Annotated in this window: 212 protein-coding genes (2 of these 212 running past the window's edge); 123 read left to right on the top strand and 89 right to left on the bottom strand. The window is 34.2% G+C overall.

Annotated features, from left to right (window positions below):
* The 3 genes from GJJ64_RS10185 to GJJ64_RS10175 all read left to right on the top strand — a co-directional run.
* Nucleotides 1-114, top strand: the 3' portion of a protein-coding gene (locus GJJ64_RS10185; protein ID WP_317162922.1) for an ABC transporter ATP-binding protein. It extends 1,752 nt beyond the left edge of the window; the window shows 114 of its 1,866 coding nt (coding positions 1,753-1,866); its start codon lies beyond the left edge, outside the window; it ends in the stop codon at nucleotides 112-114.
* 73 nt (nucleotides 115-187) lie between these two features.
* A complete protein-coding gene (mnmG, locus tag GJJ64_RS10180; RefSeq protein WP_154287681.1) occupies nucleotides 188-2,050 on the top strand; it encodes a tRNA uridine-5-carboxymethylaminomethyl(34) synthesis enzyme MnmG in 1,863 nt (620 codons plus the stop codon).
* Between the two features lie 175 nt (nucleotides 2,051-2,225).
* Nucleotides 2,226-3,800 (top strand): Ig-like domain-containing protein, encoded by a 1,575-nt coding sequence (locus tag GJJ64_RS10175; RefSeq protein ID WP_229655510.1) that lies wholly within the window; start codon nucleotides 2,226-2,228, stop codon nucleotides 3,798-3,800.
* Here the strand turns inward: GJJ64_RS10175 and GJJ64_RS10170 are convergent.
* Both GJJ64_RS10170 and nadB read right to left on the bottom strand, forming a co-directional pair.
* Complete coding sequence (locus GJJ64_RS10170) at nucleotides 3,784-4,305, bottom strand: gamma carbonic anhydrase family protein (RefSeq protein ID WP_154287679.1); 522 nt, start codon at nucleotides 4,303-4,305, stop codon at nucleotides 3,784-3,786. The genes GJJ64_RS10175 and GJJ64_RS10170 overlap by 17 nt on opposite strands.
* A complete protein-coding gene (gene nadB / locus GJJ64_RS10165) occupies nucleotides 4,305-5,894 on the bottom strand; it encodes an L-aspartate oxidase (RefSeq protein ID WP_154287678.1) in 1,590 nt (529 codons plus the stop codon). The genes GJJ64_RS10170 and nadB overlap by 1 nt, the downstream gene beginning before the upstream one ends.
* 452 nt (nucleotides 5,895-6,346) lie before the next feature.
* Between nadB and nadA the strand changes: the two genes are divergently transcribed.
* The 4 genes from nadA to GJJ64_RS10145 all read left to right on the top strand — a co-directional run bounded on the left by nadA (nucleotide 6,347) and on the right by GJJ64_RS10145 (nucleotide 10,503).
* The gene (gene nadA / locus GJJ64_RS10160; RefSeq protein ID WP_154287677.1) at nucleotides 6,347-7,339 is read left to right on the top strand and encodes a quinolinate synthase NadA; all 993 of its coding nucleotides are present in this window, start codon (nucleotides 6,347-6,349) and stop codon (nucleotides 7,337-7,339) included.
* Between the two features lie 62 nt (nucleotides 7,340-7,401).
* The gene (locus GJJ64_RS10155; RefSeq protein WP_154287676.1) at nucleotides 7,402-8,880 is read left to right on the top strand and encodes a S41 family peptidase; all 1,479 of its coding nucleotides are present in this window, start codon (nucleotides 7,402-7,404) and stop codon (nucleotides 8,878-8,880) included.
* 49 nt (nucleotides 8,881-8,929) lie between these two features.
* The gene (gene thiL / locus GJJ64_RS10150) at nucleotides 8,930-9,979 is read left to right on the top strand and encodes a thiamine-phosphate kinase (protein WP_026904233.1); all 1,050 of its coding nucleotides are present in this window, start codon (nucleotides 8,930-8,932) and stop codon (nucleotides 9,977-9,979) included.
* Entirely contained in the window at nucleotides 9,979-10,503 is a 525-nt protein-coding gene (locus tag GJJ64_RS10145; protein WP_154287675.1) for a GNAT family N-acetyltransferase, read from the top strand. Before thiL ends, GJJ64_RS10145 begins: the two co-directional genes overlap by 1 nt.
* On the opposite strand, the gene GJJ64_RS10140 is transcribed toward GJJ64_RS10145, so the two are convergent.
* The 3 genes from GJJ64_RS10140 to GJJ64_RS10130 all read right to left on the bottom strand — a co-directional run bounded on the left by GJJ64_RS10140 (nucleotide 10,500) and on the right by GJJ64_RS10130 (nucleotide 12,568).
* Nucleotides 10,500-11,735 (bottom strand): M16 family metallopeptidase, encoded by a 1,236-nt coding sequence (locus tag GJJ64_RS10140; protein ID WP_154287674.1) that lies wholly within the window; start codon nucleotides 11,733-11,735, stop codon nucleotides 10,500-10,502. The genes GJJ64_RS10145 and GJJ64_RS10140 overlap by 4 nt on opposite strands.
* An 86-nt stretch (nucleotides 11,736-11,821) precedes the next feature.
* Nucleotides 11,822-12,058, bottom strand: coding sequence for a hypothetical protein (locus GJJ64_RS10135; protein ID WP_154287673.1), 237 nt, complete (start codon nucleotides 12,056-12,058; stop codon nucleotides 11,822-11,824).
* 51 nt (nucleotides 12,059-12,109) lie between these two features.
* Nucleotides 12,110-12,568 (bottom strand): MaoC family dehydratase, encoded by a 459-nt coding sequence (locus GJJ64_RS10130; RefSeq protein ID WP_154287672.1) that lies wholly within the window; start codon nucleotides 12,566-12,568, stop codon nucleotides 12,110-12,112.
* 119 nt (nucleotides 12,569-12,687) lie between these two features.
* Between GJJ64_RS10130 and hpt the strand changes: the two genes are divergently transcribed.
* Nucleotides 12,688-13,233, top strand: coding sequence for a hypoxanthine phosphoribosyltransferase (gene hpt, locus GJJ64_RS10125; protein ID WP_154287671.1), 546 nt, complete (start codon nucleotides 12,688-12,690; stop codon nucleotides 13,231-13,233).
* Here hpt and GJJ64_RS16835 read toward each other — a convergent pair.
* Nucleotides 13,228-13,368 (bottom strand): DUF5615 family PIN-like protein, encoded by a 141-nt coding sequence (locus GJJ64_RS16835; protein WP_262884805.1) that lies wholly within the window; start codon nucleotides 13,366-13,368, stop codon nucleotides 13,228-13,230. The genes hpt and GJJ64_RS16835 overlap by 6 nt on opposite strands.
* 161 nt (nucleotides 13,369-13,529) lie before the next feature.
* Between GJJ64_RS16835 and aspS the strand changes: the two genes are divergently transcribed.
* Nucleotides 13,530-15,278, top strand: coding sequence for an aspartate--tRNA ligase (gene aspS / locus GJJ64_RS10120; protein WP_154287670.1), 1,749 nt, complete (start codon nucleotides 13,530-13,532; stop codon nucleotides 15,276-15,278).
* 39 nt (nucleotides 15,279-15,317) lie between these two features.
* Here aspS and GJJ64_RS10115 read toward each other — a convergent pair whose 3' ends face one another.
* Nucleotides 15,318-16,430, bottom strand: a complete 1,113-nt coding sequence (locus tag GJJ64_RS10115; protein ID WP_154287669.1) for a DUF4407 domain-containing protein — start codon at nucleotides 16,428-16,430, stop codon at nucleotides 15,318-15,320.
* 193 nt (nucleotides 16,431-16,623) lie between these two features.
* Here GJJ64_RS10115 and GJJ64_RS10110 point away from each other — a divergent pair, with 193 nt between their 5' ends.
* From GJJ64_RS10110 to GJJ64_RS10090, 5 genes are all read left to right on the top strand, one after another.
* Nucleotides 16,624-16,938: a rhodanese-like domain-containing protein gene (locus tag GJJ64_RS10110; protein ID WP_154287668.1), complete on the top strand. Its 315-nt coding sequence runs from the start codon at nucleotides 16,624-16,626 to the stop codon at nucleotides 16,936-16,938.
* A 2-nt stretch (nucleotides 16,939-16,940) separates the two neighbouring features.
* Nucleotides 16,941-17,171, top strand: coding sequence for a DUF6358 family protein (locus GJJ64_RS10105; RefSeq protein WP_026904243.1), 231 nt, complete (start codon nucleotides 16,941-16,943; stop codon nucleotides 17,169-17,171).
* Nucleotides 17,172-17,247: 76 nt separating this feature from the next.
* Nucleotides 17,248-18,444 carry a sensor histidine kinase gene (locus tag GJJ64_RS10100; protein ID WP_154287667.1) on the top strand — a complete coding sequence of 399 codons (1,197 nt, stop codon included), beginning with the start codon at nucleotides 17,248-17,250 and terminating at the stop codon, nucleotides 18,442-18,444.
* The gene (locus tag GJJ64_RS10095; protein WP_154287666.1) at nucleotides 18,428-18,940 is read left to right on the top strand and encodes a DinB family protein; all 513 of its coding nucleotides are present in this window, start codon (nucleotides 18,428-18,430) and stop codon (nucleotides 18,938-18,940) included. Before GJJ64_RS10100 ends, GJJ64_RS10095 begins: the two co-directional genes overlap by 17 nt.
* Nucleotides 18,937-19,365: a hotdog fold thioesterase gene (locus tag GJJ64_RS10090; protein WP_154287665.1), complete on the top strand. Its 429-nt coding sequence runs from the start codon at nucleotides 18,937-18,939 to the stop codon at nucleotides 19,363-19,365. The genes GJJ64_RS10095 and GJJ64_RS10090 overlap by 4 nt, the downstream gene beginning before the upstream one ends.
* Before the next feature lies 1 nt (nucleotide 19,366).
* On the opposite strand, the gene GJJ64_RS10085 is transcribed toward GJJ64_RS10090, so the two are convergent.
* On the bottom strand, nucleotides 19,367-19,732 hold the full coding sequence (locus tag GJJ64_RS10085) for a DUF6249 domain-containing protein (RefSeq protein ID WP_154287664.1): 366 nt from the start codon (nucleotides 19,730-19,732) through the stop codon (nucleotides 19,367-19,369).
* A gap of 174 nt (nucleotides 19,733-19,906) precedes the next feature.
* Here GJJ64_RS10085 and GJJ64_RS10080 point away from each other — a divergent pair, with 174 nt between their 5' ends.
* The gene (locus GJJ64_RS10080; RefSeq protein ID WP_154287663.1) at nucleotides 19,907-20,485 is read left to right on the top strand and encodes an RNA polymerase sigma factor; all 579 of its coding nucleotides are present in this window, start codon (nucleotides 19,907-19,909) and stop codon (nucleotides 20,483-20,485) included.
* Nucleotides 20,482-20,973: an anti-sigma factor gene (locus GJJ64_RS10075; RefSeq protein WP_154287662.1), complete on the top strand. Its 492-nt coding sequence runs from the start codon at nucleotides 20,482-20,484 to the stop codon at nucleotides 20,971-20,973. The genes GJJ64_RS10080 and GJJ64_RS10075 overlap by 4 nt, the downstream gene beginning before the upstream one ends.
* On the opposite strand, the gene GJJ64_RS10070 is transcribed toward GJJ64_RS10075, so the two are convergent.
* From GJJ64_RS10070 to GJJ64_RS10050, 5 genes are read right to left on the bottom strand one after another with little or no spacing between them, the layout of a single operon-like run.
* Nucleotides 20,965-21,366, bottom strand: coding sequence for a thiol-disulfide oxidoreductase DCC family protein (locus tag GJJ64_RS10070; RefSeq protein ID WP_154287661.1), 402 nt, complete (start codon nucleotides 21,364-21,366; stop codon nucleotides 20,965-20,967). The two genes, GJJ64_RS10075 and GJJ64_RS10070, sit on opposite strands and share 9 nt — an antisense overlap.
* Before the next feature lie 37 nt (nucleotides 21,367-21,403).
* Nucleotides 21,404-22,063 (bottom strand): phosphatidylserine decarboxylase family protein, encoded by a 660-nt coding sequence (locus GJJ64_RS10065; protein WP_154287660.1) that lies wholly within the window; start codon nucleotides 22,061-22,063, stop codon nucleotides 21,404-21,406.
* A 24-nt stretch (nucleotides 22,064-22,087) separates the two neighbouring features.
* A complete protein-coding gene (locus tag GJJ64_RS10060) occupies nucleotides 22,088-22,891 on the bottom strand; it encodes a phosphatidate cytidylyltransferase (RefSeq protein ID WP_154287659.1) in 804 nt (267 codons plus the stop codon).
* An 18-nt stretch (nucleotides 22,892-22,909) separates the two neighbouring features.
* Nucleotides 22,910-23,113, bottom strand: a complete 204-nt coding sequence (locus tag GJJ64_RS10055) for a putative signal transducing protein (RefSeq protein ID WP_026904253.1) — start codon at nucleotides 23,111-23,113, stop codon at nucleotides 22,910-22,912.
* Nucleotides 23,106-24,026: a CPBP family intramembrane glutamic endopeptidase gene (locus tag GJJ64_RS10050; protein WP_195759269.1), complete on the bottom strand. Its 921-nt coding sequence runs from the start codon at nucleotides 24,024-24,026 to the stop codon at nucleotides 23,106-23,108. Before GJJ64_RS10050 ends, GJJ64_RS10055 begins: the two co-directional genes overlap by 8 nt.
* A 60-nt stretch (nucleotides 24,027-24,086) precedes the next feature.
* Between GJJ64_RS10050 and dusB the strand changes: the two genes are divergently transcribed.
* Together dusB and apaG are read left to right on the top strand one after the other, a co-directional pair.
* Complete coding sequence (dusB, locus tag GJJ64_RS10045; protein ID WP_154287657.1) at nucleotides 24,087-25,079, top strand: tRNA dihydrouridine synthase DusB; 993 nt, start codon at nucleotides 24,087-24,089, stop codon at nucleotides 25,077-25,079.
* A 49-nt stretch (nucleotides 25,080-25,128) separates the two neighbouring features.
* On the top strand, nucleotides 25,129-25,515 hold the full coding sequence (gene apaG / locus GJJ64_RS10040; RefSeq protein ID WP_026904256.1) for a Co2+/Mg2+ efflux protein ApaG: 387 nt from the start codon (nucleotides 25,129-25,131) through the stop codon (nucleotides 25,513-25,515).
* Nucleotides 25,516-25,637: 122 nt separating this feature from the next.
* Here the strand turns inward: apaG and GJJ64_RS10035 are convergent, their stop codons facing one another.
* The 8 genes from GJJ64_RS10035 to GJJ64_RS10000 form a co-directional block, all read right to left on the bottom strand.
* Nucleotides 25,638-25,985, bottom strand: coding sequence for a DUF3024 domain-containing protein (locus GJJ64_RS10035; protein WP_154287656.1), 348 nt, complete (start codon nucleotides 25,983-25,985; stop codon nucleotides 25,638-25,640).
* Nucleotides 25,986-26,144: 159 nt separating this feature from the next.
* Entirely contained in the window at nucleotides 26,145-26,579 is a 435-nt protein-coding gene (tnpA, locus tag GJJ64_RS10030; RefSeq protein WP_154287655.1) for an IS200/IS605 family transposase, read from the bottom strand.
* Nucleotides 26,580-26,917: 338 nt separating this feature from the next.
* The gene (locus GJJ64_RS10025) at nucleotides 26,918-30,547 is read right to left on the bottom strand and encodes a DUF7149 domain-containing protein (RefSeq protein ID WP_154287654.1); all 3,630 of its coding nucleotides are present in this window, start codon (nucleotides 30,545-30,547) and stop codon (nucleotides 26,918-26,920) included.
* A gap of 281 nt (nucleotides 30,548-30,828) precedes the next feature.
* Nucleotides 30,829-31,587, bottom strand: coding sequence for a succinate dehydrogenase/fumarate reductase iron-sulfur subunit (locus GJJ64_RS10020; RefSeq protein WP_205943729.1), 759 nt, complete (start codon nucleotides 31,585-31,587; stop codon nucleotides 30,829-30,831).
* A 67-nt stretch (nucleotides 31,588-31,654) separates the two neighbouring features.
* Nucleotides 31,655-33,589, bottom strand: coding sequence for a fumarate reductase/succinate dehydrogenase flavoprotein subunit (locus GJJ64_RS10015; protein ID WP_026902873.1), 1,935 nt, complete (start codon nucleotides 33,587-33,589; stop codon nucleotides 31,655-31,657).
* A gap of 47 nt (nucleotides 33,590-33,636) precedes the next feature.
* A complete protein-coding gene (locus GJJ64_RS10010; protein ID WP_154287653.1) occupies nucleotides 33,637-34,404 on the bottom strand; it encodes a succinate dehydrogenase cytochrome b subunit in 768 nt (255 codons plus the stop codon).
* A 230-nt stretch (nucleotides 34,405-34,634) separates the two neighbouring features.
* Nucleotides 34,635-35,282 (bottom strand): ligase-associated DNA damage response endonuclease PdeM, encoded by a 648-nt coding sequence (gene pdeM, locus GJJ64_RS10005; protein WP_154287652.1) that lies wholly within the window; start codon nucleotides 35,280-35,282, stop codon nucleotides 34,635-34,637.
* Nucleotides 35,283-35,352: 70 nt separating this feature from the next.
* Entirely contained in the window at nucleotides 35,353-36,894 is a 1,542-nt protein-coding gene (locus GJJ64_RS10000; protein ID WP_154287651.1) for a Do family serine endopeptidase, read from the bottom strand.
* Nucleotides 36,895-37,085: 191 nt separating this feature from the next.
* Here GJJ64_RS10000 and dapF point away from each other — a divergent pair, with 191 nt between their 5' ends.
* Nucleotides 37,086-37,874 (top strand): diaminopimelate epimerase, encoded by a 789-nt coding sequence (gene dapF, locus GJJ64_RS09995; protein WP_154287650.1) that lies wholly within the window; start codon nucleotides 37,086-37,088, stop codon nucleotides 37,872-37,874.
* On the opposite strand, the gene GJJ64_RS09990 is transcribed toward dapF, so the two are convergent.
* The 4 genes from GJJ64_RS09990 to GJJ64_RS09975 form a co-directional block, all read right to left on the bottom strand.
* The gene (locus tag GJJ64_RS09990) at nucleotides 37,871-39,871 is read right to left on the bottom strand and encodes a PAS domain S-box protein (RefSeq protein WP_154287649.1); all 2,001 of its coding nucleotides are present in this window, start codon (nucleotides 39,869-39,871) and stop codon (nucleotides 37,871-37,873) included. The two genes, dapF and GJJ64_RS09990, sit on opposite strands and share 4 nt — an antisense overlap.
* Nucleotides 39,872-40,089: 218 nt before the next feature.
* The gene (locus GJJ64_RS09985) at nucleotides 40,090-41,028 is read right to left on the bottom strand and encodes an L-histidine N(alpha)-methyltransferase (protein ID WP_154287648.1); all 939 of its coding nucleotides are present in this window, start codon (nucleotides 41,026-41,028) and stop codon (nucleotides 40,090-40,092) included.
* Between the two features lie 7 nt (nucleotides 41,029-41,035).
* Nucleotides 41,036-42,187, bottom strand: a complete 1,152-nt coding sequence (egtB, locus tag GJJ64_RS09980; RefSeq protein WP_154287647.1) for an ergothioneine biosynthesis protein EgtB — start codon at nucleotides 42,185-42,187, stop codon at nucleotides 41,036-41,038.
* Nucleotides 42,188-42,297: 110 nt separating this feature from the next.
* Nucleotides 42,298-42,732, bottom strand: coding sequence for a nuclear transport factor 2 family protein (locus tag GJJ64_RS09975; protein ID WP_154287646.1), 435 nt, complete (start codon nucleotides 42,730-42,732; stop codon nucleotides 42,298-42,300).
* A 190-nt stretch (nucleotides 42,733-42,922) separates the two neighbouring features.
* Between GJJ64_RS09975 and GJJ64_RS09970 the strand changes: the two genes are divergently transcribed.
* Nucleotides 42,923-44,047 carry a sensor histidine kinase gene (locus GJJ64_RS09970; protein WP_229655508.1) on the top strand — a complete coding sequence of 375 codons (1,125 nt, stop codon included), beginning with the start codon at nucleotides 42,923-42,925 and terminating at the stop codon, nucleotides 44,045-44,047.
* Here the strand turns inward: GJJ64_RS09970 and GJJ64_RS09965 are convergent.
* Nucleotides 44,044-45,282: an aspartyl protease family protein gene (locus GJJ64_RS09965; RefSeq protein ID WP_154287645.1), complete on the bottom strand. Its 1,239-nt coding sequence runs from the start codon at nucleotides 45,280-45,282 to the stop codon at nucleotides 44,044-44,046. The two genes, GJJ64_RS09970 and GJJ64_RS09965, sit on opposite strands and share 4 nt — an antisense overlap.
* A gap of 97 nt (nucleotides 45,283-45,379) precedes the next feature.
* On the opposite strand from GJJ64_RS09965, the gene GJJ64_RS09960 reads away from it, so the two are divergent.
* Nucleotides 45,380-46,711, top strand: a complete 1,332-nt coding sequence (locus GJJ64_RS09960) for a D-alanyl-D-alanine carboxypeptidase (protein WP_154287644.1) — start codon at nucleotides 45,380-45,382, stop codon at nucleotides 46,709-46,711.
* Nucleotide 46,712: 1 nt separating this feature from the next.
* Complete coding sequence (locus GJJ64_RS09955; RefSeq protein WP_154287643.1) at nucleotides 46,713-47,237, top strand: SixA phosphatase family protein; 525 nt, start codon at nucleotides 46,713-46,715, stop codon at nucleotides 47,235-47,237.
* Here GJJ64_RS09955 and GJJ64_RS09950 read toward each other — a convergent pair.
* The 4 genes from GJJ64_RS09950 to porX are packed head-to-tail and all read right to left on the bottom strand — an operon-like array spanning nucleotide 47,234 to nucleotide 51,444.
* Nucleotides 47,234-48,181 (bottom strand): YihY/virulence factor BrkB family protein, encoded by a 948-nt coding sequence (locus GJJ64_RS09950; protein WP_229655507.1) that lies wholly within the window; start codon nucleotides 48,179-48,181, stop codon nucleotides 47,234-47,236. The two genes, GJJ64_RS09955 and GJJ64_RS09950, sit on opposite strands and share 4 nt — an antisense overlap.
* Before the next feature lie 40 nt (nucleotides 48,182-48,221).
* Entirely contained in the window at nucleotides 48,222-49,448 is a 1,227-nt protein-coding gene (locus GJJ64_RS09945) for an alanine dehydrogenase (protein WP_195759268.1), read from the bottom strand.
* A 1-nt stretch (nucleotide 49,449) separates the two neighbouring features.
* Nucleotides 49,450-49,869: a tRNA (adenosine(37)-N6)-threonylcarbamoyltransferase complex ATPase subunit type 1 TsaE gene (tsaE, locus tag GJJ64_RS09940; RefSeq protein WP_154287641.1), complete on the bottom strand. Its 420-nt coding sequence runs from the start codon at nucleotides 49,867-49,869 to the stop codon at nucleotides 49,450-49,452.
* A 21-nt stretch (nucleotides 49,870-49,890) separates the two neighbouring features.
* A complete protein-coding gene (gene porX, locus GJJ64_RS09935; RefSeq protein ID WP_154287640.1) occupies nucleotides 49,891-51,444 on the bottom strand; it encodes a T9SS response regulator signal transducer PorX in 1,554 nt (517 codons plus the stop codon).
* A 112-nt stretch (nucleotides 51,445-51,556) separates the two neighbouring features.
* Between porX and GJJ64_RS09930 the strand changes: the two genes are divergently transcribed.
* The 7 genes from GJJ64_RS09930 to GJJ64_RS09900 all read left to right on the top strand — a co-directional run bounded on the left by GJJ64_RS09930 (nucleotide 51,557) and on the right by GJJ64_RS09900 (nucleotide 58,067).
* Nucleotides 51,557-52,777: an HD domain-containing protein gene (locus tag GJJ64_RS09930; RefSeq protein ID WP_154287639.1), complete on the top strand. Its 1,221-nt coding sequence runs from the start codon at nucleotides 51,557-51,559 to the stop codon at nucleotides 52,775-52,777.
* 63 nt (nucleotides 52,778-52,840) lie between these two features.
* Nucleotides 52,841-53,890, top strand: coding sequence for a UDP-3-O-(3-hydroxymyristoyl)glucosamine N-acyltransferase (gene lpxD / locus GJJ64_RS09925; RefSeq protein ID WP_154287638.1), 1,050 nt, complete (start codon nucleotides 52,841-52,843; stop codon nucleotides 53,888-53,890).
* Between the two features lie 9 nt (nucleotides 53,891-53,899).
* Nucleotides 53,900-55,312, top strand: a complete 1,413-nt coding sequence (locus GJJ64_RS09920; RefSeq protein ID WP_154287637.1) for a bifunctional UDP-3-O-[3-hydroxymyristoyl] N-acetylglucosamine deacetylase/3-hydroxyacyl-ACP dehydratase — start codon at nucleotides 53,900-53,902, stop codon at nucleotides 55,310-55,312.
* Complete coding sequence (gene lpxA, locus GJJ64_RS09915) at nucleotides 55,309-56,091, top strand: acyl-ACP--UDP-N-acetylglucosamine O-acyltransferase (protein WP_154287636.1); 783 nt, start codon at nucleotides 55,309-55,311, stop codon at nucleotides 56,089-56,091. The genes GJJ64_RS09920 and lpxA overlap by 4 nt, the downstream gene beginning before the upstream one ends.
* An 11-nt stretch (nucleotides 56,092-56,102) precedes the next feature.
* Nucleotides 56,103-56,723 carry an ABC transporter ATP-binding protein gene (locus tag GJJ64_RS09910; RefSeq protein WP_154287635.1) on the top strand — a complete coding sequence of 207 codons (621 nt, stop codon included), beginning with the start codon at nucleotides 56,103-56,105 and terminating at the stop codon, nucleotides 56,721-56,723.
* A gap of 88 nt (nucleotides 56,724-56,811) precedes the next feature.
* Nucleotides 56,812-57,375: an elongation factor P gene (efp, locus tag GJJ64_RS09905; RefSeq protein WP_154287634.1), complete on the top strand. Its 564-nt coding sequence runs from the start codon at nucleotides 56,812-56,814 to the stop codon at nucleotides 57,373-57,375.
* Nucleotides 57,376-57,482: 107 nt separating this feature from the next.
* Nucleotides 57,483-58,067, top strand: coding sequence for a 5-formyltetrahydrofolate cyclo-ligase (locus GJJ64_RS09900; RefSeq protein WP_154287633.1), 585 nt, complete (start codon nucleotides 57,483-57,485; stop codon nucleotides 58,065-58,067).
* Between the two features lie 323 nt (nucleotides 58,068-58,390).
* Here the strand turns inward: GJJ64_RS09900 and GJJ64_RS09895 are convergent, their stop codons facing one another.
* The 3 genes from GJJ64_RS09895 to GJJ64_RS09885 are packed head-to-tail and all read right to left on the bottom strand — an operon-like array spanning nucleotide 58,391 to nucleotide 60,429.
* Nucleotides 58,391-59,128 (bottom strand): lysophospholipid acyltransferase family protein, encoded by a 738-nt coding sequence (locus GJJ64_RS09895; RefSeq protein ID WP_154287632.1) that lies wholly within the window; start codon nucleotides 59,126-59,128, stop codon nucleotides 58,391-58,393.
* 54 nt (nucleotides 59,129-59,182) lie between these two features.
* Nucleotides 59,183-59,884 carry a family 16 glycosylhydrolase gene (locus tag GJJ64_RS09890; protein WP_154287631.1) on the bottom strand — a complete coding sequence of 234 codons (702 nt, stop codon included), beginning with the start codon at nucleotides 59,882-59,884 and terminating at the stop codon, nucleotides 59,183-59,185.
* Nucleotides 59,884-60,429 (bottom strand): NUDIX domain-containing protein, encoded by a 546-nt coding sequence (locus tag GJJ64_RS09885; RefSeq protein ID WP_154287630.1) that lies wholly within the window; start codon nucleotides 60,427-60,429, stop codon nucleotides 59,884-59,886. Before GJJ64_RS09885 ends, GJJ64_RS09890 begins: the two co-directional genes overlap by 1 nt.
* 103 nt (nucleotides 60,430-60,532) lie before the next feature.
* On the opposite strand from GJJ64_RS09885, the gene GJJ64_RS09880 reads away from it, so the two are divergent.
* The 7 genes from GJJ64_RS09880 to pgl all read left to right on the top strand — a co-directional run bounded on the left by GJJ64_RS09880 (nucleotide 60,533) and on the right by pgl (nucleotide 67,127).
* Nucleotides 60,533-60,961, top strand: coding sequence for a cytochrome B (locus GJJ64_RS09880; RefSeq protein ID WP_154287629.1), 429 nt, complete (start codon nucleotides 60,533-60,535; stop codon nucleotides 60,959-60,961).
* A gap of 231 nt (nucleotides 60,962-61,192) precedes the next feature.
* A complete protein-coding gene (locus GJJ64_RS09875; protein WP_154287628.1) occupies nucleotides 61,193-62,605 on the top strand; it encodes an anthranilate synthase component I family protein in 1,413 nt (470 codons plus the stop codon).
* A gap of 3 nt (nucleotides 62,606-62,608) precedes the next feature.
* Nucleotides 62,609-63,172 carry an anthranilate synthase component II gene (locus GJJ64_RS09870; protein ID WP_154287627.1) on the top strand — a complete coding sequence of 188 codons (564 nt, stop codon included), beginning with the start codon at nucleotides 62,609-62,611 and terminating at the stop codon, nucleotides 63,170-63,172.
* Between the two features lie 8 nt (nucleotides 63,173-63,180).
* Entirely contained in the window at nucleotides 63,181-63,963 is a 783-nt protein-coding gene (gene trpC, locus GJJ64_RS09865; RefSeq protein WP_154287626.1) for an indole-3-glycerol phosphate synthase TrpC, read from the top strand.
* A gap of 136 nt (nucleotides 63,964-64,099) precedes the next feature.
* Nucleotides 64,100-64,831 carry an ROK family protein gene (locus GJJ64_RS09860; protein WP_154287625.1) on the top strand — a complete coding sequence of 244 codons (732 nt, stop codon included), beginning with the start codon at nucleotides 64,100-64,102 and terminating at the stop codon, nucleotides 64,829-64,831.
* 50 nt (nucleotides 64,832-64,881) lie between these two features.
* Complete coding sequence (gene zwf / locus GJJ64_RS09855) at nucleotides 64,882-66,408, top strand: glucose-6-phosphate dehydrogenase (RefSeq protein ID WP_154287624.1); 1,527 nt, start codon at nucleotides 64,882-64,884, stop codon at nucleotides 66,406-66,408.
* Complete coding sequence (gene pgl, locus GJJ64_RS09850; protein ID WP_154287623.1) at nucleotides 66,408-67,127, top strand: 6-phosphogluconolactonase; 720 nt, start codon at nucleotides 66,408-66,410, stop codon at nucleotides 67,125-67,127. The genes zwf and pgl overlap by 1 nt, the downstream gene beginning before the upstream one ends.
* A 144-nt stretch (nucleotides 67,128-67,271) precedes the next feature.
* Here the strand turns inward: pgl and GJJ64_RS09845 are convergent, their stop codons facing one another.
* On the bottom strand, nucleotides 67,272-67,841 hold the full coding sequence (locus tag GJJ64_RS09845; protein ID WP_154287622.1) for a pentapeptide repeat-containing protein: 570 nt from the start codon (nucleotides 67,839-67,841) through the stop codon (nucleotides 67,272-67,274).
* 72 nt (nucleotides 67,842-67,913) lie between these two features.
* On the opposite strand from GJJ64_RS09845, the gene GJJ64_RS09840 reads away from it, so the two are divergent.
* On the top strand, nucleotides 67,914-69,212 hold the full coding sequence (locus GJJ64_RS09840; protein ID WP_154287621.1) for a UDP-N-acetylmuramoyl-tripeptide--D-alanyl-D-alanine ligase: 1,299 nt from the start codon (nucleotides 67,914-67,916) through the stop codon (nucleotides 69,210-69,212).
* A gap of 131 nt (nucleotides 69,213-69,343) precedes the next feature.
* Here GJJ64_RS09840 and GJJ64_RS09835 read toward each other — a convergent pair whose 3' ends face one another.
* Entirely contained in the window at nucleotides 69,344-72,187 is a 2,844-nt protein-coding gene (locus GJJ64_RS09835) for a M16 family metallopeptidase (protein ID WP_154287620.1), read from the bottom strand.
* Between the two features lie 314 nt (nucleotides 72,188-72,501).
* Here GJJ64_RS09835 and GJJ64_RS09830 point away from each other — a divergent pair, with 314 nt between their 5' ends.
* Nucleotides 72,502-74,976, top strand: a complete 2,475-nt coding sequence (locus GJJ64_RS09830; protein ID WP_317162921.1) for a TonB-dependent receptor — start codon at nucleotides 72,502-72,504, stop codon at nucleotides 74,974-74,976.
* Nucleotides 74,977-75,133: 157 nt separating this feature from the next.
* Here the strand turns inward: GJJ64_RS09830 and ffh are convergent, their stop codons facing one another.
* The 7 genes from ffh to ruvX form a co-directional block, all read right to left on the bottom strand.
* The gene (gene ffh / locus GJJ64_RS09825) at nucleotides 75,134-76,480 is read right to left on the bottom strand and encodes a signal recognition particle protein (protein ID WP_154287619.1); all 1,347 of its coding nucleotides are present in this window, start codon (nucleotides 76,478-76,480) and stop codon (nucleotides 75,134-75,136) included.
* A 427-nt stretch (nucleotides 76,481-76,907) separates the two neighbouring features.
* The gene (locus GJJ64_RS09820) at nucleotides 76,908-77,912 is read right to left on the bottom strand and encodes a DUF3078 domain-containing protein (protein WP_154287618.1); all 1,005 of its coding nucleotides are present in this window, start codon (nucleotides 77,910-77,912) and stop codon (nucleotides 76,908-76,910) included.
* 61 nt (nucleotides 77,913-77,973) lie between these two features.
* The gene (locus GJJ64_RS09815) at nucleotides 77,974-78,300 is read right to left on the bottom strand and encodes a hypothetical protein (protein ID WP_154287617.1); all 327 of its coding nucleotides are present in this window, start codon (nucleotides 78,298-78,300) and stop codon (nucleotides 77,974-77,976) included.
* A 3-nt stretch (nucleotides 78,301-78,303) separates the two neighbouring features.
* Nucleotides 78,304-79,062, bottom strand: coding sequence for a hypothetical protein (locus GJJ64_RS09810; protein ID WP_154287616.1), 759 nt, complete (start codon nucleotides 79,060-79,062; stop codon nucleotides 78,304-78,306).
* A 6-nt stretch (nucleotides 79,063-79,068) separates the two neighbouring features.
* On the bottom strand, nucleotides 79,069-79,911 hold the full coding sequence (locus GJJ64_RS09805; protein WP_154287615.1) for a glucosaminidase domain-containing protein: 843 nt from the start codon (nucleotides 79,909-79,911) through the stop codon (nucleotides 79,069-79,071).
* A gap of 3 nt (nucleotides 79,912-79,914) precedes the next feature.
* Nucleotides 79,915-80,550 (bottom strand): O-methyltransferase, encoded by a 636-nt coding sequence (locus tag GJJ64_RS09800; protein WP_154287614.1) that lies wholly within the window; start codon nucleotides 80,548-80,550, stop codon nucleotides 79,915-79,917.
* 57 nt (nucleotides 80,551-80,607) lie between these two features.
* Nucleotides 80,608-81,027 carry a Holliday junction resolvase RuvX gene (ruvX, locus tag GJJ64_RS09795; RefSeq protein WP_154287613.1) on the bottom strand — a complete coding sequence of 140 codons (420 nt, stop codon included), beginning with the start codon at nucleotides 81,025-81,027 and terminating at the stop codon, nucleotides 80,608-80,610.
* A gap of 217 nt (nucleotides 81,028-81,244) precedes the next feature.
* On the opposite strand from ruvX, the gene GJJ64_RS09790 reads away from it, so the two are divergent.
* From GJJ64_RS09790 to GJJ64_RS09775, 4 genes are read left to right on the top strand one after another with little or no spacing between them, the layout of a single operon-like run.
* Nucleotides 81,245-82,390 carry a DNA polymerase III subunit gene (locus tag GJJ64_RS09790; protein ID WP_154287612.1) on the top strand — a complete coding sequence of 382 codons (1,146 nt, stop codon included), beginning with the start codon at nucleotides 81,245-81,247 and terminating at the stop codon, nucleotides 82,388-82,390.
* 3 nt (nucleotides 82,391-82,393) lie between these two features.
* A complete protein-coding gene (locus GJJ64_RS09785) occupies nucleotides 82,394-83,767 on the top strand; it encodes a PSP1 domain-containing protein (RefSeq protein WP_154287611.1) in 1,374 nt (457 codons plus the stop codon).
* On the top strand, nucleotides 83,764-84,231 hold the full coding sequence (locus tag GJJ64_RS09780) for a gliding motility lipoprotein GldH (protein WP_154287610.1): 468 nt from the start codon (nucleotides 83,764-83,766) through the stop codon (nucleotides 84,229-84,231). The genes GJJ64_RS09785 and GJJ64_RS09780 overlap by 4 nt, the downstream gene beginning before the upstream one ends.
* A 10-nt stretch (nucleotides 84,232-84,241) precedes the next feature.
* The gene (locus GJJ64_RS09775) at nucleotides 84,242-85,030 is read left to right on the top strand and encodes a DUF4350 domain-containing protein (protein WP_154287609.1); all 789 of its coding nucleotides are present in this window, start codon (nucleotides 84,242-84,244) and stop codon (nucleotides 85,028-85,030) included.
* A 187-nt stretch (nucleotides 85,031-85,217) separates the two neighbouring features.
* On the opposite strand, the gene GJJ64_RS09770 is transcribed toward GJJ64_RS09775, so the two are convergent.
* Both GJJ64_RS09770 and GJJ64_RS09765 read right to left on the bottom strand, forming a co-directional pair.
* Nucleotides 85,218-85,406 carry a hypothetical protein gene (locus tag GJJ64_RS09770; RefSeq protein ID WP_154287608.1) on the bottom strand — a complete coding sequence of 63 codons (189 nt, stop codon included), beginning with the start codon at nucleotides 85,404-85,406 and terminating at the stop codon, nucleotides 85,218-85,220.
* A 75-nt stretch (nucleotides 85,407-85,481) separates the two neighbouring features.
* A complete protein-coding gene (locus tag GJJ64_RS09765) occupies nucleotides 85,482-88,376 on the bottom strand; it encodes a DEAD/DEAH box helicase (RefSeq protein ID WP_154287607.1) in 2,895 nt (964 codons plus the stop codon).
* 180 nt (nucleotides 88,377-88,556) lie between these two features.
* Between GJJ64_RS09765 and GJJ64_RS09760 the strand changes: the two genes are divergently transcribed.
* The 3 genes from GJJ64_RS09760 to GJJ64_RS09750 all read left to right on the top strand — a co-directional run bounded on the left by GJJ64_RS09760 (nucleotide 88,557) and on the right by GJJ64_RS09750 (nucleotide 95,280).
* The gene (locus GJJ64_RS09760) at nucleotides 88,557-92,687 is read left to right on the top strand and encodes a PKD domain-containing protein (protein WP_154287606.1); all 4,131 of its coding nucleotides are present in this window, start codon (nucleotides 88,557-88,559) and stop codon (nucleotides 92,685-92,687) included.
* Nucleotides 92,687-93,715, top strand: coding sequence for a PorP/SprF family type IX secretion system membrane protein (locus GJJ64_RS09755; RefSeq protein ID WP_317162920.1), 1,029 nt, complete (start codon nucleotides 92,687-92,689; stop codon nucleotides 93,713-93,715). The genes GJJ64_RS09760 and GJJ64_RS09755 overlap by 1 nt, the downstream gene beginning before the upstream one ends.
* 371 nt (nucleotides 93,716-94,086) lie before the next feature.
* Nucleotides 94,087-95,280 (top strand): hypothetical protein, encoded by a 1,194-nt coding sequence (locus tag GJJ64_RS09750; RefSeq protein WP_154287604.1) that lies wholly within the window; start codon nucleotides 94,087-94,089, stop codon nucleotides 95,278-95,280.
* A 57-nt stretch (nucleotides 95,281-95,337) separates the two neighbouring features.
* On the opposite strand, the gene GJJ64_RS09745 is transcribed toward GJJ64_RS09750, so the two are convergent.
* A complete protein-coding gene (locus GJJ64_RS09745) occupies nucleotides 95,338-96,549 on the bottom strand; it encodes an MFS transporter (RefSeq protein ID WP_154287603.1) in 1,212 nt (403 codons plus the stop codon).
* A gap of 189 nt (nucleotides 96,550-96,738) precedes the next feature.
* Between GJJ64_RS09745 and GJJ64_RS09740 the strand changes: the two genes are divergently transcribed.
* From GJJ64_RS09740 to GJJ64_RS09720, 5 genes are all read left to right on the top strand, one after another.
* The gene (locus GJJ64_RS09740) at nucleotides 96,739-97,116 is read left to right on the top strand and encodes a DoxX family protein (protein WP_154287602.1); all 378 of its coding nucleotides are present in this window, start codon (nucleotides 96,739-96,741) and stop codon (nucleotides 97,114-97,116) included.
* A 106-nt stretch (nucleotides 97,117-97,222) separates the two neighbouring features.
* A complete protein-coding gene (locus tag GJJ64_RS09735) occupies nucleotides 97,223-97,663 on the top strand; it encodes a hypothetical protein (protein ID WP_154287601.1) in 441 nt (146 codons plus the stop codon).
* Between the two features lie 141 nt (nucleotides 97,664-97,804).
* On the top strand, nucleotides 97,805-98,890 hold the full coding sequence (locus GJJ64_RS09730) for an efflux RND transporter periplasmic adaptor subunit (protein ID WP_154287600.1): 1,086 nt from the start codon (nucleotides 97,805-97,807) through the stop codon (nucleotides 98,888-98,890).
* 23 nt (nucleotides 98,891-98,913) lie between these two features.
* Nucleotides 98,914-102,153 (top strand): efflux RND transporter permease subunit, encoded by a 3,240-nt coding sequence (locus GJJ64_RS09725; RefSeq protein ID WP_154287599.1) that lies wholly within the window; start codon nucleotides 98,914-98,916, stop codon nucleotides 102,151-102,153.
* Nucleotides 102,137-103,558, top strand: coding sequence for a TolC family protein (locus GJJ64_RS09720; RefSeq protein WP_154287598.1), 1,422 nt, complete (start codon nucleotides 102,137-102,139; stop codon nucleotides 103,556-103,558). The genes GJJ64_RS09725 and GJJ64_RS09720 overlap by 17 nt, the downstream gene beginning before the upstream one ends.
* A gap of 52 nt (nucleotides 103,559-103,610) precedes the next feature.
* Here GJJ64_RS09720 and GJJ64_RS09715 read toward each other — a convergent pair whose 3' ends face one another.
* The 3 genes from GJJ64_RS09715 to GJJ64_RS09705 all read right to left on the bottom strand — a co-directional run bounded on the left by GJJ64_RS09715 (nucleotide 103,611) and on the right by GJJ64_RS09705 (nucleotide 106,160).
* Entirely contained in the window at nucleotides 103,611-104,336 is a 726-nt protein-coding gene (locus GJJ64_RS09715) for a phosphatase PAP2 family protein (RefSeq protein ID WP_154287597.1), read from the bottom strand.
* Between the two features lie 118 nt (nucleotides 104,337-104,454).
* Nucleotides 104,455-104,709, bottom strand: a complete 255-nt coding sequence (locus tag GJJ64_RS09710; protein ID WP_154287596.1) for a hypothetical protein — start codon at nucleotides 104,707-104,709, stop codon at nucleotides 104,455-104,457.
* A 17-nt stretch (nucleotides 104,710-104,726) separates the two neighbouring features.
* Nucleotides 104,727-106,160 carry an NADP-dependent isocitrate dehydrogenase gene (locus tag GJJ64_RS09705; protein ID WP_154287595.1) on the bottom strand — a complete coding sequence of 478 codons (1,434 nt, stop codon included), beginning with the start codon at nucleotides 106,158-106,160 and terminating at the stop codon, nucleotides 104,727-104,729.
* A gap of 221 nt (nucleotides 106,161-106,381) precedes the next feature.
* Here GJJ64_RS09705 and GJJ64_RS09700 point away from each other — a divergent pair, with 221 nt between their 5' ends.
* The 5 genes from GJJ64_RS09700 (at nucleotide 106,382) to GJJ64_RS09680 (ending at nucleotide 110,737) form a co-directional block, all read left to right on the top strand.
* Nucleotides 106,382-107,716, top strand: coding sequence for a Gfo/Idh/MocA family protein (locus GJJ64_RS09700; protein ID WP_154287594.1), 1,335 nt, complete (start codon nucleotides 106,382-106,384; stop codon nucleotides 107,714-107,716).
* A 128-nt stretch (nucleotides 107,717-107,844) separates the two neighbouring features.
* Nucleotides 107,845-109,047 carry a GTPase HflX gene (gene hflX, locus GJJ64_RS09695; RefSeq protein ID WP_154287593.1) on the top strand — a complete coding sequence of 401 codons (1,203 nt, stop codon included), beginning with the start codon at nucleotides 107,845-107,847 and terminating at the stop codon, nucleotides 109,045-109,047.
* 64 nt (nucleotides 109,048-109,111) lie between these two features.
* Nucleotides 109,112-109,474 carry a ribosome-binding factor A gene (locus tag GJJ64_RS09690; RefSeq protein WP_154287592.1) on the top strand — a complete coding sequence of 121 codons (363 nt, stop codon included), beginning with the start codon at nucleotides 109,112-109,114 and terminating at the stop codon, nucleotides 109,472-109,474.
* A 9-nt stretch (nucleotides 109,475-109,483) separates the two neighbouring features.
* Nucleotides 109,484-110,173 (top strand): peptidoglycan DD-metalloendopeptidase family protein, encoded by a 690-nt coding sequence (locus GJJ64_RS09685; protein WP_154287591.1) that lies wholly within the window; start codon nucleotides 109,484-109,486, stop codon nucleotides 110,171-110,173.
* A 33-nt stretch (nucleotides 110,174-110,206) separates the two neighbouring features.
* Nucleotides 110,207-110,737, top strand: a complete 531-nt coding sequence (locus GJJ64_RS09680; protein WP_195759267.1) for a TonB family protein — start codon at nucleotides 110,207-110,209, stop codon at nucleotides 110,735-110,737.
* On the opposite strand, the gene GJJ64_RS09675 is transcribed toward GJJ64_RS09680, so the two are convergent.
* From GJJ64_RS09675 to GJJ64_RS09650, 6 genes are all read right to left on the bottom strand, one after another.
* Nucleotides 110,734-111,384, bottom strand: a complete 651-nt coding sequence (locus GJJ64_RS09675; RefSeq protein WP_195759266.1) for a response regulator — start codon at nucleotides 111,382-111,384, stop codon at nucleotides 110,734-110,736. The genes GJJ64_RS09680 and GJJ64_RS09675 overlap by 4 nt on opposite strands.
* Before the next feature lie 46 nt (nucleotides 111,385-111,430).
* Nucleotides 111,431-112,525 (bottom strand): hybrid sensor histidine kinase/response regulator, encoded by a 1,095-nt coding sequence (locus GJJ64_RS09670; RefSeq protein WP_154287588.1) that lies wholly within the window; start codon nucleotides 112,523-112,525, stop codon nucleotides 111,431-111,433.
* A complete protein-coding gene (locus GJJ64_RS09665; protein WP_154287587.1) occupies nucleotides 112,518-112,970 on the bottom strand; it encodes a response regulator in 453 nt (150 codons plus the stop codon). The genes GJJ64_RS09670 and GJJ64_RS09665 overlap by 8 nt, the downstream gene beginning before the upstream one ends.
* A gap of 2 nt (nucleotides 112,971-112,972) precedes the next feature.
* Entirely contained in the window at nucleotides 112,973-114,853 is a 1,881-nt protein-coding gene (locus tag GJJ64_RS09660) for a sensor histidine kinase (protein ID WP_154287586.1), read from the bottom strand.
* Nucleotides 114,850-115,251 (bottom strand): response regulator, encoded by a 402-nt coding sequence (locus GJJ64_RS09655; RefSeq protein WP_154287585.1) that lies wholly within the window; start codon nucleotides 115,249-115,251, stop codon nucleotides 114,850-114,852. Before GJJ64_RS09655 ends, GJJ64_RS09660 begins: the two co-directional genes overlap by 4 nt.
* A gap of 773 nt (nucleotides 115,252-116,024) precedes the next feature.
* Nucleotides 116,025-116,390, bottom strand: coding sequence for a response regulator transcription factor (locus tag GJJ64_RS09650; RefSeq protein WP_154287584.1), 366 nt, complete (start codon nucleotides 116,388-116,390; stop codon nucleotides 116,025-116,027).
* Between the two features lie 100 nt (nucleotides 116,391-116,490).
* Between GJJ64_RS09650 and GJJ64_RS09645 the strand changes: the two genes are divergently transcribed.
* Nucleotides 116,491-118,941, top strand: a complete 2,451-nt coding sequence (locus GJJ64_RS09645; RefSeq protein WP_154287583.1) for a PAS domain-containing sensor histidine kinase — start codon at nucleotides 116,491-116,493, stop codon at nucleotides 118,939-118,941.
* Nucleotides 118,942-119,013: 72 nt separating this feature from the next.
* Here the strand turns inward: GJJ64_RS09645 and metK are convergent, their stop codons facing one another.
* Complete coding sequence (gene metK / locus GJJ64_RS09640) at nucleotides 119,014-120,267, bottom strand: methionine adenosyltransferase (RefSeq protein WP_154287582.1); 1,254 nt, start codon at nucleotides 120,265-120,267, stop codon at nucleotides 119,014-119,016.
* Between the two features lie 26 nt (nucleotides 120,268-120,293).
* On the opposite strand from metK, the gene GJJ64_RS16995 reads away from it, so the two are divergent.
* From GJJ64_RS16995 to GJJ64_RS09495, 30 genes are all read left to right on the top strand, one after another.
* A complete protein-coding gene (locus GJJ64_RS16995) occupies nucleotides 120,294-120,416 on the top strand; it encodes a hypothetical protein (RefSeq protein ID WP_262884804.1) in 123 nt (40 codons plus the stop codon).
* A 63-nt stretch (nucleotides 120,417-120,479) separates the two neighbouring features.
* Nucleotides 120,480-121,352 carry a diacylglycerol/lipid kinase family protein gene (locus GJJ64_RS09635; RefSeq protein WP_154287581.1) on the top strand — a complete coding sequence of 291 codons (873 nt, stop codon included), beginning with the start codon at nucleotides 120,480-120,482 and terminating at the stop codon, nucleotides 121,350-121,352.
* Nucleotides 121,353-121,356: 4 nt separating this feature from the next.
* Nucleotides 121,357-121,713: a translation initiation factor gene (locus GJJ64_RS09630; RefSeq protein WP_154287580.1), complete on the top strand. Its 357-nt coding sequence runs from the start codon at nucleotides 121,357-121,359 to the stop codon at nucleotides 121,711-121,713.
* 371 nt (nucleotides 121,714-122,084) lie between these two features.
* Nucleotides 122,085-122,912, top strand: a complete 828-nt coding sequence (locus GJJ64_RS09625; RefSeq protein WP_154287579.1) for a MotA/TolQ/ExbB proton channel family protein — start codon at nucleotides 122,085-122,087, stop codon at nucleotides 122,910-122,912.
* A gap of 80 nt (nucleotides 122,913-122,992) precedes the next feature.
* The gene (locus tag GJJ64_RS09620; RefSeq protein WP_154287578.1) at nucleotides 122,993-123,601 is read left to right on the top strand and encodes an ExbD/TolR family protein; all 609 of its coding nucleotides are present in this window, start codon (nucleotides 122,993-122,995) and stop codon (nucleotides 123,599-123,601) included.
* Between the two features lie 15 nt (nucleotides 123,602-123,616).
* Nucleotides 123,617-124,171, top strand: coding sequence for an ExbD/TolR family protein (locus GJJ64_RS09615; RefSeq protein ID WP_154287577.1), 555 nt, complete (start codon nucleotides 123,617-123,619; stop codon nucleotides 124,169-124,171).
* A gap of 46 nt (nucleotides 124,172-124,217) precedes the next feature.
* Nucleotides 124,218-125,039 carry an energy transducer TonB gene (locus tag GJJ64_RS09610; RefSeq protein WP_154287576.1) on the top strand — a complete coding sequence of 274 codons (822 nt, stop codon included), beginning with the start codon at nucleotides 124,218-124,220 and terminating at the stop codon, nucleotides 125,037-125,039.
* Nucleotides 125,039-125,275: a hypothetical protein gene (locus tag GJJ64_RS09605; RefSeq protein WP_039453992.1), complete on the top strand. Its 237-nt coding sequence runs from the start codon at nucleotides 125,039-125,041 to the stop codon at nucleotides 125,273-125,275. Before GJJ64_RS09610 ends, GJJ64_RS09605 begins: the two co-directional genes overlap by 1 nt.
* A complete protein-coding gene (locus GJJ64_RS09600) occupies nucleotides 125,268-126,161 on the top strand; it encodes a PstS family phosphate ABC transporter substrate-binding protein (RefSeq protein WP_154287575.1) in 894 nt (297 codons plus the stop codon). The genes GJJ64_RS09605 and GJJ64_RS09600 overlap by 8 nt, the downstream gene beginning before the upstream one ends.
* Nucleotides 126,162-126,193: 32 nt before the next feature.
* On the top strand, nucleotides 126,194-127,885 hold the full coding sequence (locus tag GJJ64_RS09595) for a tetratricopeptide repeat protein (protein ID WP_154287574.1): 1,692 nt from the start codon (nucleotides 126,194-126,196) through the stop codon (nucleotides 127,883-127,885).
* Between the two features lie 81 nt (nucleotides 127,886-127,966).
* Nucleotides 127,967-128,332, top strand: coding sequence for an NADH-quinone oxidoreductase subunit A (locus GJJ64_RS09590; protein ID WP_154287573.1), 366 nt, complete (start codon nucleotides 127,967-127,969; stop codon nucleotides 128,330-128,332).
* Nucleotides 128,333-128,446: 114 nt separating this feature from the next.
* Nucleotides 128,447-128,989, top strand: a complete 543-nt coding sequence (locus tag GJJ64_RS09585) for an NADH-quinone oxidoreductase subunit B (RefSeq protein WP_026902761.1) — start codon at nucleotides 128,447-128,449, stop codon at nucleotides 128,987-128,989.
* Complete coding sequence (locus tag GJJ64_RS09580; protein WP_154287572.1) at nucleotides 128,989-129,492, top strand: NADH-quinone oxidoreductase subunit C; 504 nt, start codon at nucleotides 128,989-128,991, stop codon at nucleotides 129,490-129,492. Before GJJ64_RS09585 ends, GJJ64_RS09580 begins: the two co-directional genes overlap by 1 nt.
* An 8-nt stretch (nucleotides 129,493-129,500) precedes the next feature.
* Entirely contained in the window at nucleotides 129,501-130,736 is a 1,236-nt protein-coding gene (locus tag GJJ64_RS09575; protein WP_154287571.1) for an NADH-quinone oxidoreductase subunit D, read from the top strand.
* A complete protein-coding gene (locus GJJ64_RS09570) occupies nucleotides 130,729-131,241 on the top strand; it encodes an NADH-quinone oxidoreductase subunit NuoE family protein (RefSeq protein ID WP_154287570.1) in 513 nt (170 codons plus the stop codon). Before GJJ64_RS09575 ends, GJJ64_RS09570 begins: the two co-directional genes overlap by 8 nt.
* Before the next feature lie 146 nt (nucleotides 131,242-131,387).
* Complete coding sequence (nuoF, locus tag GJJ64_RS09565) at nucleotides 131,388-132,746, top strand: NADH-quinone oxidoreductase subunit NuoF (RefSeq protein ID WP_154287569.1); 1,359 nt, start codon at nucleotides 131,388-131,390, stop codon at nucleotides 132,744-132,746.
* 197 nt (nucleotides 132,747-132,943) lie between these two features.
* Entirely contained in the window at nucleotides 132,944-133,948 is a 1,005-nt protein-coding gene (locus tag GJJ64_RS09560) for a 2Fe-2S iron-sulfur cluster-binding protein (protein ID WP_154287568.1), read from the top strand.
* Nucleotides 133,948-134,994: an NADH-quinone oxidoreductase subunit NuoH gene (nuoH, locus tag GJJ64_RS09555; RefSeq protein ID WP_154287567.1), complete on the top strand. Its 1,047-nt coding sequence runs from the start codon at nucleotides 133,948-133,950 to the stop codon at nucleotides 134,992-134,994. Before GJJ64_RS09560 ends, nuoH begins: the two co-directional genes overlap by 1 nt.
* 35 nt (nucleotides 134,995-135,029) lie before the next feature.
* The gene (locus GJJ64_RS09550) at nucleotides 135,030-135,554 is read left to right on the top strand and encodes a NuoI/complex I 23 kDa subunit family protein (protein WP_154287566.1); all 525 of its coding nucleotides are present in this window, start codon (nucleotides 135,030-135,032) and stop codon (nucleotides 135,552-135,554) included.
* A gap of 76 nt (nucleotides 135,555-135,630) precedes the next feature.
* Entirely contained in the window at nucleotides 135,631-136,128 is a 498-nt protein-coding gene (locus GJJ64_RS09545; protein WP_154287565.1) for an NADH-quinone oxidoreductase subunit J family protein, read from the top strand.
* A complete protein-coding gene (gene nuoK / locus GJJ64_RS09540; protein ID WP_026902752.1) occupies nucleotides 136,128-136,457 on the top strand; it encodes an NADH-quinone oxidoreductase subunit NuoK in 330 nt (109 codons plus the stop codon). The genes GJJ64_RS09545 and nuoK overlap by 1 nt, the downstream gene beginning before the upstream one ends.
* Before the next feature lie 13 nt (nucleotides 136,458-136,470).
* Complete coding sequence (nuoL, locus tag GJJ64_RS09535) at nucleotides 136,471-138,369, top strand: NADH-quinone oxidoreductase subunit L (protein WP_154287564.1); 1,899 nt, start codon at nucleotides 136,471-136,473, stop codon at nucleotides 138,367-138,369.
* A gap of 19 nt (nucleotides 138,370-138,388) precedes the next feature.
* Nucleotides 138,389-139,840, top strand: a complete 1,452-nt coding sequence (locus tag GJJ64_RS09530; RefSeq protein WP_154287563.1) for a complex I subunit 4 family protein — start codon at nucleotides 138,389-138,391, stop codon at nucleotides 139,838-139,840.
* An 8-nt stretch (nucleotides 139,841-139,848) separates the two neighbouring features.
* The gene (locus GJJ64_RS09525; protein WP_154287562.1) at nucleotides 139,849-141,228 is read left to right on the top strand and encodes an NADH-quinone oxidoreductase subunit N; all 1,380 of its coding nucleotides are present in this window, start codon (nucleotides 139,849-139,851) and stop codon (nucleotides 141,226-141,228) included.
* A gap of 46 nt (nucleotides 141,229-141,274) precedes the next feature.
* Nucleotides 141,275-141,904, top strand: a complete 630-nt coding sequence (locus tag GJJ64_RS09520; protein WP_154287561.1) for a DedA family protein — start codon at nucleotides 141,275-141,277, stop codon at nucleotides 141,902-141,904.
* 22 nt (nucleotides 141,905-141,926) lie between these two features.
* Complete coding sequence (locus GJJ64_RS09515; RefSeq protein WP_026902747.1) at nucleotides 141,927-142,466, top strand: inorganic diphosphatase; 540 nt, start codon at nucleotides 141,927-141,929, stop codon at nucleotides 142,464-142,466.
* A gap of 5 nt (nucleotides 142,467-142,471) precedes the next feature.
* Complete coding sequence (locus GJJ64_RS09510) at nucleotides 142,472-143,812, top strand: hemolysin family protein (protein ID WP_154287560.1); 1,341 nt, start codon at nucleotides 142,472-142,474, stop codon at nucleotides 143,810-143,812.
* A 5-nt stretch (nucleotides 143,813-143,817) separates the two neighbouring features.
* Nucleotides 143,818-144,519 (top strand): 16S rRNA (uracil(1498)-N(3))-methyltransferase, encoded by a 702-nt coding sequence (locus GJJ64_RS09505; protein ID WP_154287559.1) that lies wholly within the window; start codon nucleotides 143,818-143,820, stop codon nucleotides 144,517-144,519.
* A complete protein-coding gene (locus tag GJJ64_RS09500) occupies nucleotides 144,489-145,238 on the top strand; it encodes a DUF4159 domain-containing protein (RefSeq protein ID WP_154287558.1) in 750 nt (249 codons plus the stop codon). Before GJJ64_RS09505 ends, GJJ64_RS09500 begins: the two co-directional genes overlap by 31 nt.
* 1 nt (nucleotide 145,239) lies before the next feature.
* On the top strand, nucleotides 145,240-145,737 hold the full coding sequence (locus tag GJJ64_RS09495) for an acetyl-CoA carboxylase biotin carboxyl carrier protein subunit (RefSeq protein WP_154287557.1): 498 nt from the start codon (nucleotides 145,240-145,242) through the stop codon (nucleotides 145,735-145,737).
* A gap of 3 nt (nucleotides 145,738-145,740) precedes the next feature.
* Here the strand turns inward: GJJ64_RS09495 and GJJ64_RS09490 are convergent, their stop codons facing one another.
* The 8 genes from GJJ64_RS09490 to GJJ64_RS09455 all read right to left on the bottom strand — a co-directional run bounded on the left by GJJ64_RS09490 (nucleotide 145,741) and on the right by GJJ64_RS09455 (nucleotide 157,129).
* On the bottom strand, nucleotides 145,741-146,697 hold the full coding sequence (locus GJJ64_RS09490) for a transglutaminase family protein (RefSeq protein ID WP_154287556.1): 957 nt from the start codon (nucleotides 146,695-146,697) through the stop codon (nucleotides 145,741-145,743).
* A 69-nt stretch (nucleotides 146,698-146,766) separates the two neighbouring features.
* On the bottom strand, nucleotides 146,767-147,702 hold the full coding sequence (locus tag GJJ64_RS09485) for an alpha-E domain-containing protein (protein WP_154287555.1): 936 nt from the start codon (nucleotides 147,700-147,702) through the stop codon (nucleotides 146,767-146,769).
* 21 nt (nucleotides 147,703-147,723) lie between these two features.
* Entirely contained in the window at nucleotides 147,724-149,172 is a 1,449-nt protein-coding gene (locus tag GJJ64_RS09480; protein WP_154287554.1) for a circularly permuted type 2 ATP-grasp protein, read from the bottom strand.
* Nucleotides 149,173-149,375: 203 nt separating this feature from the next.
* Nucleotides 149,376-150,212: a DUF2911 domain-containing protein gene (locus GJJ64_RS09475; RefSeq protein ID WP_229655505.1), complete on the bottom strand. Its 837-nt coding sequence runs from the start codon at nucleotides 150,210-150,212 to the stop codon at nucleotides 149,376-149,378.
* Between the two features lie 70 nt (nucleotides 150,213-150,282).
* Entirely contained in the window at nucleotides 150,283-153,456 is a 3,174-nt protein-coding gene (locus GJJ64_RS09470) for an ATP-dependent helicase (RefSeq protein ID WP_154287553.1), read from the bottom strand.
* Between the two features lie 51 nt (nucleotides 153,457-153,507).
* The gene (locus GJJ64_RS09465; RefSeq protein WP_154287552.1) at nucleotides 153,508-155,130 is read right to left on the bottom strand and encodes an ATP-dependent DNA ligase; all 1,623 of its coding nucleotides are present in this window, start codon (nucleotides 155,128-155,130) and stop codon (nucleotides 153,508-153,510) included.
* Complete coding sequence (locus GJJ64_RS09460) at nucleotides 155,127-156,146, bottom strand: ligase-associated DNA damage response exonuclease (protein WP_154287551.1); 1,020 nt, start codon at nucleotides 156,144-156,146, stop codon at nucleotides 155,127-155,129. The genes GJJ64_RS09465 and GJJ64_RS09460 overlap by 4 nt, the downstream gene beginning before the upstream one ends.
* A gap of 53 nt (nucleotides 156,147-156,199) precedes the next feature.
* Nucleotides 156,200-157,129, bottom strand: a complete 930-nt coding sequence (locus GJJ64_RS09455) for a hydrogen peroxide-inducible genes activator (protein WP_154287550.1) — start codon at nucleotides 157,127-157,129, stop codon at nucleotides 156,200-156,202.
* A gap of 258 nt (nucleotides 157,130-157,387) precedes the next feature.
* Between GJJ64_RS09455 and GJJ64_RS09450 the strand changes: the two genes are divergently transcribed.
* On the top strand, nucleotides 157,388-162,139 hold the full coding sequence (locus GJJ64_RS09450; RefSeq protein WP_154287549.1) for a T9SS type B sorting domain-containing protein: 4,752 nt from the start codon (nucleotides 157,388-157,390) through the stop codon (nucleotides 162,137-162,139).
* Between the two features lie 20 nt (nucleotides 162,140-162,159).
* Complete coding sequence (locus GJJ64_RS09445; RefSeq protein WP_195759265.1) at nucleotides 162,160-163,047, top strand: PorP/SprF family type IX secretion system membrane protein; 888 nt, start codon at nucleotides 162,160-162,162, stop codon at nucleotides 163,045-163,047.
* Between the two features lie 65 nt (nucleotides 163,048-163,112).
* On the opposite strand, the gene glmS is transcribed toward GJJ64_RS09445, so the two are convergent.
* The 3 genes from glmS to GJJ64_RS09430 form a co-directional block, all read right to left on the bottom strand.
* Entirely contained in the window at nucleotides 163,113-164,954 is a 1,842-nt protein-coding gene (gene glmS / locus GJJ64_RS09440; protein WP_154287547.1) for a glutamine--fructose-6-phosphate transaminase (isomerizing), read from the bottom strand.
* Nucleotides 164,955-165,027: 73 nt separating this feature from the next.
* Complete coding sequence (locus tag GJJ64_RS09435) at nucleotides 165,028-166,416, bottom strand: DUF4270 domain-containing protein (RefSeq protein WP_154287546.1); 1,389 nt, start codon at nucleotides 166,414-166,416, stop codon at nucleotides 165,028-165,030.
* Between the two features lie 18 nt (nucleotides 166,417-166,434).
* Nucleotides 166,435-167,259 carry a glycogen/starch synthase gene (locus GJJ64_RS09430; protein ID WP_154287545.1) on the bottom strand — a complete coding sequence of 275 codons (825 nt, stop codon included), beginning with the start codon at nucleotides 167,257-167,259 and terminating at the stop codon, nucleotides 166,435-166,437.
* Between the two features lie 145 nt (nucleotides 167,260-167,404).
* Between GJJ64_RS09430 and panC the strand changes: the two genes are divergently transcribed.
* From panC to GJJ64_RS09405, 5 genes are all read left to right on the top strand, one after another.
* Complete coding sequence (gene panC / locus GJJ64_RS09425; protein ID WP_154287544.1) at nucleotides 167,405-168,241, top strand: pantoate--beta-alanine ligase; 837 nt, start codon at nucleotides 167,405-167,407, stop codon at nucleotides 168,239-168,241.
* 34 nt (nucleotides 168,242-168,275) lie between these two features.
* On the top strand, nucleotides 168,276-168,626 hold the full coding sequence (gene panD, locus GJJ64_RS09420) for an aspartate 1-decarboxylase (RefSeq protein ID WP_039451998.1): 351 nt from the start codon (nucleotides 168,276-168,278) through the stop codon (nucleotides 168,624-168,626).
* A gap of 260 nt (nucleotides 168,627-168,886) precedes the next feature.
* The gene (locus tag GJJ64_RS09415; protein ID WP_154287543.1) at nucleotides 168,887-170,026 is read left to right on the top strand and encodes an acyl-CoA dehydrogenase; all 1,140 of its coding nucleotides are present in this window, start codon (nucleotides 168,887-168,889) and stop codon (nucleotides 170,024-170,026) included.
* Nucleotides 170,027-170,152: 126 nt separating this feature from the next.
* A complete protein-coding gene (locus GJJ64_RS09410) occupies nucleotides 170,153-171,448 on the top strand; it encodes a TlpA disulfide reductase family protein (RefSeq protein WP_229655504.1) in 1,296 nt (431 codons plus the stop codon).
* Entirely contained in the window at nucleotides 171,445-173,541 is a 2,097-nt protein-coding gene (locus GJJ64_RS09405; RefSeq protein WP_154287542.1) for a M1 family metallopeptidase, read from the top strand. The genes GJJ64_RS09410 and GJJ64_RS09405 overlap by 4 nt, the downstream gene beginning before the upstream one ends.
* On the opposite strand, the gene GJJ64_RS09400 is transcribed toward GJJ64_RS09405, so the two are convergent.
* Complete coding sequence (locus GJJ64_RS09400; RefSeq protein WP_026905325.1) at nucleotides 173,538-173,879, bottom strand: phage holin family protein; 342 nt, start codon at nucleotides 173,877-173,879, stop codon at nucleotides 173,538-173,540. The genes GJJ64_RS09405 and GJJ64_RS09400 overlap by 4 nt on opposite strands.
* Nucleotides 173,880-174,925: 1,046 nt before the next feature.
* On the opposite strand from GJJ64_RS09400, the gene rimP reads away from it, so the two are divergent.
* From rimP to GJJ64_RS09350, 10 genes are all read left to right on the top strand, one after another.
* The gene (gene rimP, locus GJJ64_RS09395; RefSeq protein WP_154287541.1) at nucleotides 174,926-175,399 is read left to right on the top strand and encodes a ribosome assembly cofactor RimP; all 474 of its coding nucleotides are present in this window, start codon (nucleotides 174,926-174,928) and stop codon (nucleotides 175,397-175,399) included.
* A 30-nt stretch (nucleotides 175,400-175,429) separates the two neighbouring features.
* Nucleotides 175,430-176,665 carry a transcription termination factor NusA gene (gene nusA / locus GJJ64_RS09390; RefSeq protein ID WP_154287540.1) on the top strand — a complete coding sequence of 412 codons (1,236 nt, stop codon included), beginning with the start codon at nucleotides 175,430-175,432 and terminating at the stop codon, nucleotides 176,663-176,665.
* Nucleotides 176,666-176,728: 63 nt separating this feature from the next.
* A complete protein-coding gene (gene infB / locus GJJ64_RS09385; RefSeq protein ID WP_154287539.1) occupies nucleotides 176,729-179,752 on the top strand; it encodes a translation initiation factor IF-2 in 3,024 nt (1,007 codons plus the stop codon).
* A 120-nt stretch (nucleotides 179,753-179,872) separates the two neighbouring features.
* Nucleotides 179,873-180,280: a sugar 3,4-ketoisomerase gene (locus GJJ64_RS09380; protein ID WP_154287538.1), complete on the top strand. Its 408-nt coding sequence runs from the start codon at nucleotides 179,873-179,875 to the stop codon at nucleotides 180,278-180,280.
* Nucleotides 180,281-180,697: a sugar 3,4-ketoisomerase gene (locus GJJ64_RS09375; RefSeq protein ID WP_154287537.1), complete on the top strand. Its 417-nt coding sequence runs from the start codon at nucleotides 180,281-180,283 to the stop codon at nucleotides 180,695-180,697.
* Nucleotides 180,687-181,238 carry an acyltransferase gene (locus tag GJJ64_RS09370; RefSeq protein ID WP_154287536.1) on the top strand — a complete coding sequence of 184 codons (552 nt, stop codon included), beginning with the start codon at nucleotides 180,687-180,689 and terminating at the stop codon, nucleotides 181,236-181,238. Before GJJ64_RS09375 ends, GJJ64_RS09370 begins: the two co-directional genes overlap by 11 nt.
* The gene (locus GJJ64_RS09365) at nucleotides 181,238-182,341 is read left to right on the top strand and encodes a DegT/DnrJ/EryC1/StrS family aminotransferase (RefSeq protein ID WP_154287535.1); all 1,104 of its coding nucleotides are present in this window, start codon (nucleotides 181,238-181,240) and stop codon (nucleotides 182,339-182,341) included. The genes GJJ64_RS09370 and GJJ64_RS09365 overlap by 1 nt, the downstream gene beginning before the upstream one ends.
* A 104-nt stretch (nucleotides 182,342-182,445) precedes the next feature.
* Complete coding sequence (locus GJJ64_RS09360; RefSeq protein WP_195759264.1) at nucleotides 182,446-183,609, top strand: glycosyltransferase family 61 protein; 1,164 nt, start codon at nucleotides 182,446-182,448, stop codon at nucleotides 183,607-183,609.
* Complete coding sequence (locus GJJ64_RS09355) at nucleotides 183,599-184,489, top strand: glycosyltransferase family 2 protein (RefSeq protein WP_154287533.1); 891 nt, start codon at nucleotides 183,599-183,601, stop codon at nucleotides 184,487-184,489. Before GJJ64_RS09360 ends, GJJ64_RS09355 begins: the two co-directional genes overlap by 11 nt.
* Nucleotides 184,489-185,595, top strand: a complete 1,107-nt coding sequence (locus GJJ64_RS09350; RefSeq protein WP_154287532.1) for a glycosyltransferase family 4 protein — start codon at nucleotides 184,489-184,491, stop codon at nucleotides 185,593-185,595. Before GJJ64_RS09355 ends, GJJ64_RS09350 begins: the two co-directional genes overlap by 1 nt.
* 10 nt (nucleotides 185,596-185,605) lie before the next feature.
* Here the strand turns inward: GJJ64_RS09350 and GJJ64_RS09345 are convergent, their stop codons facing one another.
* A complete protein-coding gene (locus tag GJJ64_RS09345) occupies nucleotides 185,606-187,438 on the bottom strand; it encodes an ABC transporter ATP-binding protein (RefSeq protein ID WP_154287531.1) in 1,833 nt (610 codons plus the stop codon).
* 164 nt (nucleotides 187,439-187,602) lie between these two features.
* Between GJJ64_RS09345 and GJJ64_RS09340 the strand changes: the two genes are divergently transcribed.
* Nucleotides 187,603-188,334: an FkbM family methyltransferase gene (locus tag GJJ64_RS09340; protein ID WP_154287530.1), complete on the top strand. Its 732-nt coding sequence runs from the start codon at nucleotides 187,603-187,605 to the stop codon at nucleotides 188,332-188,334.
* 60 nt (nucleotides 188,335-188,394) lie between these two features.
* A complete protein-coding gene (locus GJJ64_RS09335; protein WP_154287529.1) occupies nucleotides 188,395-189,162 on the top strand; it encodes a hypothetical protein in 768 nt (255 codons plus the stop codon).
* 65 nt (nucleotides 189,163-189,227) lie between these two features.
* On the opposite strand, the gene GJJ64_RS09330 is transcribed toward GJJ64_RS09335, so the two are convergent.
* The 3 genes from GJJ64_RS09330 to GJJ64_RS09320 are packed head-to-tail and all read right to left on the bottom strand — an operon-like array spanning nucleotide 189,228 to nucleotide 192,324.
* Nucleotides 189,228-190,217 (bottom strand): glycosyltransferase family 2 protein, encoded by a 990-nt coding sequence (locus tag GJJ64_RS09330; protein ID WP_229655503.1) that lies wholly within the window; start codon nucleotides 190,215-190,217, stop codon nucleotides 189,228-189,230.
* A gap of 2 nt (nucleotides 190,218-190,219) precedes the next feature.
* On the bottom strand, nucleotides 190,220-191,098 hold the full coding sequence (locus GJJ64_RS09325) for a glycosyltransferase family protein (protein ID WP_154287528.1): 879 nt from the start codon (nucleotides 191,096-191,098) through the stop codon (nucleotides 190,220-190,222).
* Nucleotides 191,095-192,324, bottom strand: coding sequence for an O-antigen ligase family protein (locus GJJ64_RS09320; RefSeq protein WP_195759263.1), 1,230 nt, complete (start codon nucleotides 192,322-192,324; stop codon nucleotides 191,095-191,097). The genes GJJ64_RS09325 and GJJ64_RS09320 overlap by 4 nt, the downstream gene beginning before the upstream one ends.
* A 53-nt stretch (nucleotides 192,325-192,377) precedes the next feature.
* Here GJJ64_RS09320 and meaB point away from each other — a divergent pair, with 53 nt between their 5' ends.
* Nucleotides 192,378-193,271, top strand: coding sequence for a methylmalonyl Co-A mutase-associated GTPase MeaB (gene meaB, locus GJJ64_RS09315; protein WP_154287526.1), 894 nt, complete (start codon nucleotides 192,378-192,380; stop codon nucleotides 193,269-193,271).
* Here meaB and GJJ64_RS09310 read toward each other — a convergent pair.
* Entirely contained in the window at nucleotides 193,258-194,547 is a 1,290-nt protein-coding gene (locus tag GJJ64_RS09310) for an aminopeptidase P family protein (RefSeq protein ID WP_154287525.1), read from the bottom strand. The genes meaB and GJJ64_RS09310 overlap by 14 nt on opposite strands.
* A gap of 158 nt (nucleotides 194,548-194,705) precedes the next feature.
* Here GJJ64_RS09310 and GJJ64_RS09305 point away from each other — a divergent pair, with 158 nt between their 5' ends.
* The 6 genes from GJJ64_RS09305 (at nucleotide 194,706) to GJJ64_RS09285 (ending at nucleotide 201,069) form a co-directional block, all read left to right on the top strand.
* Nucleotides 194,706-196,151, top strand: coding sequence for an OmpA family protein (locus GJJ64_RS09305; RefSeq protein ID WP_154287524.1), 1,446 nt, complete (start codon nucleotides 194,706-194,708; stop codon nucleotides 196,149-196,151).
* A gap of 69 nt (nucleotides 196,152-196,220) precedes the next feature.
* Nucleotides 196,221-196,364 (top strand): DUF6728 family protein, encoded by a 144-nt coding sequence (locus GJJ64_RS17030; RefSeq protein ID WP_317131496.1) that lies wholly within the window; start codon nucleotides 196,221-196,223, stop codon nucleotides 196,362-196,364.
* Between the two features lie 25 nt (nucleotides 196,365-196,389).
* On the top strand, nucleotides 196,390-196,770 hold the full coding sequence (locus GJJ64_RS09300) for a RidA family protein (RefSeq protein WP_154287523.1): 381 nt from the start codon (nucleotides 196,390-196,392) through the stop codon (nucleotides 196,768-196,770).
* Complete coding sequence (locus GJJ64_RS09295) at nucleotides 196,770-197,693, top strand: EamA family transporter (protein ID WP_154287522.1); 924 nt, start codon at nucleotides 196,770-196,772, stop codon at nucleotides 197,691-197,693. The genes GJJ64_RS09300 and GJJ64_RS09295 overlap by 1 nt, the downstream gene beginning before the upstream one ends.
* Complete coding sequence (recG, locus tag GJJ64_RS09290) at nucleotides 197,683-199,791, top strand: ATP-dependent DNA helicase RecG (protein WP_394350014.1); 2,109 nt, start codon at nucleotides 197,683-197,685, stop codon at nucleotides 199,789-199,791. The genes GJJ64_RS09295 and recG overlap by 11 nt, the downstream gene beginning before the upstream one ends.
* Before the next feature lie 18 nt (nucleotides 199,792-199,809).
* Complete coding sequence (locus tag GJJ64_RS09285) at nucleotides 199,810-201,069, top strand: MFS transporter (RefSeq protein ID WP_229655502.1); 1,260 nt, start codon at nucleotides 199,810-199,812, stop codon at nucleotides 201,067-201,069.
* Here GJJ64_RS09285 and GJJ64_RS09280 read toward each other — a convergent pair.
* Both GJJ64_RS09280 and GJJ64_RS09275 read right to left on the bottom strand, forming a co-directional pair.
* Nucleotides 201,066-201,299: a PLDc N-terminal domain-containing protein gene (locus GJJ64_RS09280; RefSeq protein WP_154287520.1), complete on the bottom strand. Its 234-nt coding sequence runs from the start codon at nucleotides 201,297-201,299 to the stop codon at nucleotides 201,066-201,068. The genes GJJ64_RS09285 and GJJ64_RS09280 overlap by 4 nt on opposite strands.
* Nucleotides 201,300-201,333: 34 nt before the next feature.
* Nucleotides 201,334-203,097: an ABC transporter ATP-binding protein gene (locus GJJ64_RS09275; RefSeq protein ID WP_154287519.1), complete on the bottom strand. Its 1,764-nt coding sequence runs from the start codon at nucleotides 203,095-203,097 to the stop codon at nucleotides 201,334-201,336.
* A 187-nt stretch (nucleotides 203,098-203,284) separates the two neighbouring features.
* On the opposite strand from GJJ64_RS09275, the gene GJJ64_RS09270 reads away from it, so the two are divergent.
* Entirely contained in the window at nucleotides 203,285-206,068 is a 2,784-nt protein-coding gene (locus tag GJJ64_RS09270; RefSeq protein WP_154287518.1) for a TonB-dependent receptor, read from the top strand.
* Between the two features lie 39 nt (nucleotides 206,069-206,107).
* Here GJJ64_RS09270 and GJJ64_RS09265 read toward each other — a convergent pair whose 3' ends face one another.
* Nucleotides 206,108-206,323 (bottom strand): CsbD family protein, encoded by a 216-nt coding sequence (locus GJJ64_RS09265; protein WP_154287517.1) that lies wholly within the window; start codon nucleotides 206,321-206,323, stop codon nucleotides 206,108-206,110.
* Nucleotides 206,324-206,453: 130 nt separating this feature from the next.
* Here GJJ64_RS09265 and GJJ64_RS09260 point away from each other — a divergent pair, with 130 nt between their 5' ends.
* Nucleotides 206,454-207,041: a porin family protein gene (locus tag GJJ64_RS09260; protein ID WP_154287516.1), complete on the top strand. Its 588-nt coding sequence runs from the start codon at nucleotides 206,454-206,456 to the stop codon at nucleotides 207,039-207,041.
* A gap of 54 nt (nucleotides 207,042-207,095) precedes the next feature.
* Here GJJ64_RS09260 and GJJ64_RS09255 read toward each other — a convergent pair whose 3' ends face one another.
* Nucleotides 207,096-208,301: an anhydro-N-acetylmuramic acid kinase gene (locus GJJ64_RS09255; protein ID WP_154287515.1), complete on the bottom strand. Its 1,206-nt coding sequence runs from the start codon at nucleotides 208,299-208,301 to the stop codon at nucleotides 207,096-207,098.
* A 1-nt stretch (nucleotide 208,302) separates the two neighbouring features.
* Nucleotides 208,303-209,463 (bottom strand): iron-containing alcohol dehydrogenase, encoded by a 1,161-nt coding sequence (locus GJJ64_RS09250; protein WP_154287514.1) that lies wholly within the window; start codon nucleotides 209,461-209,463, stop codon nucleotides 208,303-208,305.
* Nucleotides 209,464-209,587: 124 nt separating this feature from the next.
* Here GJJ64_RS09250 and GJJ64_RS09245 point away from each other — a divergent pair, with 124 nt between their 5' ends.
* Nucleotides 209,588-210,775: a class I SAM-dependent rRNA methyltransferase gene (locus GJJ64_RS09245; protein WP_154287513.1), complete on the top strand. Its 1,188-nt coding sequence runs from the start codon at nucleotides 209,588-209,590 to the stop codon at nucleotides 210,773-210,775.
* A 46-nt stretch (nucleotides 210,776-210,821) separates the two neighbouring features.
* The gene (locus GJJ64_RS09240) at nucleotides 210,822-211,316 is read left to right on the top strand and encodes a DUF2452 domain-containing protein (RefSeq protein WP_154287512.1); all 495 of its coding nucleotides are present in this window, start codon (nucleotides 210,822-210,824) and stop codon (nucleotides 211,314-211,316) included.
* On the opposite strand, the gene GJJ64_RS09235 is transcribed toward GJJ64_RS09240, so the two are convergent.
* On the bottom strand, nucleotides 211,267-212,085 hold the full coding sequence (locus GJJ64_RS09235) for a Rossmann-fold NAD(P)-binding domain-containing protein (protein WP_154287511.1): 819 nt from the start codon (nucleotides 212,083-212,085) through the stop codon (nucleotides 211,267-211,269). The two genes, GJJ64_RS09240 and GJJ64_RS09235, sit on opposite strands and share 50 nt — an antisense overlap.
* Before the next feature lie 66 nt (nucleotides 212,086-212,151).
* On the opposite strand from GJJ64_RS09235, the gene GJJ64_RS09230 reads away from it, so the two are divergent.
* A complete protein-coding gene (locus GJJ64_RS09230) occupies nucleotides 212,152-212,838 on the top strand; it encodes an OmpA family protein (protein ID WP_154287510.1) in 687 nt (228 codons plus the stop codon).
* A 52-nt stretch (nucleotides 212,839-212,890) separates the two neighbouring features.
* On the opposite strand, the gene GJJ64_RS09225 is transcribed toward GJJ64_RS09230, so the two are convergent.
* On the bottom strand, nucleotides 212,891-213,706 hold the full coding sequence (locus tag GJJ64_RS09225; RefSeq protein ID WP_154287509.1) for a maleylpyruvate isomerase N-terminal domain-containing protein: 816 nt from the start codon (nucleotides 213,704-213,706) through the stop codon (nucleotides 212,891-212,893).
* Nucleotides 213,707-213,795: 89 nt separating this feature from the next.
* Nucleotides 213,796-215,136 (bottom strand): DUF6600 domain-containing protein, encoded by a 1,341-nt coding sequence (locus GJJ64_RS09220; RefSeq protein WP_154287508.1) that lies wholly within the window; start codon nucleotides 215,134-215,136, stop codon nucleotides 213,796-213,798.
* 199 nt (nucleotides 215,137-215,335) lie between these two features.
* On the opposite strand from GJJ64_RS09220, the gene GJJ64_RS09215 reads away from it, so the two are divergent.
* Together GJJ64_RS09215 and GJJ64_RS09210 are read left to right on the top strand one after the other, a co-directional pair.
* Nucleotides 215,336-216,049 carry an SAM-dependent methyltransferase gene (locus tag GJJ64_RS09215; protein WP_154287507.1) on the top strand — a complete coding sequence of 238 codons (714 nt, stop codon included), beginning with the start codon at nucleotides 215,336-215,338 and terminating at the stop codon, nucleotides 216,047-216,049.
* On the top strand, nucleotides 216,049-217,086 hold the full coding sequence (locus tag GJJ64_RS09210; protein WP_154287506.1) for a hypothetical protein: 1,038 nt from the start codon (nucleotides 216,049-216,051) through the stop codon (nucleotides 217,084-217,086). Before GJJ64_RS09215 ends, GJJ64_RS09210 begins: the two co-directional genes overlap by 1 nt.
* Before the next feature lie 109 nt (nucleotides 217,087-217,195).
* Here GJJ64_RS09210 and GJJ64_RS09205 read toward each other — a convergent pair whose 3' ends face one another.
* The 5 genes from GJJ64_RS09205 to GJJ64_RS09185 all read right to left on the bottom strand — a co-directional run bounded on the left by GJJ64_RS09205 (nucleotide 217,196) and on the right by GJJ64_RS09185 (nucleotide 220,922).
* Nucleotides 217,196-218,197 (bottom strand): Gfo/Idh/MocA family protein, encoded by a 1,002-nt coding sequence (locus GJJ64_RS09205; RefSeq protein ID WP_154287505.1) that lies wholly within the window; start codon nucleotides 218,195-218,197, stop codon nucleotides 217,196-217,198.
* A gap of 17 nt (nucleotides 218,198-218,214) precedes the next feature.
* Nucleotides 218,215-218,823: a tRNA-(ms[2]io[6]A)-hydroxylase gene (gene miaE, locus GJJ64_RS09200; RefSeq protein ID WP_229655501.1), complete on the bottom strand. Its 609-nt coding sequence runs from the start codon at nucleotides 218,821-218,823 to the stop codon at nucleotides 218,215-218,217.
* Between the two features lie 14 nt (nucleotides 218,824-218,837).
* Nucleotides 218,838-219,410 (bottom strand): nicotinate (nicotinamide) nucleotide adenylyltransferase, encoded by a 573-nt coding sequence (gene nadD / locus GJJ64_RS09195; RefSeq protein ID WP_154287504.1) that lies wholly within the window; start codon nucleotides 219,408-219,410, stop codon nucleotides 218,838-218,840.
* Between the two features lie 9 nt (nucleotides 219,411-219,419).
* Nucleotides 219,420-219,992, bottom strand: coding sequence for a guanylate kinase (gene gmk, locus GJJ64_RS09190; protein ID WP_154287503.1), 573 nt, complete (start codon nucleotides 219,990-219,992; stop codon nucleotides 219,420-219,422).
* 66 nt (nucleotides 219,993-220,058) lie between these two features.
* Nucleotides 220,059-220,922, bottom strand: coding sequence for a YicC/YloC family endoribonuclease (locus GJJ64_RS09185; protein ID WP_149075455.1), 864 nt, complete (start codon nucleotides 220,920-220,922; stop codon nucleotides 220,059-220,061).
* 125 nt (nucleotides 220,923-221,047) lie between these two features.
* Between GJJ64_RS09185 and GJJ64_RS09180 the strand changes: the two genes are divergently transcribed.
* Nucleotides 221,048-221,743, top strand: a complete 696-nt coding sequence (locus tag GJJ64_RS09180) for a peptidase associated/transthyretin-like domain-containing protein (RefSeq protein WP_154287502.1) — start codon at nucleotides 221,048-221,050, stop codon at nucleotides 221,741-221,743.
* A gap of 37 nt (nucleotides 221,744-221,780) precedes the next feature.
* On the opposite strand, the gene metA is transcribed toward GJJ64_RS09180, so the two are convergent.
* The 4 genes from metA to GJJ64_RS09160 all read right to left on the bottom strand — a co-directional run bounded on the left by metA (nucleotide 221,781) and on the right by GJJ64_RS09160 (nucleotide 225,138).
* Nucleotides 221,781-222,725: a homoserine O-acetyltransferase MetA gene (gene metA / locus GJJ64_RS09175; protein ID WP_154287501.1), complete on the bottom strand. Its 945-nt coding sequence runs from the start codon at nucleotides 222,723-222,725 to the stop codon at nucleotides 221,781-221,783.
* Nucleotides 222,726-222,834: 109 nt separating this feature from the next.
* Nucleotides 222,835-223,563 carry a ribonuclease III gene (gene rnc / locus GJJ64_RS09170; protein WP_026905283.1) on the bottom strand — a complete coding sequence of 243 codons (729 nt, stop codon included), beginning with the start codon at nucleotides 223,561-223,563 and terminating at the stop codon, nucleotides 222,835-222,837.
* A 64-nt stretch (nucleotides 223,564-223,627) separates the two neighbouring features.
* Nucleotides 223,628-224,881, bottom strand: coding sequence for a beta-ketoacyl-ACP synthase II (gene fabF, locus GJJ64_RS09165; protein ID WP_026905282.1), 1,254 nt, complete (start codon nucleotides 224,879-224,881; stop codon nucleotides 223,628-223,630).
* Nucleotides 224,882-224,901: 20 nt separating this feature from the next.
* On the bottom strand, nucleotides 224,902-225,138 hold the full coding sequence (locus GJJ64_RS09160) for an acyl carrier protein (protein ID WP_026905281.1): 237 nt from the start codon (nucleotides 225,136-225,138) through the stop codon (nucleotides 224,902-224,904).
* A gap of 145 nt (nucleotides 225,139-225,283) precedes the next feature.
* On the opposite strand from GJJ64_RS09160, the gene GJJ64_RS09155 reads away from it, so the two are divergent.
* The 3 genes from GJJ64_RS09155 to GJJ64_RS09145 form a co-directional block, all read left to right on the top strand.
* Nucleotides 225,284-225,700, top strand: a complete 417-nt coding sequence (locus GJJ64_RS09155) for an IPExxxVDY family protein (RefSeq protein WP_154287500.1) — start codon at nucleotides 225,284-225,286, stop codon at nucleotides 225,698-225,700.
* Nucleotides 225,701-225,887: 187 nt separating this feature from the next.
* On the top strand, nucleotides 225,888-227,318 hold the full coding sequence (gene pyk, locus GJJ64_RS09150) for a pyruvate kinase (RefSeq protein ID WP_154287499.1): 1,431 nt from the start codon (nucleotides 225,888-225,890) through the stop codon (nucleotides 227,316-227,318).
* A gap of 331 nt (nucleotides 227,319-227,649) precedes the next feature.
* On the top strand, nucleotides 227,650-230,686 hold the 5' portion of the coding sequence (locus GJJ64_RS09145; protein WP_154287498.1) for a vitamin B12-dependent ribonucleotide reductase. The gene runs 281 nt beyond the window's last position; 3,037 of the gene's 3,318 nt are visible here — the first part of the coding sequence; it begins with the start codon at nucleotides 227,650-227,652; the stop codon falls past the right edge of the window.

Genomic DNA, 230,686 nt, shown 5'->3' with positions numbered 1-230,686 from the left:
AATAGCATTTCTAATCCAGATGAGATTATCAAAACCTCACACTTAATTGAGGAAAAACAAAACGAACTAGATGAAAAATCTATGCGTTGGTTAGAATTATCAGAACTCGCATAACAAAAAATACTCATGTTCCACGTGGAACATGAAGATAAAAAAGAAGAATTGTTTCACGTGAAACATTAAAAATATGTTTGAAAAATATGACGTAATTGTAGTTGGTGCAGGACATGCCGGATGTGAAGCAGCAACAGCAGCAGCAAACTTAGGTTCTAAAACTTTGCTTATTACCATGAACATGGGTACTATAGCTCAGATGAGTTGCAACCCAGCTATGGGTGGTGTAGCTAAAGGACAAATTGTAAGAGAAATTGATGCTATGGGTGGTAAATCGGGTATTATAGCTGATAAATCAACCATACAGTTTAGAATGCTTAACCGTTCTAAAGGGCCAGCAATGTGGTCTCCACGTACTCAAAACGACAGGATGCGTTTTGCTGAAGAATGGCGACTAACACTAGAAAGCACTCCAAATTTGGATATCTGGCAAGACATGGCAAGCGGAATTATTGTAAAAGATGATAAGGTTTGTGGTGTAAAAACATCATTAGGTATAGAGATAGAAGCCGAATCTGTAGTCTTAACAAATGGCACTTTTTTAAACGGTGTTATCCATATTGGAGAGAAAAAAATGGGTGGTGGTAGAACTGGTGAAAAATCAGCAACAGGCATAACAGAACAGCTAGTTGAACTAGGTTTTGAAGCTGGCAGAATGAAAACCGGTACACCTCCAAGGGTTGACGGTAGATCTTTAGACTACTCTAAAATGGAGGAACAATGGGGCGACGAAGAAAGAGGTAAATTCTCTTTTACTGATACCCCTGTCCCAACTGAACAAAGATGCTGCTGGATTACCTACACTAATAGCGAAGTACATGAAACTCTAAAACTAGGATTTGAAAAATCTCCTATGTTTACTGGAAGAATCAAAGGTTTAGGTCCAAGATACTGTCCGTCTATAGAAGATAAAATAAATAGATTTGCAGAAAGAGAAAGGCATCAAATTTTTGTTGAACCTGAAGGCTGGAATACAGTAGAAATATATGTTAATGGCTTCTCTACATCCTTACCAGAAGATATTCAACAAAAAGCATTAAGGTTAATACCAGGTTTTGAGAATGCAAAAATGTTTAGACCAGGTTATGCTATAGAATATGATTTCTTCCCTCCTACACAATTAAGTTTAACCCTAGAAACAAAACTGATTAAAAATCTATTCTTCGCTGGGCAAATAAACGGAACAACAGGTTATGAAGAAGCGGCAGCACAAGGTTTTATTGCGGGTATAAACGCTCACCAAAAAGTACATGATAAACACGAGTTGATTCTAAAAAGATCAGAATCTTATATAGGTGTTTTAATTGATGATTTGGTTACCAAAGGAACCGAAGAACCTTATAGAATGTTTACCTCTAGAGCTGAACATAGATTGCTTTTAAGACAAGATAATGCTGACGAAAGACTCTCTCCTATTGGTTACAATTTAGGCTTGATATCTGAAGAGCGTTTAAACTTAGTAAAAGAAAAAATCAAAAACGCTCAAGCTATTATAGAGCTAACAAAAGAAATTAAAATAGATAAAGAAATTGCCAACCCAATATTAGAAGAGTTAGGAACAAGTAGCATCAGCCAAAGCTACAAATTACACAATCTATTAGGCAGACCTCAGTTAGAAATGAAAGACCTTAGAAGAATGAGTAAACATTTTGACGAGGCTTTAAACGAATACAATAAAGAGACTATAGAGCAAGCTGAAATAAAAATCAAATACGAGAGTTACTTTGATAAAGAGATGGAAATTGTAGAAAAAATGAAAAAGATGGAAGACAAGGAAATCAATCCTGAGTTTAACTATCATTCTCTAAATTCTATCTCTAAAGAGGCAAGAGAAAAATTAATGAAAATAAAACCAAGAACTTTAGGTCAAGCATCTAGAATTTCTGGTGTTTCACCATCAGATATTTCAGTTTTAATGGTTCATATGAGTAAATAATTGATAATCAATATTTTATATAAACAAAACAGTTAATTCAAAATATTTGATATAAACGACTTTTTCGAAATTTTAATGATAACCTTCATCAAAATGATAAAATGTCTTAAATCGCACAAAAATGCTTTTAAATAAAAAAGTGCAAAAAAATATAAATTTCTTACACCTATCTTGGATGATTTTGCTCATTCAAGCTTGTGCTAGTATGCAGCAACCACAAGGAGGCCCAAAAGATGAACAACCACCAAAAGTTTTAAAAGAAACACCTAAAAATTTATCAACCAATTTTATCAATAAAAAAATACTAATTGAGTTTGATGAATATTTTAAACTCAATAATGAGTATACAGAAATTGCTATATCTCCGGCACAAGAGAATCCACCTCTTTATAAAATCAAACAGAAAAGTTTAGAAATAGAACTTAAAGATACTTTAGAGGCTAATACTACTTATACTATAAATTTTGGCAATGCCATAGCAGATGTTAACGAAAGCAACAAGCTTATAAACTATAGTTATGTTTTTTCTACAGGAAAACAAATAGACTCATTACAAATATCTGGTAAAGTTTTAAATTCTAATGATAACCTCCCATTTAAAGGAGCTACTGTATTTATTTTTCCTATCGAACGAGATACCTTATTTGGTAAAAAAAGACCAGCCATTTTTACTACTACTGATTCTTCTGGAGTCTTCTCAATTAAAAACTTAAAAGAAGCAACTTATAAAATTTATGCGCTAAAAGAGGAATCTGGTGATAGAATTTATAACTCGCCTAAAGAAGAAATAGCATTTTTGGAGAAACCCATTAAGCTAAAAAAAGATACAAGCAACATCATTTTAAAACTGTTTAAAGAAGTACCAGAAAAATTTAGGGTATTAGATAGAAAAATAGAAACAGACGGAAGGATAACGCTTATTTTTAATAAACCTATTAAAAAACCATCTATCAAATTTTTAGATAATACCATTAAGAACCCTATCATATCATACTCAAAAAATGCTGATACTACTTTAATATGGTTAAGAGAACTAACTTTTGATTCGCTTAAACTAGTAATAAATGATCAGAATAAAATATTAGATACTATCAAGATAACCAGAAATAAAAAAGATAATTATACGAGAACTATCAAGTTTGAAAGTAACCTTTTATCAGGTAAAATAAAACCAGGTACATCTCTAGAGCTAACTTCTAACCTACCACTGGCAAGTATAAACAAATCTCTAGTACAATTGATGGTAGACTCTGTACCGCAAACCAATTTTAGCTTTGATATAATTGATGCTAATAATAGAGTTGTAAAAGTTAATTATCCTTGGCGTATAAAGAAAAGATACACTCTATTATTCAAAGAAAACGCTATTACAGATATTTATGGTACTAAAAATAAAGAAATAAGTTTAGATGTTGAATTAGATGAATTAGAGAATTACGGTAATTTAACTCTAAATGTAGACAGAGCAGATACTAGTAAAAGTTATATTGTTCAATTACTGAACGAGAAAAAGCAAATCTTAAAAGAATCTCCCATCAATGTAAACACCTTACTAAATTATAATACCATTAGCAATGGCAAATATTTCTTTAAAGTGATAGAAGATATCAATGAAAACGAAATTTACGATACTGGAAATGTTAAAAATAACCTACAACCAGAAAAAGTTTGGATTTATGATAAAGAATTGATTATCAGGCCAAATTGGGATAGAGAAGAGAAAATAACAATTCCTAAAGAGTTTCCTTAAACCAACTTGAATACATGATATAATTATTCGGTAGTTTATCTAATAAAGCCCTTTGCTCATCGGTTAAGGGCTTTATTTTTTTTGCTGGCATTCCGGCATATAAATAACCAGATTCGCACAGTGTATTCTCTAAAACAACAGCTCCGGCTGCAATAATTACATACTCTTCAACAACAGCATTATCCATAACTATAGCGCCCATACCTACCAAAACTTTATCTTTTAAAGTACAACCGTGAACCAAAGCATTATGCCCAATAGAAACTTGATTACCAATAGTAGTTGAAGCTTTTAAATAAGTAGCATGAATAACAGCCCCATCTTGAATATTGGTATCATTACCAATGCTTATACTATTAACATCGCCACGTATAACCGCATTAAACCAAACAGAACAGTTATTACCCATTTTAACATCGCCAACAATAGTGGCATTTGGAGCAATATAACAATCATCGCCCCATTTGGGTGATTTTCCTAAAACTGGTAATATTAAAGGTTCCATTATAATATAGTATCTTTTAATTCATGAGCATGCTGAGGATAATCTGTTGTATAATGTAATCCTCTACTTTCTTTACGCTCGGTTGCTGATTTTATTACAATGTATGAAACTTGTATTAAATTCCTCAATTCGCACAATTTAACAGATAGCTTGGTTCTTTTATAAAACTCTTCTGTTTCTTCATATAAAAGACGGAGTCTTCTCATGGCTCTTTCTAACCTAAAATCCGAGCGAACAATACCCACATAGTCGCTCATCATCTTTTGCATTTCGCGGATGTTATGAGTTACTAAAATATCTTCATTAGAAAGCTGCGTATTTTGATCATTCCAATCTGGAATATTATCCGGAACACTAAATTCATTTAACCTATCCTTAGCATCTAAATAAATTCTATGAGCATAAACCAATGCCTCTAATAAAGAATTGGAAGCCAAACGATTAGCACCATGTAAACCGGTAGAAGTAACCTCGCCACAAGCATATAAACCTTTAATAGATGAACGACCAAATTCATCAACCAAAACACCACCACACATATAATGACAAGCTGGTGTAACTGGTATCATATCCTTAGTCATATCTATACCAATAGACAAACATTTAGCATAAATATTTGGGAAATGAGAAAGTAAATCTTCTTTTTTACGATGTCTGATATCAAGATAAACAAAATCATCACCAGATTTTTTCATCTCAGCATCAATAGCTCTGGCAACAATATCACGAGGAGCTAAAGAACCACGCTCATCGTACTCATACATAAATTCTTCGCCATTTCTTCTTTTTAAAACACCTCCGAAACCTCTTACGGCCTCAGAAATTAAAAAAGAAGGATACTCGCCAGGATTATACAGAGCAGTAGGATGAAATTGAATAAACTCCATATTTCTAACCTTTGCCTTAGCTCTATAAGCCATAGCAATACCATCACCAGTAGCTATGGTTGGATTAGTTGTAGAGCTATAAATATGTCCGGCACCGCCAGCAGCTAATACCGTAATTTTTGATGTAATCTTTTCTATAGTATTATCAGCTGTGTTTAGAGCATAAATTCCATAGCATTCTATATTATCAGAATGTCTGTTCACAAACTCACCAGTATGATGCTGTGTAATTAAATCTACTGCAAAATAATGTGTAAGTATTTCTATATTAGGGTTTTGATGAATTTCTTCTAACAAAGAACGTTCAATCTCAAAACCTGTTATATCCTTGTAATGTAATACACGATGTTCTGAATGACCACCTTCTTTAGCTAAATCATAAAACCCGGTTTTATCTTTATCAAACTTAGCTCCGTACTCAATAATCTCTGAAATTCTATCTGGACCTTCAGTAACAACAATCTCAACAATATTCTTATCACACAAACCATCGCCTGCAATTAAAGTATCATTAATGTGCTTTTCAAAAGAATCTTCCTTTTTATCCACAACTACAGCAACACCACCCTGTGCATACTTAGTGTTAGATTCATCTTCATTAGATTTTGTAACTATCAGAACTTTACCATGTTTTGCAGCCTTAAGGGCAAAACTTAAACCAGCAATACCAGATCCTATAACAAGGAAATCAACATTTCTCATATTAAAATGGCTATGTTTTAAACAAGCCTCAGTTTTATGTGTATAAAAGTATAAAAGATGTTAGTTTAATGTATGTAATAAATTAAAAGTATTTGAAAATGTTAACAAAGCAGCTAAAACTAAAAATCAAGTTTAATTTATTACTTACTTACTGGTAACAAATCAACATTTATTAACGTTTTAAAAATACTTAATATTAAACAGAATAATTTTATAATTTTTTTGTTGCTAATTATAATACTACTGATAATCAATAAGATAAATGCTTATAATTGTTAATAAATTGTTAGTATTATTAAAATAAATCAAAAATCAAGATTTATCTATTTAAAGATATACACCAAACTAACACCTTAATAAACAATAAGAATTTTATTTATAAATAATTAGTTATTATTAGAAAGTGGAGAAACCATTATTTTGAAATTTATACCTTTGGATAAGGAAAAAAAATGAACGTACTAGAAGAGATTAACATAAAAGGTTTTGTTGATGAATATATTGACCCAACCTTAGATTTATTCGCAGAAATAGAGCGATTAAAGAAAGAGAAAAATGCAGTAATTCTTGCACATTATTATCAAGATGCTGATATACAAGATATTGCGGATTATATTGGTGATAGTTTAGGTTTATCACAAGAAGCTGCCAAAACAGATGCTTCTATAATTGTATTTGCTGGTGTACACTTTATGGCAGAAACAGCCAAAATATTATCGCCAAATAAAAAAGTATTGTTACCAGATAGTAAAGCTGGTTGTTCTTTATCTGATAGCTGCCCACCGCATTTATTTAAAAAATTTAAAGAGAAATATCCAGACCATTTGGTTATTACTTATGTAAACTGTACGGCAGAATTAAAAGCTTTAAGTGATATTGTTTGTACATCTAGCAACGCAGTGCAAATAGTAGAAAGCTTACCAAAAGATCAGAAAATCATATTCGGTCCGGATAAAAACTTGGGTGCTTACGTAATGAAGAAAACAGGTAGAGATATGGTTTTGTGGAATGGCGCTTGTATGGTACATGAGATTTTTGCTCAAGAGAAAATTACAAAATTAAAGGAACGTCATCCGCAAGCTAAATTTATTGCACACCCAGAATGTGAAGATCATATTTTGTCTATGGCAGATTATATAGGCTCTACTACTGGATTATTAAATTATACCATTAAGAATGAGGCAAAAGAGTTTATTGTAGCTACAGAATCAGGAATTATCCACCAGATGGCTAAAGCAAACCCTGATAAAACTTTTATTCCGGCACCACCAAATAATACTTGTGCTTGTAATGATTGTCCGCATATGAAGCGTAATACTTTAGAAAAATTGTATTTGTGTTTAAAAAACGAATTACCTGAAGTAGATGTTCCACGTGAAATTATAGAAAGAGCAAGATTACCTATTGAAAGAATGCTAGATATATCGGCTAAATTAGGTCTTTAAAAAATAAAATAGCGTCAATAGCAGAAATGTTATTGACGCTTTCTCTCTCCATTTAAAACTATATGATGAAAATCTTGAAATTATTCATGCTATCTGTAATAGTTTTAATGGTTTCTTGCACATCTAAAAAAAAATATAATCAAGCTTTAAATGTTAAACATCCAGTTGAAGCATTAAAAGAGGATTATCAAATTTTAAAAACATCCTTACTAGAAGCACACCCGGGTATTTATTGGTATATAGATAGTATTGTTTTAGCACATAAGTTTGATAGTGTAGAAAACCTGCTGCATAAACCTTTAACTTCTTTAGAGTTTTATAGATACGTTGCTCCTTTAATAACAGAAATTAAATGCGGACATACGCGTTTGGTTTATCCTAACAAAAAATATACTATAGCAGAAAAACAGATTTTAAAAGCAAAAGGAGTTCATCCTTTTAATCAGTTTAAAATAGCTTTAGATGATGATAAAGTGTGGATTAAATCTGTAAAAGATTCCTCAAATCATACGCTTAAACCTAAAATGGAAGTTTTAAGTGTTGATGATTATCCGATAGATAGTATCGTTAAAAAAGCAAATCAACTATTTAGCTCTGATGGTTTTAATAAAACCTTAAATCCATACATCATAGAAAATAATTTTGGATATTACTATCAATTAAATTTTAAAAAAAGTGATACCATCTGCTTAAAAATTAAAGAAGATACGCTGGTAAAAGATATTACTTTAGGTTTTAGTAAAATTAAATCATCATCAAAAAAAGTAAATAAAAAACTAGCTTATTTAGGTAAAGATGCAGATGGTAAACCTATATTAGATTTAAAAATAGATAGCTTAAATAAAACAGCTATTTTAAAAGTTGGAAGCTTTAGTTTTGATCAAGCTAATTTCAGTAAGTTTTATCGTCAGTCATTTAAAAAGCTTAAAGAACAAGAAATCAACCATCTAATTCTTGATTTAAGAGGAAATTCTGGTGGAAAATTAAGTGCATGCAATAAATTATTTAGGTACTTATATGATAAACCAGCCATCTTTAACCAAAGGGTTGAGGTTAAAAAAAGGTATATATCAACACGTAAATATTTTCAAAATTCGTGGTTTTATAATTTCCCTTTTCCACATTTAACCATAAAAAAAGATAGTATGGGTTTTTATAGTCTTCTTAGAACCAATAAAGCTTTAAACCCAAAAATTAACGTTTACAAACCTGATTTATATGTATTAATAAATGGTTTATCATACTCTGCAACTTCTTTATTGGTAGCAAACTTACAAGGTGTAAAACGAGGAATTTTTATTGGCGAAGAAACAGGTGGCGCTTATAACCAATGTACAGCAGGTACAATACCGTATGTTAACCTACCAAATACTAAACTAAAATTGCGTTTACCTTTAAAAGTTATAAAACCAAATACCTCACAAAATATAGTTGGGAGAGGTGTTTTTCCTCATTATGAAGTAATTAACACTTTCGTGGATGAGTTAAATGGTAAAGATAATCAGCTAGAAAAAGCCTTACAGCTGATAAAGACTAGGTAAAACTTAATGAGTAATTTTTTGCACTTTTGTATTTCAAAAGGATTTAAGCATGTTCGAGAATACGCAAAAGACAGAAATAGCAAATTTAGGAGAGTTTGGTTTAATAGACCATTTAACAAAAAATATAAAATTAAACCTTGATACCACTATTAAAGGCGCTGGTGATGATGCGGCTGTTCTAGATTTTAAAGATAAAAAGACCTTAATTTCTACCGATTTACTTCTAGAAAACATACATTTTGATTTAGCTTTTACACCTTTAAAACACTTAGGTTATAAAGCTATTCAAGTTAACTTAAGTGATATTTATGCCATGAACGGGATGGCATCGCATGTAACCGTATCATTAGGTTTTTCTAGCAAATTTCCATTAGAGGCTATAGAAGAATTATATGCTGGGATGTTACTAGCCTGTCAAAAATATAACATTGATTTAATTGGTGGAGATACCACTTCTTCCAGACAAGGTTTAGTTATTAGTGTAACCAGTATAGGTTATGCTGATGAAAGTGATATTGTTTACCGTAATGGCGCACAAGAAGGAGATTTAATTTGTGTTTCTGGCGATTTAGGTGGCGCTTATGTTGGTTTGCAATTGTTAGAAAGAGAGAAACAAGTATTCTTAGCAAATCCTAAAATTCAGCCCGATTTAGAAGGTAAAGATTACATTATAGAACGTCAGTTAAAACCAGAAGCAAGATTAGATATTGTTGATTTATTGAAGAAGATGGAAATTAAACCAACTTCTATGATAGACATATCAGACGGTTTAGCTTCTGAGATATTACATATTACCAAACAATCTAAAAAGGGTTGTAAGTTGTATGAAGAGAAATTTCCGATAGACCCACAAACTGTAGAAATGGCTAGAGATTTTGGTTTAGATCCAACTGTTTGTGCTTTAAATGGCGGTGAAGATTATGAACTATTGTTTACCATTAAACAAGCAGATTACGACCGCTTAAAACACGATGTTGATATTTCTGTCATTGGTTATATTACAGAAGAAAACGCTGGTAATTACTTAATCACTCGGTCTGGAAACGCACATGAATTGAAAGCTCAAGGTTGGAACGCTTTTAAATCTACAGAAAGCTAATGATGTTTATTAGAAAAGGTTCTTTAGCAGATAAAGAAGCACTTTTTAATTTGTATCTGGATGTTTCTAAAAACCCTAATGGCATTGCAAGAGCGCCAGAAGAAATTGATATCCTTTTTATTGATGATGTTTTTAACAATATCATTAAAAAAGAAGGTTTATTATTTTTAGGCGAAGAAAGAACAACAGAAAAAGTTATTGCTGCAATTCATGCTCATAAATATGGTATAGGAATATTTGATCATGTTTTAACCCATTTAACCATTTTGATACATCCGGATTATCAACAACAGGGATTAGGAACTGAACTTTTTCAAAGGTTTTTAAGTGAGATAGAAAAGCACCGTCCTGATGTTAAAAGAGTAGAGCTAGAATCAAGAGCATCTAACAAAAAAGCCTTAAAAATTTATCAAAAACTAGGTTTTAAGCATGAGGGTATATTACATCAAAAAACAAGAAATATAGATGGCTCTTTTGAGGATAGCTATGTTTTTGCTTGGGAGAATAAAAACTTCTTGTACTAATTTTCTTCCTCTGGTTTAAACATCAAAAGGTTTAATAAATTGGGGTTAAAAACTTCATTAGCAATTTCTAAAATTTCTGATGCACTAACGGCATTTAATTTAGCAAATACCTCTTCTAAAGAATCTACCCTATTAAAATCTATTAAACTTTTTGCCATAGAGATTAAAACGCCCATACGGTTTTCTTCTCCTAAAGCAATTTGACCAATAAATTTTTGCTTAGCTTGTTGTAATTGTACTACACCTAATTTTTGTTCTCTTAGTTTCTTTAGTTCTTTATGTACAAGTTTTAAAGCTTTATTTACCTTTTCTTCATCGGTACCAAAATAAATTGAGAAAATACCAGAATCACTAAAAGCGGTGTAATTAGACTCAATAGTATAAGCAATGCCGTACTTTTCTCTTATTTCTAAATTCAACCTCGAACTCATCCCGTTACCGCCAAGAAGATTATTTAACAGTAATAAACCATGTTTTTTATCATCATGAAAAGAATAAGCATGACTACCTAAAATACAATGCGCTTGGTTAATAGGTTTAGCAATAATAAGCTCTTGTTTAGGATTTGGAATTGGTTTTAAACGCTGTTTTTCTTTTCTGTTTTCTGGGATGATACCGAAATATTTATCGCATAAAGCCCAAATCTTAGTTGCTTTGTAATTTCCGCTAACGGCAAAAACTATTTCATGCGTATTATAGGTTCTAGCTATAAAATTTAAAATATCTGATTTTTTAAATGCGGATACAGAATCTTTAGTTCCTAAAATATTTTCGCCAAGCGGATTTCCTTTAAATAATAAACTCTCAAAATCATCATTTATAGCCTCTTCTGGCTGGTCTTCATAACTTAATATTTCATCAATAATAACCCCTTTTTCTTTTTCCATTTCTATTTCCGGAAACATAGAGAAAAAGGCAATATCTTGTAATAAGTCTACAGAGCGCTCTAAATGTTCATGTAAAAAGGATGCATGTAAGCAAGTATATTCTTTAGTTGTATAGGCGTTTAAATCTGCTCCCACAACTTCTAAACGATTTAAAATCTGATTAGTATTACGTTTTTTAGTGCCTTTAAATAGTAAATGCTCAATAAAATGCGCTAGGCCTGGTTTACCTTCTTCTTCATCTCTTGCTCCAGCATTAATAATTAAACAACAATGCCCAATAGGCGAAACTGTTGGTTTAAATAATATCCTAATGCCGTTTCTTAATCTGTAAACTTCGTGATCCATAAAAGAACCGCAAAGATAATTAATAAATAGAGCAATTAATTTTTAAATAAAAACAGCATTTGAATTTCAAATGCTGTTTTTATCTCTTAATTAGATTGTGGAGGGGTTGTTGTTGTACCGCCTCCGCCGCTACCTCCATTTGGTGTTGTAGTTGAAGTAGTGTCAGTTGTTGTACCAGTTCCGTTCATTCCGCCAGTACCAGATTGGTCTGTAGTACCTGTAGAATCAGTAGTGTTTGTAGAATCTTTGGTAGAGCTACATCCTGTAGCTATGGCTCCAATCACTGCAAAGCCCATTACCAATTTAAAAAAATTGCTTTTCATATCTCATTAATTTAGTAGATATGAATGCTTGGCTAAATTGATGCCAATAAACTATATGAAATGGTATAAGAAAACTGCCTCACCACTAAAAGCAGGTTTTTTTTGATCTTTAACTTCTAGTTCTATACCAATTGTTGCTTTGGTTACACCGCGTAAATTAGCAATATCAACTAATTTAACAGCCAATCTTACTTCGCTATTTACAGTTACCGCTTGTGCAAAACGCAATTTTTCTATCCCGTAATTGATTTCCATTTTTAGATTTTGGATATCAACAATTTGTTTCCATAAGTATGGTATTAAAGATAAAGTAAGATAACCATGGGCAATTGTTGCCTTAAACGGACTTTCTGTTTTTGCTCTTTCTGTATCGGTATGTATCCATTGATGGTCTAAAGTAGCATCAGAGAATAAGTTTATTTGCTCTTGGGTGATGGTATGATAATCAGAAAAACCTAGTTCTTTTCCTAAATGAGACGCAAACTCGTCGTGGCTCTTAATTACTAACATGGTATAATATTTTAGATAAATAAAATTTGAATATACAGATTATATAAAATCTAACAGATGAATTATAAAACAATAATAAATGCTTTTTTAAAATTAAATTTGTTGAAACAAGCCACATCATGAATTTAACCATAGACGATAAAACCTTCGAGCCTTTTATAGATGCCAATATGATAGAAAAGCGTGTACGCTTATTAGGTATACAAATGAATGTTGATTATGAAGAGAAGGTGCCTATTTTTATTGGGGTTTTAAATGGTAGCTTTTTATTCATGGCAGATTTGATGAAAGAAATCAACATCAGTTGTGAGATGGCTTTTGTGAAGGTTTCATCTTACCATGGCGAAACACAATCTTCAGGTAATATTATAGAAGAGTATCCATTAAGTATCGATATAGAAAATAGAGATATCATTATTGTAGAAGATATTATTGATACCGGAAGAACCTTAAATTATTTGATAGAAAAGTTTAAAACCAAAAATCCGGCAAGCATTAAAGTTGCCAGTTTGTTGTTAAAGCCCGATGCTTTACAAGTTAAAATTGATGAGATAGCATACATTGGCTTTGAAATAGCTAACGACTTTGTGGTAGGTTATGGTTTAGATTATAAAGGACTAGGAAGAAACACGAAGGATATTTACAGGTTGTGTAGTGAGTTATAAATCATTAATCCTGGCCCACTTTATCAATTCTACATCTTGAGCATCAAATTTTCCAACATTAGACCAGTGTACAGCGTGTATATTTTTTAAATTGAATTCATAAACCCATTGAGGGGATAAATTCATATCTATCAAGATTTTAATGCAGTAGCAAGAGGGGCTTCAAATTCTTCGGAACGCCATGCAGCTAAAAAACCTCCTTAAACTCTTATATTTTAACTTAAGAAGCTCTAATACGCAAACACTTTAATAAGATTTTTTATCTTCGTGTCCTACATTAAAATAAATCAAAGAAAATGCATAGAACTCATACGTGTGGCGAATTAACGATTGCCGATTTGGGAACTCAGGTTGTGTTAAGTGGTTGGGTACAAAAATCCAGAGACTTAGGAGGCATGACTTTTATTGATGTTAGAGATAGATACGGTATTACCCAATTGGTTTTTAATGCTGATGATAATGCCGAAATGAGAGCAAAAGCCCGCGAATTAGGAAGAGAGTTTGTGATAAAAGTAAGCGGTACGGTTATAGAAAGAACCAATAAAAATCCTAAAATAGCCACCGGAGATATTGAAATTAAAGTTTCTGAGTTAGAAATTTTAAACGCTGCAAAACTCCCTCCTTTCATGATAGAAGATGAAACCGATGGTGGAGACGAGCTAAGAATGAAATACCGTTACCTTGATTTAAGAAGAAATCCGGTACGTAATAACCTAGTGCTGCGTCATAAAATGGCTCAGGAAATCAGAAAATATTTAGATGCACAAAACTTTTTAGAGGTAGAAACACCTGTTTTAATAAAATCTACACCAGAAGGTGCTAGAGATTTTGTGGTACCAAGTCGTATGAACCCGGGTGAGTTTTATGCTTTGCCACAATCTCCACAAACCTTTAAGCAATTGTTAATGGTTTCTGGTTTTGATAGGTATTTTCAAATTGTAAAATGTTTTAGAGATGAGGATTTAAGAGCCGATAGACAGCCGGAGTTTACCCAAATAGACTGTGAAATGGCATTTATCGAGCAAGAAGATATCCTAAACTTATTTGAAGGCTTGGTGCGCCACATGTTTAAAAACGTAAAAAATCTGGATATTCAAGATTTCCCAAGAATGTCTTATGATGATGCTATGCGTTTATATGGTTCTGATAAGCCAGATACCCGTTTTGGGATGCAATTTGTAGAAGCTACAGATTTTGTAAAAGGAAAAAGTTTCCCTGTTTTTGATAACGCTGGTTTAGTTGTTGGTATCAATGCAAAAGGTTGTGCTTCTTATACGCGTAAGCAAATAGATGAACTAACAGACTTTGTTAAACGTCCGCAAATTGGTGCTACAGGTTTAATTTACATGCGCCATAACGAGGATGGTACCTTAAAATCATCAGTAGATAAATTCTTTAACGAGGAAGAACTACAAAAATGGGCAGCTGCATTTGCTACAGAGCCTGGCGATTTAGTATTAATTCTGGCAGGAGAAAACCCGGATAAAGTACGTAAACAGTTAAACGAGTTACGTTTAGAGATGGGTAACCGCTTAGGTTTAAGAGATAAAAATAAATTTGCACCACTTTGGGTATTAGATTTTCCTTTATTAGAGTGGGACGAAGAAACAGAGCGTTACCACGCTATGCACCATCCTTTTACATCACCAAAACCAGATGATATATCTAAACTAGATACAGACCCAGCAGCGGTTAGAGCCAATGCTTACGATTTAGTAATTAATGGTACCGAAATTGGCGGCGGTTCTATCCGTATACACGATAGAGAATTACAATCACTCATGTTTAAGCATTTAGGATTTAGCCCAGAAGAAGCTCAAAAACAATTTGGTTTCTTAATGGAAGCCTTTGAATATGGTGCACCTCCGCATGGTGGTATTGCTTTCGGTTTTGATAGATTGGTATCCATCTTCGCTGGTTTAGACACTATACGTGATGTTATTGCATTCCCTAAAAATAACTCGGGAAGAGATGTCATGATAGATTCTCCTTCTACCATAGATGATAAACAAAAGGTAGAATTACATATCAAAACAACAGTATAAAACATAAAAAAGGAGAACTAAACGGTTCTCCTTTTTCTTTTAGCTAAAATCTTCTAAATCCTTCTTAACCCTTCGTTCTATCAAAATTTTCTTTTTGTCTATTTCGGCATTGTTTAAAGTATCTAAAGTATTATCGGTAACTATAATTTCGTGGTCTTTTTCCTTTTCGCTGTTGTGAATAGCTACGCTTTCTATGTTTTGTAGGGCAACATCGTAAGGGCCTTTGTCAGACATTAGCTTAACAAAAACAGGTAAACATTCTAAAAGTACAAACAGGAAAGATATAAAAGATATCGCCAAATAAGTATCCACATCTCTGCTGCCATCAGGGTTAAAAGAAAGCTGTCCAAGAGCATAATTCCTGTCCGCAAAGCCGGCAACATTAGCTAAACTATCCAGTTGTTTTTCGTTAAAAAGTAAAGTGCTATTTAAGCCCTCCATTTCTTTACGCCGGTTAATAATATCGTCTATACGCTGTATATCATTTCTTACTTGTATTAAACGGGCTTCTTTTTGGTCTATTACAGCTTGTTTTTGCTTGGCGTAAGTACCAAATCCGGTTACACCGCTGGTTTGGTTGGTTTTATCGCCAAAAACCTCTTGATTTAAAATATATCTAGAACGATTGATATCTTTCTCTAAAGAATCTTTCTCTGATTTTAATTCCTCAAACTTTGCAAGCTCAATACTATATTTATCAGAGAAGGCTCTATTTAAAGTATCTATTTTAGAACGTTGTCCGTTTAAATAGCTAGTTTTTAGCTTTTGCCTAATTTCTTTATCAAAAATTTTCAGTTCTAAAGGTCTTGATATCACAATACCAATCATGATGGCTAATAATATCCTAGGTAAAGCCTGATAAATTTGCTGGTTAGAACCACCTGTCTTCTTAATACTGGCAACAATATAGCGGTCCATATTAAAAATGGCTAAGCCCCAAATTATACCAAATAACATCGCAAATAAAACAGCGGCATTACTCCCAGAAAAAACAAAATACATAGCATAACCACCAGATAAAGAAGCAAATAAGGCGGTAAAGAATATGGTTGCACCAATACCAACATATTTATTATGTTCTGTAGGATATTTTTTAAGTGTTTCTATGTGTGCGCCAGAGCAAAACCAAAAGAAATCGGTTATTTTTTTCATCTTATAATTTTCAATAAAAATGTTTTTCTCTTACAGCAAAATTTATGCTCAAAATAAACAAGCTATAAACGCTTATAAGACTTATTTAGGTATAGGCATGTTACAGTATATAGTTGATAAATGGTAAACTTTAATTATTAAGTTTTAAAACCTGCTATTTTTACTATTTTTGATAAGCATAAAGTATTTTATTATGAACGAGATAACAGTAGCAGAGCTAAAAAAATGGAAAGATGAAGGCAAAGAATTTCAATTAATAGATGTTCGTGAGCCTTTTGAATATGAAATGTCTAACATAGAGGGAGAAAATATTCCGCTTGCTAGTGTTTTACTAGAGGCAGATAAAATATCAAAAGATATTCCTGTAGTTATGCAATGCCGTAGTGGTGCCAGAAGTGCTGCTGCTTTAAACCAATTGCAAAACCTAGGTTATACCAATCTTTACAATTTAAAAGGTGGTATTTTAGCGTGGGCTGCAGAAATTGAACCTGGCATGAAAGTATATTAATCATGTTTAAAAAGGTATTATTTAACGTTATTTTAAACTTAATCATTATTTGCTCTGCCATAGGAGCTGTAATGGCTTTTAAGGCTGGTAATTATTTCTTACCCATACTTCTATTAGCAGCATTTGGCTTAAGTTTGTATTATAAAATTAAGTTGATGAAGCAGGTGCGGGAAGAAATGAAACTAAAGGCAGAAGAAAAGCTAAAAAATAAAAACCCTAAAAAGCGCTCTTAAGGCGCTTTTTTCATAACAAATCTTTTTGCTAAATAAGAGAACCAATTTTGAGGCGTTTTTGTAATTTGGTATAAATATGAATCCTTACGAAAGAAAACGTCGCTGGAAATATCTCCTACTTTTTTTCGCAATAGTTATTGCTGTTTCTTCGCTTTGGTATACTGATTTTTTGGTGCAAAATATTGCAAAATCAGAACGTACCCGGGCCGAGCTTTGGGCGCAAAGTCTTAAGCGGATGTTTGAAACCGATAACGATGAGATGATGAACTTCCTTTTCACTATAAGGGATAGTTTACCTGTGCCCGCAATTGTAACCAGCGAAAAAGATTCTATCATTACCTACCAAGGCTTAGACACTGCTAAAACGTACTTTCAGATTGAAAGTAATAAAAAATACGACCCAAAGTATTTTCTAAAAGAGCTACGGGAAATGAAAAATCAGCACAACCCTATTCCAGTAGAGTTTTATGGAAAAAAAAATCTCATTTACTATAAGGATAGCGATTTGCTAAGTCAGCTTAAAGTTTTCCCTTATATCCAACTCAGTTTAATTGCAGTTTTTCTGATGCTGGCATACTTTGCCTTTAATTCGGCAAGAAAATCAGAACAAAACCAGGTTTGGGTTGGTTTAGCAAAAGAAACAGCGCATCAGTTAGGCACACCTATATCTTCTTTAATGGCTTGGGTAGAGCTTTTAAAAGAAAGATTTAAAGCCGATGATTCTTTAATATTAGAAATGGAAAATGATGTGAAAAGACTAGAGGTTGTGGCCGATAGATTTTCTAAGATCGGCTCTAAGCCTATCTTAAGTAGTCATTCTGTTTATGAAGTTGTTAAAGATTTTGTTGATTATTTTAAAGTTAGGGTATCAGATAAAATTACTTTTGAGGTAAACGGAGACGAGCAGTTAGAAGCTCTTATTAACGTTCCTTTGTTTGATTGGGTGATAGAAAACATCCTAAAAAACGCAGTAAACGCTATTGATGGGAAGGGAATCATCAGCGTCAATATCAAAGAAAATATTGTTAAAGAACAAATTATTATAGACATCACAGACACAGGTAAAGGTATCCCACGCTCAAAGTTTGATACCGTTTTTCAACCAGGTTTTACTACTAGAAAGAGAGGCTGGGGCTTAGGCTTATCATTAACTAAAAGAATGATAGAAAACTACCACGGCGGACAGGTTTTTGTAAAAGAATCTGAACTGGGTAAAGGCACTACCTTTAGAATTATACTTAAAAGCAGCATAAATTATGTACCAACCATTTAGTAACGAATACGCTCCATATTACGAAGGATACATCAAATTAGTATCAGGCCAAAACATCCTTAGAAAACTAAAAAACCAATTAAATGAGGTTGATGATTTCTTGGCAGAAATACCAGCAGAAAAGCATGACTACGCTTACGCTGATGGTAAATGGACCGTTAAAGAAGTTGTTGCCCATTTAATAGATACAGAAAGGGTGATGGCTTACCGAGCAATGCGTTTCTCAAGAAATGATTTTACACCACTACCGGGTTTTGATCAGGATTTATACATGCAAAATGTTGATGTAAGTAAACGTTCTTTTAATGATTTGGTAGATGAATTATTGCTTATGAGACAGGCTAACCTGTATTTTTTCAAATCATTAACAGAAGAAGATTACAAGAAAAAAGGCGTAGCAAGCGAAAGAGAAGTAAGTGTTGGTGCTTTATTATTTATTATGGCAGGCCATATAGAACATCATTTTAGGGTATTAAAAGAAAAGTATTTAAAATGATTTGGTTTAAAAGTTATACTCCAGAAGAATTAAACAGCAGGCCAAAAAATCATATTGGCGCCTTGTTAGGGATTAGTTTTACCCATATTGGTGATAATTTTTTAGAAGCTACCATGCCGGTTGATGAACGTACCCACCAGCCGGTAGGTATTTTACATGGAGGCGCTTCGGTAGTGCTTGCAGAAACTTTAGGAAGTGTAGCTAGTAACTTGGTTTTAAATCCCGAAGAAAAAATGGGTGTAGGTTTAGAAGTAAATGCTAATCATTTACGTCCTGTTAAATCTGGATACGTAAAAGGTGTTTGTACGCCAATACATATTGGCGCAAAAACACATATTTGGGATATTAAAATTTACGATGAAAGAGGTAAAATGAGCTGCATCAGCAGGTTAACGGTAGCTGTAGTTCCCGCTGCTGTTAAATAGCTTATAATTTTTGTTGCTTCTCTTTTTTCTCTATCGTATAAGAAATAAATAGACCCAAACCACCAAAAAGTGTAATTAAAGAGAAATATATAGCCTCGTTTTTAGTATTTCCCCACTCGTTAACATTATGTGCAAAAACGGTGTTATCTAAAACAAAAGCTAAGAATAAACCTAAACCAGCACCCATCAAAAGTAAAGCTAGCTTTAAATAGTAATTAGATTTTGATTCTGGTTTTTCTGGTATCGGGTTTAATCCTCTTTCAATTAAAGCCATTCTTTCTTTATTGGTTAGGTATCGCCAACCAAAAATTACTGCAAAGCTTCCTATAAATATGGTAAGCGGAATTAAGATTTCTACATTGTTCATAATCTTGTATTTAATGTTTAATAATTTTGTTAAATCTTATTGTTTGGAAGCTAAGACTACATCGTTTTTAAACAGGTTACACCAAAATTAAAATTTTTATGATGCTTATTTTTTTAAAGATATTTTGATTTACCTGTAACCTAAAGCTTATAGGGGTTGTCTTAGCATCAACACATGCAACAAGAACTAACAGACATAGCTATTATAGATGCGGTATTAGCAGGAGACCAACAAGCCTATGCGCTTTTGGTTAAACGCTACCAACGCTATGTTTTTACTTTGGCTTTAAGATTTACCAAGGGAAGAGAAGATGCTGAGGAAGTGGCTCAAGATTGCTTTGTGAAAGCATTTAAATATTTAGCTGGTTATGAAAGAAAAGGGAAGTTTACTACATGGCTTTATAGTATAGTTTATACTACCGCTATGACTTATTTAAGAAAAAAACAAGTTGATATTCTATCTATTGATGATGAAAACCATCAAAATGTTTTAGATAGTCATGAGGCAACACCAGACTTAAATACCGAGCGGAAATCAAGAGATTATTATTTAAATTTAGCTATAGAAAGTTTGTTACCAGATGATGCCAGCATTATTACCTTGTTTTATAAAGGCGAGCAATCTTTAGAAGAGATAGCTCAGATAATGGGAATTGAGGCTAATACAGCTAAAGTAAAATTACATAGGGCTAGAGGCCGATTAAAAATTAAGTTAGAACAACTTTTAAAAAGCGAAGCGGAGGATTTAATATGAAAAGTGCAGAAGAAAAAATTTGGAATTATATAGATGGTTTATGTAGCCAAGAAGAAGCCTTAGAAATAGAGCGATTGCTTCAAGAAGATATTGCTTTTCAAAACCTTTATCAAGAGATATTAAGTTTTGATGAACATCTTAAACAAACAGATTTGGAAGAGCCTTCTATGGGTTTTACCTTCCAAGTAATGGATAAAATAAGACTACAGGCGCAACCACTATCGTTAAAAGCACAAGTTGATAAAAGAATAGTTTACGGCATAGCTGCCTCTTTTATTTTAATATTAAGCCTTATTATGGCTGTAGCAATTGCCCAAACCAATTGGTCTGCTTCAAGTGGTTATTTTGATTTTAGTATGAACTACGATGCTTTTAAAATCGGCGAAGGCTTTTCTAGAACGGCTATTCAAGCTTTCTTGTTTTTTGATATCATCATCATGCTTTTAACAGCAGATTACTTCTTCAGAAAAAAATCTAAATTAATTTAAAAACCTATCTTTTAATTCCTGAGTAGGAAGCATACAATGGTCATCCTTCCCAAACCATTTATAACGGTTTTTAGCGATGATATCGTAAATAAAATCTCTTATAAACTTAGGAATGATGATGAAGATATAAGCAGTTTTCCAAAAGCCATTTAATTGCGATGCTATTTTTAAAGCAGCAGTAGATTTGGTAAAAACACCCTTTTCTGTAAGTAGTATTACCGAGCTTAGTTCCTCTACAGAAATAACTTTTGTTAAAAGTTCTTGTTTGGCAAAGTCTGATTGTAATGCAGCAAATCTAAATTTTGCATATTTATCATGCTTTATGATAAACCGCACAAAACCATTACAGAGGTTACAAATGCCATCAAAAAAAATTACAGGTTTATCTGTCATATCAAAATCTAAAACAAAAAACCTGTAGAGATTTTTCTTAAGAAAGCGTAGCTAAAACGGTAACACCGCCTTTAACCTTATCTCCAAGGTTTACATTAACTTGGGTTCCTAAAGGTAAAAAAACATCAACCCTAGAGCCAAATTTTATAAAACCAAACTCTTTGCCTTGCTCTACTTGATCGCCTTCTTTTACGTACCAAACAATTCTACGAGCCAAAGCACCAGCTATTTGTCTAAATAACACAGGTACGCCATTACTGTTTTCAACAACAACAGTAGTGCGTTCATTATCTGTAGAAGATTTAGGGTCCCAAGCAACCAAATATTTTCCAGGGTGGTATTTAAAGAATTTTACGATTCCGCTTATTGGGTTTCTGTTTACATGTACATTAATAGGCGACATAAAAACAGATATCTGAAGTCTTTTATCTTTAAAATATTCGTTCTCTTGCGCTTCTTCTATCACTACAACTTTACCATCTGCAGGGCAAATAATTTGGTTTTCTCCTAAAGTTAAGTTCACCACCGGATTTCTAAAGAACTGTAAAACAGTTATAAATAAGAATAACGATACTAAATACCATAACCAAACAAACCAAGTTACGTGTGGTAGGTAATAATTGATAAGGGCATTAGTAACAAAAACAAATAGTACAGTTAATGCAATAGAGGTATATCCTTCTTTGTGGATGGTCATTTTTTTAAATTTTTATCAAAACTACTAATAAGTAATCAAATATATGTAAACGAAAACAACAGGGGCAGAAAGTAACAAGCCATCAAAGCGGTCTAGCAAGCCTCCGTGGCCTGGTAGTATTTTGCCAGAATCTTTAATTTCTATACTTCTTTTAAACATAGATTCTACCAAATCTCCCATGGTGCCAAAGCAAGAAATAAGCGTTGCCATGCTTACCCAATGTAATAAACTATATGTAGTAAAGTATTGAGCCAAAATACATGCTACAGTTATACTTGTAGCAACCCCACCAAAAAAGCCTTCCCAAGATTTCTTTGGAGAATGGCGCTCAAAAAGGCGTTTTTTACCAAACTTAACGCCAAAAATATAAGCACCAGTATCATTAGCCCAAAGCATCAGGAAAAAACCTAAAGCCAATTGGTAGTTATAAGCACCAGAAATAAAGGCAATACTGTGGAAGAAAATAAAAGGTACAATGGTATAAAAAAGTCCTAAAAAAGTGTAAGCAATGTTACTAAAAGGGATTTTAGATTTTTTATAAAGTTCTCTCACAAAAATTCCAAAAAACAAAGGGATATTAACTAATAACCATTTGGTCTCAAACTGTATAAAATATCTGCCTGCAACAGAAGCAAAAATAATAAGCGCAGCTATATACCCGATAGATCTGTGAGGTCTTATTCCTGTAGTTTTAACTAGGGAAAAGAACTCCATTAAGCAAATTAAACTTAAGAAAATATAAAATCCTGTGAAAACATAAGGCCCTAAAAATAATGAGCATAGCATGATGAGGATAAAAATAACTCCAGTTATAGCTCTGGTCTTCATAATAATTAGGGTATTAAATTAAAGGTCGTTTTGGATAATAATTTCTAAAGCTTTATCAAAATCAGATTGATGAATGTAAACCTCAACCTCGCCAAATTTGTAGGCTGTATCTTGTTTATTCATCAAAACAGCTTCTATTTCATGGTCAATTAGTACTTGCCTCACTATTTCAGATTTCATGAACTGATGTGAAGTATAAATTTTTACCCAAGTACTATTCATAAATATCTATTTGATTATTCTTTTTACTGTCTTGATAAAACTTCAAGAGCAAAACTAAGGTAATTATCGCACTTAATAAATATCCCCAGATTTGAAATGTGTCTGTTTTCTCAATTTCATCTATGCTTTTGCCTTGTAATTGTAGCACATAAGCCATGGTAACGGCTAAACCATTATTAAGAAAATGAGCCCAAATGGCAAGCCATAAACTTTTTCCCCACCATAAAAAGTATCCAAAAAGTACACCCAAAAGCATTCTTGGGAAAAAGCCAAAAAACTGAACATGTATAGCACTGAAAATAATTGCACTTATCCAAATGGCAACATGTGGGTTATAAAACCATTTGTAAAAAATATTCTGTAAAGAACCTCTAAATAAAAGTTCTTCGCCTATAGCGGGTATTACAGCTATCATCAAAAGGTTAAATAAATAATCGCTAAAGCTTTTCATAACCAAAAGCTGCTTAGTTAAAACGGCTGCTTGTTGCTCTTTTTCTCGCATCCATTGTTCTAAGCCTTTTAAAAAATCTGGTAAAACCATTTTTTGGTTGGCAGCGTTAATAAGCTCAAGAAAAGGTAAGCCTAAAACCATAATAGCTGTAACTATAATAAGTAATTGGGGCGTTTTAAGCGGATTATAAAAGTGATAATAAGATTTTAGAGGTTTTTTTGTGGCTAAAGCAAAAGTTAATGGGCCGGCAATAAAAATCCCTAAAGAGCTAGAAATTTGGATTGTTCTGATGAAGTTGATATCCATATTACTTTCATCACCAGTTAAAAGTATAGAGCAATTATTACCAGTAAGACTGTAGGTAAGAACACCAATAACAGTAAACACCAGTCCACCAGCAATTACATAAAGCAACAAATAAATTAATTGTATAGCTGGGTGTTGATGTGTTGACTTTTGCATGTCACTCATAATTAAGGATATTTAGTAAATTTGCGTTTAATTTAATGATTTGATTTTTAAATGTCTGTTAAAATAGGAAATATAGATTTAGGTGATTTTCCATTATTGCTTGCGCCGATGGAAGATGTGAGCGACCCGCCATTCCGTTTTGTTTGCAAACAAAACGGAGCGGATATGATGTATACGGAGTTTATTTCCTCAGAAGGTTTGATAAGAGATGCAGCCAAAAGCAGACAAAAACTAGATGTTTTTGAGTACGAGCGTCCTATCGGGATACAGATTTTTGGTAGCGATATAGAGCATATGCGTGAAGCTACAGAAATAGCAACCAAAGCAAAACCCGATTTAATTGATATCAATTACGGTTGCCCTGTAAAAAATGTAGCATGTCGTGGGGCTGGTGCAAGTTTATTACAAGATATAGATAAAATGGTAGCCATGACAGCCGCTGTTGTTAAGGCTACGCATTTACCTGTTACAGTTAAAACCCGTTTAGGTTGGGATGATAATACCAAAAACGTTTATGAGGTAGCAGAGCGTTTACAAGATGTGGGTATTAAAGCTTTAACCATACATGGTCGTACGCGTTCCCAAATGTATAAAGGCGTTGCCGATTGGACATTGATTAGAGAAATCAAAAGAAATCCAAGAATACAAATTCCTATTTTTGGTAATGGCGATGTAGATTCTCCTGAAAAAGCAGCCAATTGGCGCCTAGAATATGAGGTAGACGGAATAATGATTGGTAGAGCAGCCATTGGCTATCCGTGGATTTTCAGAGAAATAAAACATTTCTTTGAGACCGGTACTTTTTTAGATGGGCCAACTATTAATGAAAGGGTTGATGTTTGCACTACGCATTTGAAAAAATCTATCGAGTGGAAAGGGTCAAAAACAGGTATTTTTGAAATGCGGAGACACTACGCTAATTATTTTAAAGGCATACCAAATTTTAAGGAATATAGAATGAAACTGGTAAGCCTAGAACGCGTAGAAGATATAGAAGACGTACTTTATGAAATTAGAAACAAATTTGATACAGTAGCGGTCTGATTTTTGATTTTATATTTTTAATCTCTAAATTGTTAAAAAAATTAAAGAAATGGTAGCGCAAATAACCGACGGAGTAAAAGTTTCTGTTGAAACCACCTACCAGCCAGAATACTCAAATCCGGCTAATGAGCATTTCATGTTCGCTTACAAGATTAGGATAGAAAATCTAAGTCATTATAGCGTACAGCTTATGAGCAGACATTGGAATATATTTGATTCTAATGGTACAAAAAGAGAGGTAGAAGGAGAAGGTGTTGTGGGGCAACAGCCCATTATAGAGCCAGGAGGCATGCATGAATATGTATCTGGCTGTAATTTACAAACAGATATGGGGACTATGCATGGTAGCTATGAAATGCGAAGATTGGTAGATGATGAAGCTTTAACTGTTTTAATCCCAAAGTTTGCATTAATTGCCCCTTTTAAACTGAATTAATTTTAATCGTTAATAAATAGTCGAAGCCTCTTCATTTTTGGAGAGGCTTTGTTGTTTAGATGGTTTTTGTCATAGCCCACGGTTTATACCATAAGCTATATTGATAATGCCAATTTGTGAATTTATCCAAAAAAATAATGATGTTTGTCTTCCTCAACAAGTTTCGTAAAATCTTGTAAATGCTTTACTGTTGGGTTAGGAGAATAACTATGCCATTTCAAATCGGCCTTCATCCAAAACACTTTCCAGTTATTTTTTGCTTTTACAAATGTTGTCTTTGCAAACGGATGTTCAAGAATAATTTCGGGTTTGTTCCATTTGGGTCTAATTTCAAAAACAATTATACTTTGGTCTTCAATTTTGTACCCAATATCTAATTGGTTTCTGATATGTTCAGGAGGTCTTTTTTTTGTAAGGAAGTTTTCCATCACTTCAATAATCTCCAATGTTTGTAAAGTGTCAATCGCCATTTTCAATTCTAATTAGGTTGGCCCGTGTAATATAGCCCACGGTTTAAACCGTGGGCTATGATGGTCCAATGATATTTCGTTAATGGTTTTAACCATTTTTTATGATGTTCTATATACATCTATGTTTTAAACCTTAGGCTAAAATGGTTCAATGATGTTTCAATCATTATCAAGCCCATATAATTTCAAAAACTCATCATATTCCTGCTCAAAAGTTTTCTTTTTGTGATGTTGTTTTTGGTTTTTTATGTAATGTAAAACTTTGTCAACAACAGATTCTGAAACGGAATATGCAGCATAACCGGTTTGCCAAGCAAATTTTTCAATAATTAGATTGTTTTGATTAATAAAATGCGAGCTGCTTCCTTTTATCTGTTTAATTACATCTGCGATTGATTGTTGTGGGTTTAGTAAAAACAAACAATGGATATGGTCCGGCATTCCATTAATGACTCTTACAGGGCAGCTTTGCTCACGAAATTGCTCTGAGATAAATGAATATATTCTTTGTTCTACCGTTAATTCAATTAATGGTAATCTATTTTTGGTAGACCAAATGGCGTGTATCCAAATTTTATTGAAAGAATGCGGCATATTCAATTCTTTTATACTTGTTATAATAAACCGTTGAAACGGTTATTGTATTGTTCTCATAATTTATAGCCCACGGTTTAAACCGTGGGCTAGGATTGGTATTTATGTTTAATTAATGGATTTATACATTTCCTTATATCGCCCACGGTTTAAACCGTGGGCTAGGATTGGTATTTATGTTTAATTAATGGATTTATACATTTCCTTATATCGCCCACGGTTTAAACCATGGGCTATGATTGGTATTTATGTTTAATTAATGGATTTATCTATTTCCTTATATAGCCCACGGTTTAAACCGTGGGCTATGATGATCATACATGTTGTCATAAATGGATTTATCCATTTCCCTCCACAATCTTTATCTCATCCTCCGTCAACTCGTAAAGCTGATAAACCAATTGGTCTATTTCGTCAGTTAGACTTGTAATGTCAGCTTTTTCATTAGAACTTCTTAATGAAATTATCTCTTTAACGAGTTTATTAAGTCTCTTGTCATTCGTGTCACAAAGCGGAGAATTTCTTAAATAAATTGGCTTGATTTCGTAATCAAAATATCTTTTTGAATACAGCCAATTAAATAATTTGGAGTTCAAAACGCCCAACAAGCCTTCAAGAGAATTATCTCCTTTTGAAATAATATTTGAAATGCGATTGAGATTGTATTTTTTGCCATAATCTATTGATGCAATTATTCTTTCTTTGAGACTGATATTTCTAGTTCTCACTATTAGAATTTTAGGCTCTGTGAAAAATTTTTCTTCTGGCAAAGTTCTTCCTAATTTTCCTTTGCTTTTTACAAACTCCTTATCATACATTATGTAGCCTTCAGTCTTGATATTCCCATATTTAGACACACCTGTTCCTGGAACCATAGGGTGATATCTTTTATCAAGTTTGCTACCTGCTGTTAATTCATCTTTTATGTAGCCTGTATTAATTCCTACACCAAAGTCATAAGCAGTTTCAATTTTTGGAAAGTTCAAAATTAACTTGTTGACAATATTGTATTCTTGGTCATTTAGCAAGTAGTCAAAAACTAAAAACTCATTTACTAAAAATCGGCTTTGTCTTAAGGTATATGCTGGAGTGATTGCAACATCAACTGGTTTTTGAGGATTTATTACCAAAGTTAATTCTCCGTTATATTTTGATTTTTGAAGAATATAAATTGCTGAGTCAACAGTAGCCTCTTCGAATACCGAACCACCAAGGGGAACGATATTCTTTAAAGTTGAATTATCTAAAATAAATTTCCGTGTCTTGTCGAAGGATGTTTGAAGTAAAAATGATGAATTTGTTATAAGTGAGTTGAACCCATTTTCTTTGGAAATTCTTATTGATTGTTCAATGAAAAATTTATACAAATCATAATTCCCCGAAGTGTTGTAATAGTTACTATTAAAATAGTCTTTAACATTTTCAAAGTCAGCATTTCTATAAACATAAGGCGGATTACCAATCACCACATCAAAGCCCACAAAATCACCATCATCATTCAGCACTTCAGGAAATTCAAAACGCCATTCAAAAGCGTTTTCAAAAATTTTGTTGCTTAACGTTTCATCTCTTTCGACTTCAAGTTTGTTCAGTTTTTCTACTGCTTTTTTATGGTCGGCAAGAAGTTTTTTATCTGCTTTTTCGCCAAAGCTTTCTAGGTTGAGTATTTTGGTGGTTAATTTTTCTGCTGAGCCTCTAGCATCACTCAAGGACTTTTTGAATGGTGTTTCTATTTCGCTTCTAAAATCAGATTTTATAGCGGCTATCAATTGCTCCATTTCCCTTTTCTGCTCTTTATTTTCTGCATTACGGTAAGTGTCTACTGCTATGCGGTAGCTATCTATATTCCACTTGCTTTTCTTTAAGGCTTGTTTCAAGTCGGCATCAATAGCAAAACGGCTTACTAAAGAGTTTCCACATTTGATGTTAATGTCAATATTGGGTAGGGTTTCTAATTCCCATAACCCGCGGTTTAAACCATGGGCTATGTCGGTTTTATAATACGCATTTTTCAAAAGCTCTATCCACAACCGTAAACGGCATATTTTAACCGAGTTGGGGTTAATATCCACACCAAAAAGGCATTTTTCTATAATGCTTTGTTTTTCATGAAAAAGGGTTTCTTGTATGCGCTGGCTTTCTTTATTATTGGGGTTATACTCAAAAAGTTCTCCTTCTTCATCGGTTACTATCAGCTCATCATTTACTACTTCTACTTGATATTCTTTCAGGCGTTTTCCATCACGGTCTTGTAGAATTTTCAAGTCGTTTTTAACGGCAATCATTTCATTAAGTGCCGAAACCAAAAAGTGCCCAGAACCAACAGCGGGGTCACAAATTTTGATACTGTTTACAATTTCATTAGCTTCTTTGCGGTCTTCAATTTTATCGTAAAGTTCTTCAATTGTTGTGCAGTTCCATTGTTTGGTATCGTTAAATTTCTGTACAACGGCTTTCCTAATAGTTTCACGGCACATATACATAGTGATGAAACCCGGTGTAAAAAACGAACCGTCTTTGTAACCATTTATTTTCTCGAAAATTAAGCCCAGTACAGAAGCGTTAATCAGTGTTTTATTGTCTTCTTGTATTTCTTCGCTGCCTTCTGCTCCAAATTCATAGGCATCTAAAAACTCAAATAAATATTGGAGGGTAGCTATGTTTCCAGTGCGTTTTTTCCCTTGCTGGTCTTTTAGTACCGTTTGCGAAAAAATGGGTATGGTTTTATCATCTTTCAGATTACTGATAAATAAAGTAATCTGCTCGATATCAGTTGGCTCAAAAAGTGAAGAATTAAGATAAGGAATTTTTTCAAACTCCTTTTTAACATCTTCATTACGCTGGTCGTACTTACGGGCCAATACCTGAAAAAATAAGCTATTTAGATCGTCATAGTTTTTAATCTTTTCAAGACTGAGAAAAGAAAAGGATTTATCGCCTTTATTATAAGTTATCAGTTGGGCTTCTAGCAACTTCAAAAACAAAATTCTATTTATCCAAGTGATAGAAAGCTCTAAGGCAACATTAAAAAGTCTTTCTTGTTGTGTATTACCAAACTGGTTTGGTTTTTCTAATCTGCTAAGTTTGTCTAAGCTATCAAGCTGAATGATGGCATCTTCAAGAATAGTTCCTGTATTGCGTTCTCCTTCTTTGTTTCGTTCAATTAGTTTTTTGCTTCCTTCTTTGGTTTCGGTTAAACCGATGATATGCAGTAGCTCACTATAAAATCTTTTGTCAAGGCTGTTACTATCGTTGGTAAACGGAAGTTTTAAAAGATGCTCTGGTGATAAAAGTTTGAATAAAGAAATCAGCGCATTATCATCTGTTTTATCGTTATTGCGCAAAGGTTTTTGATAATCCTGAATATTGAAGTAGGTAAATTCAATTTCAGAAGTGATACTTTCTATAAACGGCTCGGCAATTTCTTTATAAAATACATCTGTTGTTTTCTTACTTGTTTCAAAGTTTTCAAATTGTTTAACAAATGATTTGTTTTGGGCAAAAAGCCTTTCAAAAAGATGCTCATCAAAAATGAACCATTCGTTAATATTGGTAGCTACTAAATGTTTTATTTCAAGATTTTTGTGGGTAATTCTTTCTCGTAAATAATACAAAACCAATTCCTGAAAAGCTTTAGCATTCAGTTTTTTGGTACTTATCATTTCTGCTTTGTTAGTTGGCTTTTTAGCTTCTATAATTACACCAACTGTTGTGTTTGCATTTTGCCCGTTATGTATAACAAGGTCATTCCTGCCTTTGGTATTTATAAAGTGGTTTGGGTCGTAATAAGTCTTCTTTAAAAAGTCTGAGATTAGGTTTTTATGAAACTCTTCGCTTTCTGTATCGTTTGTTCTGTCAAGTAAAGTAATAAGATTCGTCTTGAAACCTTCAATTTCAGTCCTGTTAGGTTTTACTTTTAAGAAGGCTTTATTAAGCGCCTTTCTGGGTTTCAGTTCGTTTAAATTCATTACTATTTATATTTTTTCAGTTGGTTAAGATATGTTTTTCGGTTAAAGACCTTGTTGTAGCGTTGGTGGTATATTTTTTAGCATATATTTTCGTCTAAAATAGAAGAAAATATAGAAAAATTATCTTCTATTATTAAATACAAAAACAACGAATTAAATTTAATCACCAACTCTTTTATTCTTAAATTAAATTGGTCCTTATTACTATATTCCAAAAACCCTAAAAACAAAAAAGGCCATCTTTCAAAAAAGACAGCCTTTCAATATAGAATTTATAAGTTTTACCCTTTAATAAACTCAGCATTAAAGTACTCTCTGTTCATACGAGCAATATTGGTTACTTTAATTTCTTTAGGGCATTGTGCTTCGCAAGCATACGTATTGGTACAGCTTCCAAAACCTTCATCATCCATTTGGCTTACCATTGCTTTAGCTCTCTCATAACGCTCTGTTTGTCCTTGTGGTAACATAGCGTACTGAGAAACTTTTGCAGAAACAAATAGCATTGCTGAAGCATTTTTACACGCTGCAACGCAAGCACCACAACCTATACAAGTTGCAGAGTTAAATGCTTCATCAGCAATAGTTTTAGGAATTAAAATCTCGTTAGCATCTGGCACACCACCAGTACCAACAGAAACATAACCGCCTGCTTGTTGTATTCTATCAAAAGCACCTCTGTCTACCGCTAAATCTTTAACTACAGGAAAAGCAGCAGCTCTCCAGGGCTCAATAACGATAGTTTCACCATCATTAAAACTACGCATGTGTAGTTGGCAAGTAGTAGTTGCTCTTTTAGGGCCATGTGGTTCGCCATTAATCATTAAAGAACACATACCGCAAATACCTTCGCGGCAATCATGATCAAATTGAATGGGGTCTTCTTGAGTTTTAACCAATTTCTCATTAACCACATCTAGCATTTCCAAGAAAGACATATCAGGAGATATTTCTTCTGCCTTATAAGTAACAAACTTTCCTGGGGTTTGACTATTTTTTTGACGCCAAACTTTTAACGTCAGATTCATATGTCCACTCATATATTTTTAGTATTGAGTATTGAGTATTGAGTATTGAGACGCAAATCTCTTTACTCAATACGCTATACTATTTATAACTACGTTGTGTTAATTTAACATTCTCAAATACCAATTCTTCTTTATGAAGTTCTTCTGGCTGGTTCTTACCTTTATACTCCCATGCTGCTACATAAGCGTAATCGTCATCGTTTCTTAAGGCCTCGCCTTCTGGTGTTTGGTATTCTTCTCTAAAGTGTCCACCGCAAGACTCGTTACGGTTCAAAGCATCGTCAACCATCAATTCTCCTAATTCTAAGAAATCGGCAACACGCCCAGCTTTCTCTAAAGATTGGTTAACTTCTTCATTTTCACCTAAAACGATAGCATTTTTCCAGAAGTCTTCTCTTAAATCAGAAATAAGTTTTTTAGCTTTTTTCAAGCCTTCTTCACTTCTAGACATACCGCAGTATTCCCACATAATCTTTCCTAAATCTCTGTGGTATTCATCAACCGTTTTGTTTCCTTTTAAAGAAAGTAAAGTTTTAACGTTGTCTTCAACTTCTTTTCTTGTTTGCTCAAATGCAGGATGGTTAGTGTTTACAGGAGCTGGTCCTATAGTTGCTAAATAATCACCCACAGTATAAGGAATTACAAAATAACCATCCGCTAAACCCTGCATTAATGCTGATGCACCTAAACGGTTAGCACCGTGGTCAGAGAAGTTTGCCTCTCCTAAAGCGTATAAGCCCGGTACAGATGTCATTAAGTTATAATCAACCCAAAGGCCACCCATGGTATAGTGTACTGCAGGGTAAATTCTCATAGGTTGCTCATACGGGTTCTCATCAGTAATTTGATAATACATATCAAATAAGTTTCCGTATTTAGCTGCTACAGTGTCTTTTCCTAACCTATTGATAGAATCAGAGAAATCTAAGAATACGGCTAAGCCTGATTTTCCTACACCACGGCCTTCATCACAAACTTGTTTAGCATTTCTTGAAGCCACATCACGCGGAACAAGGTTACCAAACGATGGATATTTACGCTCTAAGAAATAATCTCTGTCTTCTTCTTTAATATCTTTAGCTTTTATCTCTCCGTTACGTAATTTTTGAGATAAGTCTACTGTTTTAGGAACCCAAACCCTACCATCATTTCTTAATGACTCAGACATCAGCGTAAGCTTAGACTGGTGGTCTCCCGTTACTGGGATACAAGTTGGGTGAATTTGCGTATAGCAAGGGTTGCCAAAGAATGCACCACGTTTATGTGCTCTCCAGGCTGCTGTAACGTTAGACCCCATGGCATTGGTTGATAAATAGAATACGTTTCCGTAGCCACCAGTACATAAAAGTACTGCATGTGCTGCATGTGTTTCTATTTTACCGTTAACTAAATTACGTGTTACAATACCTTGTGCTTTACCATCTACCACAACTAAGTCTAGCATTTCTGAGCGGGTATACATCTTTACTTTACCCTCATTAATTTGACGGTTAAGCGCTGAGTATGCACCTAAAAGTAACTGCTGTCCGGTTTGTCCACGAGCGTAAAAAGTTCTGGAAACTTGTGCCCCACCAAAAGAACGGTTATCTAATAGACCACCATATTCACGAGCAAAAGGAACACCTTGAGCCACGCATTGGTCAATAATATTTACTGAAACTTCCGCTAAACGGTAAACGTTTGCCTCTCTAGCTCTGTAGTCTCCACCTTTAATGGTGTCGTAAAACAAACGAAAAACAGAGTCTCCATCATTACGGTAATTTTTTGCCGCGTTGATACCACCTTGAGCCGCAATAGAGTGTGCTCTTCTTGGGCTATCTTGGAAACAAAAAGCTTTTACATTGTAGCCTAACTCTGCCAATGAGGCAGCAGCTGATGCACCTGCTAAACCTGTACCTACTACTATAATATCGTATTTACGTTTGTTTGCAGGGTTTACCAGTTTTAGATTGAATTTGTGTTTACTCCACTTTTCGGCCAAAGGCCCTTCTGGAATTTTTGCATCTAACTTCATCTTTATCTATTTTATAAGGAATATGCATGTATTCCTGTGTTATCTACTTATTTAAAAAAGAAATATAAAGGCATTGCAGCAAACCCTATTGGGATTAATACTGAAAACACCCAAACACCAAGAAAGTTTATTAATGGTTTATATTTACTGTGGTTCCATCCTAAAGTTTGGAAAGCACTTTGGAAACCGTGTAATAAGTGGAAAGCAAGTGCCGCCATAGCAGCTACATATAATGCCACTATCCAAAGTTGTTGGAATGAAAAAGCAACTGCTTTATATAAGTCTTTTGCTTTGATGATTTGAACACCGTTTTCTACATAAGAAACATGTCCAGTAAACTCGGTTTCGCTAAGTTCTTTAACTTGAGTAATTCCTGTATTTAAATCTGTGCGGTATTCTACATAAGGTGTGGTACCCCAGTGGTAGTTATACCAGAAATTACTCATGTGTACTGCTATGAACACAAAAATCATAGTACCTAAAATACCCATGTTTCTTGATGACCAAATACTACCGTTACCACCTTTTTTTGCATAAGAAATAGGACGAGCAGCTTTGTTTTTTTGTGTTAGCATGATAGCCCAAATGGTGTGTACCAAAATAGAAAGATAAAGTAAGTACGATACAACCTTAATTGGTGGGAAATTGGTCATGAAATAAGCGTATTCATTAAATGCTAATCCGGCATCGTCTTTAAATAATTGAAAATTTCCAATTAAGTGAATGATGAGGAAAGAACATAGAAATAAACCGGTTAAACACATGATCAGTTTCTTCCCTAGGGTTGAAGAAAAAGTTTTCGAAAAATTGCTCATTATATTGTATTTAAGGTTTTTGTTTGCAAAAGTATTTATTAAATGCTGAAAATTAGAAATGGTTTTAACTATTTAAAATGCAAATACTTATTTAGAACCATTCTAATTTTTTTTATTTATAGCGATGAAAATAATTCATTAAAACACTTGTTTAGTCAAATATTCCATAATTATTTAGCAAAATACTTAATAAATTATCAAAGGCAAACGTGTGTACTAAAAATATTATTCTAAATTTTAAATATTTTAGAGCCTCCAACAGCAAAAATCTGTGCATTATCATTGTTTTTTAAGGTATATTTTCCTGTAAACTTCCCAAATGCTGGTAAAATTGCTTCTGTTTCTCTGAAATAGAAACAAGGGAGGCTAATTTTTTGTTTTCCTCTTCCAGAAATAGTGATTCCTGGATGCAAATGTCCGTAAATGGTGAATTTGTTTGATTTTTCTTTTGGCAAATCGTGTAAAAGTAAAAATGGCCCTAATACATATTCATTAATCACCAAAATATTAAGTTGTTTATAAAAATGTTCAGGCAAAATATCATGGTTACCTTTTACTAAAATGAGTTTTATGTTTTGATGTAATTCTCGCCAAAGTTTAAACCATTCCCAATCCTGATTAAAGTCGCTATGAAATAAATCTCCTAAGAAAATAATAGTTTCTGGCTGATATTTATCTATTAAATCTGATAATGTTGCCAAATCTTCCTGAGCTAATTGTTTAGGTATTGGAATACCGGATTTTCTAAAATGTCCGCCTTTGCCTAAATGTACATCTGCTAAGAGTAATGTTTTATGTTGAGGTAATAAAATACCTTTCTCTGACAGTAATATTAAATCTTCATTAGCAATGTTTATAGGATAAGTTTGATTGGGCATAGGTACAAAAATAAAAAGTCCTGAAGAATTTCTTCAGGACTTTCTACTTATTAGTATATGATATCAAAAATTATTTCACTGGGAAAGTAAAGCGGAATTGACCTCCGTCTGGGGTAATACCTTGTATAGAAAGCATATTGTTTTTAGTAGCGCTTAATGCAGCATTTACTTGGTCTGTATTATTTACTCCTCTGCCATTAATACCGGTAATAATTGTTCCTTTTGGTACTTCATACATATCAAAAGCTTTACCCGGAGCAACACTATTTACAATAACACCAGAGCTTACGCCGTATTTTTTCTTATCAGCATCTTTTAAAGGTGAAAAGGTTGCGCCTAAGGTGTTCATAATTTCTGATGAAGCAACCGATGAGTTATTAGAAGCTAATTTATTAGCCTCTGCACCTTTAAGGGTTAAATTGAAGGTTTTTAAATCACCGTCTCTTAAAACCGTTAATTGTACCTTATCTCCTGGGCGCATTCTGCCTATTTTCTCTTGTAATTCTGAAGAAGTGATAACATTATCGCCATTTAGTTTTTTGATAATATCGCCTTTCTTAATTCCAGCAGTAGCTGCTGCACCACCATCTACAGTAGAAGATACATATAGACCATTTATTTCTTTAATTTTTAAGCTTTGAGCAACATCAGCGTTAAGCTCTTGGAAAGTTACACCAATAAAGCCACGTTTAACTTCACCGTATTTGATAAAGTCATCCATTACTTTTTTAGCTAAATTAACTGGGATGGCGAAACCATAACCTTCATAAACGCCAGAACGAGAAGCAATAGCAGAGTTGATACCGATAAGTTCGCCTTTAGCATTTACCAAAGCACCACCACTATTACCTCTGTTAATTACTGCATCTGTTTGGATAAATGATTCTATAGAAGAGTTAACCGGAGGGTTTTCTGGATCATAATCTCTAGGATTAATTTGATCTTGAGCTAAAATTCCAATTGATCTTGCTTTTGCACTTACAATACCAGCAGTTACAGTTGATTCTAGCGTAAGCGGATAACCCACTGCTAATACCCATTCTCCTACTCTTACATCATCTGAGTTACCTAACTTAACGATAGGTAAATCGTTAGCATCAATTTTTATTAAGGCTAAATCTGTGTTTTTATCACGACCAATAACTTTAGCTTGTAAAACTCTCTTATCTGTTAAAATAACTTCAATTTTGTCGGCATCTTCTACCACGTGGTTATTAGTCATAATATAACCATCGCCTGTAACAATAACACCAGAACCTTTACCCATAGCTGGGGTATTAGATTGTGGGCGACTTCTTCTACCAAAAAAGTCTTCAAACATATCTCCAAACGGATCTGAATAGCCACCTGATGAGGCGGAACGGTTATAAGTTGTTCTTACGTGAACCACGCCTGGTGAAACAGCCGCCGCAGCTTGTGTAAAATCTAATGCGCCGGTTGAAGATATAATTTCTGCACCTGGGTTGTTAGCGAAATAAACTTTTTGTCTATCATCAAGCCCCATACCCTGGAAAGATTTATCTTCCAGTAATTTATAAGCACCCACAGCAATTGCTCCACCAACAAAAGCCGTTAGGAGACTCATCCCAATTTTCTTCATATTGTTTGTCATGCTTTCTAATTTTTGTCTATAACCTAATTTCAAAAATAATACCATTAAGACGTAGCTTGCAAGTATATGTTATCTATTTTGATGTTAAAAAATGTTAAAACTTTAAATATTGAATTATAAAAATTAACGTCATTTTTTGACCTTGTCTACAGGTTGCACAACATCTATTATTTCACGATGTTTGCACTATCATGGAATTAAACTTTTACAAATACCAAGGTGCCGGAAATGATTTTGTTATGGTAGATAACAGAAAATTGGGTTTTAATCATCATAACCCGGCATTGTTAGCCAAAATTTGTGATAGAAGATTTGGCGTTGGAGGCGATGGTATCATGTTCCTTGAAGAAAAAGAGGGTTATGATTTTGAGATGGTTTATTATAATGCCGATGGCCAGCCAAGTAGTATGTGTGGTAACGGTGGAAGATGCATTGTTGCCTTTGCTAAATTTTTAGGAATCATTAATCAAGAGACTGATTTTTTGGCAGTTGATGGTCCGCATTATGCAAAAATTTCAGAAGAAGGAGATTGGGTAAGCTTACAAATGATAGATGTTGATGTTATTAAAACGGATGGAGCTGACTATGTTTTAAATACAGGTTCTCCGCATTTTGTAAGGTTAGAAAAATCAGATATATCTCAAAAAAATGTTTTTGAAGAAGGTAGAAGCATCAGATACAATGAAACTTATAAAAAGGAAGGTATTAATGTGAATTTTGTTGAGGATAAACAAGATTATCTTTTTGTAAGAACTTATGAAAGAGGCGTAGAGGATGAAACTTACGCTTGTGGAACCGGAGTTACAGCGGTTGCATTAGCTATGGCTAAACATAAAAATTTAACCGGCCATATATCAACACCTATAAAAGTTTTAGGCGGAGATTTAAATATTAAATTTGATTATGACGGCCAAAATTATAAAAACATATTTTTAGAAGGCCCAGCAAAGCAGGTTTTTAAAGGACTTATAATACTTTAGTTTAGAGGTTCATCTTCTTTAAACTCTGTAAGGTGAATGGCATTTTTAATAGCACTATCAAGTTCCTCACTACATTTTTCTAACAGCACTATTAATTCTTCTTTTGTAGAATCTGACTCTTCATACTTTAATAATTCTATTATTCCTAAAATAGATGCTAAAGGTCTTCTTACTTCATGAGAATTAAACCAAGCAGTCTTTTTCAAAATCTCGTTTTGTTTTTCAATTTTAGCTTCTCTCTGTTTTCTTTCAGTAATTTCACTTTCAACAGCTATAAAACCAACATGGTTGTTATGATCATCATAGATAGGGTTACAATCTATTTTTAACCAGTATTTCCTGCCAGATTTAGAATAGTTAATAATCTCTTCCGAAAAGTATTTTTTCTCTTTTAGGGCTAGAGATATTCTCATGATTACTTCCTTATCACTTTCTGGCCCTTGTAATAGCGGGCCTGGCTTTTTCCCTTTTACTTCTTCCAGCGTATATTCTGTTAACTCTGTAAAGGCAGGATTAACCCATTCTATAAGCCCATTTACATCGGTAATAATTATGAAGTTGTTTACTTTACTAATAATATCTAGTAGCCTTTTATTTTCCTGATTTATTTTAGTAATCTCATCAACATCTTGTATAGAGCCAATAACTTTCTCAAGTTCATTTTGAGCATCATACTTGATGATGGACTGGTCATAGATAAGTTTATAAACTCCGTTTAGGGTTTTAAATCTATATTTTCTTTTGAGGGTTTGTTGCTTTTGCTCAACGGCTTCTCTAAATAATTTATCATTCTCAATAAAATCTGTAGGATGCATACGATCTACCCACCACTTTTCTGGGTGTATAGCTTCTTTAACACCGTAGCCCATTATAGAGTCTATATTTCCGTTTAATCTGATAATAGAACTATTAACTTCCCATTCATAAAGAGCATCATTGGTAGAGAGGGCTAATTGTTCAAATCTCTCTGAAGTTTTATGGATAAGTTGGTCCTTTAATGTTATCTCTGTTACGTCTTTGATATATCCTTCCACACAATATTTTTGCTTTTTAGGATCTTTTAAAGTAGCAGCAAATAAGATATATCTTAATTGTTGCTCTTTTTTAATTCTTACAACACACTCATTAACAGTAATGCCTAAATTAAAAGAGCTTATGAAGTACTCAAATTTTTGTTTGTCTTCTTCTGTAATGTAAGTTTTTAAAATTTTTAGACAAGAGCCTTCTTCCTTATTTAAGTTTAGTAATTCTAAAAAGCCGGGGTTTGGTTCTAAAGTTTCTGTTTCCAAATTGAACTCCCAACCGGCTATTTTTGCTATTTTCTGGGTATTAGAGAGTTTTGTTTGGTGTAATTCTATAGCTTCTAAACTTTGTAAAAGCTTAATATTTTGGGCTTTTAATCTTTCTTGTTGTTGTCTTAATTGTTCTTTTATGATGAGCTGCTCAGAAACATCTACAGCAAGTACTAAACGAGCCATTTTCCCTTTATAACTTATTTCATGAGCATGAATATTAACTTTTATTTGTTGCCCGTTTTTGAGGATATGCAACCAAGGCTCTTCATAAGAGGTTTTTTTAATGTTCGCATTTGTGTCTTTTAAAAACCTCTCTTTTTCTTCATCAGATCTAATTTCTAAAACGGTTTTTGATAAAAACTCTTGACGAGTATAGCCGTAATGATTGATAGCGGCTTGGTTTACTTCAATAAATTTTAGGGTTTGTAAATCATAAATCCACATGGGGTTAGGATTTGCATCAAACATACTTCTATAATCTCTTTCTGATTTGGTTAAAGCAAGAAAATATCTTTTAATAAGCTGATAAAGAAGTATACTCGTTACAACAATAAATAAAATACCTTTAATGGTACCATCCCAGTAAGTTTCGTGTAAATCTTTATTCTTAAAGAAATAATTAAGCGCTCTATCACTAAAATAAATCCATGTTACACCTACTATGAGGTAGTAAAAAGCAATTTTTCTTGCGCTATTAACCATTAATAAATTTTTAAGACATAGGGTTAAGGAATTATTAAAAATAATAATAATACTTTAATTAATATGGCTTTTTAGAAAATAAAAAAGAGTCGCTTTGTAGATGTAAATGCGACTCTTTCTAAACCTAAACAAATTCAGTGTGATACAAGTGGTATCAAGACTTAAACTGTTGTAAAAGTAAAGGCTAAATATTATTTCAATATTAAGTCAATATGATATTAAATACATTCCCAAACACTATCTACAAACCACTTCTTTTTATCAAAAAAATGTTTAACCGGTTTAAAGCCAGCTTGTCTTGCCATATTTTCTGTTTCTTCTAAATCGTATTTTTGAGATATTTCCATGGCTATATATTCATGCTCATCAAAATTTATAGCATGATTTGCAATCAGAATAGTTTGCTTTTTTAAGCTGATAAGATAACTTTTGCAGGAACCCGTAGCGGGGTCATATGATGGGTAATGCTCAAAAGCATGAATATCAAAATTTGCCCCTAATTCTTTATTGATACGTTTAAGGAGATTTAAATTAAAATCTCGGGTATAACCATTTGCATCATGATAGGCTTGTCTTATAATTTTTGGATGCTTTTTAAGGTCAAAACCTATTAATAATAAATCTTCTTTATTTAATAAGGCTCTTAGCTTTTTGCAGAAAGTTATTGCTTCTGAGGCTGGCATATTTCCAATATTTGCGCCCATAAATAAAACAGCTTTTCTTTTGCTTGATATTTGTGTTGCTTTTTCAAGCATTTCAAAATACTCGCCTTTTAAACCTTTTATTTGAAGATGCTGCACTTGCTTTGGCAAATTTTCTTCTAAAAGCGCTATAACATGCGAAGAAATATCTATTGGCATGTATGTAAAATTTACTTTTTGTTTGCTTAGTTCTCTTATTAAATGAACAGATTTACTTGCGTCGCCAGCGCCTAATTCTACTAAATCAAAACTATTAAAGCCATTTTTAATGGTTTTTGCTAAAGTTTGAGTTTGGCCACTGAAAATTTCCATCTCACAATTGGTGAGGTAATATTCTGGTGATGACATGATTTTTTGGAATAATATATCTCCAGCCTCATCATAAAAATACTTTGATTGTAGGGTTTTAGGCATGGCGTTTAAACCAGCTAATACATCGTGTAAAAAAGTGTTCATAGGTAAATTACTTTGCCAGCCTTATACCATTATAATGCCAGCGCAAATGCGGATGAAAGAAATTACGATAACTTTTTCTTTGATGCCCAGCAGCAGTAGCTATAGAAGCACCTCTTAAAACCTTTTGATTCACCATAAATTTGCCATTATACTCGCCAATAGCTCCCGGGGCTTTGCTAAAGCCCGGATAAGGAAGATAAGCGCTTTCTGTCCATTCCCAAAGTTGGCCCCAGTTAAGGTTTGATGATGCAGCTTCCCATTCAAACTCGGTTGCTAAGCGACAGCCTTTCCAAGCTGCATAGGCAGCAGCTTCGTAGTAGCTGATATGCATAACTGGATATTCTGGATGAATATTTTTTAAACCACTTAAAGTATATGTTTGCCATTGATTATTGATGTTGTGCCAGTATAGCGGTGCTTTAATTTGATTTTTATGAACCCAATCCCACCCTTCTTGATGCCAAAACCTAAAATCTTGATAGCCGCCAGCATCAATAAAGTTTAAATATTCTTGGTTGCTCACTAAATCTGCGGCCAAATAGAAAGGCTGCAAATAAACTTGATGTGGAGCCAACTCATTATCAAAACAAAAACCATCTTCTTGATAACCAATTTGATATAAACCTTCTGGAAAGTAATGCCAATCTGTTTGCTTACTAACAGTAAAAAGTCCGTTTTCTATATGCTCATCAGCGTAAGCGGGAAACAATGGATTATGCCCCAAGATGTATTTAATATCGTACCATAATAGCTCTTGGTGTTGTTGCTCGTGGTTTAAACCCAGAATAAGAAGTTCTTGAGCTTCATCAGTAAAGTTTTGCTGCAAAAGTTCATACATAGCTTCATCAACATGCTTACGGTATTGGTAAACTTCACTAACAGTGGGTCTGCTCAAATTTCCGCGGTCTGTTCTTATCACACGAGCACCTAGGGTTTCGTAATAGCTATTAAAAACAAAATTGTATTGAGGATTAAATTCTTGATAATTTGGAAAGTATGGTTTTAAAACAAAAGTCTCGAAAAACCAGGTGCTATGCCCTAAATGCCATTTAGGTGGACTTACATCAACAACAGGCTGTACAACGTAATCTTCTGTTTGTAGTGGCAAACAAATTTCTTCTGATAGTTGACGTACTGTTTTGTATTGATGAATAAGCATAGGCGATGTTTAATTTCATTGTTCAAAAGCTATGCCTTATTGATTGGTGTAGAAATAAAAAATCCTGAGTTGATAAACTCAGGATTTTACACACATCTTTTTTATCTATTTTATTTAAATACAGAGTTTACTTCTGTGATTTTCCAAGAATCTTTGATTTTTGATAAACTAACAATATTTTCTCTAGTAAAATTCTCGTATTGCATACTAACGGTTACTAATGCATAGTTATCACTAGCAGTTATAACTTTATAAGAAATAGTGCAGTTTTGAGTAGCAGCATTGTTTTTATTGTTGTTAAACTTTAATTCTTCTGCTTTGTAGTGGGTAACGGTATTGCCATTTCTATTGATATTGAATTTAGCATCGTAGGCAATAATAGAAGCATAATCTGCGCTATATCCAGATTTTAATACATCAATGTAAGTTCCAATGCTAAAGCTCATGCTTTTTTTATCGATGTTTTTCTCATCAGCCATTACCAGTGTAGATACACTTAAAAGAACAAAACAAACAATTGCAGTTAAAAAGTTTTTAGTTTTCATGATTAAATTTTTTTAAGGTTAATTTTTAAGTTTTATATCTCTAAGACTGTAGCTTTTAGAAGAATGTTACAGCCAAAATGAAAATTTTTTTAAATTGTTGTTTTGTATCAGGATAACTTAATTTTTTTAGCTTATTTTTTAATAATTAGTATAATAAACTATATTTATTGAAATTTAAGTTAACGCATTTATGGAAAGCGATTTTAAAATGCAGGAAAACGAAAGTTTTGTGAGTATTACCCGTAAACAGTGGGAAAACTTCTTACAATTAGATACTTTTTTTAACAATACACCCGATTTACTTTGTATAGCAGGCTTTGATGGATATTTTAAAAAGATAAATCCGGCAGTTTCTGCATTATTAGAATATACACAAGAAGAATTGTTAGCTAATCCTATCTCAACTTTTATCCATCCTGATGATAGATCAATAACCACAACCGCTAGAGACGAATTAAAAGAAGGCAGCAGATTATTAAATTTTGAAAATAGATATATCACCAAAAGCGGAAAAATCATTTGGTTTTCTTGGACATCCATCATTGTTAACGATCAAGACAACATCTATGCAATTGCTAAAAACATCACTGCTAAGAAGAAATTAGAAGAAGAAAAAAATCGTCTTTTAACAGAAATTTCTAAGGTTAACCAAGATCTTAAACATTTTGCAAGAACTACCTCGCATGATTTACGCTCGCCAGTAAATAATTTAATTGCTTTGTTTAGGCTTCTAGATACCCATAAAATAGAAGATGAAGAAACCAAGCAATTGATACAGCTTTTAGAATCCTCTACCCATCAGTTAAAAACGATGTTGGATAATTATTTGCAAGATTTAAAAGCACAGGATGGAGTTACAGGAGCTAAAGAAGAACTTGAACTAGACCAAGTTTTAGCTAATGTTTTAGGCTCTATACAACATTTATTACATCAGGCTAAAGCCAAAGTAAATACAGATTTTAGTGCATTTTCAACTATTGATTTTAACAAAACATACCTAGAAAGTATTTTCTTGAACCTCATCACCAATGCCATTAAATACGCCAAGCCCGATGAATATCCGCTTATAAACATCTATACCAAAGTAGTTGATGGTCGTAAACAGATGATTATTGAAGATAATGGTTTAGGCTTTGACGCCGAGAAAGTTAAAGATAGAATTTTTAAAATGCACCAAACTTTTCATAAGCACCCAGATGCGAAAGGCGTTGGATTATATTTAGTACATACCCACGTTTTAGAAATGGGAGCAAAAATAAGTGTGCATAGTGAGGTTAATAAAGGCACCACTTTTATTATACATTTAGATGTTTAAATTCTTCTTTTTAACTCAATGATAGCCCTATAAAATTCTTGTCCTCTTACAACATCTAACAGTACACCGCGTCCGCTTCTTGATCTTAATATTTCTGTAATTTCATCTAAAGTCATTAAACGGGTAGGCTTAAAATTGATAGCGATAATTTCATCGCCAACCAAAAGCTCTGCGGCTGTAGCAGGCGAGTTTTCATCAATTCTATTAATGATATAACGGTTAAAACTATCACCAACAGCAACTATATCCATCCCGCTCATATCATGCTCTAAATCTGGAAAAGTTTTATTGATTTTTTTAAGATAGATATATCCATGGTGATAATTAAAAGTAACGTTAAACTGTTTAAGAAGCCTGTTTCCTATACTTCCGCTACGAGGTACAGTTAATATTTTTGCAGCTACATCATCATACAGCGGAAACGATGTAATCAAATTTTGCAGCTTTAAATTTTGCAAAGTAAATTCGTTTACACGGGCAATAGAACCATTAATTTTACCACCTAAACCTATTCCTAAAATGGTTTTTAAATTTTCTGTTGGAATAGGAAAATTAAATCCGTTTAAAGATTCTAAGGCTAAAGTATGTCCAGCGCCACTATCAATAATCAGCTTGAGCTGATAAGTGGTATCATTAACATGAACCTGAGCTTGGCAATAAGGTTTGTTTTTCTCTATCGTTATGGGGATTTTAAAGCCGTTTTTAAGTTTGGGTTGGATACTTTTCTTAAGCAGAGTTAAATATCCGGCTTGATGGTATATTTTGATGGTGAAACTGTTAAAAAAATCATACCCTATTAAACCATGAATAGGGATGCCAGCATGTTGAGATAAATTGAGCAAATCTTTTTCTAAAATGGCTGCTCCTAAACTTTTAGCCTCTGTACTACCAATATTTATTTGTAAAGATGGCGCTAAATAGGCAGAAAGCTCTTCTATCTCTCCTAAACCAGATATGTTTATTTTTCTTAGCGAATTAAGTTTTAGCGAGTCTTTTAAAGCTGGATCTGTTATAACCATTAAACCCACACCAGAATCTAAGATGAAATTAAACGGTCCTTTTTGGTTGATATAAGTTTTGATAACAATTAAGCCGCCAGCTTTAGTAAAAGGTAGTTGTTCTTTTTTTCTTTTACCTTTGAAACCAAATGCATCATCAGCATAATTTGGCTCGATAAATGAGAAAAAAGCAATTATAAATATTACTAAAAGCTTTAAGTTTAAAATGGGTATCATTGGTAACAAGCAATTTAATAATTAAAAGCTAATGATTATAGACGCCAAGCTTTTTTAACATGATGATAGATTTTTAATTCTAAACCTTCTTTTAAATATGATTAGAGTTATATACTTTTTTTTTCTGTGCGCTTTTATAACAGCTTGTACTGCTAAAAAATCTGTAACCACAAGCAAACAACAAATAGATCATCAATTTGATTTATTGGCTCAAAAAAACCATCATATTGGTTTTGTATTAAAAGATTTAGAAAAAAATCAAGTTGTTTATGAGCTTAACGCTGATAAACCCTTCACAGCGGCATCAACTACCAAATTACTCAATTTTTATGCAGGGCTGCATTTCCTAGCCGATTCTGTACCTAGTTTCCAATATACTATCAAAGGAGACTCTTTAATGATATGGCCAATGGCCGACCCAACTTTCTTAAACCCTGATTTTAAAGACCAACCCGCTTTTGATTTTTTGAAAAACTCTGGCAAAAATATTTATCTAGTAAGTGGGCGATATAAAGGCGAAAAATTTGGTAAAGGCTGGTTTTGGGATGATTATAACGAAAGCTATCAGGTAGAAATTACAGATTTCCCGATGTATAAAAATATGGTGATATGTAGCCAAAATACCGACGGAACTTTTAGCATGTTGCCTGATTTAGCATCACTTTATTATAGCGAGAAGGGCGTTCAGAAATCGTTAAAAAGCATCAAAAGAAATCTCTATAACAATAATATTCTTGTTCCAGAGCAGCTCAATCCGGGATATAAACAGCTTATTCCTATTAGCTTTAATAACAATATCAAAGAAAGCTTGTTAACCGATACTTTGTTAGCAACAGGTTTAATCACATCTTCTGTTAGTACTTTACCGTGGCGACCAGTGCCAGCTGATGCTAAAATTATCTATAACGCTAAGGCTGATTCTGTCTACAAAAAAATGCTTCAAAGCAGCGATAATTTTTTGGCAGAACAACTGTTACTAAACTATGCTACGCAACAACAATTAAACATGGATGCAAATCTTATCATCCAAAAAGCACAACAAGAGCTTTTTACTGATATAGCTAAAAATAGCTATAGCTGGGTAGATGGTTCTGGATTATCCAGATTAAATTTAATAAGCCCAGCGTTTGGTATTAAAATCTTAGAAAAATTAAGACAAAAAGTAAGTAACGATGATAAACTTTTTGATTTATTGGCAGCTGGAAACAAAACAGGGACTTTAAAAAACATGTTTAAAACAAGTGCTAATAGCTTTGTTTTTGCAAAATCAGGCAGTTTATCTAACAACTATAACTTAGTAGGTTATTTGATAGGCAAATCGGGTAAAAAGTACGCTTTCTCTTATCTCAATAATAATTTTATTGCCCCAGTATCAGCCGTACGTACCGATGTTGAACAACTTTTAACTTTTATACACTTAAACTACTAAAATGAAAAAACTGTTATTCTTTCTGGGTTGTTTTTTAGTATTACAGCAAGCTTTTGCGCAACATAGCACCACTGTTTATATTGTAAGACATGCCGAAAAACAAACACAGGATAAGAAAAATCAAGACCCATCTTTAAATGAGTTAGGTAAACAAAGAGCAGAGGATTTAAAAACTTATCTGGCAAAAGAAAAAATCGGGCATATTTTTACAACTCCTTACAAAAGAAACCAAGAAACTGCTGCGCCTTTAGCTAAGCATTTAGACTTGGGTATAGAGTTTTATGAGGCCCACGATACCGCTTTTTTAGCTAAAAGAGTGAAGCAAGAATTGGTAGGTAAAAGGATATTAGTTGTTGGCCATAGCAATACAGTTATTAAAATAGCCGAAGCTTTAGGGGCAAAATTATCATTAAAAGAATTACAAGAAGAAGATTATGATTTTATCATCCAATTAAAAATTAAAGGAGATAAGGTAAAATCTCAAATTAAGCATTTTGGAAAAGTGCATCATAGTAGTAGTATTTAGTTTTCTTCTTTAGGGATATAGGTAACATGTTGTTCTTCCTCTATCATTTTAATATAAACCGCATGAGATGATGGTTTTATTCGTTCGCCCTTTTCTTCTGCATAAACCTTGGTAAACTCGGCGCCAAAAAATAAAATGGCCGCCGAATAGTACACCCAAACCGCAATAACTACCATAGTACCTGCTGCGCCATAAACTGAGCCTACGGCAGTATATCCTATATAAAGTCTTATTAAGTATTCTCCTAACATAAAAAGTAGGGATGTGAAAATAGCTCCTGTTCTAACACCTCTCCAAGGAATTTCTGCATCGGGCAAAACTTTGTAAATAATACTAAATAGGAAAACTAGCACTAAAAACGTAATCATTAAATTAACTACATCAAACAAAAACAAGGTGTTTTCTGGTAAATGATTACTGAGAACTGTGCTAATGGCAGACACCATTCCATTGATGATAAGCGAAACGATTAATAAAAAACCCAAGCTACCCACCATAGATAGCGATAGAAACCTGTTTTTTAGCAACTTAAGCCAACCTTTTTTAGGTACGGCCTTTACTTTCCATATTTGATTGATAGAATCTTGTATCTCTACGAAAATACCTGTAGCGCCTATCAATAAAGTAATTATACCCATAACAATGGCTACTACACTATCTCCTGAAAGGGCGAGATTTTTAAGAAGTGTTTGCACTTGTAAAGCAGCCTCGGTACCAATGAAACCTTGAATTTCTTCAAATACTTTTTCTCTTAAAACCTGTTTTTCTTTGTAAAAAAAGCCTGCAACAGAAAGCAAAACCACCAGCATGGGGCCTAAAGAAAAAATGGTATAATAAGAAAGAGACGCACTAAGTTTTAAGCCTTTATCGGCCATAAAGGCATTAAAACTTTTGATAATGATTTTAAAAATGAACTTAGCTTTAGCAATAATTTTCTTCATCATTCTAGGTTTTTCAAGAATGATTGCAAAAAATAAGCCTTTTTTAACGGTTAGAAACCAAGAGTAAGTCTAAATCTTTAACCGGTAAATTAAAACGTTCTGCTAAATCTTTATTAGTCATAGAACCTTGAAAGATATAAACAGCGTTTCTGATACCATGTTTTTCCCAAATGAGGTTATTGATACCGCCTAAATCGCCAATATCAATTAAAATTGGGGTGAAAATATTTGTAAGTGCATAAGTTGCTGTTCTACTCACTCTTGATGCTATATTGGGTACACAATAATGTATCACATCGTATTTTCTAAACACCGGGTTTTTATGGTTGGTAACCTCAGATGTTTCAAAACATCCACCTTGGTCTATACTTACGTCTATAATAACAGAATTGGGTTTCATTTTAGCCACGGTTTCTTCACTTACAATACATGGGCTTCTGCCATGTGAAGCCCTTATAGCACCAATGGCTACATCGCAAGTTCTAATTGCCTTTTCTAAAACAATAGGTTGTATGACAGATGTAAAAACCCTACTACCAATATTGTTCTGAAGTCTTCTTAACCGGTATAAAGAAGAATCAAAAACTTTAACCTCAGCACCTAGGCCAATAGCGGTACGGGCGGCATATTCTCCAACGGTACCAGCACCTAAAATCACAATTTCTGTTGGCGGTACTCCGGTTACACCACCTAGCATTAACCCTTTGCCGCCGTAAACATTACTTAAATATTCGGCAGCTATTAAAATAGAGGTGGCGCCTACAATTTCGCTCATAGCTCGTACTACGCTTAACACATTTCCATCATCTCTGATGTATTCAAAAGCTAAAGCGGTAATTTTTTTGGCCATTAAAGCTTGTATATCTTCTTTATTGATGGTAGCCATTTGCAGGGCAGAAAAAATAATCTGCGAATGCTTCATCATTTCGATTTCGCTTTTTGTAGGAGGCGCAATTTTTAGAATAATATCTGCCCGGTAAACCTCTTTGGTGTCATAAACAATATGAGCACCTTGTTCGCAATAATCTTTATCAGAAAAATTTGCAGCCAAACCCGCACCAGCTTCTATAACTACTTTATGGCCATTATTTACCAACAACGCTACCGATAATGGTGTTAAAGCAATCCTGTTTTCTTGGAAAGAGGTTTCTTTAGGGATACCAATATAGAGTTGGTTTTTTTTACTTTTAATTTCTGCCATAGCCTCTTGGGGCTGGTAAAGGGCCTGTTTGGCCACTTCAGAAAAACCGCTCATCAGGGTTGAACTCATATCAGGATATTTTCTGGATATCTATTAATCTTTCTGTTTCTGTAACAGGATAAATTTTAATTCTTACGTGGTGGTACGGAATCAAATCGGCTATTTTTTCTGGCCATTCTATCATACAATAATGTCCAGAGTAAAAGTAGTCTTCATAACCCAAATCAAAAGCTTCACTTTCATTTTTAATACGATAAAAATCAAAATGATAAATGGCGTTGTCACTTCCTTTATACTCGTTAACAATAGAAAAAGTAGGACTAGAAGTATGTTCTTCTACACCCAATTGCTGGCATAAATGGTTTATCAAAGTTGTTTTACCGGCTCCCATCTCTCCATAAAAAGTAAAAATTTTTTCTTCGCCGGCAGCTTCTATAATTTGTTTTGCTGCTTCTGTAAGTTCTGATAAACTTTTAACGCTTATTTGCATAATGTAAAAATAAGCGATAATTTATTTATTCTTATATGTTACAAACGGAATTATCATTTCTTCTAAAGAAATTCCGCCATGCTGGAACGTTTCGTTATAAAAGTTAACAAATTGGTTATAGTTATTTTGGTATACAAAATAGCTGTCTTCTTTAGCAAAAATAAAGCTAGAGCTTACATGCAATTTTGGTAAGTGTATCTCATGTGGATTTTTTACATGGTATACTTCTTTGCTGTTATAGTTTAAGTTTTTTCCTTGTTTATAGCGTAAGTTGGTATTGGTATTTCTATCGCCAATAACTTTACTTGGGTGTTTTACTCTAATAGTACCATGGTCTGTGGTGATCATTACTTTCACTTTCTTTTGCGACAGTTTCTTCAAAAGGTCTAAAAGTGGCGAGTGCTCAAACCAGCTTAAAGTTAAAGAACGATATGCTGCATCATCATTAGCCAATTCTTTAATCATTTGCATATCTGTTCTGGCATGGGATAGCATATCCACAAAATTGTACACAATAGCGTTTAAATCATTATCCATGAGGTTAGCTAAAGAGTCGTTTAAATCTTTCCCTTGGTCTTGATTTAATATTTTATGGTAAGAGTATTTGATGTCTTTACGGAGTAAGCGCTTGATTTGGTCTTGTAAAAACTCTTCTTCATGTAAATTTTTACCACCTTCATCCTCATCATTTTGCCATAAGTTTGGAAAACGTTTTTCCATATCTAAAGGCAGCAAGCCAGAAAAAATAGCATTTCTAGCATATTGTGTTGCTGTTGGTAGGATACTAAAATAGCTATCTTCTTCTTCTAACCTAAAATATTCAGCAATTAAAGGGTTTATCACCTTCCATTGGTCGTAACGCAGGTTATCAATAACAATAAAAAAGGTTGGAATATGTTCACTTAAAGCTGGGAAAACCTTCTTTTTAAATAATTGATGCGAAAAAGTTGGACCATTATCTTGGTCGTTTATCCAAGTGGCATAATTTTTCTCTACAAACTTGCAAAATTGGGCGTTTGCTTCTGCCTTTTGCATGGTTAAAATTTCATGCATACCGGCATCCTCTAGTTTTTCTAGTTTAATTTCCCAAAACAGTAGCTTTTTGTATACATCAATCCACTCCTGATAGTTTAAATTATCGTTCAAGGTCATACCAAGCGTTCTAAAATCTTGTTGGTAAGCCATAGAAGTTTTTTCGCTTATTAAACGCTTATTATCTATTAACTTTTTAATGGTTAACAGTATTTGTTTAGGATTTACCGGCTTTATCAAATAATCGTCAATGGTTGCGCCAATGGCATCTTCCATTAAGTATTCTTCTTCGCTTTTGGTAATCATTACCACAGGAATATCCGGATTAGTACTTTTAATAGAAGTTAAAGTTTCTAAGCCAGTTAAGCCAGGCATATTCTCGTCTAGAAAAACCAAATCAAAATCTTTAGATTTAAAGATTTCCAATGCATCGTTTCCATTAGTTGCGGTATCAATATGGTATCCTTTTTCGTTAAGAAATAAAATGTGTGGTTTTAAAAGATCTATTTCGTCATCTGCCCATAAAATATTGGCTGTTTGCATATCTTTAATTCTATTTATTATCAGTTAAAATATAAAAATGCTGTAAATATTGTATATTAATGCATACAGCATCAATAAAAATAACAAAATTTGTGCCTTATATATTTTCCTTTTGAATAAGAATAAAATTATCAACGATCCGGTTTACGGTTTTATCAGTATCAAAACAGATTTAATTTTTGATTTGATAGAGCATCCCTATTTCCAACGCTTAAGATATATTAAGCAGCTAGGGATGACTCATTTGGTATATCCAGGTGCATTGCATACCCGTTTTCATCATGCTTTAGGGGCTATGCATTTGATGCAATTAGCGGTAGAGCATTTGCAAACTAAAGGCCACAGCATTACCCCAGAAGAAGAAGAAGCGGCTTGTATTGCTATTTTATTACATGATATTGGGCATGGTCCTTTTTCTCATGCTTTAGAGCATTCTTTGGTGCCAAACGTTTCTCACGAGCGCATTAGCCGTTTATTCATGTCGCGTTTAAATCAAGAATTTCATGGTAAGTTAGATATGGCTTTGGCTATCTTCAATAATAGCTACCCTAAGAAATTTTTGTCACAACTTATTTCTGGTCAGCTAGATTTAGACCGCTTAGATTATTTAAACCGCGACAGTTTTTTTAGTGGTGTTACCGAAGGCATGGTAAGCTCAGACCGTATCATTAAACTCCTAAACGTTAAAGACGGCTCTTTGGTAGTAGAAGAAAAAGGCATTTATTCCATCGAGAAATTTTTGATAGCTCGTAGGCTGATGTATTGGCAAGTTTATTTGCATAAAACAGTAGTTGCGGCAGAGCAATTGTTGGTTAAAATTCTAAAAAGGGCAAGAGAGTTGGCTAAGGCCGATGTAAATCTTTTTGCAACGCCAGCTTTAAGTCATTTTTTATATCAAGATATTCTTGAAGATGATTTTAATGAAGATAGCGAGCATCTTTCTTTTTTTGCTAAGTTAGACGATCATGATATGATGGCGGTAGTGAAAGTTTGGCAAAATCATGATGATTTTATTTTGAGTACACTTTGTAAAAATCTTATCCAAAGAAACCTTTATAAGGTAGAAATAGATAATGCTTTGCCAGATGCTGCTAAGTTGGTTAAAATTAAAGCACATATTATAGATAAACTGAATATTAACGAGGAAGAATCTGCTTATTTTATTTTTAGTGATACCATCAATAATATGGCTTATAAAGTTGGTAACGGTAGTATAAAAGTTTTATTAAAAAGTGGGCAAATTGAGGATATAGCGGCAGTTTCTGATAATTCTAATTTAGAAGCCCTATCAAAGGTGGTAACAAAAAATTTCCTTTGTTATTTAAAAGTATAACTTTGTTAACTTGATTTTAACCTAACAATTTGTTCATTTCATATTATCAGTTAATTTTGCCAAATGCAATTTACCGCAAAAGAGGTTAGTTTATTGCTAAATGGAACCATAGAAGGTAACCCTGATGCAATAGTTTTTAAGTTAGCAAAAATAGAAGAAGCCAATGAGGGCAGTCTTTCTTTTTTAGCTAATCCCAAGTATGAATCTCATCTTTATACTACCCAAGCTTCTGCGGTAATTATAAATAAAGATTTAGAGTTAACCCAGCCTGTTAAAGCAACAGTTATCCGGGTTGATGATGCTTACAGTAGTTTCTCTATTTTGTTAGAGAAATACAATACCCTTAAACTCAATAAAGTTGGTATAGAAGAACCTTCTTTTATCCACCCAGATGCCGTTATAGGTAAAGATGTTTTTATTGGTGCTTTTACCTACATCAGTGCTAATGCAAAAGTTGGCGATGGAGCAAAAATTTATCCTCATTCTTTTTTAGGTGATAATGTAGAGGTAGGTGCTTCAACAACTCTATTTTCTGGTGTAAAAGTTTACCATGATTGTATTATAGGAAACAATGTCATTATCCATAGTAATGCCGTAATCGGAAGTGATGGCTTTGGTTTTGCTCCACAAGCAGATGGCTCTTACCATAAAATAAGCCAAATTGGTAATGTTGTCATTGAAGATTGGGTAGAAGTTGGTGCCAATACTTGTATAGATAGAGCAACTATGGGTTCTACGGTTATCCGTAAAGGTGTTAAATTAGATAACCTCATACAAATTGCCCATAATGCAGAGGTAGGAGCCAATACGGTAATTGCCTCGCAAACGGGAGTTTCTGGTAGTACAAAGGTTGGCGAAAACTGTATCATTGGCGGTCAGGTTGGCATTGTTGGGCACATCAGCTTAGCAAAAGGCACACAAATACAAGCTAAATCTGGTATTAATAAATCTATAGAAGAAGAGAATAAAAAGTGGGGTGGTGCACCAGCAACAACCTATCAAAATTACATGCGGTCTCAGGTAATTATCCAAAGACTTCCAGAAATGGAGAAAAAAATAGAAGATTTGCAGCGTATACTTAAAGAACTTCAGGATAATACCACTAATAAATAACACTACAGTATGAATCTTAGGCAAAGAACTATCAAATCAGAAATCAGCGTAAGCGGAGTAGGATTACATACTGGTGCAAAAGTTACCTTAACTTTTAAGCCAGCTCCGGAAAATCATGGATACAAGTTTAAAAGAGTTGATTTACCAGGACAACCTATCATAGACGCAGACGTTGATAACGTTACCGATACATCAAGAAGTACTACTTTATCTCAAAACGGAGCAAGTGTAAGCACAACAGAACACGTTTTAGCTTCTTTAGTAGGCTGTGATGTTGATAATGTGATGATAGAGCTAGACGGTATTGAGGTACCTATTTTAGATGGCAGCTCTATAGAGTTTGTGAAAGCTTTAGAATCTGTAGGTTTTGTAGAGCAAGATGCAGATAGGGAGTATTATCATATTCCTCATAATATCCATTATTCTGAGGATGATAGAAAAGTAGAAATGGTGGCTATGCCTTTAGACGATTATAGATTTACCTGTATGGTAGATTATAATTCGCCAGTTTTAGGCAGTCAACACGCTACTATCTCTAACATAGGAGAATTTAATGATGAGATTGCCTCTTGTAGAACTTTTGTTTTTTTACATGAGCTTAAGATGCTTTTAAAGCATAACCTTATTAAGGGTGGTGATATTAACAATGCTATTGTTATTGTAGACCACGAAATAGAAGAAAGCGAGTTAAAAGAGTTAGCCGCAGCTTTTAACCGTGATGAGATAAAGGTAGCCAGAGAAGGTATTCTAAATAATATAGAACTACGTTATCAAAATGAGCCTGCTCGTCATAAATTACTAGATATGATAGGCGATTTAGCTTTAATTGGTACACCTATCAAAGGACACATTATGGCTGCTCGTCCGGGGCATGCTGCCAACGTAGCTTTTGCCAAAAAGATTAAAGCAGCCATCAAAAAAGAAAAAAAGAAAAAAACGCAACATGTGTATGATCCACAAGCAAAACCACTTTATGATATTACCAAAATCATGGAGATTTTGCCACACAGACAACCGTTTTTATTTATCGATAAGATATTAGAACTTACCAAAACTTATGTTGTGGGGGTTAAAAACGTAACCATGAATGAAGAGTTCTTTAAAGGGCACTTCCCTGGAGCACCTGTTTTACCCGGAGTAGTTCAAATAGAAGCCATGGCGCAAACCGGAGGTATATTAGTCTTAAGTACAGTAGAAGACCCCCAGAATTACCTTACTTATTTCTTAAAAATAGACAAAGTAAGATTTAGAGCACAGGTTCTACCTGGCGATACCATAGTTTTTAGATGTGATTTAATGGAACCTATTAGAAGAGGCATTGCACAAATGAAAGGTATTGGTATGGTAGGTGAAACCGTTGTGGTAGAAGCCGAAATGATGGCGCAAATAAGTAAAGTTAGAGAAACCAATACACCTTCATGATACAACCATTAGCTTATATACACCCACAGGCAAAAATTGCTAACAGTGTAGTTATAGACCCTTTTGCGGTTATACACAAAGACGTAGAAATTGGCGAGGGAACCTGGATAGGTTCTAATGTTACCATCATGGATGGCGCTAGGATTGGTAAAAATTGCAAAATTTTTCCTGGAGCTGTTATTTCTGCTATTCCGCAAGATTTAAAATATGCCGGCGAAGAAACTTTAGCCATCATTGGCGATAATACTACCATTAGAGAGTATGTAACCATTAACCGTGGTACAAATGATAAATGGGAAACAAGAGTTGGTAATAACTGCTTGTTAATGGCTTATTGTCACGTAGCACATGATTGCGAAGTTGGTGATAATTGTATTTTCTCTAACAACACAACCCTCGCTGGGCATATCACTATTGGTGATAATGTGGTTCTTGCAGGTATGGTTGCAATACACCAGTTTTGTAAGGTAGGCTCTCATGCTTTCGTAACCGGAGGTTCTTTGGTACGTAAAGATATACCACCTTATGTAAAAGTTGCTCGTGAACCACTTTCTTATACCGGTATCAACTCTGTTGGCTTAAGAAGAAGAGGGTTTACATCAGAAAAAATTAACGAGATCCAGGAAATTTATCGTGTACTTTTTGTTAAGCACAATAATGTAACTAAAGCATTAGATATTATAGAGGCCGATTTCAAACCAACAGAAGAGCGTGATGAGATTATTAATTTCATTAGAAACTCTAACCGTGGTGTGATGAAGGGTTTCGGTAATTCTTAATCAATCTCTTTATGGAGATTATTCTTAACCAAGTAAGTAGGCGCTTTAACCGCGAGTGGATTTTTAAAGAAATCAACTATACCTTTTCTTCTGGTAACGCCTATGCTTTGTTAGGAATTAATGGTTCTGGTAAATCAACCTTATTACAAATCATTTCTGGATCTTTAGCTCCTAGTGCTGGCATCATTAGTTATAAAGATTGTGAAGGAAACCCGATAGAGGTAGAAAATATTTTCGAGCATATCAGTATAGCAGCACCCTATTTAGAATTGATAGAAGATTTTACACTTCAGGAAATTATAAAATTCCATTTCTCTTTCAAAAAGCGGTTCTTACATCAATCTGATGATGATGTTGTAGCTATCTTAAATATGGTAGCTAATAAAAACAAAGCTGTAAAATACTTTTCATCAGGGATGAAACAGCGAGTAAAATTGGCTTTAGCATTTTTATCTGATACACCTATTCTTATTCTAGATGAACCAACTGCCAATTTAGATGAGCAAGGTAGTAATTGGTATTTAGAAATGATTAAAAAATACTCGCAAAATCGTTTGGTATTAATTGGTTCTAACCAGCCACAAGAGTATGCTTTCACTGAAAACCATTTATACTTAGCAGATTATAAGTAATAAAGCTTAAAAACAGAAACCCTATAATATTGTTGATATATAAAATATTTAATTATACCTTTGCACACCCAAAATTAAGCATTCAAACATGGCAAAAGCATCAGAAATTAAAAACGGTAATATCTTAAGATTTAACGGTGATTTAGTTGCAGTTGAAGAATTTATTCATCGTACACCAGGTAATTTAAGAGCATTTTATCAAGCTAAAATGCGTAACGTAAAAACAGGTAAATTGGTTGAATATCGTTTCCGTACTGATGAAGAGGTTGAAATTTGCCGTGTTGAAACCAATGACTACCAGTATTTGTATGATGATGGTGATTTCTTTGTGGTGATGGATAATCGCACTTATGAGCAATTTAATATTCCTAAATTCTTATTTGGTGATGCTGCCCGTTTCTTAAAAGAAGGTATGAATGTTATCATCGCTTTTGAAAGCGAAGAACCTATTATGGCACAGGCACCACATTCTGTAGAGTTAGAAATCACTTATACAGAGCCAGCTGTAAAAGGAGATACCTCAACAAATGCTACCAAATTAGCAACCGTTGAAACAGGTGTAGAAATTAGAGTGCCTTTGTTTATCAATCAAGGTGATAAAGTAAAGGTTGATACTGCAACTGGTAGCTATATAGAAAGAGTAAAAAATTAAGATTTTCATATTTAGGTTTAGGTTGATAACGGTCTCGTTTCTTTGAAACAGAGGCCGTTTTTTGTTTCTAATCTTTATATTAGTGCTTTAAAATATCCACGCTTAATTTGAAAAAGGAAATTCGAAATAAAATGAGGTTAAAGCGCTTAAGCCTCAGTAAATCAGAATTTTGGGATTTAAATGATAAAATTTTAGAACGTATAAAATCCATAGATTGGTCTGTTTACCAATGTGTGCACATTTTTTTACCTATAAAAGAAAATAACGAAGTAGATACCTTTGAGATACTTTCCTTTTTTAAATATCAATATCCCAATCTAAAAATTGTTATCCCGAGAACTAATTTTAAAGAGTCAAAACTAGAAAATGTAGTTTTTGATCATTATCAAACTATTTTGCGTAAAAATGAATATCATATACCAGAACCTGTTTATGGGCATCTTATTCAAAGTGATTTAATTGATGTTGTTTTTGTCCCGCTTTTAGCTTTTGATGAAGATGGAAATAGAATTGGCTACGGAGGTGGTTTTTATGATAGGTTTTTAAGCACTTGTAAAGAAGATGTTTTAAAAATTGGCTTATCTCTATTTCCTCCTTTAGAAGAAAAACTTGTAACTGATGAATTTGACATCCCGTTAAATCAATGCATCACGCCAGAAAGACATTATTTTTTCAGCAATAAAAAGTTATAATTAATACTTTTTAAAAAATTTAAAATGATAATTTCATAATTTTTGTAACTTTTTTTAATAAAATATTGCAACTTTTATAAAAATACGTATATTTAAATATTAAACTATCCAACTATAGCCTAATTGCCCTCTCCAACCGGACGAGGGCTTTTTTATTTATGCAACATTATTATTACTGTATTATCAAAATGTTAAATAATGTTAACGTTGTTTGAGATAATGATAATAAACCTATCTTTGTTGTAGGTTTATAATTGGTTAGTATAAAAGGTCTTCATTCTCCCCGTTTGAAGACTTTTTTCTTTTAAAGACCTTTTATAAAACTATTTTTTCTCAACAATCTGTTTAATAGCATTTTGTGCCCTCGTGATGGTTTCCTCTAGCGGGCTTTCTTTAGGTTCAATAGGGTTAAGAACGGTAAATTTTAGGTGCTCAAATGCGTTTAAAGGGAAAAATCCATGTTGTACAAGTTTCCAAGAGTTTTCTATAGCAATGGGTACAATTAAGGCATCGGGTGCTTTTTTTAGTAAGGTGGCAATACCACCAATTTGAAAATCTTTCATTTTTCCATTTTTACTTCTGGTGCCTTCCGGAAAAATAACTGCTCCCCAAGTATTTTTTTTCATCCTTTCGCCCAGTCTAGCTATTTCTATAATAGACTGTTTAGAGTCTTTCCTGTCTATATTAGCACCACCACCATATTTTAAGTTAAATGATATAGAAGGAATGCCTTTGGTAAGCTCTATTTTTGAGATAAATTTTGCATGATACTTTCTTAAAAACCAAATTAATGGAGGTATATCATACATACTTTGATGATTAGCTACAAAAATGATAGATCTATTTTTAGGCAAGTTTTGTGAGTTGTAAAAGCTTACCCTTGTACCTAATAGATAATAAGAGCTCACCAAAAAGAAGTTTAAAACATCAACAGATTTTTTATGAGTACTATAACCGCCCAATTTTAAACTTAACCATTGTATAGGTTGGAAAATGAGCAGGTATAGGAAAAAAAATATGTAATGTAATGGGCTTAATAAGTAGCCAAATAATTTATTCATCTTAACTTATAAAAATTCAAATTTAGAGTATTAATTTAAATTAGGAAAAACGGTTTATTTGCTTATTTCAACGTGTTTTATTTGAAAAATGGCAGGCAAAGCGCTTTCATCTAATTTACCTACCCAGCTTTCATGTTTGCTTATCCAAATATTAAAAACTACATGCATACTTCTTCTTGGGATGAAATTTTGAGTTCTGTAAAGCTCTTTATCATCCACATACCAAGCAATAAAATTTTTTCTCCATTCTAAATGGTATTCATGAAATTCATTTTGGAAGCTAAAAGGAATATCTATGGCCTTACCATTATCTTTTCTATTTGTCCAATGGTTGAGGTAAACCTTGCAGGTATCTTTACCTAAAAATTCAAAATCTATCTCTTTAAATTTTGAGCTATGTGGGAAGTATAAGAAAAAACCTGATACAATACCGCTACCTTTTGGAGCTTTTAAAAGAACTTTAAAATTGCCGTATTTGTATTTTCTTCTGGTTCTAATTTCTGCACCCTCATAGCTTTTAGAAGAAGTTTTACTGCTATCTTTTTGATGAAGCTTTAGCTCTAAAAGATTATTATTTTGGATATTATCCGGATTAAAAACAGCTAAATTGTTTGCAAAAGTATGGCTTTTAATCAACCAAGTTTTAATAGTGTCTAAACGTGAAAAATCTTCCTTTAAAAGTATTTTATTATGGTCTTTTTGTAAACTGCAAGAACATAAAATCATCCATACAGAAAAGAAAGTAAGATTACGCATTACAAATTAGCTTTAATCAATTTTAATCTTAAAATAGCTGCAACACTCATAGAATCTGTAATCTCGCCACGTAAAACCATTTGGTAAGCTTCTTCAAAATGAACTTTTTTTACAACAAGTTCTTCTGTTTCTTCTGGTTGTGCTTCAAACTGTTCAAAATCTCGAGCTAAATAGATAATAGCCAATTCATCAGAAACAGAATTTGAAAGGTGCATGCGTAAAAGTTCTTCCCAATATTGGGCAACTAAACCAGTTTCTTCAAGTAATTCTCTTTTTGCTGAGGCTAGTGGATTGGCGTCTAATGGTCCGCCACCTTCAGGTATTTCCCAACTGTAAGCCTTTAAAGGAAACCTGTATTGGCCAACTAACCATATTTTATCATCCTCATCTAAGGCAATAATCCCGATAGCATAATTTTTAAAATGTACTTCGCCATAAATGCCTTTCCCCCCTGTTGGGTTAATTACTTGATGTTCGGTAATCTTAATCCAAGGATTATCGTAAATAGCGTTACTCTCTAATATTTGCCAAGGATTTTCTTCCATAAAAATGTCTTATTTGTAAAGGTAGTTGATTTTATTTTAGCAGTAAATTTAAAAACAATTAACACGTTTATTGTCTTATATTTGGTAGTTAAAACAATTAAATATGTATACCGGATTAGTACACACCCACTCATTATTAAGATATGTTGTCTTAATTTTAATTTTAGTTGCCATTGTTCAATCTTTAACAGCTGGCAATAAGCCATATACAGAAGGAAATAGAAAAATCAATTTATTTACTTTGATATCGGCTCACATACAACTGGTTTTAGGTTTAGTATTATATTTCATGAGCCCAAGCGTAGATTTCTCTCAAATGAGTAATCCTGTAACCAGATATTGGAATGTAGAACACATCAGCATGATGATAATTGCTATTGTTTTAATTACAGTTGGGCACTCTAAATCTAAAAAAGCTGTAGAAGCTAAAGCAAAACACAAAGCCATTGGGGTTTTCTACTCTATTGCTTTGCTGATTATTTTAGCAGCTATCTTTACCATGAAAGATAGAAACCCTTGGTGGAATATGTAAGTTTGGGCAAATCAGTTTTTTGAAGAAAAAATTCTGTAATTCAAATTTCTTTATATTTTTGCTGCGCAATGATAATAAAAACAAATACTTTAAAGTGGTGGTGGTACAGTAATATGTAGCATCGGTTATTGTATTTGAAGAAAAATTGAATTTCAACCCAAACCTAAACAAATATCAAAACCCGACGCTAAACTGTCGGGTTTTTTTGTTTTATCAGGTAAAAGCATAAAAATGGAAAAATATAAAATCAACATTGTTCATCATAAACTACTGGCCGATACTACCACGCCAGTAAGTATATATTTAAGGTTAAGAGATGTTTTCCCAAACACCTTATTGTTAGAAAGCTCTGATTACCATAGCAAAGAAAATAGCATGAGTTATGTTTGCTGCGACCCTATTGCTGGTATCAAGCTAGAAAACGATGTTTTTACAGCTACTTTCCCAGATGATAAATTCATCAGAAAAGAAAAAGGCACATTTAACTTGGTAGATGAGGTTAGCGCTTTTAGAAATAGTTTTGAAAGTAATGCCGATGCTAGTTTGAAGTTTATAACCGATGGCTTGTTTGGTTATTTTACACATGAAGCGGTTGCTTATTTTGAAGATATCAAGCTTAAAACCGATACTAGAAAAGACCGTTCTATCCCAACCATGCAATACCATGTTTACAGGTATATTATAGCGATAGACCACTTCAAAAACGAACTTTACATTGTTAAAAACGAAACAGATTTTGATAAAGAAAGCACTGGTTTAGAAAAGATAGAATACCTCATTAAAAACAAAAATTTCCCCGAGTATAAGTTTTATGTTGATGGTGAGGAAACATCAAACCTAAAGGATGAAGAGTTTAAAGCTTTGGTAGAGAAAATGAAAAAGCACATTTACAGAGGTGATGTTTTTCAAATTGTACCATCAAGAGCTTTTCAAACGCCATTTAGGGGCGATGAATTTAATGTTTACAGAGCTTTAAGATCTATCAACCCTTCTCCTTACCTCTTCTATTTTGATTATGGAAGTTTTAAAATTTTTGGTTCATCGCCAGAAGCCCAACTAACGATTAAAAACCGAGTTGCAAGTATCTTCCCAATTGCCGGAACTTTTAAAAGATCTGGAAATGATATAGAAGATAAAGCCATTGCAGAGAAATTGATGAACGACCCGAAAGAGTCATCAGAGCATGTGATGTTGGTTGATTTAGCCCGTAATGATTTAAGCAGACATTGTGAAAATGTAGAGGTTAAGGCTTATAAAGAAGCCCAATTTTACTCGCATTTAATCCATTTGGTTTCTAAAGTTAGTGGTACTTTAAAAGAAGGTGTCAATTCTTTTAAAATTGTGGCTGATACTTTCCCGGCGGGTACGCTTAGTGGTGCACCTAAATACAGAGCTATGGAAATCATCGATGAAAATGAAAATATAAAACGTAGTTTTTATAGCGGAGCCATTGGTTTCTTAGGCTTTAACGGAGATTTTAACCATGCTATCATGATTAGGTCTTTTTTAAGTAAAGACAACCAATTACATTACCAGGCAGGTGCAGGTATTGTTGCAGATTCTGATGCAGAGAGTGAGTTGAATGAAGTAAATAATAAAATTGCAGCGTTAAGAAAAGCCATTTTTATGGCTAAAGAAATTTAAGTTATGAAGATTCTTGTTATTGATAATTACGACTCGTTTACCTATAATTTGGTGCATTTACTTCATGAGTTGGGGCATGATGCTACCGTTTGGAGAAACGACAAGTTTAAACTTGAAGATGTAGAGCAGTTTGATAAAATTTTATTATCGCCAGGGCCTGGTATACCCTCAGAGGCTGGTTTGCTTTTAGAGGTTATTAAAAATTATGCAACCAAAAAAAGTATTATGGGTGTTTGTTTAGGTCAGCAGGCTATAGCCGAAGTTTTTGGTGGCGAGTTGTACAACTTAAGTAAGCCTGTACATGGTACAGCAACCCAAATTTTTGTTAAAGCAGAAGACGCTACCTTTGAAGGTTTACCAACACAATTTAAAGTGGGCAGATACCATTCTTGGGCAGTAAAATCAGAAAATTTACCTGCCGATTTAGAAATTACTGCGGTAGATGAGCATGGTGTTGCTATGGCGCTTAAGCACAAAACTTTAGATGTTAGAGGAGTGCAGTTCCATCCAGAATCGGTTTTAACCGAGTATGGAAAAGAAATGATTAGTAATTGGTTATCTCATTAATAGCTTACATGAATATTTTAGATAAAATTGTTTTACGTAAAAAAGAAGAAGTTGCTGCTTGTAAAGCCCAAACTAGTACTGCCGATTTAGAAAAAAAAGCTGCTTTTTCACGTGAAACGTACAGCTTAAAAGACTTCTTAACGCATCCGGAACGAACGGGTATTATTGCCGAGTTCAAAAGAAAATCGCCATCTAAAGGGATTATTAATAACCAAGTTACGGTAGAAGAAGTTACTATGGGTTATAATCAGGCAGGCGCATCGGCTTTATCTGTTTTAACAGATCGTGATTTTTTTATGGGGCATGATGATGATTTAATGGCTGCAAGAGCGGTAAACAACATCCCTATTTTGCGTAAAGATTTTATGGTAGATGAATATCAGATAATAGAAGCCAAAGCTATTGGTGCTGATATTATTTTACTGATAGCCGCTTGTTTAACCAAAGAAGAGTTAACTGCTTTTGCGAAATTGGCTAAATCTTTAGGTTTAAGTACGCTTTTAGAAGTACACAGTCAAGAAGAGCTTGATTTTAGTTTAAACCCATTTATAGATGTTGTTGGGGTAAACAACAGAAATTTAAAAGATTTTACAGTTTCTATAGATACCTCATTACAATTGGCGCAAACTATTCCATCAGAGTTTTTAAAGATTTCTGAAAGTGCTATTGATAGTCCAGAAACCATCAAAATATTAAAAAAAGCAGGCTTCAATGGTTTTTTAATTGGCGAGAATTTTATGAAAACAGCCAACCCAGGTAAAGCCATGCAAGATTTTGTTCATCAGCTATAGCTAGTGGTCCGTTTTGTGTTGTAAATGTCATATACTTTAGCATTTAAGCAATCGGCTTCTATATTATTGAATAATGTTTAGCTTAGCAGCAGAATTATTAAATGAAATAAAGTGATCAAACAATCATAATAATTCTATGAGAAACGAACACATTTTAGCTATTGATATTGGCGGAACAAGTATTAAAGCAACTGTTTTAAATACCTCCGGAGAAATGTTGGTAGAATATCAAAAAGTTCCTACCCCAGAAAAGGCAAGTCCAGAAAATGTTATTAAAGCCATTAAAAAGCTTACCGCTGATTTTCCTTCTTTCGATAAAATATCAGTTGGTTTCCCTGGCTATGTAAAAAAAGGAGTAATTGCTACAGCGCCTAACTTGGGTACTTCCTTATGGGCAGGCTGTAATTTGGCATTGCTTATTGCAAAAGAATTAAATAAGCCCGTAAGATTACTTAATGATGCTGATATGCAGGGTTTTGGTTTAATTTCTGGCGAAGGTTTAGAAATGGTTATTACCTTAGGAACCGGCTTTGGTACGGCTTTGTTTATGGATGGGGGCTTACTTCCCCACCTTGAATTGGCGCATCTTCCAGTAAGAAAAAACCTCACTTATGATAAATTTGTTGGTGATGAGGCATTGAATAAAGACGGTTTAGAAGAATGGAATAAAAATGTAAAAGATGTTTTAAAGACATTTAAAACTGTATTTAATTACGATAAACTTTACCTTAGCGGCGGAAATGCTAAAAAAATAACTTTTAAACTAGACAATAACATAAAAATTGCTCGTAACAGAGACGGAATAAAAGGAGGTGCTTTTATGTGGCGAAAAGATGATGATTTTTGTGTACAGTCTGTAAATCCCTGAATAAAATCTTAAACTAAACAAAATAGGTAAAACCAACCTATAACAAAACGATGAAAACCACAAACATTAAACCCAAACCAACTGTATTTACCATTTTTGGCGGAACCGGAGACCTTGCCGCTAGAAAACTAATACCAGCACTGTATAATTTATACTTAGATGGCTACATGCCAGAAAAGTTTATTATTGTAGGCTTGGGAAGAACAGATTATGATAACCAAAAATTCAGAGAAATTTTATTAGATGGTATCAATAAGTTTTCTAGAAGCGGAAAAGCTGATGCTGCAAAGTGGAAAGTATTTTCTTCCTGCATCCAGTACTTGCAATCTGATGCTAAAAAAGATAAAACGTATCAAGATTTAGAGGCTATCATCAAGCAAAAAGATCAGGAGTGGGGCGAAGAATCTAACATCATTCATTATTTGTCTGTAGCACCACAGTTTTTCCCTATTATTTCTAAAGGTGTTGCCACAATTAATATTGAAAATCAAGAACAAAGAAATAGAATTGTAATAGAAAAACCTTTTGGTCATGATTTAGAATCGGCCAAAGAGCTAAACAGGCTGTTACAATCTTTATTTGATGAAACCCAGATTTACCGTATAGACCACTATTTAGGTAAAGAAACGGTTCAGAATATGATGGCTTTTAGGTTTGCAAATGCTTTGTTTGAACCTATCTGGAATAGAAATTATATAGAACATGTTCAAATCTCGGTAACAGAAGATATTGGGGTAGAAGACCGTGGTGGCTATTACGATGGTTCTGGCGCTTTAAAAGACATGGTACAAAACCATATCTTACAAGTTTTATGTCTTGTAGCTATGGAACCACCAGTTAGCTTTAACGCTGATGAAGTTCGTAACCGCAGAGTTGATGTTTTAAGAGCCATTAGAAAATTTGGTCACGAAGAGGTTAAACATAATACCGTAAGAGGACAGTACGCTAGCGGTTGGGTTGCCGGCGAAGAAGTTTTAGGCTATCGTGAAGAAAAAGGTGTAGACCCTAATTCTAATACCGAAACTTTTGCAGCTTTAAAATTCTTTATTGATAACTGGCGTTGGCAAAATGTACCTTTTTATGTAAGAACTGGTAAACGTATGCACCAAAAAGCATCGGTTATTAGTATACAATTTAAAGATGTTCCGCATCCAATTTTCCCAATCGAGGCATCAGAAAGTTGGCAGCAAAACAGGTTAATCATTAGTATTCAGCCAGAAATGAGCATCAGGTTACAGGTACAAGCTAAAAGACCTGGTTTAGATATGATTTTAAACCCGGTAGATATGGTGTTTAATTATGATGGTACTTATCCGGCAGAATCTCCTGAAGCTTACGAAACTTTATTGTTAGATGTGATGGAAGGCGACCAAACACTTTTCATGAGAGCCGACCAGATAGAGGCTGCTTGGGAATTGTTAATGCCTGTGGTAGAAAACTGGGAGTCTAGAAAAAGTATCAATTTCCCTAATTACGCAGCAGATAGTTGGGGCCCAGAAATTGCAGAGGCTTTAATAGCTAAAGATGGTTTCCATTGGTTTACCATGCCCGTAAAAAATAAAAAAGAAAAAAAGTAATGAAACTGAATATATTTAAAGATGCTGATGAGGCTATTGTTGCTATAGCAGATTATTTCATCGCGGTGGCAAATGAGGCTATTCAGCAAAATGGGCGCTTTAATGTTTCCCTTTCTGGAGGAAGCTCGCCAAAGAAATTGTTTGAGCTTTTAGCTAGCGATGCTTTAAAAAATAAAATTGCTTGGGAAAAAGTTTACTTCTTCTTTGGTGATGAACGTTATGTAGCTCATGACCATCCGGATAGTAATTACTTAATGGCTTATAAAGCTTTATTTGCCCCTTTAAGTATCAGCGAAAGCCAAATTTTTAAAGTTGATACAGGTTTAGACCCTGCCAGTGCAGCTTTAAGTTATGAGAAATGCATCTCGCAGCATTTTAAAGACGAGCCTGTTTTTGATTTGATACTATTAGGGTTAGGTGATGATGCTCATACAGCTTCTTTATTTCCAGGGACTTCTGTATTATGGATAGATGAAGAATTGGTGAAAGATGTTTACCTGCAAGATAAAGCAGTTTACAGAATTAGCATGACAGCGCCTCTAATTAACAAAGCTAAAAATATTGCTTTTTTAACTTTTGGTAACGCTAAAGCTGATGCTATAAAATCAGTTTTAGAAGGCGAGAAAGATATTGCAAAATATCCGGCCCAGTTGATAAATCCCGTTAATGGAGATTTGCAGTGGTTTATAGATGAGGCTGCTGCTTCAAAATTGAAGTAGTTTTTTATGATTTTAGTAAGAGGGATGTTTATGCATCCCTTTTTTGTTTGAATAAAGATTTTTTTGGCCTTCTCAAGGCTTTCCGGCCTCATAAGCGGCCAACCCTAGGCACTTTTTCTTATAAAAAAGTCAGTTAAACTAAATCTAAACAATTTCAATCTGATATTGCTGAAGCAAACCACTTAAATTATTAGCAGAAAATTTAGCTTTTTTTAGTTTATTAATTTCCGGGTTGATATTGAAGTTATAAGCAGAACTAAAATTGGCTTTCTCTAAATTAGTATTGCTAAAAGTAGCTTTCAACAAATTACAGTTAGTAAAATAGGCACTGCTTAAATCAGCATCAGAAAAATCTACTTCTTGTAAGCTACAATTCATAAATTTTGTGCCTTTGATTTTTAAATTGTAAAAAGACGAATGATTTAAATTACAATCTGTAAAAGAAAAGGCTAAACCAAAAGTATTACAATCTTCAAATTTTAAACCTAAGAGTTTGCAAGCATCAAAATAAATATTTCTAAAAGCTGTTTGAGGAAGCTTTACCATGCTGAGGTTACAGTCTTTAAAAGAGCAATCTAAAAACTTATAATCAAATAGGTTAAGTCCTTCAAAATTACAATTGATGAATTTACAGTATTCATAGGAGGCTTTTTCAAGTCCAGCTATTGTAAAATCTATCTTTTCGAAAATTTTTTCCTCAATAAAAGAGTCCATGATGACGAAGCTAATGAAGCTCAAAATATAAAAAATGAGCAATAAAACTTAATATTGTAGAAAATTAACAGCATGAGCATTTCAGAAATTTACGATATATATCTTAAGCACCCCGTTGTATGTACTGATACCAGAAAAATAAGTTCGGGATGTTTATTTTTTGCCCTAAAAGGAGATAAGTTTGATGCTAACCAGTTTGCGGAAGAAGCCTTAAACCAAGGAGCAGCATTTGCTGTAGTTGATGATATAAGTGTTGTAAAAAGCGATAAATATGTTTTAGTGGATGGTGTGCTTAAAACTTTACAACAGTTAGCAACTTATCATAGGAAAGCACTTAAAATACCCGTTATTGGTTTAACAGGCTCTAATGGTAAAACCACTACAAAAGAGTTGATAAATGCTGTTTTATCTCAAAAATATAATACTTATGCCACGCTAGGTAATTTAAACAACCATATTGGCGTACCCTTAACCTTGCTTGCCATTACAGAAGATAAAGAATTGGCCATAGTAGAAATGGGTGCTAATCATCAACAAGAAATTGCCATGTTAAGTGAAATTTGCCAGCCCGATTTTGGTTTAATCACCAATGTAGGTAAGGCACATTTAGAAGGTTTTGGTGGTTTTGAAGGTGTAAAAAAGGGCAAAGGAGAGCTTTATACTTTCTTAGAGGAAGCAGGCGGAACCGTTTTTGTGAATGAGGATAACCCACACTTGCAGGATATGCTTAAACATAGAAAGTTTAAAGAAACTATCTTTTACGGCTCATCTGGTAAGGGCTTGGTTAATGGTAAGTTGCTGGCTAACAATCCTTTTTTAGAGGTAGAATGGCAGTATAAAGGCGGAACTTTTAGAGTTAAATCTCAATTAACAGGTACTTATAATTTCGAGAATATTTTAGCCGCTATTGCCATTGGATTAAGGTTAGGCTTAAATGCCGATGAAATTAATCGTGGGATAGCGAGTTATGCCCCACAAAATAACCGTTCGCAGGTTATTAAAACCAATAATAATACAGTAATAGGCGATTTTTATAATGCCAATCCAAGTAGTATGCAAGTAGCTATAGACAATATAGTGAAACTAGAAGCTACTGATAAAGCCTTGATTTTAGGTGATATGTTTGAGCTAGGAGAAGAATCATTAGCAGAGCATACTGCTATTGCAGATAAAATACAAGAACATCAATTTAAGGGAGTGTATTTAGTGGGCGAGTATTTTTATGAACTCAAAGATAAATACCCTTATCAGTTTTTCAAAACTGCCGATGCTTGTAAGGAATATCTTAAAGAAAATCCTTTAAAAAATCAGCTTATCTTACTAAAAGGCTCTAGAGGAATGAAGTTAGAAGTACTGTTAGAGGTATTATAAATCTTTGTTAGTTTAAAGTTGCCAGTTATCTGTTCTAGCTAATATTATATTTAAGGAGATAGCCTTAATACTCGATATTTCATAAAAAAGGGGAGCAATTTTTAAAATTGCTCCCCTTTTTTGTGCTACTATTATTTCTTTTCAGGAAGTAAAATCATCCTAACAAAATTACTTTGGTTAAAGTACTTAGCTGCACTAGCTTTAGTACTGTTTATGGTTACTTGTTTTAAGGTATCTAAATAGGTAAGAACCTTTTTAGGATCTTCTCCACTAGCATAAGTGTTTTGTAAGTATCCCAACCAAAAACCATTATCTCTTAACTGAATTTCTAGTTGTCTTCTTTCTTCGGCATTAAACTTCTGGATATCTTCTGCCGTAGCACCGTTTTGTTTTAGTTTATTAACCTCATCAATAGCTGCAGCAATAAGCTTATCAACATTAGCGGTAGCACAACTAAAGTTAATACTGATAGTGTATTTTTCTTTAGGCTCATCGTTATAGCTGATACCAACTCTTGGGCTATAAACCCCACTTTCTTTTTCTCTTAAGCGCTCGGTAATTTTAATATCTAAAATAGCTTTTAACGCATCTAATTGAAGATTTTCTTCATCAGAATAATTATAATTTCCGTGATAAATTAAAGCTACTGTGGCTTTATCTTCTAAACCTTTGTAAACTTTTTTAGTGATATCGCCTTTAAGGGGCTCTAAACCTAAATCTTTAAAGTTCTCTTTGTTATTGCTAGCTGGTAAACTTCCTAAGTATTGTGCAAGTAAAGGTTTAATTTCATCAACCTTGAAATTTCCCACGAAAGTAAAAGTAAAGTCGCCAGCATTTGCAAAGCGCTCTTTATAGAAGTTTAAAGCTTTATCAGCAGTAATTTGGTCTAACTCGTTAATTTTAATAGACTGTGCCCTTTTTTTGTAAGAGTTCATCACGGCAGTTAAAGTATCTTGATAAACCGCAGTAGGTTGCGATTCGCGGTTTGCTAAAACCGCTTTCATTTCTTCTAATTGCGTTTTTAAAACTTTTTCGTCTTTTCTTGGGGCTGTAAAATATAAATGAGTTAGCTGTAAAGCTGTTTCAAGATCTTTTGGTGATGATGAACCGCTTAAACCTTCTCTGTAATTGCTAATAGATGGAGTAACGCCAACTACTTTTCCGGTTAATAATTTACCTAGTTGGCTCTCATCAAACTCGGCAATACCAGAAGCATTTACCAATTGGTCTGCCATTTCTGCCGAGCGGAAAATATCATCGCTAGCTAAAGAAGTACCGCCTTTACTGGTTGCAGCAAAAATGATTTGGTCATTTTTGAAATCTGTAGGTTTTAAAATTACTTTAACCCCGTTAGATAAAGTTAACTCAGTAACATTAAGTTCGGCTATTTTTTTCTCCGATGTAATAGTGCCAGCTGTAGGTTTTTTAGCCATTAATGGTTTGTTAACCACTTGGTCTACATAAGGCTGTACATCCGCTCCAGCGGTTTTAATCCAATTAATATATTCTGTTTCAGATGGTAGATTGGCTTTTTCTTTTTCAGGAGCTTGTAAAATAGCTATTAAATTTTCTTCGGTAAAGAAAGTAGCAGCCAGTTTATTTACATCCGCTAAGGTAATTTTATCTAAATTTTTCTTATAGAAATTATAAGTATAATCTACAGATGGAATGGCTTGTCCTTTTAAAAAGTTTTGTACGTAAAGCTGTACAAAATTTGTCGACTTAGTTTTGTCTTTCTCTTTAAATTGTTTCTCTACGCCAGTCATGATGTTGGTTTTTACCCTGTCTAATTCTGTTTGGGTGAAACCAAATTTTTTCATTCTAACGTTTTCTGCAACCACAGCTTGTACAGCAGCTTTTAAACCCGCGGCATCTTTAGAAACGGCTACTGTGTTAAAAGCATCTAAGTTTACTAAACCACCTTGAAAAGCACTATAATTACTTTGTGCAAAGATGAAAGGCGCATTTCCTTTTTGAACAATTTCTGTTAATCGATTTCCAAGCATGCTGTTAATCATGCTGGTTTTTATTTTAGTGATGAGCTCATTTTCAGTTCTTTCTACCACTTCAGGGTGTTTTACCGTAATAGCAGCTACATTGTAAGGAAACTCAGGATCGGTAATAATTTTCACTAAAGGTTCTTTATTTCCAGGGATGGTAAATTCTTCTCTTTTTCTTTCTTTTTCAGGATTTTTTAAATCAGAGAAGTTTTCGATGATGAGTTTTTCAACTTCGGCTACATCAAAATCTCCAACAGCAATAATTGCTTGTAAGTTAGGGCGATACCAGTCTTTATAGAAAGACTTGATGGTTTCGTACTTGAAAGATTGTAGCACATCAACTTTACCAATAGGTAAGCGCTCTGCATATTTAGAGTTTGCCAATAACACAGGTAGCAATTGCTTGCTCATTCTTTCCTGAGCATTTTTACCACGCTGGCGGTCTTCCTCAATAATAACACCACGTTCTTGGTCTATCTCTTTATCCTCGAAAGTAACATATCCGGCCCAGTTAGCTAAAATATCAAAGCCTTTTTTAAATACCTCGGTACTATCAGTAGGAAGTGGTAATTGATAAACGGTTTGGTTAAAACCGGTGTAGGCATTTAAATCGGCACCAAACCTAACGCCAGCTTTCTGTAAATAACTTATTAAATCGTTTTTAGGGAAATCTCTAGTACCGTTAAAGGCCATATGCTCTGTAAAATGGGCTAAGCCTAGTTGGTCATCATTTTCTAATATAGAACCAACTTTGTTTACCAAATAAAGCTCGGCCCTATTTTTAGGCTCCACATTTTTACGGATATAATAGGTTAAACCGTTGGGTAATTTTTTAATAATGACATTACTGTCTACAGGAATTGTAGCAGCTGCGGTAGCTTTATCCTGCTTGTTGTTGTCTTCTGCTACTTTTGGGCTACAAGCATAAACTGCCATCCCTAAAGTTAGCGCAATAGCGTAGTGGTTAATTTTCATATTTGTTAGTGTTGTTCTAAAGCTTTTGATTGCTAAATATAGGTTTTGTTACGCATAAATTTTAAAACTTTTGCTGCTGGTAAATAAGATGTATATTTGCGCCATCATTAGGGGTGCCTTGTATTGCTAAAATGATAAGCATGCACAAATACAGGCTGAGATTAAACCCATTAGAAAGATAAAAAGGTAAAACCTCTCGTCTTTCTAAACACCTGATCCGGGTAATGCCGGCGTAGGGAATAGGTAAAAGCAAATATATTTTGTAGAGTAGTGTAGCCCCTAGCTGCTTTTGTTTAATTTTTAAATAGATAACATTGAAAAAATTTACATTAACAGTTCTTATGGCAATTGCTGCTCCATTGTGGGTAGCTGCCCAAAATGCTATTTTAAAAGGTAAAATAACCGATGCCGCAACTAAGGAAGCCATGGCAGGTGCAACCGTTACTTTGTTAGATTATAATCTACAAACCCAAACCGATGCAAATGGAAGTTTCAGCTTCAATAAACTAAGAAACGGAAATTACCAAGTTCAGATTACTTTTTTAGGTTTCAAACCCTTAGTAAAAAACATTAGCATACAAGGAGAAACACAAATAGATTTAGCTTTAGAGAAAGCCTTGTTTTTAGCTGATGAAGTTATTGTAAGTGCTACCAGAGCATCGGCAAACTCGGCAACTACCTATAAAAACTTAAGCAAAGCTGATATTGAAAAGAATAATTTAGGACAAGATTTACCTTTCCTACTTAACCAAACGCCATCTGTTGTGGTAACATCAGATGCAGGTGCTGGTATTGGTTATACCGGTATACGTATTCGTGGTTCTGATGCCACACGTATTAACGTAACAATCAACGGTATTCCTTATAATGATACCGAGAGCCAAGGTACTTTCTGGGTAAACTTACCAGATTTTGCTTCATCAATAGATAATATCCAAATACAACGAGGTGTTGGAACTTCTACTAACGGAGCCGGAGCTTTTGGCGCCAGCTTAAACATCCAAACCTCAACCCGTAACGATTCTGCTTTTGCCGAGGTTAATAATTCTATTGGTTCTTTTGGTACCATTAAAAACACAGTAAAAGTGGGCACAGGTCTTATTAATGGCAAGTTTAGTATTGATGGGAGATTATCCAGAATTAAATCTGATGGTTTTATTGATAGAGGATTTTCTGATTTAAAATCTTTCTACGTTTCTGGGGCTTATTATGGTAAATCAAGTATTTTAAGAGCCAATGTATTTTCTGGCGCCGAGCAAACTTATCAATCTTGGTACGGCGTACCAGAAGCTAAATTGAGAGGAAGCCAAGCCGATTTATTAACGCATTATTTTAACAATCTTGGTTCTGTATATTTTACACAGCAAGATTCTTTAAATCTATTCAATTCAAATCCACGAAAGTATAATAGCTATTTGTATGATAATCAGACTGATAATTATCAGCAAGATCATTATCAATTGCTATATGCAAAAGAAATAAATAGCCAGTTATCTTTTAATGGAGCTTTACATTATACCCGTGGAAGAGGTTATTATGAAGAGTTTAAACATCAAGAAGATTTTGAAGATTATGGCTTTGCACCCTTTGTTATTGGTGCAGAAACTATTGATAAAACAGATTTAATAAGACGTCGTTGGTTAGATAATGATTTTTACGGACTTACTTATTCTTTAAATTATAAGCCAAGCAAAGCCTTAGATTTTACTTTAGGCGGTGCATATAATGAATACAAAGGAGCACACTTTGGTGAAGTTATTTGGGCCAGATTTGCTCAGCTAGATAATAACAAACAACGTTATTATGATAACGATGCTACAAAAACAGACTTCAACGTTTTTGGTAAAGCAACTTATAGCCTGAATAATTTTAGTATTTATACCGATTTACAATACAGAAGAGTAGATTACTCTTTCTTAGGTTTTAATAATGCAGGCGATAATGTACAGCAAAGGGATATCCTGAACTTTTTCAACCCTAAATTTGGCTTAACCTATCAAATAGATAAAATAAGTAATGTTTACGCATCTTTTGCTAGGGCTAATAAAGAGCCTAATAGAGATGATTATACAGAATCTTCACCTGGTAGTAGGCCATTAGCAGAAAGATTAGACAATATTGAAATTGGCTATCGTTACCTAAGAAAAAATGTAACAGCAGGTTTTAACCTTTACGGGATGTTTTATAAAGACCAATTGATTTTAACTGGCGAGGTTAATGATGTTGGTGCTTATGTAAGAGATAATGTGGATAGAAGCTACCGTATAGGTGTCGAGTTTGATGCTAAATGGCAAATATCTAACCAGTTAAGTTGGGCAACCACAGCCACTTTAAGCCAAAATAGAATTAAAAGGTTTAGCGAGTTTTTTGATATCTACGATGTAAATTTTGATTATTTAGGACAAAGGGAAAACCAATATAACAATACAGATATAGCCTTCTCGCCTTCTTTTATTGCTTCTAATGAGTTTGCTTATAAGCCTATCAAAGCTTTAGAAATAGCTTTATTAACCAAATATGTAAGTGATCAATATTTAGATAATACCAGTAATAATGCTCGTAAATTAGATGCTTTTTTTGTTAACGATTTAAGATTGAGCCACAACCTTAATTTTAAAGGTGTTAAGAATGTAAACTTAAGTTTATTGGTAAATAATATCTTTAATGAGAAATACGAAAGTAATGGATATACTTTTGGATATATTTATGATAACAACTTAATCACAGAAAACTATTATTACCCACAAGCCGGAACTAATTTCTTGCTAAGCTTAAGCGCTAAGTTTTAATAGGATTTTTCTTTATCATAAAAAGGCTACTTCATGTTTTTGAGGTAGCCTTTTTTGTTTTCTTGTAGGCACATTCTCTTGTTGAAAAATATTAAACAAAAAAGAGAGACCATTTTAAAAAAAAAAGTCTCTCTTCATTTATAACATCAGCAGATACTTACCTACCCATACCACCAGGCATATTCTTCATCATTTTTTGCATTTTAGACATTGCTGATGGGTCAGAGAATTGTTTCATTACTTTACGCATATCCTCAAACTGCTTTATTAATTTGTTAACTTCTGTAATATCGTTACCAGAACCTTTAGCAATTCTTATTCTTCTGCTTTGGTTAATCGCATCTGGGTTTTCACGCTCATAAGGTGTCATAGAGGTAATGATAGATTCTATCCCTTTAAAGGCATTATCATCTATATCAACATTCTTCATCATTTTGCCAACACCAGGTATCATACCCATCAAATCTTTAATGTTACCCATTTTTTTGATTTGCTGTATTTGACCTAAGAAATCATTAAAATCAAATTTATTTTTTCTGATTTTCTTTTGTAGCGCTGCCGCTTCTTTCTCATCAAACTGTTGTTGTGCTCTTTCAACTAAAGATACCACATCGCCCATTCCTAAGATACGAGACGCCATCCTATCCGGATAGAATACATCTAATGCATCCATTTTCTCGCCTGTACCTACAAATTTTATAGGTTTATTTACTACAGATTTAATAGAAAGGGCTGCTCCACCACGTGTATCACCATCCAATTTGGTTAATACAACTCCGGTAAAATCTAGACGATCATTAAAGGCTTTGGCAGTATTTACAGCATCTTGCCCGGTCATGGCATCAACTACAAAAAGTATTTCTTGTGGGTTAGTTGCTTTTTTTACTTCAGCAATTTCATCCATCAAAGCATCGTCTAAAGTTAAACGACCGGCAGTATCTATGATGATAACATTATTGCCGTTTTTCTTACCATGTGCGATACCTTCTAAAGCAATAGCAACTGGGTCTTTAGATTCACGATTGGTATAAACCTCGGCATTTACTTGCCCTGCTAAAACCTCTAATTGATCTATAGCGGCTGGTCTGTAAACATCACCGGCAACCAATAAGGGCTTTTTATTTTTTTGTGTTTTAAGAAAATTTGCAAGCTTACCAGTAAAAGTAGTTTTACCAGCACCGTTTAATCCGGCAATTAAAATAATGGTTGGGTTTGCTTTTAAATCAAGCTCTGTTACCTGACCACCCATAAGGTTAGTCAGTTCATCATTCATGATTTTGGTTAGTAACTGGCCTGGTGAAATAGCCGTTAAAACGTTTTGCCCTAAAGCTTTTTGTTTAACCTCATCTGTAAATGATTTTGCAGTTTTATAGTTAACATCGGCATCTAAAAGAGCTTTTCTTATCTCTTTCATGGTTTCTGCCACGTTAATTTCGGTAATGCTTCCTTGTCCTTTTAAGACTTTAAAAGCGCCTTCAAGCTTCTCCTGTAGATTGTCAAACATTTGCTAACCTTTTTAATTTTTTGGATTACAAAGTTATCATTTTGAGGATAAAAAGCACTTTCATTTTATATCTTTTATAAGCTTTTAAGCTATAAATTTATTTTTAAGATTTACTGTAACAAAGTAGACTTTAGTTTCGTCTTACAATTAGTAAAATAAACCGTTTGGTAAATCGTTATGACAATATTAAACTTTAATATAAATAAATGTTAAAGTTTGTTAAAAAGATTGTAAAGAAGTTTTTACAAATGGCATTTTTTAGTACTTTTACGCTAAATTAAACAAGTTAAAAAGGATATTTTAAATATCTCAAAAATATAAACCTGTTCATCGGGTTAAAAGGTCTTTATTTCGTTCCTGCAATTTAGAAATAAAGTTAGTTAGTTAGTGTTATGCAGAATTAATGCCCCGGAACGTGGGGCATTTTTTATGGGGTAAATTTATATACTAAACCTAGTGCTAAAGACTGGCTAGATTGTATCTGACCACTAAAATCATCATCATATAAAGCTGTACCAGCAATGGTAACATTAACCAAACGATTAACTTTTGCTGTTAAAGTTATATCTAGCCTTTGGTCTATATTGTTTATTTGTTCATAATTAGCAAATAATAAATACCGCGATTTTAAATTGATATTGGTTGCTATATCTTTATCAAAATTTACAACGGCTTGGAAAGCCAGCTCATTTCTAAAGTTTTTACCAACAGGCACACCAAAATTCTTAGGATTGTTCTTATACAGCGTGGTGTCTAACATGAAAGTTTGACGGGCTGTACCTGTACCTAAACGTAAGCTAAAAAATTTCTCAGGTTTATACTCAAAACCAAAAGACTCGGTTAAATAACCTGGCGACATAAATCTGGAGATTGGACGTCTGGTTTCTTCCCCTGTTGCCTTATCTTTAGAATAAGTATATCCTAAATCAAATTGAGACTCAAAACTTATAGAACCAAAGAAGTTCCAGTTTTCTGATAATCTAAATGCGGCTTTATTATCCCAAAAAATACGATCATTGGTTTTGCGTTCCATTTGGTCTTTATTCTTAAGCTTGCCATATTGTAAAATAACTTCAGAAATGAAACTCCTTCCATCTTTATTATATTCTGCTTTATAGTTTAATAAAGAGCTTAAAGAAATAGAATTAACTCCACCACTACTCCAATTATCACTAAACGCCGCTTGGTTTAAATTAAGACCAAATGAACCTGTAGTTTTCCAGTAGTTAACCTTTCTGTTTACCAGATAAAAAGGCAAATCCTGTTTTTTGATGTAAAAAAAAGGTAATCTGCTGGTTAATATGTTTTTTTTAGGATAGATAGGAGATATTTTGATGGTATCGGTTTCAAAATCAAGCAGTTGTGCATTGGTTGTGAGACTTAATGAAATAATAGCTAGTAAGGTAACAATACCAGTTTTGATAAACTTCATACCACAAAGAACGTAATTTTGATACTTATATTAAGTAATTAAGCATTTTTTTGATGGAAACCTAGTCTTGCAGATTTAAAAAAGCTAGGAATTTTCGCTGTTTGAGATAACTTAAATCCTTATCGTACTTATAAGCTTCTCGCTCAAAAATAATTTGTAGATAAGCTTTTTGATGTTCTTTGTAATACAATAAATTTATAAAGTAGTTGATGATATAACAGATGTAAAAAGGTAAAATAAGCAGTTCAATTTGTTGTTTAAAATGGATTAACTCATGATTGATAAACCGTTGGTTATTTAAATTATGCTTTTCTTTAACCAAAATGAAAGGATATAAAGCCATGCCGTTTACATGGAGCCAAGGGCAATATATGGTTTTATACCACATTGTTTACTCTAGTTTAATGGGTTGTAAATGCGATAAATCTTCTTGATAAGGATATCTTTTAAAACGGATATAAGCAATTTTGATGTATGAAATCAAATCATACTCTGATGCGCCTAAAACAAAAAAGTATGAAGGTCTATAATTAAGCATGAAAATCTCTAGTTTTCCACCTCTTAAGCCTGTTGTTTTCGTAACTAGAGCTTTAGTAAAGCGTTCATCAATAAAATTATTGATATAATCGCGTTCCATAATTTCTTGTAATCTTCTAGCATTTTTGCCTTCTCTGGATAAAGCACTCCATAAAGCATCAATACTTAAACCTGCACCACCTTGGTTGCCTATTGTTAAAATATCTCTATTATTTCCTAACCTATTTAAGCTGCTAAACTGTTTTCGTAATTCTTCAAAGCGTTTTTTTGCACTTAAAACCGAGTCTTGTACTAAAACCTCTGCTAAAGGAATGGCTAATCTTTTAAGATTAAAAATAAGCGTTGGCCGCGATGGATTGAATATTAAAGTGTCTGGTTTATAGCCAAATAAAGATGCTGTTATTTTATCGCCAGCTGATAAGCTGAGCTTAAACTCGCCTTTAGAATTATTAAATATAGATGCGCCAGTTGTTAAGTTGGTGATGCTAACTCTTGTTAATCTAAATTTAGTATCGCTATCAAATACAATACCTTCTGCTTCTACAGATTGTGCGAAAGAGGCTTTTACCCACAGCAACAAGCTAAAAATGAAGATAAAAGTTACGCTACGCATTTAATATTATTTCTTAATAATCAGGCTTTGGCCAATTTTAATATTATTATCACTTAAATTGTTAAGTAACATTAAATCATCAACCGTAAGGCCAAAACGTTTAGAAATATTGTATAGTGTATCTCCTGTTTGCACTACGTATTTATTGCCTTCTATTAAAACTGGGGCATTGGTGGTTTGTTCCTTACTGGCTTCTTTAGGGATATTTTTGTTAATATCTGCTAGTACACGGTCTTCTCTTTTAATTTTTTCGTATCTACCTTCTCGGCTATCATATTGGGTAAGGTTATAACGCTCTATTATACCAATTAAAAGTTGAGGATATTTTGGATTGGTAGCATAACCTGCTTGTTTTAAGCCATAAGCCCAGCCTTCGTAATCATTTTTATCTAACTCAAATAAAGGTGCATAACGCTTACGTTTTAAAAATTCAGAATGATCTTTAAAACTTTCTTCTGGGTTGTTGTAAACCCTAAAACAATCGTCTTTTTTATCGTCATCCTTATAATATCCTTTGCCTTTCCAATCGCTAGTACATTTTATACCGAAGTGGTTATTGGCGTATCGGGCTAAATCACTATTTCCGGTACCCGATTCTAGAATAGCTTGAGCTAAAGTAATACTAGCTGGTATGCCATACTTATTCATAGAGGTAATGGCAATGTTTTTAAACCTTTCTATATAAGTAGCCGCATTATAATTGGTGTAGTTACCCTGAGTTTTCTTATCAGCCGTTTTTTCTATTTGCTTATTTTGCTTATGGTAGCTTTGTGTTTTAGGAGAGCATGCCTGAAAAATGGTTATAAAACAAACAAATAGTAGAGCGTAGTAAAGGTTAAATCTTTTCATTTTTTATTTTTTTCTGATGATGAATAAGCCATCTCTAACAGGTAAAATAAGTTTCTCAACGCTTTTGTCTTTAGCTATTTCATCATTAAAATTAATAATATTGCTGGTATCTTTATCTTCTTTCTGTGCTAGTACTTTACCGCTCCATAGAACGTTATCAACAATAATTAACCCGCCAGGTTTCACCTGATTAAAAACAAGATTATAGTAATTAAGGTTGTTTTTCTTATCAGCATCTATAAATACAATATCAAAAGTTTCTTTAAGTGTAGGCACTATCTCCATAGCATTACCAATACGATAATCTATTTTATCCGCGTAAGCAGATTGTGCAAAATAACCTCTTACCCTATCCTCTAATTCTTCGTTAATATCTATAGTGATAATTTTACCACCTTCTGCCAAACCCTCAGCAAAGCATAACGTAGCATAGCCTGTAAAAGTGCCAATCTCTAATATATTTTTAGGGTTTACCAATTTTGTTAATAGGCTAATTACCCTACCTTGGTAGTGGCCAGATACCATCCTAGGCATTAAAACTTTAAGATGGGTTTCCCTATCAATATGTTTTAAGAGTTCGGGTTCTGGTTCGCAATACTGCTCTAGGTAAAGCTTCAAGGTTTCGTTAAGAAGTTCCATGGGGCTAATTTAAGCATTTATGATGGCTTCTATTCCTTCTTGATTTACACGGAATTATTAAAAAAGAGATTGCTGTTCCATATAAGACTGCAAAATAATGGTAGCAGAAATGGTATCAACCAAAGCTTTGTTATGTTTAGCTTTTTTACTCATACCACTTTGGGCAATTACAGCCGAAGCCATTTTAGAGGTAAAGCGCTCATCTACCATGACTACCTTAATATCAGGAAAATTCTTTTTCAAGAGGTTTACAAAAGCATTAACCAATGGTGCAGATTGCGATGCACTACCATCCATTTGTTTGGGTTGGCCAACAATAAAAGACTCTACCTGCTCGGTTTGTAAATAAGTTTTTAAAAAGCTGATGATATCTTTAGGATGTATGGTAGTTAAGCCATTAGCAATCATTTGCATGGGGTCTGTAACGGCTATTCCTAAACGTTTACTTCCATAATCAAAAGCCATTAATCTTGCCATTCCTAAAGTATTTGAGTATTTAGTATCAAGTATCAAGACTTCTTAGCACATTTCAAAATACTTTATCTTAAGTAATGATTTCGAAGGTTAGTTCTATTTTTAAATTGAGATCTTTAATACCTGATATTAGGGTCTTTCTACTCAGTACTTTATACTTTTTACCCTCTTCTTTAAACTTTATACTTTATACTTCTTACCAATTTCTTATTTTGCAGCAATGCAGTTTAAAGATATTGTAGGACAAGAAACAGTTAAGGCTCATCTGATTAAAACAGTTAAAGATGGCAGGATAAGTCATGCTCAATTATTTTTAGGCCCAGAAGGCTCTGGTAGTTTGGCTTTGGCAGTTGCTTATGCGCAATATATTTGTTGTGAGCAGCCTTCAGAAAACGATTCTTGTGGTGAATGTTCATCATGTAGAAAGTATCAGAAGCTGGTTCACCCAGATTTACATTTTTCTTATCCGTTTTTTGCAAAGCATAAAGAAGATACTGCCCTTACTTTTGTGGAAGAGTGGCGAGCTAGCTTTTTGCAAAACCCTTATTTGGGATTAGATGAATGGCGTAACCATTTAAGTGCAGATAATAAACAAGCCAATATTAATATTGCCGAGTGCCACAGCATCATCCAAAAGTTAAGTTTAAAGCCTTTTGAGGCCGAGTATAAGGTTTTAATTATGTGGCTGCCCGAGTATCTGGAGAAAGAAGGTAATGCTTTACTCAAGATTATTGAAGAGCCTGCACAAAAAACCTTGTTTTTGTTGGTAGCCCAAAATCAAGAGCAAATTTTAAATACCATTATATCAAGAACGCAAATTGTTAAGATACCAAAGCAAAGCAATACAGATGTTTGTAAATTTTTAGTAGAAAAGCATCAGTTAAGCGAGGAAAAAGCCATGCAGCTTGCTTACTTAAGCAATGGAAACTTGCAAGCAGCGTTAACCTTCATGACACATGAGGAGAATGATTATCATGATTTATTGAGCAATTGGTTAAGGGCTTGCTATGGTAACCAAGGTTTAAAATTGGTTGCTTTTGTTGATGATGATTTTTCTAAGATGGGCCGAGAGAATCAGAAGAATTTGCTGCGTTATGGCATTAATTTAATACGAGAATGCATGCTGTTTTTGGCAGAAACACCAGGTTTAATACATTTATCTGCAAAAGAATTAGAATTTATTAGTAATTTTTCAAAAATTTTAAACCTAGCAAAGGCAGAAGCCATTGCAAACGAGTTAGAAAAAGCTCATTATCATATAGAAAGAAATGCAAATCCGAAGATATTATTTTTAGATGTATCTTTGAATTTAGTTAAAATTTTAAAGTTTAATACGCTCCCTACGGGGACTCAATATATATTATAAATTATGGGATGTGGAAGTTGCTCTTCAGGCGGAGGATGTACGCCTGCAGGCTGCAAAAGTAATGGCTCTTGTTTAACAGACGGGGGTTGCAGCAAATTAGATGTTTACGATTGGCTGGCCGACATGGACATGCCATCTTCATATAAGCCTTTTAACTACGTAGAAGTAAGATTTAAAGGTTCTAGAAAGGATTTTTATCGTAATGATGAAAATATTTATCTAGAAGCGGGTGAACTGGTAGCGGTAGAAACTAGCACCGGAGGCTATGATATTGGCCATGTTACTCTTACCGGAGAATTGGTAAGAATACAAATGAACCGAAAAAGGGTTACCGAAGAAAAAGCACCTTTAAAAATCTTAAGAAAAGCTACACCACAAGATGTAGATAAATGGAAAAGCGCAAAAGAGCGTGAGTATGAAACCATGCACAAAGCAAGAACTATTGCTTTAGAATTGGGCTTAGCCATGAAACTTTCTGATGTAGAATATCAAGGAGATAAATCTAAGGCTACTTTCTTTTACACTGCCGATGGCAGGGTAGATTTTAGAGAGCTGATTAAAAAGCTAGCAGAATCTTTTAGGGTAAGAATAGAAATGCGTCAAATTGGTATGCGCCAAGAAGCCAGCAGATTAGGCGGTATAGGCTCATGCGGAAGAGAACTATGCTGCTCTACCTGGTTAACAGATTTTAAAACTGTTTCTACAGCTGCAGCTCGTTATCAAAACTTATCTTTAAACACGTTAAAACTGGCGGGGCAGTGCGGCAAACTAAAATGTTGCCTTAACTACGAGCTAGATTCTTACATGGATGCTTTAAAGCATATCCCAGATAATGTAGAAAAATTACGTACAGAAAAAGGCGAAGCCCGTTTGCAAAAAACCGATATCTTTAAAAAACTGATGTGGTTTAGCTATTTTGGTGAAGATAATACTTGGATTCCTTTAGAGATTGATAGGGTTAAGGAAATTCAGGAAATGAATAAAAAAGGTTTAAAACCTGATGATTTAAAAGACCATGCAGCGGCTTTAGAAGAATTGGTTAAAACCGAAAAATCTTTTGATTATGAAAACGTTGTTGGGCAAGATAGCTTAACCAGGTTAGACGAAAAATCTAGAAATAGAAAGAAGAATAATCGTAACAAATCAAAAAACAGAAACCAAAATGGTGGTCCTGATAATAGAAATAATAATCAGCAAAATCCACAAGCTCAAGTAAAGCAAAACACACCAGCATCACCACAGCAAGCTAGGCCGCAGCAAGCACAGCCTAATAAGCCACAAGAGCCAGGAGCTGTTGGAGAAAATAGACCTAAAAAGAATAAGTTTAAAAAAAGGAGAAATCCTAATCAAGATAAAAAGCCAGACCAACAAGGATGAGAAATAGTTTAAAAGGCCTTATCATACTTTTAGCATTGTTTATGCAAGCTTGCACAGACAATGCTATTATTGATACTTTTGAAGCTACCAAAAACGGAAATTGGTCTTACGATAAACCTTTAAGAGCCCAAGTTGATATTCAGGATATTAATATGCCCTATCATATTTATATTAATTTTAGGCATACTGATGATTATAAATACACCAATGTATGGGTAAGGGTAAGTTTTACAGATCCGGACAATAAAAAAACCGTTCAAAGAGAAGAGTTTCAACTAGCTAAACCAGATGGCGAGTGGCTAGGTAAAGGCTCTGGTAATTTATATACTTATCAGCTTATTTTTAAAGAAAATTATCGTTTCCCTAAAAAGGGGAAATACAGTTTTGTTATAGAGCAAAACATGAGAGACAACCCGTTAAAAGCCGTTTCTGATATTGGCTTAAGAATAGAACCTGCACATTAAAAAATCCATCATGAATAAAATCATTTTAGCCTTTTCATTTGCTTTTTTAGCAATTACCGTTACAGCTCAAGATAAGAAAACCGTTACTTTAGATTATTTTTATAATAATGAATACCAAACTAAAGAGGGTAAAACCAATCGTTTTCATTATACCTGGGAAGATAAAGCAATGACAGGCTACTCTAAATGGGGAGAAATGTTTAAGCAACAAGGTGCTGTTCTTAAGAGTTTAACTGTTGCGCCAACTACAGCAAATTTAGCTGGTACTGATGTTTATATTATTACAGACCCTGACACTAAAAAGGAAACAGCAAAACCTAATTTTGTTGATAAAGATGCCGTAAAAACAATAAAAAAATGGGTTAAAGCTGGCGGTACTTTAGTTTTATTAGCTAATGATTCTATCAACTGCGAACTTCCACATTTTAATAAACTAGCCAATATCTTTGGTATCCATTTTAATGATAAGATAAGGAATGCTGTAGAAAAAGATTTATCTGTAGGCTTAATTGTGCCAGAAGATGGTAATGAAATTTTTAAAACAGCTAAGAATTTATTCCTTAAAGGGATATCAACCATCAGCGTAAGCAAAAACGCAAAAGCTTTAATTACAGATAAAGGCGATGTAATAATGGCAACTGCCAGATATGGAAAAGGTAAGGTATTTGCCGCCGGAGACCCTTGGATTTATAATGAATATATTGATAACGATATTCTAAACACTTATAAAGGAAATACCATCGTTTTTGAGAATAATAAAGCTGCACAAGAGTTAACAACTTGGTTGTTGTTAGACTAAAATTAGCCTATAAGGATTTTTAAAGAGGCAGTGTCAAATCAACACTTTGTTTCAGACTTAGCAGAGTCGAAACCGACTCTGCTAACATTTGTATTATTTACAAATATTTAAGAATCAAGCATTCACGCTCAAGCTTTCCGGCCTCTTGACCGGCCATGTCAAGTTACTTTTATTCAAAGTATTAGTTTTATGTTTTGGCCTTCATGAATGCTTTGCATGTTTCCGCAAAAAGTAACCAAAAACTCTCCGCTGCGCCGCTTGCTTCTAAAGGTTCTGCTAAGGCTAATTCTGTAGATGCCGCAACCGCCAAGGCGGAATTGAGCATAAACGGTTGTTTGTGCTTAGGCTCAACTATCGAATTACCTAAAAATGTCATATTAATACTTGCCTGTGACAGCTCGTTATTAGACCTTAATTTGACAAATATGACTTTAAAACAGCTGCTTTTTTATTATCCTACAATTTCTTTAATATCCTCTTCTGATAAAGATTTAATGAAGCTTTCTTCTGTAGTAATTAAAGATTGGGCTACAGTTAGTTTTCGGTTTTGTAAAGCCACAATTTTCTCTTCTACCGTATTTCTGGTAATAAATTTATAGATGAAAACATTCTTGGTTTGTCCAATACGGTGTGTACGGTCTATGGCTTGTTGCTCTACAGCGGGGTTCCACCAAGGGTCTAGGATAAAAACATAATCAGCCTCGGTTAAGTTTAAACCAACGCCACCAGCTTTTATAGAAATTAAGAATATTTGGATGTCTTGGTCTTGCTTAAATTCTTCTACCACTTTTCCGCGGTTTGCGGTAGAACCATCTAAATAAGAGTATTTCACCTTTTTATCATCAAAATATTGCTTATAAAGTTCTAGTTGTTTTACAAATTGCGAGAACACCAATACTTTATGGCCAGCTTCTACAACACTGTTTAATTTATGGATAACATCTTTAAACTTACTTGATTCTCCTTCGTAATCAGTATCTACCAAAGCCGGGTGATTAGCAATTTGCCTTAGTTTAGTAAGACCTTGTAAAATTTGAATAGGCGATTTAGAGAAAGTACCATCTTCTAAAGATTTCATCAGCTCGTTACGGTATTCTGATTTGGTTTTCTCATAAAAATCGGCCTGTTCCGCAGTCATTTCGCTATAAAACAAACTTTCTGTTTTTGGTGGGAGCTCTGTAGCTACTTGCTCTTTGGTACGGCGCATCACAAAAGGTTTTATCAAAACCTGAAGCTTTTGTGCCTTTTCCTCGTCTTTCTTTTTCTCTATAGGTTGCACAAACTCTTGCTGAAAAAACGTTTGCGAGCCCAGCAAACCTGGGTTTATGAAAGACATCTGCGTCCATAAATCGTTAACCGTATTTTCTACTGGTGTACCAGAAAGTATAAGTTTATATTTTGATTTAAGTTGCTTAACCGCTTTAAAAGATTTTGATGATGGGTTTTTGATGTTCTGGCTTTCATCTAAAATAATATAGTTGAAATACATCTCCTTAATCACATCAACATCTAGACGACTGATACCATAGGTGGTTATCACCAAATCGTACCGACTAAAAATACTGATGTCTTTGTCTCTGTTGGTGCCCGTATGCGTACAAATTTTAAGTTGCGGTGTAAAGCGTTTTGCTTCGTTAATCCAGTTATAAATTAAAGAAGTGGGCATAATTAATAAAGAAGTGGTATGTATGCCTAAAGCTTCTTGCTCTTCTTTAGCTTTTTGTAATAAAGCTAAAGTTTGTACAGTTTTACCCAAGCCCATATCATCTGCCAAGCAGCCACCAAAATTATATTTCTGTAAAAAATGAAACCAGTTATAGCCAGCTTTTTGGTAGGGTCTTAAAGTTCCTTTAAAATTTGTAGGCTCGGTAACTTCTTCAATAAACTCAAAATCTGCTAAGCGTTGCAGTTTTCTATCCATGGTAACGCTAGCCAAATCGCTATTAGCAAAATCATGAACCAAACCCACATGTAGTTTTTTAAGTCTTAAACTGTCTGTACCATCCGTAAAGGAAAGCAAATTTCCATATTGCGAAAACCATTTTTCTGGGATGATAGCAATCTCGCCATTAGGCAAAGTAAACTCTCTTTTTTTATTAAGGATATGATTTCTAAGCTGAATAAAAGGGATTTTATAAATACCAAATTGCACAATAGCGTTAATATCAAACCAATCATTCTTTTCCTGAATCTCTAAATCTATTTTACTATTACCAATCACATATTTCTTGGCGCTACTATCTTGCTCAAACTCAAAACCTTTGGCTATAAGGTCTTCGTGATGCTCGCTTATCCAATCAAAAACAGAAAAAGATAAATCGGTTTCATCATGCTGATGCGCTACTTGCAAATGCACAAAAAGGTTGCTATTGGTTTTAAGGCCTAAAGCTAAAAGCTCGTCTAACTTATTTTTCTCCCATGATAAAGAGCGTTTAATACGATGAAAGATATAATCATCATGAATTTTCTCCATCCTTACGGTTACTTGCCTATCGCTGCCGGCGGCAAAAACATAATCCGCATATTTAAAATAAAGTTGTATTTCTGATACGCCTTCTGGCACATAAACCACTTTAAGGATAGGCTTAGCATCGTATTTTTCTGTATTGATGGTAAAGCCTTCTGCATAAACATGGTATTTTTCTATCAGTGGGGCAACAAATTTTTCGAAATAAGTAGTTTCTGATGATTTTGGTATAGAGATATATCTTTTATTAAGAAAAGGCTGTAGTTTTTTTCCTTCCAAACCTTGGTCAAAATGATAAAGCATATTATCTAAAAGCAACAAAGCTGGCTGGTTAGTGATAACCTGTGCATCTTTAAACATAAAATCAATCCTTAAACCCTGATACTTGATGGTTGGGAAATAGCGGGTTTCAGTTTCGTTACGTCTAAAATGAAAAAGGATGGTTGCAGCTTCTTCTGCCAAATATAACTGCTTTTCAACAGGCCAACCTTCTTTACCCATCAGGTAAATTTCCTTATCTCGGATGAGTGCCAAAGCCTCAGTAAGTTTCTTTTCTATCTTTGGGCGTACGGTATCACTAAATTTATCATCCCAATTTTTGGTAAAAAACTCTAAAGGTCTAATGGTTTTTTTATAATATTTTTTAATGATGTTATTCTGCTCAATCTCTTCAAGTAGTTTAATCAGCTTTAAATCGGTTGCATCAATAATAGAAGAAAATTCTTTAGCTGTATTAGAAAAAATACGTTGGTAGGTAAGAGAAAAACCACCGTTTTGATTTAATTGCACTACATGAGGCTCTATTAAAAAACCTAAAAAATCATGTTTGGCTAATGAATAAACCAATTTACAGGGTTTATCGCTTTCTACTCTTAACATCTTGGAATTCGGATAAAAATTTTAAGAAGGTAGCACAAGAAAAAATTCTAAATTATAAAGAGATTTTGGCATTAGGAAATAAATAATTTTTTATGCTAAATTGCTGTACTATTACAAAAAATAGCTTAAACCAAATCGCCAATTATAGAGTCTTAAAGACAAGGATTTTTATCCAAAAAGATGAATCATTTTAAACTGGTATTGTATTTATGCAGTGTGTTATGCTTTGCTGCCATAGGAAATGTTATGGCTCAAGGTTCATCTAATAAAGGGACAGATTTTTGGGTAGCTTATGCAGGGCATGTTGATGGCTTAAATTCTAGGCTTACACTTTTTATTACTTCGCAAACCAATGCAGTAGTAAATATTAATGCAGGTGGTATTAATTTACCTCCAGTAACAGTTTTGGCTAATCAAGCTGTTCCTGTGTATATCAACCCAAATACTTATACCAATACTTATATCAGTGGTTCTGATGTTATTTACCAAAACCGAGGGATACATGTAACTTCTGATGTTCCTATAGTTTTATATTCTCATATTTCTAGGAATGCTAGGTCTGCAGCAACACTAGTTTTACCCACCAAAGCTTTAGGGAATGAGTATGTAGCGATGGCTTATGAGCAAGTAGCCAGCAGTAGAACTGAGTTAAAAGTATCACAATTTACTTTAGTTGGTGTTGAAGATAGCACACAAATAGAAATTACACCTGTTGATACCATTCTTAACAACACTCGTCTTGGCAGAGCTCCATTTCAAATTAGGTTAGATAAAGGTGATGTTTATCAGTATCAATCAACAAAAGATGTAACAGGCGTAAGAATAAAAACCATTGGTAATTGTAAGCCTTTGGCAGTTTTTTCTGGAAGTACTAAAGCTGGTTTTTGTGCTACCTCATTAGGGGGGTCAGAGGATAATCTTTATCAACAGTTATTTCCTGTTACTGCATGGGGTAAAAATTATATAACTGCACCATTTTATAATGCCCAAAATGGTGTACAGGATATTATCAGGGTTTATGTGAATGAAGATAATACAGAAATCTCTGTTAATGGTTCTACAACGCAGGCAGGTAGCACTACTTTAAGTAATCCTTATGCTAAAGGCAGTATTATTACTTTTTATGGCAGTACACCATTTGTAATTAAAGGCACTAAACCTATTAGTGTGGCACAACTACAAGTTACGCAAGCTTGTAACCCCAATAATAGTGGTACCTTAAGATTTCCTGGAGATCCGGAAATGACGATTTTAAACCCTATAGAGCAAACGCTATCTGATGTTACCTTATACTCGGCAGTAAGTGTGCCAGTGGTTGCTCCCACAAACATTATAGCTCATTACCTGAATATTATTCTTAAAACTTCAGATATCCCAAGCTTAAGGGTAGATGGCGCTGTACCTGCAGGTAATTTTGTTACTATTGATAGTGAATATAGCTATATCACCATAAATGTAACCGCCTCTTCGGCAGTAAATCCTGCACACAGAATTGTTTGTAATGGTGGTTTTATAGCTATAGCCTATGGTTATGGAAGTACAGAGTCTTACGCTTATTTAGCCGGCTCTGATTTAAAGAATCTAAACGCTAATATTTCTTTTTTTCCTCCGGGAAGTACCAATTCAACATCCAATTTATGTATTGGAGAAGATTATCATGTTCAGTTAAAGTTGCCTTATCCAACCAACAGAATCATATGGGATTTAAAAAATGGTCAAAAAAGAGATACCATAAACCCAACTGCACCTTCCAAAACAGAGATAGTAAACGGGGTAACTAGTTATTTCTATGATTATCAAATAAACGCTAGTGAAATTAATACTAGTGGTATGTATAATTTAAAATCAATTGTATTAAACCCTGCGCCTGCTAGTTGTAGTGCAGAAGAAGAAATATTGACAGAGTTCGAAGTCTTTAATCCGCCAACGGCATCTTTTATTTACAATAATAAACTTTGTCCAGAATCTCCTATTGCTTTTACGCCAATAAGCGATGGTAAGGGGAATACTGTAAATAAATGGCTTTGGGATTTTGGTGATGGCAATATCTCTACTTTACAAAATCCAAATCATGCTTATACCACGCCTGGAGATAAAATTGTTTCTCTATCTGTGGCTACAGATAAGGGCTGTTGGTCTGCCATATTTAAAGATACCGTCCACATAAAAGCATTCCCCAACCCCGATTTTAATTTTTCTAGTAAAACATGTGTGAATAAAGAAATTCAGTTTTCTGATATTTCTACAGCAAATGCACAAAATATAACTTCCTGGTTATGGAATTTTGGTGATGGTAATACCTCTACTTTACAAAACCCTAAACATGTATTTACTACTGTTGGAGATTTTACAGTAACACTAACTGTTACTACAGACAATGCTTGTGTTAAAGCTATCAGTAAAGTTATTAAGGTGAGCCCTTTACCTGTTGTAGATTTTAGTACACCAGATTTTTGTTTAAGCGATGCCTTAGCGAAGTTTATCAATACAAGTACTATTGCTGATAATAGCAATATGTCTTACGCATGGGACTTTGGTGACCCTGCTTCTGGTTCTTTTAATACATCGGTACAAAAAGATGGAACGCATAGTTATAGTGCTCAAGGTGTTTACAGAGTAAAATTAACAGCTACTTCATTAGTTACAGGCTGTCAAACAGTTTTAGAAAAAGATTTTACTGTAAATGGTAGTACTCCTGTGCCCCGATTTAATGTTTTAAATGATGCAGCTTTATGTATTAACCAAACTGTTGTTTTTGAAGATTTAGCTGTGGTAGATTTTGGCGAAATCACAAAAATAGAATGGTATTGGGATTATGATCAAAATCCATCTTTAAAGTTTGTTGATGAAACACCTGCGTTAAGAAATGCTGCCGAGAAAAGAAAATATAGCTATACTTATCCTATATTTTATGCCCCTTTAACCAAACAAGTTAAAGTACGTATGGTGGTATATTCTGGTATCTCTTGCTCTGGTTATACAGATAAAATCATCACGCTTAAAGCGGTTCCTAGAGTAAATTTCATACTTCCGTCTACTTGCTTGCCTCAAGGTAAGGCTGCTTTTACCAATAATACCACCATAAACGGAGTGGATGACCCAGCTATAAGTTATATGTGGGATTTTGGCAATGGAAATACATCAACACAAAAAAATCCTATTCACCAATATTCAGCGGCAGGTAATTACAGAGTAATCTTAACTGCAACTTTTAATGGTTGTAGCAAATCAGACACTTTAAGCTTTAATGTTGTAGCCGCTATCCCCGATGTAAATTTTGAAGTCATCAACAGCAATAATTTGTGTAGTAACCAGCCTGTAGTATTTAAAAATTTATCTAGTGTTAGTTTTGGGAATATCACAAAAATAGAATGGTTTTTTAATGATTTTACAGAAGCTAATAATCCAAACTATTATCGAGTTGTAAGTGCGCCAGCCTTGGGGGCCGAGTATAGTTTTAGTTATCCGTTATTTCATAATCCGCTTACAAAAAATATAACTGTTAAGCTTAAGGCTTATTCTGGAACTTGTGTATCCGAGAAAATCATGAATATTACGCTTAAAGCGATTCCTCAAATTTCTTTTACACCTATTCCAGAAGTTTGTCAAGAACAAGCTGATTTTAGAATTACCCAAGCAAAAGAGAATAGTGGTTTTGCAGGTAGCGCAACTTTTACAGGAAGAGGCGTTAGTTCTAATGGGATGTTTTCGCCTTCATCGGCTGGTCCTGGCGAACATCAAATCACTTATACATTTACAGGAGCTAATGGTTGTGTAGAAGTTTTAAGTCAAAATATAAAAGTTAATCCAACGCCTATTATTAGTGCAGGTGAAAACCAAACTATTTTAATAGGAGGGAATACAGTTTTAAATGCTGTTGCTTCTGGAGAGGGTTTAACTTATAGCTGGTCTCCGGCTACAGGTCTTAGTAATCCCACCATATTAAATCCCGTAGCCAATCCTACAGATGATATTACTTATACTTTAACGGTTAAAAGTGCCGCAGGCTGTGTTGCCACAGATGATGTATTTGTTAAAGTTTTGCAAAAGCCAGAAATCCCAAATGTATTTACTCCTAACGGCGATGGTACAAACGATAGATGGGAGATTAAATACTTAGACAGTTACCCTTCTGTACAGGTAAATGTTTATAACAGATACGGAAAAGTTGTTTATCAGAGTAATAACTATAGTCAAGCTTGGGATGGTAGATTTAATGGGGAAGATTTACCAGTTGGCGCTTATTACTACATCATTACCATTGAAGAACGCAATTTAAAATATTCTGGTTCGGTTATGATTGTGAGGTAGTGCAGGTAAAAGGAAGAAGATATTGGATTTTTATTTTACTCATTGTTATCATGAGTAATGGATTTGTTTTTGCTCAACAAAAACCTCAGTATACGCAGTATATTCTTAATAATTATATCATTAACCCAGCAGTAACAGGTATAGAAAATTATGTTGATGTTAAGTTTGCCAACCGTAAACAATGGACAGGTTTACAAGACGCACCAGAAAGCAGCTATTTAAGTGTACATTTTCCTCTTGGTAAGAAAGATGAAAGGGTAACACCTACTTCTTTTGATATGACTGGCGAAAGTTTCTACGTTTACAGATACCAGTATGAATATATGGCATCGGCACCTCACCACGGTTTGGGCTTTGTAGCGGCTACAGATAAGGCAGGAGCTTTAAAACAGAGTAGTTTTAATATCAATTATGCTTATCATTTAGGTTTATCAGCGCATGCAAATTTAGCTGTTGGAATTAGCGCTGGGTTATCAAATCTTAATATGAATTTTGATAATTTAAAACCGGGTGAAACGGTAGACCAAGCCTTATCAAGCGGCCAAGTAAGCAGGCTTAAGCCTGATGTAAATATTGGTATTTGGCTATATGCGCCTACCTATTTTGCTGGAGCATCTATTCAGCAGGTTTTACCTCAAAACGTTGTTTTTAATGATAAAAATACTTACAAAGAGGCTACCACTGTACCCCACTATTTTGTAACCGCTGGTTATAAATTTTGGTTCGATGATAATTATACCGTAATACCTTCGGTGATGTTAAAATGGGTTACACCCCTAAAACCTACGCTTGATTATAATGTAAAATTCACTTTTAAGGATAAATTGTGGTTAGGTGGTAGTTATAGAAAAGACGATGCTTTTTCAGGTATGTTAGGCTTTAATATATCTTCTTTGATACACATCAGTTATGCTTATGATGTAACAACTTCTCCTTTAAATTCTGTCTCAAAAGGCACTCAAGAAATTATGATTGGCTTAACACTTAACAATAAATATAAAGTATTACAGCCTATCAGATTCTGGTAAAAACCTTAAATTCTCTCTTATTTTACGCAAACGTTTTTTGGATTTTTAGAGAAATAAAATTAACCGCTAAAGATTACGTATCATCTAATTGTTGTTAAATATCATTTTTAGCGATATAATTTTTCTTTTTTTTTAACAATAATTTTTTGTTTCCCTTCTTTAGGTTAGGAGTGTGTTTTGGTGACTATTGCTTAATAGTCAAGCAAATACAGATATTAGTCTAACCAATTGTAACACAAATAATACTCATTTTAAACTAAAGTCCTTTTGAAAAAAAGAGGAAGAAAGGAGGCTGGAAAATAAAATCCAAATAACTAATAATCTAAATTAATAATACTCCAATTAAACAATAAAAACCATACAAATTAAACATGAAAAATAATTTAAATTCTATCTTCAGCTTTTCAATAAAAAAAGCTTCTTTATTAACAATAGTAGCAGCATCTACCCTAGTTGTAGCTTGTAAAAAAGATGCAAAGGAAGCATCAGTAGATACATTAAGTGCAAATGCAGGAAGTAAAAATGCAGTTGCTGTGGCAGCAGCACAAGGTTCTGGTTGGACAGAAATAACTTCTACTGTAGAAGCAAATCAAGATGTACACCTAGAAAACTACAATACTAGTGGTGGTCCAGAGACAAGAGCATGGAATAATGGTGCTGCTTGGTACTTAAATTCAAGCGAGACTCCTTCAGGTAGTTCTTACGGAACTGGTAATGTTGCGAGTTATACTTATAGTGCTAGCAATAATAAAACTCACACCTTTACTCTTCATAAACACCCAGGTAACCGCTCAGAAATCAGAGTTCAAGATAATTATTATCAAGGAAGTCGTCAATTTGAAGGTGTTATTACTATTAATGATAAAGTTTGGGAGGAAAATGCAGTTTTTCAAATTTGGGGAGGAACAACTACCGCCACTTTAATGCAAATAAGAGCTGATGGTTCTTTAAATGGTGGTCGTTTAAGAGTTGTACAAAATGGTGAACAAGATAATTTAACAGAAGGTAATGAAATTATTGCAACCAATATTTTAAATGTGCCTACTAGAATTAATGTTATTCATATTCAAGAAACGTCTTCAACTTTAGGTAAAGTTGTAATTTATGTTAATGATGAAAAAAAATTCACTTTTTATGAGAACATTCGACCATCATCTGATAGAGGCAATTCTACCAGAACAAATTATATGAAATATGGTAACTATGGTAGAGAAGGTACTGATACAGATAAAACAGGTTCTATAGTTAAATGGTCTAACGTAAGATTTTGGCAAGGTGGTTCGGATGTACCAGCAGCTAACCAAGCAAGAATATTCCAAGGTTGCAGCTATTCTGGCTGGAATGTAGGTTTAGGTGTGGGTGATTATACATTATCTCAATTACAGGCTTTAGGTTTTGTTAATGATGATGCATCATCATTAAGAGTTCCTGCTGGTTTAAGAGTTAGAGTTTACGCAAATAATAATTTCGATACTCTAATTGGAACTTATACTTCAGATCAAAGCTGCTTTAGTTCTACAGTTAACGATAGAATATCTTCTATAAGAGTAGATTTAGCACCTTAAATAAAATTTTCTATTTAAACTAAGAGGGCAGCATTTTTATAGCTGCCCTTTTAGTTTTTATGATTTTTGATCTGTTTTAGTTCTTACATGTAGTTTAGATACAAAATAGATGCTTATTAAAGTTATGGCGATACTTATATAACCTGTTATATCATAGTTTAAGATAACATTATCGGTTCTTTTAACTACAATTAAACCCGATATAACTGACGCTAAACCCACAAAAATTTGTTGTACCGATGAGTTAATGCTCATGAAGCTTCCTCTTCTCTCGCTACTTACCACATTACTTACCATAGCTTGTGCAGGTATCATCCGTCCTGTAGATACCACAAACCAAAACCCTGTAATACATAAAACCTGATAAAATGGAAAATCTGGAAGATTGGTTACTAAAGCAATAGGTATGGTGGTAATTAAAGCCATCATGACAAATAACCTATGCTTACCAATTTTATCTGCCAGCTTCCCCAAAAAAGGAGAACTTACCAGCGTTAAAGCTCCGCCTACCATATAAATCATGGGGGTTTGTACTTTGCTGAATCCCTTATTGAACTCCATAAAAGGGTTTAAAAATGGGATAATCATAAAGTGGCCCAACATAATGGTTGCCGATAATGCAAGAGCTAACATTTGGTTTTTATCTTGAGCAATATCTTTTATCAATCTTAAAGGACCAACTTTTTCTCCGCCAGCAAGTTTAATATGCGTGTCCATTTTAGGCAGATACTTCATTAAAAATGGTATCAGTATAATTCCTAAACCTGCAACAAAAAAGAAAGGCCCATGCCAGTTGAAAATATTAGCTAAATACAAGGAAAAAGGAACTCCAAAAACCGATGCTACAGAGAAAGCAGCCATAATTACGCCCATAGCTGTTCCTCTTCTTTCATAAGGAATCAAATCTGCCACTATAGATAAAACTTGAGCACCTATTAAGCCCCCAAAAATACCCGCAACAACCCTAGAAATTAACAATAAACTGTAAGTTGGAGATATAGCACAACATAAAGTTCCAATTAAAAAACCCAGATAGGCTAGTAATAGCACTTGTTTTCTATCATATTTATCAACAAAAAAAGCAGCTAAAAAGCCTGAAATACCAGCGCTAAAAGTGTATGCAGCAACCAACATAGAGAATTGCTGAGAAGAAATATTAAAATATGGCATCAGGTAATTGCCTAAAGGCATCATAATCATGAAATCAAGAATATGAGTAAAGTTTAAAGCCGCAAGCAATAATAAAATAATCCTTTCTCTGCTGTTCATCTGTTAGTGTTTTAGACAATATTAACCATCTACGTTTAAAACAGTTGTAAACGTTTCAATATTTGATTGTAATTTGTTCTTTACGTTGGTGTTAATATTTAATATATTTAACCAACTTTCTTAATTCTTAACATCAAAAACTAGTTGATAATAACCTAAACAATCTTTAAACCAAATAAACCTAACATCATGAAAAGTAAAATTCTATTTGTTTTAAGCCTTATTTTCGGGCTTATGTTTGTTAATGCCGGGCTTAATAAGTTTTTTAACTATATGCCCATGCCAGAAGATATGCCAGAGAGTATGGTAAAACTTATGGCTGCTTACACAACCATAGTTTGGCTAATGCCTTTGGTTGCTGTGGTAGAGATTATTGGTGGTGTTCTCATCATCATCCCAAGGTTTAGAGCTTTAGCAGCTATTATGGTATTACCTATTACAGTTGGTATTTTACTTACCCATATTTTTAATGAGCCATCGGGTTTACCCATAGCTTTAGCTTTTTTTGCTGTAAATGTTTGGTTATTATTTGAGTATAGAGAGAAGTATATGCCAATGATGAGGTAATAGTAAGTTTATTTTATACAAGACCTATTCTCATAAAAAAGCAACTTATATCCTGTTACAGATTAAGTTGCTTTTATTATTTTTATATTTCTAACTTTGTTAAACAATGTTTAAGAAAAGAGAAGTTGCTATTTTAAAAAGCCAAGGAAGTAAGCTACTTAGCTTTAATATGAAGCTTTTTTTATTTTTTCTTGCTCTTTTAATATCCCTACAGCTAAAAAAAACTTCCGCTAATGATAAATATGATGCAGCATTTCCTCATCTAAACATAATTTCTAGCGGTAGTTGTGTAAAACAATATCATCATCATTTACCATCAGAATCTTTTCCTAAACCCTACCAAGAAGAAGCTAGTGATGATAATGAGCCTTTAGAATATGATGATGATAGTTTAATTTTAAATTGGAATATAACAGCAGGAAGTAGTCTGCAAATATGTTCATCGGTTAAAAGATTATTAACTCAACTTTTACAATCTTACCAAAACCAACCTCAGGTTGCTTTATTTATTCTACATCATTCTTGGAAAAGCTATTTAATAGCCTAGATATATCTAAGGTTTAAGTGTTCCATTTAAACCAATCTTCTAAATAGGATGCACAACGAATTTGATTTTCTTATCCAAAGAAATTAAGGTTCTTGTTGCCATGCCTTTCCATTTTTCTTAATCACTTATCAATAAAATAGAATGAAAAAATTATTCATGCTTACCGCTATCGTAAGCATCGCTTTATTTTCTGCTTGTCTAAATCATGAACATGAAAAAGCAGAAGACACTACTTTTCTTATTACCAGTCCAATTCAAAAAGATACTTCTGTATTTAAAGAATATGTGGGTCAGGTTCAATCTGCCAGTCATATAGAATTAAGATCTCAAGAAAAAGGGTATTTAGAAAAAATCTTTGTGGATGAAGGTCAGTTTGTTAAAAAAGGGCAATTGATGTTCAAAATTATGCCTCTAGTTTATGAAGCGGAAGTTGAAAAAGCTAAGGCCGAAATGAATTTTACAGAAATAGAGTATAGAAATACAAAAAGTCTTAGAGATAAAAATATAGTTTCTGAAAACGAGCTTGCTTTAGCAAAAGCAAAGTTAAACAAAGCAAAAGCAGAGCTTTCTTTAGCGCAAGCACATTTAGGCTTTACAGAAATAAGAGCTCCGTTTGATGGAATTATGGATAGATTTCATACCCGTTTAGGTTCTTTGATAGAAGAGGGTGAACTGTTAACTACCTTATCTAATAACAATAAAATGTGGGTGTACTTTAATGTGCCCGAGGCAGAGTATTTAGATTATGTAAAGCTTGCCAGAACTAAAGATGCGCAAAAAGTATATCTGCAAATGGCCAATAAAGAGACATTTAATTATCCTGGTTTTGTTGAAACCATTGAAGCCGATTTTAATAACGAGACTGGTAATATCGCTTTCAGAGCTACTTTTCAAAATCCTAAAGGTATTCTTAGACATGGTGAAACAGGCAACATCATGATGCCTGTGGTACTTAAAAATGCTATTATTATTCCTCAAAAAGCAACTTTTGATGTTTTAGATAAGAAGTTTGTCTACATCGTAGATAAAAATAATGTCTTAAAAGCCAAGCAAATTACTGTTGCTTATGAATTACCTCATATATACATTCTAGAGTCTGGCTTAAGTGTAAAAGATAGAATTCTTGCTGAAGGTTTAGGAAAGGTTAAAAATAACGAGCAAATAAAAGGTGAGTTTGTGTCTTTTGAGAAAGAAATGGCCGAGTTAAATCATTTACATGCCGAATAAGGCCTACATCTAAAATTAAAATCATGTTTAATAAATTTATAAAAAGGCCGGTTCTGGCAATTGCCCTTTCTGTGGTAATTGTTTTCATGGGTTTACTGGCCATTAACTCGTCTCCAGTAGCGCAGTTTCCAGAAATAGCGCCGCCAAGGGTAAATATCTTTATAGAATTTCCGGGGTCTAATGCCGATGTTCTGGTAAAATCTACCTTAACTATTATAGAAAGAGCTATTAACGGTGTACAAGGTATGCAATACATTCTTTCTGATGCAACCAGTGCCGGCGAAGCAACTATTGAAGTAATTTTTGAGCCAGGTACAGATCCCACACTTGCAGCAGTAAGAGTAAAATCTAGGGTAGATCAAATCATGACTAATTTACCTCCATTGGTGCAAAGAGAAGGTGTAATTATCTCGCCTTTACAACCCAGCATGTTGATGTATCTGAACCTCTACAGTAAAGAAAAAAATGTAGATGAAAAGTTCTTATTCAATTATGCTAACACATACATCTTACCAGAATTACAGCGTATAAAAGGGATGGGTTTTGCCCAAGCCATAGGTAGTAGGTCTTTTGCTATCAGAGTTTGGTTAAATCCCGAGCGCATGAGAGCTTATAGCATTTCTGCCGATGAAGTTTTAAAAGCTATAGACGAACAAAGTGTTTTGGCCAGACCAGGTAGGGTTGGCTTAAGTTCTGGTAAAACAGCACAATCACAAGAATATGTTTTTACCTATAAAGGATGGTATAATACACCAGAACAATACCAGAATATTGTGATTAAGGCTAATGCCGATGGTGAAATACTAAAGTTAAAAGATGTAGCCGAGGTTGAAGTGGGTAGTGAGTTTGTGGATATTTATTCTAATAAAGACGGCCATCCTTCGGCATCACTCGTACTTAAACAAAACCCGGGAAGTAATGCCAATATGGTTATTGATGAGGTAAAGGCAAAGCTTCAAGAGCTTAAAAAAGATTTCCCTCCGGGTGTTGATTATGAGATTAACTATGATGTTTCAAAGTTTGTTGATGCCTCTATAGATAAAGTACTACATACCTTAGTAGAAGCCTTTATTTTGGTAGCTATTGTTGTCTTTATTTTCCTTGGCGATTGGCGCTCTACCATTATCCCTATTCTTGCCGTACCGGTCTCTCTTATTGGGGCCTTTGCACTAATGAATTTCTTCGGCCTAAGTATCAATCTCATAACACTTTTTGCCTTGGTGTTGGCTATTGGTGTGGTGGTAGATGATGCCATTGTTGTGGTAGAGGCCGTCCATGTGAAAATGGAAGAAGAACACCTCTCCCCTTATAATGCTGTAAAAAAGGTAATCAGAGAAATTAGCGGGGCTATTATTGCTATTACATTGGTGATGACTTCGGTATTTGTTCCTGTTGCTTTTATGACCGGACCTGTGGGTGTACTTTATCGTCAGTTTTCTTTAACTATGGCAAGTGCCATTGTGATATCGGGTTTTGTAGCACTAACACTTACACCTGTTTTGTGTGCCATGTTACTTAAAAACACACATGGTAAGCCCAAAAGAAAAACACCTATTAATATGTTTATAGATTGGTTTAACCAAACTTTTGAGCGTATTACCGGAAAATATACCAAATTCTTAACCCTTATTGTCAACAGAAGAGTTGTAACTTTTGGTATCCTTATTTTATTTGCTTTTGGGATAGTAGGTGTAAATAAAATTCTTCCGGCAGGTTTCATCCCAAGTGAAGACCAAGGGCAAATTTACGCAATTATTCAAACCCCTCCGGGTACCACGCTTGAGCGTACAAATGAGATTTCAAGAAAACTTCAGCTTATAGCAAGAAAGATAGAAGGGGTTTCATCAGTTACTTCATTAGCTGGTTATGAAATACTTACCGAAGGGCGTGGTTCTAATGCTGGTACTTGTTTAATCAATTTGAAAGATTGGTCAGACCGTGAGCAATCTGTTAAAGAGGTTATTGAAGAGTTAGAAGAAAAATCAAAAGATCTTCCTGCTAATATCGAGTATTTTGAACCTCCTGCTGTACCGGGTTACGGAACATCAGATGGTTTTTCTTTACGTTTATTAGATAAAGGTAGCGATGTAGATTATCAAGAGTTTGATAAAATTAATGCTGAGTTTCTAGCGGCTTTAAAAGAAAGAAAAGAGCTAAGTGGCTTATTTTCTTTCTATTCTGCAAAATATCCGCAGTATGAAATTCTGGTTGATAATGAATTGGCCATGCAAAAAGGAGTTTCTGTAGGAGATGCTATGGAGAACTTAAATGTAATGATTGGTAGTACCTATGAGCAAGGCTTTATTCGCTTTAATAATTATTACAAGGTTTATACCCAGGCAGGTCCAGAGTTTAGGAAACAACCATCAGATATCTTAAATATGTTTATTAAAAACGAGAGTGGAGAAATGGTTCCTTATTCTGCATTTATGAAGATTAAGAAAACACAAGGACCAAATGAGATAGCTCGTTACAACTTGTATATATCGTCTTTAATAAGTGGTGTTCCGGCAAACGGTTATTCTTCTGGCGATGCTATAGAAGCTATTAAAGAAGTAGCAGCAAAAACTTTACCTCGTGGTTATGACATTGCCTGGGAAGGTCTTTCTTATGATGAAGCAAGAAGAGGAAACGAAGCTTTGTATTTATTCTTAGTAGTATTATTCTTTGTTTATCTGATTTTAGCTGCACAGTACGAAAGTTTTATTCTGCCTTTGGCGGTTCTACTATCGTTGCCTCCAGGTATATTTGGCTCTTTTTTCTTGTTAAAAGCTATGGGCTTAGCCAATGATGTTTATGCACAGGTTGGTTTAATTATGCTGGTAGGTTTGCTAGGAAAAAATGCTGTATTAATTGTAGAATTTGCCGTCCAGAAACATCATAAAGGTGCTACCGTATTAGATGCTGCTATAGAAGGGGCGAAAGCTCGTTTCAGACCAATATTAATGACTTCCTTTGCCTTTATTGCCGGTTTAATTCCTCTGGTAATAGCTACTGGTCCTGGGGCTGTGGGTAACCATACTATTGGTGCATCTGCATTAGGTGGTATGCTTTTCGGAACCATTTTCGGTGTTATTATAGTGCCTGGTCTCTATTTCATTTTTGGTAAGCTACAAGAAGGTAAGCATTTGATTAAAGATGAAGATGAAAACCCATTAAGTGAAGACTTTGTAGAAAGCCATTCTGATTCTGCATTAAGCAAGAAAATCCAAAAAATTATTAAACGCATTAGAAATAAAAAAGACGATGAAAATAACAGCTAAGTATGTTGTACTTGTCATCTGTATAGTATGGCTTGGTGCGTGTAAAGTACCAGTTGTAAGCAGTAAACAAGAAAATAAAGTAACTCCTATTACCTATAACAGTTCTCAGGATACTTTAAACTCGGCAAAAATGAAGTGGAAAAGCTATTTTAAAGAGCCTCAGTTAATAGCTCTTATTGATACAGCGCTTGCTCATAATCAAGAGTTAAATATCACTTTACGTGAGATAGAAATAAGTAAAAACGAGGTTAGAGCTAGGAAAGGGGAATATTTACCATTTATACATTTAGGAGGTGCTGCCGGTTTAGACAAAGCGGGTAAGTACACTTGGGACGGTTTCTCTGAAGATGATTTAAAAGAAAATCCTGAAAAAGGACCCAAATATGTTGGCGATTTTAAATTAGGTTCTTTTTTATCTTGGGAATTAGATGTATGGAAAAAGCTTCATAATGCTAAGAAGGCGGCTGTTTTAAGGTATTTAACCACTATCGAAGGGAAAAACTTTATGGTTACTAATCTCATTTCAGAGATAGCGAGTTCTTATTACGAATTGATGGCTTTAGATAATTTATTAGGAATTATCAAGCAAAATATAGAGTTGCAAGACAATGCGCTTCAAATTGTTAAATTACAAAAAGAAGCTGCAAAAGTATCTCAATTAGCTGTAAACCGTTTCGAGGCGCAATTGCTCTATACCAAAAATCTGCAATTTGAGATTCAGCAAAAAGTGATAGAAACAGAAAATAGAATTAACTTTTTAACCGGACGTTTTCCGCAAAAGGTAACTCGTAATGCAGCCGTATTTAATCATGTTACTATTGATTTTATTGCTGCTGGTGTTCCATCGCAATTATTGCAAAATCGTCCTGATATTCATCAGGCTGAGTTAGAACTTGAAGCAGCAAAATTAGACGTAAAAGTCGCTCGAGCTAATTTTTACCCATCATTTAGTATACAAGCCGGTTTAGGTTTTCAGGGTTTTAACCCAACTTATTTGTTAAAGCCAGAATCAATAATGTATAATCTGGCTGGCGATTTGATAGCGCCATTGGTAAATAAGAATGCTATTAAAGCAACTTATTTTAATGCAAATGAAAAGCAAATACAAGCGGTTTTTAATTATGAGCGTTCTATCTTAAATGCACATATAGAAGTGGTGAATCAACTTTCTAGAATTGATAATTTTAGTAAAAGTTATGAAACTAAAGCAAAAGAAGTAGATATTTTAACACAATCAATAACCATTTCAAACAATTTGTTTAGCTCTGCTAGAGCAGATTATATAGAGGTTTTATCTACACAAAGAGAAGCTTTAGATGCTAAAATAGATTTGATAGAAATCAAGTTAAAACAGCTAGATGCACAAGTAAATATTTACAAAGCATTAGGCGGTGGTTGGAATTAATTTTCTGCCTCATAAAAAATCCCTGCTGTAAACTTACAGCAGGGATTTTTATTTAATGATGTTTGGCGTGTAATTTTTTATCCAGCCAGTAAGTAGCTTTAGTGGTTAATATACCTATTCCGGCTCCAGTAATTACATCACTAAAATAATGCCTGTTATTATACATTCTTAAAGCTCCAGTTGCTCCTGCAGCTAAATATCCACTATAACTTAAAATAGGTGCTGTATGTTTAAATTCTTGATGTAAAATTTCAGCTCCTACAAAAGCAGTTGCAGTATGTCCAGATGGGAAAGAATTTCTAGCACTAGCATCTGGTCTTAACAAATGGGTATTGGTTTTTAAAAGATAAACTGTACCAGCCATCAATATAGTAGAGGCTGCATGTAATTTAAAAGTTTGTAACATATCATGCTTACCTTTATTACCTGCTAATTTCATAGAAAATGCGAGTAAAGAAGGGGAAAATTGAAGATAATTATCAATCTTAGTTCCAAATTGTGGATGATGCTCTAAAATTTCTTCTCTAAACTCCGAATTAATTTGTCTTAAAGGATGGTTTTCAATAGCCATAAAACCATAAGTAGTAAATGCTATCGGAATAACCAAACTTTTAGTAGTTCTTAAGAATTGCTGCAAATGATATTCAGTTTCTTGATGATTTTTTGGTGCCACTAAGCTCATTACATTATTAGTGGTAAATGTATCCGCATCTTGAGCAAAGCTTTTGAAGCTGATAAACAATAAAAACTTCAAAAAATAAATTAGATTAATCTTCATTTCTAGATTTTGTAACGACTATTAAATATACAAAAATCCTTAAATTAAAAATCAAAGGCTCGAGACTGTTTTTGTATAATTTGTCTCAAGCCTTTTCTAGGGTTCAACTTAATCTTTTTTAATTTACCAACTCTATATTAATTTCTGTATTCAGTTTTACTTTATAAGCTTGCTTTTGGATGTTCTGACGAAAATCATACAACTCTTTTTGTAATTGTTTGATACAGTTTTCACGCATTTTTATATCCTCTTCATTTGCATGGATGTTGTTGATTTTATTCTCGTGAAATTTAATCTTAACCTGAATCATTTGCGTTAATAAATCCTCCGCTTCTTGCGATGAATAAACTCCTTTTAAAATTGATGTATTCATTTCTTTATGATTTAAATTTACTGTCCTTGCCCTAAAGAGAACCCTGCTTTGCCATCAAAATGGTAAAGGTTTTCTGTTTTAATAACTTCAATATCATGCGCAATAGCTCTTGCTAAAAGCTCAACAATTTCTTTATTGTTTAAGCTATCTTTTTGGCTTTGAAATCTGCATCTCCAGTGGTCTGTACAAAAAGTTTCTTTAAAACCTTCTGGCCATACTTTAATACCTCTGTTGGTAATCATCTTCAAGTAAACCTGCTCGTTTTCGATATTTTTAAGTTTAGCTGCTAATTCATCAGGGTTAAGACCTTTCCAATCTACAAAAACATCTACCCCAACAAGTTCTTTTTTAGCAGGTGCTTTTCGCTGATATTTAGGAAGGCTTAAAGCCGAGCTATTGGCATAATTAACCGGCTTAAATACCTTAGGCTTTTGCTCTAAATTTTCTATAACAGCATCAGCAAACTCTTTAGTTCCTACTTTTTTCTTGCTTACACCTTCTACATAAATATCTGGTGTGTGGGTACCTTCTTCAATAGTTTTTAACCAAGCGTTATGTACTTTCTCGGCAACATCTGTTTGCCCAATATGGTTCAACATCATCACAGCACCTTGTAATAAGCCCGATGGATTTGCAATGTTTTTACCTTTAATATCTGGAGCTGTACCATGTATAGCTTCAAACATGGCACATTCTTCGCCAATGTTAGATGAGCCCGCTAAACCTACAGATCCTGTTATTTGTGCTGCAATGTCTGATATGATATCGCCATAAAGATTTTGCATTACTATCACATCAAAATCTTCTGGAGTATCTGCTACTTTAGCTGCACCGATATCAACAATCCAGTGTTCGTTTTTAATTTCTGGGTACTCGGCAGCTATTTCATTAAATACCTGATGAAATAATCCATCAGTTTGTTTCATGATATTATCTTTAGAAAAGCAAGTTACTTTTTTTCTATTCTGTTGCTTTGCATACTCAAAAGCGTAACGGATAATTTTCTCGCACCCTGGTCTGCTTATAAGTTTTAGACATTGTACAACTTCATCTGTTTGCTGATGTTCTATACCTGCATACAAATCCTCTTCATTTTCTCTGATGATAACCAAATCCATTTTAGGGTGTTTGGTACTTACAAAGGGGTGTAAACTTATACAAGGGCGTACGTTAGCATATAAACCCAAGAATTTTCTTGTACTCACGTTTAAGCTTTTATAGCCACCACCTTGAGGGGTAGTAATTGGAGCTTTTAAGAAAACCTTGTTTCTGCGTACAATATCCCAAGACTCTGAAGAAATACCAGAAGTATTCCCTGAAAGATAAACTTGCTCACCAATAAGAATTTCCTCAACCTCAATACGGGCACCAGCAGCCATTATAATTTTTAGTGTGGCATCCATAATCTCTGGACCAATTCCGTCGCCTTTTGCAATAGTTATTTTTTTCATGATGCATATGAATTTTGTGAAACAGTGCAAATTTGGCTAATCTAATTCATTAATTATTATTTATATAAGATATGATATGTATAAGAGTTTTTTATAATTATTAGTGCGGTTTCAAATATAAATCTGCATCTCCGGCAACGATTGCATAGATTTTCATCCCAGCTGTTGAATTTTTAGAAATATTAATCCTTAAATTCAAATAACCAAAAACTAAATTAAACATGCACCGCAGAAAATTTATTCGTCAAACTGGCTCTGCTATGGCCGCAACTTTAATTGCCGATACTTTATTGGCAAGTACGCTAAACATACCCAAAAAAAAGGTTGCTTTGGTGGGTACAGGTGTAAGAGGCATTAGCATGTGGGGTACCTCCGTCATCAAAGAATTTAAGGATTCTGTAGAATATGTTGGCTTATGCGATATCAATCCCGGTAGGGTTAAAACAGCGCAACAATTAATGAATGTAAGCTGCCCAACTTATACCAATCTGGATAAAATGCTACAAGAAACCAAGCCAGACATATTAATCGTTACCACTATGGATAGCACCCATCATGAGCAAATTGTGAAAGGACTAGAGGCTGGGGCAGATATCATTACAGAAAAACCCATGACAATTGATGAAGATAAATGCCAGCTGATTTTAGATGCCGAGAAGAAAACGGGTAAAAAGGTTCATGTAACTTTTAACTATCGCTACTCGCCACATCGCCAGAAAATATACGAGCTCATCAATAAAGGAGAAATTGGTAAAGTTACCTCAGTAGATTTTCATTGGTATTTAGATACTTCCCATGGGGCAGATTATTTTAGAAGATGGCATCGTAAAAGAGAATTTGGAGGGTCTTTATTGGTACATAAATCTACCCATCATTTTGATTTATTAAACTGGTGGCTAAACTCAGACCCGGTAGAGGTTTTTGCTTACGGCTCATTAGAGTTTTATGGTAAAAATGGTCCGTTTAGGTCTACCAATTGTAGACCTTGTCCGCATAAAAACGAGTGTAAGTTTTATTTTGATATGACTAAAAACGACCGCTTAATGAAGCTCTATGCCGATAATGAAAAATACGATGGCTACTTAAGAGATGGCTGCGTTTTTAGAGAAGACATCGATATTTTTGATAAAATGGCCGTACAAATCAAATATGCAAATAATGTACAGGTGAGTTATTCTTTAACAGCTTATTCTCCTTATGAAGGTTACCGGATATCATTTAACGGTACAAAAGGAAAAATTGATACTTGGATACACGAAAGTCAGCCTTGGCCAAAAGAGAAATATGACGAAATACAAATCACCAAAAATTTTGGTGAAACAGCATACATTAGAATAGATAATACCGAAGCAGGCCATGGCGGTGGAGATATTCGTCTAAGAAAACAACTCTTTAACCCAGGAGCAGACCCGTTTAAACAAGCAGCCGGAAGTAGAGATGGGGCTATGTCTTGCCTAACAGGTGTGGCAGCCAGAAAAAGTATCGATTCTGGAATGCCCGTAAAGATAAAAGATTTGTCGTCTATAGTTCCGCATCCTACCAGAGGAAATAGTTAAGCATCCAGATATTAGCAAAGTCTTCTTTTAAAGGAGACTTTGTTTTTTATCCTCTTCACATACCTGTTCATGCGTTAGCCCCCAAAAATACCTCGAAATGGCTTGCTTATTGTATCTTTGTAAAAAATATGGCGAGAAAGAAATTTTACGATACCGCACCAAAGCCCGAAAGAGCCGTTTTAGTAGGTATTATTACCCCCGGAACCACAGAATTACAGCAAAAGGAATACCTTGAAGAGCTTGCTTTTTTGGTTGATACAGCTGGTGGGATAACAGAAAAAGTATTTACCCAAAGAATGCAAAAGCCAGATAGGGCAACTTTTGTAGGAACTGGTAAACTAGAAGAGATACAAACTTATGTTAAGGCAGAAGAGATAGATATAGTTGTTTTTGATGATGAGCTTTCGCCGATGCAATTGCGTAATATAGAAAACGAGTTGAAGGTTAAAGTGCTTGATAGAAGTAACTTAATCTTAGATATTTTTGCCCGAAGAGCCCAAACTTTTCAAGCTAAAACTCAGGTAGAACTAGCTCAATTACAGTATTTATTGCCTCGCTTAACGCGGATGTGGACCCACTTAGAAAGACAAAAAGGTGGTATTGGTATGCGTGGTCCTGGTGAAACACAGATAGAGAGCGATAGAAGGATGATTAAAGAAAAAATATCCTTATTAAAAGACCGCCTGAAAGAGATTGATAAGCAAAATGAAACCCAACGTAAAAATCGTAAAGAATTGGTACGTGTAGCATTAGTAGGTTATACTAACGTGGGTAAATCTACCATCATGAATATGCTTTCGAAATCTGAGGTATTTGCAGAAAACAAACTATTTGCAACTTTAGATACTACTGTTAGAAAAGTAGTATTAGAGAATGTACCTTTCTTAATGTCTGATACGGTAGGTTTCATCAGAAAACTACCACACCATTTAATAGAATGTTTTAAATCTACTTTAGATGAAGTGCGTGAGGCTGATATTTTAATGCATGTGGTAGATATTTCGCATCCAAATTTTGAAGATCATATGCAAACCGTAAATGAAACTTTAAAAGATTTAGGTGCCATAGATAAAGAAACCATTACGATTTTTAATAAAATTGATGCTTATAATCCTATAGAAGTAGAGCAAGATTGGGAGGTAGAGGATGAAGAAAAACCAACCATGGGTTTAGCAGAATTTAAAAATAGTTGGATGGCTAAAAACAGTAGTCCGGCAGTATTTATATCAGCAACAGCTAAAGAAAATGTAGACGAGTTAAGGGATGTTATTTACCACCGGGTTAAAGCGGTTAATGAAAAAATTTATCCCTACAATAATTTCCTATATTAGAAACAGTATTGGGCTTTTTAGCTGATGATGAGTTGGGTAAAATCCAAATAAAAATTAAGAAAACATGGAATCGAAAAGACAACAAAAATTTGCAAGAGTAATACAGAAAGATTTAGGGGAGATTTTCCAAAGAGATGCAGCTGCTTTTTTACCCGGCATAATGATTACGGTAACAAAAGTTAGAGCCACTGCCGATTTAGGAATGGCTCGTGTTTTCTTAAGTTTTTTTAATGCTCCAAATCCAAATTTAGCTATTAGCACTATCAAAACACATTCATCGGAAATTAGGTATATGTTAGGAAAGAAAATTAAAGATCAGGTTAAAGGCATCCCTCAATTAGATTTCTTCTTAGATGATACTAATGAATATGTGGATAGAATGGATAAAATTTTCAGTAAAATAAGTAAAGAAGAAGATTCAGAATGAGGTCTTGATATGCTTACTAATGCTGATAAAATTAACGAGTTACTAAAAGCTCATCAAAAGGATTTTTATCCGCTGGTTAAGTACAATAATAAAACAGATTTTTTACTTCTTGATTTTACTGCAGACAATAGTCATTTAACAGCTTCATTATTAGAGGATACCGCTTTATTTGCACAATATATAGATGAAACATTAGCCAAAGCCAATGCTAGTTATGGTATAGGTGGTTACTTTGAGCACCGTACAGTTTATGCCAGAAGCAGCCATTTTGGTACTAATGAAAATGAAGCCCGAAGATTACATTTAGGTTTAGATATTTGGGCACCTCAAAACACTCCTGTTTATAATTTTATGGATGCTAAGGTGCATAGCTTTGGCTTTAACAATAATTTTGGAGATTACGGCGCTACCATTATCCTCGAATACCAATTGGAAGGATTTACTTTTTATGGGCTTTATGGCCATTTATCTTTAAAGGATATTGAACAAATAGCAGAAGGCCAAGAACTTATAAAAGGCCAAGTTGTAGGCCACATGGGTACTTTTGAAGAAAACGGATTTTGGCCTTCACATGTGCATTTCCAATTAATCTGTAGTATGGATGGTAAAAAAGGAGATTATCCTGGCGTAGTACGTTATGCAGATAAACAACAGTGGCTAACTAAAATTCCCAATCCAAATTTGGTTTTCTCTTTTTAACAACAATTTTTATTTTTTAAACGTTATATGAGTATGATTTTGAATTACTTACATATCATACTGCTTTTGCTAAGTTCTTTTTTTGTTGCTGATGTACCAACTTTTGAAGGTGGTAAATATGCGCTTGAAAATTTCATTAATGAAAATATGAAATATCCTGAATTTTCTAAATCAAACTGTATTGAAGGAAAGATTTTTGTGAAATTTCAGTTAGATGAGCAAGGAAATGTAGTAAACCCACAAGTAGAGCAGGGTTTAGGTATAGATTTAGATGATGAGGCTATCAGGCTAATAAAATTAACCAGTGGTAAATGGCAAAATCCGCAAGCAGGAACAAGCTTAGTTATACCTGTAAGCTTTAATTTACAAAACTTTAAATGCGAAAATGTAACTGCTGCTAGTATTAAAGAAGCTATAAATTACTATAAAATTAGAAAAGGTTTAGAAAGCTCAGTTATCAACTATTATAAAAATAAAGATCAAATTAAAACCAATAAGCAAGATGAAGCTGTAATGAAACAGCTTAAAGAAGAACTGGGTTTAGAAGAAGAAATTAAGGATTAAACAGTTTTATTCATCACCTTAGCTATTAAAGCTGTTTTTGTGTTGACTCCTAATTTGATATAAATATTTTTTAAATGATGATTAACAGTGCTGGCTTTTATGTTAAGTTGCTCTGCTGTTTCTTTGTGGCTTAAACCGTTAACAATACATTTGGTAATATCTTTTTCGCGGCCTGTAAGTACTTTTAAGATTATTTCTTCCTGTTTTTTGGTTTGGTTAAAATGTTCTATCAGCTTTTTAGCAACGTTTGGAGATATGGCAGAGCCATCATTCTCATAATTGGCCAAAGAAGATTTGATATCATGTAAAGACATTCCCTTAATTAAATATCCACTTGCACCATTTTCTAAAGCTGTAATGATATGGCTATTGCTACTGTAAGCAGTTAGCATCACAATAATAGCCTTTGGGAAACATTCTTTTAAAATTTTAATACCATCTATACCAGAAGTACCTGGTAAGTTAATATCAAGTAGTATAATATCAGGTTGTATATGTTCTTTTTTATCGAAATTTCTTAAGAAATCATCTACACTTGGGAAACCAAAACTTAAGGTATAATTATCCTGAAGCTGAAAAAATTCTGAGTAATTATTCAGTAGCTTCTCGTTATCCTCAATAATACCTATAGAAATGTTTTTGGTCATAGAAAAACTCATCTTTACGAATAAATTTAAGCAATATTAATTTTAATTAATAGGTGCATTTTATTTTTGTTTTAGCAATAACTAAAGATTCATCTTGATTTAAAGTAAACAAGCAATCAAATAAAGAGCATAGCTTTTTAATAATAAATATCCCTAAGCCGAAGCCTTGCGAACCGTTTAAAGAATTGTTCACTTCCATAAACATTTCATTAGGGTTAAACTTAATTTTAAGCTGACCCTCATTGATGATTTCTATGAATAAGTCTTCTTTTTCTAATTTAAAATTTACGGTAATAGTAGACTTTGGATTAGAGAACTTAATTGCGTTATCAATTTGTTCTTCAAAAATGGTGAATAAATAGGAATAAGGTATATGTACCTTTAGGCTATTAATGATAGGATCTGTTAAAAGATTATATTGAATATCATCTGCCCTATTTTTACTTTTTGCAGTTGTATGCAGGTGCTTAACTAAATTTTCTTGCATTTGGTTAAGAAATACAAACTCATTAACCTTTGGCTTGGTAACATTTAATAAATTAAAGAAAACAAGCAACTTTTGTTTGGTTGTAGTTAATCTATCTGCTGAGGTCATGATAGCCTCTAAATACTGCTTAATCTCTTCCTTATCTAAGCTATCTAAATTTTCTAATAGTAAAGCTGTTAAACCTAGTATTCCATTTAATGGAGTATTTAATTCATGACTTAAAATTTTAGGAAAATTTTCAAGCTTATTATTGAGTTCTTTAAATAACCTCGATTTACTTTTTTCGGCCTTTTCTAATCTTGAATTTACAGAAGCAATTAGTTGCTTCATGGTAAATGGTTTAATAAGATAGTCATCGGCACCCATATCCATACTATTTCTAACCTCAGATTTTTCTGCATGGGCGCTTAAAAAAACAAATGGTATTTCTGCTGTGGCATCGTTTTCTTTTAGCTTGCTAATAATATCATGTCCAGATAATCCTGGTAAAGAAATATCACATAAAATTAAGTCTGGTATTTCTTTGTTAATGGCTTCTAAGGCAAGCATACCTTCGCTAAAACCTTTAACAATAAAAGAGTTAAGAGAAAGAAAATCAACAACATTTTCTCTGATGAGTTCATCATCTTCTATAACTACAATCTTTTTAAGCATAATCTACCTTATTAAATACGCTCTTTATAAATTTTTGCGCTGCTTGAAAGGGTTTATTAAAAAACATGTATTCTCTTCTTTTTACAAGTAGTTTTTCTATGGTACTTTTTAGTAAAGAAAATTGAGTTGGTTTAAAAAATATCTTACTTACACCTAGCATGAAAAGCTCGTTTACGTTAGCATTTAATACACCTGTTAGTACAATAATAGGTGTTAGGTTAAAGCCTGTATTTTTTCTAATAGAGTTAATGATATCATATCCCTCACCATCAGGTAGATTAAGATCACAGATAATTAAATCTGGTTTATTTTTTTTTAACTCTGCTTCTGCCCTACTTAAAGTTCTGTAAACCTCTACATGATAGTCATTAATAACTAACAGATGCTTTAAGTTTTCTGATAAATGATAGTTATCATCAATAATGGCAATGCTTACTTTTTTCATGCTTAATAAGGTAATTTTACAGTAAAAGATGAGCCTACGTTTTCTTCTGATATAACGCTTACTTCTCCTTTATGAAGTTCAACAAAATATTTTACGAGTATTAATCCAAGTCCTGTTCCATTGATATTTCCAACGTTAGAAGCCCGTTTAAATGGCTGGAAAAGAAGTTTTAAGTCATCTTTAGGGATGCCAATACCGTAATCTTTAATGGTAACTTCAACATCCTTACTATGGAAATTTATTAATATCTCTGGTGATTTTTGATTGTCTTTTGTGTATTTGATGGCATTACTTAACAGATTGGTGAAAACATGTTCCATAAGTTTCCAATCCATTTTAACTTTTTTAGGTGTGCCTTTTACAAATAATTTTATAATATTACTATCAGTAATATTGATATTATTGGTAGAAAATTTAGATAGGTTAGCAACAAAATCCACTTCTTCTACATCTAGTTCTATCTTTCCTGATTCTATTTTTCCTAAAATCAAAACATCATTCATTAACTCACCAATTTTGAGAATTTGGTCTTTAATTCTGGAGTAATGTTTTGCACTTTTTTCTTTTAAACTTGCATCAATATTCTGGTTGATAATCTCTAAAAGTTCTACACTTGATAAGATTCCTGCAAGTGGAGTTCTTACCTCATGCGATACCATATTTACAAATTTAGACTTTAACTCGTTTAGCTCCTTTTCTTTTGTAATAAGTTGTAATAGCTTGTCTTTTTCCTTGTTTTGTTCGTCAACATCACTTAAAGTTCCCCAGAATGATTTTACTTTGTTATCAATACTGAGATTCTTAGAAAAGTAAGCCTCAACCCATTTCAGTTGTTTTTGGGTTTTGATTTGAAAGCTTAAATTGAGTTCGGTTTTTTCATTATCTGCGAGAAAATCTATAAGCGTTTGTTTAAAAGAAGCATCTTTTACATAACTAGTAAGCAAATTGCCTAAACAAGATTTTACGCTAAACCCAGTTATTTTTTCCCATGCCGGATTAATATCAACAAATTTACCTTCATAATCAGCAGTAAAAACTACTTTCTTGAAATTATCTATCAAGAACTTGCTTTTTAACTCTGTTTCTAAAATCTGGAGGTCTTTCTTTTTTATTTCAGTGATATCTATACCATAACCTACAACAAATTCTATTTCGTTTGTTTTGTTAATGTATGGATGGAAAATTCTTAATATAATTTTTTTGTCACCATCAGCTTTAATTATCTCATCCTCCCAATAAACATCTTGTCTGCTTGTTAATACTTTTTTGAAATTTTTATTACGTTCGTCTGCAATATTTGTTGGTTTATTCTTTTTGTTACAATAGTCATAATCGGTTTTACCAATCATCCATTGTCTAAACTCATCATCTTGTATAGCAGTTTTGTTTAAGAACATATAAGTGTGCTGTGGGCTAAAGATGGCAATGTCAGCAGGTAAAGAGTCTAAAATATCAGAAAAGAAATCACTTTGTTTCTTTACTTCTAGTTCATGATTTTTTTTAATAGTTACATTGCTATAACACCAACTGTGGCCTGCAAATGCATCATTAACATAGTATGGAATATAATTAAGTTCCACAAACTTGCCATTTACCAGTTCAAACTCGTAAGGCCCGCTTTTAACTTTTTCTGATAAACACTTATTTATTGTTTGAACAAAGTATTCTTGGTTTTTAAAAGCTTGTTTAACTTGTTCAGCAAGTACTTCACAATCTAAACCTACTAAGTCTTCTGGCTTAGCATCCATACCAAAAATTTTAATTAATTCTTGGTTTGCAGAATGTATGCAGCGCTTACTATCTTCTATCAAAATACCATAGGGGATATTTTGTAAAATATAGTTAGCGTGGTCTAGATGATATTGGTTAGCTGGGGAATTCATAACAATCTGTTTAAAAGTTCTTTAAACTCCATTAATCCAATAGGTTTGGATAGAAAATATTTTACACCTAAGTCTTCACTAATTACTCTCTCATCTAAGTTTGCTGCAGAAATAATTATAATAGGCGGTGTTTTTAAATTTAAAGCCTTAATTTGTCTTATAGCTTCTAAGCCGTCCATTTCTGGCATATAAACGTCCATCAAAATAAGGTCGTAATCAGCTTCTTTAAATTTCTCTACAGCTTCTACTCCATTTTCTGCAATAACTAAGTTGAAATTTAAAGGCACTAAAATCTTCTTTAATAACAAGACATTAATAGAGTCGTCCTCTGCTATTAAAATTGTTTTGGGTACTCTATTCTTTTTTAAAAGCTCTTCGTTAATGTTTTGATGCTGCATAACTTAAATTTCTCTGACCGCTTAATTATGGACATACTTTGTACCAAGTACGAATTACTATATAATTATTGTATAAAATATCCCTTATTATAGGGGTATTTTAATTGTTTAAATTAGGTTTTTAGGGACTTAAATAACATGATTTAAGTTACTTTTTAGCGGCATTTTCATCATTAAATACTTGTATTATAGTTCTTTTAAACATAAATACTTTTGCTTTTATCTTATCCCTAACTTTTTTATTATTCTAATTGTTTGCCAATATTTTATTAAAAATTCACCGATTTAAAGAATTTTATCCCTCAAACATGGCATTAAATTTAATTGTAAGAGTAAAGCTAAATCCGAAAACTTTCTTTCCTTATACGTAGCCTGAAGGTTTAGTTATTTTTTTAGTAGTAGTAAAATTAAATATAGCTTTTTTTTACATCTTTTCTTCTTTGGTATCCCTAAATTAAAGAGGGTATTTTTACTACGTATAATTGATGCGTAGGTTCCTAAAAAATCACCAAAAACAAAAAAATTTTCATATCCCTAATTTAGGGGATGCTGCGCCATTTTATATCTTTTAACTTAGCATTATAAAGCAACTGAGATTTATTACTCTCAAAAGCTTCATTAAATTAAAATTGATATTGTGTTTAGAGTGCGAGGCTTTTCACACAAAAAATATATCAAAACTAAGAGAATCTTAGTGAAAGAAACATGCCAGATAGTGTGGCCTGTAGTTTAAAATGAGAGTAGGCCTTGTCGATGTGAATCGGCAAGGTTTTTTAGATTTTAGATGTATGTTTTTTAATGTTTTTTAGCAAATCATCTGTAAGAAAAGGTTTTTTAATATAATCATTAGCTCCTCTGCTAAGCCCCTCTTTCACATCTTCTGGGTCTACTTTTGCAGTTAACAAAATAATAGGAATATGGGCTAAATGCGTTTGCTTAATTTTAGAAACAAAATCTAATCCATTTAAATTAGGCATCATTACATCACAAAGAATAATGTCTGGTTCTATCTCTAGAGCTTTGGCAAAACCATCCAAGCCATCTACTGCAGCGTGTACCTCATAATCGTAAAGTTCGAGTATTTCAATTAGATTTTCTCTTAACCTGAATTCATCCTCAATAAGCAAAATTTTTGACATAAGTTGGCAAATAAAATAAGCTTGTATAAAATGCCAAATGAGAGTGAAGGCGAATTTACACTTAAATCTATATAATTTTAACTAATAAAAATAATTTTAGATGACACATAATAGTAATTTAACTCAATCTAAAGAGATGCTTCCATTACAATTTTTATTACAGTCATCAGTCATTTTATTAAATTCTGGAATTACTAACGAAAGTACTGTAGATAAAGTTTTATCCTTGTTGGGTGATTTTTTAGATGTAAAGGGTTTATACATATATAAAAACATTTACGAGGCCAGTGAACTAAAGAATTTTTCCTATGCCTATAAATGGGTAGTAAATAACAAGCAACATAATTATGATTTGGCTTTTAAAGATGCTGATTGGAGTTCTTTAAGAAATTTGGAAAGTGTTTTAAAAACCGGATTACCTTTCTTAAGAAACCAAAAGCCAGATAATATAACTGCAGAAAAGGAGCTGGTTTCATTATTTGGAAATCACAGCGTGATGTTACTGCCAATTCTTACACATGAAAACTTTTGGGGTTTTATTGTAGCAGATTTTTCTAATGATTTAGAGCATGTAAATGATGCCTATATCATCGCTTTACAAACCTTTTGTTTAAACTTTGGCTCTTATGTGGGTCAACAAAATATTTTAAAAGACTGTAAAGAACAACAACTTAAGTTAAAAGAACTTACTTTATTTTATGAAAACCTTATTAACCATATACCAGCTTATATATCTGTATTAGATAAAAATCAGAAATATCTGTATTTAAGTGATAATTGCGTTGCTAATGATGAGATTAAAAATTGGCTATTAGGGAAAACTGATTATGATTATTGTAATTATCGTGAAAGACCTATTGAGTTAGCTCAAGAACGAGAAAAACTCTTCCGTAAAGTTATTAAAGAAAAGAAGCCAGCATCTATTAAAGAAAAATTTATAACAAAAGACGGAGTTAAATATCAATTAAGAATGTTGACTCCAGTTTATGATGAACAACAACGATTATTGTATGTAATTGGCTTTGGAACTGATGTATCTGAGCTAAGAGAAAAAGAAGAAATAATTGCAAAACAGTATTTAGCCATTGATAATTCTTCTGTCGCGATTGCTTTGCTAGATGAAAACGGTAAGTACACTTTTATGAACCAATACCATGCCGAAGTATTTGGTTATACACCAGAAGAGCTGTTAGGCCAAAGTTGGCAAATCATTTATGAACAAGATGAGATAGATAAGATTAGCTCAGAATACTTTCCTATTTTAATGAAAGAAGGTAAATGGAGTGGCGAAACCCTCGGTGTTAGAAAGGATAAGACAAAGATTCTGCAAGAAATCTCTTTAGCAGCTTTTGAAGATGGCGGCTTAGTTTGTATTACAAGAGATATCACTCATGTAAAAGAAGAGCTTATAAAGGTGCAAAACTTAAATAACCAATTTGAGCTTGCGTTAGAAGCTGCAAAATTAGGTATGTGGACACTAGATGTAAACTCAGGGGCAATTTCACATAATGATAATTTCTTAAAAATGCTCGGCTATTCTAGAGAAGATCTCACTGATGTTGATTTAAATATGATGCTAAGTTTAGTTCATCCAGATGATAGAGATATTGTAAGAGCCAACATTTTTAACCATGTAGAGAGCTACAAAAAGGATCCTCATGATTTATTTAGAATTGAGGTTCGTATTTTAAATAAGGAAGGTAAATACATTTGGTTATTGGCTATTGGTAAGGTTTTCCAAAATAATTCTGATGGTACAGCACCAGAAATGACTGGTTTTATCATGGATATTACCGCAACTAAAGAGGCTGAAATTGAGTTAACAAAAGCATTAACAAAAGAAAGAGAGCTTAATGAGTTAAAATCTAGATTTGTTACACTGGCTTCGCATGAATTTAGAACGCCTTTAGCCACTATAAGATTAGCGGTAGAATTGTGTCAAGCTGTGCTCAATAAAGAAAATGCCTCAGAAAAGTTAAACAGCTATCCTAAAATACAAAATAAGCTAGATAGCATTATTTTAGATGTAGATAGAATAACAGATTTGATGTCTGATATTTTAACTATGGGTAAAATTGAAGCTAAAAAAGTTCCTTTTAACCCGGTAACACTATCTCTAACAGAATTTTTAAACAACTATATAGATAATGATGCTAATAGAATTTTGCATGGAAGAATTTTAACCAAACAATTCACTAATAAAAATGATAAGGTAAACATAGATCCTAAATTATTTGTTCAGGTATTAGAAAATACCCTTAGTAATGCTAAAAAGTACTCTCCAGAAGCTGCTCCTATAGAAATTAAACTTTACGATAGCGAAGACAAGGTAGTTATTGAAATTAGAGATTATGGAATGGGAATCGCAGAGGATGAAATGCCACACTTATTTGAGTCATTTTTTCGCTCTAAAAATGTTGAAAATATAGCAGGTACAGGTTTGGGTATGCCTATTATGAAGCTATTTGTAGAAACTAATAAAGGAGAAATAAAAGTAGAAAGTAAGCTTCATGAAGGTACAGCGGTTAAAATTTATTTACCAGTGAGCTAAAAGAAATTAAATTTCTAGAAAACAAAAAGAGCCGATATTTATTATCGGCTCTTTTTTACTTTTTAAACGGTTTTATAATCCAAATGCTGCTTTTACCTGATCTACAAAATCTAGTTTCTCCCAAGTAAATAACTCTACTTCAACTGTTTTTTCTTCTCCGTTAGCACCAGTAAAAGTTTTCTTAACCACTTCATTTTTACGTCCCATATGGCCATAAGCAGCGGTTTCTGCATAAATTGGGTTTCTTAATTTTAAACGTTGCTCTATAAAATACGGACGCATATCAAATACTTCCTCTACTTTTTTAGCAATCTCGCCATCAGTTAAATTAACTTTTGCAGTACCATGTGTATTGATAAAAATACCACAAGGCTCTGCTACGCCAATAGCGTAAGATACTTGTACTAAAACCTCATCAGCCACACCAGCAGCCACAAGGTTTTTTGCTATATGACGAGTTGCGTAAGCCGCAGAACGGTCTACTTTAGATGGGTCTTTTCCAGAGAAAGCACCACCACCATGAGCGCCTTTACCTCCATAAGTATCTACAATAATTTTTCTTCCTGTTAAACCGGTATCACCATGTGGGCCACCAATAACAAACTTACCAGTAGGGTTTATATGATATTTAATTTGAGTATTGAATAAAGTTTGAAGCTCAGCTTTTAGCTGTTTTTTTACTCTCGGAATCAAAATATTAATCATATCCGATTTAATTTTTGCCAACATAGCTTCATCATTATCAAAATCATCATGCTGTGTTGAGATAACAATACTGTCTATTCTTATTGGTTGATGATTGTCATCGTACTCAATAGTTACTTGAGACTTAGCATCCGGACGTAAATAAGTAATCTCTTTATTTTCTCTTCTTAAAGCGGCAAGTTCTATTAAAAGTTTGTGTGCAATATCTAAAGCCAAAGGCATATAGTTCTCAGTCTCATTAGTGGCATAACCAAACATCATACCTTGGTCACCTGCACCTTGTTCTTCTGGCTTAGAGCGGTCTACCCCTTGGTTAATATCTTGAGATTGTTCATGAATAGCAGAAAGTATACCACAAGAATTTGCTTCAAACATGTATTCAGATTTGGTATAACCAATCTTTCTAATCACATCACGAGCAATTTTTTGAACATCTAAATAAGTTTTAGATTTTACCTCGCCAGCCAATACCACTTGGCCTGTAGTAACTAAAGTTTCACATGCTACTTTTGATTCTTTATCAAAAGCTAAAAAGTTATCAATTAAAGCGTCCGAAATTTGATCCGCAACTTTATCCGGATGGCCTTCAGAAACAGATTCTGACGTAAATAAATAAGGCATATTAAATAAAATTTAATTTCAAAAGTTTGGGAATAGAAGAAAGACTGCTGATGGTAAAAGCAATTTTGGCTTTAGCACTTTTTAATGTGGTTGCAATCCTGGCTTTAGAAGCGTCTCAAATCATTCCACTTGATGGCACAAAGGTATAACAATTTTTATTTTTTTAGAAATTAGAATTACTTTGCATCCATGTACTTAATCAGGTTAAAGTTTTGAGAAGCAGGATTCTTTTTATTGTAAATCCTATTTCAGGAGGGCAGGTTAAAACCTTTATACCATCACTCATAGATCAATATTTGGATGATCGTTTGTATGATGCCGAAATTATTTTTACGGAGTATCCGGGCCACGCCACGCAACTTGCAGAAGCAGCAGTTTCTTCAAATGTAGATATCGTGGCTTCCGTTGGAGGCGATGGTACCATCAATGAAGTTGCATGTGCTTTAGAGTCTTCTAGTAAAACTATGGCTATTATACCTTGTGGTTCTGGCAATGGTTTGGCTCGTACATTAAAAATTCCGCTTGATAATCGTAAAGCAATACAAAAGCTTAATAAGGCCAAAATTGTTAAGATAGATTCCGGAACTTTCAACGAACGTAAATTCTTCAATATGGCAGGCATTGGTTTTGATGCACATATTAGTGCGTTATTTGCCCAAGATAAGAATAGAGGTTTTAAAGGTTATATACAATCCACATTTAGAGAAATAGCGCAATACCAAGCGCAAGAGTATCAAATTAGTGTTGATGGAGCCGTTTATCAAGAGAAGGCATTTATGATTAGCATTGCAAATTCCTCGCAATACGGTAATAATGCTCATATTTCTCCTTTTGCATCCTTAAATGATGGTTTGTTAGATGTTTGTGTAATTAAACCATTTCCGGTATATAAATTTCCGCTGTTAGCTTACCGTATGTTTGCTAAATTGGCACATAAATCTAACTATGTAAAAATTTATAGAGGAAGTAATATTAAAATCACTAGAGCTACAGAGGGTCCTGTACATATAGATGGTGAGCCTTTATTTTTTCCAAAAGAAATTAATGTAGGTGTTAAACCTTTATCCTTATCCTTGATTGTATAAAAGCATGAGCACTAAAAAGTCTAAAAAATTTAACAGCTTCGAGGGAATAGTATTTTCAACCAATCCAGATCACGTTTATGAAGCTTCAGAAGAAGAAATGCAAGAAACCCCTGATAACAAACATCAGGATTTGAGGGTTCAATTAGATAAAAAACAAAGAGGCGGTAAAGCAGTAACTTTAATAACGGGTTTTATAGGTCATCCTGATGATTTAGCAGCCTTAGGTAAAATGCTAAAAACTAAATGTGGCGTTGGCGGAACAGTAAAAGATGGAGAGATTTTAGTACAAGGAGACTTCAGACAAAAAATAATTGATATTCTTTTGAAAGAAGGCTATAAAGTGAAAAAAATTGGCGGATAGGCCTTAAAAATTACAAGTTTCAACACTAATTATTAAAATAATTAGGAAGTTCTTAATGATTACTGATAATGAGTGCTCTAATTTTGATGTTTTCTATATGAAGCCAATGTTAATTTTTTGTTCTTAATTTGCATTTTTAAATAAAAATAGTTTTAATTGCATATGCATTGTCCTCACGAGGGCAATTTTTTTTTAAAATTGCGTTAATAGAAATCCAGAATCTGCTGCTAAAGTTTAACAAAATTTTAATCGTAAATGATGTGGCAAAAGATTTGATATTAAAGGATAAATGATAAATTTGTTATTCATCTATAAAATAAACCAAGTAACACACATAAAAATTAATTCAAAAACTAAAAATTAAAACAAAAATGGCAAACGCACCAAAACCAAGTACAGCTAAGAAAGAGAAATCAGGCGGTTCAAGTATTTTCGCAGGATTAGCTATCGTTATTTGTATAGCTATTGCATGGGGACTTTATTTATTTGTAATGGGAAATCCTGCAAACTTTGAAGGTGGAGACCCGGCTAATCACCCACTTCCAGGAAACTATTTCGGTATGGTTTACAAAGGAGGAATAATTGTACCTTTCCTAATGGGTATGTTTTTAATGGTTATCGTATTTTCTATTGAGCGTTTCTTTGTTATCAGCAAAGCAGCAGGAAATGGAAACGTTGATGCATTTGTTAAAAAAGTACAACAGTTCTTGTCTTCTAATAATGTAGAAAGTGCAATTTCTGAGTGCGATAAGCAAAAAGGTTCTGTAGCAGCGGTAATCAAATCAGGTCTTTTAAAATATAAAGAAGTAGAAATGGATTCTTCTATGGATACAGAGCAAAAATGTTTAGCTATCCAAAAAGATATTGAAGAAGCTACTTCATTAGAAATGCCAATGTTAGAGCAAAACTTAACTGTTATTGCAACATTAGTATCTATTGGTACACTTGCTGGTCTATTAGGAACAGTTGTAGGTATGATTAAAGCTTTCGGTGCGTTAGCAACTTCTGGTGCTCCGGATCAAGCGGCTTTAGCAAACGGTATCTCTGAGGCGTTAATTAATACAGCTACAGGTATTGGTACTTCTACTATGGCTATTATTTCTTACAACTTCTTTACTTCTAAAATTGATAGTTTAACTTACTCAATTGACGAAGCAGGATTTTCAATTGTACAAACTTACGCTGCAACTCATAAATAATAAATTAGTGATACAAGCTTTTAAATTTTAGAAGCAACGGTATTAATCAAATAAAACACTAATTATTTAAATTTAAGAAGATGCCAAAAGTAAAAATTAAAAGAAAGAGTACTGCGATAGACATGACCGCCATGTGTGATGTGGCGTTCCTATTGCTTACTTTCTTTATATTAACGGCAACAGCCAGACAGCCGGAACCACTTCCGGTAGACACCCCTTCTTCTACGGTAACTATTAAATTACCAGATAGTGATATCTCTATGCTTACAGTAGGGCAAGGAAAGGTGTTTTTTGGAGTTGTTGGCCAAGATGTAAGGATGAGAGCTCTAGAGAGAATGGCTGAAAAATATAATGTTACTTTTACAGAGGAAGAAAAAAAGCGTTTTGCGTTAGTTGAATCCTTTGGTGTGCCAATGGCTAATTTAAAACAATTTATTGCTTTAAATGGAGCTGAGCGTAACAACTTAAACCAGCCAGGAATCCCTACAGACTCTACAAATAACGAGTTAGACCAGTGGATTTTACAAGCCAGATATGCAACAAAAGAGCTACATGGTCAAGAATTAAGATTCACTATCAAAGGAGATTCTAATGAAGAATATCCTACGATAAGAAAAGTAGTAGATATACTACAAGAGCAAAACATTAATAAATTTAGTTTAGTAACCTCATTAGAAGGGCTTAACTAGTAAAAACTTACAGCAATGGCAGAATTAGATACCTCCGGCGGGGGTGGCGGTAAGAAAGGCAAAAAAGTAAGAAGTAAAAAAATGTCAACCAGAGTAGATTTAACTGCGATGGTGGATTTAGCCTTCTTATTGATAACCTTCTTCATGTTAACCACTACCCTTGCTAAACCACAGGCAATGGACATGTTCATGCCGGATAAGGATGATAAAAACCAGGATGAGCTACCTGTAAAAGCTTCTAGAACCATGACAGTTCTTTTAGGATCAGACAATAAAATTGTTTGGTACATGGGGGTAATGGGTTCTACTGCTCCAACAGTGGATAACTTCGGAAAAAGTGGAATTCGTCAAGCTTTTATCGATAACAATAAAAAGGTTTTAGCCCAAACTGGTGATCCTAAAAAAGGATTAATGGTAATTTTAAAACCTACAGATAAGTCTAATTACAAAAACTTTGTTGATCTTTTAGATGAAATCAAAATCGCAGGTGTTCCTTCTTACGGTATAGTAAATAAGATAGAACCAGAGGAGTTGAATTTGATGAAAGAGCAAGGAGCTTTTAAAGACTAAAATATCATTGTAATTAACACGTTATTAATTAAAAAAGGAAAACATTATGTCTAAATTGGACATCCTAAATCAGAATTGGATAGACATAGTTTTTGAAGGTAGAAACAAAGAATACGGTGCTTACCAGCTTCGTAAAGAAAATGCTAAAAATACCAACAAGGCTGTGATAATAGGAGGATTGTTTTTTATCCTTGCTATTTCTTCTCCAATCATCATAAAGTTGTTAAGCAGCAATGGTGAAGAAGAAGATAAAGTATTCCAACAAACAGAGGTAGTACTTGCTACACCTCCGCCAATTGACAAAAAGGCACCCCCACCTCCACCACCGGTAGAGCCACCTCCACCAAAGGTAGATCAGGTAAGGTTCCCGCCTCCAGTTGTAAAACCGGATGATCAGGTAGTGGAGGAAGAGCCACCAACCATTAAAGATTTGGAAAAAGCAGATCCAGGACAAAAAACCTTAAAAGGTAATCCTGATGCCGATATTCAAATTGAAAACCCAACTTTTGGTGACGGACCAGTTAACCAAAAGGTAACAGAGGATAGCAATGAAATCTTCACTAACGTGGAGCAGCTTCCAAGATTCCCAGGTGGTGATGCAGCATTCGGTAATTTCTTAAGAAAAAACTTAATGTATCCTGCAGTTGCTCGCGAAAATAATATACAAGGAAGAGTAATTGTAAACTTCGTTGTGGAGAAAGATGGCTCTCTAACCGATATTAAAGTATTAAGAGGTTTAGAAGGCGGTCTAAGTGAAGAAGCCATCAGAGTATTAAAGAAAACTCCTAAATGGGAGCCAGGAATTCAAAACGGACGTCCGGTACGTGTATCGTTTACCATTCCAATCTTGTTCCAATTAAGTGAATAATGGAATATCAAAAATTTAGAGATAGACAGAAATCGCCCACAAAGCGATTTCTGTTCATTTTAGGCCTAACCATGTTTGGCGTATATTTCGCTTTAGGCTTAATGATTATATTTTGGGATAATTTTCCCTTATTAATTGGGGTAGATAAAGTTTGGAAAATAGCTTTTGCAGTACTCCTAATCGTTTATTCATTTTTCAGATTTGTAAGGTTGATTAGGCAACAGCAATATGAATAGTTTATCTAAAGTTTTAGCGCTTCTCTTATTAGTTTTTTCTATAGGCTGCCAGCAAAGAGCGCCAGAATCTCAAGGCGAAGAAAATTATACTTTTGGCACAGCACAAATACTAGCAGATGAATCTCTTTACACCATTATAGATGATGAGCATCAAATCTTTTCGAATCAATATAAAAGAGCTCAAATTAAAATGGTTTACAAACCTTTAAAAGAGGTTCTTGATTTATTTGTGAATGATAGTATAGCAGTTGCCGTTCTTCCAAGAGAACTTAAAGCAAATGAAGCCAAATATTTCGAAGAAAAGAAAATCAAAATTAGAGCTACCAAATTTGCTACTGATGGTATTGCTATTATTACCGGTAAAAGCAATCAAGACAGCCTCATCACTTTAGATGAGCTTAAAGCTATTTTGTCAGGAAAGTCTAATAATAATACTGATTTAGTTTTTGATAACCCTAAGTCTAGTACAGTAGAATACCTAATGGAGCTAGCTACAATAAGCAAATTGCCAGAAAGTAATGTATACGCACTAAAATCAAGTAAAGAAGTTATTCAGTACGTTAAAAATAATCCTAATGCTATTGGCGTTTTAAGTGTAAGTTGGTTAAAAAGACCAACTCTAGATTTGGTAGAGGATATAGAAAAAATTAAATTTATGGCGGTTAAAGATAAGAAGGGCAAATATCAATTACCAACACAAAGCAATCTAAAAACTGGTTCTTATCCTTTGATAAGAGATTTGTATTTAATAGATTGCCAAGGTAAAGCTGGTTTAGGTACAGGTTTTGCAGCCTTCTTAGCTAGTGACATAGGGCAAAGAATTATCTTAAAAGCGGGTTTAGCGCCAGATTCTTTGCCATCAAGACAAATAAATGTATATAATTAGAAAATAGGAACCATATATTAAAAACGAAGATCATGAACATGAATAAGAGAGTTGCGATCGGAGTCATAGGTTTGTTAACGTGGGGAACGGTAACTATGGCTCAGAGTTTACAAGATGCCCGTAAAGCGGTTACTGCAGAGCAGTTTCAAAAAGCAAAATCAATTTTTAATAATTTAATTACTACACAAGCTACAAATGCCGAGAATTATTATTATTTCGGAGACTTGTATCTACAACTAAATAATCCTGATTCAGCAAAAATTATCTTTAATAAAGGTATTGCTGCCAATCCAAAGTTCTCTTTAAACTATATAGGTTTAGGAGCTACCGATCTTTTTGCAAAAAATGTATCTGCAGCACAGGCAAATTTTGCAAAAGCTACTGCTGATATGAAAAAGAAGGACTATAAAGAGTTCATCTATATCGGTAAAGCATATACCTATGAAGGTTCACAAGATTTAGATAAAGCTTTTGAGTGGTTTAACAAAGCCAAAGAAAATGGTGAAAAAGATCCTGAGTTGCACATTGCTATGGCTAATGCGTACAAAGCTCAAAAGAAAAATAGTGAAGCTGCCGATGCTTACAGAGCAGCAAAAGGATATCAAGCTGATTTATTAATTGTAGATGTTAATGTTGGTGAAATCTGGACTCAGGCTTATAATTTTGAATTAGCAGAGACTACCTTAAATGGTGTTATCCAAAAAGATCCAAATTTTGGACCTGCTTACAGAGCTTTAGCAGAAAACTACTATCGTTGGGCATCTCAGTTTCCGGCCAAAAGACCAGAACTTTTGCCTAAAGCAAAAGATATGTACTCAAAATATCTTGATTTAACAGATCGTTCTGCGGATTCAAGATATAGATATTTAATTTTCTTGTTAAATGCTACAGATTGGGCTACTTTAGAAAAAGAAGCGAAAAGCTTTATTAGTCAATACGGTAGCAACCCTGAGTATAAATTAGCAGAAAGATTTTTAGGTTACGCTGCGTCAGAAAATGGTAATAGCGATTTAGCAATTGAAACTCTTTCTAAATTCCAAAACTCTATTGATAAGAGCAGATTAATTGCTACAGATTTTGTTTTCTTAGGTAGAGCATATCAAAGCAAGAAGCAAGATTCTTTGGCTATTAATAGCTATTTAAAAGCCTATGAATTAGATACTACTAATACAGAGGTTTTAGGAATTATCGCAAAAGCTTATTTCGTTGCGAAGAAATATGGTAAAGCAGCTCAGTTTTACGAGAAAATTTCAAAACAGCCTAAAGCTTCATTTACTGATTGGTTTTATTTAGGTTACTCTAATTACTTCTACTATGCTATTGAATTAGCTAACAAACAACCTCAAGACGCTGTACAAATAAAGAAAACTTTATTATTAGCCGATAGTGCTTTTACTTATGTAGCAGAAAAGGCTAAAAATGCCGATGCTTACTTATATTTAGCTAGGGTTGAATATTATTTAGATCCTACAGATGCTGAGCAAAAAGGTGTTAAAGCTTACGATAAGTATATTGAACTTACTTTAGCAAAGCAAACTGCTAGTCCACCTGTAGCTTTAACAGAGCGTGATAAAACCAATTTGGTAGAGGCTTACTCTTATAATGGTGGTTATTACATCACTAAAGATAAAGCTAAAGCCAAAGAGTATTTTGATAAGGCACTAGCCATAGACCCAGGAAATGCAAAAATTCAGGATGCTTTAAAAGCTTTAAAGGCATCATAATAAAAAAATAAAAGGGATAGCTTAAAACTATCCCTTTTTCAATTTGTATTAATCATTATATTTGCGCCAAAATAAATAATAATGAGTGCTCCAGTAGATTATCTTCCTATTATTATGCAACTTTTAGTTGCTTTAGGTTTTGTTGCTTTAACCATGGGTATTACACACCTTATAGGTCCAAAGCGTAAAACAACGGATGTTAAGTTAACAGCATTTGAGTCAGGTATTGAAGTAGTGGGTAATGCTCGTCAACCTTTCTCTATCAAATACTTTGTTGTGGCTATCCTTTTTGTGCTTTTTGATGTCGAGGTAATTTTTATGTATCCATGGGCAGTAAACTTTAGAGAATTTGGTCTAAATGGACTAATAGAAATGTTTATTTTTATGGGAACCTTACTTTTAGGCTTCATTTATGTTATAAAAAAGAAAGCCCTAGAGTGGGATTAAGTAGAATTATTCTAAATAAGCATAATCAGCTTCGTTTAGTTTAAATCTTAATAAATTTGCGGCTTACTGAAACATCAGTGGGCCTTTTTAGTTTTCTAAGAAAAGGATACAGTTATGAGTGAAATTAATATTGTTGAAGCACCTGCAGGAGTAGAAGGATCAGGATTCTTTGCTACTTCATTAGATAAAGTAATTGGTCTGGCTCGTTCTCACTCTTTGTGGCCTCTACCTTTTGCTACCTCTTGTTGTGGAATTGAGTTTATGGCAACCATGGGTTCTCATTATGATTTTTCAAGATTTGGATCAGAAAGACCTTCTTTTTCTCCTCGTCAAGCAGATTTATTAATGGTAATGGGTACCATAGCGAAAAAAATGGCTCCAGTATTAAAGCAGGTATATATACAAATGGCAGAGCCGCGTTGGGTAATATCAGTAGGTGCTTGTGCATCTAGTGGTGGTATTTTTGATACTTATTCTGTTTTACAAGGTATTGATGAAATTATACCAGTAGACGTTTATGTACCTGGCTGTCCGCCAAGACCAGAAGCTATCATTGATGGTTTCAATAAAATACAGGAGTTGGTTAAAAATGAATCTTTAAGAAGAAGAAATTCTCCTGAGTACGCACAATTATTAGCTAAATACGGAATCCAGTAATGGGCAAGATTTCAAATCAGCATTTAATAGAAAAACTAACAGCTAAGTATGGCGAGCAAATCTCGGCCATATCAGAGCCTTACGGTTTGTTAACTTTTGAAGCTACAAGAACAGTAATTTCAGACCTCTTAGCATTTTTAAAAAATGATGAAGAGCTAAAATTCAACTTCTTAACTGATATTACGGCTATTCATTATCCTGAAAAGGAAAATGCTTTAGGTGTGATTTATCATTTACACAGCTTTTACAACAATGTTAGAATAAGAATAAAAGTTTTTATTCCTGTTTCAGACCCAACAATTCCTACCGCTACGGTGTTATGGGATGGGGCAAATTGGATGGAACGTGAGACTTTTGACTTTTTCGGCATACAGTTTATTGGTCACCCTGATTTAAGAAGAATCTTGAATGTAGATGATATGACTGTATTTCCAATGAGGAGAGAGTATCCTTTAGAAGATCCTAACAGAGTAGATAAAAAAGATTATTTTTTCGGACGATAAGCTAAATCATGAGCAATTTTATTACAGAAATAACTCCAAACCGTCCTGTATATACAGATAATGACCCACAAGGTGAGTTAACAACGCTTAACCTTGGGCCAACACACCCTGCAACACATGGTGTTTTCCAAAATGTTTTGCAGATGGATGGAGAACGTATCGTAAGCGGTGTTTCTACCATAGGTTATATCCATAGGGCTTTTGAAAAAATTGCAGAGCATCGCCCTTTTTATCAAATAACAACACTTACTGATAGATTAAACTACTGCTCATCTCCTATTAATAATATGGGATGGCACATGACAGTTGAAAAACTTTTAGATATTAAAACTCCTAAAAGAGTAGATTACATGAGGGTTATTGTAATGGAGCTAAGCCGCATTGCAGACCATTTAATATGTAACGGTATTTTAGGTGTTGATACAGGTGCTTTCTCTGGCTTCTTATACTTGATGGAAGAGCGAGAGCATATTTACGAAATATTTGAGGAAGTATGTGGAGCTCGTTTAACTACTAACATTGGTAGAATAGGTGGTTTTGAACGCGATTTTAATGAGATAACCTTCCAAAAAATTAAGAAGTTTATTAAAAACTTCCCTCCTATTTTAAAGGAGTTTGAAGCTTTGTTTAACAGAAACAGAATATTTATTGAAAGAACATCTGGTGTTGGTGCAGTAAGTCCAGAAGTAGCCATGAGTTACAGCTGGAGCGGACCAATTTTAAGAGCTACAGGTGTTGATTATGATGTTCGTGTAAACGAACCTTATGCTTCTTACCAAGATTTTGATTTTGAAATTCCGGTAGGTACCACAGGAGATGTTTATGACAGATTCATTTTAAGAAATGAAGAAATGTGGCAGTCTTTAAGAATTATTGAGCAAGCATTAGAGAAAATAGAAAAAGAGCCAAAAGGCGTTTTCCATGCTGATGTTCCAGAATTTTACTTGCCGCCTAAAGAGCAGGTTTATAATAATATGGAGGCTTTAATTTATCACTTTAAAATAGTGATGGGTGAAGTAGAAACTCCAAAAACAGAAGTTTATCATGCTGTAGAAGGCGGTAACGGCGAGCTTGGTTTTTATTTAGTAAATGATGGAGGAAGAACGCCTTACCGTTTACATTTCCGTAGACCAAGTTTTATAAATTACCAAATGTATGCACCAATGAGCAGTGGTATGCTGCTTTCTGATGCAATTATTAATATGTCTAGTTTAAACATTATAGCGGGAGAGTTAGATGCTTAGAGTTGAAGAAGTACAATCGGTAGAATTTTCATCAGCATTAATTTCAAAGTTTGATGAAATTGTTAGCCGTTATCCGGAAGGAAGAAGTAAATCTGCTTTGCTACCTATTCTACATGAAGTACAAGCGGTTTATGGGTGGCTAAGTTCTGCCGCCATGGATAAAGTGGCAGAATATCTAAACATACAACCTATAGAAGTTTATGAGGTAGCTACCTTTTATACCATGTTTTTCTTAAAACCACAAGGCAAGTATGTTTTGGAAGTTTGTCGTACTGGACCATGTTGTTTAGTTGGTGCAGAAAAAATTATGGATTATATAGGCCAGAAGCTAGGAGTTAAAGAAGGTGAAGTTACTGCCGATGGTTTATTTAGTTATCGTGGGGTAGAATGTTTAGCTGCTTGTGGCTACGCTCCGGTTTTACAAATTGGTCCAGAGTATACATTCTATGAGAATTTAACTCCGGAGTCTGTAGATCAGTTAATTGAAAATTTGAAAAATAAATAGATTTGAGTATTGAGATATGAGATTTTAGACCTTCATGGTTGTATAAATTTCATTATCACAAATAATAAGGTTCAAAATGATGTGTGATTAGGTTGTGAGAATTTTATTTCTCAATACTCAATACTCACATCTCATAGCTAAAAAATATGGGTCGTAAACTATTACTTGAGCATATTAACGTACCTGGTATCAATACTTTTCAGGTTTATAAAGAAAAGGGCGGGTACAGAGCGGTAGAAAAAGCCCTTAAAACCATGTCTTCAGACGATGTGGTAGAAGAGGTTAAGAAATCGGGATTACGTGGACGTGGAGGAGCAGGTTTCCCTACCGGGATGAAATGGAGCTTTTTGGCTAAGCCAGAAGGTGTGCCTCGTTATTTGGTTTGTAATGCTGATGAATCAGAACCTGGTACTTTTAAGGATAGGTATCTGATGACACATATTCCTCATGCTTTAATTGAGGGGATGATAGTTGGTAGTTACGCTCTAGGTGCAAACACCAGTTATATTTACGTACGTGGCGAAATGATGCCGCAAATAAGAATCTTAGAGAAAGCAATTGCAGAAGCAAAAGCAGCGGGTTACTTAGGTAAAAATATATTAGGTTCTGGTTACGATTTAGAGATTTACGTACAACCAGGTGGTGGTGCTTACATTTGTGGTGAGGAAACTGCACTTTTAGAATCTTTAGAAGGTAAAAGAGGAAACCCAAGAATTAAACCTCCTTTTCCGGCAATTGCGGGTTTATATGGTTGCCCAACGGTTGTAAATAACGTTGAGTCTATTGCAGCTACAGTGCCTATTGTGAATGAAGGTGGTGAGGAATACGCTAAAATTGGTATTGGCAGATCAACAGGTACTAAATTAATTTCTGCATCGGGTAATATCAATAAGCCGGGTGTTTATGAAATTGAGTTAGGCTTATCTGTAGAAGATTTTATTTATTCTGATGAGTATTGCGGAGGCATAGCTAACGGTAAGAGGTTAAAAGCAGTTGTTGCTGGTGGTTCATCAGTACCTATCTTGCCTGCTAACTTAATCTTAAATTTAGCTAATGGCGATAAACGTTTAATGTCTTACGAGTCTTTATCAGAAGGTGGTTTTGCTACAGGAACCATGTTGGGTTCTGGTGGTTTTGTAGTTTTAGATGAAGACCAATGTATTGTAAGAAATACTTGGAACTTTAGTCGTTTCTATCACCATGAGTCTTGCGGACAATGTTCTCCTTGCCGTGAAGGTACAGGTTGGATGGAGAAAGTTCTACATCGTTTAGAGTACGGTCATGGTAAAATGAGTGATATAGACCTTTTAGTAGATGTATCTAAAAAGATAGAAGGAAATACCATTTGCCCATTGGGTGATGCAGCGGCATGGCCGGTGGCTAGTGCTATTCGTCATTTTAGGGATGAGTTTGAATGGCATGTTAAAGAGCCAAAATTAGCTTTAGAAAGAAATTATGGATTAGCCCATTATGCTGATCCTATAAAAATAGCAGAAGAAGTTTAAGAAACGATTACACTTTTTTAAGTGTAGGTTTTTTTAAAGAGATAGGTTTGCGTGAGGGATTGAAGCGGCATCCTTTTTTTGTCATCCTGAGCGGAGTCGAAGGATAAGATAAAAAAGATACAGCGGAAAGCCCGGCCCTAAAAGGGACACGCCCAAAAAGAAAAATAGATTTAATTGAACATTTTAAATTTTTAAAATTGTCTGATAAAATTAAAGTTACGATAGACGGAATTCCCGTTGAAGTAGAGCCAAGAACCTCTATCCTAAATGCTGCAAGGCAGATAGGTGGAGATATAGTGCCTCCGGCAATGTGTTATTACTCTAAACTAGAGGGTAGCGGTGGTAAATGCCGTACTTGTTTGGTTAAGGTGAGTAAAGGTTCTGAAAAAGACCCTAGACCCATGCCTAAGCTGGTAGCAAGTTGCAGAACCACTGTAATGGATGGTATGGAGGTGCAAAATATTACTTCACCAGAAGTAATTGAAGCCAGAAAAGGTGTGGTAGAAATGCTATTGATAAACCACCCTTTGGATTGCCCTATCTGCGATCAAGCTGGTGAATGTCATCTACAAGATTTAAGCTACGAACACGGTGCGGCTACTACGCGTTATGAGTTTGACAGAAGAACTTTTGACCGTGTAGATATTGGCGATAAAATTCAACTACACATGAACCGTTGTATTTTATGCTACCGTTGCGTGTTTACAGCAGACCAAATTACCAATAACCGTGTTCACGGAGTATTAGGTAGAGGAGACCATGCAGAAATTTCTACTTATATAGAGAAAGCTATTGACAATGATTTCTCTGGTAACGTGATTGATGTTTGCCCTGTAGGTGCTTTAACAGACAAAACTTTCCGTTTTAAAAATAGGGTTTGGTTTACAAAACCTGTAGAAGCACATAGAGATTGCCCTACTTGTTCTGGTAAAGTTACCTTATGGTATAAGGGCGAAGAGGTATTAAGAGTTACAGCAAGGAAAGATGTTTATGGCGAGGTAGAAGATTTTATCTGTAATACTTGTCGTTTTGATAAGAAAAGTACAAACGATTGGGTAATTGAAGGGCCAAGACAGGTGTCAAGACAATCAGTTATTAATGCAAACCATTACGATACTTTACAACCATTACCGGTAATTAAGAAAAATCCGGAGTTGATGCAAGCAAATAAGGAACAATTCGAAAGAGCAACTAAATTTTAATGGAACTAGAATTTTTTATAGAGAAGACGGCTTTAGTTTTAGTATTGTTTGTACTAACGTTAACTATTGCGGCTTATTCTACTTGGGCAGAGCGTAAAGTTGCTGCCTGGTTACAAGACAGAGTTGGGCCAAACAGAGCCGGACCATTTGGATTATTACAACCTTTGGCTGATGGTGGTAAAATGTTCTTCAAAGAAGAGATTATCCCTAACGGAGCTAATAAATATTTATTTATTGCAGGACCATCTTTAGCGCTTTTAGTATCATTTTTAGGTACTGCAGTTATTCCTTTTGGCCAAAGTATAGAAATATTTGGTAGAGTTGTGCCTTTACAAGTAACCGATATTAATGTTGGTATTTTATACATTTTTGGTATTGTTTCTTTAGGGGTTTATGGTATCATGATTGGCGGATGGGCATCTAACAATAAGTACTCATTAATGGGGGCTATACGTGGTGCATCACAAAATATCAGCTATGAAATTGCGATGGGACTTTCAATCATTGCACTTTTAATGGTTACTAACACACTTTCATTTAAAGAAATTGCAGCACAACAACATGGCTGGCACTGGAATGTTCTTTATCAACCTCTAGGCTTTTTAATATTCTTGATTTGTGCTTTTGCAGAAACCAACCGTGTACCTTTTGACTTGCCAGAGTGTGAGACAGAATTAATTGGAGGTTACCAAACAGAATATTCAGCTTTCAAAATGGGAGCCTATATGTTTGCAGAATACATCAATATGTTTGTGTCTTCTGTAGTGATGGCAGTTTTATATTTTGGTGGATATAACTATCCAGGTATGGATGCTGTTAACCAAGCTTTAGGCCCAACCTGGGGTCCTTTGATTGGTGTTGGCGTTATGTTCTTTAAAATCATAGCTTTCATTTTCTTCTTCATGTGGGTGCGTTGGACAGTACCGCGTTTCCGTTATGATCAGCTAATGGATTTAGGATGGAAAGTGTTAATTCCGCTTGCCATAGCCAATATTGTAATTACAGCAATTGTAATTGTAGGATTTGATTTATTTAATAAACTATAAGATTTAATACCCTTTAAGGGATTAATGGAGGATTCATGGAATCATTAAGTGGTAGAAAAAAAGTATTAGAACAAAAGCCAATGAATTTTTGGGAGCGTATGTACCTTCCAGCAATTTTCAAAGGTATGGCTATTACTTTTAGTCATATGTTTAAGAAAAAAGAGACAATACATTATCCAGAACAGCAGAGAGAGTTTTCTGAAAACTGGAGAGGTATGCATTCTTTAAAAAGAGATGAGCATGGTAGAGAGCGTTGTACTGCTTGTGGCTTATGTGCTTTATCTTGCCCTGCAGAAGCTATAACCATGATTTCTGCAGAGAGAGAAAAAGGAGAAGAACATCTTTACAGAGAAGAAAAATACGCGGCAGTTTATGAAATTAATATGCTACGTTGTATTTTTTGCGGTTTGTGTGAAGAGGCTTGCCCTAAAGAGGCTATCTATTTAGATGGACCAATTGTGCCTTCAGATTATTTACGTAAAGATTTTATATACGGTAAAGATAAATTAGTAGAAAAACCACTTAAAGAGATGGAGGCAGAGAAAGCCATTTCTAGATAAGCGGTATTTAATGATATAATTAAATCAAAAATTTTACCTTTGCCCCATTTTAAAGGCAAATTACAATCATAAACAAATGAGTTTATTTTACGTTGTTGCGTTTCTGTCTATAATTTTCGCTTTGCTCGTGATTTTTACTAAAAATCCGGTTCACAGCGTTTTATATTTGATAGCAACTTTCTTCACCTTTACCATTCACTACATTATTTTAAATGCCCAATTTTTAGCTGTGGTGAATTTTATTGTTTACATGGGAGCAATTATGGTATTATTCCTTTTTGTTTTGATGTTGATGAACTTAAACAAAGATACAGAACCGATGAAATCTACCTTACTAAAGGTAGTTGGTGCTATCGCTGGAGGTTGTTTATTGGTAACTTTGGTAGGTTCAATGAAAACTTTATCATCAGCAAGTACTACAGCAATGGATAATACCGGAATTGGTTTAGTAGAAAATTTGGGTAAAGTGTTATTCAGTGATTTCTTGCTTCCGTTCGAGTTAAGCTCTATCTTATTGTTAGCAGCAATGGTAGGAGCAGTATTATTAGCTAAAAGAGATAACAAAACCGCATAATGGAAAATATAACATCAACCATTCAAGCAGTTCCACTTAATCATTATATTTTATTAAGTGCCATTATCTTCACCATAGGTGTGATAGGTGTATTGGTTAGAAGAAATGCGATTATCATCTTCATGTCGGTAGAATTAATGCTAAATGCCGTAAACTTATTATTGGCAGCATTTTCATCATACAGTGGCGATGCATCAGGGCAAGTATTCGTTTTCTTTATTATGGCCCTAGCTGCTGCAGAAGTTGCGGTAGGCTTGGCAATTATAGTAATGGTATATCGTAACACCAGCTCTATAGATATTAATATTCTTAATAGGTTAAAGTGGTAATTATATAATAAGGATGATAGATTTAGTTTGGTTAATTCCTTTGTTGCCTTTTATAGGTTTCTTAATAAACGGATTGGGTAGAAACATTTTACCTAAGCCTTTAATTGGTACTATTGCCAGTTTAGCAGTAATAGGTTCTTTTGCTATCAGTTTAAGTATATTTTTAACTTTTGATGCAGCGCAACCACAAGTTATTCATCTTTTTGATTGGATAAATGTTGGTTCATTAAGTATTCCTTTCGCTTTTCAGATAGATCAGTTAAGCATCATGATGTTGCTGATTATCACGGGAATAGGTTCTTTGATACATATTTACTCAGCCGGTTATATGAGCCATGATGCTGGTTTCGGTAAGTTTTTCGCTTATTTAAATCTGTTTGTATTCTTCATGCTATTGTTAGTAATGGGGTCAAACTATGTTATCATGTTTATTGGCTGGGAAGGTGTAGGTTTATGTTCTTACCTATTAATTGGTTTCTGGTATTCTAATGGCGCTTACGCTGATGCAGCTAAGAAAGCTTTTATCATGAACCGTATTGGAGATTTAGGTTTCTTACTAGGTGTATTCTTAATCATCAGCACTTTTGGAAGTGTAAGCTTTACTGAAATTTTCCCTAAAGCAGCAGGAATGGTATCTGGCGATGCTACCCTAATTTTGATTACCATATTGCTATTCATAGGAGCAACTGGTAAATCAGCACAATTGCCATTGTTTACCTGGTTACCAGACGCGATGGCAGGTCCAACGCCAGTTTCTGCTTTAATACACGCAGCAACCATGGTAACTGCTGGTATTTACATGATTGCTAGATCTAACATCTTATTTGCTTTATCTCCGGTAACATTAGACATCATTGCGGTTGTAGGTTTATTAACAGCTGTGGTAGCTGCATTTATCGCTTTAACACAAACTGATATTAAAAAAGTATTGGCATATTCAACCGTTTCACAGTTGGGTTATATGTTCTTAGGTTTAGGTGTTGGTGCTTTTACTGGTGCATTTTTCCATGTATTAACACATGCTTTCTTTAAAGCTTTATTATTCTTAGGCGCTGGTTCTGTTATTCATGCTATGAGTAATGAACAAGATATGCGTAACATGGGCGGTTTACGTAAAAAACTTCCTGTTACCTTTTTAACCATGTTAATTGGGACTATTGCCATTGCTGGTTTACCGCCTTTTGCAGGCTTCTTCTCTAAAGATGAAATTTTAGCACATGTATATGAGCATAATAAACTATTATGGATTATAGGTTTATTTGGCGCTTTCTTAACTGCTGCTTATATGTTCAGGATGATGTTTTTAACCTTTTGGGGTAACTTCCGTGGCACTGAAGATCAAAAACACCATTTACATGAGTCGCCAGTATCAATGACTTTCCCACTAATTGTTCTAGCTATTTTATCAATGGTTGGTGGTTTTATGGGGGTTCCTCACGCACTAGGTGGGCATCATTGGTTAAATGAATACTTAGGCCCAGTTCTAGCAGCTTCAAACAATATTTTACCAGCATTAAGTTTAGAACACGCAACAGAATATATGTTGATGGGGCTTTCTGTTGGTGGTGTCATCATCTCTATCATCATTGCTTATGTTAAATATGTAAGTAAAGGATATGTACCAAAAGAAGAAGAACTACAATCTGGTATTAATAAATTATCTTACAATAAATTGTATTTAGACGAGCTTTATACAGCTATCATACAAAAACCTCTAGACATTTTATCTACATTTTTCTTTAAAGTGGTAGATAAATCTGGTATAGATGGTTTAGTAAACGGTTTAGGTAAAGTATCAATAGAAGCAAGTAAAACATTAAGGCTTTTACAAACCGGAAATGTTGGTTTCTACATTTTTGCAATGGTAATAGGTATTGTTGCCGTATTAGTTTACAGTTTTATAATTATTTGAGCTTAGCGATTACAGATAGATGAACTTATTATTATTACTTTTCTTCCCCTTGGTGGGGGCGCTTGTAACCCTGCTAAATAGCAAGTTTGCTAAACAATCGGCTTTCATAAGCTCTTTGGTAACTTTAGCTTTTGCTTTGCTTTTGCTAGGAGATTTTGTTCCAGATGCAAGCAGCCAATTTGTGGTTAACTATCCATGGATTCCGGCACTAGGAATTAATTTTGCAGTTGCTATAGATGGTATCAGTATGCCTTTAGTGCTTTTAACCACTGGCCTATTTCCTTTAATTATACTTTCAAGTTTTGGAAGAAGTATTAGCCAAGCATCTTTTTATGCATTAACCCTGTTTATGCAGTTTGGCTTATTATTGGTGTTTACAGCAACAGATGCATTTTTATTTTATGTAGGATGGGAAGTTGCCTTAATACCAATTTATTTTATTTGTGCATTATGGGGTGGCGAGAATAGGATAAAAGTAAACATGAAGTTTTTTGTTTACACCATTGCTGGTTCTTTGTTTATGCTTTTGGGTATCATTTACCTGCATTTACAAACAGCAGATAACTCTTTCTCGATAGCATCTTTTTATAACTTAAACTTAGATGCAACAACACAAGGTTGGTTATTTTGGTGCTTCTTCTTAGCTTTTGCTATCAAAATGCCAATTTTCCCTTTTCATACTTGGCAGCCAGATACTTATACAGAAGCACCTACAACAGGAACTATGTTACTATCAGGTATCATGTTGAAGATGGGTATTTATGGTGTTATCAGATGGTTAATACCAGTTACTCCTTTGGGTTTTTTAACGTGGGGGCATTTAGCTTTGATATTATCTATTATAGGAATTGTTTACGCCTCTATTATCGCCTTTACACAAAAAGACGTAAAACGCTTAATTGCATATTCATCTATTGGCCACGTAGGTTTAATTGCAGCAGGTATTTTTGTTTGGAATATACAAGGCTTACAAGGTGCCATGATACAAATGGTTAATCACGGTATCAATGTAGTAGGAATGTTTTTAATTGCCGATATTCTTATTGATAGATTAAAAACCAGGGAAATTGCTACTATGGGCGGTATTGCTAAAGTGGCACCTAAATTTGCCATAGCATTTTTAATTGTGGTATTGGGTACTGTAGCTTTACCATTAACCAATGGTTTTATTGGTGAGTTTTTATTGCTTCATGGTGTTTATCAGTTTAATATTTGGTATGCAGCTATTGCAGGTTTAACCATCATTTTTGGTGCGGTTTACATGTTGAGAATGTATAAAGCCGTAATGCAAGGAGAAACCAATGAAAGGACAGCATCTTTTAAAGACATTAACGGTTCAGAATTTTTAGTGTTAGCAGTGGTTTGCCTTTTAATTATTGTAATTGGCGTTTACCCTCAAGCACTTCTTCATATTTCAGAAGCTTCAGTAGAAAATCTGATGAATCAGGTAAATAGTAAATTAGCATTTTAATCATAGGAATGAGTACTTTAATAGTAATATCTATATTAGCCATAGTAGTTCTTTATTTAGGATTATTTAAAGCAAAACAAGCTTTATTACCGATAAGTGTGTTAGGTCTTGTTGCTGCTTTGGCATTAGCTATCATGGAGTGGAATTCTAATGCAGCCCCTATTTTTAGCGGTATGATGCATTTTGATAATTTTGCTGTAGCTTTCTCGTCTATCTGTATCATCACTACTATTTTGGTTTTCTTATTATCAAAAAACTATTTTGAAAAAATCAGTGATAACGTAGCAGAATATTATACTCTGATATTATTTGCTTTAAGCGGTATCATTGTGATGGTATCTTACCATAACCTATCTATGCTATTTGTTGGCTTAGAGATTATGTCGGTAAGTTTATACATCCTCGCTGGTATTAAAAGAAAAGACTTTGCTTCTAATGAAGCTGCGTTAAAATATTTCTTGATGGGAGCTTTCTCTACAGGTTTCTTATTATTTGGCATTGCTTTAATATATGGCGCTTCAAAATCTTTTGATTTAGCTGTTATAGCACAGTATGTGATAGACCGCCCTACAGGAATTGATCCTATTTTTTATGTTGGTTTAGTTTTAATGATTGTAGGCTTATGCTTTAAAGTAGGTGCAGCACCTTTCCATTTCTGGACACCAGATGTTTACGAGGGCGCACCAACATTAATCACGGCTTTCATGTCTACAGTAGTTAAAATTGCAGGTTTTGCAGCATTTTTAAGATTATTTAGCATTTGTTTTGCTCCGCTACAAGACTTTTGGATGCCAACCTTATTGGTAATTACAATTTTAACCTTATTTGTAGGTAATATCACAGCACTTTATCAAAGCAACTTTAAAAGGATGCTAGCTTTCTCTAGTATCTCTCATGCTGGCTATATGCTTTTTGCCATTGTTGCTTTGGGTGCAGCATCAACAAACGCTATTTTTATGTATGCAGCTGCTTATGCAGTATCATCTATTACAGCTTTTGCGGTATTGATGTTAGTAAAGGCTAAAACAGGTGGTGAGAATTTCGAAGATTTTAATGGATTAGCAAAATCTAATCCTTTCTTAGCTTTTACTTTAACAGTAGCTATGTTATCTTTTGCTGGTATACCTTTAACAGCCGGATTTATAGGAAAGTTCTTTGTTTTTAATGCAGCTTTAACTCAATATCATACTTGGTTAGTTGCTATAGCTGTAGTTAATGCTATTATTGGTGTATTCTACTACTTCAAAGTTATTGTTGCAATGTATTTTAAAGACAACCAAACAAAGCAAATTGCTACACCAGCTTACTTCAACTTAGTTTTAGGCATAAGTTTAATTATAACACTTGTTTTAGGTATTTATCCAGGTTTCATCACTAATTTATTTTAATGCCATAGCTATACTGCAATAATATTTGTAGTTTTATGGCAAGACTATGCATGAATATTGGGAATATTTAACAAATCTGGCAGACGCTCAGCAAATCATACATAAAGGTGGCTTCTACCTCATCATGTTTGTAGTATTTGCAGAGACGGGTCTTTTCTTTGGATTTTTCTTACCAGGAGATTACTTACTTTTTCTTGCAGGTATGTTTGTAGCAACCCAAAAATTGGATGTAGGTATTACTACCATGATTGTTGGATTAATAGCAGCAGCAATAGCGGGTAATTTTGTTGGATACTGGTTTGGTTACCGTACAGGGCCTGTTTTATACAAGCGCAAAGACTCTTTCTTTTTTAAGAAGAAGTATTTGGTAGCGGCAGAAGAATATTATAAGAAACAAGGTGCCTTTACTTTAATTATTGGAAGATTTGTACCTATTGTAAGAACATTTGCCCCCATTTTTGCAGGTATTGTGAAACTTGATTTTAAAAAGTTTGCTTTTTACAATATTTTAGGTGCGTTTTTTTGGATAACTTCTTTAACCTTATTAGGCTATTTCTTGGGAATGAAATTTGAGAAAGAAGTAAACCAATATTTATCCTATATCATATTAGGATTTATTGTAATTACTACAATACCATTAATCACAACGTTTTTTAAAAAGAGTTTTAACAAATAGATACATATAAATTTTAAACTTAATGGCCGATAATCATCCGTGGCACTCAATCCCTCCAGGAGAGGATTCACCTAATACAGTTACAGCAATTATAGAGATTCCTAAAGGTTCTAAAGCGAAGTACGAAATAGATAAAGACTCTGGTTTATTAAAGTTAGACCGTATTCTTTTTTCATCTGTAATGTATCCTGCAAACTACGGATTCATCCCTCAAACTTATTGCGATGACCATGATCCGCTTGATATTTTAGTTCTTTGCTCTGCTGATGTATATCCGATGTCTATTATAGAAGCCAAAGTTGTGGGTGTGATGCACATGGTAGATAATGGCGAGCAAGACGATAAAATTATCGCGGTGGCTAAAAACGATATGTCTGTTAATTATATTAACGATTTATCTGAGCTGCCTCCACATACCATGAAAGAAATTGTTCGTTTCTTCCAAGATTATAAAGCCTTAGAAGAAAAGAATGTAACCATAGAGCACCTTCTTGGTAAGAGATATGCTTATAAAGTGATAGAAGAAAGTATAGAACTTTATAAAAAAACATTTAATAAATAATCTTTATGGACCCCGATTTTGAAATAAGCGGTTTTCAGATTTTTCTGACCCTGTTTTTAGTTTTACTAAATGGATTTTTTGTTGCAGCAGAGTTTGCAATAGTTAAAGTTAGGGGTTCACAAATAGAGATTAAAGCTAAAACAGGCAGCAGGGTAGCAGGTATTGCGAAACACATGACTTCGCACTTAGACGGCTACCTTGCCGCTACCCAGCTAGGTATTACCCTAGCATCATTAGGTTTAGGTTGGGTTGGCGAGGAAGTAATGTCTAACATTGTACTTAAAACGTTGGGCTTTTTTTCTTTCCCTATTTCTGAGGCTGTTGCTACAAACTTGGGGCATATTTTAGCCTTTTTAATCATTACCATTTTACATATTGTTTTTGGCGAGTTAGCGCCTAAAACCCTAGCCATACAAAGACCAGTAAATACCACTATGGCTATTGCATTGCCATTACAGTTTTTCTACTTGGTTTTCAAACCCTTTATATATGTTTTAAATGGATTTGCTAATGTTATTTTAAGATTGCTAGGCATTAATACTACTAATGCACATGAGTCTATACACTCATCAGAAGAGTTGCAATATTTATTAGATCAAGGTAAAGAGTCTGGTGCTTTAGATAAAGCCGAGCATGAGTTGATTAAAAATGTTTTTGATTTTAATGAACGTGTGGTTAAAAACATTATGGTCCCTAGAACCAAAATTTCTGCTATAGAAATAACTGCAACACCAGAAGAAGTTTTAAACATTATCATATCAGAAGGTTATTCTCGTGTTCCTGTTTATGATGATACTATCGATAAGATTATAGGCATTGTACACGCTAAGGATATTTTGTCTTTAGTGGTAAGAAAAGAAAGCTTTAACCTGCAAGACATTCTAAGAAAGCCTTTATTTGTTCCAGAGTCTAAAAAAATAAACGATTTAATGGCAGAACTGAAACTGAAAAGAATTCAGATTGCTATTGTTTTAGACGAATTTGGTGGCACTGCCGGTATGGTAACCTTAGAAGATATTGTGGAAGAACTGGTAGGCGAAATTCAGGATGAGTATGATGAAGAAAAACCTATTGTAGAGAAAGTTTCTGAAACAGAATTTATCGTAACAGCATCTGCCACAGTTTATGATGTTAACGAGTTTTTACCTCACGATTTACCTGAGGATGAAGATTACGATACCATTGTTGGATTAGTAAGTGAAATCTTTGAGAAAATACCAGAAGTAGGAGAAACCAAAGAATTTAATGGGTACAATTTCACCATCTTGAAAAAGGTTGGTCAAAATATAGAAGCTGTTAAATTAGAGCTTTTACTATCAGAAGATCAAGCCGTAAATAACCATTAATCAAGATGCATATTTTCTATACTCCTGATATTGAAAGCACTCAATATACTTTAAGTGAGGAAGAGAGTAAGCATTGCTCAAGGGTTTTGCGCTTACAGAAAAAAGATCTTGTTCATTTGGTAGATGGTAAAGGTGGACTTTTTGTAGCCGAAATTTTAGATGACCATCCTAAAAGAACCGTTCTTCAGGTTTTAGATGCACAATTAGAATATCAGAAAAGAAATCATCACCTACATATTGCTATTGCGCCAACTAAAAATATGGATAGGTTGGAGTGGTTTTTAGAAAAAGCAACAGAAATAGGTATTGATGAAATTACTCCTATTATTTGCGAACGCTCTGAAAGAAAAGAAGTTAAAACAGAAAGGCTGGAGAAGGTTGTTGTAGCGGCTATGAAGCAATCTTTAAAAGCTTATAGCCCAAGAATTAATGAGCCTATTGCCATCCAAAAATTTATATCAAAAGCCGATACTGATTTTAAATACATAGCACATTGCCTACCTCATGATAAACAAGAAATAAAAAATTCTTTTAGCCAACATCAATCTTATACCATCTTAATAGGTCCCGAGGGCGATTTCTCTGAAATAGAAATAAATAATGCTTTGCAAAGTGGATTTCTTCCCATAACTTTAGGAAACAGCAGGCTTAGAACAGAAACCGCTGCATTACAGGCATGCTTCGAAATCAATTATTTAAACAGATAGGATACAAAGTAGAAACTACAAAGTATAAAGTACAAAGTATAAAGTATAAAGTAGGAAGTACAGGGTTTAAGGTGCTTTTGGTTTTTTTTGTAGTTTTTCTCACAGCTTTTAAAATTGATGATGCTTCCTTTAAAATCGCTAAAGTAAAATACAACGGTGGTGGAGATTGGTATGCCAACCGTACAGCTTTACCCAATTTAATAACCTACTTTAATAGCCTATTTTCTACTAAAATTGCACCGCAAGATGCTGTGGTAGAAGTTGGCAGTCAGGAGCTTTTTAATTATCCTTTTGTTTACCTTACCGGGCATGGTAATATTTCTTTTACTGATGCTGAAGCTAAAAATTTACGAAACTATTTAAAAGCTGGCGGGTTCTTACACATAGATGATAACTATGGTTTAGATAAATACATCAGGGTACAAATGAAAAAAGTTTTTCCAGAACTTGCTTTTCAGGAGTTACCGCCATCACACCCTATTTATCATCAGAAATTTAAATTTCCGCAGGGTTTACCAAAAATACACGAGCATGATAATAAAAGGCCACAAGGTTTAGCTTTAATTTATAAAGGTCGCGTAGTTTGTTTTTATTCTTATGAAAGCGATTTAGGTAATGGTTGGGAAGATTTTGGTACCTACCCAGAAGATACCAAAGAGCGTAGAGAGCAGGCTTTGAAAATGGGAGTAAATTTATTGCATTATGTTTTAACCAATTGATATGTATACTTTAAAATCGGCACATCAAAATTATAAAATTGAAGAACGCGAGGGGAAGCTGTACCTAAACGATGGCTTGATAGATTTAGATATTAGTGATTTAGGTAACCAGCATTTTCATGTTATAGAAAAACATAAGTCTTTTGAAGCCGAATTGCTAGAGCTTAATAAAGAAGAGAAGTATGTTTTGATTAAAGTTAATGCTCAGGTTTACAGGTTTGATGTAAGCGACCAATATGATATTTTACTTAAAGAAATGGGCTTAGATAAGCTTAATCAGCATACGGTTAAAGAATTAAAAGCGCCTATGCCTGGCTTGGTGCTACAGGTGATGGTACAGGTTGGTGATGAAATTAAAAAAGGCGATAATTTATTGGTCTTGGAAGCTATGAAAATGGAAAATATCTTAAAGGCTCCTGCTGATGCTACCGTTAAATCTATCCTCATAAAAGCTGGTGATAAAGTAGAGAAAAACCAAGTACTTATTCAGTTTGCTTAAGCTTTACTGTTGTTGCATCTGCTGCATCTCTAAAAATCTTCTATAAGAATTACCATCAAACTGTATGTTATTGATGCTGTTTTCTTTAGATTCATCTTCTTTTACGATGGGGTCGTTCTCATAAGAAACAATAACCTTTACTTCTAAAGTATGGTGAGATGTACCTTTATAAGTGCCTTTTACGGGGCTAACATCAATAAAATTTCTTCCTGTGGCCAATCTTACATGGTTTTCTTCAACAATACAATTATTAGTAGGGTCTAAACCTAGCCAACCATAATCAGGAATATATGCTTCTACCCAAGCATGGGTTGCTCCCTCGCCACGCATACCGTTTCTGTTGGGGCAAATGTAACCACTAACATAACGGGCTGGAATGTTTACATAACGTAACATCACTAAAAGAATATGAGCAAAATCTTGACAAACACCTGATTTTAACTTCCATATCTCATCTACAGTTGTTTCTACAGATGTAATACCTTTGATATATTTAAAATTCTCGAAAACGTAAGTACAATATTTCTTAGCCACTTCTACGGGAGAAAATGCAAACTGTTCATTGGGTTTAATAATAGCTTTTAACTCGTCCTCGGCCTCAAAATGCTCTTGCTTTAAGAAGTTGATGTATGGGATTTGGTACTTAAGCTCATGAAGCATTTTCCATTGTTCAGAAGTGAAAATATTTGCCTCTGGTGCGGCTTTCTTTTTTACCAATACAATGGTTGACGACTCAATAACCAACTCGTTATGCATCTCTACATTGGTAAAAGTACCTACCGTATTATCATAATAATCTGTATAGGTTTCTACTTTAGGGTCGTTACTGATACTGATTTGATGTTGAATAACCTCTTGATAATCATCTTTAATAGGATAAAGCATAATCTGGTTAGCACTATCATGCACCGGATGGTCGTATTTGTAGGTTGTAATATGCTTTATCGTAAATTTAGACATGCTATTAGAAATGTGGAGCTAAAAATGAATCAATTTTTAAATATTCTATAATTAATTTATCAACAGCAATTAGTTAAAAGCGAAATAATAATGACTTAAAGCATCTCCGATAGCAAAAAGCTCTCCCTTTATCTTTTTTAAATATTCTTTTAATCCCATAGCTTCTAAGTCTTTTAAATCAGAATATTCTAAGCTACAGCTTAACTTACCAATCATATAACTCATGGTTTTATAACTCTCTTTGTTTTTGTCGCCTTTAATAGTCTCAAAAGACTGTTTCAATCTTTTTGTGGTGTAAATGATAGAACGCGGGAAATTCTCGTTCCAGACAATTTGATGAATTATATTTCTTGATTCTAATGAGGAGCGATAACTTTTTAAGAAAATTTCATACCCAGATATGGATAGTAAAAGATATTTCCAATAAGTAGGGTCTGTAGCCTCATCTAAAGAATATTCAAGTTCTCTAAATTTAACATCCAGAATATCTACAGATTGTATGGCTCTTTCTAAAAACTTGCCCATGTTCATGAAATAATAGCCTTCTCCGCGGGGCATAGTAATTTCTGTACTGCCGTAATAGTACATACCTTGCTTAATCAGGTTATCTAAAACAGAAATAGGATCATCCAAACATAAAGCAGCAGCTAGTTTATCCTCACGCATCATGTGGTAATAATCATTTAAGCATTGCCATAGCTCTTTAGTTACGTTATCTTGTACAGAGCGGGCATTCTCTCTAGCTTTACTTACTATATTAATAACAGAATTATGGTTGTTTTTATCTGTAACCATATATTTTAAAACATCTCTTCCGTTGTATTTTAAAGTTTCTATGGTATCATCATCTAGGTTACTAAATATTTTTAATACGGGTCTCCAGCTAAAATCAGAACTACCATCTTGCGAGTAGGCGTAATTTATTCTTAACATTCTCAAGATACCATCAGAACGCTCCATGTACCTAGACATCCAATACAAAGAATCGGCAACTCTACTTAACATATTTATTTAGCTTTTATTGATTTAAACATTTAACACCCAAGTGTCTTTACTACCACCACCTTGCGAAGAATTTACTACCAAAGAGCCTTCTTTTAAAGCAACTCTGGTTAAACCACCTGGTACAATATCTATCCCTGATGGTCCACATAAAGCAAAAGGTCTTAAATCAACCCTCCTGGGTTGTAGCTTCTCATTGATATAACAAGGTACTGATGATAAGCTAACAATAGGCTGTGCTATAAATTGTCTTGGGTTTTGTAAAACTGCTTTTTTATAGTTTTCTAATTCTTGCTGTGTAGCAGCATTACCTATAATCATCCCGTATCCGCCAGATTCGTTAGTTTTCTTAATTACCATATTTTCTATGTTTTTGAAAACATGGTTTCTTTCATCAACATCAGACAAATGGTAGGTAGGCACATTTTTAAGGATAGGCTCTTCGTTTAGATAGTACCTAATCATGTCAGGGACATGAATATAAGTTGCTTTATCATCGGCAACACCATTACCCGGAGCATTTACTATAGCAACATGGCCTTTACGGTAGGCAGACATTAAGCCGGCTACACCTAGTAAACTTCCTGGATTAAAAACTATAGGGTCTAAAAACTCATCATCAACCCTACGGTAAATAACATCAACACGTTGTAAACCCGAGGTTGTTTTCATGAAAACCCTGTGATTATCTACAACCAAATCTTTCCCTTCTACTAATTCTATACCCATTAAACGGGCTAGGGTAGAGTGCTCAAAATAAGCCGAGTTATATATGCCTGGTGTAAGCATTACGATATTGGGGTTAGCATTATGCCTTGGCGATAATGCAGCTAGGTTTTTATACAGCAATTGAGGGTAATGTGTAACAGAGCGAACCAAATTTTGAGGGATAATATCAGGAAAAATCCTTTTGGTGATTTCTCTGTTTTCTAGCATGTATGAAACACCTGATGGTGTACGTAAGTTATCTTCTAAAACATAAAAAGTACCATCAGCATCGCGAACAATATCTATACCTGCTATATGAACAAAAAGCTCATGAGGAACTTGTAAATTATGCATTTCTCTGAGGTAGTGTGGGCAGGAGAAAACCATCTCCATAGGAATAATCTTATCTTTTAAAATGAACTGATTAGAATAAACATCATTCAAAAATAAGTTTAAAGCCTTAAGTCTTTGTTTGATACCTTTTTCTATATAAGCCCACTCGGCAGCATCTATAATACGCGGAATAACATCAAAAGGGAAAATTTGCTCTACACCTTCGCCGCTAGAATAAACGGTAAAGGTAATACCTTGGCTCATGAATAAGCGCCTTGCCATTTCTTCTTTGCGGGTAAGCTCGGCAACGGGCATATCCTGTAAAAAGCTGTATAATTTTTTATATGGTGTTCTTACCTCATTTTTATTATACATTTCGTCCCAAATTTTCTCTATATAAGGGTAGTTTTTAAAAACTGATGCTGAAACCATAAAATTTAATTATATTTTCCTTAATTTTTTTAGTTTATAACTGTAAATGTTATAAAAATTAAGTAATTATATATAAAATATTTTAATAAAAACATTATTAGTATAAAATATTTTGATTTTTATGATTATTTTAATGTATAAAATGTTTTAAAACAAAAAAACCTGCTCATTTTGAGCAGGTTTTTTTGTTAAATAAGGTTTTATTACTTATTCTCAGCAATAAATGCTTTGTTTAAAGAGATATATTCTTCATTTTTTATCTCTTCTGCAATTTTAACACCTTCTTCTGCAGTTAAAAGTGCTGCTTTTTTATCTCCTAATTTTAATTGGATTTTAGCTTTCCATAATTTAACCCAAGGTGCTTTACCCATTGTTTTTTCTGCCTCATTAACCCAAGCTAAAGCTTGTTTTAAATCTTTATTATAAGTGTAGTAGTAGATTGCAGCTGGGAAATAAGGTTTTTTATCGCCTTTCATAGCTGCATCTATGTTAGCCATAGCTTTGGTGTCAAAATCTGTAGTAAAAGGAACGCTTACCAAAGTATTATCCCAAACCAATTGTAAATCCATGCTACCGGCTTGTACATTGGCAAATTGTATGGTAAAGCTTTCTACTTTTTGTGCAGTTTTAGCAGGTTTAACTTTTACTCTTAAAAAGTCATCAGCTTCTTTATAGGCGTAAGAACCCCATTGCTCAGTAGTTTTACTTAAAATGATAGTCCACTCTGTTTCGCTAGGGATGGTAAATAAAGCGTAGCTACCAGCCGGTACTGTTTTACCAGCTAATTTTACCTCATCAGAAAAAGTTAATACAGTAGCAGAGTTTGCACCTGTACGCCATACTTTACCATAAGGAACCAAAGCGCCAAAAACTTTACGTTCTTTAACATTTGGTCTGGCATATGTTAATTTAACTTTACCTAAACCAAATTCTTGTTCAACAGTTTGTGTTGTACTTGGCTGAGGTAAAAAACCACTTTGTGCACTTGCCGAGAAAGACAAGTATAAAAGCCCAAGGGCTAGGGTAATTCTTTTCATCATGTTTTCTGTATTTTAAAATTTATGTGAAATTAAACATCTCTTATTTTGTGGCTGTTTTGTTATTGTAAAATTATATATCGGCGTCTTCTGCTTGTATTTGTTCAAAAACACCATCGGTTTGTTTAAAGTTGCTTCTTACAAAATGGCACCATTCGCAATCTTTTTTACCACAGCCGGTATTAAACTCATAATTTAAAATTTTTGAATACACGCTTGTAATTTGATTTTTAACGGTTTCTACATCTTCTGCCACAATCATTACCTTTTCTTTGTGGTATTCGCCATCACTTATAGGTTCAATAAAATCAAACTCGGTACTTACCACCTGCCAATCTTTTGTTCTATCGTTATCAATTAAAATACGATAAAATACGGCTTGTCGCCAATAATCGCCGCCATGTGGTTCTTCTTCTGATGGCTTATTAAATTTAGGTTTTGCGTTTTTGAATTTCCCAGTTTTATAATCAACCACGTTTACCATTTTACCGTTAAATTCTATCTTATCCAGATTACCGGTAATAGGAACACCTTCAATCTCTACATTTCTAATTTTACGCTCGGTTACCACAACTTTATTCCATTTACTGATATTTTGCTCGTAGTAATCTGGTAATATTTTGTAGCCATATTCCATCCTCAGCTTAAAATCTTCTCTGGTGAAAGAGTCTTTATTACGGTTCATCCACCAAGAAAAATCATTCATAAAGTCATCAGTAGCTAAGAAGGTTTCATTGTTTTCATGCATTTTAATAAATGCCCTGTTTAATGCATGGTGTACCGCTTGCCCAAAAGTTGCTGCCGGACTTTTCCCTGATGGCACTCTTATCAAATTCTGGAAATAGAATTTTAGTGGGCAAGCCAAATAGTTGTTTAAATGCGTTACCGATAGGGTGTAATTTTGCAACAGTAAATCAATGTAATTTTTATCAATTAACGTTACCTGAGGTTTTTCTGCCTCGCTAAATTGGGTAGCATAAAAATCTATCATTTCTTCCTCTGCAACTGCTTGTTTATGCTCTTGATAATGGCCTGTACTGATGATTTCACTTATAAATTGCGACGCTTCTTGCTCTTTACCGCTGCTATTAAGTTTTGGATAGGTTACAAATAAAGAATGTTTAGCTCTGGTTAGTGCTACGTAAAATAACCTTCTAGATTCTTCTGTATTTTCTTGTTCAGCATCGCTAAATGATGCACCTTCCTTAAATAAAGTATCAGGGTAAGAGAAACCAAAGTTACGGCCTTTGCTATCCCATATTTTTTTGCTGCATCCTAATAAGAAAACATAATCAAATTCTAAACCTTTAGAGCCGTGGGCGGTCATGAAATTAACACCTTCTGCAGAGAATATATGTTGGTTAAAGGCTATACTGATGTTGTTTTTCTTCATCAAATCAATCAGCTCTATAAACTCGGCAACCTTTAACTCTGGGTTTTTACGGTTCTCGTCTTTTAAGAAATTGAAGAAATTGGTTAGAATTTGCATGTACCAGCCTTTATCTGGCTGTTTCATGATATAGGTTAAAATACCCATTTTGGTGATGATAGCCTGAAAAAGTTGCTGTAAAGTAAGGCTGCTAGCTGCTTTAAGCAGATATTCTATATCCTCAATTAAGCGTTTCATTTCTGGGCGGTCTACGGCATCAAACAAACCGGGCTGCTTAGGCTCTCTAAGCTCTGTAATATATCTGCGTAGCGATGTTTTATCAACCTTTTCGTTAAAATTGGCTTTATTAACTGCTATACTAGCTTTAGCGATATCAATAGGTTGGATATTAAAAAAATCATAATGTAAGATTTCAAAAAGCTTTTCATCGCCACTATAAGACGAGTCTAGCTCCATAGATAAATACCTAAGAATGGTAATGATTTTCTCTGTAAAAGGTAGTGTAAGAATATCAATTTTTCTTTTGGTATTGATACCGATTTTCTTTTTATCTAAATAGGTAACCATAGCTTCTGCTTGGCTATGGTTGCGATAAATAACGGCTATTTCTGAAGCTTTTGTGCCATTTTTGATGAGTGATTCTATCTGATGAGCTATCCAAACGCTTTCCTGCTCGGGGTTTTCAAAACTTAAAATCTGTGGACGAACTTGTAAACCAGCGATATCTGGATGTGATGATTTTAGCTCTTTATTTAAGTTAAGCTCCCGTGTTAAACGGATAAAATTATTCTCGATTAAGCTTCTAGACATATCTAGAATGTGCTGGGTAGACCGGTAATTATTGAGTAAAACAACGGTTTTTAGGCTACTTACATAATCGCCAGCAAAATCTAAGATATTTTTGAGGTTGGCACCTTGAAACCTGAAGATAGATTGATCATCATCACCAACGACAAAAACGTTAGGTACTTCCCAATAGCTAATGAGTTGTTTTAATAATTGGTTTTGCGAACCGCTGGTATCCTGATATTCATCAACCAAAATATACTGGTAACGCTCTTGATAAAGCAACAGTAAATCTGGATTTTCTTGAAAAGCCTTAATCACCCATAAAATCATGTCGTCATAATCATAACGGCTTTTTTTATCCATTTTTTGAAGATAAACCGGGTAAAGCATCACAGCGGCTTTTAGTTTATCCATTTTCTCTACGGCATCATCGTATTTCTTTTGCTTTAAATCGCCAACTTTTATACCTGCTTTGGCATTGGCTTTTTTATAGATAAACTCATCACGGGTTTTAATATCTTCTAGATAATTTTCTATAGCTGCAATAACAATGTCCACCGACCAGTTTTCTCGTTTCATGGTAGAAAAGAGGTCTTTTAACCTTGGGGCATCATAATAAATATCGCCAGTAAACCTTTTCAGTATATGGTTAGCAGGTAATTCATCAATGATTTCTCTGAAAAGTAAAGCCGATTCTAAATCTGATAAAGGTTCTAAATTAAGCTTACCGAAGTAATCTAGATTTTCTTGTATGATTTCATTACAAAAAGCATGGAAAGTAAATATGTTTACCCGGTAAGCATCGGGGCCAATAAATTTAAACAAACGCTGACGCATGTTTACCGCACCAGCATCGGTATAGGTTAAGCATAAAATTTCATTAGGCTGGGCATCAGTATCTAATAAAATTTTACCTATACGAGCAGCTAAAATTTGTGTTTTTCCTGTCCCTGGGCCTGCAATTACCAGAACTGGGCCTTCTAACTGCTCTACAGCCTGTAGCTGTTTTTCATTAAGTTGTGCTATTGCTTTAGAAAAATCTTCGCTTAGTTTTTTTTGTGGATGCATGTTTAAAGGTACAAAAATCTTACATACGCTTATCGGCGAAAGCCAAAATACCTACCCCTCTTTAGGCAACAAAAGCATCAAACTTTCCAAGCTATCTGCTTCCTCTTTTTTCTTATCTGTACGCCAGCGTAAAATTCTTGGGAAACGTAAGGCTACACCAGATTTATGTCGGCTAGATTTATTAATACCCTCAAAACCTATTTCAAAAACAAGTTCTGGTTTAACGGTTCTAACAGGTCCAAATTTTTCTAAGGTATTTTTTTTGATAAAGTGGTCTACTTGGTTAATTTCTTTATCGGTTAAACCGGAGTATGCTTTGGCAAAAGGCACCAGTTTATCGCCATCCCAAACGGCAAAAGTATAATCGGTATATAAATCGGCCCGGCGGCCATGCCCTTTTTGGGCATAAATTAAAACAGCATCAATAGCTAAAGGGTCTATTTTCCATTTCCACCAATCGCCACGTTTTCTGCCCACTTGGTAGCTGGCAGCTTTTCTCTTTAGCATTAAACCTTCGGCTAGTTTAGCCCTAGATTGTTCTCTTATAAAAGCTAGTTCATCCCAACTTTGTGCATGTACCAGCTCAGAAATTCTGAAAATTTCTGGATGAAGGCTATCCTCTTGCAGCTTTTCTAAAAGTAATCTTCTATCGCTTTGGCTTTTATTTCTGATATCAATACCCTCAAGCTCTAAAATATCATAAGCAATAAAGGCAACAGGGTTTTCTTGTAACAACTTTTTAGATAGGGTTTTACGCCCAATACGAGTTTGTAAAATATTAAAAGGCAAAGGTTGGTTATTTTTAAAAGCTAAAATTTCGCCATCTAGTACTGTTCCATCGGGTAGGTTTTGGATAAAACGATGCAGTTCTGGAAATTTATCAGTAGCTAAATCCTCGCCTCTACTCCAAATAAATATTTCATCTTTCCTGTGAATAATTTGTGCCCTGATACCGTCCCATTTCCATTCTACTTGCCATTGGGAGATGGGGCCTAAGCTGCTTTCTATTTCTAAAGCTGTTTTTTGTAGGTCTGAAGTTTCTTGTATGGGATAAGCCAGAAAAAATGGATAAGGTCGAGAGTTATCTGTGGAGGCATCCTCGGCAGCTATCAGTTGCTGAAAAGTAAATTCATCAGGGTTCCAATTACCCATAATACGGTGGGTGATGGTTGCGGTATCTAGTTGAGCAATATCGGCCAAAGCCTTAACCACCAAATTTTGCGATACGCCAACTCTAAAGCCACCAGTAAGAATTTTAATGAACACAAATTTCTCTTGTTGGTCCATGGTATCCCAAGCGGCTAATAGCCAGTTTTTCTTTTCTTCCTCGGTTTTATCTTTTAGGTCTTTTATTTCTGTAATCCATTGGCTTAGGCTTTTATCCTGATGCTGTGTTGGTAAGGGTAACAATAAAGAGATGGTTTCTGCTAAATCGCCCACAACCTCATAACTTTCTCTAAACAACCAATCTGGGATTTTACTTTGTTCTAAAGCCCAGTCTTTTAACTGGGTGCTATTAATTTGGCGTTTTGGCTTTCTGCCAGTAAATAGGGCCAGCATGTTTATTTTATCGTCATCAGAAACCTGTAAAAGGTATTCTTTTAAGATTTTTATCCGCTCGTTGGTTTTGTTGGTTTCATCTAGAGCTAGGAACAGGTTAGCGAAATTTTTCATGCTTCACCTCCTTTTTCTTCTTCTAAGCTTTCGTCGCCGTATAAAGTGTTGGCTTCATGCGCATCGTAACCAATTTCTCTTAAATACCTGCTAAAACTTGCCGTATAACCATGGGTAAGGTAAACGCTTTCGCAGGATGTAGCTTCTATAGCCTGAATAAGGCCATGCCAATCTGCATGGTCTGATAATACGAAGCCTCTATCTGCCGCCCTTCTTCTTTTTGCGCCTCTTATAGCCATCCAGCCAGAACAATAGCCAAAAGAATAAGGATTTAATTTTTTCATCCAAGGAGTGCCAACAGCAGAAGGCGGACATAAAACCAAATTACCTCTGATTTCTTCTTTAGTAGTGCTAGCAGTAATTTTATAGGTTTCTTTTAAGGAGATACCATTTTTTATTAAAGCATCATGCGTGTTTTGGATGACGCCGTGGGTGTAAACTTTTCCAATATCGAGGTTTAGATTTTGAAGAATGCGTTGTGCCTTGCCTAAAGAGTAGCCTACCAAAACGGAGGTTTTTCCTTGTTGATGATTTTGATGCCACCAATCATTTATACCCTTAAAAATTTCTTCTTGTGGTTTCCAAGTGTAAACAGGCATCCCAAAGGTACACTCTGATATAAAAGAATGGCATTTTACAGGTTCAAAAGGTGTAGAAATGCCGTCATCTTCAAGTTTATAATCTCCAGAAACTACCCAAACTTCACCTTCATATTCTACCCTTACTTGTGCCGAGCCGATGATATGACCAGCAGGATGAAGTGATATTTTTACCCCATTTCTGATGATGGTTTGGTTATAAGCAATAGTTTCTAAAGAGATATCGCCTAAACGATATTTTAAAATTTCTTTTGATAAATGGTGAGCCAAATAGTGTTTATTACCCCAACGGGCATGGTCGCTATGGGCATGGGTAATCACTGCATAGTTAACCGGTTTCCAAGGGTCGATGTAAAAATCTCCTTGCTGGCAGTAAATACCAAACTGGTTAAACTCTAAAAGCGGTTTTTTACTCATACAAAAGAGATAACCTAAAATTGAGCCATTTGGTTCTGTTGAAAAAGAAATTATTAGATATTGATAATCTCTTTCTTCTTTTTAGATTTCATTCTTTTAGGTACACTTTCTAGTATTTCTTCTTCTAAAGCATCAATCGTTCTTTTTTTGATGTAGTTGGCATGGGTTACAATACTGATTTCTCTACTAGGTTCTGGACTTTTAAAATACCTTATTTTATCTAACTGTTTAACAGAAAAATGTTGCAAAGAAAGCTCAGGCAGAATGGTAATACCATCATTTAAATCTACCATCCTGATTAAAGTTTCTATACTGCCGGTATTGTATTCTAAGTTTTGCAGACTGGCTTTTTTATGTTTACAGATATTTAAAACCTGGTTACGCATACAATGGCCTTCGTTTAAAAGCCATAAATCATCCATATCTAAATCTCCGGCTTGTAAAGATTTCTTTTTATAAACAGGGCTGGTTTTAGAAACATAACTTACAAAATTTTCATAATAGATGGGGCGTTCTGTTAAGCTACTTTCATCTAAGGGTGTAGCCAGTATACCACAGTCTAACAAGTTGTTTTTAAGCTGTTGGATAATGGTTTCTGTGGTAAGTTCTGATATAGACAATTTTACTTTAGGATATTTTTCTCTAAAACTACCTATAACTTTAGGCAGCAGATAAGGTGCTACGGTTGGTATAACTCCAATTCTGAGCTCGCCGCTTATTTCTCCTTTACGCTCGTTAATAACTTCATTTATTTTATAGCTCTCTTGTAATACTCTTCTAGCTTGGTTAATTACCTCAACCCCAATTTCTGTTGGGACTACGGGTTGTCTGGTTCTATCAAAAAGCTTTACGCCAAGTGTTTCTTCAAGCTTTTGAACCTGCATACTTAAAGTGGGCTGGGTTACAAAGCATTTCTCAGCAGCCATTACAAAACTTCTGTAAGTATCAACTGCAACGATATATTCTAATTGAACTATTGTCATGCCTAAATATAGATAAAAACTATAGAATTAGTAGCGTGATAAAGAGAATTTTCTCTGCCTATATCCCTTATTTAAGGTATAAAAGCAATCTCATCCTAAGAGATATTTGCCTTGTTTATAAGTAAGCAATAATTAAAAATATTAATTCTAGAAACATCAAATCTATAACATCAACTTGAAATTAACCTGAATTTTTATACTCAAGATTTTGCTTCGGAGAGACAGCATCCATCATTAATACGAAATACAAACTCATATATGATTAAATTAATAAACACTTCCTTTAAAATTTTACTATTTTTTATAGTATTTATTTTTTCAAGTGAAACCAAAGCACAAGTAAGTTTAGCTTTCTCTAAAGGATATTTAGGAACGCAAACTACCAATACCCAAACTTCAACCGACATCAAAAATTTATCGACACTTGGTATAGCTAGAGTAAGTTTTAGTCAATCTTATAGTGGCCAGTTTGGAGGAACGCAAGGAAACGACTTAGCCGGAGTTTTAAAGTTTTATCTTACAGATGGAACTTCTTTTTCTCTTAATGGGGCTTTAAATTTTAGAGAAACAACAGGAAGCAAAACTGAAGTTTTTGGATTTACTTTTGCCCCTGGACAAACGAGAACTATAGCTTATGGTTCTGGACAATCTTTTACTATTGTTGGAGGTCAAACTTCCAACACAAGTACAAATTTAGGTTTGAAATCTTATACCTCTACTTGGGTGTTTACCGACGGAGAGCAACGTAGCGGTAACGCAGCAACATCAGGCCTCTTAACTGCATTAAATTCAGAACTTGCTAACACTCCGCAACCATCTGCAATTACTTTAAATTCTGGTACTGGTGTTGTAGAAGGACAAAATATAGTTTATCAGGTAGCTTTATCATCTGCTACTACAGCAGGTAATCCCCAAACTTATGTATTTACAATTGGAGGAACAGCTACTAGTGGTTCTGACTATAACAGCACATTTACATTCTCTAATGGTGTAATTAATAATGGAGATGGTACTATTACTGTACCTGGTGGTGTGAGCTCTTTTACTATTACCGTAAATACCATTGATGATGCTGCTATTGAGTCTTTAGAAACGCTTACTGTAAATGTAGGTAACAAATCAATTTCCTCTAATATTTTAGATAATGATGCAGTTACTGATGCTGATGGTGATGGTATTCCAGATGGGCAAGACAACTGCCCTTCAGTAGCCAATGCTAATCAATTAGATACTGACAGAGACGGTCAAGGTGATGCTTGTGATACAGATGATGATGGAGATGGTATTTTAGATACTGATGAGAAAAAATGTACTGATTTAACATTAAGTAATAGTTTAAACCCTCCAGGTTTTAAATATGTAGTTTGGAACTCCTTTAGTGGTGGAGTTTTAAGGGGAACTGTTGATGTTGCAGGTACTATTGTAAATGTAACAGTAACCAATTCAAGTAACTCAATTATAGATTATGGAATGGCACCTTATTGCGGCACAAGTTTTTGGGCGCCACAACCTGCTGGTAATGGCGGAGTTAGTTCTTTCAGAAGCTTAACCCTTGGACAACATAAATTTGTTTTTGATAAGCCAGTTAATAATCCTAGGTTCTTCATATCTTCTTTAAATAAGACTTTAGATTTATCTGCTAACGGTACTATTCTTAAAACCAATGGATCTTTTACAGGTGGTCCAGCAGGAACTACCACAAATGTTCTTGTAGGTAATGAGGCTTGTGGTACTATATCTTTTAATGGTGTATTTAGTGAGGTTTCTTTTACAGGAAGAGAATCTGAATTTTATTGTGACTTTTCTTTAGGTATTGCTGGTTTAGAGGAACCTTGTGCAGATTTAGATACAGATGGTGATGGAACACCTAATCATTTAGATTTAGACAGTGATAACGATGGTGTAACAGATGCTCAAGAAAAAGCTGACGGTACTAATCCAACTGATGATTGCTCATTTGTATTAGCTAATCAAATATTAACACCAAGCGCAGCATGGAAGGCAAAAGATTGTGATAATGATGGTGTAAGTAATGAACAAGAGAAGTTAGATGGAACAGATCCATTAAAAGCAGATACAGATGGTGATGGCGTTACTGATGGTAAGGAGAAGACAGATTTAACCAATCCTAATGATGATTGTGCATTTATTCCAGCTAGTCAAACCTTAACGCCAAGTACAGCATGGAATGCTAAAGATTGTGATGGTGATGGTGTAACCAATGGCAAAGAAAAAACAGATAATACCAATCCATTAAACGATTGCTCGTTTATTCCAGCCAGTCAAACATTAACACCAAGCACAGCATGGAATGCTAAGGACTGCGATGGTGATGGTGTAACCAATGCACAAGAGAAATTAGACGGAACAGATCCAACTAAAGCAGATAGCGATGGAGATGGTGTAACCGATGGTAAAGAAAAAACAGATAATACCAATCCATTAAATGACTGTTCGTTTATTCCAGCCAGCCAAACTTTAACACCAAGCACAGCATGGAATGCTAAGGACTGCGATAATGACGGTGTAACCAATGCACAAGAGAAATTAGACGGAACAGATCCAACTAAAGCAGATAGTGATGGAGATGGTGTAACTGATGGTAAAGAAAAAACAGATAATACCAATCCATTAAACGATTGTTCGTTTATCCCAGCCAGTCAAACATTAACACCAAGCACAGCATGGAATGCTAAGGACTGCGATGGTGATGGTGTAACCAATGCACAAGAGAAATTAGACGGAACAGATCCAACTAAAGCAGATAGCGATGGAGATGGTGTAACCGATGGTAAAGAAAAAACAGATAATACCAATCCATTAAACGATTGCTCGTTTATTCCAGCCAGCCAAACTTTAACACCAAGCACAGCATGGAATGCTAAGGACTGCGATGGTGATGGTGTAACCAATGCACAAGAGAAATTAGACGGAACAGATCCAACTAAAGCAGATAGCGATGGAGATGGTGTAACCGATGGTAAAGAAAAAACAGATAATACCAATCCATTAAATGATTGTTCGTTTATCCCAGCCAGCCAAACTTTAACACCAAGCACAGCATGGAATGCTAAGGACTGCGATAATGACGGTGTAACCAATGCACAAGAGAAGTTAGATGGAACCGACCCAACCAAGGCAGATAGCGATGGAGATGGTGTTACAGATGGTAAAGAGAAGACTGATGGCACAAGCGGTACAAATGGTTGTGATTATAAAGCATCAAGTCAGGTAATTGCCAATGTTAGCAATGCGTGGAAAGCCTTAGATTGTGATAATGATGGTGTAACCAATGGCCAGGAATTAACAGATGGAACAGACCCGAGAAATCCAGATAGCGATGGTGATGGTGTTACAGATGGTAAAGAGAAGACTGATGGTACAAGCGGTACAAACGGCTGTGATTATAAAGCATCAAGTCAGGTAATTGCCAATGTTAGCAATGCATGGAAAGCTTTAGACTGCGATAATGATGGTGTAACCAACGGTCAGGAATTAACAGACGGCACAGACCCAAGAAATCCAGACAGTGATGGTGATGGTGTAAAAGATGGTGTAGAGAAAACTGATGGTACCAGCGGCACTAATGGTTGTGATTATAAGTCTTCAAGTCAGGTAATTGCAAATGTGAGCAATGCATGGAAAGCATTAGATTGCGATAATGACGGAGTAAATAACGGTCAGGAATTACTAGACGGAACAGATCCACTAAAAGCAGATACAGACGGCGATGGAGTAAGTGATAAGCAAGAAAAAACTGATGGTACAAGCGGTACAAACGGTTGTGATTATAAACCATCTAGTCAAGTAATTGCCAATGTAAGCAATGCGTGGAAAGCCTTAGATTGTGATAATGATGGTGTAACCAATGGTCAAGAAGTTCTAAACGGAACCAATCCATTAGTAGCTCCTCCACTTAATTTGCGTTATAACAATACGCCACAAACACTAATACGTAATGCAGCCATGGTTACTATGGTACCTACCTCAAGTGGTACTGCAATAACTTTGTACACCATCTCGCCAAATTTACCATCAGGTTTGAGTATTAATCCTAGCACTGGTCAGATAACGGGTACATTAACTGCTACTTTATCAGGAACACAAACTTATACAGTAACAGGCAGTAATTCTGGAGGTTCAACCACAGCACAGGTAACATTAATTTTCAATAGTGCACCAACCAATATAGGATTAAGTCCATCCGCTATTTATGAGAACAATGCTGTAGGTGTAAATATAGGAACGCTAACAAGTACAGATATAGACCCAGGCGATACACATAGTTACACTTTAGTATCAGGATCAGGATCAGATGATAATGCAAGCTTCAGCATAGTAGGTAATACCATCAGAACCAATACCGTATTTAACTATACTACTAAGAACAGCTATACTGTAAGAATCAGAACTACAGATGCTGGGGGCTTAAGCTTCGAGAAAGTATTTGTGATAAGTGTACTAAAAGCACCAGATGCAACAGCTACAGGTACATTAACAGGCAGCAATGATATTGTAGGATCAGGGAAGAATGTAACGATAAGTAAAGGTTACAGCTCACAACTTAATGTAACAGGATCTGGCTTGGTAAGTTATAGTTGGTCACCATCAACAGGTTTAAGCGCTACTAATATTGCCAATCCAGTAGCCAGTCCATCAGTAACTACAACTTATGCAGTAACGGTAACCAATAGCTTAGGTTTAAGTACAGTGGTTTATGTAACGGTAACGGTATTAGAAGATTACACTCTTGAGCCAGGCAACCTGGTAACACCAAATAATGATGGCTATAATGATACCTGGGTTATAGGTAATATCCAGAGTTACCCAGATAATGAAGTAACGATTATCGATAAAGCAGGAAGAGTAGTATACAATAAGAAAGGTTACACGAATGACTGGAATGGCCAGTACAACGGTCAGGAGTTGGTAAGCGGTACGTATTACTATATCATCAATTTTGGAAAAGGAATCAATCCAAAGAGAGGGTTCATTACTGTAATTAGATAATGATAAACAAGAAGGAATCAATGAGAAAGATAAATATACAGCTAGTAATGTTGATGATGACTTTACTAAGCGCATTAAGTTTACAAGGTCAGATAAACCCATTAGGTTCGCAGTACTTCCAGAACCGTTATTTAGCAAACCCAGCGATGGCCGGTGTAGAAGGAGGCTTAAACCTAAACATAGGTTATAGAAACCAATGGCAAAAGATGCCAGGTTCACCAGAGAGTGGTTCAATGACGGTAGATTACAGGGTTAAGAAGGTGGGTTTAGGGGCTAGTTTTTTCAAAGAGAAGGCAGGATTATTAACGAATAATAATTTCAAGGGAACCTTCTCGTACCATATGCCAGTAAGCGGAAGCGGAGACGAGTTACATTTTGGTATCTCTGTAGGTTTGAGTAATGACCGTTTGGACAATGGGGGAATAGTAGGAAATAGTTCCGACCCCTTAGCGGCACAGTTTAATGATATAGGGATGGACTTTCAAGGAGACTTCGGTATAGCTTATACGACAGATAAGTTAACGATAGAAGGTGCATGGAATAATCTTCGAGATAGGTTACAGGATGATAGAAGAGAGGATGTGAATTATAACACGTTTTACACTTCGCTATCGTACGAGTTTGAGTTGTTAGATTGGAAGTTCTACCCGAAGGCAGTTTATAGAGGAGTAAATAACTACAAGAACATCTTGGATATAGGGGGAGAGATAAAGACAGGCAAAGAAGATTTGGGTTTATTGGGGATGTATCATACGAATAAGAGTTTCAGTTTAGGCATCAGCTATGAGCACAAGAAGCAGTGGGAGTTTATGTTTTTCTACAACGACCCAACGGCGGTATTAGAGAGTTACTCAAACGGAAGCTTTGAGTTAGGCTTAAGAGTGAAGTTAGAAAAGAGGAAGAAATAAAAGATAGATTTTACTAAAAAAGGGTAAGATAATCATCTTGCCCTTTTTTATTTTTCAACTTTAGCTTACTCTACCGTAACAGATTTTGCTAAGTTTCTAGGCTGGTCTACATTGCAACCTCTCATTACAGCTATATGGTAGGATAATAACTGCAATGGTATGGTAGCAATTAAAGGCAAGAAAGCCTCATCAGCATGCGGGATTTCAATGGTATAATCAGCCATATTTTTAACCTCTGTATCGCCCTCAGTAACAATAGCAATCACAATACCTTTTCTAGCTTTTACTTCTTGAATATTAGAGATAACTTTCTCATAAGAAGAATTTTTGGTGGCTATTACAATAACTGGCATTTCATTATCAATTAAAGCAATAGGCCCATGTTTCATTTCTGCAGCAGGATAACCCTCTGCATGGATATAAGAAATCTCTTTTAATTTTAATGCACCTTCTAAAGCTACAGGGAAACCACTTCCTCTTCCTAAGAAAAGACAGTTTCTAGAATCTTTAAGCTCTTCGGCGATTTTAACAATTAAGTCATTTGCTTTAAGTGCTTTTTCTACAAGTGTAGGCACACTTTCTAACTCGGTAAGTAATTCTACCAATTTACCCGTAGTTACTGTACCCTTAATTTGTGCTACATAAAAAGCAATTAAGGTGAGTACAGTTACCTGTGCTGTGAACGCTTTGGTAGAAGCCACTCCAATTTCTGGTCCAGCATGGGTGTAAACCCCAGCATGTGTTAATCTTGGTATAGAAGAACCTACCACATTACAAATACCAAGAATAGTTGCTCCTTTTTCCTTTGCAAGCTCAATAGCTGCCATGGTGTCCGCTGTCTCTCCAGATTGTGAAATTGCAATTACAATATCTTTTTCAGAGATGATAGGATTTCTATATCTAAATTCAGATGCATATTCAACCTCTACAGGAACTCTAGCAAACTCTTCAATCAGATATTCTCCAACTAAACCTGCATGCCAAGAAGTTCCGCAAGCTACAATAATGATGCGGTCTGCGTTTTTAAATTTTTCTTCGTATTGTTTTAAACCACCTAGTTGTAACTTACCCTCATTAGGATAAATTCTACCCCTCATGCTATCTTTAATAGAGCGTGGTTGCTCATAAATCTCTTTAAGCATAAAGTGGTCATAACCGCCTTTCTCAAGCATTTCTAGTTTAAGCTCAAGCTCGTGTATATAAGGGGTTTGTACAATATTGTCTATGCTTTTGATAACAAGCTCATCTCTTTTAAGATAAGCAATCTCATTATCGTTAAGATAAATTACATTTTTTGTGTACTCAACAATAGGGGTAGCATCAGAAGCAATAAAATATTCTTTTTCGCCAACACCTATTACCATCGGACTGCCTTTACGAGCCGCTATTAATTGGTCTGGTTGCTCTTTATCCATAATCACGATAGCAAAAGCACCAATAACCTCATGTAAAGCTACCCTAACAGCTTCTTGCAAATCCAAGTTTCCGTTTTTCTGGATATCTTCAATTAAATGGATTAAAACCTCAGTATCAGTATCACTTTTAAAAATATGTCCACGAGAAATTAATTCCTCCTTAATAGGACCATAATTCTCTATAATACCATTATGAATAATAGCGAGTTTTTCATTACCAGATTGGTGCGGGTGCGAGTTTCTATCACTAGGTTCGCCATGGGTAGCCCAACGGGTATGGCCCATTCCTACAGTTCCAGATAAATCACTAGAAGCAGCAAAATCTTCTAAATCTTTAACCTTACCTGCTTTTTTATAGATGTTGAGTTCTTTTTTTGGGTTGATTAAGGCTACTCCAGCGCTATCATATCCGCGATACTCTAAGCGATGTAAACCTTTGATTACGATTGGATAGGCTTCTCTGTTGCCTATGTAGCCAACTATTCCACACATAGAAAAAATATTTTGTATTTAGGGGGGCTAAACTACAAAATATTTTTTCTTTAAACGCATGGTGTTTTATCAATTAGCGTTGGTCTGTGTAATAAACCTTCAATTTGGTTTTAATACCACTTGTATTATTGCCGCCGCCAAGTATTGCTCTTTGTATAATATCCAATCTATTAGATTGGCCTACTACATCATAAGTACTAATGAAAGTACCATAATCTACACCTCCATTTACTAAATCTTGTATATGGGTAGTTACGTTAAGTCTGTAAGTTTTACTTGTAGTGTTGTAAAATCCATCAACAAAACCAATACCTAAAGTATTTAAAGAAGCGTTCTCATCTGGTAAAAATTGTGGCTGGTCTGCTATATCCCATTTATGAATTCTGATTAATGGAATAGGTTTTAAAGGTGCATCACTGCCATTTTCTATCGTAAAAATAAGTTCTGCTTTATTGATAACGATATTACGACCTAAGCTTTTAAGTCTGGTGATATAAGGAAATTTCACTCTTACCTTAGTTCCTGCCAGACTTTTTAAATATAAAACTGGGTTGCTTACAGCAGTACTACTTAATGCGGTAGCCACTGGTGTACCAGAAAAATTCCAAGCTAATTCTGTAGCAGCACTTCCAAAAGTTCCATTAATAGGGAAAGATTGTGAAGTAGTATCTGTACCTCCGTTAGTATTGGTTGTACGATAAAAAATATCCACTCTAGCACCATTTTCACCACTTCCCGTTGTGTTAAAAAGCATTAAAGCCCCTTTATTAGCAGCTATACTTGTTTGGTCTAAAGAAACATGTAAGCCTTTAAAATAATCGGCAAAAGCCTTATTAGAAGCTAAATTAGCAGTACCAGCGTTGATAATTTGGGTATTGATAAAAGTATTATTTAAAGGGATTCTTAATTGAGGAATAACCTTTTTTACCGTATCGGCTCTTCCTACTCTAATATCTTTAATGATGATACTATCTTTATATGAAGGTTTAAAAACTTTTGAGCCTACAATATCGGTCTTTCTAAGCCAAATTTTATTGCTTTTAAAGGTTCTGCCATCTTCAAAGTATAAAAGCTCGTCTAACTGCCTTACTTGTGCAGTATAATTAATGCTATCGCCATAATGAGCGCCACCATATGGAAGTACTAAAACCGCAGAATCTATAATAGGATTAGTGCCAAAGCTTACATTTACAGTGGGTAACGTTAAAGCTAAAGCCAAATTAGCAGTTGTTTTACCAAATTGTGGGTCGTCTAAATAGCCTAAAACATTTTTGTTGTTTTGGTTGGTGATGATTTCATCCTCTCTTACAAGCTTGGTGTGGATGGTACTTGTATCTACAACTTTAGCATTCAAAAGTAAATCTGGGTTAACATCTAAACCAATGGTAGATGGGTCTTGGCATGCGCCCAAAATAAAAAGACTTATCAACAGGGTTAATAAGCCTAAATTTTTAAATCTCATATGATCTTTTAAATAATATTATGCTACTGATATCAGTATATCAGACGCTACTTCCTGATAAAAATTGTAATAATTCTCTAAATCTAATGTAGAATTATAATCTAAAGTAGGCTTATCAGAATTTTTAACAAAATTTAACACCTCATCATGAATAGTTTCTGCGCCAAACACTACCGCATCAGCATAATCAATAGCAGCTTTATCTAAAGCAACACTAGAAGCATCAGCATAATTTACAGTATCTGATTCTTGCATGCCTTTCATAACTGCTTTCTTAGCAAAATCAGCACCTAAAGTTTCATTAAAACTATGTGGGTATAAAGAGTAAACTATTTTTGAATCTTTAAAAGTAGGGTCATCTTTATAAATCGTTTTTAAATAAGCAGGTACTAAAGAAGTCATCCAGCCATGGCAATGAACGATATCTGGAGACCAGCCTAATTTTTTAACCGTTTCTAAAGCGCCTTTGCAAAAGAATATAGTACGTTCATCGTTATCGGCATAAAACTTTCCTTTTCCATCATTAAATACATGTTTACGTTGGAAATAATCTTCATTATCTAGAAAGTAAACCTGCATTCTTGCAGAAGGTATAGATGCAACTTTTATAATAAGAGGATTGTCGTTTTCTCCAATAACAATATTCATCCCCGATAAACGAATTACCTCGTGTAGTCTGTTTCTTCTTTCATTGATGTTGCCAAAACGCGGCATAAGAATTCTTATCTCGAATCCTTTATCTTGCATGGCTTGTGGTAGTTGTCTTGTGATTTCAGAAATTTTTGTAATCTCCAGAAATGGTGACATTTCATGAGTGATAAACAAAAGCTTGGTTTTTCCCATCTCCTAATCTTTGTTAAGTTTTTGTTAAGAAGTGATTTTTAGAACTGCAAATATAATCATTATCTGGTAAATTATCAACGATTTACGTAAATGCTTTTGTTTATTATAAACTATTTTACAATTTTAGCCCCAAATTTTTATTTCTTTGAAAATAATAACTCGCAAAGAAGATTTAACTTCTTTACTACTTCAACATAAACAAGAAGGTAAGCGCATTGGATTAGTGCCAACCATGGGCGCTCTGCATCAGGGACATCTTTCTCTTATCCAACAATCTTTAACTTATACTGATGTTACAGTAGCATCCATATTCGTTAATCCAACTCAGTTTAACAATAAAGCGGATTTATTAAAATACCCCAAGCCCATAGCAGAAGATATTGCAAAGCTGGAGCAAACAGGCTGTCATATCCTTTTTCACCCCGAGGTAGAAGAAATGTATCCGGTAGTTGATGAACCTTGGAATTATGATGTGGGTGAATTAGACCTTTTACTGGAAGGCGAATTTAGGCCAGGGCATTATAAAGGAGTAACACAAATTGTTTATAAGCTTTTTAAAACAGCTATCCCTGATGTTGCATTTTTTGGGCAAAAAGATTATCAGCAATTTTTGGTCATTAAAAAAATGGTTCACGATTTTAATTTACCCATTCAATTAAAAAGTTGCGACATTATAAGAGAGACAGATGGTTTGGCGATGAGTTCCAGAAACATCCACTTAAACCCCGAAGAAAGACTTGCTGCTTTAAGCTTAAGCAAAGCGCTAATTTTTATAAAGGATAATTACAATTTATTGTCTTTAGACGAGTTAAAACAACAAGCTAACAAATTTTTTACAAGCTCTAATTTATTGAATGTAGAATATTTGAGGATTTGTAATCCTGATAATTTGCATGATTTACAAGAAAAAGGACCAGCTATTGCTTTAATTGCTTGTTTTGTAGGTACAACCAGGCTTATCGATAATATGATGTTAGCCTAACATTTTTTCTAAAATTCTATACTAACTTTGTGTTATGATTATTGAAGTCTTAAAATCTAAAATTCATAGAGCTAAAGTAACACAGTCCGAACTTAATTATGTTGGGAGTATTACTATTGATGAGGATTTAATTGATGCGGCCAATATGATACCTAATGAAAAAGTGCAGGTGGTAAATAATAATAACGGAGCTCGTTTTGAAACCTATATAATTAAAGGTGAAAGAGGTAGCGGTACCATTTGTTTAAATGGCTCATGCGCCAGATTAGCCCAAGTTGGTGATATCATCATCATAGTTTCTTATGCGCATATGGAAATGGAAGAAGCTAAGAAATATCAACCAGTACTTGTTTTTCCTGACGAAAATAACCGACTGATTAAATAGCCTCTAAGGTATATAGTAAAAAGTATAAAAGAGCCTGAATAATTTATATTCGGGCTTTTTTCTTTTTAATACCTACTAACTCGAAAGCTGTTTTAAGCTTTTATCTTGTTCAAATTCCTTTTCTTTAAGCAACTCCCCTATCAATTGTAATTTTTTTGATTTATTTTACTATGCTTGCATAATAATTATTATCTTGTAATGATTAAGCCTATGGCTACAAGCCAATACTCTTATTTTGTTAACATTAGAATGTTTTAATTATGCATTTTCAATTATCAGAAGAACATATCATGATTCAGCAGGCGGCAAGAGATTTTGCTCAAAATGAGTTAAAGCCTGGTGTGATAGAGCGAGATGAGCATCAAAAATTTCCTGCTGAGCAGATAAAAAAAATGGCCGAATTGGGTTTTATGGGAATGATGGTAAGTCCTGAATACGATGGAGCCGGTATGGATACCATTTCCTATGTTTTGGTGATGGAAGAATTATCTAAAGTAGATGCCTCTGCCTCTGTAGTGATGTCTGTAAATAACTCTTTAGTATGCTACGGATTAGAAAAGTACGGTACCGAAGCACAAAAAGAGAAATACCTGAAGCCATTAGCCAGAGGAGAAGTCATAGGTGCATTTTGCTTATCAGAACCTGAAGCTGGTTCTGATGCTACCTCGCAACATACCACCGCCATAGATATGGGCGATTATTATTTGCTAAACGGTACTAAAAATTGGATTACCAACGGAAGCTCTGCCTCTACTTATTTAGTTATGGCGCAAACAGATGCCAGTAAAGGCAGTCACGGTATTAATGCCTTAATTGTAGAAAGAGGAATGGAAGGTTTTACCATAGGTCCAAAAGAAAATAAATTAGGTATTAGAGGGTCTGATACCCATTCTTTAATGTTTAGCGATGTTAAAGTACCTAAAGCCAATCGTATTGGTGAAGATGGTTTTGGTTTTAAGTTTGCCATGCAAACCCTTGATGGGGGTAGAATAGGTATTGCTGCACAAGCTTTAGGTATTGCTTCTGGTGCTTTCGAGTTAGCTACACAATACGCTAAAGAGCGTAAAACCTTTGGTAAGCCTATTGCAAATCATCAGGCTATAGCTTTTAAGCTGGCCGATATGGCTACCCAAATAGAAGCTGCCCGTTTAATGGTTTTGAAAGCAGCTTGGCTAAAAGATAGCGGCCAATCTTATGCGCAAGCAAGTGCCATGGCTAAATTATATGCTTCTGAGGTAGCTATGCAAACCACTATAGAAGCTGTGCAAATACACGGTGGTTATGGCTTTGTTAAAGAGTATCATGTAGAACGCTTAATGCGTGATGCCAAAATAACGCAGATTTACGAAGGTACTTCCGAAATACAAAAAGTAGTTATTTCCAGAGAGGTGTTAAGGTGATAGGAGATATAGTACTTTTCTTAAGGTAAAAAGTTCGTGTTTAACACGAACTTTTTGTTTTTAATGAAGTGCTAACTTAAGCTAATTGTGTCCAATTATTCATAAATTTGAACCTTATCAAAACTAATGAAAAACAAAATTGGCGTGAATCATGTAATGCTTTACAGACATAAAAACATCATGAATATTAAAAATCTCATTTATAGCATTCTTACCTTTTTTATATTATTTACAGTAGCTTGTCAAACAACAAATAACACTTTAAATAGTGGTATTTGGAGAGGTGCTTTAATTAATGAAGCAGGTGCCGAAGTGCCTTTTAATTTTGAACTGAAAGATAGTTTAGGCAAATGGCAAATGCTTATTAAGAATGGTGAAGAGCAATTTAAAGTAGATGATATAACCCGAGAAAATGATTCTATTTTTATTAAAATGCCACTTTATGATTCTGAAATAAAAGGCATTATTGCGGATAATAAAATAGAAGGCTATTGGGTAAAACACTTGGCAGACAAAGATGTGAAGATGGATTTCATAGCCCAATATGGGGTAAATTGGAGGTTTAAAGAACAGCTTAAACCAACTACACAAAATATCACTGGCAAATGGGCAACTATATTTACCAACCTCGAAGGTAAAGATACTACCCTAGCCATCGGGAACTTTAAACAAGAAGGTAATCTAGTAAGTGGTTCTTTTCTTACCCCTACCGGAGATTACAGGTATTTAGATGGTGTTTTAGATGGCGATGAGCTTAGTTTATCAACTTTTGATGGTGGTTTTGCCTTTTTATTTACTGCAAAAGTAAATGGAGAAACCCTAAATGAAGGTAAGTTTTATTCAGGTTTTTCTTCGCAAGAATTATTCACAGCTAAAAAGGATGAAAACGCTACATTGCCCGATGCTTATAGCCTAACGTATTTAAAGCCTGGTTTTGAGAAGATAGATTTCTCTTTTCCAGACATGAATAAAAAGCAAGTAAGCTTAAAAGATGAGGAGTTTAAAAACAAAGTAGTAATTCTGCAATTATTAGGCTCTTGGTGCCCTAATTGTATGGATGAAACTGCATTTTTAAGCAATTATATTCGCCAAAATAATTTTGATGATGTAAAGGTTTTAGGTTTGGCTTATGAGCGAACTGCAGATTTTGAAAAATCTAAAGCTAACTTGCAAAAAGTTATCAATCGTTTTCAAGTACCCTATCCATTCTTAATTACCGGGTATACCAATAAAAAAGGCGAGCCTGCAAAAAGTTTACCCATGCTAAATGCCGTTATGGCCTTCCCTACCATGATCGTGATTGATAAGCAAGGGAAAGTTAGAAACATCCATACAGGTTTTAACGGACCAGGAACGGGGAAATATTATGAAGACTTTGTAAAGGAGTTTGAAACACTCATCAGTACCTTAAGAAAAGAATGAATTTGACTTTCATTAATAAGTGCTGCTATTATCTATTAGTGGCATTTATTTTATCTGCCTGCGGAAAAATACATTTTATAGAATTTGAGCCCATTTATGTGCATGCCCATAAAGCTGGGGCCAAAGTTTATCACGCTAGTTATACCCAAGAAATTGATATTATCCATACAGAATTAGACGTTTCTTTTAATTGGGATAGCGCTTTTGTGTATGGCGAAGCTCGTATTGAAGCTCAGCCGTATTTTTACGCAACAGATTCTGTTGTTCTAGATGCTAAGGGCTTTAAAATACAGCAAATAAAACAACAAATTCATGAGCAGTGGCAAGCGGCATCTTATACTTATGTCGATAATAAAATCACCATCCGTTTAAATAAGACCTATCGGGCAAAAGAACCATTCGTTATCAAGATTAATTATACCGCAGCCCCTCGTAAGTTGAAGGTTGGTAGCGATATTTTTTCTAGCGATGATAGAGGCTTATATTTCATCCAAACAAAAGGAAAAAAACAAATTTGGACACAAGGAGAAACTGAGAATAATTCTTGCTGGTTTCCTACCATAGAAAATCCGGGGGAGAAGATGACGCATCAGTTCAATATCAGGGTAGAAGAAAAATACAAAACACTTTCTAATGGCCTTTTAAAAGAAAGCATTAAACATACAGATGGCACCCGTACAGATTCTTGGTTGATGCAACAGCCACATGCGGTGTATTTAAGTATGCTAGCTGTAGGGGAATTTGAAATTATTGAGGATAAATGGAATGATATTCCACTTCGTTACTATACAGAAAGGGCTTATGCGGCTACTGCAAAAAAGGTTTTTGGGAATACACCAGCCATGCTAGATTTTTTCTCAAAACAATTAAACTATCCCTATCCTTGGCCAAAATACGACCAAATTGTGGTACGTAATTTTGTGAGTGGGGCTATGGAAAATACTACAGCATCGGTGTTTTATAACGGATTAAACCTTACAGCAGCACAACATGAAGACTATAATCAGGATGATATTATTGCGCATGAACTTTATCACCATTGGTTTGGAAACTTGGTTACTTGCGAATCATGGTCTAATTTACCTTTAAACGAGTCTTTTGCCACTTACGGAGAGTATTTATGGCGAGAATTTAAAAACGGAAAAGAAGATGCTGATGAGCATCTTTACCAGATGGCACAAACTTATTTCGGTTACGCTAAAAATAGAGATGCAAATGTTGTCAGGTTTAATTATGCCGATAAGGAGCATATGTTTGATGCCATATCCTACCAGAAAGGGGCAATTATTTTACATAACCTAAGAACTTTGGTTGGTGATGAAGCCTTTTTCGCATCCTTAAATTTATACCTTACTCAAAATGCTTACAAGGCGGTAGAAATTCATCATTTAAGATTAGCTTTTGAAGAGGTAACAGGTAAAGATTTAAACTGGTATTTTAAGCAATGGTTTTTAGCTAAGGGATATCCAGAACTTAAAATCATGAAAAATTATGATGCGCAAAATCAGCAATTGATCATTGATATAGAGCAATTGCAAGACACAACATCTGTACCTGTGTATCAACTTCCTATAACTGTAAAAACTGTTTCTAAAGGTAAGGCAAATTACCATGATATTCTTGTAAGCGATGTAAACCAGCGTTTTATTATTCCTGTTTCAGCAGTTCCTGATGTTGTGAAATTTGATATTCATAATAACCTACTTATTAAAAAGCTAGAGGATAAAAGTGAGGGGGATTATGAAAATCAGTTCTTATATGCTGATAATTATTTAGATAAGTTAGAAGCCATTTCTTATTTTGAAATCCGTAAAACAGCCATCCCGGCTGTAAACATCTTTCAAAAAGCGCTTTCAGATACCTCTTGGTCCATCATCTTAAAAGGTTTAGAAAACTATAAGTTATATACGCAAGATTTCAAGAATCAAAATTTGAAAAGGGTGAAAGATTTAGCAGTAAATCACCCAAAATCAATCGTTAGGGCAGAAGCGGTTAAAGTGCTTAAAAGACATTATTCAAAAGCAGCTTATAAGGAAATAGTTCCCAAAATTAAAGAAGATGTTTCAGCTTTAGTTCATAAAGCTCTGCATTAATCATCCTTTTTAAAGCCGCCGAACACCATTTTAATAACAGCTAGAACTAGCGCAAAAAGTAAAGCTGATAAAAAGCCAGAAGTATTAAAGCTTGTCATCACTTCATCAACCAGTAAAACCATTAAAACGGTAATAATAAAAGACATCAGCCCCAGCGTAAGAAAATTAATGGGGAAAGTAAATATTCTTAAAATAAAGCCAATAGTAGCATTAGCCAAAGCGATTAATATACCTGCTAGTACCGCTGATAAATAACCATCTACACTTACGCCAGGTATTAAAAATGCAGCAATAGCTACGGCTAAGCCCATTAATAAAATTTCTATAATTAAACTCATCACATAAGATTTTAATCCTAATCTAACAAAATTTAAGCCATTTGGGTAGGTTTTTAGTCATAGGTGTAGTAAATGATTTTTTGATAAAAAGATAGGTAAACTAATGATACTTTTTAATTTTAGCCTCATGCACAAGGCTTTCCGGCCTTATAGGCGGCCAACCCTATTCACTTTTTTCTTGATAAAAAAGTGAACAAAAAACGAGGAACGAGTTCATGAATGCCTAAGAAAACCATAAACAAAAAATGAATAAATCAAGGCTGATGAATATTTGTCGTTGCGTCTAAATAAATCTTTATTCACAATCCTAAGTGGTGTGAATGGTTTTGATTGATGATAGCTTCTACAACACCCGTCGGATTGTTTTCTGACAGTGTTTTATCAATGATTCTGCAAAAGATTTATTTGTCTGCACTTCCAAATCTTCATAGGCCGTCTTTCGTTCTTCGGTAAGTTTGGTTTAATATTATTGTAAGCTTCTAAATATCCGACTTAAAAACTCTTTCTACTTTATACTCTGTACTTTCTACTTCTAGATAGGAACAACCATTCATAAAAAACAGACTATTCCGAAGCGCATGAGCAATCCCCCAGAGCTGGAAAGACGAAAAAACAGTAGCAGAAATTAAAAAATCTTGCACTTACAAAGCCTATAGCGCATGCGGTTTTGCGTTCGAGTTTGTAAAACATTCATAAAGCATAAACGAGCAAAAATAAGCGCCAATTGTTTTTTGAGTGTGGGTAAGGGATGTGCGTTAAAGGCTCCTGCGGGATTGTTCAAGGGTTTTGATTACTTTTTCCCTCTAAAAAGTAATGGGCCCCGCCGGCTCTTGAGGCGAATCATTAAAGTTATGAGACCCTAAATATCACTTAATCAAGCTGTATTTTATCTTTCTGCCTTTAGCCTTCTACATTAAGCTTTCCACCTTCTGCTTTGGGCATTGATAATCAAAATTTTAAAATTTAAAAAATTTTATTACATTTGCAGTGTTGAAAAAAGAGGGGGCTAATAGTCCCCTCTTTTCATTTATCCAAAAAATATTGTCATGGGTGTTGAACAGAGAGTTAGAGCTTTAGCAGAAGAAAAAATAGCAGACAGACCTGATTTATTTATTGTTGAAATTAAAGTCATCAATAACACCAAAATCATTATTCTTTTAGATGGCGATAATGGTGTAGGCATACATGATTGCGCTATGGTAAGCAGACATGTTGGTTACCATTTAGAAGAAGAAAATTTGCTAGACCACGCATACAATTTAGAAGTAAGTTCGCCTGGTTTAGATACACCTTTAATTTTGGATAGACAGTTTGCTAAAAACATAGGTAGAAATGTAACTGTAAAACACTTAACCGGAGATAAACTGGAAGGTAAGTTACTAGCAGCAGATGAAGAGAGCATAACAGTGGCACATCAAGTAAAAGCTAAAGGAGTAAAAACCAAAAAAGCCGAACTTGTAGAAAGTAAAATTTTAAAAAATAGTATCGCTGAAGTTAAAGTAAGCGTATCTTTTAAATAGTAGCATTAATAAAATATTGATGAGAATAAAATGAATAGCATTAACTTAATTGATTCATTTCAGGAGTTTAAAGACTTCAAAAATATCGACAGACCAACCGTTATCAGTGTGTTGGAAGAAGTGTTTCGCAGTATGCTGCGTAAGCGTTTTGGTACCGATGAGAATTGTGATGTGATTGTGAACCCTGATAATGGGGATTTGGAGATTTGGAGGACTAGAACTGTTATGGAAGATGGTTTCTCTGAAGATGATGACCTAGAAATAGAATTAGCAGATGCGCATAAAGTTGATCCGGATTTAGAAGTTGGAGATGATTTTATTGAGCAAATCACTTTAGAAAGCTTTGGAAGAAGAGCTATTTTAGCTGCTCGTCAGACTTTAGTATCTAAAATTTTAGAATTAGAGAAAGATGAAATCTTCAAAAACTATAAAGATAGAATTGGTGAGATTGTAACTGGCGAGGTTTATCAGGTTTGGAAAAAAGAAACTTTGGTTTTGGATGATGAGGGTAATGAGCTAATCTTACCTAAAACTGAGCAAATACCGGCAGACTATTTCAAAAAAGGCGATACCGTAAGAGCTGTAGTGCTTAAAGTTGAGATGTTAAACAGCAATCCAAGAATTATCATCTCTAGAACTGCTCCGGCATTCTTACAAAGATTATTTGAGCTAGAAGTTCCAGAAATTTTTGATGGCTTAATCACCATTAAAAATATCGTTCGCGAACCAGGTGAAAGAGCAAAAGTTGCAGTAGAATCTTATGATGACCGTATAGATCCAGTTGGAGCTTGCGTAGGTATGAAGGGTTCTCGTATACACGGTATTGTTCGTGAGTTGAAAAACGAAAATATCGATGTTATCAACTTTACCAATAACATTTCTTTATATATCCAAAGAGCGTTATCGCCAGCAAAAATATCATCTATCAAATTAGATGATGAGACCATGAGAGCGGCTGTTTACTTAAAGCCAGACCAGGTTTCTTTGGCTATCGGACGTGGCGGACATAACATCAAATTGGCAGGTAAATTGACAGGTTACGAAATAGATGTTTATAGAGAATCATCTGAAGAAGACGAAGATGTTGACTTAGAAGAATTCTCAGACGAAATTGACGGCTGGATTATAGACGAATTTAGAAAAGTTGGTTTAGATACAGCTAAGAGTGTACTAGCACTTAATGTAAATGAATTAGTGAAACGTACTGATTTAGAAGAGGAAACTATCGAAGAAGTACTAGAAATTTTAAGAGCAGAGTTCGAATAATTTTAGATTTGCATTAAGTAAACGTACTTTTGTTTTAAAATTAGAATAGAAAGATCATAATAGATGTCAGAAGACAAAAAGTTAGGAATATTAAAAGTCGCAAAAGAACTAAACATTGGTATTGGTACGATAGCTGATTTTTTAGGTACTAAAGGTTTTAAAATAGAAGCCAAACCTAATACAAAGCTTACCGATGAGATGTATGGAGCTCTTTTGAAAGAATATCAGGGAGATAAAATCCTGAGAGAAGAAGCTAAGAACATAGTTATTGGCAAGATCCGTCGTGATGACGCTACTCAGGTGAATGAAAAGCCAGAGTCTACCGAAAAACAAGAACCTCAGGAGTCAGACAATGAAATCCTGATTAAGAATACAGGTTCAAATGTTCCAGTTTCTCCAGAAGTGGAGAAGAAGGAAACTCCAGTAAGTAATGGAGGCGTTAAAATTATCGGCAAAATAGACCTTGATAGTTTAAATTCTAAAACTCGTCCTGACAAGAGGAAAGAAGAAGTAAAGCCAGAGGCAGCACTTCCTCAAGAAATTAAAAAACCTGAGGCTCCTCAGCCAACTCCGGCTCCAGAGCCAGTTGCACCTAAGGTAGAAGAAGTAAAACCTGAGCCAAAAGTAGAGGTTAAGCCAGAGCCTGTTGCGCCTAAGGTAGAAGAAGTTAAGCCAGAGCCAATAGCAGAGGTTAAACCAGAGCCTGTAGCACCAAAGGTAGAAGAAGTTAAGCCAGAGCCAAAAGCAGAGGTTAAACCTGAACCTGTAGTTGAAAAAGTTATTCCTCAGGAAGAACAAGCAGAGCCTGTTGATGATGAAGTAATTAGAGCTAAAGCTCAGCAATTAAGCGGACCAAAAATTATTGGTAAAATACAATTACCAGTTAATAAGAAAAAAGATCAGCCGGTTGCATCTTCATCAAACCCTAACACTGCAGATAGTAAAAGAAAGCGTAAGCGTAAACCAGCACCAGGTGGCCAGCCAAATAGACCAGGTGGTGCTCTTAATACCAATCCGGGAGGACAAGCCGCTGCAGGCGGAGGTTATCAAGGTAATCGTCCACAAGGTGGAGGCCAAGGTCAAGGAGGTCAGAACAGACCAAATACAGGGCAGGATCAAAAAGGTGGCAGACCACCACATAAAAGAGGTCAGCCTTTGCCACCTAAGGTAGAGCCTACGGAAAAAGAAATCCAAGATCAGATTAAAGCTACCTTAGCCCGTTTAAGCGGTGCAGGTAAATCTGGTAAGTTTGCACAACGTTCTAAACTACGTGGGCAGAAGAGAGATAGAGCATCAGCAAATGCTGAAGAAGCGGCATTAGAACAAGAATTACAATCTAAAATATTAAAAGTAACAGAGTTTGTTACTGCTAATGAGTTAGCCAACATGATGGATGTTTCTGTTACAGAAGTTATCTCTACATGTATGAGTTTAGGAATGTTCGTATCTATCAACCAAAGGTTAGATGCGGAAGCCTTAACCATTGTTGCTGATGAGTTTGGATATGAAGTTCAGTTTGTAAGTGCAGAGGAAGAAGAATATAACCTAGAAGAGGAAGATAGAGAAGAAGATTTAATCCCTCGTTCTCCAATTGTTACCGTAATGGGTCACGTAGACCATGGTAAAACATCTTTACTTGACTTTGTGCGTAAAGCCAATGTTATAGCGGGTGAAGCCGGTGGTATTACACAGCACATTGGTGCATATGAAGTTGTGGTAGATGGTGATAAAAAAATCACTTTCTTAGATACACCGGGTCACGAAGCGTTTACCGCAATGAGAGCCCGTGGTGCTAAAGTAACAGACGTTGCCATTATTGTTATCGCTGCGGATGATAGCGTGATGCCTCAAACGGTTGAAGCTATTAACCATGCGCAAGCGGCAAGTCTTCCAATAGTATTTGCATTTAACAAAATAGATAAGCCTGGCGCTAATACTGATAAGATTAGAGAGCAACTGGCTGCTATGAATATTTTGGTAGAAGAGTGGGGAGGTAAATACCAAACTCAGGAAATTTCTGCTAAATCTGGTTTAAATGTTGATAAACTATTAGAAAAAGTATTGTTAGAGGCAGAGTTACTAGACCTAAAAGCTAATCCTAATAAGAGAGCCGTGGGTACAGTAATTGAAGCGCAGTTAGATAAAGGTAGAGGTTATGTAGCTACAGTTTTAGTAGAGGCTGGTACCTTAAGAGTTGGAGACCCAATTTTAGCAGGTTCTTACAGTGGTCGTGTTAAAGCTTTATATAATGAGCGTGGAAATCGTGTAGAAAAAGCTGGTCCGGCATCACCAGTACAAGTTTTGGGTTTCCAAGGTGCGCCACAAGCAGGGGATAGATTCAACGGTGTAGAGAGCGAGCCAGAAGCTCGTGATATTGCAAACAAACGTTTACAGTTACAACGTGAGCAAGGTTTAAGAACTCAGAAACATATTACACTGGATGAAATTGGTCGTCGTTTAGCTATAGGTAACTTCAAAGAACTTAACATCATTATTAAAGGTGACGTGGATGGTTCAGTTGAAGCTTTATCAGACTCTTTACAAAAATTATCAACCGAAGAGATACAAGTTAAAATTGTACACAAAGCGGTTGGTCAGATATCAGAATCTGATGTATTGTTAGCTACAGCATCTGATGCAATTATCATAGGTTTCCAAGTTCGTCCATCAGCAGGTGCTCGTAAATTAGCAGAAGCAGAAGAAATTGATGTAAGATTATATTCTGTAATCTACAAAGCTATTGATGAGATTAAAGCTGCAATGGAAGGTATGTTGGCACCAGAGTTTGAAGAGAAAATTGTTGCTAACGTTGAAATCAGAGAGACCTTCAAAATCACGAAAGTGGGAACTATTGCAGGTTGTATGGTTCTAGATGGTACTATTAATAGAAATAGCAAAATCAGAATCATACGTGAAGGTGTGGTTATTTACACTGGCGAGTTAGACTCTTTAAAACGCTTTAAAGATGATGTTAAAGAAGTTAACCGTGGTTATGAGTGTGGTTTAAATATCAAAAACTTTAATGATATTAAAGTAGGCGATATTGTAGAAGCTTACGAACAAGTAGAAGTGAAAAGGAAGTTATAATTTCCTAGATAATAATAAAAAACCCGTTTAGGTAAGTAGGCTTAGACGGGTTTTTTGTTTTTATTAGATGATGATCCATAAACGCTGTATCAGTATTATGGTTAAATTCGTTAAAGTAGTATGGTGACTGAAAATAGTGTTAAAGTACTTTCTCTTCCTAAAATCTTAGATGATAGGGGCAATCTTTCATTTTTAGAGGAAGAGAATCATATACCTTTTAAAATAGAGCGTACATATTGGATTTATGATGTTCCTGGAGGTGAAATAAGAGGTGGACATAGCTATAAAAAGAATGAAGAATTTATTATAGCATTATCTGGAAGCTTTACTTTAGTTGTACATGATGGATACAAGGGTCAAGAGTTTATGCTTAATCGTTCATATAATGGGATATATGTGCCTTCAGGTATTTGGAGGCATATGGAAAATTTTTCAACTAATTCATTAGCCTTAGTATTATCATCTACTTCATATGATGCTAATGATTATGTTAGAGACTTTAATGAATATCTAAATTCCAAAAAGTAAATGGGTTCTACTATATATAATTGTAGTGTTATAGAATTATCAAAGATTCATAACAGAGCAGGAAACATTACACCGGTTCATGGAAATATAGATGTTCCATTTCATATTGAGAGGGTTTATTATCTTTATGATGTACCCAGTGGAGAAACAAGAGGGGGGCATGCGCATAAAGAGCTTCATCAATTGATAGTTGCAGCGAGTGGAAGTTTTGATGTTGTGCTTGATGATGGGAAAAATAAAAGAACCATATCTTTAAATAGACCTAATTACGGTTTATATGTAACACCTTATATTTGGCGAGAGTTAGTTAATTTTTCATCAGGAGCGGTTTTATTAGTTTTAGCTTCAATGAAATATCACGAATCTGATTATATAAGAGAATATTCTGAATTTTTAAATATCAAGAATGAATTATAAAGTTCATCCTACTTCTGAAGTTCATAGTCAATCTATTGGTGAGGATACTTCTATATGGCAATTTTGTATTGTGCTTTCCGAAGCTAAAATAGGAAGCAGAGTAAATATTTGTTCTCATTGTTTTATAGAGAATAATGTAATTATAGGTAATGATGTTACAGTGAAATCCGGAGTACATATTTGGGACGGTATAACACTAAAAGATAAAGTATTTGTTGGTCCCAACGTAGTTTTTACAAATGATTTATATCCTCGTTCAAAAAACCCAGACTGGAGAGAAGTTCAAACAATTATACAAGAAGGAGCTTCTATAGGAGCCAACTCTACAATTATTGCTGGTGTAGAAATAGGAGCATATAGTATGATTGGTGCAGGTAGTGTTGTAACTAAAAATATTCCCCCTTACACATTATGGTATGGTAATCCTGCTAGGCACATGGGGTATATTACTAAAGATGGTATAATGTTAAATAAGAATCTCATAGATACAAAAACAGGAGATAACTATGAGTATATCAATTCCGAGCTAAAAAAAGTTTAATGATTAAATTTTTAGATCTACAAAAAATAAATGCACAATATAAAGCAGAATTAGAAAGTGCATTTTCGAGGGTACTTAATTCAGGCTGGTATATACAGGGTGAGGAAGTAAAAAAGTTTGAGAATGCTTTTGCATCTTATTGCGGGACGAAATATTGTATAGGTGTGGCTAATGGTTTAGATGCATTGATACTTATTTTAAGGGCTTATAAGGAGCTTGGTATTATGAGTAATGGAGATGAGATTATAGTTCCTGCGAACACTTATATTGCTAGTATTTTGGCAATCAGTGCGAATGGATTAATTCCAGTTTTAGTAGAGCCCAATAGATATTCTTATAATCTGGATCCCACAAAGATTGAAGAAAAAATAAGCCCAAAAACTAAAGGCATCTTAGCGGTACATTTATATGGAAATTTAGCTAATATGATGGCTATCAATGAAATTGCATCTAAATATAATTTAAAAGTAATTGAAGATGCGGCTCAGTCTCATGGGGCAACTTTGAATAATAAAAAAGCAGGTAACTTGGGTGATGCCGCTGGTTTTAGTTTCTATCCTGGAAAAAATTTGGGTGCTTTAGGCGATGCTGGAGCTGTTACTACCAATGATGATAACCTTAATTCAGTAATACGTTCATTAGGGAATTATGGCTCTCATGAGAAGTATAAAAACGATATTAAAGGCTTGAATAGTAGATTAGATGAATTACAAGCCGCCTTACTAAGTGTTAAATTAGCATACTTAGATAAAGAAATTTCTGTTAGACGTTATGTTGCGCAACAATATTTATCTAAAATTAATAATTATAACTTAATTCTTCCTCAGATTACTAATGATGAATGTCATGTTTGGCATTTATTTGTAGTACTTGTGAAAGATAGAGAGAAATTTCAATCCTATTTAAATGAGCATAATATTCAGACGGTTATCCATTATCCTATTGCTCCACATCAACAAAAGGCATATTCAGAATTAAATCATTTACAATTTCTTATAACAGAAGAAATACATCAAAATATAATTAGTTTACCTATGAGTCCTGTTTTAACTCAAGAAGAAATTGAATATGTAATTGATGTAGTAAATAAATATACCGTTTAGATTTGGGAGCAAAAATATCTATTAAATACATCTTTAAGGGCTATCTCATAAGAAAGATGAAAAGGATGTATAAACGAAACAAACCTGAATTGTTAAAACCACTAATGAAGGCTATAACAAAAAAATGGTTTTTACATCGTTATTTTATAGATGTTAATACTTATAAACAGCTTTTTCCAGAAAAGATAAGTTACATTTATCAAGAATCAATTCAGTTATATTATTCTTCAATTAAGTTTTATAATAGTAAGCTACATCCATTATTAAAAGAAACCCCTGGTTTTAAATATGCTGCAGTTATAGAAGATACAGAAGTTATTGGAGGTTCTAGTGTAATAATATTAGATGAGCAATATGTTTTATATGATTTAAAATATGCTTTAAATAATACCAATACTGATTTTACTGATGAAGCTATTCAATACTATAATAATGATAAAATAGTTATGGATGCCAATAATATTGATGGGTATTTTAAAAATGCAATTACATTAATTAATAATTATTCATCAAATTATTATCACTTTGTTTTAGAGGTTATCGCGAAATTTGAAGTTTTATCAAAATTAAGTATACCCACAGAAGTTCCTCTTTTGATAGATAATATATGTCTTCATGTACCACAATTCAGACAAGCAATAGAACTTTTTAATAAAGACCATAGGGAGATAAAATGGGTTAAAAAAGGATTAAGATATAAAGTAGAGTTTTTATACCATATCAAATGTCCGAATATTATTCCCCCTAACTATCATCAAATATTAAAGATAAAGGCTAATCATAACTTATTTGATTTTACAACATTAGAATTTGTAAGAAAGAATGTTTTAAAAAAACTTCCTAAAGATTATAAAGGCTATAAACGAATATTCTTATCAAGGAAAAATGCAAGTGCTAGACGCACTTATAATGAAGAAGATGTAATAAAGCTAGTTGAAAAATACAATTTCTCTATTATTTATGTAGAGGAGAAGTCTTTAGAAGAACAAGCTGCTATTTTTAACGAAGCAGAGCTTATTTTAGGCCCAACAGGTGCAGCATTTACAAACATGATATTCTGTAAAAGTACTTGTAAAATAATTTGTTTTACTAATTACGCTATAGACTTATCTATTTTTAGTACAATAGCTAATTTGATTGGTATAGATATGCAGTATATTTATGATAAAACCTTAACATTAGATTCTAATTCCAATATCCACTCATCATTTAATATTGATTTATTGCAATTAGAAGAAGCATTAAGACAAATTATTCATGATAAATAATCATCCTCTAGTTTCTGTAATTGTACCATGTTATAATCATGAAAATTATATAAAGGAATGCCTTTTAAGTGTTATAAATCAGTCATATAAAAATATTGAATTAATTGTCATAGATGATGGCTCATCAGATAATAGTATTCAAATTATAAACCAGCTTCGGACTGATTACGAATTTATTTTTGAGGCACAGGCTAATAGAGGGATTTCAGCAACTTTAAATAAGGGTATTCAAAAATATGCAAGCGGGAAATACATATCCATTTTAGCGTCTGATGATTTTTGGCATCCTAATAAACTAGAAAAGCAAGTGGCTTTTATGGAATTCAACAAAGGTTTTGCTATGGTTTGTAGCAATTCGTATATAGTTAATTCTCAATCTCGGGTTGACACATTTTTTAATGAAAAGCTATTTGATGGTTTATATTCTTTTAATGAAATAGCTCTGGGTAAATGTTTAATACCAGCACTAACTGTACTTATAAGAAGGGATACCTTTGATAGAGTTGGTTATTTTGACGAGAACCTTCTGATAGAGGATTTGGATATGTGGTTAAGAATTTCCTATTCTTTTAAAATAGGAGTATTAAAAGAAAAGTTAGCATATTATAGAAAACACTCAACAAATGTGTCATCAAGAAGTTTAGCTATGTCAGCATCAAGGTTTAAAATTCTTAAAAAATGGCAACATTTACCAACTAATATTTATACTAAAATTGAACGGAATTGGGAATTGATAGCTTTGAATGAGTTTTGGGATATGTATCCAGATGAAGCTATTAAGTACTTTAATCCAAGTTTTAGAAAGCTTTTAAATTCTTCATACAGAAAATTTGCTTTTAAGTATTTTGTAAGATATGTTCTTAAATTAAATTTACGATAATGAAAAAAGTGCTATTTATCACTCCTTTCTTTGGAAGAAATGGCTCAGAAATGCAGCTCATGTACATATTAAAGAACTTAGATGTTAATAAGATACAACCGTATTTATTTTCTAGAAATGATGGGGAGCTATTAAAAGAATTACCTTATAATTTTAAATATTTCATTGGCTATAAAAAACATAAAAATTTCTTATATAGAATTTTTAGATTATTACTCTATACTGTTAATATAAATCCAATTGAGTTTCAACTTAAAAGAATACATAAAAAAGTAAAACCAGATATTTGGTATATCAATACTTTGGCCAATAGAGACGCATTTATTATAGCTAAGAAATTAAAGGTTAAAGTGATTTCACATATCCATGAGCTACCTCTTTCTTATAACTTAGTTAAATCTAAATCCATCCAAAATCTGTTAAGTATCTCAGATTTGTGCATTGGTTGTTCTGCTATTGTTTGTGAGAAATTAGCTGATATGGGGCATAAGAATGTTAAACTCTTATATGGATTCATTGATGACAGCCTCATTAAAATTAAAAAGCCTCAAAATTTGATTAAAAATGAACTAAATATTAAAGGTGATGATTTTGTTTGGATAATTTCAGGAAGAGTAAGTGTAATAAAAGGTGTAGATTATCTCATTCCTTTGATTAAAAAGCTAAAGGCAAACCATAAAGTTATTTGGATAGGAGATATAGATGATTCAGGAACTGTTTTCTATGCTTTACAATCTATACAAAACAAGTTCATTGATAGAGTTAAGTTTATTGGTAAAAAATCTGATGATTATTATGATTATTTTAATATTGGAGATGCTTTTTTATCACTTTCAAGAGAAGATTCTTATCCATTGGTAATGTTAGAGGCGGCACATTTGGGGAAACCAATCGTAGGGTTTAATTCTGGGGGCATTAAGGAATTTGTACAGGAGGGAATAGGTTACATCATAGATTCCTTGAATTACGATGAATTAGCTTTTAAAATGCATGAAGTTGAAGTAAATTACAATAATTTCAACTCAGATTTTATCAAGGAGCATGCAAGAAAAGTGAATTTACATACTCAATCTAAATTATTAAATGAATATCTTTTACATATCTAGTATATCCATATTAATTTTCAAAAGTCTGCATGTCAATTAATTTCTTATAAAGCCCTTGGTGCTGAATTAACTCTTGATGAGTACCTTGCTCAACTACCTGACCGGCTTCTAAAACTAATATTAAATCGGCATTTTGGATGGTGCTTAAACGGTGTGCAATAACCAAAGAAGTACGATTTTTCATTAAATTATTGATAGCTTCTTGAACTAATTTTTCTGATTCTGTATCTAATGCAGATGTTGCCTCATCTAGAATTAGAATGGATGGATTACGTAAAACTGCTCTAGCAATGTTTAGACGTTGTTTTTGGCCGCCAGAAAGCTTCATCCCTCTATCCCCAATATTGGTATGATAACCATTTTCTGTAGCCAAAATAAAGTTATGAGCATTAGCAATTTTTGCAGCTGCTTCTACTTCTTCTTGACTAACTTCATCTATACCAAAAGAGATATTATTAAAAATGGTATCGTTAAACAAAATAGACTCTTGACTTACCATGCCCATCTGTGCTCTTAAAGATTCTATTTTTAAATCACGGATGTCTTTCCCATCAAATAAAATAGCTCCTTCATTTACATCATAAAATCTCGGAATCAAATCAGAAATAGTACTTTTTCCACCTCCAGAAGGACCTACCAGAGCCACTGTTTGCCCTTTTTTAATGGTGAAATTTAGTTTATCGAGGACTTTTTTATCGGTATAACCAAAAGAAACATCTTCAAATCTGATGCTATCAGAAAAAGGTTGTGCCACAACAGCATTTGCTTTGTTTGTAACTTCTGGCTTTTTATCGATAAGATTTAAAACACGCTCTCCGGCAGCTATACCAGAGTGGATATTACTAAAGGCATCTGTTAAAGCTTTTGCTGGACGCATTACTTGTGAGAATATAGCAATATAAGTTACAAAAGCTTCTGGAGCCAGGGTTGAGGCATTTCCAAAAATCAAATTACCACCGTATAATAAAATCCCGGAAACGGTACATATTCCCAAAAACTCAGAAACAGGCGAAGATAATTGCTGTCTTCTGGTCATGGAGCGGGTAATTTTTGAGTATTTTAGATTTTGTTTATCAAACCTATCGGTAACAAAAAATATAGCATTAAAAGCTTTAATCACTTTAATGCTTGATAAGGCTTCATCCAAATAAGAAATCATCAAGCCATAGGTCTCTTGTGATTCTGTAGCTTGTCTTTTTAGCGATTTTACAATTCTTGCTATAATTAAACCAGAAACAGGGATAACCAATAGAGAGAATAAGGTAAGTTTCACAGATATAAGTAAAAGCGCAATAATATAGGCAATAAGCTGTAAAGGCTCTTTAAAAACAACTTGTAAGGTGCCTGTAACAGAGAACTGAACTACTTGCACATCAGAAGCAATTTTAGATATAATATCTCCTTTTCTTTCATTACTAAAGTAACCAACATGCAAATTCATTACGTTGTTAAAAACCGTTTTGCGAAGATTTAATAAAGTATGAATGCGTAAATCTTCCATTATCCTTTGAGATAGGTAACGGAATAAGTTTGCTAGTAGGTTAGAGCAGATAATCACTACACAAACAAACTTTAAAGCTCCTATTTTCCCTTCTGTAATAATGGTTGTTTTGAAATAGTAATTGAATAAATCTATAAGGTAACTAAAAGAGAAGCTGGCTTCAGGAAAACTAGGTGCTATTACTTGTTCTTTAGTATCTAAAAATAAAGTGTTTAATAATGGGATGATTAAACCAAAATTGAGTGTACCAAAAACAACTGCAAACAATGTACAGATTACATAAGGAATTGCGAATTTTTCTATAGGTTTTGCAAAGGATAATAATCTGAAGTATGTTTTCATTCTTTAAATTTCAAAGGTATAAAATTTTTAGGTTGATGTTCAATTTTTCATGTCATGTTTACTGTCTTGATATTAAAAGAAAATATTATTGTTTATAAAAAGATAGAAATGGATTGTACAGATAGATAATATAAGATTATGTTACTATATTCGGCAAAAAAAATATGAACTTTCTACATCAACTAAACTTAAAATTTAGAGCGTTTCGTTATCAAAATAAAACTGATAAAGGAGGAATTAAATATATTCTAGAAAATGTAAAAGTTGGAGATACAGTTCTAGATATTGGAGCTCATAAAGGCGGATATTTATATTTTATTAAGAAGCAAATAGGAGAAAAAGGTAAGGTATATGCTTTTGAACCTCAAATTTCTCTTTTTAATTATTTGGTTAAACTTAAAGCCTATTTGGGATGGAATAACGTTTTTATCAATAATGTTGCACTGTCAAATACAAAAGATATACTTACATTAAGAATACCTATAAAAGGAAGTAAAAAAAGTTCACCGGGAGCTAGCTTAATAGATATTTTCAACAAAGAACAAGAGGTCTTAGAGCAAAAAATTCAGACGCTTACTTTAGATGAATACTGCCAAACCAATCATATATCACCTAAGTTGTTAAAAATTGATGTTGAAGGTAATGAGTTGGAAGTTCTTTTAGGAGGGATTGAAACATTAAAGAAATATTCCCCAAAACTAATTATTGAATCTGAAGAAAGACATGTTGGTCAGGAAAAGGTAAAACAGGTGTTTAATTTTTTACAAGATTTAGGTTATAAAGGTTTTTTTATTAAGGATACAGAGTTTTTACCTCTTGTAGATTTTTCTTTTGAAAAGCATCAAAATTTTAATAATAAACCGTATTGTAATAATTTTATCTTCGAGAAATTTTAAATTTTTTGCAACATTAAATTTTCAAAGTCGTAAAATGTAGTTCATCAAATACATTTTATCATGAAAATTAAATTTTTATTTATTGTAGCAATTGCTGTATCTACCTTAACAGCTTGTAGCAAAGAAGATGTTGAAGTTACTAAAACCACATCAAATGAAAAACATTCTAGTAGTCGATTAGGCGAAAAGTCGTCATTACAAGAAACTGCGTCGACATTAAACTCTGTTTTTTGTTTTTATGACTACTATACTGGTTCTATTCCTGGCGAATGGAATTATTATGGGACTGGACCTGTTTCAGCACCTAGTCATTATTCAACTTGTAGTAATTCTATTCTTAGGTTTGCAGGATCTAGTTTTAACAATGGTTATAATATCCGAACCGAACTTAACACTAATGAAACTTTATACTCACCAAACGGTGTTTATCGTTTAGTCATGCAAGGGGATGGAAATTTAGTTTTATATAATTCTGCCAATAGTGCTATTTGGAGATCGGGTTCGGTTAGTGGTGCCGGCAATTATTCTTTTAGGTGCCAATCAGATGGAAACTTAGTAATTTATAAAAATCCGATTTCAGTATATTCTCCTGGTACCCCTATATGGAATGCAAGTACCAATCCAACTGGCTTATTTCCGGGACAACCTCAACAAGCACTCTTAATCTTACAAGACGATGGTAATTTGGTATTTTACTATCCTGATAATACCAACTTAAGTAATTTAGGTACTTCTTATATTATTGCGAGCACAGGAACAGCAGGAGGTAAAAGAAGTTCTCATAACGGCAAGTTCAGATCACCTAGAGGTTATACTTATACCTACTAGGATATAATCACATATATGATTTAGTAGCTATAGAGGTAGCTATAGCTACTAAATTTAGTATCAAATTAAACTTTTATGATTTTCTTATTTTTTGTCATTTTTTCTATGTTATTAATGACGAGTCCAAGATTTATACTTTTACCAGATTGTTTTTCCATTAGGAAAGTAAAATGCTTTTTACTTTGAATAAGGAGACTTAAATTGGATAAATAGCTTATATAAGCCTTAACTTTATAAAATTTGAGCATTAAAACAGATAGTAGAAAGTCAAAAATGAAAATTTGAATATTCCATTTTAACAAGTCTAAACCGTCTAAATGTAAAAAATGAGCAAAGTATCTATTTCTAAAATATATAAACTTTACCCAATTTCTTTTTTTGTAATCTTTTGTCGTACCAGATATTTCATGTCTACAAACAGCTTCATGCTCATAATAGCACTTCCAGCCCATTCTCCATGCCCTCAAACATAGTTCAAAATCTTCTCCATAAAAGGGACTGAATAAATTATTGAATCCACCAATAAGTTTAATTTTTTTTGTGTTTACTAATACTGCTGAACCTGCTAAAAATATCGTTGGTGTGAAAAAATTGTCATCTTCTACGTAATAAGAATTTTTAATTCTTATTTTTTTTCCATGTAACTCTGGCATTCTGGCAGCATCTTGAATGAAATCATCATTCATTCCAATTATTCTACCCATTACTCCAAAAGTATCTGCTTTTTCAAAATAACAAAACAATTTATCGAAGTAAGAGCTTGTGAGATACACATCAGTATTTAAAAGAAATATAAGTTCTTTGGAGGCTATCTCAATCCCTTTATTACAAGTATCAGAAAACCCTGTATTTTTATCTTTCTCTATTATAGTTATTTGATTATTATATTTTTCTTTTAAAAAGCAAACGGAATCATCTAGAGAAGCGTCGTCTACAACAATTATCTCTACATCATTAATGCTATTTTTAATCACATTAAAATTATGCTCAAAATACTTTTCAAATAAATGTTTCCCATTATAATTGGGGATGATTACAGAGATACTTCGCATCATCTTTACTTTACTTTATTATAATTCTTGTACTCAAAAGGCCTATATCCTGTTCGCTCTTCTATCCATTTTAATAGGCGCCTTCTAAAATTTAGTTTTTTCTTTACTGCTGTAGGGTCAAAAGCGAACTCCCAATTAGTATTCGTAATTCGTTGCTGAATCGCTACAGGGTGACTAGAATTAAATTTCACCAACTCGTCTGCATTGCCATAATCAAAGCTTTCTGCTTTTGGGATGTTGGTTTCAATCCATTCATCATCACGATAAAACTTATTGAAATTTCTCACCTTATGGTTTAGCCCATGTGGTGGTTTAACCCATCCATAATGATAAATATAAGCATCAATTTCTTTAACCTTTATTTTTCTATCCTCAAATCTAAATCCTTGCGCATCTCTGTAAGAATGCATGCCTTTTAAATTTTTGATGATTCTTATTTCTTTTCTATACCAACGTCTAGAAGTAGCGATATAATCATAAGAACCATAAAAATGTAGATACTTAAACAATAAGCCTTCTATGTTTTTATCTTCTAAACATAGCTGCATTTCTTTTTTAATGGTTTCATGATATTTTTCATGCACAACCTCATCGCCTTGGATATAGAACGCCCAATCTGCATCTGATGATATAGCTTTAAATGCTTTGTCTGTTTCTAACGCAAAAGTTTTACCGCCTTCTCTAACGCTATCATCCCAAACAGTATCAATAATTCTGATTTTTGGAGAATTTATAGCCTGTAATAATTGTAAAGTATTATCAGTAGAATTTCCATGAGCGATAATAAATTCATCGCATAGGGGTAAGATGGATGTAATTGCCTCTACTATGGGATAATCATTAACTACAGCGTTTCTAATAAAGGTAAAGCCAGCTACTTTCATCTTTCTGATAAAGTTTTGATTTTAAAATTCGTGAATAAAAGTAACAAAAATACTACACTAATACCGCTTATCTGTCTTTCCATGGTATTATCTGTAAACATGTGGAGGATAATTGGGATAATAAAAGCTAAAAATTTGATGTTATGCGTTATTTCTTTAAATAGGATGATTAACCCACCTATAAAAATAAAAACACTAAGAATTACGCCATATGAGGCTAAAAAATATAAGTATTGATTATGGATAAAAACTCTGTTTTGAGGGATGAGCCAATAGGAGTTTAGGGCATATTGTTCATCCATTTCATGTTTTAAATCTGCAGGAGCCACACCTATAAAAACATTGTTTTTAATAACTTCTATTGCACATTTATTTGCTGCCCAACGCTGGCTTATGGACAAATAATTAGGATTTTGGTTTTCTACTAAACTGATGATGTCATTTTTAGTATAAATAACTTTTTGCTTAATAGCGGGCACTTTTTGATAAACAATAATAGCAGCTAAAAATAATAGAAGAGCATAACCTAAGTATTTATAATTTTTGGTGATGATAAGCTCTCTACCTATAAAAAATAATCCTGAAAGTAATAAGGAAATTAGGGTGAAACGTTGCGCTATTATGATTAAACCCATCAGAAATAGAATCAATAAGGCTATAATAATTCTTTTTTTAATTGGCTCTTTTTGATTTAAAAGTGACATCCATAAAGCTGTAAAAGCAATGCTGTAAAGCAGGCCAAGTTCTGTATGGTAAGGCCCTAAAACCGAAGTTATGCTGCCGCTTTTAGCAATAATCTCTTTATATATTTGCTGATGAGATAATATCCATACCAAATCTATACTGATACAAAGAACTCCGCAAAATCCAAAAAATGAAACTAAACGTTGAATTGTAGCCTCACCAGGTTTTTTAGCGAATATAAAAACCAAAGGTAATACCCATAAAAAGCTATTTTTAAATAGGATATTTAGCCATGTAACTTTATCTGTAGTATTCCAAATACTTAAACATATAAGAATGTATAGCCCTATAAAAAAATAGTGCTTTAGCTTTATAGGATTGATTTTTTGATGATGATAAAAGCTATTTATAGCTATTAAAAGCATTATAGGAAGAGAAATGGATAAAATTGCTCTAGAAAAAAACAATCCAAAGATGAGTAAAAAACAAGTTGCTTCTAAAGCATGTTCTTTTAATAAAGAATAAATGCCGGCTTTAGCCATCTTGCTCATTTTAAATTGATATTTTTACTTGAAACATAACCAAAGTTAAATTAATGTTAGACAAGGCAAAAAAACTATTAGTAAGTATTAGTTCTGGAGATGTTAAATCTCTTGCCAGGGCTTTAACAATTGTAGAAAATGATTTAGCTGGGGCTGATGCTATTTTAAAATCTTTACATCCACACCAAACTCCTGTTATTGGAGTTACTGGTCCGCCTGGGGCTGGGAAAAGCACTTTATTAAATAGTTTAATTGGGAATTTAGCTCAAAAAGGAAAAAGGATAGCAATTTTAGCAGTAGACCCAACATCGCCTTTTAGTTTTGGTTCTTTGTTGGGAGACCGTATTCGGATGAAAGATCAATTCAATCACCCAAATGTTTTTATTCGTTCTTTAGCAACCAGAGGTGCTTTAGGTGGCTTATCTAGCAAAACCATAGAAATGACGGATGTTTTAAAAGCCGCTCATTTCGATTTTATTTTTGTAGAAACTGTTGGTGTTGGGCAGTCTGAGGTTGAAATTGCTGGCTTGGCAGATTTAACCATGGTAGTTCTAGTTCCAGAATCTGGTGATGAAATACAGCATATTAAATCGGGCTTAATGGAAATTGCTGATGTTTTTATTGTAAACAAATCAGATAGGCCAGACGCTCAATTATTTACCATTAGTCTTCAAAAATTAATTAGAGAAAAGCATCAACAAATAAAAGTTTTTAATACCATCGCCGATAAGGGAATCGGCGTTATTGAACTTGCCAATGAAATTTTGGCTTTTAAACCTCATGATGGGCTTAAGAAAATAGAATTGCTTACCCAAAAAGCTTGGCAGCTAATCCAGAATTATAGGATGAGAGATATAAAAAAAAATAAGCTTCAGCAAAAAATTACCGAAGCTTATCATCCTCATTTTAATATTTATCAGTTTATAGAAACTTTTATGCGTTCATGATAGCTTCTATTTCCTCTGCTTCTATGGGGATATGTGCCATTAAATCTACCGGATCATTTGCAGTTACTAGAATATCGTTCTCTAGCCTGATACCTAAATTTTCTTCCAAAATATAAATTCCTGGCTCGCAGGTTAAAATGTTACCAGCTTCAAATGGCTTGTACCTATCAGAAATATCATGTACATCTAAACCTAAATGATGCGATGTGCCATGCATGAAATATTTTTTATATGCAGGTACTGCCGGATTTTGTTTAGCAACATCATGTTTGTCTAATAAACCAAGCTTTATCAATTCGCTTGTCATAATTTTTCCTACTTCATCATGGTATTCGTTCCAAATAGTGCCTGGTACCAACATCTTCTTTGCTTCTTTAAAAACATGTAAAACAGCATTATAAACATCTTTCTGGCGTTTAGTAAAGCGGCCGTTCACCGGGATAGATCTGCTTAAATCTGCATTATAGTTTGCATACTCTGCTGCAAAGTCAAATAATATAACATCGCCATCTTTACATGGCTGATTATTATCATTATAATGCAGTACGCAAGCGTTTTTGCCTGAAGCTATAATAGGTTCGTAAGCATGGCCTGTGGCACCTTGTCTAATAAACTCGTGAATAATTTCTGCCTCAATTTCATACTCCATCACGCCAGGCTTAACAAATTTTAATACCCTGTTAAAAGCGTCTCCGGTAATATTACATGCCTTTTGCGTAATAGCAACTTCTATTTCAGATTTCACCATCCTTAAATTCCGCATAATAGGCGCAACACGTTGGTAGTGATGTAAAGGATATTTAGATTTTAAGTCCTCAATAAATCTCAAATCCCTATAAGGAACATGATTTGCATAACGGTCATTCTCATTAGTATTGAGATAAATATTTTCTGCATAATGAATTACAGCAGATAAAATATTCCAGAAATCATCTAACCAATAGATATTTTTAATTCCCGAAACACGTTGAGCTTCTTCCTTTGTATACTTGTGCCCTTCCCAAATAGCTATATGCTCATTGGTTTGTCTTAAAAATAGGACTTCTTTGTACAAAGGATTAGGACAATCGGGGAAAAGTAATAAAATGGTTTGTTCTTGGTCTATTCCGGATAGGTAATATAAATCCGGATTCTGCTTAAATTTATATAATTGATCTCCGCTTCTGGTATATTCATCGTTTGAATTAAAAATGGCTAAGCTGCTTTTTTTTAGGTGCTTAGAGAAATTATTGCGATTTAGAACGAATAAATCTGCATTTTCAGTAGTATATTTCATGAAACTAATTTAAGAAACCCTATTTTAAAATCATTCGTATAAACTTTAGATATTAAAAATATTTTGGAATGAAGTTTGATGAGTTGCTGATGTCAAACTTAAAATTTATTTTTACGACAAATTACAATTAAAATTGTTTAACCTTTAAAAAAATGATTATGAATTATTCTACATTGAAGAAAACGGTCGCTTTATCATTAGCTACTGCTTTCGCTGTAGCGGCACATGCGCAGGAAACTCCTGCTACGACGTCGTCGTCTGCAAAGATTTTCGGAGGGAGAGGCCAGTACAGAACTTGGACTTTTGGCGTTAACGCTGGTGGTTCTTTACCTTTAAGTATCATTGGTGGTACTAATGATTTCGGTAAAAACGTTGAATTTGGCGAGCATACAATGGGCTTTTACTACGGTATCTCATTAAGAAAACAATTAGCACATTCTTTCGGCTTACAAGGTAACTTAAGCAGAGGTAATGTTATTGCTTATAATAAAGGTGTTGGTACTTTCAGACCAGGTGATGCAAGACCATTTAGTACTGCAAAAACAGAAGTACAATATGACATTAACTTAAGTGGTGTTGTTAACGTAGCAACTGTAGACTTCTTAAGAAGAGAAAATGCAGTTAATTTCTATGTTTCTGCTGGTTATGGTTTAATTGCTTTTAACCCAATGTTATATACTACCTATGCTGGTGGCGATGGTACTCCTGCAGTAAACAACAAAGGTTTATATGGTGATGAAGGTTCTAATGACTATATCAGACAAGCTTACATCCCTGTAGGTGCTGGTGTTAAATTTAAATTATCAGACCGTGTTGCTTTAGATTTTGGTTATGATACCAAATTTATTGATGGTGATAACTTTGACGGTGTTTACGCTGGTGGTACTTCAAAAGATAAATTCTCTGTTGTACGTGGTGGTTTAGAATTCTCTTTAGGTTCTAAAGCGAAACCAGATTTAAACTGGGTTAACCCAATTGCTATGATGTATGATGAATTAAAAGATCCTACATTACGTCAAGAAGTTGAAGCATTAAAAGGTCGCGTTACTAATGTTGAGCAATCTGTTCAAGATCTTAAAAAAGATTCTGATGGTGATGGTGTTGCTGATCACTTAGATAAATGCCCTAATACACCTGCTGGTGCTAAAGTTGATGGTGCTGGTTGCGAGTTAGATACTGACGGTGATGGTGTGCCAGATTGGAAAGATGATTGCCCTACTGAAAAAGGTACTGCAGAATTAAACGGTTGTCCTGAAATGGGTTCAGCTACTATGTCTGGTGTTGATAACATTCAGTTCGAATATAACTCTTCAGTTTTAAGAACTTCTGCTTACCCTACTTTAGATAAAATTTCATCTATGATGAGAGCTAATAAAGCTCAAGGTCTTCAATTAGATGGCCACGCTTCTGAAGAAGGTACTGATGCTTACAACATGCAATTATCTGTTGATAGAGCTAATGCAGTAAAAACTTATTTAGTTAACTCTGGTGTAGACGCAAAAAGAATTTCTACAAAAGGTTACGGTGAAAGCCGCCCTATTGCATCTAACGCAACTGAAGAAGGACGTGTTAAAAACCGTCGTGTTGAATTCAGACAGAAATAATTAAAACAAATTATAAGAAAAGGGAGTTTTTGAAAAAAGACTCCCTTTTTTATTTTATAAATTTGCGATATGTTATATTTCTTTAGAAAGAAAGATCCTAATAGGCCTGATAATTTTAATCTGCGAGTAATGCATTGGATTAACAAAACAGCTATCATTGTTTTTTTACTTGGCTTAATTTGGAAACTGTTAGATTGGTTTGTCTTACATTAATAGACAACCATTTAAAATTTAGATAATGAAAAAAATCATCCATACACCTTTGGCACCAGCGCCAATAGGTCCTTATAGCCAGGCAGTATTGGCTGGCAATACTTTATATGTTTCTGGTCAGATAGCCTTAAATCCAGAAAGTGGTCAAATTATAGATAGTACTTTAGAGTTAGAAACCAAGCAAGTAATGTCTAATCTGCAAGCAGTTTTAGAAGCGGCTGAGATGAATTTTAGCCATGTAGTAAAAACCTCTATTTTCTTAAGTGATATGTCTTACTTTGCTCAAGTAAATGAAATATATGGGCAGTATTTTACAGGAGATTATCCAGCAAGAGAAACTGTAGCGGTTAAAACATTACCTAAAAATGTTAATGTAGAAATATCTGTTATTGCTGTTAAAGCTTAATGAGCTTAAAGTTAAAGTGTTTTTTAGCAGCATTATCTGCTAATATCATCTGGGGTTTTGTGGCCGTACCAATTAGGTTTGTTCAGAACTATCAGGCAGAGCAAATTCTGTTTAGCAGGATATTAGCATCCTTAATTATTTGCTGGGTATTCATTATCAGTTTTCAAAGAAAGCAATTACGTATTGATATCAATACCTTAATATTTACACCAAAATCAGAAAGAAAAAACCTTCTTCTATTATTGCTTACTTCTGGTATTTTAATCACATTTAATTGGTATGCTTTTATTTATGTTATCAACAATGTAAGTCTTAATTCGGCGGCTTTTGCTTACATGATTTGCCCTTTGATAACGGCTTTGTCTGGCTTTATTATCTTGAAAGAGGATATCAATAATCAAAAAATTGTAGGAATTATTATTGCGCTTATAAGTGTACTTATTCTTGCAACAGGCTCCTTAAATGAAGTTTTATGGTCTATCATTACCGCTAGTTTTTATGCTTTTTATTTAATTGTACAAAGAGTTATTAAAGCCTTTAATAAGATTAATATGCTGGGCTTACAACTAATTATTGCCTTTACTTTGATATTGCCTCTGTATCTAAATTTAGGTTTAAGTATTCCTTCTAGCTTAGATTTTTGGTTTGATATTATTGTTATAGCAGTTTTGTTTACATTGGTGCCCTTATTTTTAAGTTTATATGCGTTAGAAGGTTTACCTTCTTCTACAGTTGGGATTATTATATATATTAATCCAGTAATTGCATTTGGTGTAGCATATTTGTATTTCCAAGAGGGCATTACCATTATTCAAGCTTTAGCATATTTATTATTGGTATTCGCTGTTATCATTTTTAATTGGAAAATATTATCAGGCACAATACGTAAATTAGCATCAAGAGAAGCTACAGATTTTGAATGATTCATTATTTAAAACTCCTATAGAGTATCTAAAAGGTGTTGGTCCGCAAAGGGCAGAAGTTTTAAAAAAAGAGGCTGGAATTTTCACTTATGAAGATTTACTATGCTATTATCCTTTTAGATATATTGATAGAACACAATTCTATAAAGTAGCAGAAGCACCACCAGATTTAGCACATGTACAAATATTAGTTAGGCTAAAGTCTTTCGAAATCATCGGCGAAAAGCAAAGTAAAAGATTAATTGCCAAAGCTTATGATGATAGTGCCGAGATAGAACTGGTATGGTTTCAGGGGATAAGATGGGTAGAGAAAAACCTGAAGTTAAATCAGGTTTATATCATTTTCGGGAAGCTCAACTATTTCAATGGTAAAGCGCAAATGGCACATCCAGAAATGGAGCTTTTTTCTAAGGAAAATGTAATTAAAGGTAATTTAAGTTTACAGCCTGTATACTCATCAACAGAGAAATTAAAACAGTTTTCTTTAGACACCAAAGGTATACAAAAGCTTACGGCTAATTTATTAGAATTAATTGCCGATAAAATAGAGGATGTTTTACCAGATTATATCCTACAGAAATACAAATTAAACTCGCACAAAGAGGCTTTACTACAAATTCATTTTCCTACGGATAGTAAATCTCTAAAAAGAGCGCAAACAACCTTAAAGTTTGAAGAGCTATTTTTTATTCAGCTCAAAATGTTGAGGAGCAAGCTATTAAGAACTTATAAATTTAAAGGTAATGTGTTTGCACAGGTTGGCGATAAGTTCAATTATTTTTACGAGCATTTATTACCGTTTTCTTTAACCAATGCCCAAAAGAGGGTAATTAAAGAGATAAGATCTGATACCCAAAAAGGCATACAGATGAACAGATTGGTGCAAGGCGATGTTGGCTCTGGTAAAACCGTGGTTGCTTTAATGAGTATGCTTTTAGCTATTGATAACGGCTTTCAAGCTTGTTTAATGGCACCAACAGAAATTTTGGCAACACAGCACTATCATTCTTTAAAAGCTTTGCTAAAAGATGGCTTCGTTGAAATAGCTTTATTAACGGGCTCAACAAAAAAGAAAGAACGTAATGTTCTTTTTGAAAAGTTAGCCAACGGAGAGTTAGGAATTTTAATTGGTACGCATGCACTCATAGAAGATACGGTACAGTTTAAAAATTTAGGCTTGGTAGTGATAGATGAGCAACATCGTTTTGGTGTAGAGCAAAGAGCTAAACTATGGCGTAAAAATGTGATACCGCCACATGTTTTGGTAATGACAGCCACGCCAATTCCACGTACCCTTGCCATGACCTTGTATGGGGATTTAGATGTATCCATGATTAATGAGTTGCCTGCTGGTAGAAAACCTATTGAAACCATTCATCTCTATGAAACACAACGCTTGAGGATGTTTGGTTTGATGAAACGAGAAATTACCCTGGGCAGGCAGGTGTATATGGTTTATCCGCTTATTCAGGAAAGTGCCAAACTAGATTTAAAAAACTTGATGGATGGTTTAGAGGTAATGGCCAGAGAGTTTCCTTTACCACAATATAAATTTAGTGTAGTGCATGGGCAATTGGCTGCAAAAGATAAAGAATATGAAATGCAGCGCTTTGTAAAGGGAGAAACCCAAATTATGGTTGCCACTACGGTTATTGAAGTTGGGGTAAATGTTCCTAATGCTTCTGTTATGATTATTGAAAATGCAGAGCGCTTTGGATTATCACAATTACACCAATTAAGAGGAAGAGTAGGAAGAGGGGCAGAACAATCTTACTGTATATTGATGTCTGGGGTAAAACTCAGTAAAGAAGCAAAAATAAGATTAGAAACCATGGTAAGAACCAATGATGGTTTCGAAATATCAGAAATTGATTTACAATTACGTGGTCCTGGGGATATAGAAGGAACCCAACAAAGCGGTATTTTAGACCTTAAATTGGCTGATATTTCGCAAGACCAACAAATATTGCAGGAAGCCAGAAAAACAGTGATAGAAATTTTTGAGGAAGACCCCGACTTAAATTTAGAAAAACATCATACTTTAAAAAAGTTCTTCTCTGTAAAGAAAAACGGAATCTCATTAGATAAAATATCTTAAAATTATAAATAAACAACATTGGCAGCTACTTCTACAGACCCCTATATAGCACTAAAATTTCCAGAATTTAGGTATTTCTTAGGGATGCGATTTTTCTTTACCATAGGTTATCAAATACAAGCCGTAGTATTGGGCTGGTATGTTTACAATATTACCAAAGACCCACTTTCATTAGGTTTAATAGGTTTAGCAGAAGCAATTCCTTCTATTGGTATTGCTTTATATGGTGGTTATGTGGCAGATAAATCAGACAAAGCGGTTTTAATAAAATGGGTGGTTGGCTTAATGGTTTTAGCATCTTTTGCTTTATATATTGTAACCACACCAAGCATTGTCGCACTAATAGGAACCACTAAAGTTATTGCTGCAATTTATAGCATTATTTTTATAGTTGGTATTGCAAGAGGTTTCTTCTCACCTGCAGCTTTTTCTTTAATGGCGCAAATTATTCCGCGAGAGCATTACCCAAACTCTTCTACCTGGAATAGCTCTATTTGGCAAATTGCAGCTATTGTAGGCCCTGCTTTAGGAGGTTTATTATATGGTTTTATAGGTGTACATGCTACCTTATTAGTTATTGTTGCAAGTATTTCTATTTCTTTTCTAGGAACGTTTTTCTTCAAAAGCGTACCTCCTACTTACGTACGTAAAACTAGCATTTACGAAAGTTTATCAGAAGGTTTAAAGTTTGTTTTTAAAACCAAGATGCTTGTTGGCGCCTTAAGTTTAGATTTATTTTCGGTGTTTTTTGGCGGTGCTGTGGCCTTAATTCCGGTAATTGCAAGCGAAGTTTTAAAAGTAGGCGCTCAAGAGTTTGGTATGATGAGGGCTGCACCTGCTTTAGGTGCTGTTTTAACTATGTTAGTAATGACTCGTTTCTCGCCAATGGGTAAACCTTGGCGTAATCTTTTGTTTGCTGTGGCTGGTTTTGGAATATCTATTATAGGTTATGGCTTATCAAGAAATTTATATCTCACCCTTTTCTTTTTGTTTTTAGAAGGTGCTTTTGATAGTGTAAGTGTGATTATTCGCTCTACCATTTTACAATTGCTTACGCCTGATGAAATGCGGGGCAGAGTATCAGCTGTTAATGCCATGTTTATAGGTTCTTCAAATGAGATTGGTCAGTTTGAGTCTGGTTTAACAGCAAAATTAATGGGTACTGTACCAGCCGTTTTATTTGGTGGGAGTATGACTTTAGTAGTAGCCGCCATTACTTGGATGAAAACTCAAAAGCTTATCCCTAAAACTTTAAGTGATATTAGTAAACAATCTTAAAATTTCTTACGACTAGCCATTGGTTTACCCCAGAAGAAATAAATGATAGCGCCAAGAAGCGGTATCAGAATCACAATTAATAACCAAACCAGTTTGAGGTTGGCAGATAAGTTTTCGTTAAAAAAAATATCTTTAGCGGTTACCAAAGCCACCAATAGCGGGAAAAAGAACAAACCAGCCAGCAACATAAAATAACCAGTTTGTGATAGTTGTAATAATACCGATAGCATCTTGAACTATATTTTAATCATTAATACTTTAAAATTAAACAAAAGCTTTATCGTTTAGCCTTTTCTCGCCAATTTGTTGTCTCCACATGGCGTAGTATAAGCCTTTTTCTGCTAATAAATCTTCATGTTTACCAACCTCAACAATGTGGCCACGCTCTAAAACAAAAATCCTATCGGCATGCATAATGGTTGATAAACGGTGAGCAATTAAAATGGTTATTCTTTCTTTTCCTCCAGATACATCTCTGATAGTTTCTGTAATTTCCTCTTCAGTGATAGAGTCTAATGCTGATGTTGCCTCATCAAAAACTAAAATATCTGGCTGTCTTAAAAGTGCTCTAGCGATAGATAATCTTTGCTTCTCGCCACCAGAAACTTTAACGCCCCCTTCGCCAATTACGGTATTTAAACCAGCATCGGCCCTAGCCAATAAAGACTGGCAAGCAGCTTTTTGTAAAACCTGCATACAAGCCTCATCACTTGCATTTGGGCTCACGAATAGTAAATTTTCTCTTATGGTACCAGAAAAAAGTTGAGTATCTTGAGTTACAAAACCAATTCGCTCTCGTAGCTCATCTAAATCTATTTCATTGCTATGGATGCCGTTATAATTTACTTCGCCTTCTTGAGGCTGGTATAGCCCAACCAGTAATTTTACCAAAGTAGTTTTACCAGAGCCAGAGGGGCCAACAAAAGCAATTGTTTCTCCCTTTTTTACGCTAAAGCTGATGTTATGCAAAGCCGGAGCTAAGGCGGTTAAATGCTGAAAGCTTAGATTTTTAAGCTCTAACTCATGAATTGGTCCAGTATGTTTCGGGTGTAAAGGTTTAACCTCTTTTGGAGTGTTTAAGGTTTTTTGGAAATTATTTAAGGATGCTTCTGCCTCCCTATAGGTTAAAATGATATTACCAAACTCTTGTAGTGGACCAAATAAGAAGAATGAGTAAAACAAGAATGTAAAATACTGTCCTGCAGATATATCATTTTTAAAAATAAGCAAGAGTAAAATTACCACCATGGTGCTTCTAACAAGGTTTACTGTTGTGCCTTGTAAAAAGCTCATACTACGTACATATTTTACTTTTTTAAGCTCTAGGTCTAGAATTTTATAAGTGGTATTGTTTAATCTGTTAATCTCTTGGTTAGCTAAACCTAAGCTTTTTACCAGTTCTATATTTCTTAAAGATTCTGTTGTAGCGCCAGCCAAAGAGGTAGTAGCACCCACAATTTTCTTTTGGATAGTTTTTATTTTCTTGCTCAAAAACCAACTCACTACAAATATTAAAGGTATAGAAGCAAAATAAACTAGCGTAACTTTATAGCTTACTGTTAAAGAATAGATGATGACGAAAACCATCCCTACCAAACTTGTAAATAAGATATTGATAAAAGCGATGATAAACTTTTCAGAATCTGTTCTCACTTTCTGTAAGATGCCTAAGGTTTCGCCACTACGTTGGTCTTCAAAGGTTTGATAAGGTAATTGCAATGAGTGAGATAATCCATCAGCATACATTTTAGCACCTAATTTTTGGGTAATAATATTAGCAAAATAATCCTGAAAGTTTTTAGCAATCCGAGATACCATAGCCGCACCAACAGCCAAACCTACCAGTTTTAACACGCCTAAAGTAAATTCAGACTCTGTTAATTCATCTTTTTTGTTGATGAAATTATCTACAATTTTACCAGTAATATGTGGGTCTATTAAAGAAAAACATTGGTTAATAGCAGCAAATAATAGTGCTAAACCTATTAAACCTTTATATCCTCTTAAATACTGAATAAGAATTTTCATGACAATGCTACTATACCTCACAAATATAGAATTGATTCATGTCTATTATCTCATTTACTAGTAATATTTAGAAACGTTTAACTGACATTTATTTGTAGCGTAAAAGTTACAGCTATTATTTAAGAGGATTTAAACTTAAATCAAAAAAAATAGTCCTTATTTTGCACAAACTCACCTAAACTTATAAATGAAAAAATTTTTCATCAGTATTGTATTTGCCTTAATTTGCTTACAAGCCTTAGCACAAAGACAGCCATTAACGGTCTCGGGTCAGTTAAAAGATTCGACAGGAGTTACTGTAATTGGCGCTTCCGTTAAATTGGTATCAACTTTAGATACGGTTTTAACTACATCAGACTTAAACGGAAATTTCACTTTCAGAAACATCAAATCTTCGGTTTTTACGCTTTCTATCTCAGCTTTAGGATATAAAGCTATTACCAAGAGTTTTACTTTAGAACGCCAAAGAGGGCAACAGGTATTAACACTAGGTAATATCATATTAGCAACCGATAGCAGACAGCTGGGCGAGATAGTGGTTGATGGTACACCTGATGTATTGGTTAAAGAAGATACCTTACAATACAAGGCCGATAGGTATAAGCTAAAAGAGAATGCTTTAGCAGAAGATTTATTAAAAAAATTACCGGGTGTAGAGGTTGATAGAGAAGGTAATGTAACCGCACAAGGTAAATCTATTACTAGAGTACGTGTAAACGGAAAAGATTTTTTTGGTGGCGATGTTAAAACGGCAACACAACAAATTCCGGCAGATTTATTAGAAAACGTACAAATTATAGATGATTATGGAGATAGAGCCAATATTACGGGTGTAAGAGATGGCGAGCCAGAAAGAATCTTGAATTTCACGATAAGACCTGATAGAAATAAAGGTTATATCACCAGAGGAACTGTAGGAGCAGGTAATTTAGAGCGCTACCAAGCATCAGTTTTCGCTGCTAATTTTAATAATGCCAGACAAATATCAGCGCTAGCAAATTTAAATAACACTAATGCCAATATTTTCAGTTTAACGCAAGGTACTGGTGGTGGCGGTGGTAGAGGCGGTCGTGGTGGTTTTGGCGGTGGTAATGCCGATGGTTTAACCAACATCAGGTCATTAGGCTTAAACTTTCGTGATGAGTGGAGTAAGAAAGTAACTGCTTACGGTAGTTATAGTATAGCTTCAAGAGATAACAATACTTTTAATAGGTCTTTTCAAGAGATACTTAATGCCAATACTGTAGTACAAAACCTTGATTTTAGTAATGCAGATAATGGTAACTTAAGCCATAGGTTTGATTTTAATATCGAGTATAAAATAGACTCTCTAAACTATTTGAAGATTACGCCAAGGTTTAGTTATGCTACAGGAGATGCGGTAGATATATCTACATTTTCTATCAATAATGATAATACTCCTTTTTCTAGTGGCCGTATTAATGATTTTAGCGATTCTAGATCACCTAATTTTAGCACTGCTATTTTATTTAACCATAGGTTTAGAAAGGCACAAAGAAATTTAGCTATAACCGCAGACATTAGTACCAACTCGAGCCTTAGAAATCAAGAAACAGAGAATTTTAACTCACTAGCTTCTAATCCTAATAATGAAGAATATCAGCGACAGCTAATAGAAAATGATAATGGAAATGATAACCTAAGATTGGGTTTCTCTTATAATGAGCCTTTATCTAAAACAGCTGGTTTAGAGTTCAATTATGAATACAATTACAACAACATAAAGAATAATAGAACGGTATTATCTACCCAAAATCAAAATACAACACCTGTAGTTGATGAAGATTTAAGTAACGAATATGAATTTCAGTTTGTTACCAATAGGTTTGGGTTAAATTATCGGGTAAGAGAAGCTAAATACAATTATTCTGTTGGTATGGGTGTACAACCATCAGTTTTAACAGGTAATGCTATTACTTTAGGCACCACAACAAGAACAAAAGTGGTTAATATTTTCCCTTCAGGTAGATTCAATTATAAATTTTCTAGAACTAAAGAGTTAACGTTAAATTACAGTGGCAGAAGTAACCAGCCTAGTTATAATCAATTACAACCAGTAACAGATAATTCAAACCCTCAGTTTCCGGTAACAGGTAATCCAAATTTGGAGGCCGAGTTTAACAATACTTTTAATGTAAGGTATAATAATTTTAATGCAGAGTCTGGCAGAACATTCTTTACTAATATCTCCTACAATTTTACTCAAGATAAAATTGTAACCAACACCATCAGGATACAAAATTCTGCTATAGGGGCTTTACAAGAAACTCAATATTTAAATACCAATGGTTTTTATGCGGTAAATGGTTTTTATTTCTTCTCTAAAGCATTTAATGATAAAAAATACACCTTAGGTTTTAGAGGGTCGGCAAACTATAATAATCAGGTTTCTTTTATTAGCAACCAAAAAAATATTGCAAGAAACACCGTTTTAAGTCAGCGTTTACAATTACAAATACAACCAAAAGATTGGTTAGAGATTGTACCAGCAGCTAGTTTTAGCTATAATGTTAACGATAATACATTGAACGAAAGAGCAAATGCAAAAGTTAATACTTGGAGCTTTAGTTTTGATAGCAAAATATATTTTACCAAAACTTTTTTAATTGGTACGCAGGCTGATAAAAATCTAAATAGTGGTTTTAATAGTGTAAGCGTAAATCCATTTATTATCAATGCCTATTTAGAGAAGCAATTTTTTAAAGGTAAAACAGGAGCTTTAAGATTATCAGCATTTGACTTATTAGATGAAAATGTTGGCGTTAGTAATACTGTAAACTCTAATATTAGAGTAGAAAGAGAAAGCAACCGTTTAGCACAATATTTTATGCTTACGTTTACCATGCGTATCAACAAGTTTGCAGGAAAAAATAATTTAGAACCTGAAATGGGAGAAGGGCAAAGAAGGTGGAGAGGTGGCGGTGGCGGAAGACCAGAAGGTAGTTTCTAACAAAAAAAGGTCTGATTTTTTAAATCAGACCTTTTTTTGTTAAAGTCTATTGTTATCTACATTGATTAAACCTTTTTTAAGCGTAAAAACCACATATTCTCTGTTTCTATGTAGTCTTTCTTGCAGATGATTGATGAGGTCATCCTCTTTACTAGGTGCAAAAACAAGGTCTTCATCTGTTAAATGATTGTATTTTCTTTTCAGCTTTATTTTTAGCCTATCCCAATCTTTTATAGCTATTGTAATCTCTGCCATGGTTTTATATTTGATACAAAAATAGAATAATGTACTTAATTGTAAAGTGATTTCCTTATCATTATTTATAATTGCAAACAATAATTTGGTCTAATTTGTGTTAGTGCTTAGAACAAATTAAAAAACGAATATGAAAAAAATACTATTCTTGAGCTTATTTGCCCTGTTATGTGCAAGTAGTTCATTCGCTCAATTTAATTTAGGGATAAAAGGAGGCTTAAATTACTCCACGATTAAAGCAGAAGATCAACAATTTGATGAGTCTGGCATTTTAGGTTATCAATTAGGTTTATGGTCTAGAATTGGCGGTAATTTTTACTTACAACCAGAGCTTTATATTGGTTCTAAAGGTGCCGATTTTAAATTTCAGACCGTAGGAAGCACTGTGGTACAAAGTGGCGAAGCCAGATTTACAACTTTAGATGTTCCTTTATTATTAGGCGCTAAAATAGGTGGCGATAAACTCAACTTTAGGTTGATGGCCGGGCCAGCTTTTCAGTTTAATTTAGATACCGATGATGATGCTTTTTCACAGGCGGTTAATCCAGATTTTTATAAGTACCGAGATTTTGTAACCAACTTACAAGCCGGTGCTGGAGTTGATATTGGCAATATGTCTGTTGATTTAAGATACGAAACCAGCTTGCAAGACATCAATAAAAATGATGGACTAAGCCAAAGTTTATTACACCTAAGCTTAGGATTCAAGATTTTTTAAGCATATATAAATAGGATTTAAAAAAGCCGATTTTGTAATCAAAATCGGCTTTTTCTATTCTGGAAAACTCAGCTTTCCCATACTAATTTTGGGTAATTTTTCTTGATTTTGGAAGTTATATCCATCAGGCTGGCCGCATAAAGTTTCATTAGCCAACAAGGCAAATAATAAAGCTTCTTTAGCATCGGGGTTAATACCCAAAACCTCTTGCATATTTATAAAAGTAAGACCGGGTAAATGGTGTATTAAGCGTTCTACCAAAAGTGGGTTATGCATACCACCGCCACTTATCAAAATTTCTATTTCTCCGCTTACGCTGATGTTTTCTTGAATAGCTTTAGCAATACCTAAAGCAGTAAATTCACATAAAGTTGCCAAAACATCTTCTTCTTTTAAATGGCTGGTATTACTTTTTTGTTGCGCATCATTTAAATATGCCAAATTAAAATGTTCTGGTCCGGTACTTTTTGGAACTGGTTTGGTAAAAAAATTATCAGCCAATAAAGCCTCTAATAAATCATGATTTAAGCTACCTTTTTTAGCGTATTTAGCATCCTCATCAAAATACAAATTAAATTTTTGCATCATAAAATGGTCTAAAATTGTATTTCCAGGACCAACATCCGTAGAGAAAATATTTTCTGCCTTTCTTTTCGCCGGTAGATAAGTAAAATTAGCTATACCGCCAATATTCAATAAAATCCTATCTATTTCCTGATGTGCAAAAAGTAAATAATCGCCATAAACGGCAAGCGGAGCGCCCTCTCCACCAGCTGCAATACTTTTTTGTCTGAAATCACTTAGCGTGATAATACCTGTTAAATGTGCAATATGGTCTCCATCGCCTATTTGTAAAGTAGCATCAGGATAATTGTTAAGCTGATGCTTAATTTTTGGTGCGTGGTAAACCGTTTGACCATGACTGGCAATAGCATCTACATCATTTGAAGTATAACCCCATTTTTTTAAAGTTTGGTTTATAATTTCAGCATGTTGCTTAGCTATTTGCGCATTTAACAAGCATAGTAATTCTAAGTCGACCGTTTTTTTAGAGAAAACTTGTTTAATAGCTTCTTTGAAAGAGTTTTCATAAGGGCAAGTTTCAAAATGCAAGATTTCTACTGAGGTACTTAAACCAGCACCTTTAAATTTACATAAAGCCATGTCTAAGCCGTCTAAAGACGTTCCAGACATGAGGCCGAGAATAATTCTCTCTTCTTTTTGAGCAATTTTAAAAAGCTTCTCTAAATTTTTATTCATCTTAATAACTCATGCTTACAATCTTAGCAACATCTGCCGGCGTAATAGCTTTATGTTCGCCTAGGGCTTTCCAGCCTCTTGTATTAAATCTCTCCTCAATGCTTTCTGCAGTTCCTTCATAGGCTTCAGTATACTCTGATAATTTAGTTTTTATTCCTAACGAATGGAAAAATTCTTCAGTTTTAACAATAGCCTGTGTAGCTTTTTCTTCTGTAGAACCATCTTTGATGTTCCAAACACGTTCTGCATATTGGGCTAATTTCTCTTTTTTCTGTGCTAAATGGTAGCGGTAGTGGCTAGGAGCAATAATAGCTAAAGTTCTGGCGTGGTCTATTCCGTATAAGGCGGTAAGTTCATGTCCTATGGCATGTACTGCCCAGTCTGTTGGTACACCTTTTTGTATTAAACCATTTAAGGCCATAGTACAACACCACATAAAATCTGCTGCAGCGGTATAGTCAGCAGGGTCTGCCATTACTTTTGGAGCAACTTCTATTAAAGTTTGCATAATGCTTTCAGCAAATCTGTCTTGTAAGCAAGCGCCAATAGGGTAAGTCATGTATTGCTCTAAAACGTGTGTATAAGCATCGGTTATACCGTTTGCAATTTGCCTTTGCGGGATAGATTTAATAACCTCCGGGTCTAAAATAGAAAAAGCAGGAAACAAGCCTGGTCCTCCCATAGCTAGTTTTTCTTTAGTTTCTGCTCTTGATATAACCGAACCAGAATTCATCTCTGAACCTGTAGCAGGTAATGTTAAAACTGTACCAAATGGTAAAGCAACTTCTGTTCTGATACCCTTGGCTAGAATATCCCAAGGTTCATCGCCTTCGTATAAAGCGGCTGAAGCAAGAAATTTCACACCATCTATTACAGAACCTCCGCCAACGGCTAAAATAAAATTTATGTTTTCTTTTTTAATAACAGCTAAAGCTTCTAGCAATATGGCATATTCGGGGTTTGCTGGTATACCACCAAACTCTATCACTTCAAAACCCTTTAAAGCTTGGGTAACTTGTTCATATACCCCATTGCTTTTGATACTTCCACCGCCATAAACCATTAAAATTCTAGCATCTGCAGGTATTTCTTTGCTTAGATTAGCAATTTGCCCTTTACCAAAAAGTATTTTGGTAGGGTTTTTAAACTCAAAATTTAACATCTCTTATCAATTTATTACGCTCTTCTCTAACAAAAGTAGTTCCTCATAAGTTCTGTTTTATCTTTAAAATGTAATGTTCCCTAATTTAAAGCATTATCAATCTCTTTAAGTATTTTTGCAAACTATGGTAGATATTATTCTAAAAAAGACTAAAGAAAAAGCTGTTTTACAAAGACATCCTTGGGTGTTTTCTGGTGCATTGGCACAGGTTAAAGGTAAACCACAAAATGGTGATGTGGTTAAGGTTTTAGATGCCGATGCTGATTTTTTAGCTTATGGATATTATAACGACCAATCTAGAGTTGCAGTAAGATTATTAGATTGGGATGAAAACGCTACCATAGATGAGCAGTGGTGGAAAGCCAAAATTGAAGCCGCAATAAAAGCTCGTGAACATCTACAAAATAATGATACCACCACATGTAGGTTAATTTTTAGTGAAGCTGATTATTTGCCTGGTTTAATTGTAGATAGGTTTGGAGATTATCTGGCTTTACAAATTCTTACCAGTGGCATAGAGAAAGTAAAAGAAACCATCGTCAATACTTTATCAACTTTATTAAATGTTAAGGGAATTATTGATAAAAGTGATGCTTCTGCCCGAGCACATGATGGCCTACAAACCCAACACGGTACTCTGCTTTGGGGAGCTTTGCCACCAGAATTTGTGGAAGTAAAGGAGAATGGCGTTAAATACCTTATTAATATTTTAGAAGGACAAAAATCTGGTTTTTATTGCGACCAACGCGATAATAGGAGAATAGTAGCTTCTTATGCCGCAGGTAAAAATGTTTTAGATTGTTTTAGCTATAGCGGAGGTTTTACCTTAAATGCTTTATTAAATGAGGCGGCTGCTGTTACTTCGGTAGATAGTTCGGGTTTGGCTGTAGAAACTTTAAAAAAGAATATCCAACTTAACCAGTTTGATGAAAGTAAAGCTATTGCTGTACAGTCTGATGTAAATAAATACCTGAGGATATTAAAAGAAGAAGGACAAATTTTTGATATTGTTGTGCTAGACCCACCTAAATACGCACCTTCTCGCTCTTCTTTAGATAGGGCAGCCAGAGCTTATAAAGATTTAAATCGCTTAGGGATGCAGGTTCTGAAAAAAGGCGGTTTATTAGCTACTTTCAGCTGCTCTGGAGCTATGGATATTGAGACTTTTAAGCAAGTAATTGCTTGGGCAGCGCTAGATGCGGGCAAAGAGGTTCAAATTATTCATCAGTTTTGCCAACCAGAAGATCATCCCGTAAGGATTTCTTTTAGCGAAGGCGAATATTTGAAAGGCTTATTTTGCAGAGTTTATTAAAACTTTTTTTGCAGAGATAAGTTATTGCTAGCAAGTATTAGATAAAATGGAGCAGGATAACACTTCACAAAGCAAGGAAAAATCTCTTTATTATACGGGTGAAGCCAAATTTTCTCCGGTGCCTTTAACGGTTAGCTCTCCGGTAATTAAACCTATTGATAAAAATAAGTTAAGAGCAAATGCTGTTGAGTCTATGCATATGCAGGCCAATCAGCAAATTACCATGTTGCGCAAACAGGCAGAATTGATTATGCAGCAAGTTAAAGATATTGAGGAACGTCTAAAAATATCTGAATTAATTTACACTGCCGAAATGAAGTTTAAGCCTGTTATTGGGCAATTATACCATCTTTATCAGAAAGAGGATAATACCTTTTTGGTGAGCATGATAGCGCCAGCAGAATGGGGCAGATCTAAAACCTTTAAGAAGTTTGTTTCTACTGTTAAGCTTTTAGCTGACCATACTTGGGAGGTTTTGGATAAATCATCTCTTAATTTTGATGACTTTGAAGAAGCCACGCCATTAAATCAGGATGTTTAAATTGATATTTTAAATCCTTGACCAATTTATCTGGGTTAATGATTTTAAACTTTCCTTTCTCTTCTACAAAGTCTGCTTTGGTGTTATTGTAAATAGTTGAGGCTAAACTGTAGAACTCTTTTTTTGTTGGATGACTTGGAGCCGCAGCGTGTATAGTTTGCCCCCAATAATCTTGCTTGATAACTTCTTCAATAATACCGATACAATCATCTAAATGAATCAGATTAACAGGTATTAAACCGTCAGGGATTTGAGTTTTACCACCAAAAAATCTTCCAGGATGACGGTTAGGCCCAATTAAGCCGGCCATTCTTACTACAGTGGTTTTGATTTTGTGATTATTTCTGAAAATTTCTTCTGCCAGAAACAGTCGTTGTGACGATGGATTTTTGCTGAGAGAACTGTCCTCAAATACTACATTATTATTTTCTTCATAAACAGAAGTTGAGGAAACAAAAATTACTTTTTGGATATTGCTTTGGTTGATGTAAGTATTCAATCTAGCTAATTTATGTGGATAATCATCCGCATTGATATGATTTCTGCCTGGCGGGACGTTAATTATGAGTATCTCATTATCTAAAAATTCCATCAACTCTGTTTCATTAGACAAGTCATCCAATTGTATCAAAAATGATACAATAGATTGTCTGCTAATTTCTTCAAGTTTATCTGGCTTAGTAGTAGAACCTTTTACTAATTTACCTGAACCGACAAGGGCTTTACCCAAAGGCATACCTAACCATCCGCAACCTAAAATACTTATCATCAAATTAATTTTTTATTTTTGGCATTCGCTTTGACAAACATCACTATAAATATCAAAATAAATAATATGAAAACTTCAAGATTAAAAATATCTGTTTTAGGATTGGCTTTTGCTATTGGTGCAACTACTATTTTACCTGGATGTGATTCTTTAACTAATACACAAAAAGGTGCTGGTATTGGTGCAGCTGCTGGTGGTACTATTGGTGCTTTAATTGGTAACAAAGCTGGTAATACAGCTGTTGGTGCTATTATTGGTGGTGCATTAGGTGGTACAGCAGGAGCTTTTATTGGTAGAAAAATGGATAGACAAGCAAAAGAATTAGAGCAATCTATCCCTGGAGCTGAGGTTATACCAGCAGGTGAGGGTATTATCGTTAAATTTGATTCTGGTTTATTATTTGAATTTGGTAAATCAACTTTATCTACTGCAGCTAAACAAAACATAGATAATTTAGCAGCTTCTTTAAACAAATATCCTGATACAGATATTATGATTATTGGCCATACAGACGCTATTGGTTCTGATGCAGTAAACGATAGATTATCTTTAGAAAGAGCAAATGCAGTTAGATCTTATGCAGTTTCTAAAGGTGTAAGCACAGGTCGTTTAAAATCTAGTGGTAAAGGTAAAAATGAGCCTATTGCTTCTAACGAAACAGAAGAAGGAAGATCACAAAACAGACGTGTAGAAATTGTTATTGTTGCCAACGAAGCTATGAAAGCAGAAGCTAAAGCAACTACCAATAATTAATAAATTTTTATTCGTTATAGAGAGAAGCACTTGCCTTAAGCAGGTGCTTTTTTTATGCCATAACAGTAAGCATATTCAATACTGGAAGAGCTAAAGGGCGCTCACCATGGATTTGATAAAATTGTCCTGCTTCCTCTGGCTGAATACCTTTAGAGAATAATAACCAAGCTATTTGTTGGTCTATATAAATAAGTGCATCCGCTTGTTGGTTATTTTTATCAAAAGCCCAAAACCTCTTATCTTTTTTAATGGTCCAACGCTTGCCAGCAGGGCCTACAATTTCCACAGCTACACTTTTACCAATTTCTGCATTTATTTTTTGATAAGTATAAGGTAAAGCTTCCATGATAATTTCTAGATATGGGGAGTAGAATTTTGGATCTAAGAGCTCTTGATTATTAAAAGCAAAGCGTATTTGTTGCTGATGTAACCATCTTTCAGAATATTCTCGGGCAATATCAAACCAATTTTCTGAATGTGATTTCCCTGCCCAAGTAACAGGAAACAGGGCCATATCAAAGGGATCTAAAGTTTCAAAATAAGCCAGCAAATCATCTTGATATTTACTTATGAGTTCTATTAAAATATTAGGACTTAGTCTTCTTGATGCTGTAACCCATTCTTTATTTAGGTTATTGATATGAGCTATTAGCTCTTCATAAGTGGCGAATTCGTGTTGTAAATATTGGTATTCATCTCTCCCAAGAGATAACCTTCTGATGCTAGTGTCTAATAGGTGAGCCGCAATGTCTTTCACTGTCCAACCTTTACAAACGGTAGCTCTTTGCCAATCTTTTTCATTCAACTGTTTAAGAAAGTCTATTAGAGCTAAGTTTAAAGGTTGATATAGATGCAGGAAATCGGTCATATGCCGAAAGATAATAAATACTATAATTAAGCCATAAAAAAATGGCTGCCTTTTTAAAAAAAGACAGCCATTTCACTAAATCATATTTATTATCTGCTTGGTCTTCCAGATCTAGAGCTATTTTCTGAGTTACCTCTGCTACTTCCTCTCTCACTACTTCCACTTGATGATCTTGAAGGAGAAGGACTTGGTGCAGAAGGTCTTTCTACTCTTTGAGGAGCAGACGGAGCTCTTTCTGAGCCAGAAGATCTTCTACTATTATCTCCTGAAGGGTAACTTCTGTTCTCTGTTGGTGTAGAAGATGGTCTTTCTCTTTCTACACGCTCTGGCCTGTTGTTATAATCTGGTCTAGATGGTGCTGTTTCTGGTCTATCAGAAGTGCTAGGTCTTTCCATACGCTCTGGTCTGCCATTATAATCTGGTCTAGATGGAGCATTGTTAACATCAGGTCTAGATGGCGCATTGCTTCTCTCAACACGCTCTGGTCTGCTACTGTTATTAGAATTAGAACCTCTTTCTTCTACGTTTCTGTTTATTTCTTCTCTTCCAGTACTACCGCTACTACGTTCTGGTCTGGCGTTGCTTTCATTTCTATCTACAACTCTATTATCATTAGAAGAAGGTCTTGTGCCAGCTTCTGTTCTTGATGGCCTAGAAGAATTATTTGCAATAGCTCTTGGTGCTGCATCTTTTCTTACTTCTACTTGTGGGCGGTAAACATTTACAGTTCCTCTTTCTACCCTAGCAGAACTTGGTCTATTTGTATCGTTAACTTTATATACCGTTACATTTTGTCTGGTGGCCCTTCTTACATCTTCAACTCTAGGGCCACTATTGTACCTAACATTCCTGTTTACAACATAAACATTGTTTATAATAGTGGTATTTCTGATAATCACAACATTTCTTCTTGGCTCCCAATATCTATAGTAAGAAGGGTAATAGATACATCTTTGAGGGATAAAAACCCAATAATGGTCTGGATAATATCTTCTTCCTATATTGATATTTACAGATATTCTTGGTCCCAAAGGCGCCCATCCATAATAGCCACCACCAGTTCTCCATTCTACCCAAGCTGGTCCCCATTCTGTATCGGGTAACCATATCCATCCATCATAGCTGTCGTAAAACCAGCGTCCGTAATGGAAAGGAGCCCAACCCCATTCATAATCAGAAACCCAAGTATTGCCATATTCTGTCATTACCCATCGTCCATTGGTATAATAAGGTCTAAAATCTCTTCCAACATTTGGTCGCCAAACGTAGCCGTATTCTTGGTTATTTATCCAATCTCCATGATAAGAAAGCTCATCATAAAAGGTTTGTAAACTAACACTTCTACCTTGTGCTTGGCTGGTGTTAGCATTTACGATTAGGAATAAGATGCTTATCCCCAAAACTGATAAAGATTTTTTTAATCTGTTCATGGTACATTTTCCTTTCCATTTTTTTACGGAATTATTTATAAAACGTTATCAAGAAAGCTTTTTATACAAGCGTCAAATAATTTAACGGTTACTATACTACCGTTTATAATAGTAAGACGCATAAGAGATAAAAAGGTGTCAAGAAAAATTAGATTTTTTATTTGCCTATTTCCTTTGTTAAAATCACGTACTTTGCGGTATGACAAAAGGCACATTATATCTTATCCCGGTTGTTATGGCAGAAAATGCTGTTGCAAAGTCTTTAACTCCTTTCTTGGTTGATACCATAAATGCTATAGATGAATACATTGTAGAAAACGAGAAAACAGCCAGAAGGTGTTTAAAAGAAGCGGGCTTGAAAACGCCACAGAGTGATTTAATTATTCATGATTACGGAAAACATAACCGTGAAGGCAGCTTAAAACCTTATTTCAAAGGTTTAGAACAAGGTAAAAATGTAGGTTTAATGAGTGAAGCTGGTTGCCCAGGTATTGCAGACCCTGGGGCAGAAATTATTGCCGAAGCGCATAAAAGAAATATAAACGTTGTACCCTTGGTAGGCCCAAGCTCTTTATTATTAGCCCTGATGGCATCGGGCTTTAACGGACAAAGTTTTGCTTTCCAAGGATATTTACCTATTGATAAAATGGCCAGAGCTAAAAAGATTAAAGATTTGGAAGGCTTTGCAGAGCGTTTTAAACAAACACAGCTTTTTATTGAAACGCCTTTTAGAAATAACCCTATGTTAGAAGAGATTTTAAGAACATGTAGGCCAGATACTTTGTTATGTATAGCAAGTAATTTAACTGCTGAAGATGAGTTTGTAAAGACAAAATCTATTGGCGATTGGCGGAAAGAGGCACCTGATTTGCATAAAAAGCCTACCATATTCTTATTATACAGAACAAAATAATGTTTAAACCCGATACAGATGTAAGCATTTACGGCATCAATATACCTGCTTTGTTTTTGGCTGTTGCCTTGAGTTATAATGGTGTATCGGTTTTTATATGGGCAGAGCAAGACAAGCCAGATGATTTTCCGGAGGAGTTAATTTTTGATAATTATATTGGACATTTTTTAAAGCAGTTTGGATATCAGATAAAAGATAATGCAGGTATCATTACTGTTTCAGGCTTTTTCGAACAGAGCTTAAAATTATTGGCAGGGAGGGTTTGTCCAGTAGTTTGGAAATCATCCGAGAAGGAAAGAGAAGAGTATCTTACTGCAACATTAACCCTTCAAAAAACATCCAAAATTAATCCTTTAGTGTATAAAGCAGAGGCTTTACTTTTAAATAATAACCTTGATTTAAGCTTTAGAAATATCTTATTGTTAGGCTGGCGAATGAGTGGTTTGATAAATGGTACGCTAAATCAAAAGACACTTTTAACAGCTGAATTAGAAAAAACATTATTGCAAGAACAATGGGAGCAAAAGGTATTTAAACAGTCGGCTTTTAAAAGGCTGTTGGCTAAAATTCATCAGCCTAAGGCAAAAGTTTATCAATTAATTGATGCTAAAATAAACCTCCATTTAAGTCAGGACAGAAGTTTAGAAGCCGGAGAACTTCTCCCTGATTTTAAATTTTATGATGAAAAAGCTCAGGTAGATATCCAATTACATCAATGGACAAATTACCAGTATTTTTCGGTTATACTTTTTGGTTATTTATCACAGCCAAATTTGTTTACTGTTTCCCGCTGGATGCAGTTAAACTATCCGGTAAAACTTTATTATTTACCACCTAGCGAGAGAAACGAGCCCATATTTGAATTTATGGGCATAAAACCCGATACGAAACGGACCTTTATTGTAAGACCAGATTTGTATTTAGGCCTTATTCATGACACCATTGATATTGAGGTGATAGATAATTACCTTAAAAACGTTTTAGGGATGAAAGTTAACCAGGAAAAAAGAGATGCATCTGATGCTTCAATTTTATAGTTACTAAGTGGTAGAACATACATTACCTGAGTCTACTCTTACGTTTATCCTACGTTACTCTTACGTTAAACTTATATTTGATTTATGATGGTAAACAGGATGTTAGTTCTTACGCTTCATTTATGTTTTTCCAACATTTCTCTTTATCACTAGCAAACATAGCTTCTATAACCTTCATATTGTTTACAGCATCTTCTAAAGGTGTAGGTACATTTGTATTGTCTAAAATAGCTTTAGAAAAAGCATCAAACTGTAAAGTATATTGGTTGGTGATGTCAAAGAAAACGTCTTTTTGTTCATCAGCCTTGAAAAGGCTTATTTTAGCAGGCTCTAAAGGTTTGGCATTAAAAGGTATTTCTATTTCTATGCGACCTAAATCTCCAATAATATTTACCCTTTGGTAAGGTACCAATTGGGTAGAACAGGTGAAGCTTGATACGCCATTGGCAAACTGCATCATTCCTGATGATATGATGTCGGTTTTCATTACTAGGTCATAATCAATATTAGAAACCACGTTTAAAGGCTCTGCATCAAATAAAAATCGCGAAAGCGAAATGCAATAGCAACCAATATCCATCAATCCGCCACCACCAATTTCTGCTTGATTGCGAATGTTCTGTGGGTCTACATTATAATAAGAGAAAAAAGATTGGATAACTTTCAAATCGCCTATCCACTTTTGGTTTACCAACTCTTTTGCATGTATCCATTGCGGGTGAAACCTATACATAAAGCCTTCCATGACTTTTAGATGAGGATATTTTTTAGCAGCTTCTAAAAGAATTTGGGCTTCTTTACTCGATAATCCGATAGGTTTTTCACACAAAACATGTTTGCCTGCTTCTAAGCATTTTATGCTCCATTCTACATGCAAATGGTTGGGTAATGGGATGTAAATGGCATCTATATCAGCATCATTTAACAGTTCTTCATAAGTGCCATAAGCTTTTTCAATACCTAAAAGTGTGGCTGCTTTTTGTGCCTGAGCTAAATTTCTAGAACAAATAGCATCAACCTGAGTGAAGTTACAGTCTTTAAGAGCAGGTAAAACCCTATCGGTAGCAATTTTTGCAGTGCTTAAAATGCCCCATCTAACTTTTTGTGTCATTTTGTTTTTCTTTAGGTTTATCCATGTATAGTTTCGCTTTTTCCGTAGCTTTTGATGATGACGCCCTCATAATCTAACCATTCTTGCCAACGTTTATCTACATCAATACCTTTTCCGTATTTTCTGGCTAAGCCGATGAAAAGCGTATAATGTGTAGCCTCAGAAATCATCAATTCATGGTAAAAAGCAGCTAGTTCTTTATCTGTAACATGTTCTGAGAGTACTTTAAAACGCTCGCAACTTCTGGCTTCTATCATCGCGGCAAGCAAAAGACGGTCAACCATATTTTCTGTTCTTTGATTTTCGCCTCCGCCTTTTTTCAAGAATTTCATAAGCTCGTTAACGTAATTGTCTTTACGCTCTTTGCCAAAAGTATAACCTCTTTTAATGATGATATCATGCACACGCTTAAAATGGTCCATTTCTTCTTTCACCAATTCTGCCATTTCTTGTACCAATTCCGGCACATTAGGGTTTTGGATAATGAGGGTAATAGCATTGGTAGCTGCCTTTTGTTCGCAGTAGGCGTGGTCTGTTAGAATTTCTTCGATATTACTTTCTACCACATTTTTTACCCAAAATGGGTCTGTTGGTAATTGTAATTTAAACATGGTTTTATCGCTCATAGCAGAAAATTAAGCTATTTATATAAACTTTTACTCTCTATAAACTCTAATACTTCTTCTGGTAAGAAATACTGTACATTTTTATGTTCTTTAATGGCTTTTCTAATAAAAGTAGAGGAGATTTCCATTAAAGGAGTTTGGGTAATGGTTACTGATGGATGATGGCTAAGTTCTTCATCAAGATAACCTGGTCTTGGATAAACATAAATGTGATAATCTCTTAAAATAAGCTCATAATTTTTCCATTTCTTGAGACTTTTCAGATTATCTGCACCCATAATCAACACAAAATCATGTTCTGGATAAAGGTCTTTTAAGTGCGTAAGTGTATCTATGGTATAAGATGGCTGCGGTAGTTTAAGTTCAATATCGCTTACGCTGATATTCTCGCTCTTCTCGGTAGCTATTTTAGCCATTTCTAGCCTATCATAAACCTGAATAAGGTCTTTTTTATCTTTTAAAGGATTATGAGGAGAAACTACTAGCCAAACTTTATCTAAAGAAGTATGGTTGGCCATATAATTGGCAATAACTAAATGCCCAGTATGGATAGGGTTATAAGAGCCAAAAAATAAACCAATTTTCATTGTTTTAATTTAACTGTTTATAAAGTTAGCAATCAACTCTTCTGCTTCTTTACAAGCAGTATCTAAATCGTGATTTTTTAGGATCACATCAAATTTAGAAGCGTAGTCAAGCTCTTTTTCTGCTTTTTTTATGCGTTCTGCAAGTTTTTCTTCAGAGTCTGTGCCTCTGCCGGTTAACCTTTCTATTAAAACATCTAAAGATGGTGGCTGTACAAAAATAGCTAAAGCATCATCACCAAACTTTTTCTTTAATCTTAAACCACCTTCAACATCAATATCAAAAATTACATGCTTATCCTCATCCCAAATTCTTTGGATTTCGCTTTTTAAAGTGCCATAAAAAGTTCCGATATAAACCTCCTCAAACTCTACAAACTCATGCTTAGCCACACGGTGTAAAAACTCTTCATTACTGATGAAATAATAATCTCTGTTATTTACCTCATCGCCTCTTAATTGCCTGGTAGTTGCCGATATAGAAAAGGAAATTTTATCAGGAAATTTATTCAGCAAATGATGAACGATAGTGGTTTTGCCTGCTCCAGATGGTGCCGAAAATATAATGAGTTTGCCTTGTTTCATTTTTTAAGCTAAATGCTTAAAGCTAAATGCTTAAAGCTTTGTGCCTTAAGCTTAAAGCTTTGTGCCTTATAATACGTTTAACAGTTGTTCTTTAATTTTCTCTAATTCTTCTTTCATGCTCACCACGTTTCTTTGGATATTAGCATCATTAGCTTTAGAGCCCATGGTATTAATTTCTCTGCCTATTTCTTGCGAGATAAAACCTAACTTTTTACCATTAGCATCTTTATCTTTTAAAGTTTTGATAAAATAATCGCAGTGGCTTCTCAGCCTTACTTTTTCTTCTGTGATGTCAAACTTATCTATATAATAGATGATTTCTTGCTCTAACCTGTTGTTATCGATGTTTTCTTTACCAACAGCATCGGCTAAATAAGTATTTAATCTTTCTTTAAAAACTGGTACGCGGTTAGGTTCATCCACCTCAACTTTTTGCAAAAGCGTGAGAATATTTTCGATACGTAAAATCAAATCTTTTTCTAAAACTTCACCTTCGTCTGCTCTAAATTTTTTAAAATTCTCTAAAGCAGTCTGAAAAGTTGCTAAAACCTGGTTCCATTCTTCTTCAGAAACAGCATTCTCATCATATTTTACCACTTCGGGTAGGTTGATAGCCAGGCTTAACAAGTTGTTGGTATTTTCACCTAGTTCTAAAGCGGTATTTTTAAGCTCTTGATAATAATATTTCAATAAATCTTGGTTGATGGTGGCTGCTTTAGCACCAGCATTATTACTTTCTATATTGATAGAAAGCATCACTTTACCTCTTTCTATCTGCTTATTGCACTCGTTTCTTAGGAAAAATTCTTTTTCAGAATAGGCTTTAGGGAGTTTCAGGTTAAGCTCTAGAAACTTACTATTAAGAGACTTAATTTCTACGGTGTATTTTCCGCTGTCCAGATCTTTAGTTGCCGATCCGTAACCAGTCATTGATTTTAACATTTGCAAAGATAAAAATTAATCTATTAAATGGATGTGGCTTTTCTATATCCTACAAATGTTAAAAAAGCTAAAATATAGGGTGCTTAAAGAAGTTAATCTTAAATTTAAGGTCTATGAGGTATCTGCTATTTTTCTACTTATGCTTTACGCTTCTGCCTAGGTCTTATGGGCAAGAGCAGTTTGTTCTTAAAGGTGTTGTTTTTAGCGATTTAAACAAGCAAAGATTACCTTATGTAAATATCATCAACCAAAGAACGCAAGTCAATATAAAAAGTGATGAATGGGGTGTTTTTGCCATCCCGGCACAAATAGGCGATACTATTTTGATCCAGAAAGAAGGTTTTCAGGAGTTTAGTAAAAACATCAGCGCCAAGCAAAATTTGGTAGTGTATTTAAAAGGTGTTATTAAGTTAGAAGAAGTGGTGGTAACACAGCCTTCAAAAAAAGCCGACCAAAAAGAGGTTTTAGATGATTTTAGAAGCAAAGGCGTTTATTTTAATGGTAGTCCGCCTTTGTTGTTTTCTATTTTTCATCCTTTAACAGCCATACACGAGCTTTTAAGTAAAGATGCTAATAACGCACAAAGGTTTGTCAATTATATCAGCAGAGAAAATGCCGAAAGTGCTGTAGATAGGAAGTTTAATAAATGGCTAATTATGAAACATATTCCTATTAAGGATGAAGATGTAGCAGAGTTCATGTTCTTATACCGACCGAAACCCAATCAAGTAACCTATTGGAATGATTATGATGTGATTAAGTATATTAAGGATTCTTATCAAAAATATCTTAAGGAGTATAAAAAGTAGTTTTTTTAAAAGAAATCCATAAAGCTAAGTTTAGCTACTAACTATTCACTTTAATATCACCCAAATGTTCTACATCTTTTAAATCATAAGGTGTTTCTTGGTATACAAAATAGTTTAACCAATTATTGAAAAGCAAATTGGCATGGCTGGTCCAGCATACTAAAGGTGGGTTTTTAGGGTTATTGGCCACATAATAATTTTCTGGCATGGCTATATCCAAACCTTTTTTAACATCTCTTTTATATTCTTCATGCAAGGTTAAAGGCGCATATTCAGAATGGCCGGTGAGGTAAAACTCGCGTCCGCCTCTGGAAGAAATGATAGCTACACCAGCATCTGCAGATTCAGATAGGATGCTAACCCCTTCTTTATTGGCAATATCCTCTTTTCGCATGGTGGTATGGCGACTGTGAGGGATAAAAAATTCATCGTCAAAACCTCTAAACAAAGGGTTGGTTTTTTCTGTAGCGCTATGTTTATAAACACCAAATAGCTTTTTATCTAATGCAATTTTCTCTACTCCGTAAAAATGGTAGAGTGCCGCTTGAGATGCCCAACAGATATATAAAGTTGAGGTTACGTGTTTTCTGGCCCAATCAAATATGGTGGTAATTTCTTTCCAATAGGTTACTTCTTCAAATTTAAGCATCTCTACTGGCGCACCTGTAATGATCATCCCATCATAAAAATTTTCCTTGATATCGGTAAAAACTTTATAAAACATTTCAAGATGTTGTTCTGATGTATTTTTAGATTTATGCGAATCTAGCCTTAAGAAAGTTACTTCTACTTGTAAGGCATTGTTAGAAAGTAACCTAACAAAATCTGTTTCAGCAGTAATTTTTATAGGCATTAAGTTAAGAATGAGTACACGCATAGGACGGATATCCTGTGTATTGGCTCTTAAATCATTAATCACAAATATATTTTCCTTTTTCAGGATTTCTATTGCTGGCAGATTATTTGGAATCTTTACGGGCATATACTATTTAGCTTTTCTGCTTATTGAGCGCCAAAAATAGCAAGATTAAACAGGAACTTAAAAATTAAAACAGTTTATGACATCAAAGAGAGATGAAATAACAAGAAGCTTAGATAGCTAATAGTTCGCAAGTTTTTTCGGCAGCTAATTTTTCGGCACTTTTCTTATTAAAATCTATACCAGTAGCCATAGGTTCGTTATCAATAAGCACTTGTATAGAGAAAAGTTTTGCATTATCTCCCTCTTGGTTGGGTATAAGTTCAAAAACAATATCCTTAGAGTGTCTTTGGCACCACTCTATCAATTTACTTTTGAAATTAGTTTCGGTTTGTTCTAAGGTGTGTATATCAATATGAGGCTTGATAATCCTTTGGATAAGAAAATCTTTGGTGAAATTATAACCTTTATCTAAATAAACGGCTCCAACTAAAGCTTCAAAGGCATCGCCCAATAAAGAACTTTGTTTTGAGGTAATGTTTACGGTAGTAGGGTCAAATTCTATCAGCTCGTTAAAGCCTAATTTTTTACCCAATTGGTTTAAATTTACCCTGCTTACAATTTTAGAGCGCATTTCTGTAAGAAAGCCTTCTTCTTTATAAGGGTACATTTTAAAAAGCACTTCGGCAACAACAGCTCCTAAAATGGCATCACCTAAAAATTCTAACCTTTCATTACTGTTTTTTCCGCCACGTTTAATGCCTAAAGCAATAGATCTGTGCCTGAAAGCCATCTTGTATAAAGAAAGGTTTCCGGGCACAAATCCTAATAAATTCTTTAGCGCCTTAACGTATTTACGGTCAGGAGAAAGGTGTAATTTATAGATTCTTGATAAGGGCATTTATTTAAGCGCTGTACGTATTCATGAATGTATAGATTTACAGAAACGCAACAGTTTTAAATAACTAATCCTCGTACTTTTTAAAGATTACCGATGCGTTATGTCCACCAAAGCCAAAAGTATTACTTAATGCAGCTCTTACTTCTCTTTTCTGAGCTTTATTGAAGGTAAAATTCAGCTTAGGATCAAAAGCAGGATCATCTGTAAAATGATTGATTGTTGGAGGTACTATGCCATGCTTAATTGCTAAAATAGAAGCTATAGACTCTACCGCACCAGCAGCACCTAATAAGTGGCCAGTCATAGATTTTGTTGAACTAATATTCAGTTTATAAGCATCTTCACCAAAAAGACTTCCAATAGCTTTTGTTTCGCTAATATCGCCTAGTGGAGTTGATGTTCCGTGAACATTAATATAATCAATATCTGCAGTGGTTAAGCCAGCATCGTCTAATGCACCTTGCATTACTAATTTTGCGCCAAGCCCTTCTGGGTGTGGTGCAGTAATGTGGTTTGCATCGGCGCTCATGCCGCCACCAACTATTTCAGCATAAATTTTGGCACCTCTTGCTTTTGCATGTTCTAAACTTTCTAAAATGATAGTTCCAGAACCTTCACCAGCAACAAAACCTTCTCTGTCTAAATCAAACGGACGAGAAGCAGTTTGTGGGTCGTCATTTCTGGTAGAAAGTGCATGCATGGCATTAAATCCGCCTATACCAGCTTCATTAATGATAGCTTCAGAGCCACCAGAAACAATAATATCTGCTTTATTTAACCTGATGTAGTTAAAAGCATCTATTAAAGCATTGGTAGAAGAAGCACATGCAGAAACGCATGCGAAGTTAGGACCTCTTAAACCGTATTTGATAGAGATATGCCCTGCGGCAATATCAATAATCATTTTAGGGATAAAAAAAGGATTTAATCTTGGTGTTCCGTCGCCTTTTGCAAAATCAGTAATTTCGTCTAAAAAAGTTTTTAAACCACCAATACCAGCACCCCAGATTACTCCAATTCTGTTGGTATTTAGTTTTTCAAAATCTAATCCAGCGTCTTTTACAGCTTCGTCAGTAGAGACTAATGCATACTGCACAAACGGATCTAATTTGCGGGCTTCTTTCTTGTCGAGATAATTTTCAGCGACAAAATTCTTCAGCTCACAAGCAAATTTTGTCTTGAACTTCTCTGTGTCAAAACGAGTAATAGGAGCGGCACCGCTTACTCCGTTGATTAAACCGTTCCAATATTCTTCAACGGTATTACCAATCGGGGTAAGCGCACCTAGTCCTGTTACAACAACTCTCTTTAGCTCCATCTATTAGGTTAAGAGTTAAATTACTTTACATTTTTTTCCAAGTAAGCGATAGCCTGACCAACTGTACTGATGGTTTCAGCCTGATCGTCTGGGATAGCCACGTTAAACTCTTTTTCAAATTCCATGATTAGTTCAACAGTGTCTAACGAGTCAGCACCAAGATCGTTGGTGAAAGATGCCTCTGGTGTTACCTCATTCTCGTCAACACCTAATTTTTCAACGATGATTGCTTTTACTCTTGAAGCGATATCAGACATAATACTCTATTTTAATGGTTAATTAATTCTGTGCAAAGAAAAATAAATTCTATTAAATATCAAACCTTTTTGTTTTTCCTCTAATTTTGACAAAAAGTAGGCCGGTTTATTTAAGGTTCTGAGGGCTAAATTAAACTTTATTATATTGAATAAGAAATTTTTAAAGCTAGAACTTGATTTTGATTTCATCTTAATCTCCATTACGTCTCCGTTAAAAGACTACAGACTTTGCTATCATATCAATAAAAACTTACAATTCGACTTTATAAAAATAGATGATTTAGAGATTACTTATGCAGGCGCTGATACAAAGTATTATTCTCGTTACTTGTATTACATAGAAGAAGTTACACCTGAATACTACTTGATTGCCAACAAGGGTTTAGGTGGATATTTAGTGCCAGAACTTAAAGAAACAGACTATTTTGTATTGATTAAAGAGTTTATTGATGATGAAGATTTGGATTTTTTTCTTGAAGGATTAAAGAAAATTGAGGACATTCAAGCTGCCGTAGAAGTAAATCCAAAGAAATTGAAATCTAAGGAAAATCTTATTTTTTAGCAGATGGATTTGAGTTCGTGTAAAAAATACACTACTTTTGAATTGGAATCTTTTTGTAGATTCATAAAATAATTAGACCAAAAACTCAGAATAAAATATATGAAACTATCATGATTTTGCTGATTATTTCTAGGGATATCATCTAAATCATGAATGCTTCATCACTAATAAAAATTAAAAAAAGCAAATGAAAATTGTTCAAAAAAGAACCAAAATCGTAGCAACTTTAGGCCCGGCTACTTCAAATAAAGACGTTTTATTATCATTAATTAAAGCCGGTGTTGATGTTTGTAGATTAAATTTCTCTCATGGTAAAGCAGAAGATCACCAAAAAGTGATTGATATCATCAGAGAAATCAATCAAAAATACAAAACCAATGTTGGTATCTTGGCAGATTTACAAGGTCCAAAAATTAGAATTGGCTTAGTAAAAGATGGCGGTATCAACCTGATTAACGGTACACAAATAAAAATTACTACTAATGAGTGTATTGGTGATGATAACCAAATTTACATCACTTATGAAACCTTCCCTCAGGATGTAAAAGCAGGAGAAATTATCTTATTAGATGATGGTAAACTGCAAATGCGTGTGGTAGAAACTAATAGAAAAGATACTGTTATTTGTGAGGTTTTACACGGTGGTATTCTAACCAGCAGAAAAGGTGTAAACCTTCCAAACACTAAAGTTTCTATCCCTTCTTTAACAGAAGAGGATTTGGTAAACCTTGATTTTGCTTTAGCAAATGATGTAGAGTGGATAGGTTTATCTTTCGTAAGAAAAGCAGAAGATATTATAGATTTAAAGCGTATTATTAGTAGAAGTGGTAAAAGCTCTAGAGTAATTGCTAAAATTGAGAAGCCAGAAGCTATTGATAACATAGATGCTATTATTGAAGTTACAGATGGTGTGATGGTTGCTCGTGGAGATTTAGGTGTTGAAATGCCTATGGAGGAAGTTCCGGTATTACAGAAAATGATTGCTCAAAAATGTAATAAAGCATCAAAACCTGTAATTGTAGCTACACAGATGTTAGAGAGTATGATTACTACGCCTCGCCCAACTAGAGCTGAGGTGAATGATGTTGCAAACTCTGTTTTAGATGGTGCAGATGCAGTAATGTTGAGTGGTGAGACCTCTGTAGGCGAGTTTCCATTAATCGTTATCGAGACGATGAGTAAAATCATCAACCATGTTGAAAATACTTCTTATCCTTATTACAAAAACAAAGATTTAGACGAAAGTTGCCCAACTTATATGGCTGATGCAGTTTGTAGCTCTGCTGTGTTTTTAGCAGATAAAACCAATGCAGAAGGTATTGTTGCGATGACATCTTCTGGTTATACTGCCTTCCAGATTTCTAGTCACAGACCAAAAGCAGGTACTTATATTTTTACGTCAAACCGTAATTTGTTAAACACCCTAAGTCTACTTTGGGGAGTAAGAGGTTTCTATTACGATAAGTTTGATAGTACCGATACCACCATTAGTGAGGTTAACAAAATCTTAAAAGCAGAGAAGTTAATTGAGTCTGGCGATATCATCATCAACACAGCATCTATCCCGATTGAGAAAAAAGGAAAAACGAATATGATTAAAGTGAATGTTATTGATTAATAAATAAGAGTTTATATAAAGAAAAACCCAGTCGAAAAAGCTGGGTTTTTTTGTTTAAATATGACGTGAATCATGTATAAAGTACACTTATGTTTTTCTCTAATCAATTTTTATGAAAAAGTCATATAAAAAAGAAAAATTTTAGTTTTCCACACTGCTAAGTATCTTGATATCAGTGTTTTTGTTGCAAAAAAAAGTCGTAGGTAAAATTTATAAATCTGGCTGTGGAAAACTCAAAACCGATTATTTATTAGGAGAAATTAAATTTGATAAAAAACTCCTGTAGTTTTTTTAGCAATTAATCAGAATTAGAAAAATTAAAATATCAGTTATGGGAAAATCATCATCAAACAAGGCGGCTACGCCTACCGGAAAAGGGTTGAAATTTGATCGTTACTTTACAGTCGAGGGAAAAGATGTCTATGATCTTTTTACATATGATAAAAGGTCATCGGTAATCAGAAATCCATCTGGTGACGCAGTTTTTGAAATGAATGATGTTGAAGTACCAAATACTTGGTCTCAAGTAGCAACTGATATCTTAGCTCAAAAATATTTTAGAAAAGCAGGTGTACCACAAGCTGATGGCTCTTTGGGGTCAGAAAAAAGTATTAAGCAAGTAGCACATCGTATGGCTAATTGCTGGAAAGTTTGGGGAGAGCGTTATGGTTATTTCGCTTCTGCTAAAGATGCGCAGATATTTTATGATGAAATTGTTTATACCATTGTAGGGCAATTAGCTGCACCAAACTCACCACAATGGTTTAATACGGGTTTACACAGTTCTTATGGCATCACCGGTGGTCCTCAAGGACACTATTATGTAGATCCAAAAACAGAAAAATTAGAAAAATCAACATCAGCTTACGAGCGCCCACAACCACATGCTTGTTTTATCTTATCTGTAGAAGATGATTTGGTAAACGAAGGTGGTATCATGGATTTATGGGTTCGTGAAGCTCGTATTTTCAAATACGGTTCTGGTGTAGGTACAAACTTCTCAAGAATTAGAGGCGAGAACGAAAAATTATCTGGTGGTGGTTACTCATCAGGCTTAATGTCTTTCTTAAAAATAGGTGATAGAGCAGCAGGTGCAATCAAATCTGGTGGTACAACCAGAAGAGCTGCTAAAATGGTTTGCTTGGACCTAGACCACCCAGAAATTGAAAGCTTTGTAAACTGGAAAGTAGAAGAAGAGAAAAAAGTAGCTGCTTTAATAGCGGCTGGTTATTCATCAGATTACGAAGGAGAGGCTTATAGAACTGTTGCTGGACAAAACTCTAACAACTCGGTTCGTATTCCTAACGAGTTCTTTAGAGCGTTAGAAAACGGTACAGGTTGGAATTTAACTGCCCGTTCTGATGGCAGAGTGATGAAAACCATAGACGCAAAGAAATTATGGGATGATATCGCTTTTGCAGCTTGGGCTTGTGCAGACCCTGGTGTACAGTATGATACTACCATTAACGAATGGCATACTTGTCCTGCTGGTGGCCGTATCAATGCTTCTAACCCATGTTCTGAGTACATGTTCTTAGACAATACTGCTTGTAACTTAGCGTCTATCAACTTACGTCATTTCTTTGATTTAGAGACTTTAGTTTTTGATGTAAAAGGTTTTGAGCATGCTTGTCGTATTTGGACAACCGTATTAGAAATATCTGTATTGATGGCTCAGTTCCCATCTAAAGAAGTAGCTCAATTATCATATGATTACAGAACTTTAGGCTTAGGATATGCTAACCTGGGTTCAATGTTGATGGTAGCTGGTATTCCTTATGATAGCGAAAAAGCAAGAGCTATGGGCGGTGCTATTACAGCAATTATGACGGGTACTGCTTATGCAACATCTGCAGAGATGGCAAGAGAGTTAGGTACTTTTAGTAAATACAAAGAAAATAGAGATAGTATGTTAAGAGTTATGCGTAACCACCGTTATGCAGCTTATAATGCTACAGATGCTTATGAAGGCTTAGAAATTGCGCCTCCAGGAATTGATCAAAAAGTATGTCCTGATTATTTATTATCAGCTGCTTGCAATGCTTGGGATAAAGCAGTAGAAATGGGCGAAAAATACGGTTACCGTAACGCACAAACTACGGTAATTGCACCAACCGGAACTATTGGTCTGGTTATGGATTGCGATACTACTGGTATTGAGCCTGATTTTGCACTGGTAAAATTCAAAAAATTATCTGGTGGTGGTTATTTCAAAATCATCAATCAGGCTGTTCCAGCGGCTTTAAGAAACTTAAAATATAACGAAGCAGAGATTGAAGCTATTGTAAATTACGCTAAAGGTGCTGCAACTATAAAAGGTGCTCCACATATCAATCCAGACTCTTTAAAAGCAAAAGGATTTACTGATGCTGATTTAGAGAAATTAGATAAAGCAATTATTTCTGCTTTTGAAATTAGTTTTGCGTTTAACGTATGGACTTTAGGTGAGGATTGTTTACAACGTTTAGGCTTTAAAGCAGAGCAATATAATGCACATGATTTTAATGTGTTAAGAGCTTTAGGTTTTAGCCGTCAACAAATTGCAGAAGCTAACGAATACATTTGTGGTACCATGACGATTGAGGGAGCTCCTTACTTAAAAGAAGAGCATTACCCAGTATTTGATTGCGCAAATAAAAACGGTGCTAAAGGTGTAAGATATATCCATGCACATGGTCATATTAAAATGATGGCTGCTGCACAACCTTTCTTATCTGGTGCGATTTCTAAAACTATCAACCTACCAAACGAAGCACAAGTAGAAGAGATTAAAGATTGCTACGAGTTATCTTGGGCTTTAGGTTTAAAGGCAAATGCACTTTACCGCGATGGTTGTAAATTATCTCAGCCATTATCTACTAAATCTGATGCTAAAGATGATGATAAGTTAGATACTGTAGAAGAAGTTTTAGGTAAAGCTGCTGAGTTAAAATTAAGCGATTTAACTCCAGAACAAGTATTAGAAGCGGCAAATGCCATCTTACAACGCTCTGAGGATACTAGTTTCATGAGACAATTATCTAGGGTGGTACAGAAAAAAGTAATGCCTGCAAAAAGAAGAGGCTTTACCCAAAAAGCTAGTATCGATGGTCAAACCGTTTTCGTACGTACAGGAGAATATGCTGATGGTACTTTAGGAGAAATCTTTGTGGATATGCACAAAGAGGGTGCAACTTTCCGTTCTTTAATGAACTGCTTTGCTATTGCAGTATCAGTAGGTTTACAATATGGTGTGCCTTTAGAAGAGTATGTAGAGAAATTTACTTTCACAAGATTTGAGCCTGCAGGTATGGTGAGTGGCCATGAGAATATTAAATCTGCAACATCAATTATTGATTACATGTTCAGAATGTTAGGTTATGAATACT

The sequence above is a fragment of the Pedobacter puniceum genome (assembly GCF_009674685.1).
Lineage (GTDB): Bacteria > Bacteroidota > Bacteroidia > Sphingobacteriales > Sphingobacteriaceae > Pseudopedobacter > Pseudopedobacter puniceum.
This window is presented reverse-complemented; position numbering and strand designations above follow the sequence as displayed.

What these genes read in the sequence shown, in the direction of transcription:
- GJJ64_RS09340 (WP_154287530.1), top strand. Translation starts at nt 187,603, where the DNA reads ATGAACTTTCTACATCAACTAAACTTAAAATTTAGAGCGTTTCGTTAT.
- lpxD (WP_154287638.1), top strand. Translation starts at nt 52,841, where the DNA reads ATGCAATTTACCGCAAAAGAGGTTAGTTTATTGCTAAATGGAACCATA.
- GJJ64_RS09500 (WP_154287558.1), top strand. Translation starts at nt 144,489, where the DNA reads ATGCTTCGAAATCAATTATTTAAACAGATAGGATACAAAGTAGAAACT.
- infB (WP_154287539.1), top strand. Translation starts at nt 176,729, where the DNA reads ATGTCAGAAGACAAAAAGTTAGGAATATTAAAAGTCGCAAAAGAACTA.
- GJJ64_RS09435 (WP_154287546.1), bottom strand. Translation starts at nt 166,416, where the DNA reads ATGAGATTTAAAAATTTAGGCTTATTAACCCTGTTGATAAGTCTTTTT.
- GJJ64_RS09790 (WP_154287612.1), top strand. Translation starts at nt 81,245, where the DNA reads ATGCAGTTTAAAGATATTGTAGGACAAGAAACAGTTAAGGCTCATCTG.
- GJJ64_RS09270 (WP_154287518.1), top strand. Translation starts at nt 203,285, where the DNA reads ATGAAAAAATTTTTCATCAGTATTGTATTTGCCTTAATTTGCTTACAA.
- GJJ64_RS09275 (WP_154287519.1), bottom strand. Translation starts at nt 203,097, where the DNA reads ATGAAAATTCTTATTCAGTATTTAAGAGGATATAAAGGTTTAATAGGT.
- dapF (WP_154287650.1), top strand. Translation starts at nt 37,086, where the DNA reads ATGGAATTAAACTTTTACAAATACCAAGGTGCCGGAAATGATTTTGTT.
- zwf (WP_154287624.1), top strand. Translation starts at nt 64,882, where the DNA reads ATGAAAACCACAAACATTAAACCCAAACCAACTGTATTTACCATTTTT.
- GJJ64_RS09470 (WP_154287553.1), bottom strand. Translation starts at nt 153,456, where the DNA reads ATGCATCCACAAAAAAAACTAAGCGAAGATTTTTCTAAAGCAATAGCA.
- GJJ64_RS10095 (WP_154287666.1), top strand. Translation starts at nt 18,428, where the DNA reads ATGTACCAACCATTTAGTAACGAATACGCTCCATATTACGAAGGATAC.
- gmk (WP_154287503.1), bottom strand. Translation starts at nt 219,992, where the DNA reads ATGAAACAAGGCAAACTCATTATATTTTCGGCACCATCTGGAGCAGGC.
- GJJ64_RS09415 (WP_154287543.1), top strand. Translation starts at nt 168,887, where the DNA reads ATGCATTTTCAATTATCAGAAGAACATATCATGATTCAGCAGGCGGCA.
- GJJ64_RS09510 (WP_154287560.1), top strand. Translation starts at nt 142,472, where the DNA reads ATGGACCCCGATTTTGAAATAAGCGGTTTTCAGATTTTTCTGACCCTG.
- GJJ64_RS09945 (WP_195759268.1), bottom strand. Translation starts at nt 49,448, where the DNA reads ATGAGTTCAACCCTGATGAGCGGTTTTTCTGAAGTGGCCAAACAGGCC.
- GJJ64_RS09360 (WP_195759264.1), top strand. Translation starts at nt 182,446, where the DNA reads ATGAAGGCTATAACAAAAAAATGGTTTTTACATCGTTATTTTATAGAT.
- GJJ64_RS09485 (WP_154287555.1), bottom strand. Translation starts at nt 147,702, where the DNA reads ATGTTAAGTAGAGTTGCCGATTCTTTGTATTGGATGTCTAGGTACATG.
- GJJ64_RS09985 (WP_154287648.1), bottom strand. Translation starts at nt 41,028, where the DNA reads ATGAACACTTTTTTACACGATGTATTAGCTGGTTTAAACGCCATGCCT.
- GJJ64_RS09715 (WP_154287597.1), bottom strand. Translation starts at nt 104,336, where the DNA reads ATGAAGATTAATCTAATTTATTTTTTGAAGTTTTTATTGTTTATCAGC.
- GJJ64_RS09605 (WP_039453992.1), top strand. Translation starts at nt 125,039, where the DNA reads ATGGAATATCAAAAATTTAGAGATAGACAGAAATCGCCCACAAAGCGA.
- nuoF (WP_154287569.1), top strand. Translation starts at nt 131,388, where the DNA reads ATGGGTCGTAAACTATTACTTGAGCATATTAACGTACCTGGTATCAAT.
- GJJ64_RS09840 (WP_154287621.1), top strand. Translation starts at nt 67,914, where the DNA reads ATGAGCATTTCAGAAATTTACGATATATATCTTAAGCACCCCGTTGTA.
- GJJ64_RS09760 (WP_154287606.1), top strand. Translation starts at nt 88,557, where the DNA reads ATGAATCATTTTAAACTGGTATTGTATTTATGCAGTGTGTTATGCTTT.
- GJJ64_RS10105 (WP_026904243.1), top strand. Translation starts at nt 16,941, where the DNA reads ATGTTTAAAAAGGTATTATTTAACGTTATTTTAAACTTAATCATTATT.
- GJJ64_RS09320 (WP_195759263.1), bottom strand. Translation starts at nt 192,324, where the DNA reads ATGGCTAAAGCCGGCATTTATTCTTTATTAAAAGAACATGCTTTAGAA.
- GJJ64_RS09550 (WP_154287566.1), top strand. Translation starts at nt 135,030, where the DNA reads ATGGAATCATTAAGTGGTAGAAAAAAAGTATTAGAACAAAAGCCAATG.
- GJJ64_RS09675 (WP_195759266.1), bottom strand. Translation starts at nt 111,384, where the DNA reads ATGACCAAAAACATTTCTATAGGTATTATTGAGGATAACGAGAAGCTA.
- GJJ64_RS10170 (WP_154287679.1), bottom strand. Translation starts at nt 4,305, where the DNA reads ATGGAACCTTTAATATTACCAGTTTTAGGAAAATCACCCAAATGGGGC.
- GJJ64_RS09690 (WP_154287592.1), top strand. Translation starts at nt 109,112, where the DNA reads ATGGAATCGAAAAGACAACAAAAATTTGCAAGAGTAATACAGAAAGAT.
- GJJ64_RS09305 (WP_154287524.1), top strand. Translation starts at nt 194,706, where the DNA reads ATGAATTATTCTACATTGAAGAAAACGGTCGCTTTATCATTAGCTACT.
- GJJ64_RS09575 (WP_154287571.1), top strand. Translation starts at nt 129,501, where the DNA reads ATGAGCAATTTTATTACAGAAATAACTCCAAACCGTCCTGTATATACA.
- GJJ64_RS09610 (WP_154287576.1), top strand. Translation starts at nt 124,218, where the DNA reads ATGTCTAAATTGGACATCCTAAATCAGAATTGGATAGACATAGTTTTT.
- GJJ64_RS09875 (WP_154287628.1), top strand. Translation starts at nt 61,193, where the DNA reads ATGGAAAAATATAAAATCAACATTGTTCATCATAAACTACTGGCCGAT.
- GJJ64_RS09730 (WP_154287600.1), top strand. Translation starts at nt 97,805, where the DNA reads ATGAAAAAATTATTCATGCTTACCGCTATCGTAAGCATCGCTTTATTT.
- GJJ64_RS09310 (WP_154287525.1), bottom strand. Translation starts at nt 194,547, where the DNA reads ATGAAATATACTACTGAAAATGCAGATTTATTCGTTCTAAATCGCAAT.
- GJJ64_RS09845 (WP_154287622.1), bottom strand. Translation starts at nt 67,841, where the DNA reads ATGGACTCTTTTATTGAGGAAAAAATTTTCGAAAAGATAGATTTTACA.
- GJJ64_RS10090 (WP_154287665.1), top strand. Translation starts at nt 18,937, where the DNA reads ATGATTTGGTTTAAAAGTTATACTCCAGAAGAATTAAACAGCAGGCCA.
- GJJ64_RS09770 (WP_154287608.1), bottom strand. Translation starts at nt 85,406, where the DNA reads ATGACATTTTTAGGTAATTCGATAGTTGAGCCTAAGCACAAACAACCG.
- GJJ64_RS10015 (WP_026902873.1), bottom strand. Translation starts at nt 33,589, where the DNA reads ATGAAGTTAGATGCAAAAATTCCAGAAGGGCCTTTGGCCGAAAAGTGG.
- GJJ64_RS10075 (WP_154287662.1), top strand. Translation starts at nt 20,482, where the DNA reads ATGAAAAGTGCAGAAGAAAAAATTTGGAATTATATAGATGGTTTATGT.
- GJJ64_RS09620 (WP_154287578.1), top strand. Translation starts at nt 122,993, where the DNA reads ATGCCAAAAGTAAAAATTAAAAGAAAGAGTACTGCGATAGACATGACC.
- GJJ64_RS09660 (WP_154287586.1), bottom strand. Translation starts at nt 114,853, where the DNA reads ATGAATTCCCCAGCTAACCAATATCATCTAGACCACGCTAACTATATT.
- GJJ64_RS10010 (WP_154287653.1), bottom strand. Translation starts at nt 34,404, where the DNA reads ATGAGCAATTTTTCGAAAACTTTTTCTTCAACCCTAGGGAAGAAACTG.
- GJJ64_RS09810 (WP_154287616.1), bottom strand. Translation starts at nt 79,062, where the DNA reads ATGCGTAGCGTAACTTTTATCTTCATTTTTAGCTTGTTGCTGTGGGTA.
- GJJ64_RS10085 (WP_154287664.1), bottom strand. Translation starts at nt 19,732, where the DNA reads ATGAACAATGTAGAAATCTTAATTCCGCTTACCATATTTATAGGAAGC.
- GJJ64_RS10155 (WP_154287676.1), top strand. Translation starts at nt 7,402, where the DNA reads ATGATGAAAATCTTGAAATTATTCATGCTATCTGTAATAGTTTTAATG.
- GJJ64_RS09230 (WP_154287510.1), top strand. Translation starts at nt 212,152, where the DNA reads ATGAAAACTTCAAGATTAAAAATATCTGTTTTAGGATTGGCTTTTGCT.
- GJJ64_RS09475 (WP_229655505.1), bottom strand. Translation starts at nt 150,212, where the DNA reads ATGATGAAAAGAATTACCCTAGCCCTTGGGCTTTTATACTTGTCTTTC.
- dusB (WP_154287657.1), top strand. Translation starts at nt 24,087, where the DNA reads ATGTCTGTTAAAATAGGAAATATAGATTTAGGTGATTTTCCATTATTG.
- GJJ64_RS09625 (WP_154287579.1), top strand. Translation starts at nt 122,085, where the DNA reads ATGGCAAACGCACCAAAACCAAGTACAGCTAAGAAAGAGAAATCAGGC.
- glmS (WP_154287547.1), bottom strand. Translation starts at nt 164,954, where the DNA reads ATGTGTGGAATAGTTGGCTACATAGGCAACAGAGAAGCCTATCCAATC.
- tsaE (WP_154287641.1), bottom strand. Translation starts at nt 49,869, where the DNA reads ATGCAAATAAGCGTTAAAAGTTTATCAGAACTTACAGAAGCAGCAAAA.
- GJJ64_RS10140 (WP_154287674.1), bottom strand. Translation starts at nt 11,735, where the DNA reads ATGGATCACGAAGTTTACAGATTAAGAAACGGCATTAGGATATTATTT.
- GJJ64_RS09720 (WP_154287598.1), top strand. Translation starts at nt 102,137, where the DNA reads ATGAAAATAACAGCTAAGTATGTTGTACTTGTCATCTGTATAGTATGG.
- fabF (WP_026905282.1), bottom strand. Translation starts at nt 224,881, where the DNA reads ATGGAGCTAAAGAGAGTTGTTGTAACAGGACTAGGTGCGCTTACCCCG.
- GJJ64_RS09525 (WP_154287562.1), top strand. Translation starts at nt 139,849, where the DNA reads ATGAGTACTTTAATAGTAATATCTATATTAGCCATAGTAGTTCTTTAT.
- GJJ64_RS09515 (WP_026902747.1), top strand. Translation starts at nt 141,927, where the DNA reads ATGGCCGATAATCATCCGTGGCACTCAATCCCTCCAGGAGAGGATTCA.
- apaG (WP_026904256.1), top strand. Translation starts at nt 25,129, where the DNA reads ATGGTAGCGCAAATAACCGACGGAGTAAAAGTTTCTGTTGAAACCACC.
- nadD (WP_154287504.1), bottom strand. Translation starts at nt 219,410, where the DNA reads ATGAAAATTGGTTTATTTTTTGGCTCTTATAACCCTATCCATACTGGG.
- GJJ64_RS09380 (WP_154287538.1), top strand. Translation starts at nt 179,873, where the DNA reads ATGGTGACTGAAAATAGTGTTAAAGTACTTTCTCTTCCTAAAATCTTA.
- aspS (WP_154287670.1), top strand. Translation starts at nt 13,530, where the DNA reads ATGCATAGAACTCATACGTGTGGCGAATTAACGATTGCCGATTTGGGA.
- GJJ64_RS09185 (WP_149075455.1), bottom strand. Translation starts at nt 220,922, where the DNA reads ATGACTGGTTACGGATCGGCAACTAAAGATCTGGACAGCGGAAAATAC.
- pyk (WP_154287499.1), top strand. Translation starts at nt 225,888, where the DNA reads ATGAAAATTGTTCAAAAAAGAACCAAAATCGTAGCAACTTTAGGCCCG.
- ruvX (WP_154287613.1), bottom strand. Translation starts at nt 81,027, where the DNA reads ATGGCAAGATTAATGGCTTTTGATTATGGAAGTAAACGTTTAGGAATA.
- GJJ64_RS09645 (WP_154287583.1), top strand. Translation starts at nt 116,491, where the DNA reads ATGACACATAATAGTAATTTAACTCAATCTAAAGAGATGCTTCCATTA.
- GJJ64_RS09745 (WP_154287603.1), bottom strand. Translation starts at nt 96,549, where the DNA reads ATGAACAGCAGAGAAAGGATTATTTTATTATTGCTTGCGGCTTTAAAC.
- metK (WP_154287582.1), bottom strand. Translation starts at nt 120,267, where the DNA reads ATGCCTTATTTATTTACGTCAGAATCTGTTTCTGAAGGCCATCCGGAT.
- GJJ64_RS09975 (WP_154287646.1), bottom strand. Translation starts at nt 42,732, where the DNA reads ATGAAAACTAAAAACTTTTTAACTGCAATTGTTTGTTTTGTTCTTTTA.
- GJJ64_RS09665 (WP_154287587.1), bottom strand. Translation starts at nt 112,970, where the DNA reads ATGAAAAAAGTAAGCATTGCCATTATTGATGATAACTATCATTTATCA.
- GJJ64_RS09260 (WP_154287516.1), top strand. Translation starts at nt 206,454, where the DNA reads ATGAAAAAAATACTATTCTTGAGCTTATTTGCCCTGTTATGTGCAAGT.
- GJJ64_RS09685 (WP_154287591.1), top strand. Translation starts at nt 109,484, where the DNA reads ATGCTTACTAATGCTGATAAAATTAACGAGTTACTAAAAGCTCATCAA.
- GJJ64_RS09370 (WP_154287536.1), top strand. Translation starts at nt 180,687, where the DNA reads ATGAATTATAAAGTTCATCCTACTTCTGAAGTTCATAGTCAATCTATT.
- GJJ64_RS09805 (WP_154287615.1), bottom strand. Translation starts at nt 79,911, where the DNA reads ATGAAAAGATTTAACCTTTACTACGCTCTACTATTTGTTTGTTTTATA.
- GJJ64_RS09890 (WP_154287631.1), bottom strand. Translation starts at nt 59,884, where the DNA reads ATGCGTAATCTTACTTTCTTTTCTGTATGGATGATTTTATGTTCTTGC.
- GJJ64_RS10115 (WP_154287669.1), bottom strand. Translation starts at nt 16,430, where the DNA reads ATGAAAAAAATAACCGATTTCTTTTGGTTTTGCTCTGGCGCACACATA.
- GJJ64_RS09335 (WP_154287529.1), top strand. Translation starts at nt 188,395, where the DNA reads ATGAAAATTAAATTTTTATTTATTGTAGCAATTGCTGTATCTACCTTA.
- trpC (WP_154287626.1), top strand. Translation starts at nt 63,181, where the DNA reads ATGAATATTTTAGATAAAATTGTTTTACGTAAAAAAGAAGAAGTTGCT.
- rnc (WP_026905283.1), bottom strand. Translation starts at nt 223,563, where the DNA reads ATGCCCTTATCAAGAATCTATAAATTACACCTTTCTCCTGACCGTAAA.
- GJJ64_RS17030 (WP_317131496.1), top strand. Translation starts at nt 196,221, where the DNA reads ATGTTATATTTCTTTAGAAAGAAAGATCCTAATAGGCCTGATAATTTT.
- nuoH (WP_154287567.1), top strand. Translation starts at nt 133,948, where the DNA reads ATGGAACTAGAATTTTTTATAGAGAAGACGGCTTTAGTTTTAGTATTG.
- GJJ64_RS09580 (WP_154287572.1), top strand. Translation starts at nt 128,989, where the DNA reads ATGGGCAAGATTTCAAATCAGCATTTAATAGAAAAACTAACAGCTAAG.
- panD (WP_039451998.1), top strand. Translation starts at nt 168,276, where the DNA reads ATGATTATTGAAGTCTTAAAATCTAAAATTCATAGAGCTAAAGTAACA.
- GJJ64_RS09465 (WP_154287552.1), bottom strand. Translation starts at nt 155,130, where the DNA reads ATGAAAAATTTCGCTAACCTGTTCCTAGCTCTAGATGAAACCAACAAA.
- GJJ64_RS09345 (WP_154287531.1), bottom strand. Translation starts at nt 187,438, where the DNA reads ATGAAAACATACTTCAGATTATTATCCTTTGCAAAACCTATAGAAAAA.
- GJJ64_RS09590 (WP_154287573.1), top strand. Translation starts at nt 127,967, where the DNA reads ATGAGTGCTCCAGTAGATTATCTTCCTATTATTATGCAACTTTTAGTT.
- GJJ64_RS09740 (WP_154287602.1), top strand. Translation starts at nt 96,739, where the DNA reads ATGAAAAGTAAAATTCTATTTGTTTTAAGCCTTATTTTCGGGCTTATG.
- GJJ64_RS09680 (WP_195759267.1), top strand. Translation starts at nt 110,207, where the DNA reads ATGATTTTGAATTACTTACATATCATACTGCTTTTGCTAAGTTCTTTT.
- GJJ64_RS09160 (WP_026905281.1), bottom strand. Translation starts at nt 225,138, where the DNA reads ATGTCTGATATCGCTTCAAGAGTAAAAGCAATCATCGTTGAAAAATTA.
- GJJ64_RS09800 (WP_154287614.1), bottom strand. Translation starts at nt 80,550, where the DNA reads ATGGAACTTCTTAACGAAACCTTGAAGCTTTACCTAGAGCAGTATTGC.
- GJJ64_RS09765 (WP_154287607.1), bottom strand. Translation starts at nt 88,376, where the DNA reads ATGTTAAGAGTAGAAAGCGATAAACCCTGTAAATTGGTTTATTCATTA.
- GJJ64_RS09700 (WP_154287594.1), top strand. Translation starts at nt 106,382, where the DNA reads ATGCACCGCAGAAAATTTATTCGTCAAACTGGCTCTGCTATGGCCGCA.
- GJJ64_RS09505 (WP_154287559.1), top strand. Translation starts at nt 143,818, where the DNA reads ATGCATATTTTCTATACTCCTGATATTGAAAGCACTCAATATACTTTA.
- GJJ64_RS09520 (WP_154287561.1), top strand. Translation starts at nt 141,275, where the DNA reads ATGCATGAATATTGGGAATATTTAACAAATCTGGCAGACGCTCAGCAA.
- GJJ64_RS09655 (WP_154287585.1), bottom strand. Translation starts at nt 115,251, where the DNA reads ATGCAGCATCAAAACATTAACGAAGAGCTTTTAAAAAAGAATAGAGTA.
- rimP (WP_154287541.1), top strand. Translation starts at nt 174,926, where the DNA reads ATGGGTGTTGAACAGAGAGTTAGAGCTTTAGCAGAAGAAAAAATAGCA.
- GJJ64_RS09455 (WP_154287550.1), bottom strand. Translation starts at nt 157,129, where the DNA reads ATGACAATAGTTCAATTAGAATATATCGTTGCAGTTGATACTTACAGA.
- GJJ64_RS09215 (WP_154287507.1), top strand. Translation starts at nt 215,336, where the DNA reads ATGACAAAAGGCACATTATATCTTATCCCGGTTGTTATGGCAGAAAAT.
- thiL (WP_026904233.1), top strand. Translation starts at nt 8,930, where the DNA reads ATGTTCGAGAATACGCAAAAGACAGAAATAGCAAATTTAGGAGAGTTT.
- GJJ64_RS10000 (WP_154287651.1), bottom strand. Translation starts at nt 36,894, where the DNA reads ATGACAAACAATATGAAGAAAATTGGGATGAGTCTCCTAACGGCTTTT.
- nadB (WP_154287678.1), bottom strand. Translation starts at nt 5,894, where the DNA reads ATGAGAAATGTTGATTTCCTTGTTATAGGATCTGGTATTGCTGGTTTA.
- GJJ64_RS09450 (WP_154287549.1), top strand. Translation starts at nt 157,388, where the DNA reads ATGATTAAATTAATAAACACTTCCTTTAAAATTTTACTATTTTTTATA.
- GJJ64_RS09750 (WP_154287604.1), top strand. Translation starts at nt 94,087, where the DNA reads ATGAAAAATAATTTAAATTCTATCTTCAGCTTTTCAATAAAAAAAGCT.
- GJJ64_RS09220 (WP_154287508.1), bottom strand. Translation starts at nt 215,136, where the DNA reads ATGAACAGATTAAAAAAATCTTTATCAGTTTTGGGGATAAGCATCTTA.
- GJJ64_RS09630 (WP_154287580.1), top strand. Translation starts at nt 121,357, where the DNA reads ATGAGCACTAAAAAGTCTAAAAAATTTAACAGCTTCGAGGGAATAGTA.
- GJJ64_RS10065 (WP_154287660.1), bottom strand. Translation starts at nt 22,063, where the DNA reads ATGACCATCCACAAAGAAGGATATACCTCTATTGCATTAACTGTACTA.
- miaE (WP_229655501.1), bottom strand. Translation starts at nt 218,823, where the DNA reads ATGAGCGATAAAACCATGTTTAAATTACAATTACCAACAGACCCATTT.
- GJJ64_RS09295 (WP_154287522.1), top strand. Translation starts at nt 196,770, where the DNA reads ATGAGCTTAAAGTTAAAGTGTTTTTTAGCAGCATTATCTGCTAATATC.
- GJJ64_RS09990 (WP_154287649.1), bottom strand. Translation starts at nt 39,871, where the DNA reads ATGGTTAATAGCGCAAGAAAAATTGCTTTTTACTACCTCATAGTAGGT.
- GJJ64_RS09350 (WP_154287532.1), top strand. Translation starts at nt 184,489, where the DNA reads ATGAAAAAAGTGCTATTTATCACTCCTTTCTTTGGAAGAAATGGCTCA.
- GJJ64_RS09960 (WP_154287644.1), top strand. Translation starts at nt 45,380, where the DNA reads ATGATTAGAGTTATATACTTTTTTTTTCTGTGCGCTTTTATAACAGCT.
- GJJ64_RS09430 (WP_154287545.1), bottom strand. Translation starts at nt 167,259, where the DNA reads ATGGGAAAAACCAAGCTTTTGTTTATCACTCATGAAATGTCACCATTT.
- porX (WP_154287640.1), bottom strand. Translation starts at nt 51,444, where the DNA reads ATGCAAACAGCCAATATTTTATGGGCAGATGACGAAATAGATCTTTTA.
- GJJ64_RS10175 (WP_229655510.1), top strand. Translation starts at nt 2,226, where the DNA reads ATGATTTTGCTCATTCAAGCTTGTGCTAGTATGCAGCAACCACAAGGA.
- GJJ64_RS09545 (WP_154287565.1), top strand. Translation starts at nt 135,631, where the DNA reads ATGAGTTTATTTTACGTTGTTGCGTTTCTGTCTATAATTTTCGCTTTG.
- GJJ64_RS09570 (WP_154287570.1), top strand. Translation starts at nt 130,729, where the DNA reads ATGCTTAGAGTTGAAGAAGTACAATCGGTAGAATTTTCATCAGCATTA.
- GJJ64_RS09885 (WP_154287630.1), bottom strand. Translation starts at nt 60,429, where the DNA reads ATGGAAGAAAATCCTTGGCAAATATTAGAGAGTAACGCTATTTACGAT.
- lpxA (WP_154287636.1), top strand. Translation starts at nt 55,309, where the DNA reads ATGATACAACCATTAGCTTATATACACCCACAGGCAAAAATTGCTAAC.
- nadA (WP_154287677.1), top strand. Translation starts at nt 6,347, where the DNA reads ATGAACGTACTAGAAGAGATTAACATAAAAGGTTTTGTTGATGAATAT.
- GJJ64_RS09595 (WP_154287574.1), top strand. Translation starts at nt 126,194, where the DNA reads ATGAACATGAATAAGAGAGTTGCGATCGGAGTCATAGGTTTGTTAACG.
- GJJ64_RS09330 (WP_229655503.1), bottom strand. Translation starts at nt 190,217, where the DNA reads ATGATGCGAAGTATCTCTGTAATCATCCCCAATTATAATGGGAAACAT.
- tnpA (WP_154287655.1), bottom strand. Translation starts at nt 26,579, where the DNA reads ATGCCGCATTCTTTCAATAAAATTTGGATACACGCCATTTGGTCTACC.
- GJJ64_RS10025 (WP_154287654.1), bottom strand. Translation starts at nt 30,547, where the DNA reads ATGAATTTAAACGAACTGAAACCCAGAAAGGCGCTTAATAAAGCCTTC.
- GJJ64_RS09950 (WP_229655507.1), bottom strand. Translation starts at nt 48,181, where the DNA reads ATGATGAAGAAAATTATTGCTAAAGCTAAGTTCATTTTTAAAATCATT.
- GJJ64_RS10080 (WP_154287663.1), top strand. Translation starts at nt 19,907, where the DNA reads ATGCAACAAGAACTAACAGACATAGCTATTATAGATGCGGTATTAGCA.
- hpt (WP_154287671.1), top strand. Translation starts at nt 12,688, where the DNA reads ATGAATTTAACCATAGACGATAAAACCTTCGAGCCTTTTATAGATGCC.
- GJJ64_RS09495 (WP_154287557.1), top strand. Translation starts at nt 145,240, where the DNA reads ATGTATACTTTAAAATCGGCACATCAAAATTATAAAATTGAAGAACGC.
- GJJ64_RS09585 (WP_026902761.1), top strand. Translation starts at nt 128,447, where the DNA reads ATGAGTGAAATTAATATTGTTGAAGCACCTGCAGGAGTAGAAGGATCA.
- GJJ64_RS09250 (WP_154287514.1), bottom strand. Translation starts at nt 209,463, where the DNA reads ATGTTAAATTTTGAGTTTAAAAACCCTACCAAAATACTTTTTGGTAAA.
- GJJ64_RS09965 (WP_154287645.1), bottom strand. Translation starts at nt 45,282, where the DNA reads ATGATACCCATTTTAAACTTAAAGCTTTTAGTAATATTTATAATTGCT.
- GJJ64_RS10060 (WP_154287659.1), bottom strand. Translation starts at nt 22,891, where the DNA reads ATGAAGACCAGAGCTATAACTGGAGTTATTTTTATCCTCATCATGCTA.
- GJJ64_RS09460 (WP_154287551.1), bottom strand. Translation starts at nt 156,146, where the DNA reads ATGAGTAAAAAACCGCTTTTAGAGTTTAACCAGTTTGGTATTTACTGC.
- GJJ64_RS10145 (WP_154287675.1), top strand. Translation starts at nt 9,979, where the DNA reads ATGATGTTTATTAGAAAAGGTTCTTTAGCAGATAAAGAAGCACTTTTT.
- GJJ64_RS09205 (WP_154287505.1), bottom strand. Translation starts at nt 218,197, where the DNA reads ATGACACAAAAAGTTAGATGGGGCATTTTAAGCACTGCAAAAATTGCT.
- GJJ64_RS09725 (WP_154287599.1), top strand. Translation starts at nt 98,914, where the DNA reads ATGTTTAATAAATTTATAAAAAGGCCGGTTCTGGCAATTGCCCTTTCT.
- efp (WP_154287634.1), top strand. Translation starts at nt 56,812, where the DNA reads ATGGCAAAAGCATCAGAAATTAAAAACGGTAATATCTTAAGATTTAAC.
- GJJ64_RS09710 (WP_154287596.1), bottom strand. Translation starts at nt 104,709, where the DNA reads ATGAATACATCAATTTTAAAAGGAGTTTATTCATCGCAAGAAGCGGAG.
- GJJ64_RS10110 (WP_154287668.1), top strand. Translation starts at nt 16,624, where the DNA reads ATGAACGAGATAACAGTAGCAGAGCTAAAAAAATGGAAAGATGAAGGC.
- GJJ64_RS09480 (WP_154287554.1), bottom strand. Translation starts at nt 149,172, where the DNA reads ATGGTTTCAGCATCAGTTTTTAAAAACTACCCTTATATAGAGAAAATT.
- GJJ64_RS09245 (WP_154287513.1), top strand. Translation starts at nt 209,588, where the DNA reads ATGGTAGATATTATTCTAAAAAAGACTAAAGAAAAAGCTGTTTTACAA.
- nuoL (WP_154287564.1), top strand. Translation starts at nt 136,471, where the DNA reads ATGATAGATTTAGTTTGGTTAATTCCTTTGTTGCCTTTTATAGGTTTC.
- GJJ64_RS09225 (WP_154287509.1), bottom strand. Translation starts at nt 213,706, where the DNA reads ATGACCGATTTCCTGCATCTATATCAACCTTTAAACTTAGCTCTAATA.
- GJJ64_RS09530 (WP_154287563.1), top strand. Translation starts at nt 138,389, where the DNA reads ATGAACTTATTATTATTACTTTTCTTCCCCTTGGTGGGGGCGCTTGTA.
- GJJ64_RS09835 (WP_154287620.1), bottom strand. Translation starts at nt 72,187, where the DNA reads ATGAAAATTAACCACTACGCTATTGCGCTAACTTTAGGGATGGCAGTT.
- GJJ64_RS09300 (WP_154287523.1), top strand. Translation starts at nt 196,390, where the DNA reads ATGAAAAAAATCATCCATACACCTTTGGCACCAGCGCCAATAGGTCCT.
- GJJ64_RS09410 (WP_229655504.1), top strand. Translation starts at nt 170,153, where the DNA reads ATGAAAAACAAAATTGGCGTGAATCATGTAATGCTTTACAGACATAAA.
- GJJ64_RS10035 (WP_154287656.1), bottom strand. Translation starts at nt 25,985, where the DNA reads ATGGCGATTGACACTTTACAAACATTGGAGATTATTGAAGTGATGGAA.
- nusA (WP_154287540.1), top strand. Translation starts at nt 175,430, where the DNA reads ATGAATAGCATTAACTTAATTGATTCATTTCAGGAGTTTAAAGACTTC.
- nuoK (WP_026902752.1), top strand. Translation starts at nt 136,128, where the DNA reads ATGGAAAATATAACATCAACCATTCAAGCAGTTCCACTTAATCATTAT.
- GJJ64_RS09955 (WP_154287643.1), top strand. Translation starts at nt 46,713, where the DNA reads ATGAAAAAACTGTTATTCTTTCTGGGTTGTTTTTTAGTATTACAGCAA.
- egtB (WP_154287647.1), bottom strand. Translation starts at nt 42,187, where the DNA reads ATGCTTATTCATCAATACAAAACAGTACGTCAACTATCAGAAGAAATT.
- GJJ64_RS09615 (WP_154287577.1), top strand. Translation starts at nt 123,617, where the DNA reads ATGGCAGAATTAGATACCTCCGGCGGGGGTGGCGGTAAGAAAGGCAAA.
- GJJ64_RS09650 (WP_154287584.1), bottom strand. Translation starts at nt 116,390, where the DNA reads ATGTCAAAAATTTTGCTTATTGAGGATGAATTCAGGTTAAGAGAAAAT.
- GJJ64_RS09820 (WP_154287618.1), bottom strand. Translation starts at nt 77,912, where the DNA reads ATGAAGTTTATCAAAACTGGTATTGTTACCTTACTAGCTATTATTTCA.
- GJJ64_RS09785 (WP_154287611.1), top strand. Translation starts at nt 82,394, where the DNA reads ATGGGATGTGGAAGTTGCTCTTCAGGCGGAGGATGTACGCCTGCAGGC.
- GJJ64_RS09775 (WP_154287609.1), top strand. Translation starts at nt 84,242, where the DNA reads ATGAATAAAATCATTTTAGCCTTTTCATTTGCTTTTTTAGCAATTACC.
- GJJ64_RS09375 (WP_154287537.1), top strand. Translation starts at nt 180,281, where the DNA reads ATGGGTTCTACTATATATAATTGTAGTGTTATAGAATTATCAAAGATT.
- GJJ64_RS09280 (WP_154287520.1), bottom strand. Translation starts at nt 201,299, where the DNA reads ATGCTATCGGTATTATTACAACTATCACAAACTGGTTATTTTATGTTG.
- GJJ64_RS09780 (WP_154287610.1), top strand. Translation starts at nt 83,764, where the DNA reads ATGAGAAATAGTTTAAAAGGCCTTATCATACTTTTAGCATTGTTTATG.
- pgl (WP_154287623.1), top strand. Translation starts at nt 66,408, where the DNA reads ATGAAACTGAATATATTTAAAGATGCTGATGAGGCTATTGTTGCTATA.
- GJJ64_RS09815 (WP_154287617.1), bottom strand. Translation starts at nt 78,300, where the DNA reads ATGTGGTATAAAACCATATATTGCCCTTGGCTCCATGTAAACGGCATG.
- GJJ64_RS09325 (WP_154287528.1), bottom strand. Translation starts at nt 191,098, where the DNA reads ATGAAAGTAGCTGGCTTTACCTTTATTAGAAACGCTGTAGTTAATGAT.
- GJJ64_RS09920 (WP_154287637.1), top strand. Translation starts at nt 53,900, where the DNA reads ATGAATCTTAGGCAAAGAACTATCAAATCAGAAATCAGCGTAAGCGGA.
- GJJ64_RS09235 (WP_154287511.1), bottom strand. Translation starts at nt 212,085, where the DNA reads ATGATAAGTATTTTAGGTTGCGGATGGTTAGGTATGCCTTTGGGTAAA.
- GJJ64_RS09895 (WP_154287632.1), bottom strand. Translation starts at nt 59,128, where the DNA reads ATGAATAAATTATTTGGCTACTTATTAAGCCCATTACATTACATATTT.
- GJJ64_RS09255 (WP_154287515.1), bottom strand. Translation starts at nt 208,301, where the DNA reads ATGAATAAAAATTTAGAGAAGCTTTTTAAAATTGCTCAAAAAGAAGAG.
- GJJ64_RS09180 (WP_154287502.1), top strand. Translation starts at nt 221,048, where the DNA reads ATGAGGTATCTGCTATTTTTCTACTTATGCTTTACGCTTCTGCCTAGG.
- pdeM (WP_154287652.1), bottom strand. Translation starts at nt 35,282, where the DNA reads ATGCCCAATCAAACTTATCCTATAAACATTGCTAATGAAGATTTAATA.
- GJJ64_RS09705 (WP_154287595.1), bottom strand. Translation starts at nt 106,160, where the DNA reads ATGAAAAAAATAACTATTGCAAAAGGCGACGGAATTGGTCCAGAGATT.
- GJJ64_RS09860 (WP_154287625.1), top strand. Translation starts at nt 64,100, where the DNA reads ATGAGAAACGAACACATTTTAGCTATTGATATTGGCGGAACAAGTATT.
- GJJ64_RS09870 (WP_154287627.1), top strand. Translation starts at nt 62,609, where the DNA reads ATGAAGATTCTTGTTATTGATAATTACGACTCGTTTACCTATAATTTG.
- GJJ64_RS09490 (WP_154287556.1), bottom strand. Translation starts at nt 146,697, where the DNA reads ATGTCTAAATTTACGATAAAGCATATTACAACCTACAAATACGACCAT.
- GJJ64_RS09400 (WP_026905325.1), bottom strand. Translation starts at nt 173,879, where the DNA reads ATGAGTTTAATTATAGAAATTTTATTAATGGGCTTAGCCGTAGCTATT.
- GJJ64_RS10050 (WP_195759269.1), bottom strand. Translation starts at nt 24,026, where the DNA reads ATGCAAAAGTCAACACATCAACACCCAGCTATACAATTAATTTATTTG.
- GJJ64_RS10020 (WP_205943729.1), bottom strand. Translation starts at nt 31,587, where the DNA reads ATGAGTGGACATATGAATCTGACGTTAAAAGTTTGGCGTCAAAAAAAT.
- ffh (WP_154287619.1), bottom strand. Translation starts at nt 76,480, where the DNA reads ATGTTTGACAATCTACAGGAGAAGCTTGAAGGCGCTTTTAAAGTCTTA.
- GJJ64_RS09240 (WP_154287512.1), top strand. Translation starts at nt 210,822, where the DNA reads ATGGAGCAGGATAACACTTCACAAAGCAAGGAAAAATCTCTTTATTAT.
- GJJ64_RS09970 (WP_229655508.1), top strand. Translation starts at nt 42,923, where the DNA reads ATGGAAAGCGATTTTAAAATGCAGGAAAACGAAAGTTTTGTGAGTATT.
- GJJ64_RS10130 (WP_154287672.1), bottom strand. Translation starts at nt 12,568, where the DNA reads ATGTTAGTAATTAAGAGCCACGACGAGTTTGCGTCTCATTTAGGAAAA.
- GJJ64_RS09265 (WP_154287517.1), bottom strand. Translation starts at nt 206,323, where the DNA reads ATGGCAGAGATTACAATAGCTATAAAAGATTGGGATAGGCTAAAAATA.
- hflX (WP_154287593.1), top strand. Translation starts at nt 107,845, where the DNA reads ATGGCGAGAAAGAAATTTTACGATACCGCACCAAAGCCCGAAAGAGCC.
- meaB (WP_154287526.1), top strand. Translation starts at nt 192,378, where the DNA reads ATGTTAGACAAGGCAAAAAAACTATTAGTAAGTATTAGTTCTGGAGAT.
- GJJ64_RS09880 (WP_154287629.1), top strand. Translation starts at nt 60,533, where the DNA reads ATGTATACCGGATTAGTACACACCCACTCATTATTAAGATATGTTGTC.
- GJJ64_RS09445 (WP_195759265.1), top strand. Translation starts at nt 162,160, where the DNA reads ATGAGAAAGATAAATATACAGCTAGTAATGTTGATGATGACTTTACTA.
- GJJ64_RS09670 (WP_154287588.1), bottom strand. Translation starts at nt 112,525, where the DNA reads ATGCTTAAAAAGATTGTAGTTATAGAAGATGATGAACTCATCAGAGAA.
- GJJ64_RS09910 (WP_154287635.1), top strand. Translation starts at nt 56,103, where the DNA reads ATGGAGATTATTCTTAACCAAGTAAGTAGGCGCTTTAACCGCGAGTGG.
- GJJ64_RS09355 (WP_154287533.1), top strand. Translation starts at nt 183,599, where the DNA reads ATGATAAATAATCATCCTCTAGTTTCTGTAATTGTACCATGTTATAAT.
- GJJ64_RS09210 (WP_154287506.1), top strand. Translation starts at nt 216,049, where the DNA reads ATGTTTAAACCCGATACAGATGTAAGCATTTACGGCATCAATATACCT.
- GJJ64_RS10070 (WP_154287661.1), bottom strand. Translation starts at nt 21,366, where the DNA reads ATGACAGATAAACCTGTAATTTTTTTTGATGGCATTTGTAACCTCTGT.
- GJJ64_RS10055 (WP_026904253.1), bottom strand. Translation starts at nt 23,113, where the DNA reads ATGAATAGTACTTGGGTAAAAATTTATACTTCACATCAGTTCATGAAA.
- GJJ64_RS09735 (WP_154287601.1), top strand. Translation starts at nt 97,223, where the DNA reads ATGTTTAAGAAAAGAGAAGTTGCTATTTTAAAAAGCCAAGGAAGTAAG.
- GJJ64_RS09600 (WP_154287575.1), top strand. Translation starts at nt 125,268, where the DNA reads ATGAATAGTTTATCTAAAGTTTTAGCGCTTCTCTTATTAGTTTTTTCT.
- GJJ64_RS10100 (WP_154287667.1), top strand. Translation starts at nt 17,248, where the DNA reads ATGAATCCTTACGAAAGAAAACGTCGCTGGAAATATCTCCTACTTTTT.
- GJJ64_RS10135 (WP_154287673.1), bottom strand. Translation starts at nt 12,058, where the DNA reads ATGAAAAGCAATTTTTTTAAATTGGTAATGGGCTTTGCAGTGATTGGA.
- mnmG (WP_154287681.1), top strand. Translation starts at nt 188, where the DNA reads ATGTTTGAAAAATATGACGTAATTGTAGTTGGTGCAGGACATGCCGGA.
- GJJ64_RS09365 (WP_154287535.1), top strand. Translation starts at nt 181,238, where the DNA reads ATGATTAAATTTTTAGATCTACAAAAAATAAATGCACAATATAAAGCA.
- metA (WP_154287501.1), bottom strand. Translation starts at nt 222,725, where the DNA reads ATGCCCGTAAAGATTCCAAATAATCTGCCAGCAATAGAAATCCTGAAA.
- GJJ64_RS09405 (WP_154287542.1), top strand. Translation starts at nt 171,445, where the DNA reads ATGAATTTGACTTTCATTAATAAGTGCTGCTATTATCTATTAGTGGCA.